This window comes from Arthrobacter sp. 2RAF22 (assembly GCF_052115325.1).
Lineage (GTDB): Bacteria > Actinomycetota > Actinomycetes > Actinomycetales > Micrococcaceae > Arthrobacter.
Genome location: NZ_JBFRGL010000002.1, coordinates 1 through 227,837, shown reverse-complemented (window position 1 = coordinate 227,837; position 227,837 = coordinate 1). Strand labels below are relative to the sequence as shown.

Here is a 227,837-nt window from a genome sequence, read left to right as displayed (position 1 = left end):
CAGATCCGGGTCAGCATCTTCCCGCCGTCGGCGCCCAGGGCGTCCAGGGCCGCTGCGGTATGGCCCGTGAAACGGTCGTCGATCTCGTTGACCAGTCCGGCCAGCCCGCCTCGGTTCATCGAACCGAAGACAAGCTTGCCCTCAAGTGCCCCCAGCAGGAGCAGGTCGTCCATGATGTCCGGGCTCGCGAGCACACCGTCGACGGCGGGATTCGCCAAAGCGATCTGCAAGCGGTCCAGTAGTTCCCGGCGGTCAGCCATGGCCACCGGGTCCGAGCCGACGGAGAGGGCGCCGCGGGCCGGGTGGTCGGCCGCGACGATGAAGTTCTGGGTCCCGTACTTCAGCCCCGGGTGGCGGCGACGTGCGGCGGCGGCGCGGGCAACGGCGTCGGGATCTTCAAGCCGGATGGCACTCAGGTGCTCGTAACGGCGGGGGTCGTCATTGAAGCTCAACGTGTTGCTCCTTCGGAAACTGGCGCGTGGGAAGCTGCTGCGTCGGTGCCGGCGGGCGTCAGGCGGCCGCGTTCGGCGAGCAACGAGGTGACCTCCTCCGGCGTCGGCATCGCGTCCGCGCACGAGAGGCGTGAGGCGACAATCGCGCCGGCGGCGTTCGCGTAGTCCAGGACCTGGGCCAAAGGCCAGCCGGACAACAATCCGTGGCAGAAGGCCCCGCCGAAGGAGTCGCCCGCGCCCAGGCCGTTGACGGTCTCCACCGGGACCGGCGCGGAAACGACGCGTTCGGTACGGGTCTTGGCCATGACGCCTTCGGGGCCGAGCTTGACGACCGCGATCTCGACGCCGGCCGCGAGGAGGCGATCAGCCTGCTCGTCCGGGGTTCCTTCACCTACGGCGACAGCGCATTCCTTGTCGTTGCCGATGGCCACCGTGACGTGCGGCAGGATCTTGGCGACCTCGGCCCGGGCCTCGTCCTCGGAAGCCCAGAACATCGGCCGGTAGTCCAGGTCCAGGATGGTGTATTGGCTCTCTTTGAGTCCGGTGCGGGGGCGCGCTTCGTGGGCCGCGAGGTGGGCCGAGCGGCTCGGTTCCTGGCAGAGACCGGTCACGGTGGACCAGAAGATGCCGGCGTCCTTGATGGCCTCCAGGTCCAGTTCCTCGGCCTTGATCTGCAGGTCCGGCGCCGTCGGGAAACGGCCGTAGAAATAGAGCGGGAAATCGTGCGGAGGCTGGATCGCGCAGAACGTGGCCGGGGTCTGAAGGCCCGGCACCGGGGTGACGAACACGTCGTCGACCTTGAACTTGCGCAGTTCGCGGTGCAGGTAAATGCCGAAGGGGTCATCACCGGTGCGCGTAATCACGCCGGATCGGCGGCCGTGGCGGGCGGCGGCGACGGCCACGTTGGACGGCGAGCCGCCCAGATACTTACCGAAGGACTGCACGTCCTCCAGTCCCACACCGATGTCGTTCGGGTAGATATCAACGCTGATGCGCCCGATGGTGAGCAGTTCGTGGGTCACGGTGATCGCGGACCTTTCTGTAGTGAACTCTTCTTGCGGGACGGTGAGAGCTCCAGTGCTTTTGCCGGCCCGCAGTGAGCGGGGCCACAACCACTACTTTGCACCAGAATTCATGTCCTGTCAAAGGTTTGTACTGACATATTTACAACGAAACGTAATGGCCTAAACTGCGCAGTGATATGGACCTAAATCCGCTCCAAACGCCCGAGTTACGGCGCGGGAACGGCAAGCTCGCCAGTGACATACTGGGCCCTGCCGAAGCCAAAGGACCAGTCATCGGCAGTGTTTTCGACGTACCCCAGGAAGACATCCTCCCCAGGGACGCCGATCTCGCCGAGCCGGGCGGCGATCGCAGCGAACAAGGACTGCTTGGCTTCGCGACTTCGACCGACCTGGGTGAAGATCTGGATCATGACCACGCCGGAACTTCGCTCGAAGCCGAGTCCGGCATCCTGCGCAACGATCTGGCCCACGGGATGCTCGGTGATGATGTGGAAGTAGTCGCGCTCGGGGATGCCGTACTCGGCAAGGATGGCATCATGAATTCGCCGACTGAGTTCGCCGAGCTGCTCCGGCGTGCGGCCTTCGTTGACGTCAATGCGGACGAGGGGCATCTGCTCTCCTTTGATAGTTTGTCCTGACATACTAACAAACTATCGAATCGCGCCACAAGCTCTAGCGACAATGACGCCCCTCCCCACCGACGCCCGCTCACCTATATGGCCTTAACCGCCAACGCTCGCTCACTAGAGGTGGGCGAGCGTTGGGCGAAAAGCCTTCAAAGGTGAGCGAGCGTCGGTGCCGACCCGCCCGGACCCCAACGGTTAAACAACGACGGCGCCCGTCACCTTCACGTGGAAGGTGACGGGCGCCGCCGTACTTCAATCGCGCGGAAACCCTGCGCGGGGCATTGCTAGAGGGCTGCGAAGACCTCGCGGAGGAGCTTGGCGGTCTCGGACGGCGTCTTGCCGACCTTCACGCCTGCAGCTTCGAGAGCTTCCTTCTTGGCCTGTGCCGTACCCGCGGAACCGGAGACGATGGCGCCTGCGTGGCCCATGGTCTTGCCCTCGGGGGCGGTGAAGCCTGCAACGTAGCCGACAACCGGCTTGGTGACGTTTGCCTTGATGAAGTCGGCTGCGCGCTCTTCGGCGTCGCCACCGATTTCGCCGATCATGACGATTGCCTTGGTCTCCGGGTCAGCCTCGAACGCGGCCAGGGCGTCGATGTGCGTGGTGCCGATGACGGGGTCGCCACCGATGCCGATCGCGGTGGAGAAACCGAGGTCGCGCAGTTCGTACATCATCTGGTAGGTCAAGGTACCGGACTTGGAGACCAAGCCGATGGGGCCCTTGCCCGTGATGTTTGCCGGGGTGATGCCAACCAGGGCTTCGCCCGGGGTGATGATGCCGGGGCAGTTCGGGCCGATGATGCGGGTGATCTGCTTGCCGTCAGCGTCCACCGTGGCCTGGGCGAGTGCCCAGAACTCGGCGGAGTCCTGAACCGGCACGCCTTCGGTGATGACAACAACCAGGCCGATTCCTGCTTCGATGGCTTCAACTACGGCGGCCTTGGTGAATGCCGGCGGAACGAAGACGATCGAGACGTCGGCGCCGGTCTCCGCAATGGCTTCCTTGACGGTGCCGAAGACGGTGATTTCCTTGTTGCCGTGCAGCACCGTGGTGCCGGCCTTGCGGGCGTTGACGCCGCCGACGATGTTGGTGCCGGCCTTGAGCATCAGGGCGGTGTGCTTGGTGCCTTCGCCGCCGGTGATGCCCTGGACGATGACCTTGGAGTCCTTGTTGAGGTAGATAGACATAGTCTTGCGTCCCTTACTTCGCTGCGTTGGCGAGCTCGGCGGCCTTGTCGGCGCCCTCGTCCATGGTGGCTGCCAGGGTAACCAGCGGGTGGTTGGCCTCGGCCAGGATGCGGCGGCCCTCTTCGACGTTGTTGCCATCGAGGCGGACAACCAGCGGCTTGTTGGCATTGGAGCCAAGCTCGGCCAGTGCACCGACGATGCCCTTTGCCACAGCGTCGCACGCGGTGATGCCACCGAAGACGTTCACGAATACGCTCTTGACCTGCTCGTCACCAAGGATGACGTCCAGGCCAGCGGCCATGACCTCAGCGGAAGCTCCACCGCCGATGTCCAGGAAGTTGGCCGGCTTGACGTTGCCGTGGTTCTCGCCTGCGTAAGCGACGACGTCGAGGGTGGACATCACAAGACCGGCGCCGTTGCCGATGATGCCGACCGAGCCGTCAAGCTTCACGTAGTTGAGGTCCTGAGCCTTGGCCTTGGCCTCGAGCGGGTCGGCTGCGTCCTTGTCCTCAAGTTCACCGTGGTGAACGTGGCGGAAGCCGGCGTTCTCGTCGAGCGAGACCTTGCCGTCAAGGGCAACGATGTCGCCAGCGCCGGTCTTGACCAAGGGGTTCACCTCAACAAGGGTTGCATCTTCCTTCTTGAAGACGTCCCAGAGCTTCAGGATGACGGAAGCAACCTTGCCACGCAGTTCTTCGGAGAAACCGGCAGCGGCGACGATTTCGTCGGCCTTGGCCTGGTCGATACCGACGGCGGGATCGATGGCGACCTTGGCGAGGGCCTCGGGGCGCTCAACAGCAAGCTGCTCGATTTCCATGCCGCCTTCAACCGAGCACATGGCCAGGTAGTTGCGGTTGGCCCGGTCCAGCAGGACGGAGAAGTAGTATTCCTCAGCAATGTCGGCGCCCTGGGCGATCATGACCTTGTTGACGGTGTGGCCCTTGATGTCCATGCCAAGGATGTTGGTGGCGTGTTCAAGCGCTTCGTCAGCGGACTTTGCGACCTTGACACCGCCGGCCTTGCCACGGCCACCGACCTTTACCTGCGCCTTGACGACGGTTACGCCGCCGATGCTCTCGGCAGCAGCCTTTGCTTCTTCAGGAGTGTGCGCCACGATGCCGGCGAGCACGGGTACACCGTGCGCTTCGAACATATCGCGCGCCTGATATTCAAACAGGTCCACGGTTTAGTGTCCTTCTACGTCGAAGTAGTTTCTGTACAGCCGGAAACCACGGTGACCGCGAAAACCGGCTGCGGATAGGTGCGCATCGAACGGCTGCCAAGCAGCCGGTCACATTGCGCAAGTTCCTCTCGAACTTTAGCCCCCCGGGGAGGCCAGCCGGTTCTACAGTACCTGTTAAGTGAGTAAGCACACACTTCTATCGACCGTAGAAAAACCCCTATATGACGCGGTTTTCCGGCTTCAAGAGCCGCTACGAATCCAGTTTGGTCAGCGGCGCGTAACGCAAGAGCAGCCGTTTCTCGCCGACGTCGAACTTCACCTTCGCCACGGTCTTGTCCCCGGCGCCTTCGACGCCGATCACGGTGCCGTTGCCGAAGCTCGTGTGGTTCACTTTGTCCCCCACGACGACGGCGACCACTTCCTTTTGCGGCTGGACACGATTGCGTACGACGGCGGCCGGCACGTCCGCGTTGAAGCCCGCCGTATCGCTGGCTGCGGCCCCGCGCGAGGTTCCGGCACCCCAGAAGGAGCCCCCGTAACGCCCGGAACCGATGGGGGCGTTCCCCCAGCCGCTCATTTGGCGGGAGGTGCCCTCGCGTTTCCACTCCACGAGACCGGTAGGGATCTCCTCGAGGAACTGGCTGGCAGGGTTGTATTGGCTCTGGCCCCACATGCTGCGAACTTCCGAGCGGGTCACGTAAAGGCGCTTCCGTGCACGGGTGAGGCCCACATAGGCCAGGCGACGCTCTTCCGCCAGTTCCTTGGGATCGGTTGCGGACCGCTGATGCGGGAAAAGTCCGTGTTCCATACCGGTCAGGAAGACAACGGGGAATTCCAAGCCCTTGGCCGTGTGGAGCGTCATGAGCGTGACGACGCCCATCCGCTTGGCCTCTGCGACGGCGGCGGCTGCGTCCTCGGAGGATCCTTCGGGAGCGTCCGGGATCTGGTCGGCGTCGGCTACGAGGGAGACTTGCTCCAGGAATTCACCCAGTGAGCCTTCGGGGTTGTCGCGCTCGTATTCCCGCACCACCGCCACGAGTTCGGCGAGGTTTTCCACGCGGGATTCGTCCTGCGGATCGGTGCTGGCGCGGAGCCCGGCAAGGTACCCGGTCTGTTCCAGTACTGCTTCCAAAGCTGCCGCAGCCCCGGAACCCGAAGCCACTTCGGCCAGGTCATCCAGGAGTTTCACAAAGCCTAGGACCGCGTTCACGGAGCGGGTGGCCATGCCGGGAGCCTGGTCCGCCTTGCGCGCCGCAGTCATGAACGACGTGCGTTCGCGCTCGGCGAGCGCCGCGACGGCGCCTTCGGCACGATCACCGATTCCCCGCTTGGGTTCGTTGAGGACGCGACGCAAATTGACGTCGTCGTCCGGGTTCACCAGGACGCGAAGGTACGCGAGGGCGTCCTTGATTTCCTTGCGCTCGTAGAAGCGGGTGCCGCCCACCACTTTGTACGGCAGTCCGACGCGGACCAGGACGTCTTCAATGGAGCGGGACTGGGCGTTGGTGCGGTAGAAAATGGCGACGTCGCCGGGACGCAGGCCTTCCTCGTCCTGGAGCCGGTCAATCTCCTTGGCGATGAACTGGGCTTCGTCGTGCTCGTTCTCGCCTACGTAGCCGATGATCTTCTCGCCGTCGCCCTCGGCCGTCCAGAGTTTCTTGTCCGGGCGGTTGGGGTTGCGCGAAATAACGGAGTTCGCCGCGCTCAGGATGTTCTGGGTGGAGCGGTAGTTCTGCTCCAACTTGATGGTGCGGGCTTCCGGGTAGTCCTTCTCGAATTCGACGATGTTGCGGATGTCCGCACCGCGGAACGCGTAGATGGATTGGTCGGAGTCGCCGACGACGGTCAGCTCGCTCGCCTGAGGACCCTCACCGACGATTTCGCGGACCAATGCGTACTGTGCGTGGTTGGTGTCCTGGTATTCGTCCACGAGGACGTGGCGGAATCGACGGCGGTAGGACTCCGCGAGCGCGGGGAAGGCCCGGAACATGTAGACGGTCTGCGCAATGAGGTCGTCGAAGTCCATGGCGTTGGCCTGGCGCAAGCGCTGGGTGTAGCCCTTGAAGACCTCGGCAACGGCTTGTTCGAAGGGTTCGTTGTAGTTGGCGCTTGAGGCGAACGCGTCGTCATCGATGAGCTCGTTCTTGAGGGCCGAGATCTTGTGCTGGATCGCTTTGGGCGCGAACTTTTTGGGATCGAGGTCCAGGTTCTTCGCTACGAGCGTGATGAGCCGCAGGGAGTCTGCGGAATCGTAGATGGAGAAGTTGGAGTTCAGCCCCACGTTGGTAGCTTCACGGCGCAGGATACGCACGCAGGAGGAGTGGAACGTCGAGATCCACATGGACTTGGCACGGGCACCCACCAGGGCTTCGATGCGTTCCCGCATTTCCGCGGCCGCCTTGTTGGTGAAGGTGATAGCCAGGATCTCGCCGTGATGGGCCCGCCTGGTGGCGATCAGGTACGCAATGCGGTTCGACAGCACGCGGGTTTTGCCCGAACCGGCCCCGGCCACGATCAGCAAAGGGCTGCCGGCATGTTTGACGGCTTCCTCCTGCTGGGGGTTCAACCCTTCGAGCAACGCCTCCGCAGACGGCAGGCCCGAGTGGCCGCCGTCTTGCCCACCGCCGGGCTTGCCGGCCCAGGACGCACCCCCACCGGGCGCACTACCACCGGGCGCACTACCACCGGGCGCAGCGCCGCTTCCGGCGCGTGAAAGCATGGCCGGAGCGGCTTTGGTGGCAGCTCGGCTTGCCGCTTTGAAGGGGCCATCAGCGTACGGGTCAAACAACATATCCATGGTGTTTACCAGTCTAGGCGGTGGCCCTGACACTGATGGACCCGCATGTCCTTCCCCGGGCTGCGTCAAAAAAGTGTTCGGTCGGAAAATACCGCGGCTCCGAAGTGCCCTCCCAATCATGCTTCTTGGGAGCTACGAGTTCGTTGGGTCGCCGGCTTCCTCTGAAAAGGTTGAATTCAGGTTGCCGCTGCGCAGTCCGGCCTTGAGGTGGACCACCGGAATTCCCTGGTAGAACGCCGCCAGCCCCGCGGCATGCTGCCCGGTCACTGCTACTGGCGCCTTGTAACGGCCGGTTGCACGCAAGGCCTGGACCAGCGGCGCCATCTTGATGGCCTCCGGACGGGTCCCGTAAACGAGCAGGACAGTGCGGTTGCCAAGGGAGGCGCATCCTCAAGCGAATTGCGGCACCGAGGTGAGCGCCGCACGCAACTCCCGGACCGCCGTCGGGCCCCCCGCGAGGAACCAGTCCAGGCCGTTGACGCGCACGACGTCGGTGTCCCCGCCGGCCGCGCGGACGATCGCCTTGCCGGGGAGCCAGTCCCACTCGGGGCAGCTGTGTTGGAACCAGCAGCCCAGTTCGCCGTCGGCCACCCGGCCGAGATCGCAAGAGCCGGAACCGAACATGCGCAATGAAGCTGCCGACACCGCTGCAGCATGCCAGGGCATGGCGGCTCGGGGATCGGCGAGCCACGTGGGGTGGATGTAGGTCGCGGCACCGAGTTCACTTAGGGCAGCACCCGACGGTCCCGGAATCCGTTCGTCGTTGAGGGTCGCGGGATGCCCTTCGCCGCCGGTCCAAAGCTTGTCGAGCTCCGGTTGATAGATGGCCCCGAGAATGACGTCGGCATCCGAGGCGGTCCCGGGTGATGCCGTGCCCTCGCGTTTCAAGGCGATCGCGGAGCACCAATAGGTGGAGCCGTGCAGGAAATTGTAGGTACCGTCCACGGGATCGATCACCCAGGTGCGGCCGCTTCTTCCAGCCACCGAGCTTCCTTCTTCACCCAGGATGCCGTCGTCGGGGCGGCAACGGCGCAGTTGCTCAAGGACGTAGGCCTCGGCCGCATGGTCCGCGGCGGTCACCACGTCCGAAACCGAGGTCTTCCGTTCGCCTTGCAGGCCGCCCATCCGCATCAGCAGGGCAAGCTGCCCGGCTTCCCGGACCAGGGCGGCAGCGAGTTCGTAGTCGTCGAGCGATGGATCAAGTTCTGTGGCGGAGTGCCTGCCAGTGGTCATGGGTCCAGCTTATGTGGCGGGATAATGAATGACATGGCCAAGACCCCAGCCCAACGCATCAAGAAGCACGGCGCCAATGCCGCTCTCCCCCAGCACCACTTGCCGTCGGTGATCAATCCCACCACCCAGCGGTCGCCCGAGAAGGCCCAGAACAACGGCCGCCTCATAGTGATTGCCGGGGTCGTGGCCAGCCTTTTCCTGTTTTGGTATGTGCACCTGCTGACCCTGAACCAGATGACCCAGTTGTCCGGCGGCATGGCCATGCCCGATTCCCTCATCGGCGGGTTCTCCACCGATTACGTCCACCAATTGCATGGCGCCATGACGGACGACGCCCGCGGACAGCTCAGCTACATCCACAAGACCGCCGGAACCCTGTTTCCGCTGATCTTCGGTTTCACCTGGCTTCTGCTCATCGGCACCAATGTGGCCGGAAAGGCACTGCGCTGGACGCTGTGGGCTGCTCCCCTGCTGTTCGCCGTGGTCCGTTTGTGGAGCAACGTGGCGGTGGACGCCGCGCTGGGATCGGCAACGCCCGACGCCGGCCAGGTGGCTTTGGCTTCCACGCTCACCGTTGTGGGCTGGGTACTGTTCCTGCTGAGCCTTGCGGCCGGCGGCGCGGCTGTGTTTGTGGGGCGGCGGCGTTCGAAGAGCGCCTAGCAGAAGCGCCGAACGCAGCCAACGCCCGCACGCGCTAACCCGGCCCAGAATCGGGCCTCCGAATCAGGCCCCCGGCTCAAGCATCTCCCGGGCTTGGAGGGCACGCTGGTGGGCGCCGGCTTTCTCGAAGCGATCGGCCGCTTCGACCAGGCTTTCTTTCGCCGCCTGCTTGTTCCCGGTACCGGCTTGGGCCCGCGCCATCAAGAGGAATACCTCGCCTGCCATCTGCGCGGGCAGTTGGTCAGCGCTGCGACTGATTTCGTTCAGCAGCTCAAGCGCCGCCCCGGCGTCTCCTGCCAGGTAGTTCCAATGCGCGCGGTTGAGGCGAAGCAGGAGAATTTCCTCTTCGCTGCCGCCGACGACATCCGTGGCAAGCTCCGCCCGTTCAATGCACCGAAGGGTGGCCGCATCGGCCACTTCAGCGGCCAGCCTCATCGCGGCCGAGGCTTTGTTGAACTTGGCCCAGACATCAAGGTTCCGCGAAGGGGAAAAGGTTTCCGCGGCAAGCTCATGGTAGTGGAGGCCTTCAGCTACCTTGTCGCAGAGGAACGCCACATTCCCGATGACCCAGTACGCCTTGCCGGCCAACTGGTCATCCATTTCATCAGAAATTCTCGCCGAGAGGGACAGGCACTCCTCCCACGCCTCCTCCAGTTTGCCGGACTCGCCAAACGCGGCGATCAGTGCCTGCCGCGCATGGACGTCGATTTCCATGTCTGCGTCATCATCGACCAGTCCAACTGCCGACGCCGCAGCCGAGGTGGCCATCTCCAACAGCCCTTCGCCCCGAAGGGAGTTCGCCATCAAGATGAGTGCCCGGGCCCGGTGCTGGGGTGAGGCCTCAGCCAACGATGCCTCGGAAAGGGATCTCGCCAGCGCAGTGCTGGCAGCGAAATCACCTGCGTCGAGAAGATTCTCTGCTTGAAGGAAAGTCATGTTCCACCATCCGGCGGAATCGCCCTCATCGAGGGCAATATCGGCGGCCGAGCGCGCACCATCGGCAGCCTTGGCGAAGTCATGGCTGGCCCGGTGACCCCTCGCTTGCAGTTCCGCAGCGGCGTACGACGGCGCAACCTTCTTTTCTCCCATGGCTCCATTATGTCCCTGAGACACTCCGCCCATGATTCGGGCGAGCGTTTAGCATGTTTCTCCACCGTCCGGACGGACACTGATGACACGGCGTGTCGTTACTCTTATAATGAGCGTGCTTCACTTCGTTCACTCCAGTCGCATCAGTCACATATCATCAGGAGCTTTCGCATGAAAAGAACTCTCGCCGCGCTCCTCGCGGCAGCAGCAATCTTGCTCGCAGGAATTACCGGCTCGGCAGCTGTGTCCGCCAGCAGCCAGAGCCCCTCACAGGATTCGTCCATAGCCACGGGCTGGTGGCCGAACTTCGCACAGAACTCGGCGGAGGCTACCGGCTGGTGGCCCAACTTCGCACAGGATTCGGCCCAGGCCACCGGCTGGTGGCCCAACGCCACCACCCAGAACTCGGCAGAGGCCACTGGCTGGTGGCCGAACTCCACCACTCAGGGTTCGCCTCAGGCGACTGGCTGGTGGCCGAACTCCGCCACCAACTCCACTCCCTCCAACTAGCAATACCTGAAAGGCACCGGACCTAAGGTCCGGTGCCTTTCCGCTGCCCGTCTTCCGTTGCCGGGAGGAGGCATGCTCAGGTGCCTCGCAACAGTTCCGCGAATTTATCCGCCGCCATGGGCCGGCCAAAGTAATACCCTTGGCCACTGGCGCAGCCCAGGCGGGCAAGCTCAGCCGCCTGCTCCGCCGTTTCGATACCCTCGGCAACAGCCTGCATCCCGCAGGCGTGAATGAGCTGGAGAACAGCCGCCACAAAGGCCCGCTCCTTGTCGTCCGTGCCCAGCCCTTGGATGAGGGAGCGGTCAATCTTGACCACGTTGACGGGAAGGCTGCGCAGGTAGCTGATGGACGAATAGCCAGTCCCGAAGTCGTCGATTTCCAGCCGGATACCGAGTCGCCGGAGGCCGGTCAGAGAGTATTTGTCGATGTCGCTTCCGTTCACGGCCATTGACTCCGTGAGCTCGATGACCAGCTTGGATGCCTCCACTCCGGTTTCGGCGAGCACTTCCCGCACATGCTCGATCAATTCCAGGCTTTGCAATTCGGTGGTGGAGATATTGACCCGCATGCTGAAGTCTTCGTCCATGCCCGGACCGTCCTGCCACTCGCGCAATTGCTGCATCGCCCGCCGGAGAACCCAATAGCCAAGATCGATGATGATGCCGGTTTCCTCGGCCAACGGGATGAATGCATCCGGCATCAACAATCCCCTATCGGGGTGGTTCCACCGCACCAGCGCTTCAGCGCCTTCAATCCGCCCCGAGGCCAACTCGACAACAGGCTGGAAATGGAGGACCAGCTGATCTGTCCGGATGGCTTCACGCAGTTCCGAGATCATGAGTCCTTGGAGCCGGCGCGCGTACAACAAAGCCGGTTCGAAAACCCTGACGCTGCTCCCCTGCTCGGCCTTTGCCGCATACATCGCCGTGTCGGCTTCCATGACGAGGTCGTCCACGGACTGCCCTGGTTCGGCGACCCGGAGCCCGATGCTCGTTCCACAGATGATCCGGACTTCGCCGATGTCGATGCTCTCACCCACGGCCCGAAGGATCCGCTTGGCAACGCCACGCGCATGCGCCGCATTGGATTTGGGCAGCATCACGGCAAATTCGTCCCCGCCGAGCCTCGCCACCATGTCAGTGTCGCGGACCGCTGCGAGCAAGCGCCTGGCGGTAACCTTCAAGACGGTATCCCCGGCGCCGTGCCCCAGAGTGTCGTTGATCCCCTTGAATGAGTTCAAGTCCAAAACGAGCAACGCGGGCGGGAGCTCACCCCGCTCGGATTCGACGAGTTCATGGTTCAGCGCCCTTTCGAGTGCCGTGCGATTCGCCAACTGGGTCAGCGGATCAGTGAGCGCCATCCTTTCGAGTTCGATCTGGGCCTCGCGCAGCATGGCAGTCCGGCTTTCGACCCGCTCCTCGAGCTCCTGGTAAATGGCTTGAAGATCGTCGGCCATGAGGTTGATCCCGGTGATGACTGCAGCCACTTCGTCCCGCGGGCCGGAGACCGGGATCCTCGTGCTGAGGTCTCCGTCCGCGATCCGGACCACCCCTTCAACGAGGGCAAGCAGCCGCGGGTCCTGGGGCTCATGATTCACGGTGGTGCTCTCTCAACCAGTCACGGGCTTCCGCCTCGGACGTGAAGAACCGTCCCGGAAGGGAGCCTGGCTTCGCGCGAAGGAGAAAGTGTGCAATCACCCGGTCCACCGGGCTCTCCCCCAAGAGGGCGCAGGCCGAAATAGCCACGGAATTCGTGTAGGTCAGGCGCGCGTCGTCGGTGACGGACAGTACTCCGGTCACCCTGAGCAGAAGCGGGAGCCGCCGTCCGTCCGCAAACATACGAACGGCCGCCGCGGCCGCCTGGGCTTCGGGTGAGCGGACCACGCTGTTCGGTGGCAGGGTGACCTCGATAATGCCGTCCTCCGCCAAGTCAACGGTGATCTGATCGGCAGGGACTATCACGTCTTCAGGCGAAGCATCCAGGGCATCATCGGGAATCCGCGCATCCCGGGCGGGGAGTGTCTGGGAGCTCATCGCCGCGCCACCTGCCGCCGTCGGGCGATCGGCCCGCGAAGGTCCCGAAGGCCATTACCCGAGGGGTGGGATGCTGCCTTTATGGGGGATGTATCGCCTGCGTGTCCCGGACGACGCAGAACAAGCTGATGAGTCATGGGTCCTATGTTCTGCCGTGTCGGTCAATCTAATCTGCGCCAAGACTGCATGGAACCCTCAGCCCGGCGCCATTCCGGTGAGTGCACTCATGATAATGCAAAGATTGCCCACCCGCTGACATGAGGCTACCCGCGAAAACTCATCGTTTCGCAAGCCGCGCCGCCGTTCGCCGTACTTCCCGGACCCGTTGCGCCACCACAAGTCCCGCGGCGGAAAATCCGATCGTGACCGGATAGGCCATCAGTCGTTCCAGGGTTCCCGGTTCGGGGACATCCATCCGTGTCAGGCCGCCGACCACCAGGGCGCCCAGCGTCAACGTCCCGCACGCCAGGATGAACCAGCTCATCGCTGTATGCGGCAGCCAGAGCAGCCCGAGGAGCAACAGTGCGAATGCTCCACCGATAAAGAACATCAGGGCGCCCGCAAGATGGAAGGGAGAACCCAGGTCTTCCGGCACAAACCCAACAACCACAGTTCCCAGCCCGGAGATACCTGCCAGGAACCGGACCGCGACGGCGGTGGGCCGCGCTTTGCGGTAGGCGGCACCCTGCAGGATCCGCACGCCGGGACGGGCCGCAATGCACAGGAGCGCCGAACTCAGCAGGATCGCCCCGAAAAGCATGCCCAGGCCCTGCACGACGAAGGAGGCATTCATGAGCAGATGCAGGGGCGAACAGACGTCGCGGTGCTCGTAGACCCCGCACTTGAGCGCGCCAAGATCACTGATGAACCCGGTCCGGCGGTCGTAGGGTCCGGGGCCCCGCCAGGCTTCGATCACCGCCGATTCGGCCACGAAATACTGCACCACGCTCAACTGGGCCCAACCGCCGATGTTCGAGCGGATGGTGCCGAGCTCCGGGAGGTGGCCGCCGTGGGCGGCCGCCGTGGGCGGCCGCCACGGTCATTTGCTCTCGCATGCGGGCCAGCCTAACGCCAGCACCCGCATGCGGTGCCGCGTGCGCCGCCGCCGGTGTTGCCGGGCAGCGCGTGTTGCCGGCGTCGGTGTTCGAGGGCCGCCCCGGTAGCTTGTATGCTTGTATGCGTGCCCGGCGAGCGGCTCCCAGGAGCTTCCAGCACGCGCACAGGCCCTCGTAGCTCAGTGGATAGAGCACGGCTCTCCTAAAGCCGGTGTCGTTGGTTCGATTCCAATCGAGGGCACTTGAAAGACCAGCTGCGCGAATCGTCTCCGACGCAAGACCTGCGGGCTTACCTGCTGGGCAGCTGGACCGTGGAACGGTCCCTGTGGGACCGGGCGGGCGGCACCCGCGGTACCTTTGCCGGCGTCGTGCGCTATTCGGAAACCCCCGACGGCGGTCTCTTCCTTCGCGAAGACGGCACCATGACCTGGCCCACCCACACCGGCCCCGCCTTCCGCGAATACCTCCTGCGGCCTTCCGACTCCCCCGAAGCCATGGATGTCTACTTCCCTGATGGGAAACCGTTCCACCGCATGAGCTTCCGCGACCACGCCAACCAGGACACCCACTGGTGCGATCCCGATGACTACAAAGTCAATTACCTCTGGGGCGGGCCGGATGCCTTCAGCTACGCCTGGGACGTGCACGGACCAGCCAAGGACTTGCTGCTCGAATCCCGGCTAAGGAGAGAGACATGACCAGCAACAGTCCAGCCAAGGACCTGATAGTAGTCAGCGCGGTCTGCGTCTACGACGACGCCGGACGGCTGTTGACCGTGCGCAAGCGCGGCACGGACAAGTTCATGCACCCCGGCGGCAAGCCCGAGCCAGGTGAAACCGCGGCGGAGACGGCATCCCGCGAGCTGGCCGAGGAAGTCGGAATCGAGATCGACCCGGCCGACCTTGAGGCCTTGGGGAGTTGGCTCGCCGTCGCCGCCAATGAGGCCGCGACTGACATCGAGGCCACCGTCTTCACCGCACCGGGCACGTGGGAAGCCCGCCCTTCGGCCGAGATCGCAGAGATCCGGTGGTTGGATCTCTCTGCTGAACTTCCGGACGATTTGGCTCCGCTCCTGACGGACCACGTCCTGCCCCTGCTCGCGAAAAAGTAGGCCTTCCCGCTCCCGGAAAAGCCATGCGTGTCGGGGCCTGAACTTCCCTGTTTTGCCATGAAAATCCGGTGAGAACTGGCTATAGTGATCGCACAGTTTGTTTTAACTTGATACAGGCTGCATTGTCAGATCCAGCTGGGGGATCGCATGCAATCTCTTGAACAGCGCCGACGCGTCCGGGGGGACGTCGGCGGAGAACGTCCGCAGTTCCGTGACACTCCTGTGGAGGTCAAGGCGTACTCGACGGCCGGAATGGCCGGCTGGGCGGCGCAACTGGGTTCTCCCGCGCCCGAAGCTCCCCGTTCCCGCAGAATGGCCAGGACCGGCGGGATAGCTGCGATAGCAGCGTTGTTGCTCTACCTGACGTGGCGGGTCGCATTCACCATGCCGCTTGGTGGCGGGGATCTTGTCATAGCGTGGACGCTGGTGACGTTTGAGGCCCTTCCCCTGATAGGGCTGGTCCTGAAATCCATCACTCTGTGGAACATCGACTGTTATGCGCCTGAGCCGGTTGCCCAAGCTCCCAATGGCATGAAGGTCGCCGTGCTGATCCCCACGTATAACGAGCCGGTCGAAGTCCTTGCGCCCACCATCGCCGCGGCCTGCGCGCTTCAACCGCGCCACGAAACGTGGGTATTGGATGATGGAAGCCGCCCGTGGGTTGCCGAGATGTGCGCATCCTTCGGTGCAAGAGTGGTCACCCGCGCCGAGCACGACCATGCCAAGGCGGGCAACATGAACCATGCATTGGATTTGATGGCTGCGGAGGAAGCAGCCGGAAAAGACCCAATAGACATCATTGCCGTGCTCGACTGCGATCACGTGCCCCTCCCAACATTCCTGACGGCCACCTTGGGTTGGTTCGCCGACGAGGAAATCGCCCTCATCCAGGGGCCGCAGGCGTTCTACAACTCAGGAGCCTTCGACGACGACGGCATCTCCGGCGAACAGGGATTGTTCTTCAACGTCCTGATGCCTTCGCGCAATGTTCCCGGTGCAGGACCTTTCTGGTGCGGGTCAACCTCGCTGCTCCGGATCAAGGCGCTTCGCGAGGTAGGTGGAGTAGCCACCGAGACCATCACCGAAGACATGCACACCACCCTCAAGCTCATCCGGCTCGGGTGGAAGACCGTGTACCACCACCAGACCCTGGCAGTTGGCCTGGCCCCGGCAACGGCCGATCAATACCTGCTGCAGCGCAGACGCTGGGGCATGGGCGCGATGCAGATCCTGACCTACGAGCGCCTTTGGGCGGCCAAGAGCTGGATGACCTGGCGGAACTTCCACGAATACATCAACGGAACCTTATGGTGGCTTGAGGGCATTGCCACCTTGATTGCCTTCATCATCCCCATGGCGGTCATGGTCTCCGGCGCGCAGACCTCCACCGCCGGGCCCGTTGAGTTCACCCTTGCCTTCGCCGCCATGTTCTGGGTGCGTTTGTGGGGCGCCAAGAGGCTCATGCGCCACCAGATCCACTGGCCGACGGCGTTCGCCCTGCGGATTTTCCGGGTTCCTGTCGGGATGGCCTGCCTTTGGTGGCTCGTTTCCCGGAAGTCCTTGGAGTTTCAAGTCACCCCGAAAGGCGCCGCGGAACTTCGACTCCGCGGAAGGGCCCCGCGGATCCTCATTGTGCTGATTGTCATCGTGGGCGCGATTATTCTCTATGCGACGGCCGGAGTCCTCGGTTGGGTGCCCTGGCGGACGAGTCCTGGCTCCACGATTGCCGCCGGAGTCTGGCTGGTGCTGGCGGGGGTTGTCTTGGTGCTGGGGACGCTCCGGATCAGGGCCGCCGAATTCGCCACATCACGCAGGAGCGCCCACCGGGTCACCGTCAAGGTACCTGTCACGGTTTCCGGGGTCCCGGGCCAACTGCTGGACATTTCCATGGGAGGCGCCGCAGTCCGGGTCGGGGCGGACGCGCTGCCGGAATCAGGCCGCGTACTCTTGGAACTCCCGGGAGACGCACGGATCCCCCTGGATATCGTCCGGGTGTGGTCTAGTTCGAAGGGAGAATACACTGCTTCGCTACGGGTTCGTGACCGCGACTGGGAGGCGTACCGCAGGCTCTCGCTCTGGCTGTTTCATACTCCCGATAACGCACTGCCCGGCTTTCCTCCCGGGGTCCCTGCCGTCGCAACCCGCGAGTCGGCATGAACGGCCACGCCTTGCGTAGGCCCGCCCTCGCCTGGACTGTTATCGTCACCGCTGCGGCAGTGGCCATCCTGGCGGCGATCCTCGGCGCAAACCAAGGGACGTCCGGGGCCCAGTCAGCCGGTGACCTCGCCATCCTGGCAGCATCGCTGCTCGCCACAGCCAGTTGTGCATGGGCGGGGCGGCGCAAGGATGAAAGCGCCCGTGCGTGGCGGGTCATGGGCCTAGCCACGCTGATCTGGACCACCGGACAAGCGATCTGGACCTTCTACGGCTTGACGCTCGATCACGACTACCCCTACCCCTCCGTGGCCGACGCCGCTTTCGTCGGCTATTCGATCCCTGCCGCCATAGCCCTCTACTTGTTCCCTCGTCCCCGGGTCTCCTCGGTTGCTTTCCTGCGTGCACTCCTGGATTCGGCAGTGATTGCGTCCGCAGTGCTGTTCATGAGCTGGGCTACCGTCCTCGGCTCCATGTACAAGGCCGAAGGGCAGGAGACCCTCGTCCACCTCACCGGCCTCGCGTATCCGGTTGCCGACATTGCGATGGTCTCCATCGTCCTCATGCTCACCATGCGGAGGGCACCAGGGGAACGCCTCAGGTGGGTCTGCCTGGGTGGCGGACTCCTCGTCCTTGCGATCACTGACAGTACGTACGTGGACCTGACGTCCGAGGGCGTCACAGGTCTCACCGGAACTCCCCTGGCGGCAGGCTGGATCACGGCGTTCCTGCTGATAGCCCTCGCCCCGCTGGTCCCCTACGCCCCGCGTCCCCGGACGGAGCGGCGCCTCTACACCTTGGCCCTGGAACTGCTCCCCTACGTCCCTGTCCTGGGTGCCGTGATGGTGGCGCCCATACGGGTCGGGCGTCCCGGGGACCCCTTCCTCCAGGCCGTGGGGCTCACTGCCCTGGCCCTGGCCATCACCCGCCAGATTCTGATCATCCTCGAGAACATCAACCTCACGCGGGATCTCGAATCCAAGGTTGCCGAGCGTACAGCGGAACTTGAAGGTCTCGGCGCGATCGTCAACTCCTCAGCGGATGCAATCGTGGGCAAGTCACTGGACGGTGTCATCACCAGCTGGAATCCCGGAGCCGAACGGATCTACGGATACAGCGCCGCCGAGGCAATCGGCAGGCATGTTTCCTTCATCATTCCGGACGAACTTCAGGAGGAGGAAGAAGAGCTCTTGGCGGGCATCCGGGCCGGCGGGGAAACCCACAGCTACGAAACAGCACGGGTCCGCATCGACGGCTGCATCGTTCCCGTTTCCCTGACGATGTCTCCGATCCGCGGCACCGGCGGCATCCGCGGAGTCGCCACGATCGCCCAGGACATCACCGAACGCAGGATCGCCCAGGCCGAGTTGGTGACCGCCCGGGAAGCCGCCGAGGAAGCCAGCCGCTTGAAGTCGGAGTTCCTCGCGACGATGAGCCATGAGATACGCACGCCGATGAACGGAGTGATCGGGCTGACCGGATTGTTGCTGGACACCCCCTTGGAGGAAACCCAGCGCCAATATGCCGAAGGCGTCAAGGGTGCGGGCGAATCCCTGCTGTCCTTGATCAATGACATCCTGGACTTCTCGAAACTCGAAGCAGGCAAGGTCGATCTGGACCCTGCTCCCTTCAATCCACGCACCTTGGTGGAGGAACTCGCGGTCCTCCTTGCCGAGGCCGCACAGGCCAAAGGCCTGGAGCTGATTGCGTACTGCCGCCCGGAGGTTCCGGCGATGCTGGTGGGCGACGCCGGCCGCATCAGGCAGATCCTGCTCAACCTGGCCTCGAACGCCGTGAAGTTCACTCCCTCAGGGGAAGTTGTCATCAGCGTGAAGCTCGTGAAGCAAGAATCCGCGAACGTTCGTGTACGCTTCGAGGTCCGCGACACCGGGATCGGGATCGATGCGGCAGACCACCACAGGCTCTTTGAGTCGTTCTCGCAGGCCGATGCCTCCACTACCCGGCGGTACGGCGGGACCGGCCTTGGACTGGCGATCTCACGGAGGCTTACAGAGGTAATGGGCGGCGAAATCGGGGTGGACAGTTCCTTGGGCAACGGGAGCACCTTCTGGGCCACCCTTCCCTTGGCAGTGAGCGAAGCTGCGGCAGCTCCGGCGTCGATCTCGCCCGACCAGCTCACGGGACTCCGGGTCCTTGTGGTGGATGACAACTCGACCAACCGATTGGTGCTCGAGGGGCAATTGGCTGGCTGGCGGATGAAACCGGAAGCTGTCAGCGACGCCCAACAGGGCCTGGACCGCTGCCGCGAAGAGGCCGCCGCCGGACGTCCCTTCGATATTGCGGTGCTCGACATGTGCATGCCGGACATGAACGGCTTGGAGCTGGCACACCAGCTGAGCACCGACGTCGCGCTCGCATCCACCCGGATCATCATGCTGACGTCCACCATGAATGTGGACAAAGCCGAACTCGTGGCCGCCGGGGTCCAGGAATGGCTGACCAAGCCGGTGCGCAGCTCCGAGTTCTACGACCGCCTCATGCGTCTTGTCGCGGCCCGCCCGCTCGCGGCTCCCGTGGTCCTTCCAGCCATCCCGGTGACCATCAGCCAGCCTTCGCGCGGCCTGATTCTCGTCGTCGAGGACAACGAGGTCAACCAGCTCGTGGCCCGCAGCATGGTTGCGAAGCTCGGGTACGAGGCCGACGTCGTAGCTGATGGCAGCGAAGCAGTCGCCGCCACTGCGGCCACCGAGTATGCCGCGGTCCTGATGGACTGCCATATGCCCGTCATGGACGGATTCGAGGCCACCAAAGCCATCCGGGCACGGCACGATGGGCGCAGGCGGCTGCCGGTCATTGCGATGACGGCAGGCGCACTCGATGAGGATCGTGAGCGCTGCCTTGCGGCCGGCATGGACGATTATCTGACCAAACCGGTGGACGTGGACAAATTGGAGCGGGTTCTCTCGCGATGGATCCCGGAAACATCGAAGGAAGGCGGCGGCACTGTCCTCGACCCCGCGAGGCTGGAAACGTTGCGTGACCTCGGTCCGGCAGACGGGCTCGGGTTGCTGCCCGCCGCCGCCCAGGCCTTCAGGCAAGACATCCAACCGAGCCTGGAGGCACTCCGCCACGCTTTGGACAACGGAAGCCGAGACACTTTCAGGCACGTTGCCCACAAGCTAAAAGGAGCCGCAGCCAACATCGGGGCCGCCCGCGCGGCACGGATGTGCGAGGAATTGGAACGCAGCTCATCAAGCGGCGGGCCCGTCGATCCCGCGCTCCTGGCCGGCCTTGAGGCCGAACTGGGACTTGTTGACAAAGCGTTGGACCACGCTCTGTCGGTGGCCTCGTGAAGGTCCTGGTGGCGGACGACGATTTCGGTTCGCGTCTCGTGGCGAAGGCGGCAGTGGAGCAGTCCGGCCACGAATGCATCGTGGCCGCGGACGGCAACTCCGCTTGGGAGCTGTACAGGCAACATCGGCCGCAAGTTGTGGTGACTGACCTGATGATGCCCGGGCTCAACGGACTGGAACTCTGCCGCGCCATTCGCAGCGCGGAAGAGGACTCCTACACCTACCTTGTCCTTGTCACCTCGAAAGATTCACGCGAGGACGTCGTCGCGGGCATGCAGGCCGGTGCTGACGACTACGTGGCCAAGCCGCTTGACCCGTTCGCCCTGCATACCCGGCTGCTCGTGGCTCAAAGGGTGACTTCGCTGCACACCGATCTTGCACGCTACCGTGCCGCGCTCGCGGAGCAAGCGCGCACCGATCCCCTGACGAAGCTCCACAACCGGCTGAAGCTCTCGGAGGACCTGGAACAGCTGCACCACAGATGCGCCCGTTACGGAACGGACTACAGCCTGGCGATCTGCGACGTGGACAACTTCAAGAGATATAACGATCTTTATGGCCACCAGGCCGGAGATCTCGCATTGCAGTCGGTTGCGGCCTCCCTTGCCGCCCAAGGGCGCGAAAGCGACGGAATCTACCGCTTCGGCGGGGAGGAATTCCTCTTCCTGTTGCCGGGCCAGACGGTATCCGGCGCAGAAGCCAGGCTCGCCCGCGCTCTGGAGGCCGTGCGGGAGCTGGGCATCGCGCACTCAGGTAACCCCTCGGGTACCCTGACCTTGAGCGCCGGTCTCTCGGCCTTTGTGCCCGGCCATCGCGTCAGCAGCGAGCGGCTCCTCAAAGAGGCCGATATGGCGCTGTACGCCGCCAAGTCCGCCGGCAGGAACCGCGTGGAAGTGGCCCCGGAAGTCCGTCAACACACCAGGAGCTGAAGCCCGGCACCGTGCCTACAGCTCCGGAACAGCTTCCTGTGCCACAGCCGTCGCCTCAGCGAACTGAGTGTTGTACAACTCTGCGTAGCGCCCGTCTGCGGCGAGGAGCTCTGCGTGCGTGCCGCGCTCAATGATCGATCCGTCCTCCACCACCAGGATCACGTCGGCGGCCCGGATGGTGGAGAGCCGGTGGGCGATCACGACGGCGGTGCGTCCCTCGAGTGCCTCGCCCAAGGCCGCCTGGACCGCGGCTTCGCTGGTGGAATCCAAGGCTGCCGTTGCTTCGTCGAGGATGACGACCCTGGGTTGGGCGATGAGGAGGCGTGCGATGGTGAGCCGCTGGCGTTCTCCTCCGGAAAGGCGGTAGCCGCGCTCCCCCACCACGGTCTCCAGGCCATCCGGCAAGGAACGGACCATCGCTTCGAGCCTGGCGCGCCGGAGCACGTCCCACATTTCCTCGTCCGTCGCTCCCGGCCGGGCCAACCGCAAGTTGGAGGCGATGCTTTCATGGAAGAGGTGGCCGTCCTGCGTGACCATGCCCAGGGTCGCCCGGAGGGAATCGAACGTTGCGTCCCGGATATCCAGGCCGGTACCTCGCCCATGCCCGCCCAATCGCACGGCGCCGGAGTCGACGTCGTACAGCCGGGACAGCAGCTGGGCCACGGTGGACTTGCCCGCGCCGGAGGACCCCACGAGCGCAACGGTCTGCCCGGGCTCCACGCGGAAGCTGATTCCGTGCAGGACCTCCTCGCCGCCGCGGGTATCAAGCGTCGCCACTTCCTCCAGCGAGGCAAGGGACACCTTGTCCGCGGACGGATAGGCGAAGCGGACGTCGTCGAACTCCACCGCAACAGGGCCCGAAGGCACCGCGACGGCGTCGGGCTTCTCCTGGATGAGCGGCTTGAGGTCCAGGATCTCGAAGACCCGCTCGAAGCTGACCAGCGCGCTCATGACCTCAACGTGGGCACTGGACAGTGCGGTAAGCGGCGCATACAGGCGGGTAAGCAGCAGCGCCAGTACGACGACGTCGCCCGCGGCCAGTTGCCCGCTCAGCGCAAGCCAACCGCCCAGTCCGTAAACGAGTGCGAGGGCCAGGGCGGAAACGAGGGTCAGTGCGGTGATGAACGTGAACTGCAACATGGCGGTGCGGACGCCGATGTCACGCACACGGCCGGCGCGCAGGGCGAACTCGGCGGACTCTTCGTCCGGGCGGCCGAACAGTTTGACGAGCGTGGCGCCGGGTGCGGAGAACCGCTCCGTCATTTGGGTTCCCATGGCCGCGTTGTGGGACGCGGCTTCACGACGGAGGTCGGCCAGCTTGGAGCCCATGCGGCGTGCGGGAATGAGGAAGATCGGCAGCAGCACCATCGCGAGGACGGTGACGAGCCAGGACGTGTTGAGCATGACAATGAGGGTCAGCGCCAAGGACACGACGTTGCTGACTACACCGGAGAGAGTGCCCGCGAACGCCGACTGGGCTCCGATGACGTCGTTGTTGAGCCGGCTGACGAGGGCTCCGGTACGGGTCCGGGTAAAGAAGGCGATGGGCATGCGCTGCACATGGTCGAACACCCGCGTCCGCAGGTCGACAATCACGCCTTCGCCGATCACGGAAGACAGCCACCGGGTCAGTAGTCCCACTCCGGCGTCGGCGACGGCCACGGCAGCGATGAGCGCGGCCAGCCCGACCACGACGTCCACGCCCGCATGGGCGATGATCGCGTTCACCACTTTGCCGGCCAGCACCGGGGTGGCCACGGCAAGGAACGCACCAGCGATGGAGGCCAGCACGAAGGCGATCAGCTTGTTGCGGTGCGGTTTCGCGAAAGCGAGCACGCGCCGGATGGTTTCCCGCGAGAACGGCTGGGAGCCGCTCTTGGCGCGGGTGATGTTGTAGAGCGAGCGCCAGGCGACGCCATCCATGCTCATGGCTTGTGATTCCCCATTCCGGAAGTGTGGTGCAGTTCGGTCACGGTGCCGTTGTCAAGGTGCCAGCGGGAATCGAGCCGGACGTTTTCGAGCAAGCGGCGGTCGTGCGTGACTAGCAGGAGCGCGCCTTCGTAGCCGTCAAGCGCATCCTCGAGCTGTTCGATCGCCGGCAGGTCGAGGTGGTTGGTGGGTTCGTCCAGGACAAGCAGGTTGACGCCGCGGGCCTGCAGCAGCGCGAGCGCCGCGCGCGTGCGTTCGCCCGGGGACAAGGAATCCACGGTCCGGGAGGTGTGGTCCGCCTTGAGGCCGAACTTGGCCAGCAGGGTACGCACATCCGCGGAGTTCCAGTCGACCAGGACAGATTCGACGGCGTCTGCCAGGGTAAGGTGCCCAGCCAGCAGTCCGCGGGCTTGGTCGATCTCGCCGATCGCCACGGATGCACCCATGGAGGCATCTCCGGCGTCGGGCTGTTGAATCCCGAGCAACAGCCGCAGGAGGGTGGACTTTCCCGCGCCGTTGGGTCCCGTGATGCCAATGCGTTCGCCGGCGTTGAGCTGGAGGTTGACGGGTCCCAGCGTGAAGTCGCCCTGGTGTGCCACGACGTCGCGCAAGGTTGCGACGACGGAGCTGGAGCGCGCAGCCTGGCCGATGCTGAACTGCAGCTGCCATTCCTTGCGCGGCTCTTCCACCTCGTCGAGCCGGGCGATGCGGGATTCCATCTGCCGGACTTTCTGGGCCTGCTTTTCCGAAGACTCAACGCTCGCGGCCCTGCGGATTTTGTCGTTGTCCGGGCTCTTCTTCATGGCGTTGCGGACGCCCTGCGAGCTCCATTCGCGCTGCGTCCGGGCCCGGGATACGAGATCCGCCTTGGTGTTGGCGAATTCCTCGTAGCGTTCGCGGGCGTGCCGCTTTGCTACCGCCCGCTCTTCGAGGAAGGAATCGTAACCGCCGTCGTAGACGGCCACGCTGTTCTGGGCCAGGTCCAGTTCCAGCACCTTGGTGATGCAGCGCGCCAGGAACTCGCGGTCATGCGAGACCAGCACCGCGCCGCCTCGAAGGCCTTGGACGAACGATTCAAGCCGGGCCAGTCCGTCGAGGTCCAGGTCATTGGTGGGTTCGTCGAGCAGCACGACGTCGAAGCGGCTCAGCAGGAGCGCAGCCAAGGCAACGCGGGCGGCTTGCCCGCCGGACAGGCCCGTCATAAGCGCATCGGGACCCGATTCGAGGCCAAGTTCCGCCAGCACCGCGGGGATCCGGTCTTCCAGGTCCGCGGCACCCGATGCCATCCAGCGGTCAAAAGCCAGGGAGTACGCGTCGTCGGCCTCCGCGGTTCCGGCTGCGAGCCCCTCGGCTCCGGCCTCCATCTCCTCAGTGGCCTGGGCGCAACCAGTGCGGCGGGCAATGTAGGCGGCGACGGTTTCGCCTGGGGTGCGTTCGTGTTCCTGGGGCAGCCAGCCGACAAAGGCGTCGCTCGGAGCGAGGCTGACCGTGCCCTCCTGGGGACGGTCGGCTCCCGCGAGGATGCGCAGCAGGGTGGATTTCCCGGCGCCGTTGGCGCCGACGACGCCCACGACGTCTCCTGGCGCGACGGTGAGGGAGAGCTTCGAGAACAAGGTGCGGTGACCGTGGCCGCCGGAGAGCTCTTTGGCGACAAGCGTTGCAGTCATTGGTCTATCCTCTCACTGCTCCGCTCCTGAGCGGAAAGGCCGGCCACGCGAAAGGGCGGCCGTGCGAATACCCTGCCGTCCGAAAGACCGGGGCATGGAAGAACCCGCTGGTCCGTACTTGGGGGGTGTGCGGACCAGCGGGTTCGAGAATCAAGCATAATTCAATGTGCCTGCATCGTAAAATCGACTTCGCAGACCTGAAACCGTCTAGCAGAAAGTGGTTCATGTCCCTCCCCTCCAAGGCGTTCCAACGCTGGCTGCACGGGATCGCCCCGAACACCAGCACGGCCGATGTCTGCCGCTTTTCGGGAGTGAAACGCACCACACTGGCCCAGCAATTGGTTCGCGGCAAGGTGGCCGAGAGTTCGCTCGTGAGCATCAGCCGGGCCTTCGACATGAATCCCTTCGATGCTTTGGCACAATTCGAGGCCTACGCGGCGCTTCGCGGAACCCCGGTTCCCCCCACTGATGCGGAACTCGTCAGCCAGGTGTCCACCATGGATCTGCTGCGTGCGGTCGTCGAGCGCTCCGATCCCGGCGAGGGCGTCCCGCCCCTGGTCCTGGCGGAGACCCCGCACGGTAGTTCAGTCAGGAACTGGGTGGACGCGATCGACGACGGCGAGCTGCGCCACCGGGTGAGCGGCTCCACCGGGATCGCACCGCAGAACTTCTCCGCGCACCTGACCGCCAACCGGCTGCCCCCGGAACTGGCCCTGGCAACGTCCCGGGCGGCCGGCGTCGGACCGGCCGGAGGCCTCGTGGCCAGCGGCCTCGTCACCGAGGCCGAGGCAGGATGGCCCCCCGGGGCGCGGCGGGACGCCCTGGACAGGATGACGGACGGCGAACTGGCCCTGCTGGCCGGAGAGCGGCTGCAGGCCCTGGGCAAGGCCCTGCGCCGCCATGAGCACGAGCTCGACCACAGCAACAGAATCTGGGAGAACCTGGGATGACCACCGTGTTGGCGTGGGCTACGCTCTCCATTTGCCTCATTTTGACGGCCATTCGCATCCCCAGCGCCGTTCGGGGCGAGAACCGCATGATGTTCGTCTTGTTCGCACTGATTTCCCTCGACATCCTTCTCAGCATCGAGGGTCCCTATGTGCTGATTGACGGGTGGCTGGGCAACTTCAACCTCGGCAACCTGCTGCTCCGGTTCCTGCTCTACGGAACGTTCCTGCTCATGGGCATCAAGGTGGCCAGGGCCTTTGGCTCAGCTGGCGGAGAACGCGCCATCCGCGGGCCGATTGGCTTGGCCGTTTTGGGAGCAACCGCGGTCCTCACGGCCTTCTTCTTCTTCTCGATGGACACCCGGGACTCCACGGTTGGCCTGAATGACCTTGACCCTGGGCCGGCCCTTGATCTGTATGCGGCCTTGGGCAGGTTCTACCCGGGCTACGTTGCCGTATGCCTCATCCCGGGCATCTGGCGATCGGTCCGAGGTTCGGGTCCCGTTCTGCTCCGGGCCGCCTCAGCGACACTGCTCCTGGGCCTTGCCTTGCTAACGGTTTCACAGGTCTTTCCGCTCATCCCGCCAACGAATACGTGGCTGCGGCCGCTCATCAATTACTCTGCCGCTTTGGCCACTGCACTTGGCCTGGGAGGCATCTGGCTGTCCAAAACCGTTGCCAGCCGGACTAGCCGCACGGTAATTTAAAAACATACCGCGTAACCTCTTTCATAAATCCATTATATCGTGCCATAATTATGAATGTGTGAAGGCGACGCAGCCTGACCTTTGAATCAATGAACGGGTTTCCAAGGTTCGTGGCGCGTGCGGGAGCACTTTTGGGGGGATGAGTGGTGGCGGGCTGTTGGGGACCGCCCCCACTCAGCCTTTTTAAGCGTCCTCCCGTGTACGCCGGACACCGCCCGAAGCACCCCAGTCCGGTCCCGTGACTAAGATGGCTTTCATGAAGAGCCTGCCCACCCGCCGCACAGCACTGTCCGCAACCCTGGCCGCCGTCGCGCTGGCACTGACCGCTTGCGGCGGTGGTTCCTCGCCGTCGTCGACGTCGGGTGGAGATACCTCGCTGTCCGCCATCAAGTCCAAGGGCGAGATCGTTATTGCCACGGAAGGCACCTACCGGCCGTTCAGCTTCCACGAGAACGGGGCCGGTCCCCTCACGGGCTTCGACGTCGAGATCGCCCAGGCCGTCGCTGCCAAGCTCGGAGTGAAGGCGACCTTCCAGGAAACCCAGTTCGATGGCATCTTCGCGGGTCTTGATTCCAAGCGCTTCGACATGATCGCCAACCAGATCTCCATCAACCCCGAACGCACGGCCAAGTACGATTTCTCGGCGCCGTACACGATCTCCAATGGCGTCGTCGTGACCAAGTCGGACAACAACTCCATCAACAGCTTCGCCGATCTCAAAGGCAAGACCACCGCGCAGTCGCTGACCAGCAACTTCTACAAGATGGCAGTTGACGCAGGCGCCAACGTGCAGTCCGTCGAAGGCTGGGCGCAAGCCGCAACCCTGGTCCGCCAAGGCCGCGTCGACGCAACCGTCAACGACAAGCTGACCTACCTCGACTACGCCAAGAGCACTCCGGACTCCGGCTTGAAGATCGCCGCGGAGACCACCGACAAGACGCAAAGCGCCATGGTCTTCCGCAAGGGATCCGCCGAACTCAAAGCCGCGGTCGACAAAGCGCTCACGGACCTTCAGGCCGATGGCACCCTCGCCAAGATCTCCCAGAAGTACTTCGGCGCAGACGTTACCAAGTAGCCGGCGGCCAATCAGATGACCTTCAACTGGGACCTCGTCTGGAGTTCCTTCGGGCCAATCGTCGGGGGCGCCGTCACAGGAACCATCCCCCTCACCCTGGCTTCGTTCGCCATTGGCCTGGCGTTGGCGCTCCTCGTTGCCCTCTTGCGCTTGAGCCCCAACAGATTGCTCTCCGGCGTCGCACGCTTCTATGTCTCCGTGATCCGTGGGACTCCCCTGTTGGTGCAGTTGTTCGTGATCTTCTACGGTCTCCCGAGCATCGGCGTGAAGCTGGAGCCGTGGCCGAGCGCCATCATCGCGTTTTCGCTCAATGTGGGCGGCTACGCGGCCGAGGTCATCCGCGCCGCGATCCTGTCGGTGCCCAAGGGCCAGTGGGAGGCCGGGCACACCATCGGAATGTCGCGTCCGCAGACGCTCGTGCGGATCATCCTCCCGCAAGCGGCCAGGGTCTCGGTACCTCCACTGTCCAACACCTTCATTTCCCTCGTGAAGGACACCTCGCTGGCTTCGCTCATCCTGGTCACCGAGCTTTTCCGCAACGCCCAGCAGATCGCCGCATTCAGCCAGGAATTCATGATCCTGTACCTCGAGTCCGCCCTGGTTTACTGGGTCATTTGCCTCGTCCTCTCCACGGGCCAGTCCGCCCTGGAGCGCAGATTGGACCGTTATGTCGCCCACTGAGCCCAGCAACGCCCCCCACGGGAACTCCGGGCTGGTGCTGTCTGCCCGGGACCTCGCCAAAGCCTTCGGCAGCAACAAGGTGCTGCGCGGAATCGACATCGACGTCAGGCGCGGCCAGGTGGTCGCGTTGATCGGGCCGTCCGGTTCGGGAAAGACCACCGTCCTGCGCTCACTTAACGGCCTCGAAGTGCCCGACGCCGGAACGGTCACCTTCGGGGACGCCGACGCGGGGACGGTCCGGGGCTCCGGCGCAGGACTGACCCTCGATTTCGCGGGCAGCGTGGGCAAGCGGGAGATCGCCGCCCTCCGGGATCGCAGTGCCATGGTGTTCCAGCACTACAACCTGTTCCCGCACATGACGGTGCTCAAGAACATCATCGAGGGACCGCTCCAGGTCCAGAAGCGTCCACGGGCGGAAGTGGTCGCGGAGGCCGAGCGGCTCCTGGCCCGGGTGGGCCTCGCGGACAAACGAGACGCCTACCCCTTCGAGCTGTCAGGCGGCCAGCAACAACGGGTGGGAATCGTGCGCGCCCTCGCCCTCAAGCCGCAGTTGCTGCTCTTTGACGAACCCACCTCGGCGTTGGACCCGGAACTGGTGGGCGAAGTGCTCGGTGTCATCAAGGAACTTGCCGACGAAGGCTGGACCATGGTGATCGTGACGCACGAGCTCGCCTTTGCCCGCCAGGTTGCCGACGAAGTCATCTTCATGGACGGCGGCGTAGTGGTGGAGCGCGGACCAGCAGCGGATGTCTTGCGCGAGCCGCGGGAGGAACGCACCAAGCAATTCGTCAAGCGCCTCCAGCACGACGTCTGACCCCCAACTGATCCCCACCGCCACCCTCGCCTCGCAAGTCCCCACCGGCTCCCAGCCTTCGCAAGCTCAGGCCGGGGCCCTCGCCGGTGTGGCCCCACGGCCAGGGAACCCTGGCGGCGTGGGCCCAGCATTTGTTGTCGTTTTGGGCCTCCAAAACGACATCTACTGCGAGCTAGTTGGGTGGGCCGGGCACGCAACCGTCTAGCGGCTGAAACGCAAGGTCACCAGCTGGAACGGGCGCAGGGTCAGTTCGGCAGCTCCCGCTCCGGGCTTCACTCCGGGAGCCTCGACGGGACGTTCCAACAGGTCCACGGATTGCACCATCCGGGATTCGAAGTTGGCTGTGATGAGGCCCGTGGAGCGTTCTCCCAGAGATTCGTAAAGCCGCACGATGACGTCTCCGGAGCCGTCCTCGGCAAGCTTGACGGCCTCGATGACCAACGCTTGGTTGAACAGCGTGAAAAGCGGCTCAACGGGGTTCGCCCCTGCCAGCAACCTCGGTTTGAGATTGGTCCGGTAGCCCTCTTCCACGGCCCCGCCGATGCTGGCGCCGGGCCGGATGCTCAGATCCAGGACGTGAACCCCAAGGTCGGCTTGGGGGTCCGGGAACTTGGGCGCCCGCAGCAGTGACACACGCACATTGGTGGTGGTTCCGCCGTCGTCACGGATGGTCCGGGTGACGTCGTGCCCGTAACTTGAGGCATTGGAGATTGCGACTCCATAACCCGGCTCCGCCACGTGGATCCAGCGGTGGGCGCAGAATTCGAACTTGGCGGCTTCCCAGGACGTGTTCGTGTGCGTAGCCCGGAAGACATGCCCGAATTGGGTCTCCGAGGCGGAACGGTCCGCACGGACATCCAGCGGGAAACCGATCTTGAGCAGTTTCTCGTGTTCCTGCCAGTCCACCGTGGTGGAAATGCCGAGGGATTCCGCGCCCGCTTCGAGGGAAATGCGCTGCGTGATGGTGGAGGAGCCCACCGTCCGCTCCACCACGACGACGACGTCCCAGCCTGCACGTTCCAGCGTCACCGATCGCGCGTCGACCACCGGGACGACGTTCCGGCGATAGAACTCGTCGATGTCCCAGGCATCCCATTCGTTCGGCGTATCCCGGTGGAGCTCAAGGTGGTTGCCGAACGTCCCGGGCGCAATGGCTTCCCGGCCCGTTGCGTAATCGGAGAGGGAGGTCAGCAATCCATTGGCGTCCAGCACCGCCCGGATGATGCCGTTGTCCAAAACATAACCGCCGGCGCGCTCTGTGACACTGACTGGACTATCCGAGTGGACCGGCTCGGCAGCGGCGAGCGCCGGAACACCGTTGCGCTCGTGCGGCGCGGCATTGAGCAGGAACGTGGTGTCTCCCTCGCCCAGAACGGCTGACGCGGCACCCGCTATGATGCCTTCCAACTCCCGGGCGATCGCGGCATAGTTCCGCTCCGCATCCTGGTGGACCCACGCGATGGAACTGCCCGGCAGGATGTCGTGGAACTGCTGCAGGAGTACAAGCCGCCACAACCGCTTGAGGTCCGCCGCGGGATAGGTGAACGAACCCGCAGTCCGTACTGCCGCCGTCGAGCACCAAAGCTCGGCCTCGCGCAGCAGGTGTTCCGAGCGGCGGTTGCCTTGTTTGGTATTGGCCTGGCTCGTGTACGTCCCCCTGTGCAGCTCAAGGTACATCTCCCCTACCCAGACCGGGAGGTTGTGGTACTCGGCCTCGGCCTGGGTGAAGAACTCCTTCGCGGTTCCCATGCGCACCTTCGGCGAGCCTTCGAGGTCCGCCGTCCGGTGGGCGGCGGCAACCATTTCGCGCGTGGGTCCGCCACCGCCGTCGCCGTAACCGAAGGGGACCAGCGAAATGGTGCCGCGGCCATGCTCCCGGTAGTTGCGCTGGGCATGGGCCAGTTCGCGGCCGTGGAGCTCGGAGTTGTAAGTGTCCACGGGCGGGAAGTGGGTGAAAAGCCGCGTGCCGTCGATGCCCTCCCAGTTGAAGGTGTGGTGCGGCATCTTGTTGACTTGGTTCCAGGAGATCTTCTGGGTCAGGAACCACCGGGAACCAGCGGACTTGACGATCTGGGGGAGGGCCCCGGAATATCCGAAGGAGTCAGGCAGCCAGGCCTCCTGGCAGTCGATCCCGAACTCCTGCAGGAAGAAGCTCTTGCCCTCGACGAATTGGCGGGCCATTGCCTCGCCACCGGGCATATTGGTGTCGGATTCCACCCACATGCCGCCAACCGGCACGAATTGCCCGGCCTTCACCTTCTCCCGGATCCGGATGAACAGCTCAGGATAGAACTCCTTCATCCATGCCAATTGCTGCGCCGAGGAGCAGGAGAAGACGAAATCGGGGTTCTCATCCATGAGGGCCACAACGTTGGAGAAGGTGCGGGCGCATTTGCGGATGGTTTCCCGGACCGGCCATAGCCAGGCCGAGTCAATATGGGCGTGGCCAGTGGCCAGAAGTTCGTGGGCCGAGGCGTAAGCGGGCCGGCTCAAGACCTCGGCGAGGGCTTCCCTGCCGGCGGCTGCGGTACCGGCAACATCGTCCGGGTCCATGATGTCCAGCATGCGCTCGAAGGCGCGGAGGATCTCATGCCGCCGCGGCAGTTCGAAGGGCAGTTCGTGCATCAGCCCGCTAAGGGTCCAGATGTCCTGGTGGAGCTCCCAGACCACCTCGTTGAGTTCGGCGATGGCTATGCGTCCGAGCCGGTAGCGGGGCTCGTCTCCGGAGGTGGACTTGTCCCCGAGCGGGGTTGCCGCGAAGGTCCAGCTTTGGCTGAGATCCGGATTGGCCGCGGCTTCCACGTAGAAGTCCACCGAGAGTCCGCCACCCAGAAGCTTCAGCGGGACATGCTGGTTGCGCGGAGAGATGGCCTTGATGATGGTGCCGTCCGGGCGCCAGGCGATGCCCTCGCACTGGAATCCGGGTGCGTCGATGCTGAACCCGAGATCGACGACGATCTCCACCGTGGTGCCATCGGCGACTCCCCACCCCTCCGGGACCTCGCCCCGAAGCCGCAGCCACTTGGTGCTCCAGGCCTTGCCCCACGCGGCACCGTGTTCCTGGGGCTCAAAGACCTGGCGGAGTGCTTCCGAGACCGGAACCGGCTCCCCCGGGGCATCCCAGCTGCTCAGTTCAAGAGGCAGCGCACGGCCATAGATGGCGGGAGCTATCCGCTCCCGGACAAAACGTTCGAGCCGCTTCTCAGTGATCCGGCGGTCGTCGTGCAATTGAGGTCCCCTTTGGCGGTGGGCTGGGTTGATTGCTTCCTTACCGTTATGAGCAGCCTAGTAGGCAGGTCACTGTCCGGAGGAACCAGATTCCATTCGATGGATAAAATCTACGTCGTTCCCGAACAATAGCCAAGTGATTGGCGGCTATCCCTGCAGGTCCCTACTCCCCACCGGCTCCCGCCTTCGCAAGCTCAGGCCGGGGCCCTCGCCGGCGTGGGCCCCCCACCGGCTCCCRCCGGAACTCCGACCCGGTCGCTGCCCGCGTAGACGTTCAAGCTGGTCCCCCGGCTGAAGCCCACCAGCGTCAGGCCGGTCTCCTGTGCTAGCTCCACTGCGAGGCTGGAGGGTGCGCTGACGGCGGCCAGGACCGGGATCCCTGCGAGCGCCGCCTTCTGGACCAGCTCGAAGGATGCCCTCCCGGAGACCTGCAGGACGGTGCCGCGCAGGGGCAGCATTCCTTCGCGCAGCGCCCAGCCCACCACTTTGTCCACCGCATTGTGCCTCCCCACGTCTTCCCGCAGGCACAGCAGCTCGGCAGCACCGTCGTCGTGGATCCGGAAGAGTCCGGCGGCGTGTACTCCCCCGGTTTTGTCGAAGACCGCCTGTGCTTCACGGAGACGGTCAGGCAGCGCGGCCAGAACCTCCACCGGGACATTCAGGGGGTCGTCCTCGGGGCTGAAGTGTGAGGATTTACGCACTGCCTCGATGGAGTCAGTGCCGCAGATCCCGCACGAGCTGGAGGTGTAGACGTTGCGCCCGGTCTCCGGCAGGACGACGTCGGGACGCAACTGGGCTTCCACCACGTTGAAGGTCTGAACGCCGTTCTCGTCCTCGCCGGCACAGAAGCGCAGGGAAATGAGCTGGGCCGGGTCCCAAATAACACCCTCGGAGACCAGGAAGCCCGCCACGAGGTCGAAGTCGTCGCCAGGGGTCCGCATGGTCACCGAGAAGGACATGTGCCCCAAACGCACCTCGAGCGGTTCCTCGACGGCCAGGAAGTCCTCGCGGTAGCGGACCGGGTGCTCCAGGGCCTGGGCGGAGCCGTCCAGGACGAATTTGTGCACCTTGCGGCGCTGGGTCACCCGTCCCATCTCAGCTACCCACCTTCCCGGCGGGTTCCGCATGCCCGGCGGCTTCCCCGTGTCTGACGAACCGCACCGTCATGGCCTTGTAGCCGGGGGTATTGGATTCACGGGCAACGAGCTCCCGGTGGACCAGGGCGTTGGCCTCGGGGAAGTACGCGGCGGCGCAACCCTTGGCCGTTGGGTAGGCAACCAGCCGGAACTTGTCCGCCCGGCGCTCCGTTCCGCGGAAAGTGGAGATGACGTCCACCATGTCCCTGTCTTCGAAGCCGAGTTCGCCGAGATCGTCCTCGTGGACCAGTATCACGCGGCGGCCTTCGGAAATGCCCCGGTATCGGTCGTCGAGCCCGTAAAACGTGGTGTTGTACTGGTCATGGCTGCGGACTGTCTGCAGGATCAGGTGGCCGGCAGGGGCTTCGAGGTACTCCAGTGGGCTCACGGTGAATCGTGCCTTGCCGATGTCCGTGGCGAACGTGCGGGTGTCGCGTGGCGGGTTCGGCAGCACGAAGCCGTTCTTGGTCCGCACCCGCGCGTTGAAGTCCTCGAAGCCGGGGATCACCCTGGAGATGTGGTCGCGAATGACGTCGTAGTCTTCGGCCATGGCCCGCCAATCCACGGGGTGGTTGTCCCCGAGGACCGCCTGCGCCATGCGTGCGACGATGACGGGTTCGCTAAGCAAATGCTCCGAAATCGGAGTCAACCGGCCCTGCGTGGAGTGGATGACGGACATGGAGTCTTCAACGGAGAGGATCTGCCGTCCGCCCGGGTGTTTGTCGTCCGTGTCCGTGCGGCCCAGGGTGGGCAGGATCAGGGAGGTCTTGCCGTGTACAACATGGGCGCGGTTGGGCTTGGTGGAGATATGGACCGTCAGCCCGGCTTTCTTGAGCCCTTCCTCCAGGGCGACGGTGTCCGAACCTGCCGCGGCGAAGTTGCCGCCCATGGAAACGAAGACGTCCACCTCGCCCTTCTCCAAGGCGTGCTGGGTTTCCACGGAGTCGTATCCGTGGACCCGCGGTGTGGTGAATCCAAACTCTTTGTCCAAGGCTGCCAGGAAGCCTTCGGACGGTTTCTCCCAGATGCCCATCGTGCGGTCGCCCTGTACGTTGGAGTGGCCGCGCACGGGGCAGGCGCCGGCACCGCGTTTGCCGAAGTTCCCCTGCAAGAGCAGCAGGTTGATGATTTCCCGCAAGGTGTCCACGGAGTGCGGCTGCTGGGTGAGGCCCAGCGCCCAGCAAATGATGGTGCCCTTTGAGGCGGCGAGCATGCCGGCCACCTTGGTGATTTCGATGCGGCTCAGGCCCGTGGCGCGTTCCGTCTCTGCCCAGTCCAGGGTAGCCCGGGCTTCGGCGTAGGCCTCGAAACCGTCGGTCTGCGCCTCGATGAAGGCGCGATCAACCACGGTTCCAGGCTTCCGCTTCTCCTCCTCCAACAGGAGATGGCCCAGCGCTTGGAACAAGGCAAGGTCGCCACCCACCTTGATCTGGAGGAATTCATCGGCGATGTCCGTGCCGCCGCCCACCACGCCGTTGAGCGACTGGGGGTCCTTGAAGTTCAGGAGCCCGGCTTCCGGCAATGGATTGACGGCTACGACCTTGCCGCCGTTGTTCTTGCAATCACGCAGGGCTGAGAGCATGCGCGGATGGTTCGTGCCGGGGTTCTGCCCCACAACGAACACCAACTGAGCTTCATGGATGTCTTCCAGGGAGACAGTGCCCTTGCCGATGCCGATGGTCGGGTTGAGGGCGCTTCCGGAAGACTCGTGGCACATGTTCGAACAATCGGGCAGGTTGTTCGTGCCCAGGCTGCGGGCGAACAGCTGGTACATGAAGGCTGTCTCGTTGGCCGTGCGCCCCGAGGTGTAAAAAACGCAGCGGTCCGGCGTGGTGGCATTCACGTGCTCGCCGATCAGGGCGAAAGCATCCGTCCAGCTGATCGGCGAATAGTGCGTCTCGCCAGGGCGGATGACGACGGGCTCGGCAATGCGGCCTTGGCTGCCGAGCCAGTATTCGGTCTTGTCCCCAAGCTCGGCCAGGGAGTGCCGGGCCCAGAACTCCGCGTCGACCACGCGTGTGGTGCTCTCCTCGGCGATTGCCTTGGCCCCGTTTTCGCAGAACTCGGCGGGACTGCGTTTGCCCGTGATGGACTCCGGCCAGGCGCAGCCGGGACAATCGAAACCGTCCCGCTGGTTGACGCGGAGCATTGACTTGACGGTCCGGCCGACACCCGCTTGGGACCAGCCCCGTTCCAATGCCACGGTGACAGCTTTGACGCCCGCCGCGGAGCGCTTGGGTGGGTGGATCTGGAGGTCATCTTCATTGATGTCCTGCTCGGGAGCATGCCTGTTCATGTCCCCATCATTGCAAGGCCTGACTCTCTAATCCACCCGCGTCCATCCCGCACCTGAAACTCTCAGCCCGTCAGGGCGCTCCAGTCCACCGGACCGGACGAAACCTTCCGTGCTGGCTTGGCAGGAGTCTTCTTGGCCTTGTCCTCCGGTGGCTTCGGCCGGGGAAGCGGCGGCCCCCACGGCAATGGAAAAGCTGGCACTGCCTCTCCAAGTTGTACGCCGTGCGGCGGCACCACCATGATTCCGTCCGCACTGGCGAGGCCGCGCATCATCCCGGGCCCCGCGTGCTGGGCCGGCGACGCCAAGCCGTACACAAACCTGAAGGGAAACAAGCGCGTGCGCCCGGGATCGGCGTCGAGCATTGCACCGCAAGGAACCTCGCCCACCTCGGGCAGTGTTCCGTGACCCAGACCCGCGAGGAGCGGCGCGCCGATCGTGAAGAGGACCATCATGGCCGCGAGCGGATTGCCTGGGAGGCCCAGCACGAAGCGACCGTCCGGCAACTCGGCCAAAACGCCGGGATGTCCCGGACGCATCGCAATTCCATCAATCAGCAAGCGGCCACCCAGCTCCGCAATGGCCCGACGGAAGTGGTCCGTCCCCGAACGGCCGGTACCCCCGGTGGTGATGACGACGTCGGCGGGTGGCGCGTCCGGCGACAGCTCACCTTCCTCAAGGGCCGAGAGCCATTCGTCATAGGAGTCGCCCACCTTGATTTGCTCGCCGCGAATGCCGCCAAGGAGCTCGACGACGGCGCCAAGCTGGGGACCGAAAGTATCCCTCACGCGCCCGGGGGCCGGGACACCCGCGGTCACCACCTCGGCGCCGGTCAGCACCATTTTCACGAGGGGCTTGCCCAGGACGTCCAGTTCATCACGTCCGGCCAGGGCGGCCAGGGCGAGATGGGCCGGGTTCAGGACGACGCCTGATTTGATCAGCAGCTCGCCCGCCGCGGCTTCTTCTCCCGCGTCGCGGATGTGTTGCCCGTTGCGCGGTTCGCCGGGCTTCGCGTTCCCGCCGAGCGCGAGCAGTGGTAAGCCGTCTTCGTCCGTGGTCAGGACCCCGCTCTCCCTCCGCAGAACGGCCTTGGCCCCGGGCGGGATCAGGCCACCCGTGGCGATCGGGCTGGCTTGGTGCGGTGCCAGCCGATGGCCGGGTTCGGCGAGGATCCATGGACCGCTGCCGTTGACTGCCCAGCCATCCATCGCGGAGGACGCGTAGTGCGGCAGGTCCTGCAAGGCGTGGACATCCGAGGCCAGGGTCCTGCCGATGGCGTCCTTCAGGGCAACGGGTGCGGCGGGAATGGGCGTGGCGCTATCGAAGGCAAGTTGCCGCGCCTCGGCCCACAAGTGGTCGGCATGCGGGACATGCCCGGGGGCTTCCGTCATCCGGCGTCGGTTCCGGGGTTCGTATAGTCCTTCGCGAGCGTGCGTGCCAGGCCCAGGGCTGCATCCATCGACGCAGATTGAGTGGCTTGTCCCGAGCCCGAGGCAAGCCCGGCCGCAAAGCCCGCAATGAAGGTTGTCAAAGGAGCCGCCGGCCGGACCACCGAATGGGCTGCAACGCCCGCCAGGGACAGGATCTCGTTGATGTCGATCTCGACGTCGTCCAACTCATACGCTTGCAGCAGGCTCCTGCACCATTCCTCGAGCGTTTCTTCCTGGCTCTTCACGATCCGCCTCCACTGTCCGGTACAGCTGTTGTCACGGCAGGTCGCCGTCCACTCCAAGCGCCGCGGCGTCATCCCAGGTATCCACGTCATCGGTGGACCCTGCGGGGACAGGCACGGCCTGCAGATCAAGCCTAGCAAGCAGGCGGAAAACCGCGGCGTTGACCAGGCCACGTTCTTCTCCGGCAGCTTGCACTTCGCGCTGCAAAGCAGATACGCGGTAGATCCCGAGCAGCGGCTGCTTCCTACCGTCGCCGGATACGGACATGGCCCCGTCCGTGTCCTGGTGGCCTGCAACTTCCCGGAGCAGGACCGGAACCGCGGCGGCGGCCAGGGGCATATCGCAGGCCAGGACGAGAACCCAGGGCGCGTGCTTCGTGGACGGCTCCTCGCCGTCTTGCGTTTCGCCTCCGTGCCCCAGGGCGAGGAGTCCGGCGGCGATCGCGGCTGCGGGTCCGGCGAAGGGCGGCTCCTCCCGCGCGGTCAATGTGCCGTCCGGCAGAGTGCCGGGATCCGGGCCGACGACGACGACGCTTCCCGCACCGCGTGCGGCCGCCACGGCGCGCTCAAGGAGTGTGGCGCCGTCGTATCTCAACTGGGCTTTGGGCACGCCGCCGAGGCGGGAGGACTTGCCACCCGCCAATATCACCGCATCAAAGTCCACCCGCCCAGATTACCCGGGAAGCGGGCTCAATTCCGGTTCAGGCCGCCGACTCGGGCAGGAGGAAGGGATCCCATGCGGGCGCAGGTTTCTCAAGCTCCTTGATTTGCCAGATAGTCCCGGTGGGCGCCGCCGGAGTGAACCTCAGTTTCCAGCCCATCTCGGCTGGGGTGTGGTCACTCTTGGCGTTGTTGCAGCGCAAGCACGCTGCCACCAGGTTTTCCCAGGAATCCGCGCCGCCCCTGGATTTGGGGTGGACGTGGTCAATGGTGTGCGCTGCTTTCCCGCAGTAGGCGCAACGGTGACCGTCACGGCGCAAGACGCCGCGGCGAGTGACCGCCGTGATGGTGTTGTACCTTGGCCGGATGTAGCGATTGAGCAGAATCACGGAAGGACGTCCGAGAATCTCTTGTGGCCCGACGACAGGCTCGTCGCCTTCGGCCACTACGCTCGCTTTTCCGGTGAGCACAAGGACCAGCGCCCGGCGGAAGGTTACTACCGCCAGCGGTTCATATCCAGCATTCAGAACGAGTGTGCGCATGCACGTACCTCTTCACGGCCGCACCCGTCAGGGGCGCGAGGGCCGGCTGCCCTCTGCATGTACGGGCTGTGGATCGACAACCTAAGAGTAAACACCAGAAGGCCAGATCAACGAATCCATGCGGCGGTTCCAGCGCAGTGTCGGTCAAAGTTCATGTGCCGGACACGTAAGCGCACGCTCGTTAAAACAGGACATCCCCACCGGCGGACCAGCGGGGATGTTCCAGTGAAGCTATGTAACCGGGGCTATTTAGCCACCAACGCGGATGAAGACGGGGCCGGAGCCGACATTGACGCTGTAAAGGGCGGTGGTGCCACCGTTCCAGCCGCCGTGGACTGCCATGCCGTTGCCGACGTAAACAGCGATGTGGGCCATGCCCATGCCACCGTTCTGGTAGTAGACCAGGTCTCCCGGCTGCGCTTCAGCAGCGCTGACCGTACGGCCAAGGGAGAGGTAGTCTGCCGGCCAGCCGTGGAAGTTGATGCCAACAGCGGCCAGGGAGTTCGAGGCCAGGGCAGTGCAGTCCTGGGCAACGCCAAGCTGAGCGTAAGCTGCGGCAGCAATCGCTGCGCCCTTGCCGCTGGCAACCTTCGTGGCGGGCGAAACAGCAGCGGTCACAGAAAGCGTCGAGGAGCCGGTAGCGGCACCCGTGGCAGCCTGCGAAGCCGGAGCGGCTTCCTGGGTGGCAACCGGAGCTGCGACAACCGGAGCAGCTTCGGTGGAAACCACCGGGCGTTCGTACTTGATGGCGACGGAGGAGTCGGCCGAAATGCTGGCTTGGGCGATGGACTGGACTTCCAGGGCGGAGGTCGAAGTGGACTCGCGGGGAACGTTGGTTTCTGCAGCGTTGGCTGCGATACCGCTAGTGAGCACCAGACCGGAAGCAGCTGCGATAACGGCTGCCTGACGGCCTACGCCACCGGCGTTGCTGCCGACAGTCTTAGCGATAACGGCAAGCGAGTTGGTCTTGGTGACCGCGGCACGGTGGCGCGCAACAGTAGAGCGTGAAGACACGTTAAGAGGCCTCTCCCTATGCCCGCGAGGTAAGCTGTCGGATTCGGATGGGAGTCATCCGGCCACACTCCTCCCTCTCGGAAGTCGTGCGACTTAACCCCAAGGCCATCGGTGAAGATGACCAAAAGTGGGTCCCCCGCCTCTGCCAGACGATGTTTTGCGAACGGAACCTCGGGCAGTGGCAGAGCTAGGCAATCCACCCGAGTGCATCAACTCTCTAAAAGTTGATGCGAGTTAGACGGTACATGAGTTTTGGCTGAATGTCACATTCAGGTCACGGAGCGTGACAAGCATGCGAGAGACTTCCATCGGATTGGCTACAGCCAGCCCAGGGGGTCAACGACGTCGCCGTTGACCATGACTTCAAAGTGGAGGTGGCAGCCCGTGGAGGCGCCCGTAGTGCCGCTCAATGCGATGACATCGCCTCGGCCAACCGTTTGGCCCACCTGGACGTTGAACGACGACAAATGGTTGTACGTGGTTTCCAGGCCGTTGCCATGGTCCACCACAATGCGGTTTCCGCCGCCATACGGATGCCAGCCGGCGAAGGTGACCTTGCCGGCCGCGGCAGCATGGACCTGGGTGCCGCACTGGGCCACGAAGTCCTGGCCGCGGTGGAACTCCCCCAAACCGCCCGTGATGGGATTCACGCGGTAGCCGAAAGGCGAGGCCGTGGTCAGGGTGTCCAGGGGCGCCCCCAGGGTGCCCTTGGAGGACGAGGTCTTGATGGTGCCGACGGACTGTGCGCTCAAGAGCTGCTTGAGCTTGCTGTCCGGATCCGCAGTGGTTGACACTGCGGCACGGCTGAAGTCGATCGTGGCGCTTGCCGCGGCAGGAATCTCGGGCTGGGTGCCCACAGCCGAGGCGGCCTGGCTTGAATCCGCCGTGGCCGTCATGGCGCCGGTGCCCGGCATAGCGACTGTCAGGATGAGGCCCGTCGTGGCGAGGGCCACTCCGGCCTTCTGTCCCGCTCCGCTCGCGGCGGCGAATTCGGCCATCTGCCGCAAAGGACCCTTGCGGCGGCGAAGTTCGCGATGGGGATCGCGCGGCCGCTCGTGCTCGACGGCGCTTGTGCCCCGCAGCTCAGCAGTAGGACCGGACGCGCGCCTGCGGCCCCTGGTGTTCTGCGTGGTCAAGGTTTTCCTCTCTGGCAAGCCTGCGAAGTTAGCTGTCGGATTCGGGCCAGAGAGATCGTGGACCCGGTCCGCGCGAAGGGCACGAAACGCAAGGTACCCGGAGGGGCCTTGCGTTGTTTGCACTTCCGCTACGGACTTCACCCCAAGGCCGTCTTTCGACAGCCGATGGTGGTTCCTCCGTTTCTGCCAGTGAATGGACTAATCCACCTGATCCGCTGGCAGAACTCGGCTTCGGATCAGGTAACGCTTTGGTATCGGCGCCAGTATTTAACTATAGGGGATTAAGCCCCACGGTAATAATTTCGTTATCTTTGCGGGCGACCCCGCCGGGCCGGCTAGGCGACCGTGACAAACACGTGCGAGGCAACCTCAGGCGGCAGCTCCAGCGCGCCCTCGATATTAGGCACGCGAACGGAGATGTACTCCCCCACGCGCTCCAGGGACACCCTGGCGCCCGGGCGGATTCCGCCCTCGTCCAGCTGGACCAGAAGTTCCGGTTCCACCTGGATCGGTTCAGCCAGCCGGCTGACGGTGACCCGGTTTTCAGGTGAATATTCGTTCATCGCGTCAAGAAGGTTGACCACGCCATCCGTAAAGGCGTGGGACGCGGCTCCACCCAGCGCTTCGAGTCCGGGAATGGGGTTGCCATAGGGCGATTCCGTGGGGTGGTCCAGCAATTCATAGAGCCGTCGTTCCACGCGCTCACTCATGACATGCTCCCAACGGCACGCTTCATCGTGCACGTAGGCCCAGTCCAGTCCAATGACATCTGCCAGGAGCCGTTCGGCGAGCCGGTGCTTGCGCATGACCTCGGTGGCGCGTTTCCGGCCCGTTTCAGTCAGCTCAAGGTGCCGGTCGTTGGACACAATCACCAGGCCGTCGCGCTCCATCCGCCCGATCGTCTGGGAAACGGTGGGGCCGGAGTGCCGCAAGCGCTCGGCGATGCGGGCGCGAAGAGCCACGATGTTCTCTTCTTCAAGCTCCAAAATGGTCCGAAGATACATCTCAGTGGTATCGATCAGATCCGTCATCCAGCTCAGCTCCTCGAGCGCAGTATCTTGCGTATTTTCGCCAGCTCCAAGCTTAGCTTATTTGGAATTACTCCGGATAATTCCGGCGCTTGTCCACCGCCCGGTCCGCCGTCCTCTCCTGAGCCGGCGGAACGATGGGTTTCCACGTGGCGGACTATGACACCTTCGGTTCTGCCCCCGCCTGCGGTGTCAGGCAGAATTGGGGAGTCGAAGGGGCAGCTTGCCACCTGCCACGACCCATCTAGGCCGCTACTTCACCATTGGAGCATCCCGTGAGCGACAACAGCATCACCATCCCCGCCGATTTGCTGCCCAAGGACGGCCGCTTCGGCGCCGGGCCCTCCAAGGTCCGCCCGGAGCAGATCGAGGCCCTCTCCGCCGCCTCGACAACGATCCTCGGCACCTCCCACCGCCAAGCACCCGTCAAGAACCTGGTGGGCTCCGTCCGCGAGGGACTTAGCCAGTTCTTCCGTGCGCCCGAGGGCTACGAGGTGATCCTCGGCGTCGGAGGCTCCACCGCGTTCTGGGACGTCGCCAGCTTCGGCCTGGTCGAGAAGAAGGCCCAGCACCTCTCTTTCGGTGAGTTCGGTTCCAAGTTCGCTTCGGCGACCAACAAGGCACCGTTCCTTGAAGCTTCCTCCATCATCACGTCCGAGCCTGGTACCCGGCCGGTTTCCCAGGCCGAAGCAGGCGTGGACGTATACGCGTGGCCACAGAACGAAACCTCGACGGGTGTCGCCGCTCCGGTCAAGCGGGTTCAAGGCAGCGACGACGGCGCCTTGGTCCTGGTGGATGCGACGTCCGCAGCCGGCGGCCTGGATGTTGATGTTGCCGAAGCCGACGTCTACTACTTCGCCCCGCAAAAGAACTTTGCGTCCGACGGAGGCCTGTGGCTCGGCCTCTTCTCCCCCGCCGCCTTGGAGCGCGCCGCCCGTATCAAGGCAAGCGGCCGCTGGATCCCCGATTTCCTCGACCTGCAGACGGCCATCGACAACTCGAAGCTCAACCAGACCTACAACACGCCGTCCCTGTCCACCTTGGTGACATTGGATGCCCAGGTCCAGTGGCTCAACAAGAACGGTGGCCTGGATTTCGCTTCCGGACGCACCGCGGACTCCGCAAGCCGTATCTACAGCTGGGCAGAGGCTTCCGAGTACGCCACCCCGTTCGTGGCAAAGGCCGAGGACCGCTCCAACGTCATTGCCACGATCGATTTCGATGACTCGATCGACGCCGCGGCCATCGCCAAGGTGCTCCGCGCCAACGGGATCGTGGACACGGAGCCCTACCGCAAGCTGGGCCGCAACCAGCTGCGCATCGCTACCTTCGTTGCCATCGAGCCGGACGACGTCTCCGCATTGCTCGCCAGCATCGACTTCGTGGTGGGCGAACTGAAGAAGTAAGGGCCTGCCGCATTCCCGCGGTCAAGGCTGGTCAGCGTCGTCCGGGTGGGGATCCCGGGCGGCGCTGTCCCTTTTAACGGCGTCCCTATTAGCTGGACCCGCGCTTTGGGACTCAATCCGGAAGAACCGCATCCCGCCGGCGCTGCGGTCGAAGCGGAGCCGCAGCTGGCGCGCGCGGATGATCCACACGATGCCGACGACGGCGGTACTGGCGCCCGCGGCAGCGGCCACTCCCACTGCCCACCGGGGTCCGGCGACGTTGGACACCCAGCCGACGAACGGTGCACCGATGGGCGTTCCACCCATGAAAATGGCCATGTAGAGTGCCATGACCCTGCCGCGCATGACGGGTTCCGTGGTGGACTGCACGTAGCCGTTGGCGCTCGTGATCATGGTCAGGGCAAACAGTCCGCAGGGAATCAATGCCAAGGCGAACATGGTGTAGTTCGGCGCCAGGGCGGCCAGTCCGCTCGCGAGGCCGAACCCGCCCGCCGCCGCGAAGATGAGCCGCATGCGTGGCCTCCCTCGCCGGGCGGAAAGCAATGCTCCTGCGACGGAGCCGATCGCCATGACCGAGTTGAGCAGCCCGAATGCCCCCGCGTCCATGCCGAACTCCGTGCCGACCATGGCCGCGATGAAGAGGACGAAGTTCAGTCCGAACGTGCCCATGATGAAGATCGCGACGAGGACAACCACAATGTCCGGGCGGTTGCGGACGTAGCGAAGCCCTTCACGGATGCGTCCCTTGCCTGCGGCGGCCCGGGGTTGGACGCGCAAGGAGGAAAGCGGAATGGCCCGGATCGCGCCAAGCATCGCGAGGAAGGTCAGGGTATTGATCATGAATACCCAGCCCGGCCCCACGGCCACCGTCAACACGCCGGCCACCGCGGGACCGATCATGCGGGCGACGTTGAAGGATGCGCTGTTCAACGCGACAGCGTTGGAAAGATAGTCGTCCTTGACCAGCTCGGACACGAACGTCTGGCGGACGGGGGCGTCAAGTGCCGAGACGACGCCAAGCAAGAGCGCGAACACGTAGACATGCCACAACTGGGCCGCACCGCTTAGGACCAGGAGTCCCAAGCCCGTGCTCAGGACCGCCATGGCCGATTGCGTCATGACGAGGAGCCTGCGCCGGCTGTAGCGGTCGGCAAGCAGTCCGGCCCACGGCGCCAGGAAAAGCTGTGGACCCAGTTGGAGGGCCAAGGTCACGCCCATCGCACCGGCATCGTGGTTGCTCAGATGGGCGAAGACCAGCCAGTCCTGGGCAGTCCGTTGCATCCACGTGCCGATATTGGAAACGAGCGCACCGATGAACCAAATGCGGTAGTTAAGGACACCGAGCGATTTGAAGGTGGACATCAGTTGCCACCTTCACGAAATTCACTCGCCGGGTCCGCCAAGGGCTAGTCAGCCTCGATGTCGTCGGGGTCGTCGCTCTCTTGTTCGTCACCCGGGGCGGCGACGTCCTCACGGGAAGGGTCGCCGTCGTCGTCCGCGTCAACGGGGACGCCGGCTTCCTCCGCCTCCTCGGCCGCGGTAGCCTCGTCCTCCGGACGGACGCGCTTTGCCCAAGGCACCCATTCAGGAGCGAGGATGGAGTCCTCGGACGGCAGCAAGCCAAGCTCGCTGACGGTGACCACTTTGGAGCGCGAGTTGCGGGTCACGACGGCGTACCACTGCCATCCGCCGTACCCGGCCAGCCGCGATTCGAACAGGTGCGTGACGACGCGTTCGCCTTCCGAGCGCGCGGCAATATGCGGCCCGATTTCTGCCGGCTTGGCAATGGTCTCCACCGCATTGCGGGCGACGTCGACGGCGGCCGCAAGGAAAGCGTCCGGCTTGCCGACGCGCCACACAGGAATGCCGGTGCGGGGTTTCGCCGTTGATGTCATGGCAGGTTTAGGCTTCCAGCTCGTCGGCAACCTTGCGCAGGGCTGCTGCGATGGCTTTGCCCTTGGCGCCTTCAGGGTACTTGCCGGCGGACAACGTGCCGGAGAGGTTGTCCAGTACAGATACGAGATCCTGGACTACCGGAGCGAGCTCGCGGGCGTTCATGCGCTTGGCCTTGGCGATGGAAGGCAACTTGTCCAGGACCCGGAGGCCCAGCGCCTGGGCGCCCCGGCGACCGTCGGCGACGCCGAACTCAACCCGGGTTCCTGCCTTGAGATCCGCAACGCCTTCGGGCAGTGCGGATTTGGGCAGAAACACTTCCTGGCCGTCCTCTGCTGCGAGGAATCCGAAGCCTTTTTCCTTGTCATACCACTTGACCTTGCCGGTGGGCACGTAATCAACCTTCTTCGTTCTTACTTGCGAGACACAGCCGGCACGCCACCGCATCCGCAGGAGACTGCGGGAATAGGGGTGACTGCCTGGACCATGTTGGTCTATTGCTTCAAGGTTATCCTGCCCGGCCACCGATTCGCGCTTTGAGACCCCCGCAGGCAGGTCCCGCCGCCTTTTGCCCGCGGCCAGGCTGCACCCTTGCCTGGAACAGGGGATGCCGCCCGGGACTGTTAGCGTTGCTTCCATGATTCCCCACGACTTCCGCCGCCCGCTCACGATCGTTGCCGCCGTCGTCGCAGTCCTGTCCCTGGCTTCCGTAGCCGCCGTCATGGGGATCGCTTTCGCCAACGGAGTGGCACCGGTGTGGGTCACGTCCACCGCTCTCTACGGGCTGCCGCTCGCCTTTATTTTGATGGCCGCGCTGGTGGTGGACGCTGTGTGGGCGCGGCGTCGGCAATGAGCAGCCGGAAAGCCCGACGGCGGACCCGGCTGGCTGTAACGTTGAATTGATGTCCCTTATTCGCGCGCTCAGCAAGGAACTGGAAGCGCGCAGCGATGATTCGCTGCGGGCCCTGTTTGCCGCGCGGCCGGACCTCATCTCCCCGGTGGTCCCGGACTTCGCTGCGCTCGCGGCGCGGGCAAGCGCCCGCGTCAGCGTGCAGCGCGCCTTGGAACGGCTCAACAAACCGGAGATGCAGGTACTGGAGACACTCCACCTATGCACCAACACGGACACGGGCCACAGCGTGTCGGCGGCGGGACTCAAGAAGTGCATCAATGGCGCCACCCTTGCCGCGCTCGAGCCGATCCTGAACAAGCTCCAGGAACTCGCCCTCATCCACCGGGCCGATCCGCCGGCCACGGTCCACAATCCGGGGCGGCAGCGGTTCTACTTGCCGGTGGGCAGCCTCAAGGACGTCATCGGCATCTATCCGGCCGGTTTGGGCCGCAGCTACACCGAGTTGGTTCGGCTGCAACCGGCCTTCGCCCAGCGCGTGGTGCATCTCGTTGCCGAACTCCACCAGAGCGGCGCCGATATCCTGGCCGCCACGACGCCCATGGATGCTGCGTTGGCGCTGCAACGCTGGACCTCGACGCCGGAGAACCTTCAGCACATCCTGTCCGAGGCACCCGTACGGACGCGTCCCCTTTTGAACAAGTTCGGCAGTTGGGCCATGGGGGCCGTTCCCCAGGCCCAGCGCAAGGCTTCCGTGCTCCATGAAGGCCGCGACGTCGGTCCCGTGGACTGGCTCCTGGCCCGCGGTCTGCTTGTCCCCTTGGACGCCGGCCACGTTGAGCTCCCGCACAGCGTGGGCCTGTCCCTGCGCGGCGGCGCAATCGTGGACCACTTCACCTTGAAGCCTCCCGTTCCTGAACTGGGCCAGACGAGTGCCGCGTTGCGCCGGAACGCCGCCATGGGTGCCATCGCAGAAGCGCTCCGGTTGGTGGGTGAACTCCTCTACGCGGTCCGCGAGCAGCCCGTGGTCACCCTGCGCAGCGGAGGGGTGGGCGTGCGCGAGCTCAAACGCCTTGCCGACAGCCTCCGCCTGGGCTTGTCCGAGACCGCCCTGATCCTCGAGCTCAGTGCCTTGTCAGGATTGCTGCGGCTCGATGTGGACAGTTCCACCTGGGTGCAGCCGCCATCGCTGGAATGGCTCACGCTCCCCCGCCAGGAACAGTGGCTCTGGCTGGTCAACGCCTGGCTCGCGAGCGAGCGCGCACCCTCCCTTGTGGGCCAAACCCTTCCCGGGCCCGCCACCACGGCACCGCGATCCGGCTCTCCGGCAACCCCCATCAATGCCCTGTCCGCAGAGGCCCAACGCCCTGACGCTCCGCTGGTCCGCAAACGGATCCTGGAGATCCTCGAAGAGCTCACCCTCGAGGTGGAAGCACCGGACGGCAAAGCTCCAGTGCTGAACGCCGAGGCCGTCATGGAACGCGCGGAATGGTCCCAGCCCCGGATGTCGCGGCGGTTCAGCTCCCTTGTCCGCGGGATCCTGCACGAAGCCGAACTCCTAGGGCTCATGGGCTCCGGCGCCCTGACCCAGCTTGGTTCGGCGATCGCCACCGAACAGCCCGAGTTGGCCCTCAGCATCCTCGGCGAACATCTGCCCGCCGCCGTCAACCACGTCCTGCTCCAAGCGGACCTGACCGCCGTCGCGCCGGGGTACCTGGCACCTGAACTGAGCGAAAAACTGCTCTTGATCGCCGACGCCGAAGGCCAGGGCCCGGCCACGATCTTCCGCTTCTCCGGAGATTCGATCCGGCGCGCGCTGGACGCCGGCCAGGACGCCGAAACCATCCTCGCGTTCCTGCGCACCCACTCTGCCACTGACGTTCCGCAGCCGCTCCGCTACTTGATCAAGGACATTGCCTCGAGGCACGGCCGGCTGCGGGTCGCGAGCAGCCCCAGTTTCATCCAAAGTGACGACGAGGCCGCCATCGCCGAGCTCGTCCGCGAGCCCGGGGCCGCAAGCCTGGGGCTTGTCCGGATCGCCCCCACGGTACTGACCTCCAGCGCGAGCCCCCGGGAGACCGTGAGGGTGCTGCGCGAGCTGGGACTCTCGCCTGCCGTGCAGGAGGCGGAGACCGCCGTCGTGCGCTATAAGAGGACGGCGTCGGTGGCCGCTGGCGCCCGTCCCGTGTATACGGCGCCCCGCACCGCACCACCGGACGACGACGTCGACGCCCAGCTCGCGGTGTTGAGGCACCATCGGGCGGTCCACGGCGAGGTGACCGGCGAGGCGGCAACGCAACTGGGCCTCGAAACCCTGCAGAGGGCCATCCGGCTGAAGCAAGCGGTCACCATGAACGTGGTTGACGGCTTGGGGAATTCCAACACCGAAACCGTTGTTCCGGTATCGGTGTCCGGAGGGCGCGTCCGGGTGTTCGACGCCGCCAGGGACACCGAAAGGGTCTTGTCCATCCATCGCATCATCGATGTGGAACCTGCGGGCGAGCCGCACAAGTGAGGAAGCAATAGTGAGCGACGGTCCGCTGATCGTACAGAGCGACAAAACCATCCTGCTGGAAGTCGACCACGAGCTCGCCACCGAGGCACGGCATGCGATCGCGGCGTTCGCCGAGCTTGAGCGCGCCCCCGAACACGTCCACAGCTACCGGCTCACCCCTTTGGGCCTGTGGAATGCGCGCGCGGCGGGACTGGACGCCGAAAAAGTCCTCGACACTCTCCTGCGCTATTCCCGTTTCCCGGTGCCGCACTCTTTGCTGATCGACATCGAAGAGACCATGTCCCGCTACGGCCGCTTGCGCCTGGAAAAGGACCCGCAACACGGATTGGTCATGCGGACCACCGACTACCCCGTACTCGAGGAAGTCAGCCGGGCCAAGAAAATCGCGCCGTTGCTGGGGCCCAGGATCGACGGCGAAACCGTCGTGGTGCATTCCTCCCAGCGGGGACAGCTCAAGCAATTGCTGCTCAAGCTCGGATGGCCGGCCGAGGACCTCGCCGGCTACGTGGACGGCACGCCGCATCTGATCGCCTTGAACGAGGACGGTTGGCACCTGCGGCCGTACCAGAAGCTTGCCACGGAGAACTTCTGGGCGGGCGGCAGCGGCGTCGTCGTGCTGCCCTGTGGCGCGGGCAAGACCTTGGTGGGGGCCGCAGCCATGGCTACGAGCTCCACCACCACGCTGATCCTGGTGACCAACACGGTCGCGGCCCGGCAATGGAAGGACGAACTCCTCAAGCGGACGTCGCTGACGGAGGAGGAGATCGGCGAGTATTCGGGCGCGGTCAAGGAAGTCCGGCCCGTCACGATCGCGACCTACCAGGTCCTGACCACCAAGCGCGGAGGCCTTTACCCGCACCTGGAACTCGTGGACGGGCACGATTGGGGACTCATCATCTACGACGAGGTCCATCTCCTCCCGGCTCCGATCTTCCGGATGACCGCGGACCTGCAGGCCCGGCGGCGCCTGGGACTCACGGCGACGCTTGTGCGTGAGGATGGCCGCGAGGGCGAGGTCTTCAGCTTGATCGGTCCCAAACGCTACGACGCACCGTGGAAGGACATCGAAGCCCAGGGCTACATTGCGCCGGCGGACTGCGTGGAGGTCCGGGTAGACCTGCCTAGGGACGAGCGCGTGGCCTACGCGATGGCTGAGGATGCAGACAAGTACCGGCTCTGCGCGACGTCCGAGACCAAGACCCACTTGGTGGAGCAGCTCGTTGCCCTGCACCAAGGCGAGCCGCTGCTGGTGATCGGCCAGTACATCGACCAGTTGGATGAGATCGGCGAGCGTTTGGATGCTCCCGTGATCAAGGGCGATACGACAGTCAAGGTGCGGCAGAAGCTCTTCGACGCCTTCCGGGCCGGTGACATCAAGACCCTCGTGGTATCCAAGGTGGCCAACTTCTCGATCGACCTACCCGAGGCATCCGTGGCGATCCAGGTGTCGGGGTCTTTCGGTTCCCGCCAGGAGGAAGCTCAACGCTTGGGGCGCCTGCTTCGGCCCAAGCAGGACGGCCGCGCGGCACGCTTCTACTCCTTGGTGGCCCGGGACACCCTCGACCAGGATTTTGCGGCCAAACGGCAGCGCTTCCTCGCCGAACAGGGCTACGCCTACCGGATCATGGACGCCAAGGACGTACCCGCCGGGTAAGGCGCGTCATTTTTTCTGGCTAGGCAACCAGCTGTTGTGCGTGTTCCTGGGGCTGCGCTCCTTGCCGCACGACGACGTCGACCACAGCCCAGGACTCCTCGTCCTTGAGCTGCGCATCCGCGAAGCGTTCGGCGGCGCGGCGGTCGCTGAAGTCCTCGTGCTCGATGCGTCCGGAGAGCGTGTCCAGGTAGCTGACATGGAATTCGACGTCTTGAATTTCAACGCGTGATTCTTGTTTGTTTTCCATGGCTCAAGTGTGAATCCGGGGTCCGACAATTTAGGACTGTGCCCGCGGCGTGTTGGCTTTTGGCCGGATTGCCGAGGCCTGCGCAGCACCATTCAGGCCCTGCGCAGCACTTCCGCGGCGGTGCTCCGGACCGCCTCGGTCACAGCGTCCAATATGCGCGACGGTGTCCGCCACCTTTGCCAGTACAGAGGCACGTCCAATGGCCGCTCAGGCGCGAGTTCCGCCAGGGATCCATCGGCTATGTCCCGGCCGCATTGCGGTTCAGGCAGCAATCCCCACCCGAGCCCCAAACGAATGGCCTCGGCAAACTCCTGGCTGGACGGAACAAAGTGGCGCGGGCCTGCAGGCTCCATCCCACGAGCCGCACCGCCCAGGAGTTCCAGGAAGCGGTGCTGGTACTCGTCCTTGCGGTCGAAGTCGACGGCGGGAGCAGCGCAGAGCGAGGCGACATCGACGCCGTCGGGAAGCCACCGTGCCCTGAAGCCCGGAGTGGTGACGGCACGGTATCGCATGCTCCCGAGCGGCTCCACCCGGCATCCCTGCACCGGCTCAGGAGTCGCGGTCACTGCGGCCATGACAGTTCCGGCGCGCAGCATGGACGTGGAATACTGCTCGTCGTCGCGGTGAAGATCGAAGACAGCGTTCAGCTCCGCGGGAACCCTTGTCAGGGCCTTGAGGAACCAGACGGACAAGGAATCCGCGTTGACCACGATCGGAACCGAGACCATCGGGGATTCGCCGGGCAGGCCCAGTTCAAGTTCGGCGTCGGCCTCCAATTGGGCGAGCTGCCGCGCCAATCTGAGCACCACATGTCCCGACTCCGTGGCCTGGACCGGATTGCTGCGCTGCAGCAATACCCTTCCGGACGCTTGTTCAAGCGCCTTGAGACGCTGGGAGACCGCCGACGGCGTGACGTTCAGTGACCGGGCGGCGGCGTCGAGCGTGCCTTCCGTGAGCACGGCGGCGAAGGTGTGCAACTGTTCGGAGGAGAATCTGGCCATAAGATGATCTTACGATGCCTAAGAATAATTAGCTGGACTAATGACGAAGGTGGAACTTAGCCTCGAAGAATGAACTCCCCCGACGTCTTCCACGCCGCCGGCTTGGGCCTCGGCACAGGCCTGGCCCTCATTGTCGCGATTGGCGCCCAAAATGCCTTCGTCCTCCGGCAGGGCATCCGCGGCGAGCATATCGGTGCGGTCGTTGCCGTGTGCGCCATCTCGGACGCCCTGCTCATCGCGGCCGGGGTACTCGGCACAGGCGCCCTGCTCGCCGCGGCGCCTGCCGCCGTCGTCGTTCTCCGCTATGTCGGTGCGGCATTCCTGGTGACATACGGCGTGATGGCGGCACGGCGCATCCTAAGGCCGCAAGCGCTCGTCTCCGCGGAGCCTGGACCGTCGGGGGCCGGCCGAAGCGGACTGGCGTCAGCACTGGCGACTGTCATGGCGCTGACATGGCTCAACCCCCACGTCTACCTGGACACCGTATTGCTCCTGGGATCCGTGGCGAACGCGCAAGGACCCGGGCTGCAGTGGTGGTTCGGCGCCGGAGCCATGCTGGGCAGTATCCTATGGTTCTGTTCCCTCGGCTTCGGCGCGAAACTGCTGCGCGGATTCTTTGCGCGACCGGCGTCCTGGCGGATCCTTGACGGCGGAATTGCTGTCACCATGGTGGGACTCGGCGTCGGGCTGGCTCTCGGCAGTTAGCCCGGGCCCACAACCACGACACCCCGATAATTCTCACAACAAGCGTCCAGTCAACTCCCAGAAACTGGGAGCATCATGAATGGTATGAAAAAGAACGGCCCCGAAGCCAAGCTCCTCGTCGTCGACGACGAACCCAACATCCGTGAGCTGCTCTCCACCTCGCTGCGCTTTGCTGGCTTTGAGGTCGTTGCGGCGTCGAACGGCCGCGAAGCGCTCGCTGCCGCCGATCTTCACGCCCCGGACCTCGCGGTCCTGGATGTCATGCTCCCCGACATGGACGGGTTCACTGTCACCCGCCGCCTTCGCGCCGCCGGTAAGCACTTCCCTGTCCTGTTCCTGACTGCCAAGGACGACACGGAGGACAAGGTCACGGGCCTGACCGTGGGCGGCGACGACTACGTCACCAAGCCTTTCAGCCTGGATGAAGTGGTGGCGCGGATCCGCGCCGTGCTTCGCCGCACGCAGCCGATGGAAGACGACGACGCCGTCATCCGCGTGGATGACCTGGAGCTCGACGACGACGCGCACGAGGTCCGCCGCGGCGGCACCATCATCGAGCTGTCGCCCACCGAGTTCAAGCTGCTCCGCTATCTCATGCTGAACCCCAACCGGGTGCTTTCCAAGGCGCAGATCCTGGACCACGTCTGGGAATACGACTTCAATGGCGACGCCTCGATCGTGGAGTCCTACATTTCCTACCTCCGGCGCAAGGTGGACATTGATCCGGATGCCACTGCCTTGATCCAGACCAAGCGCGGCGTCGGTTACGTATTGCGGACGGCCGAGAAGCGCTGACTTTGTTCAACCGTTGGAAGTCGGCCTCCCTCAGGTCGCAGCTGGTCGCCATCATCATGGGGCTGCTGCTCCTTGCCTTGGCCGCCACTGGCGCCGGGACGCTGACGCTCGTCAAGAGCTACCTCCAAGGGCAAGTGGATGACAAGCTCAGGGCTGCCGTCCAGATCGCCCAGCAGCAGCAATCCTTTGCCAACCTGTCTGAGGCGAGCCCCGCCGTGCCCACGGACTATTCCCTGACGCTCTACGTCCAGGGCCAGCCGCCCTATCCGTTCGGCGGAAGCAAGACGGATCGGCCGAGCATCGCCAACATCACCCCGGTTGAGGCCAAGAACCGCAATTACGCACCCTTCCAGGTGAACGGCACCGCTGGCGGCGATTGGCGTGTGGTGGCGGTCAACGTAGTGGACAACCGGACCGGGCAGAACGCGGTGGTGATCGTAGGCCTGCCGCTGTCCCCCGTGGACCGAGTCATGGAACACGCCACGCTCGTGGTGGTCGGCGTCGGACTCTTGACCCTGGTGCTCGCGTTCTTCATCGCGACATGGACCGTTGCACGTTCCTTCCGCCCCCTCGCCCGGGTTGAGAAGACGGCGGCCGCAATCGCTGCCGGTGATCTCTCGCGTCGCGTGGATATCGAGAATCCGGTCACCGAGGTCGGCCGCCTGGGCGCCTCCCTCAACGCCATGCTCGCGCACATTGAATCGTCCTTTGCGGCGCGTGCCGCCTCCGAGGCAAGGATGCGGCGATTCGCCGCCGACGCCTCCCACGAGCTGCGCACGCCTTTGGTCACCATCCGCGGCTTCTCCGAGCTTTACCGCCACGGCGCCCTTGCCACGCCGGAAGACGTGGGCACCGCCATGGGCAGGATCGAGAGCGAAGCCAAGCGCATGGGATCCATGGTGGAAGACCTGCTGCTGCTGGCCCGCCTGGACGAACAACGGCCTTTGCAGCTCAAGCCGGTGGATCTGCACCTACTGGCGAATGACGCCGTCGTAGACTCACTCGCAACGTCGGGCGAGCGGAAGATTTCGCTCACAGGGCTCGACGGCGGAGCGGCAGCGCCTGCCCCGGTCCAGGGTGACGAGGCCAAGCTTCGTCAGGTCCTGGGGAACCTGGTGGGTAACGCCTTGCGCTACACCCCCGAAGGAACGCCGATTGAGCTCGCCGTCGGGGTCCGGAACACGCCCGCCGGCCCGTTGTCCGTTCTCGAGGTGCGGGACCACGGCAGCGGCATTCCGGCCGAGGAACTGCCCCGGATTTTCGAGCGCTTTTACAGGGCGGACACTTCGCGCACGCGGGAAACGGGCGGCAGCGGGCTCGGTCTCGCGATTGTGGCTGCAATTGTCGGATCCCACCGCGGTACCGTCCGGGTCGAAGAGACCGACGGCGGCGGAGCCACCCTGGTTGTCAGCCTCCCCTTCCAGGACGAGCTGTCCGAGATGCCCGAAGATGCGGGCATCGCCGAGGCGGAGATCTCCGACTAGCAGTTTTCTATGCCTGGCGGCTTGATTGAGCGAGTTGTCCACATAGAGAGATTCGGCACTGTCCGGGCCATGTGACGGCTTCTAGGCTCGTGGTGTGGACCACAAGCCAGCCGCACCTGCGGATCTCTTTGATTGAAAGGCAACGCCCCATGAGCGTTATCTCCGTCGATACCGAACTGCTCCAGCTCAAGTCCGCCAACGTCAAGGCCACCGTGGATCGGATCAGCGCCGACGTCCAAGCGATGAAACGGGGCCTGGACGAGCTCCAAGCTACGTGGAAGGGATCAGCGGCCAACAACTTCCAGGCCCTCGTCTCGGAGTGGACGCTGACCCAGAACAAGGTGGAGGCTTCGCTGGCATCCATCAACCTCGCGCTGTCCTCCGCGGCGGCAAGCTACCTCCAAACCGAGCAGGGCAACACCCAGCGGTTCAGTTACTGACAGCTGGACCCGGGATCCCGGCGGTGCAGCCAATCCGCCGTCCCGCCGGGGTCCAACCGCTTTCCGGGGTCTGGTTGCTTCTGAGCCGCTACTTCTCCGGCGTCGACTGGTGGAAGCGCAACCGCCATCGGCCGTCGTCGAGCAACCAGATCGAGCTCCGCAATGCGGAGCCTGTGCGCCCATAACTTCTATAACTGAGCAGCATGGTGTTACTGGAGAGGCGTTCAGCGGAAATTATTTCTACTTCCGCGGTTTCCCCGGGATCGCCCTCCAACGCCATCATGAGTTCGTCCCGGGACCAGACGCGTCCGGAGCTGCCAATCTCGGTAAAGTCCGGGTGCAGCAGGATCCCTGTGCGCCCGAGGTCTCCCCTCACGTCGGGCCTCAGGAGCTCCCTCTCAAGGAGAATGACCGTTTCCTCGTCCGAGCGTCCGCCGGCCTGGCCAAGGACCCCTTCGTCGTCACCAGCGAACAAAGTGGGCTCGATGAACGTCTCCTGCTCCATGAACGCCCCCGCCGCGTTCGGCAAGGACGACCCGGTTGAGAGGTCCTGACCGCCGAACAACGTGAGGTCTTCATCCTGGGCATCCGAGTCGTCGTGGTCGTCGTCGAAAAGCGAGGGCGCCTCCATAGGCGCTGTACGGGCTGACGACGTGCGGGCTGACGGCGTGCCGACTGATGGTGTGCCGACTGACAGCGTGCGGGACAAGGACCGTGCGGCTTCAGCTCCCGGATAGCCCGGCCCGGCAGGCGCGGCTATTCCCTGCTGGAACGCTGTGGCGACCGCACGCGCGCGATCGTCGGCCGCCTCGTTGAGGTCGTGGCCGGCATGGCCTTTGACCCACTCGAACGAGTACTTGCGGCCGACAATAGCCTGGTCGATGTCCTTGAGGAGATCGACGTTCAAGACGGGCTTCCCGTCCGCTTTGCGCCAGCCCTTGCGCTTCCATCCCGGCATCCACTTGGTGATGCAATTGATGACGTACTGGCTGTCGCAGAGAATCTTCAGCTCTTCATCGGGAACATGTGCCGTGGACCGGAAGAAGTCCAGCACCGCCATGAGCTCGCCCTGGTTGTTGGTTCCGTGCGGCCACCCCCCGGCCCTCCAGCAAGAGTCGTTCACGTACCAGGCCCAACCGGCAGGCCCGGGATTGCCGAGGGCAGAACCATCGGCGGCAGCAATAATCGTCATGGTTTCCATCCTGCCAGACCACCCCGACACTCCTTGACCCCAGAAGTGAGCGGGCGTCCGCCCAAAACCCGACATACGTGAGCGAGCGTCCGCCCAAAACCCGACATACGTGAGCGAGCGTCGTTAAACGGCGACGACGGCCCCCACCCGAAGTGGGGACCGCCGTCGTGCGTGTGGCTGGTGGGCTACAGCGGGGGCTAGAAGCCGCCCATGCCGCCCATGTCGTCGCCGCCACCCATAGACGGAGCGTTCTTCTCCGGCTTGTCGGCAACAACGGCCTCGGTGGTCAGGAACAGACCAGCGATGGAGGCAGCGTTCTGGAGAGCCGAGCGGGTGACCTTTACGGGGTCGTTGACGCCGGCAGCCAGCAGGTCCTCGTAAACGCCGGTTGCAGCGTTCAGGCCGTGGCCCGACGGCAGGCCGCGGACCTTGTCGATGACAACGCCCGGCTCAAGGCCGGCGTTGTAAGCGATCTGCTTGAGCGGAGCGTCGATGGCAACGCGGACGATGTTGGCGCCCGTTGCTTCGTCGCCTTCGAGCTGCAGGTTGGCGAATGCCTTGGCACCGGCCTGGATGAGGGCAACGCCACCACCGGCGACGATGCCTTCTTCAACGGCAGCCTTCGCGTTGCGGACTGCGTCCTCAATGCGGTGCTTGCGCTCCTTGAGCTCTACCTCGGTTGCGGCACCGGCCTTGATGACTGCAACGCCACCGGCCAGCTTGGCCAGGCGCTCCTGCAGCTTCTCGCGGTCGTAGTCGGAATCGGAGTTCTCGATCTCGGCACGGATCTGCGCCACGCGGCCGGCGATGGCGTCGGCGTCGCCGGCACCTTCGACGATGGTGGTCTCGTCCTTGGTGACAACAACCTTGCGGGCGTTGCCGAGCAGTTCGAGGGTTGCGTTCTCGAGGCTGAGGCCGACCTCCGAGGAGATGACCTGGCCACCGGTGAGGATCGCGATGTCGGCGAGCTGTGCCTTGCGGCGGTCACCGAAGCCCGGAGCCTTGACGGCAACGGACTTGAAGGTGCCACGGATCTTGTTGACGATCAGGGTGGCCAGGGCCTCGCCCTCGATGTCTTCGGCGATGATCAGCAGCGGCTTGTTGGACTGCATGACCTTCTCCAGGACCGCAACGAGTTCCTTCACGTTGGAGATCTTGGAGTTGACGATCAGGATGTACGGGTCTTCGAGGACCGTTTCCTGGCGCTCTGCGTCGGTGACGAAGTAAGCGGAGATGTAACCCTTGTCGAAGCGCATGCCTTCGGTGAGCTCAAGCTCCAGGCCGAAGGTGTTGGATTCCTCGACCGTGATGACGCCTTCCTTGCCAACCTTGTCCAGGGCTTCAGCAATGAGGTTACCGATTTCGGTGTCGCCGGCAGAGATGGAAGCCGTGGCTGCGATCTCTTCCTTGGTCTCGATCTCCTTGGCGGAGGCGAGCAGCTCACGGATGACGGCGTCAACAGCCTTCTCGATGCCGCGCTTGAGGGACAGCGGGTCGGCGCCGGCAGCTACGTTGCGCAGGCCTTCCTTGACGAGAGCCTGGGCCAGGACGGTGGCGGTGGTGGTGCCGTCGCCAGCGACGTCGTCCGTCTTCTTGGCAACTTCCTTGACCAGCTCGGCGCCGATCTTCTCGTAAGGATCGTCCAGCTCGATCTCCTTGGCGATGGAAACACCATCGTTGGTGATCGTGGGGGCGCCCCACTTCTTTTCGAGGACGACGTTGCGTCCACGCGGGCCGAGGGTGACCTTGACGGCGTCGGCGAGGATGTTCAGACCCCGCTCGAGACCGCGGCGTGCCTCTTCATCAAATGCAATGATCTTGGCCATAACGGCGGTAGTCCTTTCGGGACAGTCGTTAAGAAGGTGCCTTCACTGCGGTGCCCGCGACGGACGATCCTTCACATTCGGCCTCTGTACGCCGCGTGCTCCGGATCTCACCCCAGCAAGGTTTTCTTTGTTCCCCCAGGCACCGCCACCATTTCCATACGGCCGGAGCCGTGAAGGATTAGCAGTCAATGCCTGAGAGTGCTAATCAATAATTAGCACTCACCCGAGGAGAGTGCAAGCAGGAAGAGCCGGAAACTACTCGCCACGCCCAGGGAATTCGCTACGGGCACAAGCCGTCACGGAGTCCGGGAGGCCGTCTCTTTGCCACTGACCCGCGCAGTGTTGTCAGCCCCGTAGGTGAAGACCATGTAATTGGACGAGGTAACGTCCCCGTTGGCGTCGAACCCGATGGTGCCGGACTCGCCGTCGTAATCCGGGAGCTTGGCCCCCTTCAGCACCTCGACGCAGTCCTTGTATGAGGCACAAGACGTACGTTCTTTCGTTGCCGCATCGCCCGACGCCGGACGCACTCCGCCGGACACAGTGGTGAGCCAGGCCGCGATCGAGCCTCCCGCATCGTCGCCCGCCGTTGAGGCGGCAAGCGCCGCGAGGGTGACGGCGTCGTACGTCTCGGCAGCGTAGGTCGTGTCCTTGAGCTTGGGGTCGATGCCCGTCAGCTCGGCTTGGAACTCCGCACTCGGGAAGACGCCCGGAAGAATTCCCCGCGCGCCGTCGAGGCCCCCTGCACCGAGCGCGGTTCCGTATTGGCGGATCGCGCCGTCGCTCAAGATCAGGCTCTTGCCGCTCAGCCCCGCATTCAGGAGCTCAGCCAGGGCGCCTTGGGCGCCATCACGGGCAACCACGACGACGGCGTCCGGCGTACCGGACTTGATGCCCGCCGCGGCGGGAGCTGCTTTGCCTGCCGCGAATTCCGCGTTGGACACGGCGTCCATTCCGAGGCCGCGGGCAGCGTCCATGACCGCTCCCGAGACGCGCGTACCGTAATCCCCGGCTTCGTGGAGGACCGAAATGCGCTTGGCGCCGGCGTCGCGGGCAAGCTTCGCCAGGACGCTGCCCTGTGCGGCATCAGCGGCAGACGTGCGGAAGTAGAAGCCGCCATTCTTGTAGCTGCTCAGCCCCGACGCCGTGTTCGCCGGCGAGATGAGCGGAATCCGGGCGGGAGAGAGCACATCGATCGCGGCGGGCGCATGGCTCGAATCGCTCGGCCCCACGACGACGTCTGCGTGGGCGGACAACAACGCCTTGGCTTGTGCCGCAGTGTCGGCAGAGAAGGCCGCCGCGCCGGCCCCTTGGCTAGCGCCACCGCCTTCACCGGCCGCCGACGCCGGTAGCAAGTCGACGGGACGGCCCTTGTATCCGCCGGCGTCGTTGATTTGTTTGACAGCCAACTTGGCGGCAGCCAGTTCGGACTCGTTGAGGAATGCGGAACCACCGGTATTGTCCAGGATCACGCCGATGCGCAGGACGCCGTCGCCGCTTGGGGTAACGGAGCTCAGTCTGGCGTTGCCGACGGGGGCGGAACATCCGGCCACTCCAAGGGCCAAGGCTGCCGAAGCTGCAAGCAGATAAACTACCCGGGACCGGCGCGCTCCGAGGGGCCAGGACAGCCCTGTTGCCGCAACACCCACTAGATAAGCCGCACGCTTTCTGCCTGCGGGCCCTTCTGGCCCTCGCCCAGTTCGAAGTCGACGCGTTGTCCTTCTTCGAGCGCACGGAAGCCATCCATCTGGATGGCGGACCAATGCACAAAGATGTCGTCACCGGACTCATCCACGGTGATGAATCCGTAGCCCTTTTCGGCATTGAACCATTTGACGGTTCCCAAAGCCATGATCCCCACACTTTCAACTAGCAGTGGCCGGCTTCCGGGATCTCCGGGCCAGCTCACAACTACTGTAACCACAGTCACGTTGCCGTAGCGCAACCTTGGGTGCGGGTGGCCGCAATGTTATTGAGGCGTAACCGAGTTGCTATTTGTAACCGGGGCCCAGAACCACAACCACGGGCTGCTGGAACTCCGCGCTGTCCACGAGGTTGGAAATGCCCAGCAATTTGCCGAGGGCTTCGGCATTGCCCTTCTGCGCCGCGCCTTTGTAGAAGACCGACGACGTCTGCTGGGGCATGCCGCCCCAATTTGCGACAGTGGACAACGGCCATCCTCCGCCTTGCACCATGCCGGCCACACGCGCAGCCAGGCCACCGGTGGTGGTGCCGTTGTAGACCGCTACTGCCGCCGTCTTGTCCAATGGCGCCGTCGTGGGGGTCGGCGTCGGCGTGCTGGACGGAGTGTCGCCCGGGCTCGGCTGGGTAGACGGCTGGCTGGATGCCTGCGCAGAGCTGTTCGCCGAAGGTGGCGCCGCGGCGCTTTGCTTGGAAGTGTCAGCGGTGACGACGGCTTGCGGCGTCGTCGACGAGGTGAAGCCAAGCTTCGGAAGGATCAGGAAGGCAACGAGTCCTACAGCAAGTGCGATGCCGCCCAGCAGCAGCACCGGCCACAGGGCCGGCCGGGAAGCAGACGCGACGAGCCTGTGGACACCTTGCCGCGATGAGCTCTGCGGGACACGGTCGAATTCATCCCGGGCAAATTTGGTCATGGTGAAGCCTTGTCCTTGCTGCTTGCTGGCTGGGGGATCAGCGGGTGCTCTATGCGTCGGAACCGAGACGGCGCGCTGTGCGGGCCCTCTGACGTGACATACGTAGTCTACGCAATCTCTTGACCAGCATAGGATCGTGCGCCAATGCTTCCTCGGTGTCTATGAGGGCATTGAGCAGCTGATAGTAGTGGGTCGCGGAGAGATCGAAGAGTTCCCGGACGGCCTGTTCCTTGGCCCCGGCGTACTTCCACCATTGCCTCTCCAGGGCGAGCATCTGCTGTTCACGCTCGCCGAGCGGCGAATCACTGCGGAGTCCGGCGGACAGGTCTTCGAGCACCAATCCAGTTGCTTCGGACGCCATGGGTTCCCGTGCGGGTTCTGCCACGACACACTCCTTCGACGCATTGACTGAAAAATGTCCCCCGCCCATGGTAACGGGCGAATAACACCGATGTCATTTGCCCCGCCGCCTTGAGGGCCGGCGCTTTCCCCCGGACCGCGAGGACAGGGACAATGGCTGGGTGGCAGGCGAAGAAGCGTTATTTGAGCTTGAATCCGAAGATCACTCCGCCGGGTTCGAGGCACTACCCGGAATGGCCTTGGAGGATCTCATGGCGCCGGACTGGGCGGGCGCGCTCTCCGGCATCGAGGACGAGTTGCGCTCGGTGCTCGCCTTCGTGGCGGCCGAGGCCGGCCGCGGAGCGCACGTGCTGCCTGCGGCGTCCAACATACTTCGTGCCTTCCGGCAGCCGCTGGCCGACGTGAAGGTGCTGATCCTGGGCCAGGACCCCTACCCGACGCCGGGACACGCCGTCGGGCTCTCTTTCGCGGTTTCCGGACAAACACGGCCCATCCCCCGCAGCCTCTCGAACATCTACCGGGAGATGGAAACCGATCTCGGGCTCCCGCCGCGGGTCCACGGCGATCTTTCGGCCTGGACGGGCCAAGGAGTACTCCTCCTGAACAGGGTGCTCAGCGTCGCGGCCGGTGCTGCCGGCTCGCACCGGGGCAAAGGCTGGGAGGCCATCACGACGGCGGCGGTCACCGCCGTCGCCCGCCGACGAAATGCTGCCGGGCAGCAGAGTCCGCTCGTCGCGATCCTGTGGGGCAAGGACGCTGAAGCCGTACAGCCGCTGCTTGAAGGCGCCCCCGTGATCTCCTCCGCCCATCCCAGCCCGCTCTCCGCGTCGCGGGGCTTCTTCGGCTCTCGCCCGTTCAGCCGCGCCAACGCCCTGCTCCGGATGCAAGGCGCGGATCCCGTCATCTGGGAGCTTCCACCGCTGCCCTAGCTTAGGCTTGCCTACATGACATCTTTGCCCGCCACGTCGTCTGCATCCCGCAATACCCGCCCCCAAGTGAACCTGACTGTGCTGCGCACGGAACAGCTGTCGCCCCACATGGTGCGGATCATTGCTGGTGGACCCGGATTTGCCGGTTATGCGAACAACGGCTTCGTGGACCGATATGTGAAGATCGTGTTCCCGCAGCCCGGCGTCGAGTATGAGTTGCCGCTGGATCTGTGGGCCATCCGCGAGACCATGCCGCGCGAACAATGGCCGTACACCCGCACCTACACCGTCCGTTGGGTGGACGAAGCTGCGCAGGAACTGGCAATCGACTTCGTGGTCCACGGCGACGAAGGCCTTGCAGGCCCATGGGCCCTGGCGGCCCAGCCCGGGGACACGCTTGTCTTCACGGGCCCCGGCGGCGCCTACAACCCGGCGCCCGACGCCGACTGGTACCTTTTCGCCGGCGACGACGCCGCGCTCCCGGCGATTGCCGCCGCGATCGAATCCCTGCCGGCCGACGCGAAGGGCCATGCTTTCCTCGAGGTCGATAGCGACGCGGACATCCTTGATGTCGCCGCTCCCGAGGGCGTGGAGATGCGCTGGCTCCTTCGCTCCGGAGTCCCGGCCGGATCAAGCTCGATCCTGCTCGATGCCTTGGGCGAAGCCGAGTGGCTGCCCGGACGCGTAGACGTGTTTGCGCACGGTGAACGCGGCTACATGAAGGGCCTGCGCGACATCTTCTTCAAGCAGCGTGGGCTCGAGCGGTCCCAGGTATCGCTTTCCGGATACTGGGCCCAGGGGCGTGTGGAGGACGATTTCCAGGCGGAGAAGAAACTCCCTATCGGGCAGATCTAGCGGTCCTTACCGCTTGGCGGCCCAGCGGACGCGGCTAGCGCCGGCGCACGCGGCGGCGCTCGTTGCTGGCCAGTCCCTTGGTCAGTGGCCGGGCAAGGTTGTCCCCCAGCACGATTCCTGCGGCCACACCCAGCACGATTGCTCCGGCGTTGAGCATGCCTCCCGAACCCACCAGTACATCTGCTTCTTGCACCGTCAATACATACATGGAACGGAATATCTTCAGGCCCGGGAGCAGGATGAGGGCGGCCGGGACGGCGACCACGAGCTGCGGGGCTCCGAGCTTGAGCGCCACCATCCGCGCGAGCAGGCCGATGACCACGGCGGAAATCGCCGGCGAGAGCCGGTCTCCGAAGCCAAGGCTGGAAGCCCCCCACAAGACGAAGTAACCCACCAAACCCACTGCCGCCGTCGGGAGCAGAAGTTTGAGCAGGGTCTGTTCGGTGATGCCGATGGCAATCACGGCTACGGCTATCAGGATGGCTTGGCCCCACAATGGATACGCCTCGGGGAATGTTTGCGTGACGTCGATCGCGACGCTGCCGATGAGGTCACCCACAACTACCGCGACGGCGATGCCCGCAACGATCGCGCCGAAGGTCAGGATCGTGGACAGGAATCGTCCGGCCGCAGTCACGGGGAATCCGTTGATGGCGTCTTGCACGGAAGAGACGAGCCGCCCGGTTGGCAACAGCAGGAGAATGCCGCCCGCCACGACGATGGACGGCGGGATGTCCGCCCCGGTCCAGTGGAGCATGAGCGCGATGAACGTGACCAGGAAGGAGCAGGCCGCTGTCACGAAGAAGTCGGGCGTGCGCCACTTGCCCAATTGCCGGGCCACGAGATTGACAAGCATGTTGGAGACGAAAGCCAGGGCGGAAGCGCCAAGTCCCCCGCCCAGGACTCCGACGAAGACAGCAGAGAAGACGCCGAACGCCATGGTGACCATCCACCGTGGGAAGGGCTTGCTGCTGCGGATAATGTCATCCAGCCGGTTCACCGCTTCCGACCTGCCTACACCGCCAGCCACGATATCCGTGACGAGTTGGTGCACCTGGGCCAGGCCTGCGTAGTTGTTGGTCCAGGAGCGAACAACCCGGAGCAGTGTGATGGGGGTCTGGTCCTTGGGCGCATAGTTGAGCGCGACCGACTGGTTGGTGATGTCCACTTCGATGTTCTTCAAGCCGAGCGCAGCCGTGACCGCGATGATGCTGGTCTCCACTTCCAGGGCACCTGCCCCGTAGCGGAACATCGTTTCGGCCATATGCAGGGCGAAGTCGATGGTCTTGCGGGCCGAAGCGTCAACACCGCCCACATGGATGATGGGGTTGGCGTAGGGACTACCCGCCAGGCGGTCGACGATGCTCATGGGGGCAGTGGGAGGGTTCTCCCCCTGCACCAGCCTGCGAAGCATGCGCTTGGCGTTGACATTCTGGCGCACCTGGGATGGCTTGAGCGGCTGCGTCTTGGGCAAGCCATCCGTGTTGGGCCTGTTGTCGGGGCGGTCAGTCACGCGGGTGTTCCTCCAAAGGGCGTGGTTCCTCCATATGCGGGGTAGTGCAACATGCGGTAGGCGGGGTGGCGCTGCGAGCCTTCTGGAACTGCTGGCCTAGTAGAACTGTTGACCCGTGCGACGGGTGTAGATCTGCCGTGCGATACGTTCGCCCGCAGCAGTCCAGAGCTTGTACTTCAGCGGGCTGATGACTTGGTCATAGCAGCCGACGAAGTCGGTGACGGTCTTGCTGAAGCTGGTCTTGAACAGGCCAAGTCCGTGGAACGGGTGCGAGGTGTCTTTGAGCCGGTCCGCGGGCGGAGTGCCGCAGAAATCGTACTCCGTGCAACCCAGTTCCTTGACCTGGTTGATGGCCGTCCACTGGACCAAATGCGAATCGCCGTACTGCGCGCGCTTCTGCAGCGATCCGCCGTCCTTGTAGGTGCCTTTCCGGCCATAGTTGATGACGAAGGCTCCGACCGATGGCACACCGTTTTCAAAGACAAAGAGGAGCCTGCCCTGGCCACGCTCGATGAAGTTGGTCCAGAACTGGCGATAGTACCCGAATTCACGGACCCGCACTTGGGACTTCGCCTCAACCGTGTTAGTCATCAGCGCATACATCGAACGGAAGTTCTCTTCCGTGGGTTCCATGGTGTGCACTTCAACGCCTTCGCGGATGGCCCGGCGAACGGCGTTGCGGCCGCGGGAATGCAGGTTGCGCAGCAACTGGTTCTCCTCGGGAGAGATGTCCAGCAGGGCTGTGGAGTCGTTCGGCTGCAGGTTGGGGGTCTTGACCACTCCGGTGGCCTCGATCGCGTCCCGGGCTTCGCCACTGAGGACAATGTCCGGCTCGATCTTAACGGCGAAAACCCCGAGCTTGTCCCGCTTCACGAATTCCCGGTTTGCCTTGATGATCCCCGGAATGTCCTCGACGCCGGCAACGTCGGGGCCTTTGATGAGGTACCAGAGCTTGCCGAGCAGTGGAAAGCTCTTCTCCAGGACCAGGTTGTAGCTGCTGTAGTCCGCGGTCTCGTAGACGAGATGCAAGGGCTTCCAGCCAAAGTGTTGCTTCACGTCCGCGAAGGCCTCGGATTGGAGGAGGTTGCCGCCGTTGGGGTTGGCCGTGACGTGTTTGTCCCAGTGTTCGATTTCCTCGGCGGTGGCAAAGCGTGCGGTAAATTCTCGCAAGGGGGCCGTGTCCAATCAGTTGCGTACGTGAGGCAGCAGGCACCGGTGTGCGGCGCAGGCGTTCAGCTCCAAGTCTATCGGCCCTCTGCTATTTCCCCCGCTCATGGATACACGATGGCACTGGGGACGGACACTAGACAGAAAATAGCTGGGCTCGCCAACCCCGACCCATCAGCGGTGACGGACGCACAAGCCGGGCTGCGGTCCTTCGGGTAGGAGCGCATCGCGGTCGCAAGGTCGCTCAGCGACCGTAGGGGCGCTTATGCGACGTGTCTAAGCGACGGCGAAGGGCCGTCGCCCGGTGAAGCCGCCACGACCCGTTAGCACTCCACGACGTTGACGGCGAGGCCGCCCATGGCGGTTTCCTTGTATTTGGAGGACATGTCCTTGCCGGTCTCGCGCATGGTCACGATGACCTCGTCCAGGGAGACGCGGTGGGTGCCGTCGCCCCAGAGCGCCATCTTCGCCGCGTTGATGGCCTTCGCCGCCGCGATCGCGTTGCGTTCGATGCACGGGATCTGCACGAGTCCGCCGATCGGGTCGCAGGTCAGTCCGAGGTTGTGTTCCATTGCGATCTCGGCAGCGTTTTCCACCTGTCCCGGGGAGCCGCCCATGACTTCGGCCAATCCGGCGGCGGCCATCGAGGAAGCGGAGCCGACCTCGCCCTGGCAGCCCACTTCGGCGCCGGAGATCGATGCCTGCTCCTTGTAGAGCACCCCGACGGCGCCCGCGGCGAGCAGGAACTTCACCACGACGTCGTCGCGGTCCTGTTGCGTGGCCTTGTCCATGCCGGGGGCGAAATGCAGGGCGTAGTACAGCACGGCAGGAATGATCCCGGCGGCGCCGTTGGTGGGCGCGGTGACCACGCGGCCGCCCGAGGCGTTTTCCTCGTTCACGGCCAACGCGATCAGGTTCACCCATTCCTGCCAGTACTTCGGATCCCGGTAGTCAGGGGCCTGGTCTTTGGTTTCCTTCAGGAGGCGCTCGTGCCAGTCCGGGGCCCGACGGCGGACCTTCAGTCCGCCGGGCAGCACGCCTTCGCGCTTGAGGGACGTTTCAACACAGGCCTCCATGACGGACCAGATGTGCAGCAGGCCTTCACGGATTTCCTCTTCGGTGCGGGAGGCGCGTTCGTTGATAAACATGATGTCCGAGATGCCAAGCCCCTTGGAGGAGCAACGGCCCATGAGTTCAGCGGCAGTACGGAAGGGCAACGGGAGTTCCTTCTTGGACTCCTCCAGTTCCTTCTGGGCCGCGTCCTCTTCACCCTCCCGGACGATGAAACCACCGCCCACGGAAAAGAACGTGGCCTCATGCAGCACCTCGCCGTCGGCGTCGGACACGGAGAACTTCATCCCGTTCGTATGCCGGGGAAGAACCGTGAGCGGGTGCAGGATCATGTCCGCTTCCCCGTACGGCAAGGACACCCCGGACTCGGGATCGACAGCGCCGCAAAGGCTCAGCAGACCGGTCTCCGCGATCGACGCGAGCCGTTCCTCCACTTCCTCGGGGAGGATCTCCTCGGGGTGGTAACCCTCCAGGCCCAGCAGCACCGCAGTCATGGTGCCGTGCCCCCGGCCCGTGGCAGCCAAGGAACCATACAGATCAACGCGCAGCGACGCCACCCGTTCCAGGGCACCGGAATCCTTCAGCTCACCCGCAAAGACCGCAGCAGCCCGCATCGGCCCCACGGTATGCGAACTCGAAGGACCAATCCCAATAGAGAAAAGATCGAAGACGCCAACAGCCATGGTCGGATTCCTTAGTTAGTTGTGGTCGGGTTGGGGCGGGTGAGCGGATTCCGCGGAGAAGGTGAGGGACGGAGCCCCTTCGGGTCCGACCTCCGGCAGCATGCGTCTAAGGGAGCATCACGTCCGCTCAGCGGGCGTCTATGCGACCGAGCATGCCGAGGAGGCCGAACCCGACGGGCCAAGGTGACCAAAAACCCGTCCGACCGGAACCCGACGGGCCAAGGCGACCAAAGACGGTCAGCCTAGGTTCGCGACGCCCGGGTAGAGCGGGTGCGCGGCGGCGAGTGCCTCCACGCGGTGACGCAGGCCGGAGAGGTCCGCGCCGGCGTCGGCGATCAGTGCCTCAGCGATGATGTCCGCAACTTCACGGAACGCCGCTTCACCGAAACCGCGTGTTGCCAATGCCGGGGTGCCGATCCGCAGACCGGAGGTCACCATCGGCGGGCGCGGGTCGAACGGAACCGCGTTGCGGTTGACGGTGATGTCGATCGCGGCGAGGCGGTCCTCGGCCTGCTGGCCGTCGAGTTCGCAGTTGCGCAGGTCCACGAGCACCAGGTGCACGTCCGTGCCGCCGGAAATCACGGAGATCCCCCTGGCGGTGACGTCGGGCTGGACGAGGCGCTCGGCCAGGATCCGGGCACCGGCCAGCACGCGTTCCTGGCGTTCCTTGAACTCTTCCGAGCCGGCGATCTTGAAGGCCACGGCCTTGCCGGCGATCACGTGCTCCAACGGGCCGCCCTGCTGGCCCGGGAAGACCGCGGAGTTGATCTTCTTGGCGATGTCGGCGTCGTTGCTCAGGATGATGCCGCCGCGCGGACCGGCGAGGGTCTTGTGCGTCGTCGACGTCGTGACGTGCGCGTGCGGGACCGGGGACGGGTGCAGGCCGGCGGCCACGAGGCCGGCGAAGTGCGCCATGTCCACCATGAGGTAGGCGCCCACGAGGTCGGCGATGCGGCGGAACTCGGCGAAGTCCAGCTGGCGGGCATAGGCGGACCAGCCGGCCACGATCAGCGCCGGCTTGTGCTCGAGTGCCAGGCGCTCCACCTCGGCCATGTCGATCCGGTGGTCCTCTTCGCGGACCTGGTACGGGATCACGTTGTACAGGCGGCCGGAGAAGTTGATCCGCATGCCGTGGGTCAAGTGACCGCCGTGGGCCAGGTTCAGGCCCATGATGGTATCGCCCGGCTTGATGAGGGCGTGCATCACCGAAGCGTTGGCCTGGGCGCCGGAGTGCGGCTGCACGTTCGCGTACTTGGCACCGAAGAGGGCCTTCACGCGGTCGATGGCCAACTGCTCGATGACGTCCACGTGCTCGCAGCCACCGTAGTAGCGCTTGCCCGGGTAGCCCTCGGCATACTTGTTGGTCAGGACCGAGCCCTGAGCCTGCATGACGGCCACGGCGGTGTGGTTCTCGGACGCGATCATTTCCAGGCCCGAACGCTGGCGGTTCAGCTCGTCGTCGATCTTTGCCGCGATCTCCGGATCCAGCACGGACAAGACAGTGTCCAGGCTCGGCGAAACTACCTGCTCGAACAGGGTGTTATCGGTACCTGCGGCCCCGGTTGCGGCGCTCACAGCTCGCCACCGTTCTTGGAAGCGTATTCCTCCGCGGAAAGCAGCGGACCGTCGGACTCGGCGGCCACCTTGAAGAGCCACCCCGCACCATACGGATCGTTGTTGATCAGTGCGGGATCGTCGACGACGGCGGAGTTCACTTCCGTGACCTCGCCCGTCACCGGGGAGTACAGGTCCGAGACGGACTTGGTGGACTCAACCTCGCCGCAGGTCTCCCCCGCAGTCACAGCGGCACCGACCTCGGGCAAGTCAACGTACACAATGTCGCCGAGGGCGTCGGTGGCCACGGCGGAAATGCCGACAGACACAAGGTTGCCGGCTTCGCGGGCAACCCACTCGTGCTCGTCGGAGTACTGGAGTTCAGGTGCAACTTTTGCCATGTTTTTTCCTTTGCGTTGGTCTAAGAAAACAGTTGTGGTCAGGTTACGCGGCGGGGGCCACCATCCTCTGCGTGCTGCTCCTTCGTCGCTTTGACGCACGCTGCCGGATGCCGCTCCCCCACCGCTAGAGGCTTGTTCAGTTTTCGGGGCCAACAGTTCCGGAAAAGAACGCTGGCCCTTTCGGGATTAGTAGGTGACCCGTGGTTCCAGTAGGCCGATTCAGTTCCAGTGGGCCAACCTGCGGGAGGTAGCCCACCTTCCAAAAACCTAGGGCGATCGAACGCGACAGGTGCAGGTTCGCAACAGAGGCACCAAGGGTGAGCCGAGGTCCATACCGTTCGCCCTTCTGTTCGATAACCACCCATCAGTTCGATAACCAAAGGTGACGAGGACGGCCCCATCGGGACCGGCATCCGGCAGCGGGCGTCTAAGGGAGCGTCACGTCCGCTCAGCGGGCGTCTTTCGCGACCGAGCCCGCAGAGGATGTCGGTCCCGACGGGCTAAACGCAACCACGGTCACCCATCCGAAACTTATTTGGTCCGCTTATAGAACGGCAAGGCGACAACCTCAAACGGCTCGGACTTGCCGCGCAAGTCCACGTCCAGGGCCGTGCCCGGTTCGGCGTGTTCGACGTCGACGTAGGCCAACGCTACGGGGTAGCCGAGGGTGGGGCTGGGCTGGCCGGAGGTGACTTCGCCGACAACTGCGCCGTCCTTGAGGACCGGGTAATGGCTGCGGCCGGCGCGGCGGCCCAAGCCCTTGAGGCCAACCAGCTTGCGGCCGCTGGTGGAACCGGCGCCCTCAGCCTTCAGGGCTTCCAGGGCAGCGCGGCCTACGAAGTCGCTTTCCTTGGCGAGCGAGACAACAGGGCCCAGGCCTGCCGAGAAGGGGTTGTCTTCGCGGGAGAGCTCGTTGCCGTACAGCGGCATCCCGGCTTCGAGGCGCAGGGAGTCGCGTGAGGCCAGGCCGGCGGGGATCAGCTCGCCGTCCTCGGCAACGTCCGCGATTGCTTGCCACAGGGCGGCAGCGGCGTCGTTGTCCACGAAGATTTCGAAGCCGTCCTCGCCCGTGTAACCGGTGCGGGCGAGCAGCAGATCCGTGGTGTTCCCGGCAAAGGTGAAGGGCACCTCAACGGCGGCGTAGTACTTGAGCCCGGTGACGAGGGAGTGCTGTTCGGCCGGGACCAAGCGGAGGAGGATTGCTTCCGCTTTGGGACCCTGGACGGCGATCAGCGAGGTTGCCGCGGAGGCGTCCTCGACGACGACGTCGAAGTTGGCTGCCCGCTGCGCCAGCGCCTCGGCGACAACCTTGGCGTTGCCGGCGTTCGGAACCACCAGGAACTTGGCGTCGCCGCGGCGGTACGTGATGAGGTCGTCGATGATGCCGCCGTCTTCCTGGCAGATCAGTGAGTACTTGGCCTTGCCAACCGACATGGCGGAGATCTTGCCCACCAAGGCGTAGTCCAGGAAAGCCGCGGCTTCCGGACCGGTGACCCAGACTTCGCCCATGTGGGAAAGGTCGAACAAGCCGGCGGCGTTACGTACTGCGTGGTGTTCGGCCAGTTCGGAGGAGTATTTCAGGGGCATCTGCCAGCCACCGAAATCGGTGAAGGAAGCGCCGAGCTTCTTGTGCTCTTCGTAGAGCGCAGTGTAGTTCTCAGTCATCGTGAGGAGTCCTTTAGTTCTCGAAGGCTTCGATCGGCGGGCAGGAGCAGACCAGGTTGCGGTCGCCTGCGGCGCCGTCGATGCGGCCGACGGGCGGGAAGTACTTGTCCTGCTTGAGGTGGTGGACCGGGAAGACGGCCTGCTCGCGGGAGTACTCACGGTTCCAGTCCGAGGAGACGACGGCGGCCGCGGTGTGCGGTGCGTGGCGCAGCGGGCTGTTCTCCACCGTGAAGTCGCCGTGGGCAACCTGGTCGATTTCCTTGCGGATGGTGATCATGGCTTCGATGAAGCGGTCGATCTCCCCAAGGTCCTCGGACTCCGTGGGCTCCACCATCAGTGTGCCCGCTACCGGGAACGCCAGGGTGGGTGCGTGGAAGCCGTAGTCGATGAGGCGCTTGGCCACATCCTCGGCGGTGACGCCGGTCTTGGCCGTCAGTTCGCGCAGGTCAAGGATGCACTCGTGGGCCACGAGTCCGCCTTCACCGGTGTAGAGGACCGGGAAGTACTCGTTCAGGCGCGAGGCGATGTAGTTCGCAGCGAGCAGCGCGGACTTCGTGGCCTCGGTGAGGCCTTCGCCGCCCATGAGCTTCACGTAGGCCCAGGAAATCGGCAACACACCCGCGGAGCCGTAACGCGAAGCGGAAATCGCAACGCCAGTCCCTGGCAAAGAAGCGCCGTCTTCGTGCGCCGCCTTGTTGGCATCGCCCGGCATGAAGGGTGCGAGGTGTGCCTTGGCCGCGACCGGGCCGACGCCGGGTCCGCCGCCGCCGTGCGGGATGCAGAAGGTCTTGTGCAGGTTCAGGTGGGACACGTCGCCGCCGAACTTGCCCGGCTGGGCCAGGCCAACCAGGGCGTTCAGGTTCGCGCCGTCAACGTACACCTGGCCGCCGGCCGCGTGCACCGAGTCGCAGATTTCGCGGACGTCGGCGTCGTACACTCCGTGCGTGGACGGGTACGTGATCATGATCGCCGAAAGGACATCCTTGTTAGCGTCGATCTTGGCCTGCAGGTCCGCGTGGTCGATCGTGCCATCGGCAGCCGTGGCCACCACGACCACTTTCATGCCGGCCAGCACCGCCGAGGCGGCGTTGGTGCCGTGTGCGGATGCCGGGATGAGGCAGACGTTGCGCTGAAGGTCCCCGCGGGAGTGGTGGTAGCCGCGGATGGCCAGCAGGCCCGCGAGCTCGCCCTGGGAACCGGCGTTGGGCTGGATGGAGACCTGGTCGTAACCGGTGATCTCCGTCAGGTCAGCTTCCAGATCTTCGATCAGTTCGCGCCAGCCCTCGGTCTGGGAATCCGGGGCGAAGGGGTGGATCGAGGCGAATTCCGGCCAGGAGATGGCTTCCATCTCGGCGGTGGCGTTCAGCTTCATGGTGCACGAACCCAGCGGGATCATGGTGCGGTCCAGCGCTAGGTCACGGTCCGACAGCTTGCGGATGTAGCGCAGCAGCTGGGTCTCGGATCGGTGCGTGTTGAACACCGGGTGCTGCAGGTAGTCCGAAGAACGCTCGACGGCGGCCTCCAGCGCGAAACCCTCACCGGACTCAAGTAGCTCAGCACCAAACACCGCGACGACACCAAAAGCATCAAGGACGCCGCCGACGATTTCCTTTGTTGTCGTCTCGTCAACCGAGACGCCAACAGTGTCGGCGTCGATGCCGCGCAGGTTGATGCCCTTGGCCTCGGCGGCTTCAACGATCTCGGCAGCCTTGCCCGGGACCCGGACGGTGACGGTGTCGAAGAAGCTGCCGTGCAGGACCTCAAGGCCCGCGGCCTTGAGGGACGCTGCCAGGGTGCGGGCGTGGTTGTGGGCGGTCTCGGCAATCGCCTTCAGGCCGTCGGGGCCGTGGTAGACGGCGTACATCGAGGACACGATGGCCAACAGTGCCTGCGCGGTGCAGATGTTGGACGTCGCCTTCTCGCGGCGGATGTGCTGCTCACGGGTCTGCAGCGCCAGGCGGTAGGCGGGAGTGCCGGCGTCGTCCTTGGAAACGCCCACCAAGCGGCCCGGCATGGAACGCTCGAGGCCCTTCTGGACGGCCATGTACGCGGCGTGCGGGCCGCCGAAGAACAGCGGCACGCCGAAGCGCTGGGTGGAGCCGACCGCGATGTCGGCACCCTGCTCGCCCGGAGGTGTGATCAAGGTGAGGGCGAGGAGGTCCGCGGCGACGGTAACCAGGGCGCCGCGTTCCTTGGCGGCGGCAATCACGGCGGAGTGGTCGAACACCCGGCCGGAAACGCCCGGCTGCTGCAGCACGATGCCGTTGATGTCGCCCTCGGGCAGGCCCCTGGACAGGTCAGCGATCTCCACCTCAAAGCCCAGCGCCTCGGCGCGGCCCTTCACGATGGCAATCGTCTGCGGGAGGCAATCGGCGTCGAGCACGGTCTTGCCGTCGTGGGCGGTCTTGTTCTTGTTGGCGCGTCGCATCATGAGGACCGCTTCGGCGACGGCGGTGGCTTCGTCCAGGAGGGAAGCGTTGGCGATGGGCAGGCCCACGAGGTCCTGGACCATGGTCTGGAAGTTCAGCAGCGCCTCGAGGCGGCCCTGGGAAATTTCCGGCTGGTACGGGGTGTACGCCGTGTACCAGGCCGGGGATTCGAGGATGTTGCGGCGGATCACCGGCGGAGTGACAGTGTCGTAATAGCCCTGGCCGATCATCTGCACGGCCGTCTTGTTCTTGGCCGCCAGCTTGCGCAGCTCGGCCAGGACCTCGACCTCGCTGAGGGCGTTCTGGAGCGTCAATGCGACATCCTGGCGGATGTCATTGGGAACCGCGGTGTCTACGAGCGAATCGACACTGTCGTAGCCAACAGACTTGAGCATGATGTCAATGTCGGCCTGGCGCCGGGCGCCGATATGCCGGTCAACGAACGTAGTGGAGGTTGAACTAACCGTCACGAAGGAACTCCATTAATAAGGCGGCGTGGGTACGCCACAGCTAATCGGGTTCCTCCCCGCTCTGTATTGGACCTGAGAGTTTCCGCGAAACCGTGCTTGTGGCACTGTTCCGCTTGCACCGTCGGTGAGCACGCGTCAGCGCACTGCTTTCCAGAGTTGCCTTGCCGCGGCGGTGCGTGGGCCTGAGAGATTCCTGGGGAGGATTTGCTCCTACGGCGCCTGCATCACATGCCTGCAGGACTCTCCCGCCGCAGATCAAAGGCGTATTCAGTTGTATGAATCGGATTGTGGTTGCCGGTGACGGCTGCCACAACTCCCAATTGTCCTATGGACTGCCCGCGTCCGCAAATATGGTCACCGAGCCGACTGACTTTCCCAGCTGACTCGCACTAGATGTCGTTTTGGAGCCTCTAAACGACAACAACTGCGAGCCAGTTGGGCCGCGCCATTAGGCACGGAGGCGTTCGACGGCGGCCAACAGCGCACCGACGTCGGCGCTCCTTGCGCTGGCCTTGACTTCCGTATCGCCGGCACCGCCTTCGAGCATTGCGTTGAAGTAAAGTCCATCGCCCATGTACCGGACAGCTTTGGCCATCTCGGGCCCCACTTCCTCCGCGAGCACATCGAGCCATTGTTGCTGGATCCCCGCGAAGCGCCTTCGGGTTTCTTCATGGGCTACTTCCGCGAGCCGCGTGGCTGCCACGAACACCCGGTCCAAGGGGGTGTCCGCCCACAGGGAAGACTTGATGAAGAACGCGGCCGCACCTTCGGGGGCCGCCTTCATTGCCGCGATGTCCAGCGCAGCCAGCCCGTCCATGCGTTCGAGCAAGGAGCTGATCATGGCTTCTTTGTTGGGGAAATGGTAGAGCAAACCGCCCTTGGAAACGCCGGCGCGCTTGGCGACGGCATCCAGGGTGGCAGCCCGCTCCCCCACCTCGATCAGCAGGGCTTCAAAGGCATCCAGGACAGCGTCCCGGGCAATAGGTTTTCGCGGCATGGTGTCAATCATCCCTTAGTTCGATGCGGCAGGTCGTTGAGTCAGATTGAAACTATACCGTCCAGACGGTACAGTTATCTTCATGTTCACGCCGTCCACTACCCAGCACCCCCGTACCTCTTCGATCCAATCCGCCCCGTGGCGCGATTGGGCTGCCTTGGCACTCCTGATGTTCCCGGTGCTGCTGGTGGCTGTGGACAATACGGCGCTGACGTTTGCCCTGCCGGAAATCGCCCGGTCGCTGGAAGTCGGGGGCGTGCAGCTGCTGTGGGTCGTGGATGCCTATCCGCTGGTGCTCGCAGCGCTTTTGGTGTCCATGGGAAACCTGGGAGACAGGATCGGCCGCCGCCGCTTGCTGTTGATCGGCAGCACAGGCTTCGCCGCGGTTTCCGCGGCCACCGCGTTCGCGCCGTCGGCTGAGTGGCTCATTGCAGGACGCGCCAGCATGGGCATCTTCGGAGCCATGCTCATGCCGTCCACGCTGTCCTTGATCCGCAACATCTTCCCGGACCCGAACCGCCGCCGGCTCGCCGTGGCCGTGTGGGCAGCGGGATTCTCCGGCGGCGCCGCGCTCGGGCCGATCTTCGGTGGTTGGCTCGTGGAGCATTTCTGGTGGGGAGCCGTGTTCCTGGTTGCAGTGCCACTTTTGCTGCCGCTACTCGCCTTCGGCCCCTTCCTCATCCCCGAGTCCAAGGACCGCAATCCGGGAAAGCCCGACGTTCCCAGCATCGTGCTCTCCATCTTCACCATGGCCCCGGTGGTTTATGGCATCAAGGAGGCCGCCGTGCACGGTTTTGGCCCCGGACCCGCGGCCTTCATGGCGTTCGGCCTGGCCATGGGAATTGTCTTCGTCCGCAGGCAGCGCTCATTGGCATCGCCTATGTTGGACGTTCGGCTTTTCCGGAACAAGGTCTTCAGCACGGCCATCACGGCCAACGTCTTGTCCTTGTTCTCCATGACCGGCTTCATCTACTTCTTCGCGCAGCACTTGCAGCTCGTGGAAGGCCAATCCCCCATGCAGGCGGGGATCGCGATGGTTCCGGCCCTGCTTGCCACCATCGTTGCGGGCCTGGTGGTGGTTCCGCTGGTCAAGCGGATCCGCCCGGGCCTGGTGGTGGCATCGGGCCTGGCACTGAGCGCAGTGGGATACCTGGTGGCCGCCCTGGGCAACCACAGCCAGGGGCCAGGGTACCTTTTGACGGCACTCCTGCTGCTGGCCATCGGGGTCGGCTCAGCGGAGACCATCTCCAATGACCTGATCCTCGGCGCGGTTCCCGCCGATAAAGCGGGTGCTGCATCGGCGATCTCCGAAACGGGTTACGAACTCGGATCATTGCTGGGCACAGCCGTGCTTGGCTCCATCCTGACCGCGTCCTACCAACACCACTTGTTGCTTCCTGGCGAATTGTCCGGCCACGCGGGCGAACGCTCGAGGGAGACGCTCGCCGGAGCCGTGGACGCGGCGGCCACGCTGCCCCAACCATTGGGCGATGCCCTCACCGCGGCGGCACGTGCCGCCTTTGAATCGGGGGTCCACATCACAGCGGCGATCGGGCTCGTCCTGATGGCGGGAGCGGCAGTCCTTGCCGCCGTCGTGCTCCGCCGCGTGCCGACCGCAAAGTAGGCGGAGGCTAGACGGCCCGGTTCAACGCAGCATCAGGCGAGCTGAAACTCCGGGTGATTCCGCCCAGGGTGGCGGTGGCGAGGGTGGAGAGGTAGTCGTGCCGGCGTCGGGCGGTAATGCGCGATTGGGGCTCGAAGGATTGCCCGGGATCGTCCGCGTAATGCGCGGACAGCCCGTCGCGCATGAGGCGGATACCCTCGGCGCGCTGTTGGGAGACCGCGGCGTGGGTGGACCCGAGTTCCTCGGCGAGTTCCTTGACGGTCCGCCCGCCGAAGTAGATCTCCTCGACGACGTAACGCATCTTCTCCGGCAGGGCCTCGACGGCGGCGCGAAGGTACTTGAGTCGCTCATCAGCAAGGACCGAATGCTCCGGGGAGATGGTCTCCGCCGCGACGGTGTCCACGACGACGTCGTCCAGCGGCGACAGGGTCCGCGCGGCATCGGCCAGGGCGGCTTCCACCACGCTTCGTTCGACACCCAGGGCCGATGCGGTCTCGGCGACCGAAGGCGTGCGGCCAAGGACCCCGGAGAGCGTCTCCTGGACCGACATGGTTTCCTTGATGCGTTTGCGCGCTGACCGGGTGGCCCAGTCGCTGGCCCGCATCTCGTCCGCGAAGGCTCCGACGATCCGGCGGCGCGCAAACGCGCCGAAGGGGACTCCGAGGTTCGGATCGAAGGAATCGGCAGACGTTATCAACGCCACGGAACCCACCGACGCGAAATCGTCGCGCGACAAATGAGAAGCTCTCGCGCAGAGCTCCGACACCAAATAGCCAACGAGCGGCAAGTGCTGCAGCACCAACTCGTTGCGTTCTTCGCGATTCAAAATTAGTCCCCCCATGAGACCTGTTTATTGAGTTGCCAAGCCTGGTTCCAGGGGCTTCATGGGCAAGCTGCTGAGACGGTGCAACGTGCCGAAGATTACATGGAACAGACATGTATTCAGTGAACATACCATCTGGAAAATAACAATGCGTGTACGCTCATGAAAAAGATAGAAAAACAGGACTCGGAACCATGTTCCGAGTCCAAACCGGGGAATGGGGAACCGTGGGGGCGGATGAGCTTTCGGCGACGCTGTGGCGTGAGCGGAGACAGCTGGAACTGCTGTTGTACCGGCTTGAAACACAGCTGCTGCACGTTCGGGCAGGCAACTGGCATTGGTTGAAGTTCGCTGCCGCTGACGTGGAAAAGGTCCTGGAAAACCTTCGTTTCGACACGCTTGCCCGGAACATCGAATCGTCGGCCGTGGCTATTGAATGGCGGCTGTCGGCCAACGCCACGCTGCCGATGATCGCTTCAGTGGCCCCGCCCGGAGTCTGGCCGGAACTGCTGCAAGAACACCACCGTGAGCTGGTCCTGGTGCTCAAGCAAGTCGAAACAACCGCGGCGGCCAACGTCGAGGCTCTCCAGATGGGGCTGCAAGGGGCCGGGAACCCGCCGCTTGGCTCCGTTCAGCCCGGCGACGCAGCCCTGGCAGCGCCGGGAGCGGTCGCGTGTGCGGACACCGTGGATGACGTGATGCTGCTTGCGGAAAGCGCCAATATCGAACGGGCCCTGGCCGTGACCAGGGATTGCTCGCTGCCGCTCCTCAGGGAGTTCCTGGGGTTGGAGTAGTACGCGCCTAGTCCTTGCCCGGTTTCCGGACAGGCGGGCGCAGCCCGGCAACGAGCTCCTCGGCTTCGGGGCCGGCCTGGGCAGCGGCGAGGTTGGCAGCGGCGATCGCCTCGACCACTTCGCGACGCTGGATGGACACCCCTCGGGGTGCCTCGATCCCGATCCGCACGCCGTCGCCGCGGCCTTCCATGACGGTGATGACAATGTCCTCACCAATCATGATCTGTTCGCCCGGCTTACGTGTCAGTACCAGCATGCTCTCAATCTACCTTTCCGAGCACGGCAACGCGGGCGGGCTTGCCGTCCACCCACCCGATGGGGAGACCCAGCCCGTTGACCGTCTCGGGACTTCCAGTCTCCGACGCGCCGAAAACAGCAAGGGCGTCAAGCGTGACTCCCTCGGCGGCAAGGGCTGCGGAGAGCGCCCGGACCCAGGCCGCCGTGTCTTCAGCCTTCCGCCCGGCGTCAACAACCAGCCACACCTGGTCTGCGGCGAGCGCCGCGATGTCCGCCGCATGCGTCACGGTTTCGCCCTGCCGGCCGAGACCGTACGCCACCAGCACGGTTTGGCCGGTGAGCACCGCTTGGGCGCGCGCCGCCGTCGCGCCCTGGCGCCCCGCCACGTGGAGGTGCCCGAAAGCTGTCAACGCTCCGGCTGTCCGGACGTCGGAACCGCCCTCGGCGATGGACACTTCCAGCGCCGGTCCCAAGGCGTCGTCGCCGAGGCCAAGCAGGATGATCAGGTTGCCGCTGCCGGTAAGCGGCACGGGTACGGCCACAGGAACGCCGTGCCCGACGGCGGCCGCCGGCAACGCGGTCAGCAACCCTTGCGGTCCGGAAACCGGCGCCTGGAACTCCTTTCCTAACTGCTCCAACATCCCGGCAAAATCCGGGGAGGCCGTTGAAACGGCTGCCTCGGGCCGGTGCAGGTCCATCTCGGCGGCGTCGGCTTGCTCCAGGAGCGCGGCGATCGCGGGCCCCTGCAACGCATGCGCCTCCCCGCCCGCAGGGCCCTCCCAACTAACTCGCAGTTGTTGTCGTTCTGGGCCGTCAGAACGACAACTATTGCTAGCTAGTGGGGATGAACCCGCTGCCGGAACTTCGATCGTGGCCTCGTAGCGATTGGCCGCGAAGAGCCCTGCGATTCCGGGGTTGGTGACCTTCTCGGCGGCGACGATCCGAGCCCCGGGCCCGTACTGCTGCTCGGCTTTTTGGCGGATGGCGTCCAGGGATGCGCCCTTAAGCTTGTATTGCTTCGGCATGGCGGACCACCCCCACGGTTTCGATCTGGATGTTTGCGGACGTCACTTCGCGGTAGGACAACACGGGAACACCGCCGTCGGGAGCTGCCACGAGCCGCCGGACGGCGGGCCGCAGCGCCGGGGCGCACACCAGGACAGCTTGCCGTCCGGCATTTGCCGCGGCCTCCACCGAAGACTGCACAGAGGCCAGGACGGCATCCAGCCGGGCTTGGCTCATCACGATCTGGGTACCCCCTTCGGCCGGACGCATGTCCTCAAGCATGGACTGCTCCAGGAGCGGATCGATCATGATCACGTTAAGCACCGTGCCGTCTAGGAACTTGGCCGCGAGCGCCGGGCCGAGGGATTGCCGGGCGGTTTCGACCAGGGCCTCGGGCTCGGTGGAAACCTTGGCACGGAGGGCAAGGGCCTCGTAAATGCGCGGAAGATCGTTGATGGGGACCTGTTCTTCGAGGAGGCCCTGCAGCACCCGCTGCACCTCCGCCAGGGACATCAGTCCCGGAATGAGCTCCTCGACGGCGGCCGGGCTCTGCTTGCGCACGCCCTCCGTCAGCACCCTGACGTCCTCGCGGGTCAGGAGCCTTGCGGCGTTGGCGGACACGATCGACGACAAATGGGTCACCAGCACGGAAACCCGGTCGATCACCGTTGCTCCGGTCATTTCCGCGCTGTGGCGCATCTCGCTGGGAATCCACTTGCCGGCCAGCCCGAAGACAGGTTCCACGGTGGAGGTACCCGGCAAGGCGTCAAGGTAATCGCCGAGGGCCAGCAACTTGCCCGACGGCGCCGTGCCGCGTCCGGCTTCCACTCCGGCAATGCGGATGGCATAGGTGGACGGCGGCAGCTCGACGTTGTCGCGCGTGCGGACGGGTGGAATCACGATCCCCAACTCCATGGCGATCTTGTGGCGCAAGGAACGGACGCGGGCCAGGAGGTCGTCCGAGGCGCCGGAGACCATGTCAACAAGGTCCGGAGCCAGCAGGATCTCGACCGGGTGGACACGCATGTCCTGCATGAGCCGCTCGTTGGGGTCTTCTTCGGAGCTTAAGGTGGCCGCTTCCTTGGCGTCCTCCGCCTCGTTGTGCTTCTTCTGCTGCGCCTCGAGGCGCCTCGAGCCGAACAGCAGGGCAGCGCCCACCAGCAGGAAGGGCACGACTGGCATGCCGGGGATGAGCGCCATGGCGACGGCGGCCAGCCCCGCGATGAGCAAGGCGTTGGGCGACTGCATAAGCTGCGAGGAGGCCGTGCGGCCCATGTCTTCCTCGGCATTGGACCGGGTGACGATCATGCCCGTGGACACGGCCATGAGGAGGGCCGGAATCTGGGTGACCAGCCCGTCGCCCATGGTCAAGAGGCCGTAGGAATTCAGCGCGTCGCCGACATTCATGCCGCGCTGCAGCACGCCGATGGCAATGCCACCGACAAAGTTGATGATGATAATGATGATGCCCGCGATCGCATCGCCCTTGACGAATTTCGAGGCACCGTCCATCGCGCCGTAGAAGTCGGCCTCGGCGGAAACCTCGGCACGGCGTTTGCGGGCCTGGGCGTCAGTGATAAGGCCGGCGTTGAGGTCCGCGTCGATGGCCATCTGCTTGCCGGGCATTGCGTCGAGGGTGAACCTGGCTCCCACCTCGGCCACGCGCTCGGCGCCCTTGGTGACCACGACGAACTGGATGACCACCAGGATCAGGAACACCACGGCGCCGATGATCATGGAGCCGCCCACGGTGACCTTGCCGAAAGCGTCGATCACTTGCCCGGCGAATCCTTGTCCCAGCACCAGCCGGGTGGACGCGACGTTGAGCCCCAGCCGGAACAGCGTGGCCACGAGCAGCAACGACGGGAAGACGGAGAAGTCCAAGGGCTTCTTGACGAACATGCTCGTGAGCAGGATCAACAAGGCGAGCAGGATGTTGCAGACGATCAGGAAGTCCAGCAGCGGCGCGGGTACCGGAACAACTAGGAGCAGTACGATGCCCACGATTCCCACCGGCACGGTGAGCCTGGCGAATCTGTTCATGGCTGTGTCCTTTCTTGCGGCAAACGGTGCATTCCGCGTGCCGCTCCCCTGGCCTTGAGTGACATGACGAACGCCAGGACTCCCGCCACGGCCCGGTACAGCTCCACGGGGATTTCCTGGCCCAGCTCGCAGGCCGAGTGCAGTGCCCTCGCCAGCGGGATGTCTTGGACCATCGGAACCGATGTCGCCTCCGCCTCTTCCCTGATGCGGGCAGCGATCACCCCCGCTCCCTTGGCCACGACGCGCGGTGCCGCTTTGCCGGCGTCGTACTTCAGCGCGACGGCGACGTGCGTCGGGTTGACGATCACGACGTCGGCGTCCGCGATCGCGCCGATCATGCGGTTCCGGCTCATGCTCAATTGGCGCGAACGCCGCTGGGACTTGATCAGGGGATCGCCGTCGCTGTTCTTGTTTTCGTCCTTGATTTCTTTCTTGGACATGCGCGTCTTCTTGCGGTTGCGGCGCATGACCACGAAGATGTCCGCGGCAGCTAGGACCAGGCCCGCCAGCACGGCGAACTGGATCAACGAACCGATGCCCCCGACTGCTGCCGAAAGGATGCCGGACACCGGCAGTCCCCCGGCAGTGAGCAGCACCGGGATGAGCCCCTGCACAACGGCGTAAAGGACAAGTCCGACGACGGCGGTCTTGAGGAGCGCTTTCAGGCCGCCCCACAGTGCCTGGGTGCCGAAGATCCGCTTGAGGCCACTGAGGAGGTTGAAGTGCTCGAACTCGGCGCGGAACTTCTTGAAGTGGATGCCGCCCTGCAACGCGGATCCGGCGAGCACCACCACCATGACCACCCCGAACAGGGGCCCCAGCACTTGGGCCAGGGAACCGAACCCGGCGTCGAGCGCCGCGACGGCTTTGCCGGGCTCGGGGTTCGCGATGACTCCGCGGACGGTGAACAGTTGGTCAGCCGCAGCGTTGGAGGCACGCTCGATGGTGGACGGAATCATGGCCGCGGCGGATCCGACGGCGAGCCAGGCGGTGAGGTCCTGCGAGCGGGAAAGCTGCCCTTTGGACCGGACTTCCCGCATCCGTTTGTCCGTGGCTTGCTCGGTTTTCTCTTGTGAATCCGACATCAGCCCACCCCCATCAGTGTGTTCGCCGCTTGCTCGGCGAGCATGGCAACGAGGCGCGGCAGTGCCAGGAACAGGAACCCTGCAAGCCCGAGGGTGATGAGGACCTTGAGCGGGAAGCCCAGGGCAAAAGCATTCAGGGCGGGCGCTACACGGGTGAGGAGCCCCAGCCCGATATCGGCGAGTACCAACACCACAAGGAGCGGCCCGGCGATTTGCACCGCGGAGAGGAACATCCCGGTGACAGCCGAAATCATCGCGTGCACCGGCTGTGCCAAATCCAGTCCTCCAGCCAGCGGCAAGGCCGTGAAACTCCCGGTCAAGCCGCCGATCACCAGCTGGTAGCCGTCCGAGGCGAAAAGCAGGGCCAGGGCGGCCATCTGCATCAACCGGGTGAATTGGGCCCCGTTGATCATCATCTGGGGATCGAAGCCCTGGGCCATCTGGAAGCCGCTGAAGAGGTCTATCAGGCTGCCGGCCGATTGGATGGCCGCGAAGACGAGCAGAACGAGGAAGCCAAGGACCAACCCGGTCACGAGCTCAAGGACCACGGCCGTGATGAAGCCGGCGGTGTCCTTGGAGGTGTAGCCGGCGGAGAGACGTTGGGAAACGGCCAGCCCCAATCCGATGCCGAGCATCCCTTTGATCCGCAGCGGAATAGTTTGGTGCGAGAAGGGCGGGGCCACCACCAGGAACGCCGTCATCCGGACGGAGGCCAACAAGAGGACCTCAAGCCAGGACTGGTTGAAGGGCAGCTCCACTTCACGCTCCGCCGATCAGCGCGGGTATCCGGGCAAAGAGCTCGTTGGTGAAGGAGACGGCCTCGGTGATCATCCAGTGCCCGCACACCACCAGGGCCACGGCCACGGCGACTGCCTTGGGCACGAAGGAGAGAGTGGCTTCCTGAAGCTGGGTGATGGATTGCAGGAGGGAAATGGCGAGGCCCACCACTAGCGCGGTCACCAAGGCGGGCGCGGCCAGCTTGGCCGCAAGAATCAGGGCCTGGAGGCAAATGTCCAGGACTGCGTTGGTATCCATCAGCCGCTCGAATAGCTCTGGATCAGGGCGGTGATCACCAATCCCCAGCCGTCCACCAGGATGAACAGCAGGATTTTGAAGGGCAACGAGATCATCACCGGCGGAAGCATCATCATGCCCATGGACATCAGCGCGGCCGAGACCACCAGGTCGATCACCAGGAACGGGATGAAAATGACGAAACCGATGATGAACGCTGCCCTGAGCTCGGAGATCATGAACGCGGGGATAAGGGTTTGTAGCGGGACCGATTGCGGGTTGGCCGGGTTATCCAGTTTGGCCGCCCGGGTCATGAGGGCAATGTCTTCTTGGCGGGTGTGGGCCACCATGAAGTGCTGGAGCGGCGCGGACCCCGCCGAAACGGCTCCGTTGAAGTCCAGTGTCCCGTTCAGGTAGGGCTGGATGCCGACGTTGTTGATCTCCGAGATCACGGGCCACATCACGAACAGGGACAGGAAGAGCGCCAGTCCGGCCAGCACCTGGTTGGGCGGGATGGACGGGAGGGACAAGGCGTTGCGGGTCATCGCGAGCACCACGAAGATCTTGGTGAACGAGGTCATCATGAGCAGCAGGGCAGGCGCGACCGAGAGTAGCGTGATCCCGATCAGAGTCACCACCGCCGTGGATGGCTTTCCATCGAGGCCATTGATATTGATGCTGACGTTGCCGTTCGACGGCTGCGCCGGCGCGGTGGGAACTGCGGGCGCGGTGGGTGGCGTCGGGCTGACCGGTGCCGCATGTCCAATTGACGCGCCCAGCCACAGGAAGAGGGCTGTCAGCAACAGGACACAGAGCACCGCGGGAAGTGTCCTGCGCACGGCCAGCAATATCCTGCCGGTGCGTGGGGCACCGGCAGGCCCAAGAGTCAGGATCAATTCCGGCGTCCCCTGATGGCCTCGGCGGCCTGCCGCCAGGTGGAACCGGCAAGGATGGAGCCGTGCATGGGCTGTGTTTTGTCCGGTTCGCTGCGGCGGTGGATCCCGCTGCGGCGCGTGAGTGCGCTGCCTTGAAATGCAGCGGCTTGGGGCCCCTTGTCCGCACGTGCCGCGCTACCGGCGTCGCGGAAGATGTCGGCAAAGCTCTCGGGTGCGGGAGCGGTCTCCAGAACCTCCACGGGGACGTCGCTGCTATGCAGGACGTTGATGGCGTGCTCGGTGACACCCAAAAGGAAGCGTTTGTCGCCGGCGTCGACCACCACTACGGAGGCCTTCTGTCCGACACTCTGCCGGCTGACCACCGTCAGCGTGGTGTTGGCCCGGCGTCGGCCCTTGGCCTTTCCTTTGAGAAGGCGGCGCTGCAGGACCCAAATGAGCCCCAGCACCGCGCCCAAGGCCACGAGCACGCGCAGCCCGAGGATGAGCGAATCCATCTAGTAGATTCCCTCGGCGACGTCCAGGATGCGGGTAATGCGCACGGCATAGTCCTGGTCCACGACGACCACTTCACCGTGGGCAATCAGCCGTCCGTTGAGGAGGACGTCCGCGGGTGCGCCGGCCGAGCGGTCCAGTTCGATCACTTTGCCCGGTTCCAGGGCGAGGGCGTCGCGCACGGACATGCGGGTGCGGCCGATTTCCACGGTGAGGGCCATTTCGACGTTGCTGATCAGTCCAAGGCGTGACGAAACGGCACCCACCTGGGCGTTCCGTGCGGCGGCCGCGTCCTGGACGGTCCCGTGTTCGCGGACCCGCACGGCGAACCAGCCGAATGCCTGCCCGCCGTCGGACACGGGAGATTGACGCAATTCAAAAACAGCGGTTTCGGAGTCGGACAGCAGTCCGGCGGCGTCTTCTTCACGCAACTCCCCCAGCACGCCGGCGTCGAACGCGTCAGCCGCGTGTTCAATCGCGGGGCGCAGTACGTCAACGACGGACACGACTCCGCCCGAGACGACGCCGTTCAACCCGCCGGCAGCGGCAAGGAAGGAACGGTCGGTGAGGATGAGTGCGAAGTCCGCAGTCACGGCGCCCACGAACGTGGCGGTGATCGCAAGGGGTGCATATGGCGCAGCGGCCTGGGGCGGGACAATGCCGGAGACGCGCAGCGTGGCAGGGGTCGGCAGCTGCATCGCCAAACGCTCGGCCGCGGACTCGTGCAGGGTCAGGGTGATGCTCATCGCTGGTTCTCCTCGATTGTGACGATGACGGCGGCTGCACGGGAGCCGTTACGGGCCGGTGCCGCGGTGGCCAGGCGGGTGCCGTTGATGGCGACGTCGAACGGCCGGTTCTCCAGGTGCGGCAGCGGAATGACATCCCCGACGGCGAGGCCCAGGATCTGCGCCGGCGTCACCGGAGTGGGGCTCAACTGGATGGCGACGTCCACCGGCACCTGGGTGACCTGGGCGCGGACAAGCGCCTCGGCGTCGCGGCTGTGGACAGTGGGATTCACGTCGCCAAGACCGGAAAGGAGGATGTCGGCGGGAATCGCGAGGCTGGCTGCGGCAAGGCTTTCGCCCACCTTCACGGTGAAGGAGGCCACGATCATGAGCTCTGCCGGAGCCGCGGCCTGGGCGAACTGGGAGTTGTACTGGATAACGTCCATGCGCACAGGGGTGGTCAGCAGGGCGCCAAGGGAATAGCTCAGGTCCTCGAGTCCGTCTTCCACCATGCGGCTGATGAGGGACTGCTCGATCTGGGTGAACTTACGATCCGGGACCGCCGTCTCGCTGGCCCCGCCCAGCATGCGGGTGACCCAGGACAATGCCGCCGTGGCAGGAAACTGCATGACCAGCCGCGATTCGCTGCCCTCAATGCGGCACAGCACCATCGCCGTGACCGAAGGGAGGGATGCGGCGTATTCGTCGTAGCTCTGCATGATGAGCTGTTCAAGGGTCGCGGTGGACTTCACGCGGACCTTGGCCGTCAGCTGTGTTCCCCATTGGCGGGCGAACGTCTCGAAGGCGACTTCCAGGACGCGGCTGTGCTGTCGCGGCAAGGTGGTGGGCCTGCGGAAGTCATAGACGTCCACGGTGCGCTGCCGTCCCGCCGATTGATCTTCCTGTTCACTCACGGTTGCCACTATCGGCAAGGAAAGTGCAGGGGTAAGGGACTATTTATCAGAGCCTTTCCGCGTGATGGCATGTCGGATAGGCAAGGTGTGTTGCCCTGGACCCTGGCAGCGCCAATCGTCGGCGCACGCTCCAGGAGGACATCACACATCATGCCAGGCGACCCCAGCACCCGCACCTCCCACGCCCGGCGTCCCGCGGCCACAGCAGAGTCCGAAGCTTGGCGGGATTACCCGTTGGCGGAGATCGACGAACTCATCGCGGAGCTAAAAATAAAAGTGGCGCGCTTTACGTTCTTCCGGTCGATTCAATTCGGCGATGAGAATTCGGAACCCGGAAACGGGGCTGCCTTCGAATCGATGATGGATGCTCTCGAGGACATTTCGGCGGCAGCACTGGGCATCGAATTAGCGTCCCACCAGGAATTTCTCCGGATTCGCCCGGTTACCAGACCCTAGCTCGGCGGACGGTCTTTGCCGCCTATAGAGTCAGGGTCCGGTTGATGACACGCGCTGCCGTGTCATGCAGATTCTGGTTGTTGGCGCGTGCAAATGAGCGCAAGCGCCCGAACGCCTCTTCCATGTTGACTCCGGCAGTGTTGGCAATGACCCCCTTGGCCTGTTCGATGAGGACCCGGCTGTTCAGGGCGCGCTGAAGCTGTTCGTTGACAACCGCCGATTCGCGGATGGTGCGTTCCTGCAGGATGCCGATCGTCGCAACGTCCGCCAGCGCTTGGCCGATGGCAACGTCCTCGGGCGTCAGGGCGCCGGACCGTTCGCCGAATAGACCCATGGCTCCGATGGTTCTTCCTTGAACGCGCATCGGTACCGCGTGGACGGAACGGAATCCCTGCGAAAGGGCGGCCGCCCGGAATTCGTCCCATTGGCCGGTCAAGGACGCTATGTCCTCCACGACCACCGGCGTTCCTGTCCGGTAGCACTCAACACAAGGACCGGAGCCCGCCTGCAGCTGGAGTATTTCAACCAGCTGGCTTCGCTCGCTGGTGGAGGCCAGGACTTGCAGCTCGCCGTGAGGATCTGCAAGCAGCAACCCGGCGGCGGCGGCATCGAGCAGATCCACGGATGCCTCGACGAGCGCATGGAGCAAGTCCAGCACGTCGTAGTCAGCGACCAACGTGTTCGTGATCTTTACGAAGGCCGCGCTGACGCGCTCGGCGCGGCTTGTCGTCACCATGTCGCCATATTACTGCAGACCGCCGCTGCCGTGCGCGTCATTCCCCGGGGCAAAACTCAGGCGTCCCTGCAGCACTGCCTCGGCTGTTTCGCGCAATGTCAGCGCATGCGCGAACGCGTGTGCACGCATCAACAAAAGTGCATCGGCAGCGGAACTCCCTGATTGTGCCAGGACCATTCCCGTGGCCTGGTGGATCTCCCGCCGGGACATCAACGCCGCTTCCACGGCGGGGTTTGTGTCGGGCGAGTTCACCGACAGAACCCCTCGCAACAAATGCCATGCCGTTTGGCCGGCAAGGACCGATGCTGTCGCATAATCGGCGTAACTCAGGCTCCCCGGTTTCGTATTGTGGAGCTCCACAACCCCGAGCTCCAAAGCGCCCAGGGTCACCGGGAATACAAACAGCGCCGCAGCTTCGGTCTCCAGGACTGCTTTGCTGAAAACCGGCCACGAGTACGGATGCGAATTTCGCACATCGGGGACAAGAACCGGGAGCTTGGTGCGCAAGGCTTCCCACCTTGGACCTTCCCCCAAATCAAACTGCAGCTCATCAAGCTTGGCCGCCAGTTTGTCGCTAGCGCACACGAGGGTCTCCGACGCGGCCCCGCCGAACATGGACACGGCTGCACCGCTTACTGGTAGCTGGGTCAGAAACGGCGTGCAGAGCTCAGCGCCAGCATCCATGGTGAGCCTCAGATCCCCGAATCTTCCTTTGCGGCAGAACCCGGTTGAACGCGGAACCGGAACAGCTGCTCTTCACCGCTAAGAATAGACCAAGCTACGCGGCCGGAGCCTGCGAAATCCTCACCATGTTGCCCGAAGGATCGCGGAAGGCGCAGTCACGGGGACCCCACGGCTGGTCGATCGGCTCCTGCATGACCTCCGCGCCGGACGCCCTGACCTTCTCGAAGAGCGTGTCGACGTCGTCGGAGCGGAAGACGATCGGCCCCAGGACACCCTTGGTGAGCAGCTCCTGGAGGGAGTCGCCGTCGGCCTTGGACCGGCCCGCATGCGGTTCGGATAGCACGATTTCAACACCCGGCTGGTCCTTGCTGCCGAGAGTCACCCACCGGAATCCGCCTTGCGCGACGTCGTTGAGCACCTCAAGGCCGAGGGCGTCCCGGTAGAAGGTGAGCGCTTCGTCGGGATCGTTGACAGTGATATGTGAGTACTGCAATGAAATAGTCATGGCAACGACGTTAGTCCGGGGCGTTGACGAGCGCTTCTTGAATCCTGCTCGCTTCTTTCCGGAGGGTCACGGCGTTCCGAAGCCGGCGTCGCCGAGCACCTTCTTGCCTTCGCTTCCCGTCACCAAGGCGATGAACGCGGCAGCCAGGTCCTTGTTCTTGCTGGTGCCAACGGTGCCGATCGGGTAGGTGTTGACGGCCTTGTCCGACTCCGGGAAAGTGATGCCCTTGACCTTGTCCCCTGCGCCCTTGACGTCGGTGACGTAGACGAGTCCGGCGTCGGCCTCCCCTGAGGCGACCTTGCCCAGGACGTCAGTCACGGAAGACTCTTCACTGACGGGCTTCAGGGTTGTGCCGGTGGCCTTTTCGATGGTTTGGGCCGCGGAGCCGCAGGGTACCTGGCTGGCGCAGAGCACCACCTTGACGCCCGGCTTGGCGAGGTCCTCGAAGGAACTGATCGACGCCGGGTTGGACGGCGGGACGGCAATGGTCAGGACGTTGGTGGCGAAGTTCTTGGCCGTTCCGTCGAGCAGCTTGGCGTCGGAAAGCTTGCCCATGTTCTTCGTGTCAGCCGAGGCAAAGACGTCCGCCGGAGCGCCTTGGGTGATCTGGGTGACGAGGTCAGAAGACCCGGCGAAGCTCAGGGCCACTTTTGTACCCGGGTTCGCAGCTTCGAATTCGCTGGCCAGCTTGGTGAACGTTGCCTTCAGCGAGGCAGCCGCGTAGACCGTCACCGTGCCGGAGAGCTTTGGTGTTTCGCTTGCGCTGGCGGATCCGCCGTTTGCGGTGCCTGCGGGAGTGCTTGAACCGCAGCCTGTCATGCCGGCCGCGAGGGCGCCGGCGACGAGCACCGCGGCGAAAGGTTTGGGGATGATCCTCATATGGTGCTCTTTCCTTGGGGAGTTTCGATGATGACCGTGGTGGCCTTGACCACGGCTGTGGCGACCGAGCCGAGTTCGAGCCCGAGCTCGCGGACCGCTTCGCTGCTCATGAGGGAGACGACACGGAAGGGACCGCACTGCAGTTCCACTTGTGCCATGACCTTGTCGGCCGTGATGCCGGTGACCAGGCCGACGAAACGGTTGCGCGCCGAGCGGCCCACCCGGGTGGGATCCTCGGGCAGCTGGGCCTGGTCCCGCGCGACGTGGGCAAGTTCCAGCCCATCCACGGCCAGCCGGCCTGAATCATCCTTGACCGGAGTCAGGATGCCGTTCTCGGTCCAACGCCGGACGGTGTCGTCGCTGACGCCGAGGAACCGGGCCGCTTCAGATACTCGAATATTTGGCACGGCTTCAGAATAATCCTCAAATGCGGTGGTGACGCTATGAAACTTCCGCAAATCAAATGTGACCCGTATTTCCGGCGGCGCTCTGCCCGGGTTAGTGGACGTCCCGGACGCAGCAGAGGTCCCGCCCCATCGGGGCGGAACCTCTGCTGAAGTCGTGGCCGGCTACGGCCTGAGTCAGTCTGCGCCGACCGCCAGCGCTTCCAGACGCTTGCTGGCTTCGTTTCGGCTGGGCCGCGTACGTATCTTCGCGACGCACGCGGGCATGGCAGCCACGGCCAGGTGCTCGCGGGCGCGGTATGTGCTCGGCGGCACGCCGACGAGTTCAGTGAACCGCGAGCTGAAGGAGCCAAGTGACGTACAACCGACCTCCATGCACGCGTCGGTGACGCTCATTCCGCCGCGCAGGAGCGCCATCGCGCGCTCGATCCGGCGGGTCATGAGGTAGTTGTAAGGGGTCTCGCCATAGGCGGCGCGGAACTGCCGCGAAAAGTGCGCCGGTGACATGAACGCATGGCTGGCCATGGTGGGTACGTCGAGAGGCTTGGCGTACTCGCGGTCGATCAGGTCACGGGCCTTGCGCAAGTACGTGAGCCGGGCGATGTCTTCCGGGGTCATGCCACGAGCGTACCTCGGCACGCCCGTCACTTCCATGGTGCCCGACGCCGTCCCGTCACCGCCGCGACAAGCGCACCGGCCGCTATTGGCCGCCGGCCCTCGCCTTGAGCGCCTCGGGGATCAGGGCGCGGACCACTTCGGGCCGGTCCGAGAGGACGACGACGTCGACCCTGCGGTTGAGTTCCATCAGCGCCTCGGTGGAATCATCGTTGACCTGCCTGGCGGATCCGAAGGCAACGGCGCCGATGTGCCCTGGAGAAATTCCTCCATGGTCGACGAGGTACCGGAGGACGTTGACGGAGCGGGCGGAAGAAAGCTCCCACGTAGAGGGGTATGAGGTGACCCCGTTGGCCGCGTGGCCTTCCACCATGATTTCAAGGGCCGCCTTCGCCATGGTCGGGGCGATCATTCCAAGGACCTGGCTCGCGCGGGGCGTCAGTTCCGGTCGGTCGGGTTCGAAGAAGGTCTGCGATCCTACGAGTTTCACGGTGAGTCCGCGTTCGTTGATCTGGAACTGCACATTGGCTCCCAGCCCCGCGGCGTCGAGCTTGGACTTCATGTCGTCGCGCAAAGCGGTGAGCCGGGCCGCTTCCTTGAGTGCGAGGTCCAAGTTGGAGAATCCCTGTGCGTCGGCGCTGGTGTATTCCGGCGGAACGACCGTCCCGCTGGCGGTGTCCACCTTCTGGCTGGCCACCGTGCCGAACCCCGTGGCGAGAGAATTGCGGAGTTTGTCGAATTTGGCCTGGTCCACGGTGGACATTGCGAAGAGCACGATGAACATGCACATGAGCACCGTGACCATGTCCATATAGGAAGCCATCCAGCGTTCGTCGACGTGTTCTTCCGCCGGAGGTGAACCGCGGCGGCGCCGCGACCTCATGCGGCCTTGGACGAAGCGAATTTGCCGGGGCGGGCTTCGTCGTCGTCGCCCTTCTTTGCGGATTTCGCCTTGCCGAGGCGGTCCGGGGGAACCATGGCGCGGAGCCGTTCGGCGAGCAGGAGGGGCTGGGTCCCGTTCTGTACCGCCAGCATGCCCTCCATCAGGAGGGTCATGCGTTCGATTTCGAGCTCGGACAGTCGCTTGAGCCGCGAACTGAACGGCAGCCAAATGAAGTTCGCGGACAACAAACCCCAGAGCGTGGCCACGAAAGCGGAGGCGATCATTGGTCCCAGATGATCGGGTGAGGAGAGGTTTTCAAGGACGTGGGTCAGCGATACCACGGTGCCGATAATGCCGATGGTCGGCGCGTAGCCGCCCAGGCTCGCGAAGAACTTGGCGGAGACGTGGTCGCTGCGCATCTTGGAATCGATCTCGTCCTCCATGAGGATGCGCAATTCTTCGGCATCGGTGCCGTCGGCGATGTTCTGGAGGGCCCGGGCCACGAACGGATCCTTCTCGTCCGCGGCCGCCTCTTCGAGGGAGAGAAGCCCCTCGCTCCGCGCCTTCTCGGCAAGGCTGATCAGCTGGTCGATACTGTCCTGCGGCTTGTCGGTCTTTCCTTTGAACGCTTTGGGGAGGTCCTTGAACGCCCGCACGGTATCGCGGAACGTGTTCCCGGCAAGACCTACGGCCAGGGTGGCACCGAAAACCAGGACCATGGGCGCGGGAAGCAGGAGGGCCATGAGATTGGCGTCTTCGAGGGTCACCATGGCGACCACCGAGCCGAAGGCCAGGAACAGGCCGATTATTGTTGAAGGATCCATGGCTTACCTTCCGTCCGGGTCCGGTGTGCGCACGAGGCTCAAGGGATAACCCGTGACGGTGGGGAGGTCCTGTGCCCGCCGAAGAATATAGGCGCGGTAGTTCGCAATTAGTTCCACGACCTCCGCAAGGCTTTCGCGCACAACATAGGTAGCGCCGTCGAGGGTCACCAGATGGGTGTCCGGGCTTTCGTAGATCCGTTCAATGATGTCCGGATTCACGGCAAAGCTGGTGCCGTTCAGGCGGGTGACAACGATCATGGGCCGTTTCTGCTTTAGGTAGGGAGGCGCTTGTAGGAGTGCGGTTCAGTTCCTACTGTCGGCCGGAGGCTCGCTCCCGTTAGGCAGTGTCAGCGCAGCGTCGCTGGGCGCACGCGTACCGGTGCGAGGATTCCGATGATCATGACGGCGGTGATGGAACCTGCCGCCATGATCGCCGCGAGCACCACGATCTGGAAGCGACCTGCCTCAAAGGGAGAAACCCCGCCAAAAATCGCCCCGACGAACGCGCCGGGCAGGGTGACAAGTCCCGTCGTCTTGGTTTGATCGGTTGACGGGATCAGGGCCGAATAGACGCTCCGCCGGGCAAGATCAAGGGTTGCCTGCCTCGGGGTGGCGCCGAGCGCGAGCCAACCCTCAACTTCCTCCCAGTGCTCGTAAACGGATTCCTTGAAGCGCCGGCCGGCCAGGACTGCGATGGTCATGCCGTTGCCAATGACGATCCCGCCGATCGCGAGCGCATAGCGGGGAGTGAACGCGATGGCTCCCGTCGCGAAAATGACGGCGAGCGTCATTCCGATGCCAGCGGCCATGGAGCCGCTGACCAAGCCCAAATGATGAAGGCTCCAGCCAATGCGTCGCGTGGCACTCATCGCGGCCACGGCAAACATCACCAGCAGGGCTACTGCCACCCATAGCGGGCTGGTGATCACACCACCCAGAACAAAACTGATCGCGGCCAGTTGCACGGCTCCGCGAAGGATGGCCAGTGCGGGAGCGAAAGGGTGAGGGGTGCGGAACGCCAAGAGCAGTGCCAACGTGGCCGCCATCAGGACGCCGACGCCGAGGAAGGTCGGCAGGAATTCGGCGAGACCGGGCATGGAGCCAGCTTATCGACTGCCGCAAGGCACTCGCTCAACCGACGACACACCACCTCCATGCATTAGGTCATGTAAATCTTGCGCAATACATGTGATTCCCGTCACAATAGGGCATTCTGGATGGAAGTTTAGGTATGGCTAACCTAAAGTTTCAAGCTGTGAGCCCGCACCCACTTCCCCCGGGCTCCCTTGGATTTGCTCGCAGAAAGAAGCCCTCATGAAGATCCGCGCACATGCGCTGGCCGGCATCGCACTCGCCGCCACTGCAGCCCTGAGCCTGGCCGCTTGCGGCAACGGCACCGCCTCCTCCGCAGCCCCCGAGTCCGCTGCTACTTCCACTAAAGTGGGTGGCGAAATCACCGTCTACAACGCCCAGCACGACACCCTGACCAAGGAATGGGTGGACGCGTTCACCAAGCAGACCGGCGTCAAGGTCACCATCCGCCAGGGTTCCGACACCGAGCTCTCCAACCAGATCATCCAGGAAGGCGCGGCATCCCCGGCCGACGTCTTCCTCACGGAGAACTCCCCAGCCATGGCCCAGGTTGAGAACGCCGGCCTCTTCGCGGACATCGACAAGGCCACTGTGGACCAGGTCCCGGCCGCGTACCGCCCGTCCACCAACAAGTGGACCGGCATCGCCGCCCGCTCCACCGTCCTGGTGTACGACAAGACCAAGATCAGCGACGACAAGCTGCCCAAGTCCATGCTGGACCTGGCCAAGCCGGAGTGGAAGGGCAAGTGGGCTGCTTCGCCGTCCGGCGCTGACTTCCAGGCAATCGTTGCCGCCCTGCTCGAACAAAAGGGCGAAGCAGCCACCACTGAGTGGCTCAAGGGCATGAAGGACAACTTCAAGGCATACAAGGGCAACAGCACCGCCATGAAAGCCGTCAACGCCGGCGAAATCGACGCCGCCTTGATCTACCACTACTACTACTATGGCGACCAGGCGAAGACCGGCGAGAACTCCAAGAACGTCACCCCGTACTTCTTCAAGAACCAGGACCCCGGCGCCTTCCTGTCCGTCTCCGGCGGCGGCGTGCTGAAATCCTCCAAGAACTCCGCAGCTGCCCAGGCCTTCATCAAGTTCGTCACCGGCAAGCAGGGCCAGGAAGTCCTCAAGAACGGGACCTCCTACGAATACGCGATCGCTTCCAACGTCGACTCGAACGCTAAACTCGTTCCCATCAAGGATCTGCAAGCTCCCACGGTGGATCCGGCCAAATTGAACTCCGCAAAGGTCACCGACCTGATGACCAAGGCAGGACTGCTGTAATTCTGTGACCACTGATCTATCGGCTCGCCTCTCCCCGGAAGTTCCCGAGGCTTCGGCGAGCGCGACGACGGCGGGCAGGGGCAAGCGCCCCCGCCCGCCTTTCGGCGTTTCTGCAATATCCCTCCTGGCCGTGCTGATCGCACTGTTTTCGCTCATCCCGCTGGGGTACGTCGCTTACATGACGGCCGCGACCGGGTGGGACACCGCCGTCGCACTCATCTTCCGGCCGCGCGTTGGCGAGCTGCTCCTGAACACCGTCATGCTGGTGGTCTTCACGGTGCCGATCTCCCTGGTATTGGGAGTCGGTGGCGCGTGGCTCGTGGAGCGGACCAGGCTGCGAGGCCACCGCTGGTGGGCCGTGGCCCTGGCGGCTCCGCTGGCCATCCCGGCGTTCGTCAACAGCTATGCGTGGGTGACCGCCGTGCCCTCGCTGGAGGGCATCTGGTCCGGCGTACTCATCGCCACACTGTCGTATTTCCCGCTTGTCTACATTCCCGCGGCTGCGACCCTGGGGCGTCTCGACCCTGCGATTGAGCAGTCCGCGGCCTCCCTTGGCTTGGGACCGTGGGCCATCTTCTTCCGGGTTGTCCTGCCTCAACTCCGGATCGCGATGACCGGTGGCGCACTCCTGGTGTCGCTGCACCTGCTGGCCGAATACGGCGCGTTCGCGATGATCCGCTTCGACACGTTCACCACCGCGATCATGACCCAGTTCCAATCCACGTTCAACGGCACTGCCGGGAACATGTTGGCAAGCGTCCTGGTGTTCTTCTGCCTCATCCTGCTCCTGGCCGAAGTCAGGAGCCGCGGTAACGCACGCTATGCCCGTATCGGTTCCGGCGCGCAGGCCAAGCCGACCAGGCTTCCCTTGCACCACTACCAGCTTCCCTCCCAGCTCGCCCTGCTTGCGCTCACCGTTTTGGCCTTCGGATTGCCGATCTTTTTTGTCCTGCGCTGGGTAGTGGCCGGTGGCGCCCGCGTCTGGTCGGCCGACGAATTCCTTCCGGCTCTCCTCCAGACCCTCGCTTATGGCACGGTAGGCGCAGCGGCGACTATCGTCGTCGGCTTCCCCATGGCCTATCTGGCCGTGCGGCACCCCAGCTGGTTCAGCAAGATGCTTGAGCTCTCGAATTACGTCACCAGTTCCCTGCCCGGCATCGTGGTGGGCCTTGCCTTCGTCACCGTGAGCATCCGAATGGTCCCGGGCGTGTACCAGACCTCCGGGGTCCTGATTGCAGCCTATGTGCTGCTGTTCCTGCCGCGGGCCCTGGTAAACATCCGCTCCGGGCTGTCCCAGGCTCCCAAGGAGCTCGACGAAGCCGCACAATCGCTCGGCAAGGCCCCCCTGGTGTCCTTCCTGAAAGTGACGCTGCGCCTCACAGCTCCGGCCGCCGCCGGCGGGGCCGCGCTGGTGTTCCTCGCCATCGTCAACGAGCTGACCGCCACGCTGCTGCTGTCCCCCAATGGCACGCACACCCTGGCCACCGAGTTTTGGAGCAAGAGCAGCGAGATCGACTATTCAGGCGCGGCGCCGTATGCCCTGCTCATGATCCTCTTGTCTGCCCCCATGACGTACTTGCTTTTCCAACAGTCCAAGAAAGTAGCCGGACAGTGACCGAACAATCCCCCTCAAGGCTTCCGTCACCCCGCGTGGCGGCTTCGGTGGCCCCCACCACCAACACGCATCTGGACATCGCCGAGGTCACCAAGAACTTCGGCTCCCAGGCTGTGCTGAAGGGCGTGAACCTCTCCGTGGCCAAGGGCGGGACCACCGCTATCGTCGGGCCATCCGGATCCGGCAAGACCACCCTGCTGCGCTTGATCGCCGGCTTTGAACACCCGGACACCGGCTCCATCAGCCTCAACGGAAACAAGGTGGCCGGGGACGGGATCTGGGTACCGGCCCACAAGCGGCATGTTGGCTATGTGGCCCAGGACGGCGCGCTCTTCCCGCACCTTACGGTGGGGCAGAACATCGCGTTCGGACTGGACAAATCAGCGCTCGACGGCGGCCGCCGCGCCGTGAAGGCCCGTGTCCAGGAACTGCTCGACATGGTTTCCCTCGATGCGGACATGGCAAAGAGGCGCCCCCACCAGCTTTCGGGAGGCCAGCAGCAACGGGTGGCGCTTGCCCGCGCACTGGCCCGCGAACCGCAGCTCATGCTGCTCGACGAGCCGTTCTCAGCGCTCGACGCCGGCCTCCGCGTGGCCACACGGCGCGCCGTGGCGAAGGTGCTGAACGAAGCCGGAGTCACCACCATCCTGGTGACGCACGATCAAGCCGAGGCCCTGTCCTTCGCGGATCAGGTGGCGATCATGCGCGGCGGGAAACTGGCGCAGATCGGCAACCCGTTCGTTGTGTACACCCGTCCCGCGGACCGGGCAACGGCCGAATTCCTCGGCGACGCAGTCATCCTGGACGCGTGGATGGAAGGCTCCCTGGCCACGTGTTCGCTGGGCGGCATACCCGTACGCCGTCCCCCGGCACAGGGCCTCGTGCAGTTGATGCTCCGCCCCGAACAAATCCGGATTGCTCCCGACGGTCCCATCCGCGGAGTCGTGGTCGACACTGACTACTTCGGCCCCGAGACAACCGTGCGGATCAAGCTCGCCCCGCGCGTTGCCGCCGCCGGCGCATCCTTGGCCTACCCGGGAGGTGGCGAAATCATCACCATCCGGCACTGGAACGCTTCCATCACCAAGCCCGGCACGGAACTCTGCCTCCGCGTGGTGGGCGAAGGCGTGGCGTTCCCTGTGGAGGATTAGGGGCGACGGCCGGCGCAGTGCCGGACCGTTGCGCTCCGCATTGCGGGCGTGCTAGCGTTGCGGCGGTCGTGATCAATCAGCAGGAGGTGAGTCCCATGAATGCAGTATCCGCAATGGGTGCTCCCCTGCAGTCCACGATCGCGCGACTGAACTAGTCGCCACCGGGAGCGCCAAACAGGCAATTCGCGAAAGGCGACTCCCATGAACACAACACCTTCTTTTCCTTTGCACTCCCGCGATCGGGCGCTGGTCCTAGGTGGCGGCGGATCGACAGGCAATGCCTGGCTGATCGGCGTCATCGCCGGCCTCTTCGATGCCGGGCTGGATGTGACCGACGCCGATCTGACCATCGGCACCTCGGCCGGATCAACGGCCGCGGCCCAGATTGCCGGCGCGACACCAACTCAACTGTTCGCCAACATCCTTGACGCCGTCCCCCCGCAACGGCCCGCTCCGGTCGGGTCCGGGCCTGGACGCGCGCCGGCCAGGCCAGTGGTGAACCACCTCGAGCGGATCAACAAGATCATCGCCGATGCCCAGGATGTGGCTGACATGCGCCGGCGACTCGGCGCAGCAGCGCTCGACATGGATGCGGCGTCGGATGGCGCCTGGTCAACGCAATGGCGCACCACTGTCGCCACCCGGCTACCCAGCCAGCACTGGCCTGAACGGACAGTGCTCATCACGGCGGTCGATGCCCGTGACGGTGAACCGGTCGCGTTCGACCGCCATAGCGGCGTCGACTTGGTGGATGCAATCGCCGCCAGCTGTTCCAGCGGCTTGCCTTACAGGATCGGAGACAAGCGGTACCTCGACGGCGGCTATCGATCCAACGCCGAGAATGCCGATCTGGCAGCCGGATACGGACGGGTCCTGGTGCTCTCACCCTTCGGTGGCAGATCATTGCAACCGCAGGAGTGGGGCACGCATCTCGCGACGCAGGTCGACGAACTCCGCGCAGGCGGCAGCAGAGTCGAGACGATCTTCCCGGACAGCAACTCGGAGCACATGTTCGGCGCCAATGCCATGGATCTGTCGCTGCGTCCGCCCGCGGCCCAGGCGGGTTACGAGCAAGGCAGAGCCCTTGCCGGGCAGCTCACGGAATTTTGGGGCTGAGCGCCCGGGGTTCCTGAGCCTGCAGGCGTGACGACACCGGTTCACGCATAGGAGGCGACCGAGGCGGTCAAGGGCCGCCTCGGTCACCTTCGCGGCTCAGCCCCGGCTACCTCATCGATCATAAGAGTCGCATTAATGTCAAGAGTTTTTGCTCCTATTGAGTGACGTATACCTGAAATTGAGTGGTCGAAAGTCATAAATTGAGTAGCGACGGACGGTGGATTGAGTATTGAGACATGCGAGAGGAATGCAATCCGTGATTCCCATTTTGGAATTTGAAAATAATTCCCTCGACCTGTTTCATAAAACTCTTGCCCTCATTTGCCTCATATGCATAATTTGATCGTGAAGCGCCTGTCTCTCTCTGAAAGGTGATCCATGTCAAACAGATCTAAGCTAGGTTCAATCGGAAGTCTTCTACTTGTCGCGCTTGTCGCCAGTGGGGTCGTGGTGTCGAGCGCGGGGGTTGCACAGGCATCGCCAGTTTCTTTAGGTGAAGGGGTTCATTCGCCAAGCAAAGTCAGTACTGTTACGGTCCCCGGAACGAACATCGTTGTTTCTGGCGCCGGCGCTTGGTCCGCAAGCATCACTCTTCCGGGCACGGCTTCATCCGAAGCTCTCGCAAAACCGGGCAAGATCCCGGACGGCCTTTTCGCCGGGCAAGGTGAGCCGGTTCTGAGCACCAAACTCAACAGTGCCGTGATTAGTAGTTATGCCACAGGCAAGGGAACTCAGACACTGATCAACATTGCTTCAAACACTGCGGATCGAGAATATCGGTTTCCCTTGTCGCTCCCCGCAGGATCAAAAGCAGCCATAGACACTGATGGTTCCGTTGTTGTTCGCACCGCTGAGGGTGCGATTGCTGGGGGTTACAGGGCTCCATGGGCTTACGATGCGCTCGGCAGGGCTGTTCCGACGCGGTTCTCCCTCGACGGAGAGGCTCTCGTGCAGTCGATCGATTTTGATCAGAACACAGCCTTTCCGGTAACCGCTGATCCGAGCGACTTTTGGGGCTGGGCCAAGTGTATAGCGACCGTTACGGCAGAGGTTGCTGCTAACGCTCTGGTCGCCGGTAAAGTCGCTAAACTAGTTGCAAGGTTTGGAAGTATTCAGAGGACCTTCGAAATTCTCTTCCGCGCCTGGAACGCGGCATCCGGGTTGGAGAAGAAGTGGCAAGCTGTCGTTGCCGCCGGCGGTGGTCTTGCTGGAGAGGTTCTAGGCATCGCCTCGATCAAGGAAGCGTGTTTTGACTCCTAAAGGTGCTCGCGACATTCCTATTTCCCTGCTTCTATTTGCATTGGTAGCGGTTCTGCTATTCATAACGGCCGCCGGATATATGCAGCTCTGGTGGTCAATACTTGCTGGTATCGCGCTTGTTGGAACCGGCATCGGAGCTTTCGCTGATTTCCAGCGTCGCAAGAACTAGCTTTTCAAGGTTGGGGTAGAGTGCCCGGGGTTGCTCACCCGGGACAGGCATAGCCTTATGGCATGACCGCAAGCTACAGGTACGACGTGGAGATCCTGTATCTCCTTGTGTCATCCGGCCACGCCTACTTCGGCCGCGCACGCGATGGTGCCGCCGAGGTGCCCACAACGGACGCCGAGCAGGTCGACGTCGTAAGCGGCAAGGGCATCGTCGGTGACCGGTTCTTCGGCAAGGCCGCGCACATGGATGCCGCAGTCACCCTGATAGCCATCGAGTCGCTCGAAGCGATGGCTGCTGAGCTGGGGGTCGCCCCTTTTGACCCGCTCCTCACGCGCCGCAATGTGGTCCTCAGGGGAGCCCACCTGGCTCCCCTGCTGGGCGAAGAATTTGCCTTGGAATCGCGGGGCGGCGTTGTCCGGTTCCGCGGCGGACGTCCGGCCCACCCCTGCGCGTGGATGGACCAAGTCCTGGCTCCGGGCGCGCACGCCGCCATGCGCGGGCGTGGGGGCGTGCGCTGCCAACCGCTTTCGGATGGCACCCTGCATCGTGGCACAGCTGTGCTAATTAGTCCCGTGCCGCTTGTTCCTGACAAGGCCGGCGAGGCCACGTTCCACGGGGCTTCGCGGCTTCCGTAGGTCCATTCTTAGGACTGCCGTGGTTCCGTTTCGGATGTGATGATCGCGGCGTTGGCCTGGTCGGCCAAAGAGCCCTGCCGACGACTCGCCAGGAGGAACGGCACCGCGATCAGCTCGATAACGCCGCTGATCGCGAGCGAGGCGGAGTAGCCGTAAACATCGGCGGCCCGGCCGAGCAGCGGCTGCACCACCACTCCACCGCTTGATCCCATCAGCGAGTCGAAGCTCAGCACTGTTGCCCGCTGCTTCGACGGGATCATGTCGTTCACGTAGGCCTGCCGTACCGGTGTGGCCGCCGAGTCGACCATGGCCCAGAACGTCAACAGCGCCAAGGCCACCCAGAAGACATTCGTGAACCCGAGCACCACCAGAATCGATGCGCTCACCACTCCACTCAGAATCAACACCGTAGTGCGTTTGCGAACGAGGCGCCGGATACGCGGTGCAAGCCATCCGCCCACCACCTGCGCCCCCGCCACGATTGCCGCTGCCAGCCCGGCCACCGAGTACGCGCGCGGGTCACCGAAGAGCTGAAGCAGGTACGGCTGCAGGGCATAGAACACATAGATCCCGACGCCGGCACTGAACGGCGCTGCCAACATCACGTACCGCACGGGTGGATTTTTCAAACCGTTCTCGATCGAGGCGTCGAGGACAGCACGGGTCGCCTTGAGTGGAGGGGCAGAGCGCTCGGGGGTGAAGCCGACGTCGTGCATCAGCAAGAAGGCCACCACGAACATGGCGAGGAGCACGCCCACGCGAATCAGGAACGGGACTCCCAGGTTGGTGGCCTGCGCGATCACCCCGCCAGCCACTGAGCCCGCAAGCATGGCGGCACCCGACACCATCTGTCCCCGCCCGAGCACCGTCTCCAAGCCACCCTCATATCCAGTGAAGCGCAACGCGTCGACGAGCCAGGCCTCCACTGCACCCGAGAAGAAGGTGAAGCCCAAGCCGAGCAACACCGACACCACGGCCCACCACAAGAACGGGGCCGAAAGCTGCCAGAGCAGAAAGTAAAGGTAGGTGGATCCGGCCAGTGTCACCGTGCCAAGAAGGAACGAAACGCGGCGTCCCCAACCATCGGCCACCACTCCAGTGGGCACTTCGAAGACGACCATCCCGGCAGTGAAGAAGGCGTTTGCCGCAAAGGCCTCAAGATTGCTGAGTCCGGCATCCAGTAGGAAGAGGGTATTGATCCCCCAAATGAACGAGGCCGCAAGGGTATTGCCGAGGGTCAAGGTGAGGTAGACACTTTGGATCTTTCGGGCGGCGGGGTTCATTGGAACGACGGCCCCGCCTTGGCGAGGGGGAACCACGAGGCCATTCTCGTCCGCTTCGGATGCGCACGCCAGAGGCGGACGGGACGGGTTTGAGGGGAGCCCACCGCAAAGCACACCTCACGCCGGCGAAGCCGATCACAACGTCGCCCATCGGGTGATTATCGACGGCTGCGAGGTTGAGCCGGTGGCGGCGGAGGGAGACCCGGGAACCGGAATCCTTCCCGAGCAAATATGGAAAATTTCTGCTGATTTCCGGGATTTTTCGGTGGGCAGGTGTTCTTCGACCTAAGAATGTCAGTGGTCCCTGGGATGCTTTGGTTATGGCCGGAATTCGGGAAACCCAGCTGATGGGGACGGGCGCGCCAGTCGGCGGCGCAGGTCCGGATGCTGCTGTCTCGTGGGCCGAAATAAGAGACCTGCTCGGTGCGGTGGCCTCGCTCCGGCCAGGCGCCGACGGCGCTGAACTGATTGACCAGCTGCGGGCACTGGAGGATTTCAAGTCCGCGGCCGCGGCTGCGCAGGCCCGGATTGCCGTCTCCTTCGATGCGGCCCAGCGCAGCGCCGAGACGAACCTGGGCGTCCCCGCCGACGAGCGCGGCCGCGGCGTCGCAGCCCAGATTGCCTTGGCCCGGCGGGAATCCCCCGCCAAAGGACCCCGATTGCTGGGTTTGGCGAAGGCCCTCGTGACCGAGATGCCGCATACCCTGGCCGCGCTGGATTCGGGACAGCTGAACGAATGGCGCGCCACCCTGCTGGTGAAGGAAACAGCCTGCCTGTCCGCCGAAGACCGCTGCGCCGTGGACGAGGAGCTCGCCGCCGACACGGGAGTCTTCGACGGCGCCGGAGACAAGACCATCATCTCCGCCGCACGGGCCGCCGCCTACCGGCGGGACCCCCGCTCCGTCACCCAACGCGCCAGCCGTGCCGCGGCGGAGCGGCACGTGAGCCTTCGCCCGGCACCGGACACCATGACCTACCTGACCGCCCTGCTTCCCGTCGCCCAGGGCGTGGCCGTGCACGCGGCCTTGACCCGTCATGCAGACTCGCTGCGCTCCGGCGGGGACGCGCGGTCCCGCGGGCAGATCATGGCCGACGCCCTGGTCGAACGCACCACCGGCACCCCCGGCGGGATCAGTGGGGTTGAGGTCCAGCTCGTCATGACCGACCGCACCCTCTTCCATCGCGACAGCGAACCGGCGCGTCTCCCGGGCTACGGGATTGTCCCCGCTGCGTGGGCACGGGCAATGCTGGTTGGGAACGAGGGCCAGGCGGAACCCGGCCAGGCCGGTCCCGGCGGCCAGTCCGCGGACCGGGCCTTCAAGGTCTGGCTCCGGCGCCTCTACACAGCCCCCGGAACCGGGGACCTCGTCGCCGCCGATTCGAGAGCCCGGCTCTTCCCGCCAGGCATGAGGCGCTTCATCCAGGCCCGCGACGACACTTGCCGGACACCCTACTGCGACGCACCGATCCGCCACTTCGACCACATCATCCCCTGGCACGACGGTGGACACACCACTCTGGCCAACGGCGCGGGGCTATGCGAAGCCTGCAACCACACCAAAGAACTCCCCGGCTGGACAGCACAAACCGGAGCAGCAACAACCCAGCACGGGACACGGCATGTCCTGGACATCCGCACCCCCACCGGACACCACTACCGGTCAACAGCCCCGCCCCCGCCAGGAACCGGGCTATCCATGACCACGGCGGCGCCAGATTCCAGAAGCCACCGACGCAAGCTCCGACACCATGCAAAGGCGCTTAAATACGCCCAACCCGCCAAACTGCGGGCCGCCTAAGTAAGCTATGCCGAGCCGGACGACGTGTCTTTCGGGCCGGTGTCTTTCGGGCCGGTGTCTTTCGGAACCGCGTCTTTCGGCGCCGCATCTTTGGGGCCCGCATCTTTCGCAGCGAGCGGCAGGGTGATCCTCATGACCGTTCCCCGCGGCCCGCTGCGCTCAACCTCCACAGTGCCGCGGGCCCCGGTGATGATTTCACGGACCAGCGCCAAGCCGATTCCGAAGCTGCGCTGGCCTGGTGCGCCCTCCGGACTGTGTGTCCTCACGAAGCGGTCAAAGATCCGGGTCTGGTCCACGCCTTTGATCCCAGCCCCGGAATCCGAAACCGTGACCACTGCGCGGTTGCCGAGCACCGCCGTCGTGATCCCCACCTGGCCGCCAGCTGGGGTGTGTGCCAGCGCGTTGTCGGCCAGCGCGAGGAGGGCACGTCGGAAGCCATTGCTGTCAATGAGCGCGAAGGGGCGGTCCTTTTCCGTCAGGGTGACGCGGACGTTCTTCTCTCCCGCGAGCTGTTGCAAGCTCTCGACAACGGCACCCGCCACCTTGGCGAGATCGCTCGGCTCTGCGGCTGCGTCCGGAGGCGAGCCGGTGGCTGCGACAAGCAATTCGTTGACGATGCCGGTGAGGGTAGCTGTGTCATTTCGGATGCGGGCGAGCGCTTCCCCCGTTTTTGAGTCCGCGGCGGCATCGCGCTGGGCGAGCTGGACCCGTGCATCGAGGATGGCGAGGGGCGTGCGCAATTCGTGGCTGGCGTCCTGAACGAAACGTCGCTGCAGGGCAAGCGCTTCGCCAAGGGGCCTGATGGCGCTCCGCGCGCTGAGCCAGCCGATGGCACCGGCGAGGAGGATCCCCGCAATGCCGGCAACGATCATGGCCTTCAGGAGGTCCTTTGTGTCCAGATATGCGTAGACGGAGTCGGTTTCGCCTGGTCCCGGCAGCGTTGGATGCTGCGCCTGGTTGAAGAGGTAGATCGCGGCGGCCGCAAGCAGGCAAAGAACCAAAACCGCGCATGCCGCGCTGATCCGCACTGCGATCTTCAGGGAGGCTCTGCGGAGAGTCTCCTGGTCCGGGTTCTCAGTCATGGGTGTCGTTCTCAGTCATGGGGGTCGCCGATCTGGTATCCGAGGCCGTGGACTGTCCGGATCACCGTTTTGGAAATCTTGCGGCGCAAATGGTGGACGTAGGTGTCAATCACGCCCGGCTGGTCCGTGGGGTGGAACAAGGCGTTGATGAGGTCTTCACGGGTAAACACACGCTCGGGTTCGCCGGCCAGGATTTCGAGGAGCCCGGCCTCCTTCGCCGTCAGGGTGACGACGGAACCGTACACGGAGCGCACGGAGCGGGCACCGGCGTCGAACTCCCAATCCCCGATTCCCAGGGTCTGGGGCGGCAGCGCGTACGTTCGGGTGAGGGCTCGCAAGCGGGCGGCCAATTCCATGGCGTCGAACGGCTTGCTCATGTAATCGTTCGCCCCGGCGTCGAGGCCCCGGATCTTCTCGTCGGTGGCACCGAGCGCCGTCAGGATCAGGATCGGGGTGGCAATCCCCTTGGCACGAAGGGCCTTGATGAGTGCGATGCCGTCCATGACCGGCAGCCCCCGGTCAATGACCATCGCATCCCAACTCTGTGTCAGGGCGAGGTGGAGCCCGTCGCGCCCATTGACAGCCAAGCGGACAGAGAAGTCCGGCTCCAGGAGTTCGCTGATGAGCGGCCCCAGGGCGGAGTCGTCTTCGACCAAGAGGAGGGCCGGCCGCTCAGCTGTTGTCATGCTGCCTATTCTTCCCCGGCGTGCCCGTTCGCGGCGCCTACCTTGACGTTGCGCCGCTTTTTGAGCAACTCGACTCCCCACGGCAGGACGGAAACCAAAACCATGATTACGGCAATGGCGTCAATGTTGTTTGCGATGAACTCGTAGTGTCCCAGCCACGAGCCCAGGAGTGTCACGGAGGTCGCCCAAATGACGGCCCCGGCGATGTTCCACAGGGTAAAGGATTTGTAGTTGTAGCGCGCGATGCCTGCGCTGAGCGGCGCAAACGTCCGCACAATGGGGACAAAGCGGGCCAAGACGATTGCGGGGCCGCCGCGGCGCTTGAAGAATTCTTCGGCCGCATCCAAGTGGGCGGTTTTCAAGACCCGGGCGTCGTCCTTGAACCATCGCCGTCCGAACTTGCGCCCAAGCATGTAGCCGATCTGGTCTCCTGCGATGGCGGCGGCTGATACGACGGCGATCAACACAGGCAGTTCAAGCTGCAGTTGCTGGTGAAGCAGGCCCGTGGTGAACAGCAAGGAGTCACCGGGCAGGAAAGGGAAAAGGAGACCGGATTCGATGAAGACGATCAGCGCCACTACCCCCAGCGCCGCAGGGCCCAAGCCCTGGAGGAGGGTGGTGGGATCAAGGAATGCGGGCATGGCGGAAAGTACGTGCATGGGGTCCTCCTCAGGATCCGTGTGCTTGGGTTGGGGCTGCTCCCGAGGCGGCTGCCTCCGAGGCGCCTGCTTCTGATGCAACGCCAAACGGTAGCCGCGCGAAAACCCGCGGGGCGTACCGGTTCCAGAACCCGGCCAAGACGATCACTGCGGCGCTGGTGGCCAGGAATGACGCCACAACGTCGCTGGGGTAATGGACTCCGATGTAGATACGCGACCACGCCACCACCACGGCCATGACAGCACCGGCCCACGCAGTGATGACGCCCCACCGGCTTCCCCGGACCAGGAAGTACAGAGCGAAGGCGAGCGCTACGGCGAAGGCGGTGTGGCCGCTGGGAAAACTGTTGGAACCCGTTTCCGGAGCCAGGGGGTCGAAAAGAAGCGCGGGGTTGGGCCGGTGGCGGGCAACGATAAGTTTGAATACCTCGCTGGCAACCCAGCCCGAACATGCGAAGAGCACAAACATGACAGCCCGCACGAAGGACTTGCGGACCATGCAAAGGTACAAGCCGATCACGAGGACAATGCAGACTCCCGCTACGGGGGCGAAGAGGACGTTCAAAGCCATGGCCGCGGTGGTCAGTGCGCCCACGTGATGGCGGCTGAGTTCCTGGTCAATACCGAATTCCCCAGTGGTCAGGCCTGCTACCGCCTGCACGCTGAAGCCAATGGCAAGGACGGCCGCGGCGAGGACAATGCCCCACAGGAGCCAGAACCTCGTCTGGGGAAGCAACGGCACACTGTGACGGACGACGGCGGAAGCGCGGCCTTCCGTGGAAGTGTTCTGCTTGGGGTGTGATCGCATGGTGTCTCCGGTTCGGGGTGACGGCCGTTGTGCGGCCTGTTTCCACTCTCCCGTGGGGCACTTAAGAAGCTCTTAAGAACTCCTGGACACGGCCCTTTCCCCTTGACCCGCACGTGGATGGGCCCCAGAGTTTAGGAACCTACTGTCCGCCACATCGAAGGGTCTGGGATGTCCGAATTTGCGATCTCGAAAGACGGTACCCGCATCGGGTATGACCAATACGGCGAAGGACCTGCCGTCATCCTGGTTGGCGGCGCGATGCAATTCAGGGGCTTCGACTCCAACACCATGGAAATGGCCAAGCTCCTGGCCGCCAAGGGGTTCACGGTGCTGAATTACGACCGGCGCGGCCGAGGGGAAAGCGCTGAGGCTCCGTCATTCAGCCTGAAGGACAACATCGACGATCTCGCCACGCTCATCGACATCGTGGGCGGCCAGGCCGCGCTCTTCGGGAGCTCTTCCGGTGGCTCGATTTCCCTGGCAGCGGCGGCAGCAGGCTTGCCCGTCACGAAGCTCGCGCTCTGGGAGACTCCGCTGAGCGAAGAACTCGGCGCCGGCGGGGCTGAATTCTTCGCCGGGCTCCAGGAACGGGTCGCCTCCGGCGACAAGGCTGGCACCATCGAATACTACATGAAGGACATGCCGCCGGAGTGGCTGGCCGGAGCCAAGAACAGTCCAGGATGGCCCATCATGATCGAATTGGGCCCCAGCCTTTTGGCCGACGCCGAATCCCTCGCGTGGTCCCAGTCCGCGCCTCGGGCAGAGCTCTGGTCCGGCATCACCCAGCCCACCCTCGCGATAGTCGGCGAGCAGACCGTCCCGATCATGCCGAAAGCGGCTGACTCCATCGTGGCCAACATCCCGAGCGCCCGCAAAGCTACCATTCCAGGCGCCAACCACGGCTGGGAACCTAGCGTCATGGCCGACGCCTTGGCCGAGTTCCTCGCCGAGTAATACGGCACTCGCTTTCACCATGAACCTGGCCGGGATCGCCGTCGAGCTCTACACACTGGTTCCCTCGGCCTTCACGGCGGCCCGCACTGCGCGGGCCAAGGAAGCCAAGTCGGATGGGGATGCCGAACTGGCGAAACAAATCGCCCAGTTGCCCAAGCCTTCGACGGCGGCGTGGGCCGTCAACATGCTTGTCCGGCACGGCACCAAGGAATTCGCCGGCGTCCTGGAGCTTGGGAACTCGCTCGGGCGAGCCCAGGAGCAGCAGGATCACGACCGTCTCCGCACGCTCGGCCAACAGCGCCCGCGCGTCCTGGGCGCCGCCGTCGAGCAGGCCCGGGCAGTGGCGGAAGGCCTCGGTGTCAAGGTCAGTGGCGCCGCCGCGATGGAGATCGAGGCCACGCTGAGGGCCGCCATGACGGATCCCGGCGCCGCCGCGGCGCTCCGCAGCGGGCAGCTTGTGCGTTCGCTCGCCACGAACGGATTGGAACCCGTGGATCTCTCGGGCGCGGTGGCGATTGCGGGCGCGCTTCCCGCGGTGGACGCCACCCAGGAAGAGCCCGACGACGGCGGGCGGCAACGGGGGCGGGCAGACTCACAGCGGGCTCGCGCCGACTCGGAGCGCGAACGCGAGAAGGCACAAACCGTACTCGCGGAAGCAGAGCGCAGTGCCGACAAGGCCGATCTGGAACTCGCGCAGGCCGAGCGCGAGAAGTCCGAGGCCGTGCGCCGGAGCGAGCAACTCGCCGTCGACGTCAAAGCCGCCAAGGACAAGCTGGCTGCATTGCAACAGGAGCTTGCCGCGACGGAGTGGGCGATCACCCTGGCTGAGCGGGACCGCAAGCTGGCAGCCCGGCTAGCCGAGCGGGAGCGCCGGGCCGCGGAAACGGCACGGGCCCGGTTGGAGGGACTTTCCTAGCGGGCGCAACGTCCGGTATACCGGACATTCCGAGGCGTATTCTAGGACAATGTACAGTCAATCGGTGCGGCCCAAGGCGCCGGCCGCGGCCCAGGTGCTGGCGGTTCTCAGATACGTTGCCGGACAGGCCGGCCCGGTCAGCGCGTCCATCATTGCGCGCGATGTTGGACTGCCTCGGTCCACCACGTATCAGCTCATTGCCTCCCTGATCGATGACGGCTTCCTGGTCCATCTTCCCGAGGAGCGCAAGTATGCCTTGGGAGTGACCGCCCATGAGTTGGGGACCGGGTATTCGCGGCAAGCTCCGATCCAGCGGATCGCCCGGTTCCCCCTGTCCCGGCTCGTCGCCCGGACCCGCCGGACTGCCCATCTTGCCGTGATGCACGGGCGCGACGTCGTTTACGTGATCGAGGAGCGGGCGCCGCGGCAAAGCCCCCTTGTCACCGACACCGGAGTCCGGCTTCCTGCCCACCTGACGGCCAGCGGCAGGGCGATGATGGCCCAGATGGACCCCGCCCAGGTGGCTGCGCTTTTCCCTGGGCCAGAGGCTTTCGCGGAGCGCCACAGCAAAGGCCCGCAATCCTTGCCCGCATTGCAGGACCTCTTGGCGCGGGCACGATCGCTCGGATACGCATGGGAGCAGGACGAGGTCACGGAGGGGTTTTCTTCTGTGGCGGTCGCCGTCCTCGACCGGCAACGCTATCCCGTGGCCAGCGTGACGTTGACGGTGTCGAACCGGGCGTTTCCCGGCGGAGGCACCCGTCACCGGGCCAAGGACGCCGAGACCCCGGAGGAAAGGGCGGTCCGCATCGAGGACGTCGCCCGCGAGTGGATTCCGGAAGTGACCAGGTGCGCGCGCGAAATTTCCCGCAGGCTGGGCACCCAAGCCTGACCCCGACGTCGTTCCCTCTGGTCGACTGGGACGCTCGCTAAAATATAGGACCAAATGCCAGGACGCTCGCTCACCAAAAGTGAGCGAGCGTCCGCCGAAAACATCCCAAAAGTGAGCGAGCGTCGGAGGGGGCACAGCCCAAAGGCTAGACTGCCGCGGTGTTCGACGCTGAGCCGGCTAGCGGCGCTATTGCCCCCGAGTCCGATTCCGCGGGGTCGGGTTCCGTCGGGTAGACCATCTCGGCCGGTGCGTTGGAGTTCCTCTTCGCCAGCGGGTAGAACACGATTGCCGTGACCACGAGGCCTACAAGCCAGGAGATGTCCGCCCCGCCGAGAAGCTCGGTCATCGGGCCGGTGTAGAGGGTCTGCGCCAAGAACGGGATCTGGACGACGATGCCGATCGCGTAGCTGAGCAGCGCTGTCTTGTTCCAACGGCCGTAGCGACCGTTCAGGTCGTAGAGGGCCGGAATGTCCACCTTCTCCTTGGAAACCAGGTAGTAATCCACCAGGTTTATGGAGCTCCAGGGGATGAACACCATCAGCAGGAGAAGGACGAAGTTCTTGAAGTTGGCGATGAAATCGGGGGAAGCAAGCACTGCGATGAGCACCGAGAGTCCGATAAAGCCGATCACGTAGGCGAACCGGGTCCATGACGCCACCGCGGACTTGCGGGTGAACGCCGTGACCGAGGTAAGCATGGTCATGTAGCCGCCATACGCGTTCAGCGTGTTGACGGTCAGTTTTCCGGTCACGATGACCAGGTAGATGACTACCGCGATCAGTCCGCCTCCACTCAGGTTCCCGAGGAAAGCGACTTGGCCGTCCAGGAACCGTGCACCCTTGGGCAATGCGAGGGCGGCGAAGAGAGCGCCCAGCGTCATGGACCACTGGGAACCAATCACCGTGCCGAAATAGGCCGACATGAAGGTCTTGCGTGCTGGGGTTTTGGAAGGCAGGTACCGCGAGTAGTCGGCGACGTACGGGCCGTAGGTCAGCTGCCATCCGGCGCCCAGCGAAATGGCGAGCAGGAAGGTGGGGAACTCGAAACTGCCGGCTCCCAAGAGTGCGCCGACGTCCTGGCTGGCCAACAACCTGATGCCCAGGTAGGTGAAGCCGAGGATACCGACGACGGTGGCAATGCGGCCCAACATGTGGATGTACTTGTAGCCCAGGGTCGCCACGACGATGGTCAGCGCCCCGAAGACGATCATGCCCACGGCCGGGGTGCCCGTGTGGAGGATGAGGCTGACTGCCTGTCCGGAGAGGACCGTACCGGTGGCGGCGAAGCCGAGGTACATCACGACCACCAGGACCAAGGGAATCACTGCCCCGAAGATCCCGAACTGTGCCCTGCTGGAAATCATCTGCGGCAGGCCGAGCTTCGGCCCCTGCGCCGCGTGGAGCGCCATCACAGCACCGCCCAAGAGGTTTCCGATCAGGAGGCCGATGATCGCCCACAGCGCATCCGCGCCGAACAGGACTGCCAAGGCGCCGTCGACAATAGCCGTGATCTGCATGTTCGCCCCGAACCAGAGCGTGAACTGCTGGCCAGGCGAACCATGGCGTTCATTTTCCGGGACAAAGTCGATGGAACGACGCTCAACGCGCGGCCCACCCGTTCCCGCTTTTCCTGTGGCCTGCATGCCTAATCCTCACTTTGACAACCGAAGTCCGATGTCCCCAACTGAGAATCAATCAGAGCATGCAAAGTGACAGTGATCACGGAAAGGGGTCGATCTTTAGTCCGATATCCCGGACGATAAGCCACGAGCTGTTGTTCACCCGGATTCATGGCCGTCGCCGCCGGCGAGGCCCATGAACATCGTCTTGTGCAACACGTCCACGTGCCGCCGCGATACCTCCACCGCGCCGCGGTCGTCGCCGGCGCGCAAGGCGTTGACGAGCGCAATGTGGTCCCGGTTGGACTCATGGAGAAACTCGATCGGGTACGGGATGAAGTATGCGTAGAGCTCCGCCAGCGCCTCGTTGTAGACGTCGACCGCAGCTCCCAGGCCCGAGCACGCCGCGACCAGCCTGTGAAACCTCTCGTCGGCCTGGTGATACTCGGACCAATTGCTTGATCCGGCCATCTCATGGGTCAACCGCTCCAGCTCATCCAGCTGCGCTGCCGTGGCGTTGACGGCGGCGAAGTGGGTAACCGCGCATTCGAAGAGCAACCGACGGTCCACCAGCCGGTTCACTGCATGGGATTCGGCTGGCGACGCAGCGAGCTCTTCAAGGACGTTTTGCGGCGGCTCGTCGGCGACGAAGGTTCCGCCGCCGCGCCCCCGCCGGCGGACAACGACCCCCTGGTCGGCCAGGCTCGCTAGGGCCCTGCGGGCGGTGATCGGGCTGACCGAAAGGCCCAGCGCGACGTCTTGCTGGTCGGGCAGCCTCTCCCCGGGCTGAAGCAGTCCCAAGGATATGGCCATGCCGATCCGCAACCGCACGGCGTCGATTGCGCTCCGGCGGTCGATTCCGAGCAAAGGGGCAGCATCGATGGGTGAGTCGCCGGTGGTGTCCTCGAGCTGACGGGTCATATCCGCTACTTTACGGGGCAAAATCCACCTTCCTTTTATTTGATCATTATGATCTAATATGAGGCGAGTCACAACGACAACGTGGAGAAACCAGTGCAACGCATCCTTCCCCTCATCGCCGCCCAGGCGGCACCCCGACTGATCGGCGAACCGATCGAGGCCTTCGCCGCCGAAGTCGCCGCCGCCGTCGCGATCCAACCGCACAGCAAGCTCGTGGTCTTCCCGGAGCTGCACCTTTTCGGGGATTCCAACCCGGACCTGCAGCGTACGGAAGTGCTGCAGGACTCGGCCGAGCCGCTGGACGGTCCGCGCGTCAAGGAACTGCGGCAGCTCGCAGCTGACCTGGGGATCTGGTTGGTTCCGGGCAGCGTCTGCGAGCGCGGCCCCGAGGGGCAATTGTTCAATACCCAGCTGGTCCTTTCCCCCGAAGGCGAGCTCGCCGGCTACTACCGCAAGGTCTTCCCTTGGCGCCCCTTTGAGCCCTACGACCCCGGCGACCGGTTCACCACCGTCGACCTGGAAGGGATCGGCAGGGTGGGCTTGAACATTTGCTACGACGCCTGGTTCCCCGAGGTGACCCGCCAGTTGGCGTGGATGGGCGCCGAAGTGATCCTCAACGTCGTGAAGACCACGACGCCGGACCGCAAGCAAGAACTCGTCCTCGCCAAGGCAAACGCGATTGTGAACCAGGTCTTCATGGTCAGCGTCAACTGCGCGGGACCCACCGGCAAAGGCCTCAGCCTGATCGTCGACCCCGAGGGGAACACCATAGCCGAGGCCGACGACGACGCGCCCACCCTTCTCTCCGTGGAACTGGACCTCTCCGCCGTCGAGCATGTCCGCACGCACGGGACCGAAAACCTCAACCGCCCCTGGTCCCAATTCCGCCCCGGCGAGCCGCCCATCGAGCTGCCTGTCTACCAAGGCCGCATCGACCCGACCACCTGGACCCCACGGTCCTCCAACTCCTAAGGAACCACCGGTGACAACGCAACCGAGCCTCACGCGCGCCCTGAAACTGCCCTCGCTGGTCCTGTTCGGGCTGGCCTACCTGACCCCGCTCATCGTGCTGGCGATTTTCGGCGTGATCGCCGAAACCACCGGCGGAGCATCCCCGTCGGCCTATCTGGTGGCCATGGTCGCCATGCTCTTCACCGCGCAGAGCTACGGACGCATGGCCGTTGCCTATCCGGTGGCCGGCTCCGCGTACACCTATATCCGGCGCTCCATCGATTCCCGGATCGGCTTCCTGGCCGGTTGGGCTGTCCTGCTGGACTACCTGTTCCTGCCGATGGTCATCTGGCTCATCGGCGGCTCGTACCTCACCGCGCAGTTCCCGGACATTCCCATCGGGGTCTGGATTGTCGCGTTCATCGCGATCACAACGCTGCTCAACGTGGTTGGCGTCAAGGTGGCTGACAAGGCCAACTACCTGCTGATGGCATTCCAGCTTCTAGTGATAGTCCTTTTCGTGGCCTTGTCCGTTGGAACCTTGGTCTCGACCTCCGGCGCGAGTGCCCTGGTCAGCACCGCTCCATTCTTCAACGACACGTCGAGCTTCGACAAGATCACCGCTGGCGCTGCCATCGCGGCGTACTCGTTCCTGGGTTTCGACGCCGTGTCCACCCTCACCGAGGAGACCATCGAGCCGAAAAGGACCGTACCGAAGGCGATCATGCTTGTGGCACTCATCGGCGGCGCGATCTTCGTCGTCGTCTCCTACACCACACAGTTGATCCACCCCGGCGGGGTGTTCGACGATTCGGCGTCGGCGGCGTCGGACATTGCCCTGAAGATCGGCGGACAGTTCTTCGGCGCAGTCTTCCTGGCCGGACTCGTGGTGTCCCAGTTTGCCTCCGGACTCGCGGCGCAAGCCAGCGCCTCACGATTGCTCTACGCCATGGGCCGGGATTCCGTCCTGCCGAAGAAAGTCTTCGGGGCGTTGAACAAGTCCTTCCACACGCCGGTATTGAACCTGGTCATCACCGGCGCGGTGGGACTCATCGCCATGTTCCTGGATGTCGCCACCTCGACGTCGTTCATCAACTTCGGTGCCTTCACCGCCTTCACCCTCGTCAATGTCTCGGTCATTGCCTACTACCTGCGCCAACGACGCTCGGGGAACCGGCTCAGCGTAATGTTCTACGTGGTCATGCCGGCTGTCGGAGCCATCATCGACGGTTTCCTGCTCTCCCAGCTCGATTCGAATGCCATCACGCTCGGACTGATCTGGCTCTGCGTCGGCGTCGTTGTACTCGGCATCATCACCAAGGGGTTCCGGAAGGCGCCGCCGGAAATGGTGATGGAGGAAAAAGAAGCAGCCCTGGTATGACGACGGAACACAGTAAACGGGGAGAAACGAGGACTGCGTGCGCATCACCCTAGCCCAGCTGGATTCCGGCACGGACGTCGGCCGCAATCTCGACCTCATCGCGGATTACTGTGCCCGGGCCGCCTACGAGGGCTCTGAGCTCATCGTGTTCCCGGAGTACTCGACGTACGAGAAAAGCCGGGTGGACCGGAGCTTCGTGGACATGGCCGAACCCCTTGACGGCCCTGTGGCTTCCACGCTCTGCGCGATGGCCGCACGCTACGGGATCGCCGTCGTCGCGGGTCTCCTGGAAGCGCCTGGTGACGGAGACGGAACCAAAGAACCGGACCGGGCATTCAACACCTTGGTGGCGATCGGTCCGGACGGTTCCCTCCTCGCCAGCTACAGGAAGATCCATCTGTTCGACTGCCAAGGATTCCGCGAATCGGAATACATCAGACCGGCGCCGGAACCATTGCCCGTCACCTTTTCCTGCGGCGGCATGACGTTCGGGTTGATGACCTGCTACGACCTGCGCTTCCCCGAGTTGGCGCGCATCCTGGCCGATGCCGGGGCCGAGGCGCTCCTCGTCTGTTCTTCGTGGGTTCCCGGTACCGCAAAGACCGAGCAATGGGCCACATTGGCCAAGGCCCGGGCAATAGAGAACGGCGTGTACGTGGCGGCGGTCTCCCAGACTCCACCGGTATCCATCGGCTACAGCATGCTTGTGGATCCCCTCGGGACTGTCCTGCACAGCCTCGACACGGAGCCGGCCACCGCCACGCTGGACCTCTCCCCGGATGCCGTTTTGGCAGCCAGGGACCAGTTCCCCACATGGCGGCACCACCGGCTCCCCTAGGAATCTCGCGGCCTCTTCTAGGCCGCCCCACTCTGTGCTAAACCAAAGTCAAGATGCACCGATGCTCCGAAGGAGATGCACCATGAGCGCAACGACGGACAAAGGATCGGGCCGAGGGCTGGAGATCCGGTCGATCGACTATGTTCCACTGAACGAGCGCCACGGCAAGGTCTCGCACATCGGACCGCTGTGGTTCGTCAGCAATGCCCAGATCGCCACCCTGGCAGTGGGGTTGATCAGCATCACCACCGGCGGCAACTTGATCTGGTCGCTGCTCGCGATCGCCATCGGGGTGCTCGTCGGCACGCTTTTCATGGCCGCGCACTCCTCGCAGGGCCCCCAGCTCGGCCTGCCACAGATGATCCAGTCCCGGCCGCAGTTCGGCTACATCGGCGCCCTTCTGGTTTGGCTCTTCGCCTACCTCCAGTACGCCGGCTTCAACATCTTCAACACCATCCTGGCCGGCCAAGCGATCTCGGAGTCAGTCAACTTCGGGTCGCAAAACCTTTGGTTCTGGGTGGTCACCATTGTCGCCGTCGTCATCGCCTTGTTCGGCTACGACCTCATCCACGCCTTTGAGCGCTACCTGACGTACCTGACCATCATCATGCTGGCGTTGCTCACCATTGCAGCCGTGAAGCTGGCCATTCCCGCTGGCGCATACAACCTGGCTGACTTCCACATGGTGCCGTTCCTGGGCCAGCTGGGGGTCGCGGCCGGCTACCAGATTTCCTGGGCCATCTACGTCTCTGACTACTCCCGCTACCTTCCGCCGGCCAGCGGACGGGGCACTTTCAGATGGACGTTCTGGGGCAGCGCGCTCGGCGGTATTTGGGTGATGTTCCTGGGCGCGTACATCGGTGCGGCCGCCGGGGAGAACTTCGAAACCATCGGCTCGATCAAGTCCACGGCCGACCAGCTCTTCGGCGGATTCGGTGGCATCGCCCTGTTCGTCGCCGCCCTGGGCTTGCTGTCCGTGACGGCCCTGAACATGTACGGCGGTTCGCTGACCTTGATATCGTCCATCGACAGCGTGCGGCAGATCCGGCCAACGCTAAGGCTCCGGATCATCACGATTTCCGTCACCGCCCTCATTTCCGTGGTCCTGGCTAACCTGGCCTCGGCCGACTTCCTCGCCAACTTCAACGACTTCCTGCTGTTGGTCCTGTACTTCTTCATTCCGTGGACGGCTGTCAACCTCACCGACTACTTCATCGTCCGCAAAGGCCACTACGCCATCGCGGAGATCTTCAAGCCCGATGGGATCTACGGACGCTGGGGCTGGCCCGGCATCATCTCCTACCTTGTCGGCTTTGTGGTGATGATTCCCTTCTTCTCGGCAGGCAAGCTCTTCGTCGGGTTCATCGCCCACGCCCTGGACGGCGCCGACATCTCGCTGTTTATCGGGCTCCCGGTCTCCGCAGGGCTGTATTGGCTAATGACCCGACGCATCGACGTCGAAGCAGAGACCCGCATGGCCAAGGAAGAGGCCGACGCCCTGGAGGCGGCCGCGCACGAACACCTGCTTCCGTAACTCCGCCGGACTAATGGGGTAGGGGTCGGGCAATGGTCCAACCCCGGCGCCTCAGTTGATCCTGCGATTGCCGAGCCAGCTGACCATGGCGGGGTCGCGGTGGTCGAAGAAGAGGCTGGCCCCGGTGTCCAAGGCGGCGATCCGGCTCATCTGCTCGTCGGTAAGGGTGAAATCGAAGACGTCGAGGTTCTGGGCCATGCGTTCGGGCCGGACGGACTTGGGGATGACGACGACGTCGCGCTGGATGAGCCAACGGAGAACCACCTGTGCGACGGACTTGCCGTGCGCATCGGCGATGGTGCTGAGAAGCGGGTTGGTGAACAGGTTGTTCTTGCCTTCGGCGAAGGGTCCCCAGGACTCGATCTGGACACTGCGTTCGCGCATCATTGCCTGGTCGGCCGCGCGCTGGTGGAAGGGGTGGGTTTCGATCTGGTTGACTGCCGGGACGATCTCGTTGTGGTCGATGAGGTCCACCAGCCGGTCGAGGTGGAAATTCGAGACCCCGATCGCGCGGGCGAGGCCGTCCTGGTGGAGTTCCTGCATGGCGCGCCACTCGCTGTAGTAGTCCCCCAACGGCTGGTGGATCAGGTACAGGTCGACGTAGTCGAGTCCGAGGCGGCGGAGTGAGTTGTCGAAGGCGCGCTTGGTGTCGTCCTGGACGCTGCCTGCCGGGGCGTGCTGGATCCAGAGCTTCGTGGTGATGAAGAGTTCGTCGCGGGCGAGGCCGCTGTTCTTGATGGCCAGGCCAACGGCCTCTTCGTTCAGGTAGGAAGCGGCGGTGTCCAGGTGACGGTAACCGGCGTCGAGCGCGGCTTCCACTGCGGCCTGGGTTTCCTCGTCCGGGATCTGGAAGACGCCGAAGCCGAGGATCGGCATTTCGACGCCGTTGTTAAGGGTGACGGTGTTCATGGGTTTCCTTCGCTTGGATGGGGGTTATCGGCTGATTTGGGCGTGGGCGGCTTGGTAGTCCTGTTCACTGACGGGCTCAAGCCAGGTGGCGCTCTCCCCGTTGTCATGCTCCACCAGGGCCAGGTGGCACATCATGTTGTCCTGGGTGGCGCCGTGCCAGTGTTCCTCGCCGGGGGGCGTGTGGACCGTGTCCCCTGCGCGCATGAGGATCACACTGCCGTCCCGGGTGGCAACGAACCCGGTGCCATCGGTGCAGTGCAGGGTCTGGCCAAGAGGGTGGGAATGCCAGTTCGTACGGGCACCGGGGGTGAAGCGGACCATCGCCGCCACGAGACGTGAGGGCGCCTCGCCGTTGTGGAGCGGATTGAGGTAGACGTCTCCCGTGAATCTCTCCGTAGGGGCTTTGACGGTCGGGGTGGGGGGAACGAGTTTCATGGCGTCTGCCTTTCGCTAGTGCCGTGATTGTTGTGCGTGCCGAAGCGGCAGGGACACCGCTACGAGGACCAGAAGGAGAAGGGCCGTGATACTCAGGTTGATGCGCAATCCTGCCATGAAGTTCTGACCGGCGAGTGCGGCCGAAGATCGCGACGCCGAGGGAGCCTCCGAGCTGCCGGGCGGTATTGACCGCGCCGCTGGCGGTCCCCGCCAACTCCGCCGGCACGTGGTCCAGGATGAGGGCAATGATCGGCGGAACCGTGAAGGAACCTCCGACGCCGACGGGCACCATCAGGAACGCGACGAGCAGGGTCGGCGCATTGCCTGGCAGGAGGCAGAGGCTCGCCAGCCCCGCGGCCATCAGCAATTGGCCAGAGACGATCGCGACTATGCGCCCGAATCGCTCCGCGAACCTGGCCACGAGGGGATTCAGGAGGGCAACAAGCCCGGTCATGGGCAGGAACAAAAGCCCGGTCTCCAGGGCGCTGGCTCCGCGTTCCTGTTGGAAGTAGAGGCTCTGGAGGAAGACGACGCCGTAGAACGCCGCCATGGTGACCCCGGCGACAATCAGGGCCGTGGAGACTGCGCGTGAACGGAACAAGTCGAGCGGGATCATTGGGTGGCTTCCCCGTGCTTGTGCTGCCACGAATACGGCTGCGGATGCGACACATATGGCGAACGTCAACAAGATGTGGGGGCTTCCGTAGCCGAGTTCGGCTCCTTCGATGATGCCGTACGCCAGGCTCGCGAGCGTGAGGACCGCCGCAACCTGCCCCGTCCAGTCAAAGGGCATCGAGCGTCGTGGCGAAGGAGCCACTCGGGAGAGGACCAGCAGGGCTGCCACTCCCACCGGAAGGTTGACGAAGAAGATCAGTCTCCAGTCCAGTTGCGTGAGGATGCCTCCGAGCACGGGCCCGGCAGCAGCGGCGACCGAGCCGCCCAGGCCCCAGTACACGATTGCCCTTCCGCGACGCGCAGGATCGTGGAACGCCTCCCGGATGAGGGCGAGGGACGTAGGGGTAATCATTGCCGCACCGATGCCCTGCAGGACGCGTCCGGCGATGAGTGCAGGAAGGCTCGGGCTGAACCCGCATGCCATCGAGGCAACGGTGAAGAGAATCATGCCGATGCCGTAGGCGCGACGCGCCCCAACGCGGTCTGAGAAGGTCCCTGCGAAAAGCTGCAATGCCGAGAACATCAAGGTATAGCCGGTGACTATCCACTGCAGGCCGGAAAGGCCACCGCCGAAATCATTCCGGATCTCCGGCAGCGCGACGTTGACAATCTGGGCGTCCAAGGCGACCACGAAAAATCCGAGCATGGCAACCGCGAGAGATGCGCGCGGACGCGCCACGGCTTCCGGAAAGGATTTGACGGTAGTCACGGACATGGTGGCCTTCCAAGCAGGGAAACGGGGACTGATTCAAGAAAACCAGTCCCCGGGTCCGCGTGGGAGTGCCTGTTATAACGTGTACTGCCAGTGCCTGTTTCAGTTGCCTTGAGCTTCTCGGATGGTGATCGCGATTTTCCCCCGCACTTTGCCGGCGTCGAAATAGCGCATGGCGTCCGGAACCTGCTCCAGCGGATAGCTGCGGTCGACGGTCGGGGTGAGGGTTCCGGCGTCGATGAGCCCGGCAAGGTATTCGAGGTCCGCAACGTCCTGCGTCCCCATGACCATGGTGAGCCGCTGACCGATGAACGGGGACAGCGCGAGGGCCCTGAATTGCCTGTCGATACTGCCCGTCCAGGAGCCGCCTTCTTCGCCGCCGGTGATAACAGCCGTGCCGGTAGGCGTGAGCGCCTTGCGGAGGCGTGCCAGGGTGGGGTTCCCGGCAATATCCAGGATCAGATCGTAGTGTTTGGTGCCGTCGGCGAAGTCCTGCGTGGTGTAGTCGAGGACGTGATCGGCACCGAGCGAGCGCACCAGGCCCATTTTGGCGGCACTGCACACGCCCGTGACCTCAGCCCCGGCAGCTTTTGCGAGCTGAACAGCGTAGCTGCCCACTCCTCCCGAGGCACCAAGGATCAGAACCTTCTGTCCCGGCGCTATCCGGCCCGCGGCGCGAAGGGCCTGCAGCGCAGTGCAGGCGGAAACCGGGACCACCGAGGCTTGTTTGAAACTGATGTTCGCCGGTTTGAGCGCCAGTTGGCTTTCGCGGGCCGTCGCATATTCAGCGAAGGAACCCTTCCCGACCCCGAAGACCTCGTCCCCGACGGCGAATCGGGTCACTGCTGCTCCGACCGCCGTGACCGTGCCGGCCAAGTCCATCCCGGGCACAGGATTTTTGGGGGCGCGGACGCCGAACGCCAGGCGCAGCGCGTAAGGCAGGCCCCGGGTTACATGCCAGGTCCCCCGGTCCAGTCCTGCAGCGTGGACCCGGACCAGCACCTCGTTCTCCGCAATCGTCGGTGTGGGGATCTGCGCCAGGTGCAGGACGTCGGCGGAGCCATAAGCCTCCTGCACGATGGCCCGCATCGTAACCTCCGGCTTTTGCGAGCCGCCTGAAATCGGAGTCTCCGCAGCATGCTGACCAGCGGTCATGGCCGTTCCTTTCCAGTCATTTGGGGTGTTCAGCTACTTTTTCGTACGCTGTACCAAAAAGATTATCGTACAATGTACTAAACCGCTAGACCCCCTGCACTAAATCGCTGGAGTACTGCACCAACTAGAGTCCAAGGAGTCCCGATGCCGGACACTGCACAGCCCCTCCCCCAGCGACGCCCTCCGTTGAGCCGCGAAAGGGTGCTCGGTTGCGCTGTGGATCTCGCTGACGAGTCAGGAATCGCCGCGCTGACCATCCGCTCGCTCGCCCAGAGCCTGGGAACCAAGCCCATGTCGCTCTACTACTACGTGGCCAACAAGGATGAAATTTTGGATGGCATCGTGGACATGGTCTTCCACGAAATCGCATTACCCTCCCCCGCGGGCGACTGGCGGGAGGAAATGCACCGGCGGGCACACGAAGTGCGCAGCGCGCTCAAACGCCATCCTTGGGCGGTCGGGCTGCTGGAAAGCCGCTCCGCCCCGGGCGAAGCGAACCTGCGTCACCACGAAGCGACCTTGGCGACCTTGAGGGCAGCAGGCTTTTCCGTCCAGATGACGGCCCATGCCTATGCCTTGCTCGATAGTTACATCTACGGATTCGCACTCCAGGAAGCCGCCCTTCCTTTTGACGGCAGGGACACCGCCGCCGAGATCACAGCGCCGATCGTTGAACGCTTTTCGACCGGGCAATACCCCCACATGATGGAGATCGCCACCGAACACGTCCTCAAACCCGGCTACGACTTCGGGGACGAGTTCGACTTCGGGCTGAACCTCATCCTTGACGGCCTCAGCCGGTCGATGAGGTGAGCCAGGAATGTCCAGCGAATCCGAAACCACACCCGTTCCGGGCCCCGGCCTCGGCCCATGTTCTTGGGACACGCAGTGTTGCGTGGTCGGCGGTGGACCGGCTGGCATGATGCTCGGCTACCTGCTGGCCCGCGCCGGAGTCGAGGTGACAGTGCTGGAGAAGCACGCCGATTTCTTCCGTGACTTCCGGGGCGACACCATCCATCCTGCGACTACCGACATACTGGCCGAACTGGGATTGCTGGAAGAGTTTCTGAGCCTGCCGCACACGGAGATACCGGAACTGCGTCTCGGCATCTCCGGACAGACCTTCGGGCTGGTGGACTTCCGGCACCTCCCCTCCCGATGCAAGTTCATGGCGTTCATGCCGCAGTGGGACTTCCTGACCTTCTTGGCCACCCAGGCCATGCAATACCCCACCTTCCGACTGGAAATGAGTACCGAGGCCACCGGCCTACTCCGCCACGGTGAGCAAGTGATCGGCGTACGGGCGCGCACTCCCCAGAGCGAAGTAGAGATCAGGGCGGATCTCACGGTGGCGTGCGACGGGCGGTTCTCCCTTGGCCGGGAACACGCGGACTTGCCGCTAAGGGAGTTCGCAATGCCGATCGACGTGCTGTGGTTCCGCGTGCCGCGCAGCGAGGATGCGCCGCCGACCCTGGGCTATGTCGGCGGCGGGCAGATCGTGCTGGCCATCGACCGCGGCGACTACTGGCAGTGCGGCACGATCATCGGGAAAGGAACACTCCCGCAGGTTCAGGCCGCGGGGCTGGCCGCCTTCCGCGACCGGGTGGCACGTGCCGCGCCGTTCCTGGCCGCCGGCCTGGCGGCGCTGACCGACTGGGACCAGATCAAGCTGCTGTCCGTGCGCTCCAATCGGTTGAGACGCTGGTGCGAGCCAGGCCTGTTATGCATCGGCGACGCCGCCCACGCTATGTCGCCGGCCGGAGCCGCCGGGGTGAACTACGCCATCGCCGACGCCGTCGCCACGGCCAATCACCTCGCAGTACCACTGCGCACGGGCACCATCGCCTTCGCCGACCTCCAGCGCGTGCAACGACGACGCGAACCAGCGGTACGGATCGCACAGGCATTGCAGCGACAGCAGACACGCCAACTCGCTTGCCTTGCCCAAAACAACCCACCCGTCCAACTCATACGGCTCATCAGCCACACGCCACTGGTCAAACGCCTCTTGGGCCGCATTGTGGGCCTCGGTTTCCGTCGCGAACACATCCACAGCCCCCACCTCACCAACCACTAGCAATCGAACCGCAAATCTCCCCGGTGGCTCATGAGACCGCAGGGGTGGATGTGACATGGGTGACAATAGTGACGTTTGGTGCGAAGCTTGTCACGCCGAGTTGACTATCCTGTCAAGTCGGATCTTATTGTTCCTCAGGGAGGTTTCGTGAAGAAGATCCTTAGCGTTTCCGGGACGTTGTTGCTGTTGCTGAGTGCGTTCTCAGCCACAGCACCGGCCGCAGTTGCCCAACCATCTCCGTCCGCCAACTGGCATGCGGAGAAGGTCTGCGCCGATGTCCCAGCCGGCAATGCGTCGTGTTTTGCGCTCAAGTACGTCGATGATTCGACGACTCCGGGCAAGTCGTCGCCGGGAGGACAAACCAAACCCGCTTCGAGCACGCCGCCCGCCACCGGCAAGACCCCCGCGGACATCCAGAGTGCCTACAACATCACAGGCCTCGCGTCTGGCGGCAGAACCGTCGCAATCGTGGATGCCTACGGCTATCCGAACCTGGAACGCGATCTCGGCGTTTACCGCTCACAGTTCGGCCTCCCGGCATGCACGGTCAGCAACGGCTGCCTCACCATCAAGGACCAAAACGGCGGCAACAAGCTTCCCAGGTTCAATTCCGGATGGGCCGACGAAACGGCCCTCGACGTCGACGCCGTCTCTGCAGCGTGTCCGGACTGCAAGATCCTGGTAGTGCAGGCGACAACAGCGAGCCTCAGCGACCTTGGGACAGCCGTGGCAACGGCCGCAAAACAGCCCGGCGTCGCGGCGATCTCCAACAGCTACGGCGGCGGGGATTCAGCAGACTCCAGCTACGGCACGTACTACAACCACCCGGGCATCGCGGTGACAGCGTCAACCGGCGACAACGGGTATACCGGCTCGTCCTACCCCGCTTCCTCGAGTTACGTCACCGCCGTGGGAGGCACATCGTTGGTCAAGAACTCCAGTGCACGCGGGTGGGGCGAATCTGCCTGGTCCGGCTCGGGATCCGGATGCTCAAGTGTCAATGCCGCGTTGCCAGCGGCTGCCACGTTCGGAACTGGGTGCAGCAAGCGCGCCTCGGCGGACGTCTCCGCCGTCGCGGATCCGCAGACCGGCCTGGCAGTGTACGCGCCGAGCAGCAGCACCACCTCGTCATGGGCCCAGTATGGAGGGACCAGCCTCTCCTCGCCCCTGATCGCGGCCATGTACGCGCTTTCCGGGAACACAGGCAGCTCCTCGGCACTGGCCAACTCTCTTCCGTACACGAACTCCGGGAAATTCAATGACGTCGCCTCGGGTTCAACGGGCACGTGCTCCACGAGCCAATGGTGCCTCTCCGGGACCGGATGGGACGGACCCACGGGCGTCGGCACTCCGAACGGGGTCGCCGGACTCTAAAAAGCAGTAACTGCCTGAAGGGTGGCCGGCGTCCAAGGATGCCGGCCATCCTTCTGTCTGTGAACGGGCAGTGTCACTAGTGCTTCAGGTTCGTCAGCTCCTGCAGGACCTCGTCCGACGTCGTGATGATGCGGGCGTTCGCCTGGAAGCCGCGCTGGGCAACGATCAGGTTGGTGAATTCCTGGGAGAGGTCAACGTTGGACATCTCAAGGGCCCCGGCAGTCAGGGTGCCGAGTCCGGCGTCGCCCGGGGCGCCCAACTGGGCTGCGCCGGAGTTGGCGGTAGCCACATACGTGGAGCTACCGGATTTCTCGAGGCCGCCGGGGTTGGTGAAACGGGCAAGGGCCACGCGGGCCATAACCTGCTTGCTGCCATTGCTGAACGAGCCGATGAGTGAGCCGTCGCCGCCGAGGGTGAATGACTCCAGCTTGCCTGCCTCGGATCCGTTCTGGCTGCCGACCGTGAGTGTGCTCATGGCGGCGAATCCGGTAACAGTGGACATGTCCACCGAGATGCCGCCGACGGTCATGGCACCGCCCGAGGTCAGCGCACCGTTCGCGAACGTGAGCGTCGAGTTCCCCGTGGCGCCGTTGGCGTCGGCCCCGGCCACATCCCAGCCTCCCGCAGAGCGGCTGAACGTCAGAGTCAGGCTGCGGGAGGCGCCGTCGGCGTCGTACACCTTGACCTGGCGCTCCACGCTGGTCCCCACGGCCGCATCGGACGGCAGGTTGCCGTCCAGCGAGGCCTTGGTGGTGGCGACGGCGGCCGACGTCGTATTGGGTGAGAGGGCGATCGGGCCAACGGGACCTCCCAAGTTCACGGCGCCGTTGGCGGCAGACCAGCCCTGCAGGATCCCGCCGTCGGGGCTCACCAGACGGCCGGCCGCGTCCATGTCGAAGGCGCCCGCGCGGGTGTAGAGCTGCTGTCCGGCCTTGCTGGTGATGAAGAACCCGTCGCCGGAGATCATCATGTCAGTGGCGCGCCCGGTGTTCTGCGATGAACCCTGGCTGAAGTTGGTGCTGACTCCCGCCACGCGTACCCCGAGGCCGATCTGGGCGGGGTTGGTGCCACCGGTCTCGGCTTGCGGGGCGCCGGCGCCCTGGGTCATCTGGGAGAGCGTGTCCTGGAACTGCGTGGAGGAGGCCTTGAAGCCGGCCGTGTTCACGTTGGCGATGTTGTTTCCCGTGACGTCCAGCATGGCCTGATGGGCACGGAGGCCGGAGATTCCGGAGTACAGCGAACGAAGCATGGTGTTGCCTTTCTTCGGGTGGTTCGAGGGTGTGGAGCGTCAGGCGGTTGGCGTGGCGGCGGCGGTCATCCCGCTGATGGAATCGAGCGGAACGTTCACTCCCCCGACCGCTACCGTGGGGGTTCCGGCCGCGAAGGAAACCGAACTCGCGACGCCCGAGCCCTTTGTCCCGTCGGCGAGCGCATAGCTGACGTTGTGCCCGATGATCTGTGCCGCGGCACTGCGCATCTGGAGCGAAAAACTCTCTTTGGCGTCCGCCGTGAGTTCCGTCATCTTCTCCATCATGGACAGCTGGACGGTCTGGTTCATCATCTGGTTGGTGTCCATGGGAGCGCTCGGGTCCTGGTTCTTCAGCTGAGTCACCAGGAGGGACATGAACATGCTCGAGTCCATGGTCTGCGCGGGTTTGGCTGCGGTGGTTCCGGGCTGGACTCCGTTGCTTGCCGCGATGGCTTGGATGGTCACTATTGGCTCTCCTTCATCAGACGAGAATGTCCAGGCTGCTGGTAATGCTTCGGGGAAGTACGACGGCGGTCCGCGCCTGGCGGAGCGACTCGCCGTCGCTGCCCCGTGGGAAGGCGGGACTTTCGGCCGGGCGCCGGTCACGGGGGTCCGAGCCGCCCGCCCCGGCATCGGCCGGAGCGTTGTGTTCGGACAGGTCGAGGCTCGCGCCGAAGCCCGATTCGCCGAGTCCACGCCGCAGTTCCGGCAGGATGCTGCGTATGGCCTCACGGCCGGCTTCTCCGGGGGCGAACAATTCGATCCGGACCCCTGCGCCTTCGATATGCGCCCGGACAGTCAACGGACCGAGGTCTTCCGGGGAGAGCTTCAAGGTCATCACGTGGGAGCCGGGCGCCGCCGATGCAAGCGAGAACAGCGGTGCGGACACTTGGGACAGCAGCTTCGCCGGGTCTGCCTGGAGAGTGGGCGTTGCCATGCCGGGAGCGGCTGTCGTAGGAGCCTCCTGAAGTGGCGGCGCCGGCCGCCCCACCAACGGAATTCCTGCCTGAATCCCGGAGGGAAGCCCGGGTGCCGCGGCGGCCGGCCTGTCCTGCCCGAGGACCGGTGGCGAGTCCCGCTGCGTCCCGGCTTTCCCAACGGGAAGTACGACGGCGGTGCCCGGCTCGCCTGCTTGGGCTGCGGTCGCGGTGACCCCGGTCTCAAGGCCGGCGGTCAGCGGGTTGATGGGCAGCGAGTTACCGCGGAGCGGGCCGGCGGGTAGCGCGACGGTTGGCTGCGGGCTACTGGGCAGGGCGCCGGGCATCTGGCTGGCAGGCGCAGCGGCCGGCAACGGGCTGGCCGGCAACGGGCTGGCCGGGATCGGACCAGGCTGGGTTGGGCTCTGACCAAGGCTCCCGATCGGCAGCGCAGCCGGCACAGCTGCGCCCACCTCCGTTCCAGCCGGCGTCGCCTGAGTGGGGCCCGCGGTCATCCCGACTGGCAGTCTTGCTGCCGCCGACGTGCGTGCAACCGCTGTGGCCGGTACCGCGCTGTCAACGGCACTGTCTTTGGCCGACACAGTAACGCCAGTGCCGCTCGCCTGCGGAGCAGCGTTCCCGGCCGCGAGTCCACCGGCAACAGCAGCCGCGGCGGCCGCATCAACAGCACCCGCCACGCCCACAACAGCACCCGGCACGCCAGCCGCCTCAACCACACCCACAGCATCAACCCTGTCCCTGGCGACCTCCGACGGTTCCGGTTTGGCGGCTCGGGCGACCGGCCCGGAACCGTCGCCGGCAGGCTCTTCCTGGGCGCCGCCGTCGGGGGTCTGTTGTGCGGTCCCGAGCGAGGTCTTCGCGTCGGACGCCAGCACGCCGTTCATCACGGCATCAAACCCGGCAGCCCCGCCGGACTGCTGCACGGGCGAAGAGCCGGGAACAGCCGGACGCGGAACTGCCGCAACAGAGAGTGGCAACGGCATCACGAGCCTCCCGCGGGGACAATCCGGCGGATCGCAGTCAGATTGGACTGCTGTTCCCACGCATCGCGGATCTGGATGGTCTGGCCGGGGACGGGCGCGTCGATCGCTTTGCCGTTGCCGAGGTAGATGGAAATGTGTTCGCCGCCGAAACTCACCAACAGGTCGCCGGGCTTGGCTTGGGCCAAGGATGCCACGGGAGTGCCTTGCCGCATCTGGTCGCTGACGACGCGCGGCAGATCAACGCCGAGGTCCTTGAAGACGCGCTGCACGAAGCCTGAGCAATCCATGCCCACCGCCGGGTTCGTGCCGCCCCAGACGTAGGGCACACCCACGTATTTCTTGGCGTCGGCCACCACGGCGTCGCCCGTGACAGCGCCGGTGGCCGTGCCTGTACCGGCATTCGAAAGCGCGCCCGCGATGCCGGAGAGGGCGGCACTGCCGCCGAGCCCCAAGGAAGAAGCTAGCTGGCTCACGTCCGGCGTCGCCGATTCCCCGACGGCGGAGCTCAGCGCTTGCGCGAAGGACGCCGAGTCGGTGGAAGTGGCCGCGCCCGCGGCAGTGGAAGCGGTGGTGCTCGCGGCAGTTGCCTGAGGGCGGATGCCTTGGCTGAGTTGCTGCAACATCGACTCGATGCTCTGGATGCGCCCGATGGCCTCGGTCACGCTCACGAGGTGGCCTTCCGGTGCCACGCGGAGGACGCGATCTCGTCCAGCACGCCTTGCTCAGCGCGCAGCGCCGAAGCCTCAAATGCGGCGCCGTGCCGGGTTTCGAGCTTCTCGAGTCCTACTGCGCGGCGCTTGGCTTCGGTATATTCCGCGCGGGCCGCGGCGGCTTCAGCCTCGGCACTGGCGGACAAGGCGTCAAGCTCGGCCAACATGCTTTGCGCGGACGCCCGGGCGGCCGCGATGGCCAAAAGAGATGCGGAGCTTCCGGCGCCTCCGGCGGACTCTGCCAGTTCCTCCCGGGCGGTGGCTCGGCGGGATCGCAGGGACGCGGACCGGGAGTTGGCACGGGCCAGTCCACTGGCGGCGGCATCCTGCTGCGTCTGGCGCAAGCGCAACAACCCGGCCAGGGAGAATTGACGGTTCACGCGGCTCCTTCGAGGCTTGCTGAGAGGCGGAAGAGTTCCGGCCAGGACTCGCTGTACGGGGTGGATTCGTCCATGCTTTGCTGCAGGAACCCGTTGATGGCAGCTTCGTGGTCCAGGGCCGCGTCAACCAAGGAATTGCTTCCACGGTGGTAGGCGCCGACGTCGATCAGGTCCTGGGCGCTGCGCCGCGCGGCGAGGACCCTGCGAAGGGATGCCGCGAGCGCCGTGCGATCGGCCGAGTTGACCTTGGAGGCCACGCGGGACACCGAGCCAAGGACGTCCACCGAGGGAAAGTGCCCCGTGACGGCGAGCTTCCGGTCCAGGACCACGTGTCCGTCGAGGATCGAGCGGGCGGCGTCGGCGATCGGTTCGTTGTGGTCGTCGCCGTCCACCAGCACTGTGTAGATACCGGTCACGGATCCGGTCTCGGCGGTGCCGGCGCGTTCCAGGAGCCGGGCCAGAACGGAGAAGGTCGACGGCGGGTAGCCGCGGGTAGCGGGCGGCTCACCGGCGGAGAGGCCGATTTCGCGCTGGGCCATGGCCACGCGGGTCAGTGAATCCATCATGAGGACGACGTCCTTGCCGGCTTCGCGGAAGGATTCGGCAATCCGGGTGGCAGTGACGGCGGCGCGCAGGCGCATCAGGGCAGGCTCGTCGGACGTGGCAACGACCACCACGGAACGGGCCAGGCCTTCGGGGCCGAGGTCGTCTTCCAGGAACTCGCGAACTTCACGTCCGCGCTCCCCCACCAAGGCAATGACGGACACTTCGGCATCCGTTCCGCGGGCGATCATGGACAACAGCGAGGACTTGCCGACCCCCGAGCCCGCGAACAGCCCCATGCGCTGGCCTCGGCCAAGAGTGGCCATGGTGTCCAGGACGCGGACGCCGGTCTGGAGCGGAGTGTCCACCCGGGCACGGTGCATGGCCGACGGGGCTTCGTTGTCCAAAGGGACCATAGGACTCGCGGGCATCGGGCCTTTGCCATCGATCGGACGCCCGAGCCCATCGAGTACCCGTCCGAAGAGGCCACGGCCGGTGGGGACCAGGATCGGAGCGCCCTTGGAACGGGCCGGGTCTCCCGCGGCCACTCCGGTCAACCGTCCCAGCGGCATGCAGCGGACAGCGCCACTGACCGAGGCGACCACTTCGGCGTCGAGCCCGGGCGCCTCGCCCACGGTCACCAGGTCCCCCACCGCGCAGTCCAGTCCGGAGACCTCCAGGCCAAGGCCGAGGACGGACGTCACGGTACCCACGCGCTGCGGCGCCGCGGCGGCGAGGGCTGCGCGGAAACGGCCCGCGTGCGGCCGGTAGTTGATGCCGCTCATGCGTCTTTCCCCAGCAGGGCTGCCTTGGCCCTGTGCACTGCGGTGCTGAGCCGGGCGTCGAGCCAACCCTGCGGATATTCCGCAATCGCATCGCCCGGGTCCAGGGCGGGATCGGCCTTGAGTTCGACGCCGGCCACGTTCCCGACGTCGACGGCGGACAGCGCGGCCAGGTCCGCCGGGTGGAGGCGGACCGTGGTCACCGCTTGCACGTCTGAAACCGTTGCCAGAGCCCGGGCCAACGCGGCGCGGGCGGTATTATCGCCGTCGTTGAGTTCGTAACCCAGAATGGCTTCCGCGAGCTCGATCGCGCTGGCCGCCAACACGTCCTGCGCTTCCTCCAGCACGGCACCGCGGTGCTGCCGGGACGCTGCGGCCGCCGCCTCGAGCGCTCGGACAGCTTGCTCCACAGCCAGCTGCCCGGCGTCGAGCATTGCGCGGTGTTCGGCCTCGAATTGTTCGCGAAGGCGGCGCTGTTCCGCGGCCGCAGCCTGGATCCCGGCCGTGTAGCCCGCCGCGTGTCCCTGGGTGTATCCCCGGTCCACTTTGCGCGACCTCGCGGCTGGTTGGATGTCCGGGAAGACCACCCTCTGGAATTCAGCCTCAGTAGACATAGTCGTCTTCCTCGCCGCGTCGGACCACGATGGCGCCTTCGGCTTCCAGCTCACGGATGGAACGGACAATCTCTGCCCGGGCTTCTTCAACCTGGGAGGCGCGCACCGGCCCGGCGGAAGCCATTTCGGCTTCCAGGATTTCGAGGTTGCGGCCGGACACGTTGGTGCGCACGGCGTCGAGAACCACGGCAGGGGCACCCTTCATGGCGACAGCGAGCACTTCGGCATTGACGCCACGAAGGATCTGCTGGATGTCGCGCCGTTCCAATTTCACGATGTCCACGAAGGTCAGCATCCGGGCGCGCACTTCCGTGGCCAGTTCCGGATCGAGGGTTTCCAGGCCTTCCAGCACGGAACGTTCGGTGTTGACGTCGGAACGGTTGATGATGTCGACGAGTGGCTGGATGCCGCCGACAATCTCGCTCGACTTCCTTTGCGACATGACGGCTCCGGCACGAACCTTGAGCGTTTCGGCCACGATGCCCACGGCCTCCGGCGAAGCCAATCCCATCGTGGCTATGCAGCGGGCCACCTCACTGCGTTGCACGTCGCCCAAGCCGGCCATGACCGCGGAAGCCTTGCCCGGCCGCAAATGCGCCAGGATCAAGGCGATGGTCTGCGGCATCTCGCCGTCGATGAGGGCCAACAGCTGGCCGGAATCCATCATTTCCAGGAATTCGAAGGACTTCCCGGCCATCGTGGAGGCGAGACGGTCCATGAAACCGGCCGCTTTGTCCGCACCGAAGGACGCTTCCAGGAGCCCGACGGCGAATTCCTGGCCGCCGCGGGCCGTCCGGCGTCCGCTGACCGCAAGGTCGTGGAATTCCGTCATGACGTGGTCTGCCACGGATGAGGAAACGCGGCGCAAGCGTACGATCTCGGCGGCGATGTCCTCGGCCTCGGATTCGGAGAACTGGGTCATGACGGACGCTGCGCTGGTAGGGCTCATCTGCATGAGCACCACCGCCACCTTCTGGGCGCCGGTCAAGCCTCCTACGTCCAACTCCCCCACCCTCATACGGACTGCCTTTCATCCATAAGCCCGCGCAGGTAATCGGCGGTCCGGGCGGGGTTCTCGGCAACCATGGCTTCAATCTGTGCCCGCCGCCGTTCGCCGTCGAGAGCCTCAGCGCCTGGCATCGGCAACGCCGGGACCGGATGAACCGGCGGCAGTTCGATCGCCGAGGTGGCGGGCGGTCCTTCGAGCGCCGGGGTGGAGACCGCTTCAGGCAGCATCTCGTAGTCAAGGCGTTCGCCAAGGTCAACCGGTTCGCGGTGCTGCCGGCGCCGCAGGAGGATCAGCACGAGCACGATCAGCGCTACGACTGCCAGCAGGATGCTGCCCGCGAGAATGAGCGTGTTCATCAAATCCGACTGTTGCTTGGCGTCGGCTTGCGATTTGGCCGCGCCCAGTGCCTGGGCCGCCGCGTCTGCGGCCGAGGTACTGAAGGGCAGCACTTCGACTGTCACCACGTCGCCGCGGGCGGGATCGACGCCGGCCGCGGAAGTAACGAGGGCCTTGACCGAGTTGACGTTGAGACCGGCCGCCGCCGACTGGTTGATGGCCACCGAGATGGTCTGGCGTTTCACGGCGCCTTGCGGAATGGTGCGGTCTTCGGTGACTTTGTTGACGGCGTTGTTCTTGGTGGTGTCGCTGGAATCGAACGTTCCGTTGCCGTTGGTGCCGCCCGGCACGGCAATGTTGTCCGGGCCAAGGACACCGGAGGCGCCGCCGCCGGTTCCCGTGTACTTCTCGGTCTTGGTGGTCTCGCTGAGCGGAGCGGCATCCTTGGCGGTGGAGAACGTCTCGCTGCGCTGCTGCGCGGACTCGGCGGTCACGTCGGCCGCGACGGCGACGGTGGCGTTGCCCGGTCCCACAACCCTATCGAGTACAGCCTTCACCGAATCGGAGGTGCGCTGTTGGTAGTCGGCGGCTTGCTTGGAGGAGGAGCCCGTGGCTCCGCCTCCCACCGTGGAGAGGACGTTGCCCTGGGAATCCACCACGGTCACGTTCGTCGGCTTCAGGTTTTCGATCGCGGCGGACGTCAAGTGCACGATCGCCTGGACCTTATCGGCGGACAGGGTGATGCCCGGCTGTGTTTCCACGAACACTGATGCCGTCGCGTCCGGAGCCTTGTCAACGAACACCGTTTTGGCCGGAAGGGCCAACTGCACGGCGGCTGTCTTCACGCCGTCCATGGCCTGGATGGTGGTGGCGAGTTCACCCTCGAGCGCGCGTTTGTAGGTAACCGATTGCTGGAATTCGGACGAGGTTACGCCGAGCTTGTCGAGCAGCGAATAGCCGGTGGCCGCGGCCGCCGGAAGACCGGCCGCGGCGGCTTTCAGCCGTTCGTCGTTGACCTTGTCGTCGGGGACGAGGATGGTGGAACCGCCGTTGCTGAGCTCGTACGGGACATTGTCCTTGCGCAGCTGCTCCACGATCCCGTTGGCATCCGTGTCCTTCAAACCGGAGAACAACGGCGAGTAGGACGGCTTGCCCAACCATGCTGACAGGGCCACTCCGCCGAGCACCAGGACGGCGATGCCGATGATGGCGATGGTGCGCTGCCCTGCCGTGAACCCCTTGAATCCATCGCCCATCTTGCGGAAGAAGGCGGCAATCTGTGGAGGCATCAGGCCTGCATCCTCATGATCTCGTTGAACGCGTCAACGCCCTTGTTCCGCACTGTGGAGACAAGCTCCATGGTGATCTGGGCGCGGGTGGCAGCGATTGTCGCCTTGTGGATATCGTCAAGGTTGCCCGTTACCGCGGACACGGCCACCTGGTTCGACGTCGACTGCAGTGACTGGAGGTTGTCCACGGCACCAGTCAGCGCCGTCGCAAAGCCGTTGCCGTCCGAAGTTCCCGCGACTCCGGTTACGTTGCCGGCGCCGCCCAGGTAGCCGGTGCCGGTGACGCCCTGCACGGAAAGTCCCCCGCCGCCTTGAATTGCGCCGATCGGGTCCAAAGCCATCAGGATTTTCCTATCTCAAGCGCTGCCTGGTACGTCTCACGGGCCCGGTCGACCACTTGGGCGTTGGCCTGGTAGCCGCGTTGCGCCACAATCAGGGCACCCATCTGTTCGGCGAGGTCGATGTCCGGGTAACGGACATAGCCTTGGGCATCGGCAAGCGGATGGTCCGGTTGATACACGAGCCTGCCGGTCGCACTGCCTTGCGGAGTGCTCTTGACGTACACGCCGGTTCCATCGCTGCCCTCGGCGGCTTCGACGTAGCGGGCTTGGAACGCCTTGCCGCTGGTGCGGGTGGCGGTATTAATGTTGGCCAGGTTGTCCGAGACTGCATCGAGCCATTTGCGGTGGACAGTCAGGGCGGAGCCGGCAATCCCGATCGCGTCGAAAGTCATCAGCTGGTCCTCAGGGCCGTGCGTAGGGCGGTGAATTGTTCGCCGATGGCACGGGAGGCGAACTGGTAGCGCAGGACGGTGTCTACGTTCGAGAGGGTTTCGGTGTCCAGGTTGACGTTGTTGCCGTTGAGCTGGGTGGGTTCCTGGGACGTAGTGACGGAAGCCGTGGCCTGCCCGTCTCCGGCGCTCACCGAGGCCGCAAGCGCGTCTTCGAACTGGACCCTTTTGGCGTGGTAGTTCGGTGTGTTGACGTTGGCGATGTTGTTGGCGATGGTGCGCTGGCGCAATGAGAGCCCGTCCAGGGCGCTACCAAGGGCAACGGAAGTCACTGACTCGAACACGACGGCCTACCTTCGCGAATAGTATGAAGAGGCCGATCCGTGGCCGTGCATCGAGCAATCCCTGCTCAACTTCCACCATCGGCAAGCATGTGGCATCCGTTAGCCGATGAGCGATTGTTTTCAATACTTTCTCTTCAGCCCCGCACATCCAGGAACAGCGGGCGCGCGGAACTTTGGCTGTCCGGGACCGTGCTGAGCGCGTCCAAGTGGGCGAGGGCGTCGTTGCGGACCTTGCCGAGCATCGCCATCGACTCCAACTGCGCGTCCAGTATCCGGCGTGCTGTGTCCGCCAGCTCCTCAGGCAGCGGCCCGGCCTCGTCCGCGGCGGGCGGATTCCATGCCTCGGGCTCGCCGCCGGAGACGGCCAAGGCGATGTCCGCTTCAAGCCGGTCCAGGATTCCGGACCATGCCTGCACAGGATCAGCCGACACCGAGTGTGCCGTTCGTCCGTGCCGGCCCGGATACCGTCGCCTGGACAGGCAGCTGCGAAGCGGCGTCGTGCCAGCCTTGCCGGAGCGGTTCCAGGAGCACAATGCATTCTTTGGTCCGGTTGACGTCGCGGTAGATGTTTGCGCCGATCATCGCTTCCATCGCGTACTGGTAGATGCTCAGCAGCCCGGGTGCCCCGTCCCACACATCGGTCTTCAGGGTGGAGGACAGCTCGGTGACGATCGACTGGGCATGCAACAGGTTCTCGCTTGCGACACCCCAGTTGGCATTCTCCTGGGCGAACTGGGCGCGGTTCAGGTCCAGGAGCAGCCGGTCATAAAGCATCGTGAGGAGCCTGGCCGGCGGAGCCGACAGGACGGCGTCGTCGTTGTACCGGGAAAGCTGGCTGGCGCGGAGGGCTGTGGAGGTCATGCGTTACGCTCCTTACTTCGTCGAGCTCGAGAGGCCGGCAATCTGGCCGGTGAGCCATGATTGCTGGGCGTTGAGTTGGCCAAGGGCAACTTCCATGGCGTTGTACGTCGTTTGCAGGGTCTGCCGCCTGGAGGCCAAACGCTGGTCCCAGTCAGAGATCTGGCTCCCGAGGTCGGTCACTTCGGATTGTTGCCCCTTGATCAGGGCGGTTACCGAACCACTGAACGGATCGGTAGCGCTGGTTGCTGCGTCGGACACGCGGGATGCAATGGTCTGGAGCGCTGCCTGCGTCCCGGCGGGATCCGAAGCCAAGGACGATTGGAGCTTGGCCGCGTCAAACGTGAAGTTTCCATCCCTGGTGACGTTGATTCCGTATTCGGAGGGAGACTTCCCGTTCACGGGCATGGACACGGCGGAGAAGACTTGGTCGTTGACCGAGCGGACGCCGCTGTTGCCGCTGAAGATGCCGCCACTGGCTGCGGAGGCGCCGTTGGCGTCGGTCGTCTGGGTCACGGCGCTGTAAATGGAGACGAAGCCGAGGACGTCATTGACGGCGTTCACCAGATCCCCGGCCTTTTTGGTGATCCCCGCGGAGTCACTGGCAATGTTCACGGTCACCGGTCCGGCAGTGACGGCGGAGGCCGCCACTGACACACCGGGAAGCAAATCAGTGAAGGTGTTGGTTCCGGACGTGATTGTCTGCGCTGCCGGAGTCCCCGCATACAGCGTCGCTTTGGCATCCTGGGCGGCCTTGACGACGGCGGCGGAGGGGTCAGCCATCAGGTCGGTCGCGGTGCCCGCGCTCACTTGCGCTGCCGTGCCCTGGTAGGCGCTGTACGCTCCAACCGCACCTGAAGTGGCCGCCGTCAGTTGAAGGCGATAGGTTCCGTTGCCTGCCGGGACCTTTACGGCCCGGGCCGGGCCGGACGCCGCGTTGATCGCCGTCACGACGTCGTCAAGGGAGGTAGATGCAGGCGTGATTTCAGTCTGTTTTCCCGTGGAGTCGACGAGCGTCAGGTGTGCCGGTGCACCCGAGCCGTCGGTGGGCCAGTTGCTCATGGCCGCGGTGACGTCCACTTGGCTCTGGGCCAGCTGGGTGACGGTGACGTCGATTGAGCCCGCGGTCGCGGAGGTGGTCGCCGTCGCAGTGATCGACGGGGAAGTCGTGGTGGCGCTAAACAGGTTCAAGGCGTTCACGGCCGAGTCGCCGCTTGCGAGGTCTTTCAGTGACGACAGCTTCGAGTTCAGCGATTGAAGCGTCGAAATCATTGTCTGGTCCGACGCAAGCTTCGTCTTCAGAAGTGTCTGCGGTTGTGCTTCCACCGCCATGAGCGAATCAATGATGGAGGTGGTGTTCAAGCCGCTGGCGAGGCCGTCGATCGAGCTTGCCACGTTTGGTCCTTCCGGATGTGTTGGTTACGTCGGCGGGGTCCGGACGCGAATGGCGGCCAGGGGTGTGTTCCCGTCCTGGCCGCCATTCGCTGATTACCGGTCAGCTACCGGAAGGTCTTAGCGCAGGAGCGAGAGAACGCCCTGGCCGGACTGGTTGGCCTGGGCCAGCATTGCGGTGCCGGCCTGGGACATGATGTTGGCCTTGGTGTACTTGACCATTTCCGAAGCCATGTCCGTGTCCGTGATGCGGGACTCGGCTGCCTGCAGGTTTTCGCCGGAGACCTGGAGGGTCTTCGTGGCGTGCTCCAGACGGTTCTGGGTTGCACCCAGGTCGGCGCGCTGGGCGGAAACGGCCGCGATGGCCGTGTCAACGGCAGCGATGGTCAGCTGGGCGTTGGCGCTCGTGTCCACCTTGAAGCCTGCAGCACCCGCGGCGCCGGAGAGGCCGGTAGCGCCGGTTCCGACGGCGGTTGCGACGTCGCCGAGGTTGACGGCGATCTTGTCGTTGGCGCTGCCGCCGGTGCCGACCTGGATGTTCAGGGACGCGCCGCTGTTTCCAGCCGCACCCTTAAGCAGATCGATGCCGTTGAACTGAGTGGACTGCGTGAGGCGGTCCAGTTCCTTGCCGAGCGAGTCGCCTTCACCCTTGATCGCCGCACGGGAAGCGGTGTTGTTGGTGTCGTTCGAGCCCTGGACAGCGAGGTCACGCATGCGCTGGAGGATCGAGTGGACTTCGGTCAGTGCACCTTCAGTGGTCTGGATGACCGAGATGCCGTCCTGGGCGTTGCGGGCGGCGACTGCCGAGCCGCTGACCTGGGACTTGAGGCCTTCCGAAATTGCCAGGCCTGCTGCGTCGTCAGCTGCACGGTTGATGCGCAGGCCGCTGGAAAGCTTCTCCATCGACTTGGACACGTCGTTCTGCGTGCGGTTGAGGTTGCCGTAAGCGTTGTTCGCCATCAGGTTTGTGTTGATTGCCATGCCCATGATGTATTCCTCCATGATTGGGTCTGCTGGTACTTCCAGGCCGTCCGTGGCCTGTCACTTCTGGTTATCGGAACGGCGGTCCCCTTTGGTTAGCAAAACGCCGCAGGAAAATTTGCCACAGGCCTCAAGATCCGCCGCGCGTCGCTTGACTGGACAAAGCGAATAAATCATGCATAAACAACGCCTAACGCATGGGCCGCGGCAGCCGATAGTTGTTTTCAGCGCGGCGAAGGCACAGGGGAAGTGTTTTCCCGCGGCAACGCACCCGAAAAACCAACCCGGAACTGGAGTTGACCCGACATGGCCATCCATGAACTGTCGGCCCTGCTGTGGCGAGAACGTGAGCTACTGGATCTGCTGACATTCAAGCTGGAGGAAGAGCAACTGCTCCTCACGGCGGGCAAATCCCGTTGGTTGCCGCATGGCACCCGGGAAGTGGAGCAGGTCCTGGGGCACCTGTCCAAGGCCGGGCTTGCAAGGGCGGTGGAAGTGGCGGCCGTGGCAGAGCAATGGGGGTTGCCTGCCGAGTCTTCACTGGGCGAGCTGGTCACAGCGGCCCCGGAAGAGGCCTGGGCTGATGTCCTGTCCGCGCACCTGAACGCGATGCAGCAGCAAACCGCGGCCATCAAGGAGCTGCGTGATTCGAACGAGCAGTTCCTTCGCGCCGCCGTCCGCTCCACCCAGGAAACCATGGCGGACCTGAAACCGGCGGCCGGGACGTACGACTCCCACGGGCGGACCGGTTCCCAAAGCGGGACAGCAGACTCAACCCCGTCCCGCCTTTTCGACCAGCAATTCTGACCGAAACTCATCAAACGTAGACGGACATGCAAAGGCCGGATCACCTCAAGGCCCGGATCACCCAAAGGACACAGCAGTGAGCACATTCGGCGGACTCAATACGGCCTACCTGGGCCTCACCGCGGCGCAGCAGGGCATCAACGTTGCCGGACAGAACATCGCCAACGCCGGCACTGACGGGTACACCAGGCAGCGGATCGAGCTATCCGCCGTCGGCGCACCCGCGCGCACGGGCCTCTTCACGGCGGGTGCCCAGGCCGGTCAGGGCGTGTCGGTGGACGGAATCGCCCGCCTGGGCAACAGCTTCCTCGATGCCGGGGTTCGCTCCAGCGCGGCCCAGGCCGGTTACGCCGGCTATCGGTCCACCCAACTCCAGCAACTCGAAGGCTCGCTGAACGAGCCCGGTCCCGCCGGAATATCGACGGCGTTGCAGACCTTCTGGTCCTCGTGGCAGGGCGTCTCCAACCACCCAGGCGAAGCAGCCCCGGCCGGCGTGCTGCTGCAAGCCGGCACCACCGTTGCCAATGCGGTGTCGGCGGGATACAAGGCCTTGGATTCCCAGTGGACCCGGATACGAGGAGAAGCCCAAAGTACCGTCGCAACCCTGAACGATGCCGCAGCCCAGGTGGCCGGCTTCAACGCGACGATCCGTTCCGTCACAGCCTCGGGCGGCTCAGCCAACGAGATCATCGATGCCCGAAACAAGGTGGTTGAAACCATTGCTTCCTTGGCTGGCGGAACTGCCCGGGACAACGCCGACGGCACGGTGGATGTCTTCGTGGGCGGCAACGCCATCGTCTCGGGCACGTCGCACCGCGAGCTCATGCTGGGCGGCCAGGCGAGCATGGGCGCACCGGGCTCGACATTGGCGCTGGGAGGACCCGTCCAGCTGGAATGGGCCAATCGCCCCGGTGTGGCGGTTTCACTCGACGGCGGAAAACTCGCCGGCGCCGTCTCCCTCCTTGCCCCCGCCACGGCGGGAGGCGCGGGAGGGGCCATCTCCGAGGCCGCCGCATCCTACAACGCCTTCGCCACCAAACTCATGAACGACGTCAACGCCGTGCACCGCACCGGGCAGTCCACCACCGGCGCCTCAAATCTCGATTTCTTCGCAACCACCCCTGGCGCCCCGGCGGCCCTGTCCCTCAGCGTTGTCCCGACGAGCGCCGCGGGAATCGCCACCGGCAGCCCCGGCTCCGGCGCCCTCGATGGCAAAATCGCCGACGCCGTTGCCCAAATCGGCACCGGGCAAGGATCCCCTGATGCCTTGTGGTCCGGAATCGTCACAGGGATCGGCACGACGTCCCAATCGGCACAGCAGCATCAGCAGCTCGCCGATGCGGCGAGCACAGCCGCCGTCGGGCAGCGTTCCTCCGGTGCGTCCGTCAGCCTCGACGAGGAGAACATCAGCCTCCTGAGCAACCAGCACGCCTACCAGGCGGCTGCCCGGGCCATGACGGCCGTGGATGAAGCCCTCGACGTCCTGATCAACCACACCGGATTGGTGGGAAGGTAAGCCATGCTGAACCGTGTAACGAACCAAACGATGTCCGCGGCCGCGCAACTGAACCTGCAGGCCGGGCAGGCCAAGCTCGCCGCGCTGCAGGACAAGGCCAGCAACCTCAAGAACATCACCAGGCCCTCCGACGATCCCGCGGCCACGGCGAACCTGCTCGCCACGAAAAGCCAGCTCAGTGCCGCCGGACAATATTCGAACAACATCGACGACGGCAATGGCTGGCTGACCACCGCCGATTCCGCCCTCGGGCAGGCCACCAACATCCTCAACCGGGTCCGTGACCTCACGGTCCAGGCTGCCAACGGTTCCCTGAACAGCAACGCCAAGGAGGCGATCGCCGTCGAAATCGAAGGCCTCAACAAGGACCTCCTGGCCCAGGCGAACACGCAGTACCTGGGCCGCAATGTCTTCGCCGGGAGTTCCGATTCCGCCGGCGCGTTCAGCAACGCCGCGCCACCGGTCTTCAACGGAACGCCAGGCAGCACAGTGGAACGACGGATTGACGCGACACAGACGGTGCGGGTAGACGCCGACGGCGGTGCGATCTTCGGTGACGGCGCCGGCTCCGTCTTCGCTTTGGTGAGCAACGTCGTCGCCGATATCCGCTCCGGCGCGGATGTCAGCGGGCGTTTGACGGCGATCGGCGACAAGATCAAGTCGGTTGTCAACGGACGCGCGGACGTCGGTGCCAGGCAGACCAAGCTCATGCGCGCCCAGGACTCCGTCGACGGACTAAAGGCCTCGCTGGACGCACAGCGCTCCGGAATTGAAGACGCAGACATCGGAAAGGTCGTCATGGACTTGAAGCTGCAGGAAACCAACTACCAGGTTGCCCTCGCGGTCACCGCCAAGACGCTCCAGCCCACGCTCATGGATTTCCTGAAATGAGCACCGCACAGGCTTTCCGGGCGTTGAGCTTCACCGCGCCCATGCCCGGGCTTGAAGCTTCCGGCGGCTTCGCCTTGCGGGGAATCGACGGCGCCCCCGGGCTCTACGCGATGGAGTCGGCGAGCCCGCGGATCCGGATGTTCCTGGCCGAGGCCGTGGTGTACGTTCCGGGCTACGAGCCCGCCATCCCCCGCTCGACACTGGACGACCTCGGCCTGGACCGGGCTGAGCTGGCAACCACGTTGGTGGTGGTCAACCCGAGCCCGGAGAAGACCACGGTAAATCTCGCGGCCCCGATCGTGCTGAACCCGGAAACCGGACGCTGCACGCAGCTTCTCCTCGATAGCAAGGAATACCCCCTCCGGGCCGAGCTGAGCTCCTAAGCAGCACGCCTCCCCTGACGCTCGCTCAGATGATCTGAGCGGGCGTCACCGCTTTTGGCCCCATATGTGAGCGAGCGTCCCTTCTTGAGCCGCGGGGATCCCAGGATCGCGGGATCGCGGCTCGCTAAACCCGCTTGGCCTCCCCCGACGCTCGCTCACTTTTGGGCCGTTTCCGGCAGACGCTCGCTCATTTTTGGGCCGTTTCCGGCCGACGCTCGCTCAGAAGTTCCACTCCGAACCAAAATTGTTTGGTCAAACCACTTGCGCCAGGGCTTCTCCCCGTCCATACTAAATGAACGTCATTCATTTAGTGACTCCCGTCTCACCGGAGAACAGCCATCATGATGTGCACCACCTACCCGGGCGCCCCAACCTCCCCCGCCCGCCATCAGCTTCGATGACCCCGCAGACGGCTTTCACTGCAACACCCAGCAACAACCTTCGGCCCATCTAGAAAGAGCCAAGCACATGACTCAAATAACCCGCCCAAGCGCCAGGAAAACCGTGGAGGCCCACGATCCCGCCGGCACCGAGCACGGCATCAGCGGCAAAGGACTCAAGACGGGGCAGCTGGGGCTCCTCGCCGTCGTCGTCCTTGGTATTTCTTCCGTGGCGCCCGCGTACAGCCTGACCAGCTCACTGGGCCCGGCGGTCAACGCGGTAGGCCTGCAACTCCCCGCGATTTTCATCGTCGCCTTCATCCCGATGATCCTCGTGGCGTTCGCCTACCGGGAGCTCAACGCAGACTCGCCGGACAGCGGCACCACCTTCACATGGGCAACCAAGGCTTTCGGCCCCTTCATCGGATGGATGGGCGGCTGGGGGCTGCTTGCCGCGAACATCATCGTCCTTTCCAACCTGGCAGGCGTCGCGGTGGACTTCTTCTACCTCTTTCTCGCCCAGGTTTTCGGCAACCCCGATCTTGCCGACCTCACTTCCAACAAAGCCTTGAACATCGCCACATGCCTGGCCTTCGTGGCACTGGCTGTCTGGGTCAGCTACCGGGGACTTCACGCTACCAAACTCGTGCAGTACGCCATGGTGGGATTCCAGGTAGTGGTCTTGGGCGTGTTCATCGTCATGGCCCTCACCCATGCCTCCTCCGGCGACACCCCAACGGCTATCGCCTTCAGTTGGGACTGGTTCGACCCCACGAAGATCAGCAGCTTTGAGCAGTTCGCTGCCGGCATGTCCCTCGCGGTCTTCGTCTACTGGGGCTGGGACGTCTGCCTGACGGTCAACGAAGAGACCAAGGGCGGCAAGGGTACTGCCGGCAAGGCGGGCACCACGACGGCGATCGCAGTGCTGGGTCTCTACGTCGCCGTAATCGTCGCAACCATGATGGTGGCTGGCGTTGGTGGGGACGGCATCGGGCTCAACAACCCGGACAACCAGTCCAATATCTTCGCCGCGTTGGCGTCCCCTGTGATGGGTCCTTTGGCCATCCTCATGTCTTTGGCCGTACTCGCAGGCACAGCGTCGTCCCTGCAGTCCACTATGGCCTCTCCCGCCCGAAGCCTTCTCGCCATGGGTCACTACGGCGCCCTTCCGCAGAAGTTCTCCTCCGTGAGCAAGCGCTTCGGTTCCCCCGGATTCGCAACCATCATGGCCGGGGCTATCTCCGGCGGGTTCTACGCCATCATGAAGGTTGTCAGCGAGAACGTCCTCAACGACACCATCCTGGCTCTGGGCTTGATGATCTGCTTCTACTACGGAATGACCGCCTTTGCCTGCGCTTGGTACTTCCGGCATAGCGTATTCAGCAGCGTCCGCAACTTCTTCATGCGGCTGCTTTTCCCGGTGATCGGCGGCGTGGTTCTGACCCTCGTCTTCATCCAGACGGCGGTGGACAGCTGGTCCCCCGACTTCGGCAGCGGTTCCGAGATTTTCGGCGTCGGCCTCGTGTTCATCATCGGCGTGGGCATCCTGGCCCTCGGAGCGGTGGTCATGGTGATCATGGCCCGCGTCCGTCCCGGCTTCTTCCGCGGCGAAACCCTTCGCAAGGACACACCGGCCCTCGTGGTTCCCGAATAACCGGGCAACTCTCAGCGTGGCAGAAGCCCTGTTCCGGCATCACCCGGAGCAGGGCTTCTGTTGTAGTTGCTTCACCACATGTGCGCGACGTCGATCACCAGCCGCGATCCCGTTCCCGGACCGGCCAGCGTGAAGACCCTGAAGGGGAGCCGGGCGCGGACACCCAGGCCAAGGCTCGTGTATCCCTCGAAGCTGCCCGCGAAGGCCACTTGCCGGAAAGTCTTGTAGTCCGAGACGTTCGTGAGCTCGTTCTTGTCGGCCGGGTTGTACGTGGCATTGCCGCTGGAACTATAGGCGGGGGCGTTGACCGTGACTTGCAGGAACGCATTGCCCCTCAGCTCGACGGGAAGTCCCGAGCCATCGTGGAGTACTTGTGGAACGTAGCGGATTGAATAGCCGGCAACGGCGCCATTCAGGTCGATCACCAGGCGGTCAAAGCACGGTTGCTGCCCCGTCCGGACATTCACCACTTGCGCTTGGGTCAGCGCGGGGTTTGACTTCGCCAACGATCCCCACGCGATCCCGCAATACGGGGCTGCCGACGCTTCCCCTGGAACCACTAGACCAAGCCCGGCGGCCACTACCAAAGCTGCCAACCACGCGTAAAACCTTCTCACTTGGGCCCACTCCCCTTGAATTCTTGAGCGATCCGATACCTCAAGCGTAGGAGCGTCCGGCCCCTTGAGAGAGCTTCGTATCCGCTTCGGCGCCCAACTGTTAACAGGCTTCGCGAAGGGTCACGAGGACGTGATTCAACGGTCTGCTTTCCGCGGTTTTCCGGGGTTTCGGCGCCGTCTCGCGCCTCTGTTCGTTATCACGGATAACGACGTCGGAGCGGTGGCCCATCGCATGCAAAAGCCCCGCCCGACTGGTTTGGGGTTGCTGGATTCCAGTCGTGCGAGGCTGATTTGCGTGCGGGGTTTAGCCTTCGCAGTCGCGGCAGTACTTGAGGCCGTTCTTTTCCAGCGCGATCTGCGAGCGGTGACGGACCAGGAAGCACGATGAACACGTAAATTCATCGGACTGCTCCGGGACAACGATGACGGTTAGTTCTTCGCCGGACAGATCGGCGCCCGGAAGATCGATGCCCTCGGCTGTGTCGTTCTCGTCGATGTCGATGACAGCAGTCTGGGCACCGGAGCCGCGCGATGCCTGAAGGGCCTCGAGCGATTCGGCGGGAGACTCTTCTTCGGTCTTGCGTGGGGCGTCGTAATCGGTAGCCATTGGTGTGGTTCACTTTCGTTGCTGCATAGTGCCATTTCAGGCACCTCAGTGAAGCAGTTTAGGGCATAGTACACGCCGTCAACGAATAGTGTGTTCAACAAGACATTTGGCCACGTAAGAACCCCGGAATCCCGGGGGTTTTCGCTACTCTACGACGCGGATTTTCCGCGCTTGGGCGTCGGCAATGGCCACACCGCTGAGCGCCGGGAGCCAACCGTAGCGGGTGGTTTCAGTGGCTCCGGAGGCCCCCAGCTCGGCAGCGTCGTAGAAGTAGGCAGCTTCGATCCAGGCGCTCACCTTGGACATGATGGATACGATCATGCGGCCACGCTATCGAGGCCCGGTTCAAGACCCGTTTCCGCTCTGTCACAGCCGTGTTAAATGATCCTGTAGCTCAGTATCCGCGTGCCGCCGTCGTCGTCGCCGTCGTCGGGCGCCGCGTGAATCAGCAGCCCGGATTCATCCGCAGTGACGGTGACAGGGTTGCGGGTGATGACGTGACCGGCGCCGCTGAACACGCCGATGGGCACGTCCCACGTGATTCTTTGCCGCAGCGGTTCCACCAGGGCCAGCCCTCCGAGTTCAAGGACACCACCATCAACCTGCGGCAACAGGGAAATCCCGCTGCACAGCAGAAGTCCCGGACCGAGGAGCTGGGCATCCTGGTAGTCGACGAAGTGGCCAGGGTTCTCCCACTGATCCACCAGCCGGCCTTCCGTGTCCCAGATGTAGAGCTGACGGGAACCCCAGCTTCCGCCGAACACCAGGTCCATTCCGGGATCGCGCACGATCCAACCGATGTGGTCCTCCACCCGGAACCGCTCGCGGACCTCGAAGGTGCCCGGATCGATCGTATAGATGGTGCTTCTGCTCGCGGCCCGGTACTCGGCGACGGAAACCCAGACGTGGTCGCCGTCGAAATCGATACCCCCGGGGTGATACGCCGCGTCCTCGCCGACAGGAATATCGCGAAGCAGCCCACCGTCCGGCCCGAGGACGAACACGTGCCCGCTCCCCCGCCCCGGAGTCCGTAGTGCCGGATCCGCCGCGGGGCGCGGCGCATCGAGGATCTCAACGGAGGACAAGAACGTGAGTCCCTTGGCGAAGGCCATGCCCTGCGGGTGGTGGGTCGGAAAGTCGAGGCTGATCTCCCCGACCAGCTTGAAGCGGCTCCGCCGGTCGAGTGCGGAAAGAGCGGCGAGAAGCTCAGTCCCCCGCATCGGCATGGGCCTGCCTCCACAGCTCGTAAAGCTCGGCGGCGTATTCCGGACGGGCCGCAAGGACCCCGCCGGTTTCCGGGAACGTGTCCATCTCGCCTTCGGAATTGAGGACGACGCCACCGGCCTCCTGAACAATGAGCGTCGCCGCCAAGTGGTCGATCGGGCTGAAGCACCCGATGATCGCCCCGGCACCACGCCCGGCAGCTACGCCCACCACCGTCATGGTCGCCGAACCCATGATCCGCATGATGCTGTGCCGCTCGCCCAGCTCGGCGAGCAGTTCCAGCATCCCGGGCCACGGCAGGTGCCCCGCGAGTTCGGTCGCCACCACGGTTCCGGCCAGGGCCGCCGTCGAACTCCCCGCGGAGGCCAGCGATAGCGGCTTTCCGTTGAGCCACGCACCGTGACCGGCCCACCCCTCGAAAATCTCGCCGCGCCAGGGATCTGCGACGACGGCGACCGCGGGCTTGCGGTCCACGGCCAAGGCAAGTGAGAACGCCGTCCACGGAATCTGGTTTACGTAATTGGTGGTCCCGTCGACGGGGTCAAGGTACCAACACGGCGCGCCGGGCAGGGCGACTCCGCCCATTTCCTCGCCAACCACTGTGTGGCCCGGAAGGCGGGCTGCAATCACTTCGCGGACGTGGCGCTCGACGGCGACATCGACTTCCGTGACCAGGTCGGCAGGGTGCGCCTTGGTTGAGACCAGGCCGCGATCGGCGTCGCGCATGTATCCGACGGCCCATTCGGCCAGCTCCATCGCGACTTTCCGGGACTCAAGGACTTCGTCTCCGGCCAGTCCTCCGGGAGCCTGGGCCGAAGTCCATGCCTGTGGGTCTTCGGCGATGGCGCTTTGCAACAGGTCCAGTTGGTTGCTCGTGATCGAGTCCACGCCGAGTCCCAATGCCCAGCGCATGGTTTCCAGGTTGTCCACGGTCCAGCACGCAACCTTCGCTCCCGCGGCGTGGATCTGTTCCACCATGCCCTTGCTGAGGACCACGTGCTCGGAATTGACGAACTCGGGACCCAGTTCGGCCAGCAACTCCTCCGGCGGGGCAGTCCTCTTGCTCCAAGGCAGCCAGATCCGGGCATCCTTATCGAGGGCGCGGATGATCCGCATCCCGTCCAGGTTCCCGCACCAGGCCACTTCGATGCCGCTTTCGCGTACGACGGCGGCAGTCGCCTTCGCGGGGCCGGGCTCGTCCATGTCGATGAGCACGGTTGACCGGCTGTCGCGAAAGAGCTCAAGGGCTTCGGATAGCAGGGGAATACGTTCCTCACCGGCGCCCAGTTGCCCGATGCGGTCATAGTCGACGTCTGCAACGTCCGCGTCGAGGCTCCAGATCCTGAGCAGCGAGGCATCGTGGAGCAGGATCACCTGCCCGTCCTTCGTTACCCGGACGTCCACTTCCACGAGGTCCGCACCCGCGTCGATGGCTGACGCGATGGCGGGCAAGGTGTTCTCAAGATATTTGCTGGAGTCGCCCCGATGGGCCGCGGCCCGGGTCCTTTTGGTGTCGATCGCGTTGCTCACAGTGCGGCACCTGCCTCTCCTACCAGGCGTCCGTCCCGGAAGGTCATGGCCTTGCGGATCCCCGCATATGTCTGTTGGCCGGGCTGCATGAGCTCTCCGCTGACAAAGCTGCGGAGCCGGGCGTCGGCCCTGCGCACGTACACTTCCTGGAAGTGTCCGCGCGGGACCACCCTCTCGACGATCGCCGGCACAGCACCTGCGAAGGGGGCGTCTGCCAGGATGACGTCCTCGGGCCGGATCCCGAGAATGTCCGGGCCCGCAGTGATGAGTCCGCCGTCGAGCGAGCCTTCCAAGCGATTCATGCTTCCGATGAAGGTGGCGACAAACTCGGTTTCCGGGCGGGCGTAGAGCGCTTCCGGGGTGCTGTATTGCTCGATCCGGCCTGCATTCATGACGGCGATGCGGTCCGACATGGACATCGCCTCTTCCTGGTCGTGCGTGACGATGACCGTGGTGATGCCCAGTTCCTGCTGGATCTTGCGGATGTCTTCGCGCACTTTGACACGTAGTTTCGCGTCCAGGTTGCTCAAGGGTTCGTCAAGGAGCAGGAGCTTGGGCTCCTGGACGAGTGCCCTGGCCAATGCCACGCGTTGCTGCTCGCCGCCGGAGATGCGTGCCGGTTTGGAATCCGTGTGGTGCAAAAGGCTGACCAACTCCAGGACGGCTTCCACCCTGCCCTTGATCTCAGCCTTGGACATTTTGCGGAGCTTCAGCGGGAAGCCGACGTTCTTGGCCACGGTCATGTGGGGCCACAGCGCGTAGTTCTGGAACACCATGGCGCTGGGGCGGTTCTCCGCGCCGAGGTGAGAGACCTCCTGGCCTTCCACCTCAATGGAGCCGGAGTCCGGCTCCAGGAAACCGGCGATCATGCGCAGCGTCGTTGTCTTGCCGCAGCCGGAGGGCCCTAGCAAGGACACCAGCTCGCCCTCCTTTACCGACAGATCGAGGTTGTCGATGATGGTGCGGCCGCCGAGGATCTTGTGGAGGCCGCGGATGGTCAGGCCACCGCCCGACGCCGGAGTGCCCGGCCTTGTTGTGCTGGCAGGTGGTTCAGTCAATGGTTCATGGATTGTCATGGGTTCTCTGTCTGACATTGAGCGCGATGCGCTATTTGATCTGGAAGCCTTCGGCGAGCTGGCCGCCGAGGATGTGCTTGTGCGCCGCGAGCATGAGGGCCACGGAGGGGATCGCCAGCAGGATCGAGAAGACGGCAGCCACCTGGGTGGGGTAGTTCAGCACCAGGCTGTACATCTGCGTTGGCATGGTCATGAAGGCCGGTGCACCCACCAAGTACGTTCCTTGTGCTTCGTCGAAGGACGCCAGGAAGGACATCACGGCCGCGACGATAATCCCGGGCAGTGCCATGGGGAGAGTCACGGAAGTGAACACGCGCAATGTGGAGGCTCCGGCGTCGCGCGCTGCTTCCTCAAGGTTCCGCGGCACGGCAGCGAACGCTGCCGCCGGAATCCACGTCATGAACACCACGGTGCCCAGCACGTGCACCACGAGGATTCCCAGCACCGTGTTCATCAGGTTCAAGGCGTAGAAGAGCGCAGCGAGGGTGACGAACAAGCCCATCTTGGGGAAGGCGTTGGTCGCGAACAGGCTGATCAGGAAGAAACGGCGTCCGGGAAAATCAAAGCGGGCGAAGGCGTAGGCGGCGGGCAAGCAGATGATCGCAGACACAAGGACCGTCAGCGGGGCGAAGAACAAGGAGTTCTGCACCGCGATTCCGAGCGCGCCGTCGTTGACCACCACCTGCCACCAGCGCAATGTCCAGTCATCGGGAAGGAGGTTGGGGAAGGTCCAGTTGCCGGCGAAAGCACGAACGCCGAGCCAGAGCAGCGGGCCAAGGATGAAAACGATCATGAGGACCACGAACAGGCCCACCAGCGCACTGCGGACAATCGAGTCCAGCGTGAGCGGCCGGCGGGTGCGGGACCCAACCGGGGATCCGGTAGGGAGAGCCATCAGACTTTCCCCTGTTCCTTGGCGGAACGGAAGTTCGCCCACACGTAGAGCGCGGCGATTCCGGAGGCAATCAGGAAGACAGTGAAAGCCATGACCGCGGACTGCTGTGGCTGGTTGAAGGCAGAGAAGTAGTTGGACATGTCCACTCCGAGCATGTTCGGTGAATTGGGCCCGGTGAAGTACGGGACCGTGAACGATCCAACAATTCCAATGGCCGTAAACGTCGTCGCGATGATGATGGGAACTGCCGCCATCGGAACGATTACCGAAACGATCGTGCGCAAGGACCCGGCACCGGCGTCGCGGGCTGCTTCGATCATGGCGTTCGGCACGGACTGCAGTCCGGAGGAGACCATAAGCACGGCGAAAGGCAGCGACGTCCAGACCGAGCCGATGATGACCGTGACCATGGTGAAGGCCCACACGGGGAAGTCAAGCCCGAAGAGGGCAAAGACGCTCCGGAGGAAACCGGTGCCGGAGTAGAAGGTCAGGATCGCCCACGAGGCGATGACCACCGGGATGAAGAGCGGCACGATCGCCAGTCCGGAAAGGAGGCGGGCCATTCGACCGCCTTTCAGCTTGAGGTAGAGCCCAATGCCCAAGGCCAGGAAGATGACCGTTGCCGTGCTGACCAGCGTCACGATGACGGTGACCAGGAGGTCCCCGAGGAAACGCTTGTTGGTGAACATCTCCTGGTACGCGGCCAGCGTTCCCCACCAGGCGTCCGCCTCGTGCACGTTCTGGCCAATGGTGGCGATGGTGTGGTTCAACCCGCCGGTCAAGCCAATGCTGAAGCCGAACGCGAGAACGATCGGGAAGCCGACGAAGATCGCGATCAACAGGATYGGCGGCAGTGCCATGAAGAACCCGACGGCGCGCTGGCCCAGGCGTTTGGGGCGCGTGGTACGAGCCGGCGGAACTGTTTGTTGCAGTTCCGCCGGCTTGTGAAGCGTGGTTGTCACTGGCCGGGAACCTTCTGGTCCCAGAGGTTGTTCAGGTCTTTGCCCATCTGGTCGAAGTAGCCCTTGCGCAGGTTGTTGGTGTCTGCGTCCTTGAACTTGTCCTTCACATCAGCCGGAAGTTTGTCCAGGCTGATGGCCGGGAATCCGGACATTTCCTTGATGATCATGGTCTGTGCCTCCGGCGAGAGGACGAAGTTGGCAAGCTTCAGCGCCGCTTCCTGGCGGGGCGAGGACTTGGGAATGCCGAGGTAGGCGGCACCGCCGGTGAAGGACGGGTTGCTGATCTGGGTGGCCTTCACGGTGGACGGGATCTGGCCGTTGGTCAAGCCGGTGATGAACTGGTCAGACCACACCGGAGCCATGGAGATCTGTCCCTTGGCGAGCAGGTCAAGGGTCTGCTGGTTGCCGTTGGGGTAGACGCCGCCCTGGAAAACGGACGAGTTGAGGTCCTTCAACGTCGCGAAGCCCTGGTCCCAGTACTTCTCGAGGTCCTTCTCGTAGCCCACCGTCATCTTGGCGCGGGCGTCGGCCGGAACGAACTTGTCCAGAACGGTGGCAACGAATGCACCGCCGGACCCACCGGACTTGGGCGAGTTGTAGGTGAACTTGCCCGGGTTTGCCTTGATCCAGGCGAGCAAATCGTCGAGGGTCTTCGGCGGAGTGGCAACCGTCTTGGTGTCATATGCGAGGAGCACCGCGGAGCCGCGGTACGGGATGCCACCGGTGCCGCCGGCCTTGATGACGTCCTGCGGGACATCGTTCAGGGCCGGAATCGTCTGGGAACTCACGGAGGTCAGCAGATTGGCTGCGGAAGCCTTGGAAACGAAGCCGCCATCGACGAGGTCGAAGTCAGGTTCCTTGTTCTGCTCCGTGGCGCTGGTCAGTTTCGCCAGGGTCTGGGAATCGTGCTCGCCGTGCAGATCGAGGGTGACCTTCACGTTGTAGCCGGGGTTGGCCTTTTGGAAGGCGGGAACAAGGCTCTTTTCCCACAGGTTCTGGACGTTCGTGTCCCCGCTGATGAAAACGGTGATCGTCTTGTCCGGGGATGCGCTGGCGCCATTGTTCTGGGCCGTTGCGGTGCTGCTTTGAGCGCAGCCGGTCACAGCGGTGGCTGCAACAACGGCGACGGCGGCCGCTGCTAGAAAGCGGTTGGTCATGGTGTTCCTTCATCTTGAACCGAAAAGTCCCCCAAGGGCAGGAACTACCATCCAAGGGCAAGGTGAAGGAGTGGGTCATGGCCCATGAATCCGGGGTTAACCCGAGGAAGAATTAACGCAAATATGTCAGGACATACGAACAACAGCACGATACGTTTTGCAGTGGATCGCCCTACTTGCAGGCTCGCTTCCAACCGATCGTCAGGAACGTGACCAGGACCGCTATCGCCGCGGCCAGGGCCAGGCTGACCGGGCCGGTTCCCCAGTCGAGTCCCCCTCGGTCGGGAGAAACAGCGGTCCAGTCGGAGAGGGACGCCCCCAATGGCCGGGTCAGGATGTACGCGAACCAGAAGGCCGGGATCGCCGCCAGCAGGCGACGCCAGTGGGCCAGTGCCGGGACAGCGATGACAACCGCGAACATGATGCCCGAGGCGAGGTAACCGAGGCCCAGCGAGTAGGCGGCCAGGTCCCCGGTAGCCGTGCCGAGGGCGAAGGTTGTCAGCACAGCGGCCCAGTAGAAAGCCTCCCGACGCCGGGTGGTGATGCTATGGATGGAAAGGGTCTTCTCGTTCCGGTGCCAGAGCAGGAAGACAACAGCGAGAGCCACGGTGAAGAAGAGGGTCGACGCCAGATAGGGGACGCCAAGTCCGACGTGGACGGCGTCCGCAGCCATGGTCCCAAACACACTGACCATCGCAACGGCGGTCCAGTACACCCAAGGGATGTAGCGGCGGACGCGGAACTGGAGGAGCAGCGAAATTACCAACGCCGCAAATCCGAGGCCCAGAGCGATCTCGGGCTCAAAGCTGTGCACCAGGAAATCGGACGTGGTTTCGCCCATCCCGGTGGTGAGGATCTTCACTACCCAGAACAAGACGGTCACCTCGGGTACTTTCGAGGCGGAAGCTCGGGCGACGGCTTTCTGCAGTCGATCGCCAGCAGCTACGGTGTCCTTGGCCCGCGGGCTAGCGGTGAGTTCTTCGGGCATCATGGCCCCCATTGTTCAGGGCTTTCCCGAGCGTTTCCCGAATGTGACGCGTGGGGCCCTCGCCCTGACACGGTGACGAAGCCCCCAAGCCACCCCGCGCCATTCGCGGGATAATGGAACCATGGCCGATCAGGATCAGGATCCTTGGGATGAGTTCGACAGGCTCAAGCCCGCGGGACACGATCGCGCCCAGGGCTATCCGGGAGGAGAACCCTTGGGTTTTGGCTTCCAGACGGGCGTGCGGAGCGCAAGGGTGGCCTTTGGTTTCGCCGTCTACACGCTGGTCCTCGGAACCGTTCTGGTCCTCGTCGGAATCATCGACTTCATCGGCACCGGCGAGTTGCTGTGGCTCGGACTGATGGTGCTCATCGAGGCCGCCTTCATCTACGGATTCATCCAACTGGCGCACCAAGCGCGCAACCGACGCTCAACTTAGGCGCGCCCGTTGTCGAAGAATTACAGTCCCTCCGCGATCCGCTTGATCGCGGCCAGGCGGCGGTCCCACTCTGCGCCGATGCGCTCGAGGCTGCGTGCCGTCTCGCTCAGCTGTGAGCCGAGCACCCTGTAGCGCAGTTCGCGGCCCACGCGCAGCGATTCAACGAGTCCGGCTTCCTGCAGTACGGCGAGGTGCTTGGCGATCGCTTGCCGGGTGACCGGGAGCCGCCCGGCGAGGGCCGACGCCGATGCGTCGCCCTCGCCGAGGGCAGCCAGGATGCTCCACCTCGTCTCGTCGCCGAGCGCGGCGAACACGGGAACCAGGGTGCTCGCGGTCACGACCCACCCTCGACATAAGCGGCCAGTTCGTCGAGTTCCGAGTCCCAGCCCTGGCGGTGGCTCTCCATGTTGAACGCCGGATCGCTCGTCGTGTCGAAACCGGTCTCGACGACGGTGAGCTGCGTTCCGCCGTCGAGCGCTTCAAGCGTGAAGCGGAAAACGGTCGAACGGTCAGGATCGACCTCGGTGGGCTGGGTGCCGCGCGCGTCGTCGTTGCTCCAGCGGTAGGCAATCATTCGGGGTGGGTCGAGCTCCTCGATCCGCACCGGGAAGGCGCCGTATCCTTCGAAAGAGAAGACACCGCCGGCGCCGACGGCGACGTCGTCGAGGACGGCGGTCTGTCCGAACCACCGCGCGATGTGCTCGGCTTCGGTGATCGCGGCCCAAACCTTCTCGATTGGTGCTGCGATGGTGATGGTGCGCCTCACGGTGAACTCGCCGGCATCGACGACGGAGGCCTGGTTTGCAGTCATAGTCATGATTCTGTTCCTTTCAGTCAGTTACTGCAACTACAGGGTTGCATTAACCTAAAGAAAGAGCAACCCCTAGGTTGCAGATCGAGGCTTGCCGCCGTCGCCAAGGGCGGATCTCTTGCGGCGTCCCGAGGCCACGATGAAGACTGCGACGGCGATTGCCACTATCGCGGCGGCGCCGCCGATTGCAGTGATGATGCTCCAGGGGCTGACAGTCCCGTCGTCGGATTGCGTTCTGGCTGTGGTGGCCGCAGACGCGGGCTTCGAGGCTGCAGAGGTTGTTGCGCCCGCGGCAACCGCGGCGTAACGGGATACCGAGCCGTCGCCGGTACCCTTGCCCGGGCTCGTCACGATGAGCGTCCCGTCCGGAGCCACCGCCAGATGGCCGGAGTTCTTATCAGTGGGAATGGAGGATCCCACAGCTGCTGCGCCCGGCGGGACGACGGACAGCACGCGGTCCTGGACAGCGGTCACGTACAGGGTTCCGTCCTGCCCGACGGCTGCCTCTTGGGGGCCTCCCGGGACGAAGATACGGTACGCGACCGTGTCAGTGTCCGGCTTGATGACAGCTACCCGATCGGAACTGATGTTGGTGACGTAAATTGTTCCGTCGGGCCCGGCGGCGATCCCGTGGGGGTTCTCGGTGTTGCCGGGTGTCGAACTAACCTGAATGGTCCGTGAGACGGCGCTGGCTCCGTAAGGAATGACCGAGACCGTCCCTGCGATTTGGTTCGCGACGAACGCGGTGCCGTCCTTCGTGACTGCGACCTCCACCGGCCCTGCTCCGACGGGTACTGTCCGGCCCACGGTCGATCCGTTCGGTGCAATGACCGACACGGTGTGCTCCGAGTGGTTCGGAACATAGATCGTCCCATCAGGTCCAGCGGCGATCAGATGGCTTCCGGGAGAAACCGGAATTCTCCGGGCCACGCCGCTCGCGCCAGCAGGAATAACGCCCACGTCGTACTGATTGCTGGCGCTGTCCCGTTCCGCGACGTACAGGGTGCCGTCCGGGGCCAATGCCAGGCCGGAGGTATATCCTCCCGTGGTGATAGTCCGGGAAGGCTTAGCGTCTCCGGGCGGTATCACACTGATGCCGCCGGCCGCTCCATAGTTGCCGACATACGCAGTGCCGTCGGAACCAACCACCACGCCAACGGGCACCCCGCTCACGTCCAGAACTTCCGAAGGTGCCGCCATCGCAGGCACAGCGCCCAGATAGGCGAACGCCGTCGCGGCCACGACGGCCAGGCTCCGAGATTTCACTTTTCGTCCCCCAAAATCCCCACAACGGCGCTGGACGCCGGCTCAGCGGAGCGTGCTCCGCGTCTGCAGCATATCCCGCCGCCAGCCCTCACCCCTTGCGCGGCAGATACGTGTTCACCGGGCGGCCCGTCGAACCGTAGGCCAAATGCAGGTCAACTAGTCCTTTGCGTTCGAGTTCGCTGAGATAGCGCTGGGCCGTCGGGCGGCTGATGCCGACGCTGCCGGCAATCTCCGAGGCACCCAAAGGCTCCGTGGAGTGAACCACCATGTCGAGGACTTTTTGCATGGTGGGCGGCAGGCGCCGGGGTGCTTTCGCAGGGGGAGCCGTCCGGCGCAGGCTGAAGAGCTGGTCCACGGTCGCCTGGTCGGCCACGGTCCGGGACTCCGCTTCCTGCCGCCAGCGCCGATAGGCCTCGAGTTGGGTTTGCAGCTGCTCGAAGCCGAAAGGTTTGACGAGGTAGTACACCGCTCCCCCGCGCATGGCGGCCCGCACGGTCTCAAGGTCCCGGGCGGCGGTGATCATGACGGCGTCGAGCTTTTCGCCGGCTCCCTGAAGGGACCGCAGTAAACTGATGCCGTCTTCATCGGGGAGGTAGACATCCAGCAGAAGAAGGTCCGGTTTGAGCCGCTGCACGGCTTCCCTGGCCTCCGCCGCAGTGTGTGCCTCGCCGACGCATTCGTATCCCTCGATTTTGGCCACGCGGCTGGCGTGGATGCGCGCTACGCGGAAGTCGTCGTCGACCACCAAGGTGCGGATCATTCGATCGATTTTCCTGTCATGACCGGGGTTTCGGATTCCAAACGCGGTTCCGGTAACCAGATTTCAAAGCGTCCCCCGGGCCCGGGGAAAACATCCATGGTTCCTCCCGCACGGTGAACGATCCGGCTCACCAGCGCAAGGCCTATCCCGCGGCGCATTCCCGGCCGCGGTTCTTTGGTGGTGAAACCGTCCGCGGTGATCGTGCCCACCAATTCTGCAGGAACACCGGGCCCATTGTCGGTCACGCAAATGAAAATGCCCGAGGAGTCGTCCAGTTGGATGGTCACCTCACGGGGTGTGGGTTGCTCCGCGAGGATCTCGACGGCGTTGTCCAGGAGGTTCCCGACGATCGTCAGCAGTGCTTGCGTTTCAAGGAACGGTTGGCGCAGCTGGGAGTCGTCGGTCACCGAGATTTCCACATCCTGCTCGGCAGCCACGGTGATTTTCGCGAGCAGCAGCGCCGCGAGCTCCGGCGGCTCGATCCGCGAGCGCAGTCCTTCGCCAAGTGAGCGCGAGGTGTCCGAAATCCGCGATACGAAATTCCGCGCCTGGTCCACATCTCCAAGCTCCAGGAGTCCGTCCACCACGTGGAGACGGTTGGCGTACTCATGCTCCTGTGCGCGCAAGGCTTCCATCAGGCCTTCGACGGAGCGAAGATCACGGACGAGGCCCTCAACCTCGGTACGGTCACGCAATGTGACCACCGAGCCTATGCTCCTTCCAGCCAAGGCAACGGACATCCGGTTCACCACCAGCAAGGCGTCCTCGGTGATCACGATCTGGTCCGTTCCGCTGATCTCACCCGTCAGGAGGGAACGAAGCCGTCCCGGCGGCAGAAGATCCTCGATCTTCTCTCCCAGCACGTTTTCTTCGAGATGCAGCAGGGAGCGTGCCTCGGAGTTGATGACGGTGACCCGGCCGTCGTCGTCGAAGCCGATCATCGCCTCGCGGATGCCGTGCAGCAAGGCTTCGCGCTCTTGCAGGAGGGACGCAATCTCCACCGGTTCGAGATCGAAGGTGACCCGCTTGATTCGGCGCGCCAGAAGGGCCGAACCCATGGCACTGATCACGAGCACCACGGCTGAATAGCCGGCGATCAGCAGCACCTGCTTGGTGAGTTCGCTGCTTTCCGTGGTCTCCAGGATTCCCACCGAGACCTGCCCGACGACGGTCCCGTCCGCCGCGCGCACCGGCGCCTTGGCGTTGACTGAGTCGCCAAGGCTGCCTTTGTCTATTCCCACGTGGGTCTGCCCGTCAAGGACCGCGACGGGTTCTTCCAGGGTCTGCCCGATGAGGTTTGGATTCGGGTGGGAGTACCGGACACCTTTCCGATCGGTGACCACGACGTAGTCCGGCTGTGCCTGGGACTGGACCTTGCTCGCGATCGCCTGAATCGAGTGCGTGGGATCTCCGTTCCCCAGCGACGTCACGATTTCCGGCATTTGCGCCACCGTCGTGGCGATTCCCAGCGCCCGGAGCCTGTACTGGTCTTCGAGGGTCTGGTTGCTGATCTGGGTGTAAAGAAGCGCGCCCAGAGTGACTGTCACAAAGAGGATGCAGAGCAACCACACCAGAATCTGGGAGGCAAGGGGCCGGGCCTTCCAGCGCGCGCCGAAAAATCGCAAGCCACGCGACTCTGGATGCACTGCCAACCTCTTCCTACTCTCCTAGTAGCTTATGTGACAAAGTTCACGGCTACTACGGCTCAGCGGCGTACCGGCACCTTGGCATGCCACGAGGTGTGTTTCTCATAGACGTGGGCGATGCCCAAGAGATCCGCCTCCGCGAATTCCCGTCCCAGGAAATGCATCCCCACCGGCTGTCCTCCGGCAAATCCGCACGGGATGCTGAGTCCGGGCATTCCGGTGAGGTTGGCCGGCGAGAGCATCATGAGCGCACTGGAGAGGGAATCCTTCCCCGTTGAGCCGGTCAGCGAATGGGACATGTCCGCTTCGATCGGCGCGATGGACGGCAGCGTCGGGGACACCAAAGCCTGGACTCCTGCGTTGTCCATGGCAGTCCGCAGGGAGGCGCGAAGATACGAGCGCACTTGATGCGCCAACTGGACGTCTTCTCGCGGCACCAAGGCGCCGGTTTCGATCATCACGCGGGTTCCGCGGAGATACTTGTCAGCGCTTCCGGCCAATAGTTCGCGATGGTGTTCAACCGATTCGGACAGCGCAATCGCCAAGCTCGCCGGCAGGGCCATCTTCAGTTCCGGGAGGGACACCTCAACAAGCTCCACCCCGAGTCCTTGCAAAACCATCAGAGCCTGCTCAAGGACCGCAGCCACTTCCGGCGTGACCTCCCACTCGGCCCAAGCGCCACGATCCACCGCCACCCGGGTCGGGGCCGGCATCGCCTCGGGGAGCACCATCTCCTGAAGGCGTGCCGCCGTCGCGGGCTCCAGCATGCCTTGGAGCAGCACCGCACAATCCGACACGCTTCGAGTGATCGGACCGATGTGGTCGAGGGTATGGCTGACGTTGAGAACGCCCGAACCGTCCACCAGTCCGGCCGTGGCTTTGAGGCCCACCAGCCCGTTGACCGACGCCGGATTCCGCACCGATCCACCGGTATCCGTGCCCAGGGCGCCCGGTGCGCTCCCGACGGCCACGGCCACTCCCGAACCGATGCTGGACCCGCCGGCGTAGCGCTCCGCACCCCAGGGATTTTTCGACGGCGGGGTCCCTTGTCCGAAGGCGAACTCATGGGTCACCGTCTTGCCCAGGATCACTGCCCCGTTCCGCCGCAAGTGCCTCACCACACCGGCGTCGTCGGAAGCAACGCGGCCCCTGAGCGCCAGGGACCCGCCTTCAGCCGGCATCCCGCGCACGCCGATGACGTCCTTCACACCAAGCGGAATCCCGTGGAGCGGTCCGAGAAACTCTCCGCGCGCCACGCTATCGTCGGCGGCGCGGGCCGCGTTTCGGGCGCCTAGCCGGTCGACGTGGACCCACGCATGCACTGAATCTTCAGTGGCTTCGAGCCGCCCGATGACGGATTCCACGAGCTCGGCCGCCGAAAGTTCGCCGCGGCGCAGGAGCCCGGACGCCTCCGTGATTCCCAGTTCCCATGCTTCAGTCATTCGCGCCTCCTCCAGGGGCTTCCTGCAAACGTCGGGGGTCGAAATCGGCCCTCAACGCGGCCATGCCGCGCTGAAAGTCATTGAATGAGCGTTCGACGGCGGCCGCGTCCTCCCGCTGGATGGCCTCGCCAACCAGCTCGATGAGTCGCGCGGACTGCTCTGGAGTCAAGGGCCCGTTCACCGGTGCGCCGCCGGAGTCAGCCGACCGTCCCGCACCACGCAGACGCCGCCGACGAAGACGAACCGTACGTCGCGGAAGTCTTCGGCGCTGGCGACGACGACGTCGGCATCCCGTCCCGTTTCAATCCGCCCGCCGTTCGGCGCAATCCCCGGAATCAACCCGGTCACAGCGGATGTTGCCATGGCCACTGCTCCGGCCAAGGTTCTGTAGCCATGCTCGGCCACATCCTGCACGGCCGAGATCAATTCATCGTGGTGGCCCTCGTGGCCGTAGTCCGTGGCGAGGACATCTACCAGCCCGGGCTCCTGCAGCAGAACATCCCAGTGCTCCCGCGTGGTCACGGTCTGTTTGCGGTGCAGGAGGTCGAAAACCGAGACTTCGGCCGGCCAACCATGGTCCCTGCCGAGCTTGGCCAGCGCAAGCGCCTCCGCGGGGGTGTGCGAGGGGTGGTTGGCGTGCGAGGCAATGACACTCGCCTTCGACCCGCCTGCCGTGGCCCGTGGTGCCCCGTCCATGAGTTCGCGCATGACCCGGGCTGTCGCGGCTGCACTGTGCACAATCGCCGGGACGCCGAACCGAGCCGCGGCCTGGACGCCCTCCCGGATGCCGTTGAGTGCTGGCTCGATGGAAGGCAACACGGAATCCGCGATGATATTCCGCAATTCGACGAGGCCGATGTGTCCTTCCAAGCCGGCATCGGCGGCCGCGGCGCGCAGTTCGGCCATGTCGCAAGCCTCGGGATCGATGAAGCGGCCAAGGACGGCTTCCTTCATCCGCCGGGCCTGCGCCGAGTGCACGCGCACGCCGCTCGCCTTTTCGATGGCGCGGGGGATATAGCTCAGGTCCTGCCCTCCCCCGCCGAGGGTTTGTCCGCCGCCGAGCTCGCCGATCGCGATCGCACCGTCGTCGAGCATCTTCTCCACCGTGCTCTGGCCGGCCTGGGCGGGCAGTCCCCTGCCGTCAGCCAGTCGTGCGGCCCGCTCAGCCTCGGGCAAATACGTCGTTGCTCCGCGGACATGGACCGCATGGCGGCTGTCGGCTTCCCGGACATGGTCCATGGTGCAGAAACCGCAAAGGTTCAGCACTGTGGTGGTTCCCGCAAGAAGGTGGCGGTCAAGATTCGCCAGCCACTCGTCGTCGGGCAGCGCAGGGGCGCCGCTGGGCATGAGTGGCCCGGGAGTCACGCCGTGGACGTGGCTATTGATGAGACCAGGCATCACGACGCATCCGCCCGCATCGATCATCTCGCCGTCGAACGCTTGATCGCGATCCCAACGCTCGAGAACGTCGGCGACGCGACCGCGGCGCAGGATCACTGCTCCCGTTTCGAGCACCGTAGTGCCTGTGCCTGGCACTACGGTGCCACCGTGGATGAGCGTAGACATTCGACTCCCTATCGATTACGTTCATGATATCGAAGTATCTTCACTATAACCACAGAGAAAAAGCGCAGAGGAGATTCCACAGTGCCAGTCCCCTCCACCTCCCGGGATTTCGTGGGCTACGGCGAGCATCCACCGGAGTTCCGCTGGCCTGGGGATGCACGCGTTGCCGTGTCCCTGGTGATCAATGTCGAAGATGGAGCGGAGCGCAGCATCGCCCGCGGGGGCCCAGCGGACGATCTTGGAGCCCACTGGATCAAGCACCCCGCCCACCCCACGGTCCGGAACCTCACGCTGGAATCCGCTTTCGAATACGGATCACGGGCAGGCATCTGGCGCGTGTTGCGCATTCTGAGGCGCCACGACGCGAGGGCAACGGCTTTCTGCTGCGCCACGGCGCTTGAGCAAAACCCGCAGATCGCTGCTGCGCTCGTCAGGGACGGCCACGAAATTGCCGACCACGGTTACAACTGGGATACCCACGCCGGGCTCGCTCCCGAGGAGGAGCGCGCGCTCATTACCGCTTCCCGCGACTCCATCGCCCGGAGCACCGGCGTTCCGCCGACCAGCTGGTACTCCCGCGACGGACTCAACCCTGGCACGCGGGACATTCTCGCCGCCGCTGGATTCATGTACGAGTCCAATAGCTTCAACGATGACTTGCCGCACTCCGGAACCGGGATGGACAAGGCGGGGAAGGACGGAACAGGGTTGCCCGTGCTGCCCTACGCCGGTGACACCAACGACTCGGGCCTCTTCAGGCAGTTCCCCACGGCCACCGCGTTCGCGCGCCACTTGTGCGGCACGCTCGACATGATGCTCACTGACAGCCGGCACGGCCCGTCCGTCATGAACGTGGGCTTGCACCCGCGCCTCATTGGCCGGCCTGCCTACGCCGCCGCCCTGGATGCGTTCTTGTCCCACGCGGGCAAAAACCAAGCGTGGATTGCGACGCGATCGCAGATCATCCAGGCCTGGCTGCTGAAGACGAGCCCTAGGCCCTAGCGAGCAGCGCGCCCCAACCAGGGATCGGGCGCGCAGTTCCGGCCAGCCGGAGGAGATGCCACAGCGTGGCTGTTGCGCTGTCGACCACGGGCACGCCGAATTCGGATTCGAAGCCGGCCGCAAGATAGGCGGAGCGAAGGTTCGTCCCGATACAGACCACCGCGTCCACGTCGGAACCAAAGGCCGGCTTCATGAGCGCGCCGATTTCGGTGCTGGACATCCGCGAGATCTCCGGATTGGACATCGACGTCGCGGGCACCGAGGAACGGACTACTTCCAGGCCGCTGGCTGCGTACTCACGTTCAATGAGTGCCACGATGCCCGCGGGGCCGGGAAAAACGACGGCGACCCGGCCGGCGTCGAGCGCTTCCAGGGCGGCCACGAGCGCGAGGGACGCCGTGGTGGCTGGCGCGCCGGTGGCCTGCGTCAATGATTCGGCGAGTGCCCGGTCGCCTTCGAGGCCGGTCCAGGATCCCGACGTTCCATGGAACGCGATGGCATCCAGCTCAGCATCGCTGAGCAGTGACGGCGCGTCGCCGAGAACCGTCGCATCGATGCGGTCATCGAGGTCCGCCGGGAGCCGGAAGCGGCTGTAGTGGACGCCGACGTCGGGCGATCCGGCCAGGATGTCGGCTGTCAGGGACTCCGCGTTCGAGTTCGACGACGGCACGAGCATTCCCAAACGGGACGACGGGCCGGGCGGGCGGCTGATCAATGCGATTTGCCCAGCGACGGCGGCGTCGAGATCGCCACCATGACGGCCGCGGTGTCCGTGAGGTTGCTCCACCAATGCGGCAGCGTGGCATCATAGGTCAGGCTGTCGCCCTCGCCCAAGGTGAACTCCTGCCCGCCAACACTCGCCACGAGGGTGCCGGTCTGGACCACGACGCACTCCTCGCCCTCGTGCGAATGCGGAACCTCCGCGCCGTCGAAATGCGCGGGGATGGTCATGTTGATGACGCCAAGCTTCCGGTCCGCATCCGGCACGATCAGTTCCATGACGATTCCCTGCGAAGGAATCTCGATGCGGCGGCGATCGGCCCGGCGCACCAGCATGTGGTTCTGCGTCTCGCTGGGGTCGGTAAACATGCTCGCCAACGGCACACCGAGGGAATTGGCGAGGCGAAGGAGCGTGGCGAATGACGGATTACCGATGCCGCGCTCGATCTGGCTGATCAGTCCGGCGCTGACGCCGGCCCGGTCCGCCAATTCCTCGACTGTGAATCGCCCGGCACGCTGTTCCTTGAGCATGGCCCCCAAGTGGGTGATCCACAGGTTGCGGTGCAGAGTGTCATCGTCGTCGACTTTAACAACTTCCGTGCTTCCCAATACGGCTCCTCAGTGTTCCAGCACTCATCAGTATATCGAAGACTCGTCAACTAAACGAAGAATCCTGGCTGGATCCTCCGGCGTCGAGCCCTTCTTCATCGTCACAGCATGCCAGCATCGGCATCGCTGCAGAAGAACCACGCGGTTATTTTCACAGGGAGTCACACCTCGTCACCCGGGTCTCCGGAGCGACGGCATCAGCCAGCTGCGCGATCATCGAGGCGAGCTCACGCTCCCAGTACACCGCGGCGCGATCGGCGCCCCGGGCGTGGACATCGCCGGCACTGGCAATGTCCGCGGCAGGAAGGCCCACGCTTTGGCCGGCGGCGCCGAGGACGTCGACGACGCGCTGGACGGACTCCTCAAGAGCGACCGCCCCGGGCCTCCCCTGTTTCATCAGTTCGCCGGCCAGGTCCGTGGGGCCAACCCAGCCGCCGTCGAAACACTCCAACGCGACGAAGTCTGCGACCGCGTCGACGGCTTCCACCGTCTCAAAAAGGACCGTCAGCCGGGGCTCCAGCGAATAGTCCGCACCAAACGCCGAGGCGAACGAAGCCTGTTTCGGCCGGAACCCATAAGGGCTGAACCTCGTCGCCCGATAGGCCCTTTCAAGTTCCTTCGGATGCCGCACCCTGGGGAGCACAATCTCGTCCACGCCCGTGTTCGCGAACGCCACCAAGGTCATGTCGTCGAGGTCGGGGACACGGACGGCCACCCGGGTGTTGGCGCCCGACAGTCGCTGGACCGCATCCGCGCATTGCTGCAAGGTCAATGTTGTCTGCTCTGCGTCGAGGACCACGAAATCCAGGTTTCGGTAGGCAACCACGGACAACAGCGTGGGCGTCGGCTCGGCCGTGATGAGTCCGACCTGCCGGACCAGCGACGCCGCCATCACTCGTCCGCCACGAACTGCCAGTCGGCGGGCTTGCTGACGCCGACAACAAGGTTGACGTCTTCGTCGCCGTCGTTGGTTATGCCATGGGTGGTGCCGCGGGGAATGTAGATGCCATCGCCAGGCTTGGCCCGGTACTCGGTGTCGCCCAGATGGACGAGGGGCTCGCCCGAGATGACCACGTAGAACTCGGAGGCATCGGGGTGGTGATGGCACAGGTGATGTTGCCCGGGGAGGATCCTGCCCCAACTGACGCAGAGGTCGTCGGAGCCGCTCAGGTCACGCGAGATGAGCGTAGAGACGAGCCCCTGGTCCCTTTGTCCGCGCAATCCCGTCTTCTCCAACGCCGTGAAGCCTTGCTCATCCACGTTGTGGACCAAGCGCGAAATGTCAGTGGCCATTGGAGTCCGTCCTCCCGGCATCGACGTCGTCACGCGCGGCCTTCGTACGCTGGTTCGAGCTGACCGGCGGCAGGCGGGTTGGCGATCCACCACCGGGCAATTTCCTCCCTAGTGGCGAACCAAACGTCGTTCCGGGCACGGGCATACTCCAGGAAGCGCCTGACGCCCAAGGCCACGCTGGGCCGCCCCCCGATGCGCAAGTGCACTCCCACGGACATCATCCTGGGCACGGTTTCCCCTTCGATCAGAAGGCAGTCGAGGCTGTCCTTCAGTACATTGAAGAAGTCATCCGCTGTCCCGAGGCTTCCGGGACCCCAAAACCTCGCGTCGTTCGTGTCGCCTGAGTAAGGGACCACAAGGTGGCGGGCTTCCCCGGCGGAGACAAAATACGGCAGGTCATCCGCGTAGGAATTGGAGTCATAGAGAAAGCCCTCGTCCTTGAGGATCGCACGGGTATTTTCCGTGATTCCTTCGCGGACGTACCAACCCACGGGCCGGACACCCGAGACTCCCTCGATCGCCGCGACGCAGGCCCGGATTTCGGCCAGTTCCTCGGCCGGAGTCATTCCGACGGTTCCCCGCCATTTGTAGCCGTGCGCGCAAATCTCGTGTCCATCGCGCACGATCGCCTGGGCGGCCTCCGGGTTTCGCTCCAGGGCTACACCGCACGCCATGAATGTCGCGGGCACGTTGTAGTCCCGGAGCAAAGCCAGAAAGCGCCAGATGCCTACCCTGCTGCCGTACTCGAAGAAGGATTCCTTCATCAGGCTCCGCCGGCCCGGGTCCGAAGACCATCCACCGAAAATCGTGACGTCTTCATCGCTTTCATCACCGGCTTCTATGGAGCTCTCCGCGCCTTCCTCGTAGTTGATGACCATGGAGATGGCCACCTTGGCACCATTCGGCCACGTCACGACCGGGGGGTTTTCCCCGTATCCAATGAGGTCTCGCATTGACTCACTCCTTGCCGTTCGTCGCTATCAATCGAAGCGTCGAATTCTAGAATTCATTATATTGAACTGAACTTCACTATGCAATCAGCGGCCTTCCGCATAGACCCTCCTGTGCGCGGCCAATGACGTCCTGAGCATTCCGTCGACGTCGTCGATCACGTTGCCGTGGGCCGGGCCGATCAGTTTCGTGGGAAGCGTGTCCAGTACCGCTTCGATCGCCTCGAAGGCATCACTGACATCCACGAACTTCGTCCAGTAGAGAGCCCTCCCGGTGCCATACGCCGCTTGGTCCACGGTGGGAGGTTCCGGCATCTCGCCAGACAACAGGCGGCATTGGCCGGGAAGGTGGACCGGTTCGTCGTCGTCCTCTGCTTCCCCGTCTCCACGCGCTGCGGGGACATCGTGGATAAAGGAGAAGCCGTCCGAAACGAACATCATCCGGGCGCCGTCGTCGTGGCCCCAGAGAGTGTTCTCCAGGTCCCGGATGAAGGCCGGAAGGAAGCGGAACTCCCGATTGCCAAGATCGATCCGGCTTCCGGCCGCCTGTGTCCGGAACCTGGAGCTGTATTCGGGGAAATGCAGGTGGTAGTCACGGACATCCCCCACTACGAGCGCCCCGGGATACTTGTCCAGCAGGGCAGGCAGGTTGCCGGCGTGCGGGATCTCGGGATGGGTCGGGAACACATAATCCAGGGGACGTTCACCGAGAACCAATTCAAGCTGGGCGAGAAGGAGGGCGCGGTGAGCCGGATCCCCCGTGTCCACCAAGAGCGTCGCTTTGGAGCCCACCACCAGGTAGGAGGAGACGTGATAGTGGACTTCCTGCCCCTGGGCGTTGGCCGACAGGCAGCCACCCAGCCAATAGGTTCCGTCGGCAAGCCATCGGAGTTCGACTGCGTCGTGCTTCACTGGACTCTCACTCTCTGGATCCCGACTTCCTCGATTGCCCGCGCCAGCTGCTGTGCCTGCTCAAGGCACAGGTCCCTGCCCACAAAGGGTGTCCCGTAGCCGGGCCCGACGGCGCGGACATCGCGGTCCCGGAAGATGTCGGCAACGTTCCTGGCGATCGGCCCGGTATCTGCCCCTGTGAACCAGCGGAATTTCCGGAGCCCCTCGCGGGTCTCCGGCTTGGCACTCCCGCCGTGCGTGAACGCATCCGAGGTCAGCAGCGCGCCCGATTCCGGATCGAACACCCAGAGGGTCGGCAGGAGCCGGAGGAGCGGCGACACGAGTTCGACGACGACGCCGTCCTGCACTTCTACGCGGATCGACGTCCCCGGATCCACGGCAATCCGCTTGGATTCGGCCTTCGAACGGGGCACGGTGATTCCGCCCGTGTACCAGACCGCGCCAACCGCAAAGTGTTCCTCGATGGCCGGGATGTTGAGGCAGCATTCCATTTCTGTCCTGGTGAGGACAATGGATAGTGGCTCTCCGGGTGACAGCAGCCGGTCGAGCTGTTCGATGATGCCTTCCTGGTGAAGGCGAATCCCGGTGTCCACCAGCACTGAACCGGACGGCCCCTTGATCAAGTAGCAGTTCACCGCTTGCGCACGCTGTACGCCAGGCGGGCACCAGCTCACGCGCTCATCCAGTTCGATGTCCCCGCCGAGCCGGCAGATCCGGCCGCTCAGCAAACCGCCCATTTTCACTCCTTCCCTTGGATCCGGATGGTTCAGGAGGCGCTGGCTGTCTCCCAGACAGCAATAGCTTCGTCGAGGGTGCAGACGTCGTGCCGGGCCCGCATGACGGTCAACGCGGCGTCGTGCACCACCGTGTCGTAGGCTCCCACCGCATCCTCGAGCAGCACGGCATAGAAGTCGTTGTGCACGGCGTCGCGCAGGGTCGCTTCGACGCAGCCACCGGTGGAAACGCCCACGAGCGCTACCGACTCAATCCCCTGGCTGCGCAACAGCAAGGCGAGTTCGGTGGCGATGAATGCGCTGGGGCGTCGCTTGGTGATCACGACTTCCCCGTCTTCGGGCGTGCAGGGTTCGCAGAATTCGGTCGCGGGGTCGCCTTTGGCACTGAGCTTGCCGAGGTCAATGGGGCGGCCGTTCGCTGCGGTATAGAGGGCACGCAGCCAGGCCGCCGGCGAGCTTGCGCCGTCGGGAAGGTTCTCGACGCGTATGTGGAAGACCGGCACCCCATTTGCACGGGCCGCGGTGATGGCCCGCCCGCATTTTTCGACAACGGACGGCATCATGCTCATGTCATGTCCGGAATCCCCTATTGCGCCACCGTGCGAAACAGCTCCCACCTGCATGTCGATGACAACCAGTGCAGTAGTGGCGGGATCGAGCAGTTCCTCGAGGGTGTCGCGGACGGGTTTGCCGCAGATTTCAATCATGGTTTCTTCCTTCAAGCGGATCCGGGGTCACAGCGGATCTGGGGTCGGGTGAGTCCTGGCCGGCGGTCGCCCCGCCGGCCAGAACCATGTGCTTCTTGGGATTTGCTACTTGCCCAGACCGGCGAAATAGACCTGGTCGTTGGTGAGCGGTACCGCACCCGTCAAGGTCTCTTGCTTGACGATCAGGTTCCGGACCTCCACCAGGGAGAGGATCGGGGCGCCCTGGTCCACCAGTCCGGCCATCTTCTTGAGCAGGGCCGTCCGCTGGTCCGTGTTCGTGCTCGGGGTGGCGGCCAGCTGGGTCCGGGCGGCATCGAATTCAGGATTGGACCATCCGGTGCTGTTGCTCGGAGCTCCCGTGGAGTAGAACGCGTAGGTGTAGAACGCGGGGTCTGCGATGACGATCGGCTCGGAGTACAGGACGGCCTGGAAGCGTCCGTCGATGAGCGCCGAGGAGAAGTCGGTCGGGCTCGCAACGTTCAACAGCTGCACCGTGATGCCCACCTTCGCCAGCATGGATTGGATGAGGACGGCTGAACTCTTCGCGACGGGACCCGGGCGGCTCACGCTGTAGCTGAGTGTCAGGGGGAATCCGTTCGCGTACTGGGTCTGTGCCAGCAGCTTCTTGGCCCCGTCGGGGTCATATTTGTAGGTGGGCGAATCCTTCACCGCGGGAAAGATCGAGCCCGCCGGGTCCGCGAGGCCGGCGTAGGCACCCTTGGCCAGGGCGGCCCGGTCGATCGCCATGGAGACTGCCTGGCGAACCTTCTCGTCTGCCAGCGGACCGGTCTTCGTGTTGAACATCATGGTGTCGCGTGTCTGGCTGGTGCACTTGAGGACACTTACCCCACTGACACCGGTCATGGAGCTGTATTGGTCATATTCGAAGCCGTTGGCAATCTGGGCCTCGCCGGTCTTCACCAATTGGGTCCGGGTCGCGGTGTCGGGAACGGCCTTGACCACAACCCGCTTTACCGAGCCTCGATCGCCTCCCCAGTTCGGGTCCGCGGTCACCGTCAGGGACGTCCCGGGAGTAAACTCCTCGAGCTTCCACCCGCTGTAATCGGCCAGGTTCTTCGAGAGCCACTTGTTGGCCGTGGGGTCATCCGGCGTGACGTGAAGTTTCGCTTCCTTGCTGTCGTGGATGTAGAAGAGATTGTTCTGCAGTGACTCGAGCGTGTATGACGTCATGCCGAGGGTGTTGAGTTCAACAGTGCGGTCATCGATCACGGTGACGAGGTTGTCCACATTGAATCCGCTGCTCTTGAGCGTCCCCTTCATGACGGGCTGCCGCACCATCCCGATCGCGAGGCTCCATTTCACGTCCTCGGCCGAGAGGGTGTTTCCAAACTGGCTCGTCAGCTTCCGCAGCTTGACGATGACCCCCTTGCCGTCCGGGGCGGCAACCGCGCTTTCGGCGAGCCGGCCGGTCACCGCGGTAGACGGCGTCGAGCATGATTGGTCATCAGTTGCGCCGGTCTTGTACTCCAGCAACTGGGAGCCGAGTCCGCTGAGCACAACGTGTGATGCACTGCCGCCCCACGGGGCAGGGGTGAGGCTGTCCGGGAGGGCGCCGACCGCAATGACGACCGACTCCGGCTTGGCCACCGCCGCGGTGGGAGTGGCTCCCCCGCATCCGGTGAGCGACACAGCTGCCGCTGCTGCGACCCAGCCGAGCAATAAACGCGAATTCTTCATAAGCCTGGTTCCAATTTCTGTACAGAGGGAAAGGACGTGTTACGAGTAGTGCGCTGCTGATGTGGGCAGTGGATTAGTAACGGTAGGCGTGCTTGTGGCCGGCCCGGATGATGGGCGCCACCTCCGGAATATTGGTGATCACGTTGCCGTGGGTGGGCGCTACGATCTTGACCCCAAGGTCATCCATCAGCTTGCCGACCCGGTCGTAAACCTGGTCGGCGTCGTTGGCGAATCTGGCCCAGTACAACGCGCTGCCGGTAAAGAAGGCTGCGTTCTCGACCGCGATGGGTGCCGAGAGTTCATCTGTTGTCAGGCCACATTCGCCGGGGAGGTGCACCGGATCCTCATCATCGAGTTCCGGGCGGTGCATGTAGCAAAAACCGTCGGCCGTGAAAAGCACGCCCGACTTCGGTACGAAGCCCCATTGGGTATTTGGCAGGTCCCTGATCAAGGCCTCGACGATCACGAATTCATACCCGCCGCCGAGATCCACTTTGTCCCCGGGAACCCGGGCATGCAGGTTGGGCACGATCTGCGGGTAGAAGAGGTGGTAGTCCCGGATGTCGCCGACAACCTTGATATCGGGGTACTTCTCCACGAGGCGCGGAAGGTTTCCCGTGTGCGGAAGCTCCGGATGCGTCGGGAAGACGTAGCTCAGCGGTTTGTCCCCGAGCAATCCGTCAAGGGTTTCCGAAATGATGTTCCAGCTGGAGGGGTTGCCCGTATCAATGAGGATGGACGACTCGGTCCCTTGTGCCAGGTACGTGGAGGTGTGCCCGTGGATAACGCGGTCCTGGAGGTGGAACGGCAGGCACGAACTCATCCAGGTGACGCCGTCGGCTACCTCGCGCGGAAGGTCGCGGCTCATGGTTTCTACTAGTTCTTCCATCGGGATTCTCCTATGCCTTTTCCGGTGTCAGCGCGGCGAGCATGAAATCAAGGTGCCGGCGGACGAGCTCGCGCCCGCGGATCACGCAACCGCGGGAAGGGGCGATGGTCTCTGGGGCCAGGGTCTCGAACTTGTCCGAGAGCCGTTCCCGGAGCGGCTCGCACGTGGCCCGCGGGATCCACTCGTATTTCGCGTAGAGGTGCTCGGCGACCTGCTTGGCCGTGGTGGTGTCCTGGGCGATCGAGTCGATGATGCGGGAACCGTCCGGGCTCGTCATGGTGCCGTGGGTGAAGGTGTCGGAGGTGAAGCTGGTTCCGGTATTCGCGTCCCAGCCCCAGAAGGTCGGGAGGAGCCGCAGGAGCGGCGACTCGATGGTCAAGTGACGGCCCGGCGCCACCTCGATCTCTGGGGTGCGGGCCATGGAATCTCCGCCCTCTCCCTTCTGGTCGATCTGCTGCCGGCGTCCTCGGAGCGCAAGCCGGCTGAGGTCATCGAAGGCATCGAAGGGGTTGATGGCGCCGCCGGTGAAGAGGCGTTCGATGTCGAACTTCCCGGCAATGGGTTCCAGGTTCGAAACGCAGTCCATCTCGCTCCGCGTGAAGAACATGGAGAGCCGGCCGTCGTCGTCGAGCAGTTCAACCAGGTCATCGAGGATTTCCTGGCTGTGGACTGCGAGCCCGGTGTCGACCAACAGTCGGCCGGACCCTTCGCTGAGGAGATAGCAATTCGACGGCTGGAAGCCGGTTGCCCCGGCCGGTACCCAGCTCACGCGGCCATCGAGCGGAATGGTTCCACCGAGGGCAATAACTTTATCTTCATGAACTTTAGTGAACATGTCTTCAATCTATTGAAGTCGGGAGACGTCTGTCAAGACTTCTCGGGGGCGGCTGAGGGCTTCTTAGGAGATGGTTGCCGGCGTTGCGCGCAGGCGCTTCTGACGGCGTCCTGCCACGGCTTTGCTGCGCGTACGGGGGTCCAGAAGGGTGATCAAGGCGTCGAGAACGACGTAGCCGAGCAAGCTTGTGGTTCCCATGATGAGGACAAAACCTTGAATGACGGGCACATCGCCTTTGAGTACGCCGTCGAGCGACCAACCACCCACTCCTGGCCAGGAAAAGACACTTTCCACAATGGCCGCTCCGCTGAGGGACGCGGCAAAGAGAAGTACCAAGTAGGTCATGAGTGACCCGCGGATGTCACTGAGGGCATATCGGAAGACCTGGGTGGGACGCAGTCCGCAGGCCCTCGCGAACTCGATTTGTGGTGATTGGAGCACCTGCAAGAGTCCCGAGCGCACCGTCTTTCCAAACGGGGCAGCAAAGAACAAACCCATCGTCACGATAGGAAGGACAGCGCGGCCGAGGATTGACGAAAACGTACCCCATTGGCCGGCGACTATGGCGTCGAGGGGAATGGATCCCGTGACGCGCGGCGGAGTGATCTGCGCACTGGAGAGCATGCCGATCGGTGCGGGCGCGATGCGCAGTTGTTGATAGAAGACAAACAGCAACACGAGGGCCAGCACGAATTCCGGCATGGCCATGAGGATGGATATCCAGAACGTGAAGGCTTTATCGGCAAAACGCCGGTAGCGATAAGCCGCGAACGTTCCACTCGCCATGCCGATGATGAGGGCCAAGGCGAGCCCCGGCACCATATAGATCAAGGTATTCGGGAGCCGGGTCAGGATTTCGCTGGACACCGAACTGCCCGTGAAGAGGGAATGGCCAAGGTCCCCGCCCAGGGTCCTGGACATGTACCCGAGGTAGCGTTCCCAGAAAGGCAGGTCCAGGCCAAGTTCCGCGTGGATACGGGCGACGTCTGCCGGGGTTGCGTATTCACCCAGAAGGGCCACCGCGGGGTCGCCGGGAAGAAGGGACACGAGGCCAAAACTGAGGGTGATGAGGCCACACAGCAATAAGGCAGCAACAAGGAGCCTCGAAATGATGTAGCGGATCATGAAATCTGCCCCCGGGAATTCGTAGAGCCAACGACGGCGGAATAGGGAACTACCGGCAACGCGGCGGAAATCAGCGATTGGGTATAAGGGTGCTGCGGAGCCATCAAGACATCTCGGGTGGGACCAGTTTCGACGATTTTTCCGCGGTGCATGACAGCCACCGTGGAACAGAAGTGCCGGACCGTTTCGATGTCGTGGGAAATGAAGACGTACGTGAGGCCGCGCGAAGCCCTGAGGCGCGCGAGGGTGCGCAGGATAGAGGCGCGGATAGTCAGGTCCAACGAGGACGTTGGCTCATCCAGGACCACCAGGCTGGGATTCGTGACCAGGGCGCGTGCGATGCCCACGCGCTGCTGCTGTCCCCCGCTGAGGTTCGCCGGGCGCCGGTCCATGAAATCGGCCGAGAGGCCCACCTCTTCCAATGTCGCCAGGACCCGCAGCCGCCGCTCGGCACGGTCGCCCATCCGGGCGACGATGAGCGGCTCCTCGACGATCTGCCGGATCGTCAGGCGCGGGTTCAATGACGCGAAGGGTTCCTGGAAGACGATCTGCCAATGGCGCCGCTTCCGGCGGAGTTCGCCACGGCCAAGGGCCAACACGTCCTGCCCCTCGATAACGACGGATCCGGAATCCGGCTCGGCGAGCCTCAGGATCAAGCGGCCCAGGGTCGACTTGCCAGAACCGCTTTCGCCGATGACGCCGAGCGTCTCGCCGGCTTCCACGGACAGGGTGATTCCATCCACGGCGCGTGCTTCCCCATGGGGAGTACGGAAGATCTTCGTGACATCCACGAGTTCAAGGAGCGGCATTCTCAAGACCTCCGGGCTTCGGACAATTGGACCGTGGAGGGGTTAGGCGCTTCCGGCTCCGCGGTATCCGGAGCTTCGGCGTCCCCTGGAACGAATTGCGTCTCATCTTCGGGACGCACCACCGAGTTGAGCAGGGAGATCGTGTAAGGATGCCGCGGACGGACAAAAACGTCCTCAACGAGTCCTTGTTCCACGATATTTCCGCGATACATGACAAGGACGCGGTTGCAGTAGGAGGCCACCACCCCGAGGTCATGGGTCACGATCAGCATCGAACGGCCGCTCTCGACCGTCAGCCGGCGAAGGGTGTCCAGGACCTGGCGCTGGACGGTGAGGTCCAGCGCCGTCGTCGGCTCATCGGCGATCACCAGCTGCGGGTTGAGGTAAAGCGCCATGGCGATGACGACGCGCTGGGCCATGCCGCCGCTGAGTTCGTGCGCGTAACCGCGCATCACGCGTCCCGGATCGCGGACTCCCGTCGACTCCAAGAGCTGTAGTGCACGGCTGCGCTCGGAGGCATCAACCTTCACTCCGTGCGCCTTGGCGATATTGGCGAACTGCTTTTCGATGCGGGTCACCGGATTCAAGGCGCTGAACGGATTCTGGGCGATGAATCCGATCTCCTTGCCCCTGATTTGGCGCATTTCCCGCTCGGGCAGGTCCAGGAGGCTGCGTCCGGCGAAGTTGACGTTGCCGGCAGACACCTTGCCCGGCGGCATCAACAGCTTCGTGATGGAGCGGACCACGGTCGATTTGCCCGAGCCGGATTCACCGACGATCCCGACAATCTCGTTGTCCTGCACCTCAAAGGAGACGCCATGCAGCGCCCGGACCACACCCCGGGGAGTGTGGAACTCGGTTTCGAGTTCCCGGACTTGGAGGGTCTTGTTCATCGGGTGTGCTCCACTCGTTCCATCTTGTCCTCAATGGCACCGGCGATGATGTTGAGAGAACCGATGACCAGGAGGAGGGCGAGCGCCGGAAAAGCCACGGCCCACCACTGGCCGCGGATGAGCATGCTCACGCCGTCGTCGATCATCGCGCCCCAGCTTGGCTGGGGCGGTTTGACCCCGACGCCGAGGAAGTTCAAGGCGGCAATCGTGCTCAGGGCGCCGGCCGTGGTCAGCGTGGCCTGCACGAGGATCACGCCGTAGGCGTTCCTGAAGATGTGGTTGAAGGCCACGCGGATGGGCGAGCATCCGATGGCCACTGCTGCCTCAACGTACCGTGACGAGCGGAGCGAAATCGCCGCCGCACGGGATAAACGGACAAAGCGCGGAGCCGCAACCAGGGCGATGGCGAGGATGACATCGGTGGCTCCGCCGCCCATGAGCTGGATGGACACCACGGCTATCACGATGATGGGGAGGGCGGCGAAGGCGTCGACTACGCGCATGATCGCCTCGCCCGCCATGCCGGTAGTAGCGAAGAGGCCCAAGGGAACGCCGATGACAAGGGCAATGGCCGTCGCCGCGAGGGATATGGGAAGGTCGAGCCTCGCCGATTCAATCGTCCGGGAGAACACGTCCATGCCGTTGCCGTCCGTGCCGAACCAATGAACGGAGTTGGGGGCCAGGGCCATGGATTCCACGTCCGGCTGGAGGGGGTTTTGGGGAAGGTGGAGAAAAATCGCCGCGAGCGGGAGTCCCACAATGAAGGCGGCGGCGACGACGGCGAGGACCGCCCCTGATCGCTTGTACGCCCAGGCCCTGCCTTGCTTGGCCCAGCCCGACGCACGTCCGCCCAGGGACCTCACTGGAGTCCGGGACTCGGCTGTCGTAGTTTCACTCAATTGGCACTCGATCCGGTTGACGGGTGTAGGTGAAAGCCTTCTTTTGACTGGCGCATGAGGGGCTCCAGCCACTCGACATCCTGCCGAGAATTTGCATATCGAAGTTTCATCACTTTATTGAAGTCTATGATTGTGTGTCAATGGTCACTGTTGACAGGACCATCAAGCGTCTTCATTATGGTGACAACACCAACAGTAAGATGAAGACGGATGTCAACCTTGGTGTGAAGCCGAGCCCTGATCTGTTTTCCGAACACGATTTGGAGACAACAATGACCAATCTGAGTAAATCGGCAACTGTGACCGACACCAAAGAGCCCGCATTCGAGCCCAGCGTTCGCTACCTGCTCCGTGACGGTGAACTGGTGGAGTACGCGGATGCCAAGCTCCATGTCCTGAGCACCACGTTGAAGTACGGCGTCGGCGTCTTCGAAGGGTTCCGCGCCTACTGGAGCGATGAGGACCAGCAGCTCTACGCCTTCCGGGTGGCCGATCACATGCGCCGCTTGATTGACTCGATGCGGGTGGTGGAAATCGACGGACCGCGCGACATCGGCGTCTTGAGTGAACAATTGCTCGGCCTGGTGCGGGCGAACGAGCTACGCGGGAACCTCCACATGCGCGCACAAGTATTCGTCGACTCGAGCGACGGCAAGCCGGAGGACACCGGCCCTGTCTCCGTATTTATGGCGGCCATCCCCATGGGCAACTATTTCGGTGCCAGCGGACTGGACGTGCAGATCAGCAGTTGGGCCCGCTTGTCCGACCGCTCCATGCCGCCCCGCGTCAAATCGATCGCCAACTACCAAAACGGGCGCCTTGCCATGCTGGAGGCCCGGCGCAACGGTTACGACGCAGCCCTTCTGCTGACCGAGGACGGCCATGTTGCCGAAGGTGCCGGCTACAACGTGTTCATGGTCCGCCAGGGCCGGTTGTGCACTCCCCCGGCAACGGACAGCATCCTGGAGGGGATCACCCGGGACAGCGTCCTGCATCTGGCACGCAACGTCCTCGGCGTCGAGGTCGACATCCGCCCGATCGACCGCACGGAACTCTACTCGGCCGACGAAATCTTCGTGTGCGGCAGCGCCGCCGAAATCAACCACGTTTCTTCCGTGGACCGCACGCCCATCGGCGACGGTACTGCGGGTGAACTCACCCGCCAGCTGCAGCACGCGTACCGGCAGGCCGTCGTCGGAAGGGTCGCCGCCGATCAACAGTGGGCACAGCCCGTCTACCCCACCGCATAGCTTCACCCCGCCGACTCAAACGAAAGGGGCAGCATGCTGAACATGCTCCACGCAAGCCATGAATCGGCGTCGGGATCCTTTGACCGCGACGCCACCCCCGTGATCGAAGTAAGCCAGGGCGAGCAGTTCTCCCTCGGCGCCCGGAGCCTACTGACAGGCGGCCTGTTCGAAAGTACCGGGGAGTACGAGAAGTTGTCGATCCCCGTGACCGGGCCGGTGGCAGTGCGCGGCGCCAATCCCGGGGACACGCTCCGTATTGACGTCCACGAGATCCGGATAGCGGACCGGGGCGCCATGGTGACACTTCCCGGGCGCGGCGGTTTCACCGGCGGACTGGGGCGGTCCGGCCGGGTGGTAGAGATTGCGGACGGGAGCGTCCGGTTCGACGACGACATCCGGATTCCCATCCGGCCCATGATCGGGAAAATCGGTGTGGCACCGGCCGATGGGAATCCCAACTCCAGCACCGTCGGAATGCACGGCGGCAATATGGACTGCAAGGACGTCACCGCCGGTTCCGCCGTGATCCTGCCCGTGCAGAGCGCGAACGCCTTGCTCTACGCCGGCGACCTTCATGCGGTACAGGGCGACGGCGAGTGCTCCCTTACCGCCGTCGAGGTCGAGGGCAGCGTTGTCCTCTCCTGCCACGTCTTGCCCGGGGTCACCGTCAAACGGCCGGTGGTCTTGTCCGGGGGTTCCGTCATCACGATCGGCGACGGCGAGACGCTCGACGACGCCGCGCGGCTGGCGCTCGACGACATGCTCGAACTCCTGCAGGCGGACCGGAAGTGGACCCGCGAGAAGACAGCGATGCTGATGAGCGCGGCCGCAGACGTTTCCGTGTCCCAGCTCGTCAACGCCCGTGCCTCGGTCAAAGTCTCCCTTGCCGCCCGCTACTTCACCTCCGCACCGTTTTCCCTTGAACCTCACCAACACTGAACCGTCACCAACACTGAAAGGCGCGACCCCCTGATGCTTGATCTCGTTCTCACCAACGGCTTGGTCGTTACCCCGTCTGGCGCCAAAACCCTGGACATCGGCATCGCGGGAGGCAAGATTGTGTCCCTCCGCGAGACCGGCCTCGGACACACGGAGGAAGCGACACGTACGGTCGATCTCCGCGGCCAATTGGTTGTCCCCGGCGGCGTAGACCCGCATGTCCACACCAATTCCGTCCTTCCGACGGCGGCCGAAAGCGGAATCAAGTGTTTTGGCCCCGACCGGGTGAGCGAGGGCGCCATCTATGGCGGCACCACCACGCTGGTGGACTTCGCGCATTGGCAACCCGGCGATGAGCTCTCGGAGTCCTTTGCCCGCAAATCGGCCGAGTGGGCCGGGTCAAGCTACACCGACTACGCCTTGCACGGCACGTTCAAGGAACCGGAGATTCCATTCGAGGTACTCGAGCAGATTCCCGACGCCGTCGCGGCCGGCCATGGCAGCTACAAGGTCTGGATGACCAACACCACCCCGACGCGCCCCAAGCAGAAGACAGACCTCGGCAACATGTGGGGGCTCATGCAACAAACAGCCCAGGCCGGGGCAATGCTCGCGGTGCACGCCGAGGACGACGACATTGTCATGTACGCCTACAAGCAATTGCAGCGCGAAGGCAGGATCGGGCTGGAGAACATGCACCACGCCCACAACAACCTCTCGGAAAAGTTGTCCTTCCAGCGGGTCATCACCCTCGCGGAGCACGTTGGTGCGCCCATCTACCTCATGCACGTCAGCGCCCGCGAAGGCGTGGACGCCATCCGCGAGGCACGCGGGCGCGGCCAAGCGGTGTACGGCGAGATCCTCCCGCACTACGCGTACTTCACGGCGGAAGACTACAAACAGAAGAACGGCGCGATTTATCACACCTACCCGTCCTTGAAGTCGGAAACGGACCGCGACTCCATGTGGGAATCGTTGCTCGAAGGCTCACTCAGCACCCTAGCAACCGACGGCGTGTGCACCGACCTTGAGGTGAAGACCCGCGGCAAGACCATTCTTGACGCCACGGGCGGTCATGCCGGCGTCGAAATGCGCATGGCCGTCGCGTACACCGAAGGGGTGGCCAAACGCGGTCTTGACCTGACCCGCTTTGTTGACATCACCTCGGCCAACGCGGCGAAGATCCTCGGCCTGTACCCGCAGAAGGGCGTGATCGCGGTGGGCAGCGACGCCGATCTGGCGGTCCTGGACACCACAGTGAAGAAAGCCATCCATGCCGAGGACCTGCACGAAGCCGACTACACCCCGTGGGACGGCTACGAGGTGGCGGCGTGGCCGAGCATGACGGTCCTGCGCGGGCAGGTCATGGTTGAAAACCGGGAATTGAAGGCAGAAGCCGGTGGCTCGCTGCTCAAGCAGCATGTCTCGAGCGACGTCCGGAACCGGCCGGCCTGCTGACAAGCAGCCCCCGACGGCGGCGGCTCACTTGGGCCCCCGACGGCGGCGGACCGCCGCCGTCGGGAGCTCCGCGCTGAGAGAGGTACTGACAGGGACTCCCTGACAGTACCGACGCGTCCCTAGTGTTGACGGCAAGGCTGGATCTTGTTTCACGACACAGGAGGACGAACGATGGAAAAGCGCACACTGGGCACCCACGGCTTGGAGGTCTCCGCCGTCGGACTGGGCTGCATGAGCATGACAGGTGGATACAGCGACAAGCCGGACCGGCAGGAAATGATCTCGCTGATCCGTGCCGCCGTGGACCGGGGCGTGACATTCTTCGACACTGCCGAAATCTATGGCCCGTACGCCAACGAGGAGCTCGTGGGCGAAGCGCTCGCTCCGTACAAGGGCCAAGTGGTGATCGCCACCAAGTTCGGGTGGGACATCGATCCCGCAGAACGCAAGCCGAGCGGGCGCGTGAGCAGCCGCCCGGAGGTGATCAAGGAGGTCGTGGACGGCTCTTTGCGCCGGCTGGGCGTCGACGCAATCGACCTCTACTACCAGCACCGGGTGGATCCCGACGTTCCTATCGAAGACGTGGCAGGTGCGGTCAAGGAACTAATCGAGGCCGGCAAGGTGAAGCACTTCGGCATGTCCGAAGCGTCCGCCGGAACCATCCGCCGGGCGCATGCCGTCCAGCCCCTGAGCGCCGTCCAAAGCGAATACTCCCTCTGGTGGCGCCGCCCCGAGGAAGAAGTGCTGGCCGCGTGCGAGGAACTGGGCATCGGCTTTGTGCCCTACAGCCCGCTCGGCAAGGGCTTCCTGACGGGAACCATTACCGCGGACACCAGTTTCGACGCCGGCAACGACATCCGCAGCACCATCCCCCGGTTCGCGCCGGATGCGCTCCAGCACAATGCCGCCGTCGTCGAGTTGCTCGCGAACATCGCACAACGCAAGGGTGCCACGCCCGGTCAGATCGCCTTGGCCTGGCTCCTGGCACAGAAGCCCTGGATCGTCCCGATCCCCGGAACGCGCAAGCTGCACCGCTTGGAGGAAAACATCGGTGCCGCCGCCGTCGAATTGTCAGCCGCGGAACTGGGCGAAATCGAGGACGCCGCCTCCAGGATCCAGGTGCAGGGCGGGCGCTACAACGACGCCGCGGAACGGATGACCAACCTCTAGGCGTACGCATGGTGCCACGCTTCCGGATGCTGTGAGCCGGACAAAAATGTCACAGTCCAGGCACAGCATAGGTATACAGGGGCCAAAGCGTGGGGTTCGAGGATGGGATACAGCTTCGAACCCCTCGGAGTTGAACCTCTAAGGAGCAACATCGTGAACAAAGTCCGGAAAATCGCCGTAGGCGCCGCCTTGATTGGCGCCGTCGCAGGCGGCGGAGCCCTCACCGCCATGGCCCTGCCCGCTAACGCCGCAACTACTGACACCTCGACCGCCAGCCCATCCGCCCCCGCCACGAACGGCGGCAACCATGGGAACGAAACCGACCTCACCGGTGACACCGCAACAAAGGTGAAGGCCGCTGTACTTGCCGCCAACTCCGGCGCCACGGTGGAGAACATGACTACCGAAGACGACGGCAGCGCCGCCTACGAAGCCCACATCACCAAGTCGGACGGCACCCACGCCACCGTCAAGCTCGATGCGAGCTTCAAGGTCACCGCAACCGAAACCGGCGGCCCGGGCGGCGGGAAGGGCGGCCACGGCAACCACGGAAGCGAAACCGACCTCACGGGTGACACCGCAGCCAAAGTGAAGGCCGCCGTACTGGCCGCCAACTCCGGCGCCACGGTGGAGAACATGACCACCGAAGACGACGGCAGCGCCGCCTACGAAGCCCACATCACCAAGTCGGACGGTACCCACGCCACTGTCAAGCTCGATGCGAGCTTCAAGGTCACCGCAACCGAAACCGGCGGCCCCGGTCACTAACCCCCCAAGGCAACCAAGCGCTGTGGGCGGATACGGCACCCAGCGGTATCCGCCCACGGCGCTTAAACGGTGTACTGACAGGACCTCCCACACTTCCCGTGCCGGAAGTAGCCTGAATCCATGGACGCAACTTCTACATCGATTGGGAGCAAGGCGCGAACGACATTGTGGCCACCCTGCGCAGTTACGCCGGACGGCAGCCACACAACAAGGGCCTAAGTGATCTGGTCGGCGAGCTCGCTACCCGGAGCGAGGAATTCCGCACACGCTGGGCCGCCCACAACGTCCGCTTCCACCGGACCGGCATCAAGCGCATGCATCACCCTGTGGTCGGGGATCTCGAACTCAGCTACGAGGCAATGGAACTGCCGGCCAACCCCGGGTGGACGATGTTCGCCTATACGGCGGAACCAGGGTCGGCGAGCGACGAACGCCTGAAACTGCTCGCGAGTTGGGCGGCCACCACCGCAAGCGAACTGGCGGCGCCGGCGTCGATCTCGGACTGAGCCCGGTGTGGGTAGGACCGCCAATCCTAGGAAAAGCAGGGAGCGGCCTAGCTGCTGACATCGTCTTCCGGAGCGCTTAGCGTCTTTAACAGGACCTTGAACGACGGCGGTTCCGCCTTGAGTATTCGGGTTTTTTCCAGCCGCTAACTGATTACAGTCCAGGGCTCCACGTTTTAGATGAGAAGAAGATGACTATGGATTTTTCGTTGATGATGGCCTGCGCGGTCATTGGCCTCGTGAACAATGACAGCCGCAGTGCCTTGCCGGGGGCACCGGTTGTTCCGGCACGCCCGGCAAGGCGCTCGCGGCTGGCTCGGCTCCGGGGTTGGCTCGCAACCGCACTCCACCGGGTGGCGTGGGGAATCGAGCCTAAAGTGCCAGCGTTCGTGGAGCCTTGCCGGTGAGGTGTACGGAAGGATCCGAGCTGTAGAAGACGACGAATTGCATTGTTTGCCTTAGCTGTCGAGTTCGGCGCTGTCGGATTCAGTGCTGTCGAGTTCGGCCAGGGTCTGGCCGAGCCGCGGAAGCACATGGTTTCGCCAGCCACCGCTCATGATGCGGTGCGATGCCACGTGCGTCGGCTCGTCGGGATTGAACCCGTCATGGACGAGCGACAGACGGCTGCCCGTGTCTTCCGCGGCGATCGACCACGTCACGGTGCTGTTGAGGCTGTTTCCGGAGTTCGCGTCCCGCCACGAAATACGCAGTAGCTTCTCCGTTTCCACGTCAAGGACTTCGCTGGCCACCAAACCGCTGAAGCCAACTGCCGGAACGGGAATCCCGCGCATCTGGAACTGATGCCCGACGATCGCTTGGAAGTCGTTTTCCATCAACCAGCGGGCGATCAGCCTGGGTTCCGTCAGAGCCCGCCAAACCTTGGCGGGCGAATGCGGCAGGAATTCTTCGACCTCGATGGTCGTCAGTTGTTCGCTCATCTGTTGTCCTCAATCTCGTTAGCGACCATCCTAAGTTCCGAGTGGGCAATCGGCAGAGCGATCGGGTATCCCCGGCGTGCGTCGCAGACCAAGTTCGAACAAAATCCAGCTCTTGTTTAACGACAGTCAGCGATATATCGTTAAGTATCGCAGAACAAACTGCGAGCCTGAGGGCAACCCACAAAACACTGAAAGGACGATGCCGTTATGAAAGGCATTCACGACAATAAACACACAGATTGCGGTCCGGATATGGAACGTTTCGGACGCGGCCGCAGCCGTCGCGGTCCCCACGGACACGGCGGATTCGGGCCGGGCCGCGGATTTGGGCCGGGCCGCGGTTTCGGACCAGGATTTGGTCCCGGCTTTGGTCCCGGGGGCCCGCGTCGGGCCAACAAGGGCGACGTTCGTTTCGCGATCCTCTCCCTGCTGGCTGAAGCGCCATCAAATGGATACGGGCTCATTAAGACAATCGCCGAGAAGACGTCGGGATCGTGGCGCCCAAGCCCGGGTTCCGTCTATCCGACCCTGCAGCAGCTCGTTGACGAGGAACTCATTGCGCCCGTCGGCGAAGGCCGGCGCACCGAGTTCACACTCACCGATGCCGGGAAGGCATATGTAGCGGAGCATGCTGAGGAGCTGGAAAATGCGTGGAACATCGATCCGGAGGGATCAGGACCCGCGTTCCACCAGAGCGTGGCAAAGCTCATGGGAGTCATCCATCAATTCCGCTTCGCCGCAACGGACGAACAGCGTACGGCGGCTATGGAAAAGATCGACGAAGCCCGGCGAGCGCTGTACCACATCCTCGCTGACTAGTACCGCCCCTTCCGAAGCCGCGACGTGGAAGTAATCCCGCTCGCGGCTTCGGAATGTACACTCCCCCGGTTCGGTTTCCGGGTCTATGCTGGGTTTCCCGGTTGCGCGGGTTCGCCCAGGCGCCCGAACTGCTACTGAGAGCGATGGGTCCATGAGCGGTTGCGAAGCAGTCCTTGCAGGCCTTGAAGGAGAACTCGCCTGGATCCGGGACACATATATGGACCTGCACAGACACCCCGAGCTGAGCCTCGAGGAGCATGGGACCTCCAGGGTCGTCGAGGGGAAACTCGCGGGGTTCGGCTATGCCGTAACACGCATCGGGGGCACCGGCGTCGTCGGCATCCTCGCCAATGGGGACGGCCCAACGGTGCTTGCCCGCGCGGACATGGACGCGTTACCGGTCACCGAGGCGACGGGGCTGTCTTATGCGTCGGCCGTGGACGGTGTCATGCACGCATGCGGGCACGACTTGCACGTGGCTGCGCTGCTCGGCGCGGCCAAACTCATGGCCGACGGCCGGACAGCCTGGTCCGGGACGTATATCGCGCTATTCCAGCCCGGCGAGGAGATCGGGGCCGGGTCCCAAGCAATGCTCGACGACGGACTCGTCGCCAAAGTGCCGCGGCCGGACGTCGCCTTCGCGCAACATGTGATGCCGATCCCGGCAGGGATGGTAGCGACCACGCCAGGCCCCGTCCTCTCCGCCGCGGACTCGCTCAAGATCACCGTGTATGGGAAGGGCGCGCACGGCTCAATGCCGCACATGTCGGTCGACCCCGTGGTGCTTGCCTCCTCGATCGTGCTCAGGCTGCAGTCCATCGTCTCGCGGGAGACGAAACCGGGCGACTTCGCGGTTGTCACAGTGGGGGCGCTCAACGCCGGGACGACGTCCAACATCATCCCCGACCGCGCCACACTCCTGCTCAACGTCCGCACTTACGATACCCAGGTCCGTGCGTCGGTCCTCGCGGCCATTGAGCGGATAGTCCTTGGCGAGTGTTCCGCCGCGGGATCACCGCAAGACCCGGATTTCGAGTACTACGATCAGTTTCCCCTCACCCGCAACGACGCGGCTGTGACAGAGACGGTCCGGGCCGCATTCGCCGCCCACTTCGGGGAAGACTCAGTGCGTACCGCATATAGGCAGACCGCGTCAGAGGACTTCAGCCGCGTTCCGGACGCCTTCGGGGTCCCATACACGTTCTGGCTCCTAGGCGGCGCGGACCCCGAAACCTACCGGGCCGCCGTCGAACGCGGGACAGTGGCCCGGGACATACCGGCAAACCACTCTCCACTCTTCGCGCCCGTGATCGATCCGGCCCTGTCCATGGGCGTCCAAACCCACGTGGTCGCAGCGCTGTCCTACCTGGCTTAGGAGTACCACTGCCACTCGGGCGGTGCCCAGCCTGAGGGAACCTGATGGTTGTCCTTTGTACCGCATCGTGCACAGCTGTAGCTTGCCGACGGCGGCCGCAATCCGCTGCCATCGGCCGCATAGACCGCCGGAACATATTCATGGAATGTCAGGGGAAACCCCGGGCCGCACCGCCCGCAAGCCGGCACCCTTGGCAGCGCTGCGGGAATACAGGGACGATGGGTGGCAATTCGATGTCCAGCACGAGCAAGCGTCATGTTTCTCCCTCACGTCTTCATCGGTCGGGAATCGGCGTCGGCCAGATCCCCGAATTCAAAGTTCATTCCCGAGCGCCCACATCGTGTTGATGAACCCAGTCGGGCAGCCGGCGGGTAGTGGGTCAAACCCTATGCCAGGATTCACAGAAGGGCCATGGGCAAGCCGGAAGAGATGGTTCGCAATCAGTTATGCCGGGCCGCTTCGGCCCAGCTTGCCTAGAACCGGGTAGTGCCGCGCAGCCGGCGGGGACGGCCGTCCGGGTCCACGACGAAACGGCTGAGCGGATCCGCCCAGAGGCGCTGGAGGAAGGACACCGGTTCCGCGGTGTGGCGCCGCACGTTTCCGGTCGGACGGGGCGAGCGGCGCCCGGATTCATGCCAGTGGTCGAGGGCGCCGGCGCTGGCTTTCCACAGCCTGAGCCCCGCCGCCGGGTCGTGGAGTTGGGGATCGTCCTCCTCCAAACCCAGGTGTTCGGCCCAGAGTTGGAGCCGGAGCCCGCGGGCCAGCGGCCGGGAAGCGTGGCCGGCGCCAATGTCGTGGCCGTCAGCGCCGGGCGACTCTCCGTTGCCGGCGGTGGCGTCGAATACGGCGCAGGTGAGCTCGCTATCGGTGGTCCAGGACCGGCGGTTGAAATTGTCCGAGCCGCAGGTGAACCACATGTCGTCGATGATGCAGATCTTGGCATGGACGTAGATCGGAGTTCCCGAGCTGTTCTCCAGGTCGAACACTCCGACCCTGTCGGGTGCCGTCTGGTGCAACATCCTCAGGGCGCGAAGTTGACCGATCCGGCTTGCCGGTCCTACCAGAGGGCCGTCGGAGTCGGGGTAGCGGGGAACGACGGCGATCACGTTCAAGTCGGGGTTCCGCTCGAGGGCCCCGGCGATTCCGGCTGCAACTTCTGTCGACCACAAGTACTGGTCCTCGATGTAGATCAGCGAGCGGGCTCGGGCGAAGGCTTTTGCGTAACCGAGGGCAATGCTGCGTTCGCCTTCGGGTGCAAACGGGAACGGGGGACGTTTCACGCCGTAGGTGCGCAGTAGCTGCACTGCATGAGGACCGGCCGGTGGTGGCGGCGGGGCGGCAGCCGGGAGCGGTTCGGGGTGCCGGGGCATGCGGGCCAGGCGTTGCTGCAGTATCCGGTACGGGGTACCGCGGTCCAAGGGATGGGGGTCGTTCCACCGTTCAGCGAACACTGCGAGCACATCCGCAACCACGGGGCCACGCAGCTCGAGTGCGGCATCGTGCCACGGAGGCCGTTTCCCGTATCTGGGATCCATGGTTACCGCTTGCGGGTCTCCCCCATGGTCGGCGCCGTCCCGTCGGCTGTGGGAAAGGTCGAGCCCGCCAATGAACGCGACATCCCGCGAAGGATCGTCACGACGGCGGATGACGAACAACTTCTGGTGGTGGGAGCCGAACATTCGGACGCGCTGATCCAAAAGCACTTCTCCGCCGGCGTCGTTGATCTTGCGGGTAAGAAGCTCGTTGGATCGGCCGCTCATCGGAGCCGATACCCGCTCTCCATGGGATCTCCAGACAAGGCCCCGCACTTCCACCCCCGAGCGTGCCAACCCCGCTAGCAGATCCCCGATCGTCGGTCCGTCCGCCAGTAGCCGCTCGTCGGCGTCGCCACGCCAGTCGGTGAACCACACCCRGTCTCCCGCCTGAAGCGCGGTCAACTCCTCATGCAGTCGGGCAAAATAGCTCGCTCCATGAATCAAGGGCCGCACGAGGTTGCCCTCCGACCATGCCGGAGCCCCGGCACCGCCCGCGTGCACGTCCGTGGCCAGATTCCCCCGCTCAGCACGGCTCAGGAACCAGCTATCAGCGTCATTGTCCACTCCGTGCTCCTTCCCGGCGCCCGAGGCCAATCCTCTGGATCCGGACTTCAAACAGCCTAGAAGGTAACCTTACTGATCAAATCCATGCACGATGTGAGGCGGAAGACAATGGGCGTTCACCCCGAAGGCACATCGGACGAAGATTCAGCCGGAGGCAAAAGCGAGCTCAGCGACGACCGGTTTGTCGGCGACGCTGACCTGGCCCGGTGGAAGACCCCCGCCGGAAGGTGGCTCGCCTCCCGCGCACAACGCCTCAGCGCCCGTCTCGGCGCGTACGGTGCGCTGATCCTGGTCCTCGCTGCGGGAGCCGTCGTGGCATCACTGCTGGCCTTCGCGACCGGCGAGGTGTACGAGGCAGTGACGGAAGCAGATGGCGTGGCCGCCCTGGACCACCCGGTCCTGGAGGCGGCGATGACCTTGCGCAGCCCAGCACTCGACGCCGCCGCCACTGCCTACACCGATCTAGGCGGAGGAATCGGGATGCCGATCCTGGCCGCGATCGCCACCTCCGTCCTGGTCCTCCGGCGCCGCTCCTGGACCCCTGCGATCCTCATTGTCACTGCGGCTGCCGGCTCCCTGCTCATGACAATCGCCGGCAAGCAGCTCATCGGCCGTGCCCGGCCGCCGCTCATCGACGCCGTGCCGCCCTACGAGTATTCCCCCTCGTTTCCCAGTGGGCATTCGCTGAACTCGTTCGTCATCGCTGGAATCATCGCCTACCTGGTCATCCTGCGTTGCCGCTCCCGCCGGGCCCGAGCCTGGACCGTGACCGCCGCGGCCCTCTTCGCCCTGACCATCGGCCTCAGCCGGGTGTTCCTGGGCCACCACTGGCTCACGGATGTCCTGGCGGCCTGGACCCTCGGTGCCGCCTGGCTGGTCCTGGTCATCACTGCCCACCGCCTTTATCTCACCGCCCGAAAGACGGAAAAGCTCAGCCACTCCCCGGGCGGGACTCCAGGCGGATGAACGCCGGTTCCGGCGCAGCGGCCGCATGTTGCCCCAAAATTTGCCTTTCCGGCACTTAACTTTTGCCTGGCGCTGGAAGAGTCGGTCGGGGGTTTTCGTCAGCTAAGCCAAGCACTGGGAGCAGCTCATGTCAGGTCTCAACCGTCGGCGTTTTCTTCAACTATCCGGGGCCAGCGCAGCCACCGCAGCAATCGCTGAGATGCTCGGCGAGAGCATCGCTCGCGCCGCGACCATCCCGGCCAACCGTGCCACCGGCTCGATCAAGGATGTCGAGCACGTCATCGTCTTCATGCAGGAGAACCGTGCCTTCGACCACTACTTCGGCACGCTCAAGGGCGTGCGTGGGTTCGGAGACCCGCATCCGGCCATCCTCCCGAGCGGAAAGGACGCGTTCGCGCAGAACAACGGGACGCGGGACATCCTCCCGTACCACCCAGCCGCACCGAATCTCGGCATGCAGTTCATGGAAGACCTCGACCACTCGTGGAAGCTCACCCACGAGGCCTTCAACGTAGGCAAGTACGACAAGTGGCTCCCCGCCAAGTCCGAGGCCACCATGGCGTTCTACGAGCGCGGCGACGTCCCGTTCCACTTCGCCCTCGCGGACGCGTTCACCATCTGCGACCAGTACCACTGCTCGCTGCTTGGCCCCACGGACCCCAACCGCTACTACATGTTCACGGGCTGGGACGGCAACGACTACAAAGCCGGCGGCCCCGACCTGTGGAACGCCGAGGTCGGCTACTCGTGGAGCTCATAACCCGAGGAGCTCGAGAAGGTCGGCGTGAGCTGGAAGGTGTACCAGGACGTCGGCGACGGCCTCACGGCTGCGGGCTACTGGGGCTGGACGGGCGACCCTTACATCGGCAACTACGGCGACAACTCGCTCCTCTACCTCACGCAGTACCAGCACTCGAAGCCCGGCAGCCCGCTCCACGAGAAGGCGCTGACCGGCACGAACGCGAAGGCCGGCGACGACCTGTTCCGGATCTTCCGCGAGGACGTCGCGGGCGGGAAGCTCCCGCAGGTCTCATACGTCGTGGCCCCCGAGGCGTACACCGAGCACTCGAACTGGCCGCCGAACTTCGGAGCCTGGTATACGGCGAACATCCTCAACATCCTTACCTCCAACCCGGATGTCTGGAGCAAGACGGCCGTGTTCTTCATGTACGACGAGAACGACGGCTTCTTCGACCACGTCGTGCCGCCGCACCCCAACACCTCGCAGATCCCGGGCGCATCCACGGTTTCGACCGCGGGCGAGTGGTACGACGGCCGGATGACGTTCTCAGGCATCGCCGACGTCCCGGGCCATTACGGTCTCGGCGTGCGCGTGCCGATGCTGGTCGTCTCGCCGTGGAGCATGGGCGGATGGGTGTGCTCGGAGACGTTCGACCATACGTCGATCGTGCGCTTCCTCGAGTCGCGCTTCGGGGTGAAGTCCCCCAACATCTCGCCGTGGCGCCGCGCAGTGTGTGGTGACCTCACGAGCGCGTTCGACTTCACGGCGAACGGGGGTGCGGCCCCGGCCCTGCCCGACACCTCGGCATTCAAGCCCGCGGACCACAACCGGCACCCGAGCTACGTGCCGACGCCTCCCGCAGTGAACTCGATGCCGGCCCAGGAGAAGGGCACGCGCCCGTCGCGCCCGCTCGGATACGCGCTCGACGTCGAGGTCTCGATGTCGAGCGGCAAGCTCTCCGCCCGCTGGTCGAACGCCGGGGCGATCGGCGCACACGTGCAGGTCCGCTCGAATCTCCTTCCGGCGGGCCCGTACTCGTACACGATCGGCTCGGGTGCGGCCCTCGACGCCGCGTGGGCGCTTGGCGCCGAGTACGACGTGCAAATGCATGGCCCGGCAGGTTGGTACCGCCGTTTTGCAGGCACGACGGCGGCCGCGGACATCCGTGCGACCGTCACCCGCGACGGCGTGTCCGGCCACGCGCAGTTCCGGATCGAGAACACCGGCACGGCCGCGGCCGCCCTCACGCTCACCGACGCGTATGGCGCCGGGTCGCAGGCCCTCGGCCTCAACCCAGGCCAGGCCAAAACCGTGGTGATCCCGACGCAGGGCGGCTGGTACGACCTCAACATCACCGCCGCGGCGGATCCGAAGCTCGTTCGAGTCCTCGCGGGACGCCTCGACGACGGCCGGGCGCTCACCTCCGATCCGCAACTGGGCAGATAACGGGCGGTCACCCGAAAGCAGCAACGTGCCCACCTTCGTCTGGATCGGTCCCAACCAGTTCTAGATCGGTCAACATTAGACCAGATCACGGTGTCGGCCCCTCGCAGATTATGCGATAGTTTGCCGTAAGAACGGGGGCACCATTCGCGGCGGGGGGAACGGAATGACCTACATCTGTGGACACACCTCAGCTCGGGCTCCAGGCGATGTTCCTGCCGAGATGCCCGCATGAAGGCCGGCACTCTCCGGGAGTCGATGATGGAAGCGGCCGCTGACCGCTGGCTCAGCGCTTCCGACTTAGTCGCCGCCGCACGGAGCACTGGTGTTCTTTCGGATCATCGACGGGCCAGGGAACTCACCCTCGAAGCGATCAAAGAGCTGGTTGCCGAAGAATTATTGGTCGCGGGAGCATTCGGAACCGGCCGGTATATGCCTTGGACGCTGACAGGCACGGATGCGGCGCGCAAGGTCGAGGGCGAGTGGAACACGAGCGCCATGTCCCGCACATGGTTCACGGCAAAGGCCAACCTGACCTCGTCCGAGCTCGGCGATCTTCCACAGAGAACCCCTCGCCACTCTGCACGCGAAACCGCCGAGGATCCGCTGGCGGTCACGGGCAGCGAGGCGACGGGACCCTGGGTCCAGGTCACCAGGGAAACCCGTATAGCGGCGACCATCCCGCCAGACTCCGCGCCTCCGGCGTGGAAAGGAAGCTGGCTTCGCAGGAGGCTTTGGCTCAAACGAGCCGCCGCCGTGTTCGTCATCGCATCTGTCTCAGGCTGGCTCGGATGGGCCGTCATCGCGGGGATCAAACACACACTCGCCAGCTACACCAAGATCGACGGGACAGTCACGGCACAAACCGATACCTCGGCACGCCGCGTTTCCTCGTGTCAGCTGGACGTGGACTACTCAGTCGGCGGCCGCCAACTGCATAGCGTCGCCAAAGTCAACGCGAACTGCCATACTCTGCCGGGCCCGGGGTTCCCGACAACTATCGACGTCGACACAACCGATCCCCAAGACATATGGATCGACGGCGCCAACGATGCGAACCATCCCGATCCGTCGGCCTTGGCGATATTTCTGCTAATACTGCCGCCCGCAATCGCCCTCGTACTCAGGAACGAGCTCGGAGACTATGGCAGAATCCGGAAACTGCTCGCCTCTGGAGCCCAGTGGCGGCAGGTCGAGGTCACCGTCACACGGAAAACCGCCGGTCGAGAGGGCGTCATTATCCGGCTCGAAGGAAAGGACCCCGCAGGAAACCGGCGCTCGTTCTATATCTTGTCCCGATTTGTGAGCCTGATCGGCCACGCCAGCAAAGGCGACAAAGCAAGCCTCAAGCTCATCGCGGACGGCGAAGGGCGGGCGCTCATCCGGAGACCCGATACCGGCCGAATACGCGTTGCGCGCATCAGCAGATCGAGTTGGCCACTAGGTTAGGGCGACCGGCTATTGGTCGGGCGCACCGCGAAATTGGTAACGCGCAGGTCAAAGCCAAACTAAGCGCCCCCTGTCGGATTCGAACCGACGACCCCCGATTTAGGCCCAGTCCCTTTGCTTACCCGTGATCTGGTGGTTTTCGCCAGGATTCTCGGGGTTTTGGAGGCAACGATGGGCGATGATTTGTCATTGGTTGCCGCTCATTAGGGTGAGTTAAAGGTGAGTCGGTCGCAATTGGGGGCCGCCTGGCTCTGTCTGGCATTCCGTCCGATACCCGGGGCAGGACGAGGACGATAATGCACTCCTGGCGTCATGCCGCGTTTGCAACGGCCGGCCTCTGGTGTTGCTGGTTACCCACAGCCAGGGCGGGGATACGCCGCAATGTCGTCGAACAGAACTTCAACGCCTTCACGCAATGGCGCGGCCCTGGACGAGGCGTTCCGCGGCAGGAAAACTGGCGGCCTCGATGCTTGACCGCCTCGCGATACAGGTGGCAGCCAGCCGGGTTGAACGACAATTACCACCGATGACGAAGCCTCGATCCGGCTGTTAGCCGGATTCGCCACACGGCGTTGAACGCCGGCCACTCGTTGACCTCGGGACTCTTTCGGGCGGATGTGGTGGCGCGGATTAGTGGGTCTTGGTGACTTTGGCGAGACCGACTGGACTGTCTGGGTCGAGTCCGCGGCGTAGTGCCAGTTCCAGGGCCAGTCTCTGCAGCGGGAGAATGTCGACGAGCGGCGACAGTTCGGTCGACACCGTGGCGCTCGGCACCTGGACCTGGGCGGCCGCGATTGTCCGGCCGCCCAGCTCAGCGACGAGCCCGCCGAGCCGGGTGGCCGCTTCGGCGAAGGAGATGACGGAGTCGCGGCCTGCGTCGCCGCGCGTCAACGCGATGATGCCCGCGCCAGGCACGACTTGCCCGAGCGGGCCATGGGTCGCATCGGCGGCGCTCCAGCCCGAGGCTGCGATCGCGTTCGTCTCCATGAGCTTGAGGGCACCCTCCTTCGCGGTGGCCATCCCGTAGCCTCGGCCGACGATGAGGATGCGTTCGCGGCCCTCGAAGGCATCGACCAGCTCGTCGAGTGGCTGACCGAGGACTGCGATCGCCTCCTCCGCTGTCGCACGGACGCGAGTTCCGATGTCGTCCCAATCGAGGCCGGCGACGCGGAACACCACGAGTGCGATGGCCAAGAGCTCCGCGGTGTATGTCTTGGTCGCGGCAACTGAGAGTTCCGGCCCGGCCGCGAGCGGAATATGAACGCGCCCGAGTGCGGCGAGGGCGCTCCGGGAATCGTTGGTGATCGCGACGATGGGCACGCCCGCTTCGGCAATGGATTCGGCGGTCGCGAGCAGGTCCGGGGACTGGCCCGATTGGGAAACGGCGACGGCGACAGTCGAGGGGTAGCGGAGGCTCGTGTCGAACGCGGTCACCGTTGCCGGGGTCGCCAGCATGGCCGGGATGTGAAGAAGGTTGTGGACGAGGTATTGGCCGTACATCGCGGCATGGTCGCTTGACCCTCGTGCCACGAAGACGAGCAATTCTGGTTGGGTTTCACGGATCAGGTCGGCGGCGGCGTCGATGGCGACCCGCTGGTCATCAAGCAGGTCGATCCAGCGGCTGGGCTGCTCGGCGATCTCCGCCCGCATTAGTGCCCCGGGCCCGTCGATGATCGCCGCGCTCACGAAGCGAGCCCCGTGATCATCGAGATCAGCTCATTGTGGGACGTGTCGGCGACGCGCCGGGTTCCCACCTGTGTCCCGCGTCGGAGGACGGTAACCCGGTCGGCGATGCGGAAGACCTGCTCCATGTTGTGGCTGACGACGAGTACGGCGGCGCCGCGCTCCTTGAGTTTGAGGATGGTCTCCTCGACCTTCGCGGTCTCGGCCACCCCCAAGGCCGCCGTCGGTTCATCCATGAGCACAAGGCTGCTGGCCCAATGGGTAGCGCGAGCGATGGCTATGCCCTGTCGTTGGCCGCCCGAAAGGTCGCTGAGCGTCGATTTCGCAGAGGGGATGCGCACATCCAGCTCGTCGACGAGCGCCTGCGTGCGCGTTGCCATCCCCTTGCGATCGAGCGTGCCGAACGGCGGCTTGCGCAGTTCGCGGCCGAGGAACAGGTTCATGTACACCGGCTGGAGGTCGACGAGTGCGAGATCCTGGTAGACGACCTCGACCCCCTTCGTGCGTGCATCGGAGGCGTCGCGAAAGATGGTTCGTTCCCCGTTCAACCAGATCTCCCCGTCGGTGGGCTGGTAGAGGCCGGAGATGATCTTGACGAGCGTCGATTTGCCGGCGCCGTTGTCGCCGACAAGCGCGACGATCTCGCCTGGCTCGATCTCGAGGTCGAACCGCTTGATGGCGACGATGCCGCCGAAGTGCTTGCTGATGCCGTCGAGCCGTAGCGGCTTGACCGTTCCGTCGTCGGGTTTCGGCGTGGATGTGGGGTCTGCGGTGATCATGCTGTCCTCCTGGGTGCAGCGAGTGTGTCGGAGATGGTGAGGGGTGCTGAGCCGTCGGAAGACCAGATACCGGCGACCGTCGGCGTTCCGGTGGAGAGGCCCGCAATGCCGGCGGTGAGGGCGCGGGTGACGAACACTTGGGGGCGGAACCCGAACAGCACGGTGTCGCCTGGTTGTGCGCGGTGGTCGCCGAGGGGAACGGTGGCGTAATAGTCGATCGCGTCGGCTGCCGGCATGTCCACCCGTAGCTCGGGCGCGGTGACCGCGTTGGTATCCGGCGCCACAAGGAGTGCTGTTGTCGTCGAGCCACCGAGCACCGGATCGACGTAGAGGCCACCGCCGAAGACGTAGGCGTCGCCGTTCCAGAGGTGGGAGACCTCGGAGACATAGGCGATGGCGGGTTCCTCCACGAGGTCCTGCACCGCGTGGATCGGAGTGGTGCCCGTCAGGCCGTGTCCCGGTTCCACTTGGGTGGCTCCGGCCTCGGCGAGCGTTGCCAGGATGGAAACGGAGGTCGTTCCTGGCGCGTTCACCTGCACATCCCGGCGGCCCGCTCGTTCCAGTTCCCGCAAGGCCGTGGTGAGCGTGGCGAGGTTCGGAGTGGAGCGTGCGCCACCCGTTGTGGCGTCGAAGAGCGTTGCGGGGAAGGTGGTGATGCCAGCGAACCGAACGCCATCAATGGCATCGATCCGGTCGGCAGCGCCCACGACGTCGCTGGCGTCGAACCCGCCCTCGTGTCCGCGATAGAACCGATCGCCCGGGGCCTGGATACGCAACAGTACGTCTTGGACCCGGCCGTGCGCCATAGCGGCAGCGCCGGCTTCAGCTGCCTTCGTTTCCGAGAAAACCGTCCAGTAGAGCGGTTCGAGCGCGGCGGCCTCGGCGGCGCGATGCTTGGGAATCTGGACGAGGTGGCCCAGATGACCGATTCGGAGGCCGCCGGTCGCAGCGGCGATCGCGCACTCGAGGTCCACCCCGACCGCCTTGTCGATGCCGCCGGCGGCGATCGCCCGGGAGGCGTCCGGGTTGCGCCCGATCTGTTTCGTCATGGCGAAGGGCTTCAGGGCGAGTCTGCTGGCTTCGGCCGAGATGGCGGCCGCGTTTCGCGTCACCGCGTCGAGGTCGATCACATAGGTGTTGGCCGGGATCTGACCGTTCTGGTGGAACCGGGCGGCCGCTTGCAGGAGCGCCGGGTTGCGGCGGCGAAGGAGGTCTACGAACATCGGGAGGCCTAACTGTTCTTCTTGGCGCGGAGAGAGAGGGAGACGGCGGCGAGGATGATGATGCCGCGCACGATTAGCTGCTGTGCCACGTTGAGGCCGCCCAGGAGCAGACCGTAGTTGATCATGCTCATGAACAGGCTGCCGACAAGGGCTCCGATGATGGAGCCCTTGCCTCCGGTGAGGGAGGTGCCCCCGACGATGACCGCGGCGAGCACGCTCATCAGGTCGGAGCTGCCGAGCGTGTACGTCGCGCCGGCAAGACGACCCGCGTAGAGGAGGCCGGCCAGGGCCGCCGCCATGCCGCTCACGATGAAGACGACCATTTTCACGCGGTTCACTCGGATGCCGCTCACCGCCGCTGCCGACGATTTGTTGCCCACTGCGAGTACGTGCGCGCCGAACGAGCGCTGACGGAGCACGTGCCAGCCGATGGCGACGATCACGACTGTCCACCAGATCAGAATGGGGATTCCGAGAAGCGTGCCGCCGCCGAACAGCCAACCGAAGGCGCTGTTCGTGACCGGAACCGATTGCAGGTTGGTCGCCTGCTGGGCGAGTCCGGCCACCAGGCCCATCGTGGCCAGAGTGACCAGGAAGGATGGCAGACGCACCAGAGTGATGAAGATCCCGTTGACCGCGCCGACCCCAGCGCCGATGGCGAGTCCGGCCAACGCGGCCAACCACCATTGGTGGGTCGCCTGCAGCGTCACGGCCGACCCGAGGGACGCTAGTGCGACGGTGGAACCGATGGAGAGGTCGATTTCACCGACACTCAAGACGAACACCGCGCCGACCGCCATCACGGTGATGGGGGCGGCCTGGGTGATGATGTTGACCAGGGTTGTGGTGTTGAGGAAGTTGCCGGCCTGGGTGATGGCGAAGTAGGCGAAGACGACTACGAAGCCGATGTAGACGACATACTGCCTCCAATCGATGTGCCGGAGGACGTCGCTGGCCGTCCCTGTCTTGACGTGGGTCGTGATGGTCATGATGCTTCTCTTTCCTGTGGCTGGAGGGCCTTGTCGATGGCCAGGCGCACGGCGCCTGCGATGGGGGCGCGGGGGCCGAGCCGGCTGATGGCGACCTTGAGGTCGCCTCGGCCGAGGCGCGTCATCCACGCGCGGATGGGCGCGAGGAGTTCGATGCGGGTGCCGATTCCCCCGCCGAGGACGAAAAGTCCCGGGTTCACGACGGCGTCGACCGCGACGAGGGCATAGGCGATCCACTTCGCCTCCTCGTCGAGCGAGGCGGCCGCACGGGGGTCCCCGCGCCTGGCCCGGTCGAAGACCTCGACGGCATCGGGAGCGGCTTCGGGGGCGGCTGCGTCGGAGGAGGCCGTGTACCGGCGGCCGATGGCGTCGCCCGCAACTACCTCTTCGAGCGGACCGCGACGGTGGCTGGCGGGGTTCAGCGGGTCGGCACCAAACGGCAGGTACCCGATCTCCCCGGCGCCGCCGCTCACTCCGGCCCACAGCCGGCGGTCGAGGATGAGACCGACGCCGATGCCGGTGCCGACCGATACGAACGCGAAGCTGTCGTACGCGGAGCCGACGCCGTCGTGCAGTTCGCCGAGAGCGGCGACGTTGACATCGTTCTCCAGCACCACCGGATGCCCCAGCGCCTCCTCCAGGTCGGCTGCCAGGCTGAACCCGTCGAGCTCGCCGAGATTCGGCGCGCGCTCGAATCGGCCCGAGTCGCCGTCGGGAACGCCCGCTCCTCCGACCGCGGTGGCGACGACAGCCGATACATCGGCCTGGGATACGTCAGTCGATATGGTCAGCGCGCCCGGAGCCGCAGCCTTCGAGGCTGGAACCTACTACGAGCACGGGGGCTTGAGCCCCCAGGAGTGCGTCATACCGGTCATCGACGTTTCTACCCGCGAGGGTGCAACGGGGCCAGCACAGATTGAACGAATCCGTTGGACGGGGCAACGCTGTCGCATTGACTTTGAGCCGGCGGAGGCCGATGTCCAAGCAGAGGTTCGGCTTTCACCCGGGGACCCAAGCAGCACTGTCGGCGGCCCGAAGCCGCCATCGGAGCCAGGAGAGATCAAGGTGCTCGTCGACGAGGACCAGGCTGCGGGCGGCACTGTAGCGTACGTTGTGCTGATCGGGGCCGACGGTGCCGTAATTGCACAGCGCCAGACAACAGTGGGAGGCACCGAATGACCGAAGCGATCGTCCTCGACCAAATCGATGAACTGGCGGCTTCGGTCTTTGAGGGCTATGTGGTCCGCAAGGACCTTGCTCAACAGTTCAAGGGTGCCTACCCAGTACCGACCTACGTCGGTGAGTTCCTCATCGGCCGCTACTGCGCTACTACCGATCCCGAGGAAATCGAGGAGGGGCTGCAGATCGTGCGCCGGCTGCTCGCCGACCGCACGGTAAGGGCCGGGGAGGAGGAGCTGTTCAAATCGCGCGCTCGGGAACGCATGACGATTAAGCTCATCGACCTGGTCAAGGCCCGGCTGGACGCCAAGGCGAATGCATACCTCGCAGAGCTGCCGAGTCTCGGCATCAAGGACGTACGCATCGACGACGCCGTAGTCCGTGACAACGAGCGCATGCTAACTGGTGGCTTCTACGCCGAAGTGGACCTCTACTACGATGCTGTCATCGCCGATGAGAACAACGGCAAGCCCTTCGCCATCGGGTCGCTTCGGCCGATCCAACTCTCGACCCGTGATTCACTGGCTCGGTTGGCTGAAGGCCGCTCACGCTTCACGACTGAGCAGTGGAAGCACCTCCTGCTCCGGTCCGTGGGGTTTGAGCCGGAGAAACTCACGGACCGCGAGCAGGACGTTCTCCTGCTACGGATGGTCCCGTTCGTCCAACGCAACTTCAACATGGTTGAGCTGGGACCGCGCGGCACCGGCAAGTCGCACCTCTACCAACAGGTTTCGCCGTACGCCCACCTCATCAGCGGCGGCAAGGCGACCGTCGCCCGAATGTTCGTCAACAACGCGACGGGCCAGCGCGGGCTGGTCGCCCAGTACGACGTCGTCTGCTTTGACGAGGTCTCAGGCGTCTCCTTCGACCAGAAGGACGGCGTCAACATCATGAAGGGCTACATGGAGTCGGGTGAGTTCTCCCGGGGCCGAGAGTCGATCAGGGCTGATGGGTCAATCGTTCTGGTCGGAAACTTCGACGTGGATGTCGCTCACCAGCAAAGGATCGGTCATCTGCTCTCGCCGCTTCCGCCTGAGATGCGGGATGACACGGCGTTCATGGACCGAATCCACGCCTATCTGCCTGGCTGGGACGTCCCGAAGCTCAACCCTTCATATTTCACCCACCACTTCGGTCTAGTGAGCGACTTCCTCTCCGAGTGCTGGTCACGCCTCCGCGACCAATCTCGGCTGACATCGGTCCAAGGACGGGTTAACTATTCCGACGCTCTCTCCGGACGGGATCTGTCAGCGGTCAACAAGACGGTCGACGGCTTACTGAAGCTGGTCTATCCGGATGCCGAGGCGCCGATCCCTGACGAAGACCTTGAGTGGGCGGTCCGTATCGCGCTCGAATGTCGGCGTCGAGTCAAGGAACAGCAACGACGCATCGGTACGGCCGAGTTCCGCAATACCCAGTTCGGCTTTCGGATCGGCGAAGGAGTGGAACAATTCGTCTCAACCCCGGAGCTCGCAAGCCCCGACTCGATCGGATTGGATCCGCTCCCGCCGGGTCAGGTGTGGGCCATCGCCGAGGGCGGCGGAGAAGTCGGCGCTGGCCTTTACCGCATCGAAGCGACTGACACTCCGGGGGCTGGGGCACCTGGACTTCTCAACCAGGCAGCACCAGCTCCTCTCCGAGAAAGTTTCAAGGTCGCGGAGCAGAACCTTCTTGCCCAGGCACGCACTCTCGTCGGCGACCGCAATCCCCGCGAACACAACCTCACAGCGCAAGTCCGGGCACTAGACGCGGCGAAGTCCGGGGCTGGACTTGGCTTGCCGATCCTTCTTGCGCTGGCGTCCTCCATGCTTCAGCGATCCGTTCGAGGCGGCCTGATCGCGGTCGGTAATCTCTCGCTCGGCGGTGGTGTCGAGACCGTGCTCAACGCGGCCGCGCTTGCCGAGCATGCAATGGAAAAGGGTGCGTCGACGCTCCTGCTTCCCGTATCTGCTCGCCGGCAACTGCTTGATGTCAGCGACGAGGTGGCCACCAAGGTCTCGTTCCTGTTCTATAGCGACGCTCAGGACGCACTCGTGAAAGCACTAGACGAGTAAAGCAAAGCGTGACAGTGCTGCGCTTTCCCGGCACGACGACCCACCCTAATCAGGTCCTCGTGTCCGTGAGGCTGGCAAGCTGAGCTATCGTGACGGCTCGCTTTCACGATCTCCGGCCCCCTGCTGGTTGAGACTCCACGACCTTCGCCTACCCCGGGCCGCCTCGAGCAAATCCTGCGGGGCGATTTCCGAGCTCGGACTCGGCTGGGGACTTACGGTCTGCCAATGGCGATTTGTTGTCGATCGGTTGCCTGCTGTCCTGACGGAGCAAAATGAAAGAGTCACATCACAGGGGTTGCATTGTTAGAAAATCGTCTGGCGAAGTGTCCTCAAGCCCTTGCAGGACAAACTCGCGGCCAGGTCCGAGGATTTCTTCGATGCCCTCGATGAGTTTGCCCAGATGCCACAGGGAGACAGTACGGCCCGTCCCCACTTCCATTACAAAGACCATGGTCTGGCTGATCTGGTCCCGATAGTGCCAGACGTTGTTCCATGCAAGCCGGCCAGCGATGGCCTTGATTGCGGTACCCTCCTGCTCAGTCACCATCTTGCCTCCTCCCCCAAGCCGTGATTCTCATGCTCCACCCAAAGATATTGGCCTTACCCGAATGCCAGCGACGCCTGGCCTAGCTTCTACGAACTTGCCCGTGGTGAGGCGATCCTCGCCGCCGATGGTTCGCCTCATACCCCAGCAGGCCATCCAAAGACCTGCAAGCAGCTCATTTACGCGCGCGTTCGAGGGCGCGGTAGACCGTTCCCCTGGAAACCGAGAATAGCTCGGCGATCTCGCTGACGGTGTGTTCGCCCGCTGCGTGGAGTGACACCAGGTGTCCTTCTTGCTTCGGATTCAGCTTCGTCTGCCGCCCGCGGAGTTTTCCGTGGGCTTTAGCCACCTGCATTCCCTGGCGTGTCCGGGAGCGAATCAGGTCAGATTCGAACTCGGCCATCATTGCCAGAGTGTTGTAGAGGAGACGCGAGGTCGGGTCCTTCGGATCGTGGAGCGATGTGCCCAGCTGAAGGCTGACTCCCATTGCCGTTAGCTCCTCTACTATGTCGCGGGCGTCGGGCAATGACCGTGCGAGCCTGTCCAGCTTTGCGACGACAAGTACGTCCCCGCCTCTAACGGCGGCTAGCGCCTCACGAAGGCCTGGACGGTCCCTGTTGGTTCCTGTAAGCCCGTGGTCAACGTAGATGCGCGTCGCACCAAGCTCCTCAAGTAGTTGCCGCTGGGCGGCGAGGTCTTGCTGGGCCGTGCTGCACCTGGCATATCCGATCTTCATCTTCTTCTCCATCGTGTTCGTTTAGCCCCCGTTCACCGGACAGTTCATCGGACGGGTCTTACGGACGCAGTTATCGGGGTGATCTGCGGCGGGACTTGGTGTACCGGTAGCCGATCCCCTTACGGACGCCCGTCGCGGCCTGTTCGGCGTCCGCTTCCCACCCGTGGTTTCCTGCTCCGAGGAAGGCTGCTATACCTGCGCGGCGAGGTTCTTCAACAGCTGCCCTCGCCACTTGGGGTCCGTGAGAAGGAATGCGTGTGCCACGAAGATAGCGTCGACCGTTTTCGATTGCGCCAGGGAGATATGCTCCAGCTCCTCGATAAAGTCGACGAGCAGGCCTTTGGCAGCATCCTCGTCCTCATCCGGGTAAACGGCGGCGCAGAACTGGGAAGTCCAGAGGGTGGCCGCCGCCAGAGATTCGGTGCGGGCCGCGACATCACTGAAGAGGTAGCCGTCATCGCGCCAAGCCAACAGAATGTTTTGGTGATCAGCAACCCAGCCGGCCGGGTAGACCAGATTTGTAAGCCGGAGGGCTAGAGCCCCGAGATAAAGAACATCTTCAAGCATGTCGGGGATGACGCCGCCATATGGAGAACTGTCAATCCCTTCGGCCGCCCGGGCGATTGCTCCCGGATGATATTCGTACTGCTCGTACATGGTTCTCCTCGATCTCGGCTGATCCTCTGCAACTCATGTGTGCGGACCGTTGAAGAAGTCCCGTCGCGAGGCGAGGGAACGGAGACAGGCCTGCACCTCTTCTTCAGGCGCCTTCGGCGCCTGAAGAAGAGGTGCAGGGTTCAGAGTCCACTACAACAGGGCCGAGACCACGTCGTGTTGCTTGGTGAAACGTAGGGTTCCGACGCGTCTCCACCGGCAGCGGACACCGACAACGCGCCTGAGGACGAGCGGGCCGCCACATGGCTCATTACTCCGGCCGACTCGGGAAAGCCGGCTCCTCAGATCCGCGGGCGGAGATCCTTGGAGCTGCAAACTAAGGCTCGCGTTCCGGCTGCTGTCTTTCACGCAGGGCACCGACGAGGCCTAGGCAGCGAACGAATCATCTGAGGACCGTCTGGCTGCACATCAACGCCGGCGTAGACGCTGCAGCTCGTCTACGCCGGCTACCCAGGTCTCCCTCGGTGCGTAGATAAAAATGCGGACGACATTCCCAGTCATTCCGGGGTGATTTCGAGGCTGAGGGGTCGGGTCTACCTGTCTACTCGAATTTGAGAGTCATTCAAATATTTTCTAGTCCTGCCCCTGACAAGCAGGCGGGGATGCTCGGGGTAGATCTCGTAGACGGCCGAACGCCTCGGCCACAAGGCACCCACGCATCCCCGCGCCCCGGACGCGTCCGGCCTTTCCCGGGAAGAGCTGTCATTCTTCGTGCCTAGTCTCGCGTCTGCCGGGACCGACCCGGACCATGACCGGGGTCTCCACCCCAAACATGACATCGGCGATTTTTTGCGCGGGGCACCCCTTCTATAGGCGACAACAACTCTGGCATCGACAGAAAGAGGTATCCTCGTGGACCTCGCCGCCTGGCACCAACAGTACGAAACGCTCTATGGAGCCCACATCGCCGCCGGCTACTACCAGGACGCTCTTCTGGGCATCAGCGTCCCGGGCAACTGGGCCGGGTTCAAGATCCCGCTCCTCGACACCGTTGCCATCGATAAGAAACTGATACAGCTGGATCGGGCCGGCAAGGACATTTATTTCCGGGTCGTCCCGCTGAAGGCCGGGGTTTACGGTCAGGGCGAACGGGCGGGCGCCGACCGCAACGATCTGATGCCCGCCGCGTGGGGTGACGGAGACACCCGGGACGGCGAACACAAACCGTTCCGTGGCGAATTCAAAGGCTTTCCGCACCCCACCACCGACCAAGTGCTGGACATGTACGAGGCCGTACTGCCTGTCTCGATGGCCAACGGTTCAGGAGGAGGCGTGCACGCGTACTGGCTCCATGCCATGCCGCTCGAGAACGCGGCCGGGAACAACGCGTCGATGAACATCCTCAGGCGGATCGATTACGCCATGAAGCAGGCGGCAAAGGAACGGGGCTTCGGTTTGGACACCGGCATCACCTCCGATCCTGCCCGCATCCTTCGGGTTGCCGGCTCCATGAACTACAAGCGCAGAAACGACCCGCGACACGTCACCGTGCTCACCAACAACACGGGCATCCTCTACACATTCGAGCAGTTGGACTCGATTCTGCCGCACATACCCAGGATCGAACCAAAACGCTCCATCGCCACCGCACCGAAACGCACAGACCGGAAACAGATCAATTCCTGGTCAGCGCAGGTTCCCGTCTCCTTCCTCATGGAGGAGGTCTGGGGCATGACCACCGCAGACGGCGACGCTGACACCACCGAATACCGCCGGTGGGTCTACCCGCGCGAAGACGGCACCGCATCCGAAAGCGACAAGCATGCCAAAACGTTCCTCTCCGAACGCGGCGTCGAGTACGTGGTCGCCTACGGCGGCCGCATCCAGGACGAATGGGGCATCAACGACTTCCGCACCGCGCTGACCTCCTGGGACCTGCTGCTGACCTGTCTCGGCGGAAACATGCCGCTAGCCCGCTTCATGGCCAAAGAATTCCCCGAGCCCTCCCAGGACCTCGTCGACAACCTCATATCCGCCAACGAAGCGCGCCACGGTATCACCGCCGGCTGACCGAACACTGTCTAAAAAAACTCGCAACAAATATTTCACCGTTTTTGCGCGGCGCGCCCCTTCTGTTTGTAGCAGGAAAAAATAACTGACCGCCCCGGCCCCAGGGCCACGTCTGAAAGGCAACACGTCATCGACGCCCCACCCCCTACACCGCTGGAATACACACCCCGCCACGTCGGGCCCGGCCTCCTTCAACTCGGGCCGCTCCTGGCACCCGCCCCTCCCACAGCCCTGCCGGCCCTCGCCACAACCAGTGGCCCCGCCCAACCTTGCGCGGCATCGTTCTATGGCAAGGTCCCCGACCCATCCCGCATTCTGTTCGCGGCCATGATGAACCTCACCGACATGGGTCTCGGCGCCCGGCTGGCCATCCATTACAAGGACTGTATTGCGTTCTGTACGAGCGCCAAGGGCGGCTTCTGGGTCATCTGGACCGGCACTCACTGGACTCAGGACGTGGACGGTGTCCTAGTTGAGTCCTTCGCCCGCACTGTCATTGCCTCCGTCAGTACCGACGAGGCAGAACATGCAAAGAACACCGACCCCGATGTGCTCAGCGCCCGGTCAGCCCTGGACCACGCCACCGCCTTGGGACAAGCACCAAAGGTGCTGCTGGCCCTCCAAGCAGCCCTCGAGGCCGCTGAGCAGAGGGCCGTCTACAACCGCAAACAGTTCGGCGAGCGTTGCGAAAACGGCATGGTACACATCATGGCAGCCATCAAGGCGGCCCAGGCTCACCTGACGGTCCCCGCCGAAAAGTTCGACACCAACCCCTACCTGATGAACTTCAAAAACGGCACTCTCGACCTGCGAACCAAATCCCTCACCCCGCACGACCCAAAGCAGTACATCACCAAAGTCTGCGCCGTCGACTACGTACCCGCTGCGGAGAACACGGACATGGACCAGATCCTGGCCACCTTGGCCAAATCCGATCCAGGGCTTCCTCTGTTCCTGAAAAGGTACCTCGGCAGCGCAACGACCGGTCTGTCCACCTCCAAGGTATTCCTGTATCTGAAGGGCGCAGCAGACGCCGGCAAGAGCACCCTGTTCCAGGCTTTCGCCCACGCACTCGGTGACGTGAACGGCGACGGCTACGGCCGGATCGTCTCCCCCTCCCTGTTCGCCCTCTCAAGCGACAGCGGCGAAAGCGCGCAACCGAAGCTGCACGACCTCATGGGCATCCTGTTCATCTTTCTGGACGAAGCAGAACGAGGGTTCATGAACCGCGAAACGATGAACAAGATGAGCGCCGGCGGCCAGATGCAAACCCGGCAACTGCACGGAAAACCCGTCACTTGGAAGGCAAAATCCAAAATCGTGTTCGCCGGAAACGACTGGATGGGCATCCCCGACAACGACCCCGGCATTGCCCGGCGCCTCATCGCCTGCGAGCTCACCCACAAGCTCACCGCGGAAGAACTGGACGTAAACCTCCAGGACCGCATCGTGACCCCCGAGGCTATGGAAGCCATCATGGCCTGGGCCGTCGACGGTGCCCACGATTGGATCCGTGAAGGCGCGGATCGCGCGGCCCTGCATCCTACCCCCGCCATGGAAGCGACCTCCGCGCGCTATCTCACCACGGCGGACCCCCTTGAAGCCTGGTGGGACGCCTACATCATCGAAGTCGAGGAAGGAAGCGAGGAAGCCACCCAATACGTCCCACTGACCACCGCCCAGTTCCACGCGCGCTACGCCAAGTATTGCCGGGAGCACGGGACCAAAGTCAAAGTCGACGAACGACACTTTGCCGCAAGGCTCACCGCCCGAGGATTTCCTGCCAAGCCGACCGCCGGAAAGTTCCGTCTCGGTGGCGCCATCTTGAATGCCGGGAAGTTCCGCCAAGGCATCCGACACATTGGCGCCACCACGGCCATCGGCATCGACCTCACCAACTTTTAGACCAGCGTCCGACCTCCCCTCACACTTCAGGCCCATCTGCACCCCCGCGTTGCAGATGGGCCTGGAGGACCTGACTCTCAAATGACCGCCGTCATCGACCGAGGCGCATAGGGGAAGCCAGAAACAGAATTTTTGATCCAACCACGAACCCCGGAGTCACTATGATCACCGCCCCACCCAAGGAACAAAACATGAGCAGGACAGCACCGCCGGCCGGGACAGTACTTGTCCTCGTTTGGCACGACGACACGGAACACCGTCTCGGAATCCTCCCTGACGACCACGTCGACTTCATCGAGGACGTCCTGCTTGACGCCGGCATCCCCGTTGACCGCGAGAGCGGGGATGACTACCTCTGGACCCAGAACAACATGTCAACACCCGTCCAAATCGCACTGCGCCTGGCCGGGCAGGAGGTCGTTTACCTCGACAAGACGGTCTACCGGTACTCGGTCGACATCAAGTCCAAGGCCTCGGGCAAAACCTGCCAGCGCCTGACCGTTCACGCGCACACCGAAAAAGAAGCCCGCAAGATGGCAATGCTCGCATTCGAGCATCGCCACGGCGTTCACGATCCCACAAACTTCAAGCTTTCCGACTACGCCCCTGGGAGAGTCACGAAGGACTGCGACCCCGGACCTTTCAGCACCGCTATCTGAGACCCACAGCCCGGTGATTCGATCCCGGGGATAAAACGCCTCACCCAGGACAGGAAAGACAATGACCAAACAATCACTTAACCCGTTTCACGCTGTATTCAACGCGATGACACCCGAGGAGCAGAAAGAACATATCCGCGGCCACGCAGACATCGTGGAAGCATTCGTGGACCGCTTCAACCAAGAGCACGGCACTCGAGCCCACGTGATCGAGGAGGGTGTCTGGGGTAGCGCACAATTTTACGTCGCCCGAATCGGCGTCGACCGCAAAGGCTTCGCTATCGACCGCAAACACACCGTGATAGCGCAGACCGCGCACCTTGAGTACTACCTGGGACTCCTCCAAGCTGCACACGAGCTGCGCCAGATCTTTAGGTTGCATGGGGTTACAGACAGCTGAGTTGGGGGTTCCCCTGGGGCGGCGAAGCGGTTCCGCGCTCTAAAGCTAAAGGACTCGTAGCCCTGCTCGTAGCCCTGCAGCGATGGAGTCCTCCAGGCAATGATCGACGCTTGGAGCTAGACATCGATCGAGAACCATTCCCAAACCATGACCCCTGCAGTCAGCGGTCTGCACCGAACACGTGTGTCACAGATTAGCAATCGTACGAGCCCGTTAGACAGTTTCTGCTAGATGAGCGTTCGTGGAAGCAGCATTCTTTACGTCGTCGGTGAAGAGCTGCAACAGAGAAAGCACGTCCTGATGAAGGGTGAGGAAGTCATCAGCTTTGAGCTCCAAGAACTTTCCATGTGCGATCGTATTTCTTCGGTTAACAAGCTCCTCGTCAATCATGTTCGCTCGAGTGGAGTACTCCGAACGCCGTGGTAAGCCCAGGCGCTCTACTACACCACTCAAGACCTTTGACGAGAGGTTGCTTTGGGTTTGCACAAGGTCCTCGGAAAGACGGGCCTTACCCGCGAAACCCTCGATCAGGAACGAAGCGAACTCGTTGTGAATCGCTGGCGTCGATGCTTCTTCTATCGAGGAGATCTTCACCTTCAGTGCATTGCCGAGGAACGCAGCGCTGAGCTGAGCGTAAGTCGGGCTCTGGCTGTTGACATAGCGAATATACAACTGAGCGACGCTCTTGACCCAACCCTCCCAGTGCGCGTACAGGATGAGCACGCCCGATCGCAGGTTGGCAGTCTGACTCGACCCCGAGGACTGCTGCACGAGCTTTCGCGCCGTAGTGAGTTCGTGCTTACGCCAGGCTGTCTCTTCGGAGATAGCGTCTTCCAACGCCTCGAGGGTCCGGATCTTTGCCATCAGGAACTGAGGATCTCGCGCCCTTTGGGCACCATCAACCGCAGGCGTGCCTCCGTCGACTTCCCTGTGGCGAACTTCTTAGTCATCTCCGGTTCATTCCAGAAGTCGATAGCGGCTTCGCGTAAGTTTGGCCGAGGTGTCCTGCCCTCCTTGAGGAGATAGCCGAGACCGACCGCGAGCGCCTCAAAGGAAGTGTTCAGGAACCCTCCCGTAAACCTCCCCTTCTGAGCATCCCAACGCCGGAGGACATCCTCGTCGGCGGCATGGAGCTTATCGAACGTCTCCTCAAATACACCACCCAGGCGGTCTTTGGAGTCGCTCGAGAAATTCAGTGCCAAGGCACCTGAGAACTCCTCCAGTTCGTCTTGGAAATTGCGAATTTCAGCTATCTCTTTGTTTGATTTCGTGTGCAGGAACAGGAACCGGAGTGCGAGCTCTTCGTCGTATTTCTTTGCCTTGTCAGCGTCAGGCAGCCGCAGGAGAGAGACGAACGACTCTCGGCCTGCGAGTTCACTTAGCCATGCGACAAAGTCAGGGTTTACTCCCACTAGCTGCGCGTTTCGTATCTCCTGATTAGAGAGCCTGGATCCGAACGAATTCAGACGCTGGAAGAGATCGAACTTGGTCTTGGGGTCTGAGCCTCGCTGGACGATCTTAAGGTCGATCTTCGCACGCTTTATGTCCAGTCTTTGAGCTGGAGTGAGAGACGATTGCGTCTCTGAGTCCCACACCGCGCCCTCCAGTGACGGGAGATACTTCGTCGCGGTCAATTCGAGGGGAGGAAACTCTTCAGTGTCGAGCAGACCTTGGAGTTGCAGAAGGGTGCTAACTCGCTGCAAACCGTCGACGAGCTCCCACTTGCCACCCTCATCCTGAACGACAAAAATCGACGGCAACGGAATCCCTATGAGTATGCTCTCGATCAGTCGCGACTTCTGAGAATCATCCCAACGGAACAGCCGCTGAAACGGTGGACGGATCACAAGCTCACCGTCACGGTAAAGATTGGTTAGCTCCCCAATACTCATCGGATAACCGTCCGTATGGATGGTCCGGCGCGCCGCCTCGAGTTCCGAATCTAGAGTTGTCATTTGTGCGAAAATCACCAATCTTTTCCCAAGTGTCACCTCGGGGCGTGGCAGGGGCAGTGTCGCCTCGATGTTACCCCACTGCTCGCTTTCTAGGTCCGCCGCTCGCATAGGTTCTACACACTCGCCAGTAGCCCCATGAAAGCCAACGCCGGAGCGGTAATTCGGCCAACGGGAAAGATCGCGGACGTCCGCCTCAACGATTCGAGGGACAGCTCTTCGCCGAACTCCGCACGTGCAATGTACGAGAGGTTAGGCGAAAGGTCGGCCAAGGTGGCTTGATAGCCCATGCCACACAGCCAGCGGCTGTAGCGACCAGGCCCCCGCCAATATCCAGTACGTGCCCCGATTTTGGCAGGTCCATGGATGGCGGGTCGGGGTTAGGACAGCAGCCAACTCGAGAGCCGCCGGGAGGCCGACTCTCCGAGGAGCCGCCTTGGTGGTCGCGACATCCTTGTGGCCGGCCTCGTTGGCCTGGTCCTGGGCGGGATACAGGTCTCCCGGACGATTTACGATCAGACCATGACCAACGCCTCAACAACTTTTGCTTCGTGAGGGCCAAGGCATCCGGGACAAGCATGGGTCGTGACTTCCAGAATCTTGAACAAATGAATATCTCCCATCTGGGCCTGGATTCGTCCAACTTCCACAGAAATTCCCTGCAAACAGTGGAGCTAAGGAGATTCGAACTCCTGACCTCTTCGATGTGATCCGTCCTCAACTCGGCGCGGACGGATCACATCGAACGGGTCGGCATGCCTCTCCTGTAGTCTGCGTGGATTCAGCCGATGTCCGCAGGCAGCCGGCTCGGATTCGGCTTTGGCGCGAGCCGCTCCAGGACCGTTGTGTAATCCGCCACGTCCCTTAGCCTCTCGATGTAGGCGGCGTGGGTCATGGAGACGTCGGCGTGACCAAGCATGGCGGCAGCGGCTCCGTCGGTCAGCTCCCTAGCGAGAAGGGACGCAACCGTTCGCCGAAAGGCGTGCGGAGTGATGACTGCCGTGTTCTCCATGTTGGAGGCGGTCAGTGCGGAACGCAGCTGCCTCCGTACGCTTGACGCTTGAACGTAGGTGCCGGTCCTGGACCAGAAGAGGGCCCCGGCCTTGTTGATCTCCGGAGATTCGAGACTTCTGCGGATGAGTACGTCGACGACAAACCGAGGGACTGGGATGACCCGCTCGCTGCTGCGGTTCTTAATGAAGCTCTGGCGGTACTTGGGGCCGTGCCGAGGCTCCACCAACGTGCCCGTGAGTGCGATCTTTCCGACGTCGCCTGAAAGGTCGATGTCTTCAAAGCGGACTGCCAGGACTTCGCCAATGCGTGCTCCCGTGCCGATCAGAACGTCAACGACATCCGCCAGTACATTGCTCGGGCGCGGACCGAAATGGCCGGGTTCCGTGCGCCAAGTCCGGACGGCTTCGCGGACATCGTGCAGGGTAGCCGCGCTCAAGGCAACTGGCTTCTTCCGTGGCCTGTTCACTCGATCGACCTCACGCACCGGGTTTCCACCCACGTACAGATCGTGCCGAATGGCGTAGGACATGATCTGCTGGAGCACCGTTTTTGCCAGCCGGGCATTCGTATGCCCTTTTCCTTCCACTACCAGGGACCTCAGGAAGCTGTCACAGGTGGAGGTGCTGATTTCATTGATCTTCAGCGCGCCGAGAGCGGGCTCGATGAGTCGGTAGATGAGTCCTTCGTACTGGTCCCATGTCTGGCGCCGGATTCCGCCCGTGCTGCCAGCCGCTACCATGTTCCCCTGGGTGTCAACGACGACCTTGGGAACCTCGATACTGGCGAGCCACTTCTCCGCGACGACGTTCAGCGAGGGGTTCCAGGCTACTCGGCCGGCGTGCTGCTGACGCTCTTTCATGGACGCCAGCAGGGCTGTCTCTGCTTTGCCCTTGGTCGACCCGAACTTGCTGTAGGTCCGTGTGACACCGTCCCAGCCGCGGAACCTGCAGCTGGCCCGCCATTTTCCGGACGCCGCGTCTTTCTTGGCGCTGACCGTTCCCCAGGCGCCAACCGGCAGGCTTGAGCGCCCCATCAGGCTGCAGCCTTCGAAGTCATGCTGATCCAGGTCTCGACCGCGACCCGGTCGTAACGAACGACGCTATGGAGTTTCAGTGCCGTCGGCCCGAGACCGGCAGAGCGCCAGTTCCGGAGGGTTTTGGGAGCCACCTGCAGCCAGACAGCCACTTCCTCCGTGGTCATGAGTTGTACTGCGTTGCCTTGGTCCGTTGCCGGTCCCAAGGTCTTTTTGCTCGTCTGCATGGTTTCCCCTATGCAGTCCGATCGCCGACGGGCCATCGTCCGTCTTGCTAAAAGCGTGTCGTAAACGTGTAGCGCCCGTTTTTCGCGCATAAAAACCCCTCCATTCGGGGCAAAATCGCCGGAATGGAGGGGTTATCGGAGCCCCCTGTCGGATTCGAACCGACGACCCCCGCTTTACAAGAGCGGTGCTCTGGCCAACTGAGCTAAGGAGGCGCGCCCCGGCAGGCCGGAGCTGATTGCCCCGGCAAGCCGGAGCTGGTTGCCCGGCGGACCGGGACTGGTACCCCGGCGAACCGGAGCTGGTGCGCGCGAGCGCTAGATAAGGTTAGCCCACGACCTCCCGCCCACGGAAATTCCAGCGGACGGGAGGCCTAGGCCAAGGGAACTACTTCTTTGCTGCGATAGCCGCATTCAGGACGGTCATGAAGTCCGACTTGTTGTCCCACTGCTGGCCGTCGATGAAGACCGTGGGCGTGCCGGATATCCCGATGTTCTTGGCCTCCTGCGTGACCACCTTGACGAACGGACGGTACGTCTTGTTGTCGATGCAGGAGTCGATGTTGGCCGATCCCGCTTGGGTGGCCAACTTCTTGAGGTCGTTGTCGGAAATGCCTGCGCTGCCCTCGGCGGGCTGCTGTGCGTACAGCAGATCCACGAGTGCCGAGTACTTGTCCGGCGACGTGTTCGCCACGCACGCTGCGGCGTTGGCGGCGCGGGAGGAGTAGTTCGTGCTGGAGCTGGCGTCCAGGAAGCCGAACGGACGGTACTCCAGGGTGATCTTGCCGTCGTCCCGCAACTGGGTCAGCTGCTGGCTGTACGTGCTCTCGAAGTTCTTGCAGATGGGGCAGATGAAGTCGATGTACGCCACAACCTTGACGGGCTTGCCGGCTTCAGCCTCGGCGCCGGGAGCGGTCACCGTGGCGGGCGGGGTGGCCGGGGCTGATGGCAGGGACGCCAGGCTGACGGTACCGGCGGCCACCTTCGCCACATCGGTGCCCTTCAGCAGCGTCACGCCGCCGTGCGCGTTGGCGTTGGCCGGCGTCGGTCCCTGATCGGCGATCGGGGCGTTGTTCACAATGTTCTGGGTGAACACGAGGGCAATGACCGCGAGGATCGCCACAACGGCAACCACAATGCCCCATCCGATGAGCAACTTATTGCGCTTGTCCTTCTTCAGCTGAGCTTCGCGGATCTCGCGGGCCTTTTCGCGGGCCTGGGCGGTGCGCTCTGCCTTGGACAGGCGTGGTTCGTTTGCGGGGCTCATCAGTTCCTCGTGATTTATCGACGGCGTTGGTTTTTAGCTAGGGCAACGGTGCCAGTTTACGGGAGAAGACCGGCAGCTTTGCTGGGGTCCTCGACTCCAGTCTGAGGAACGAGCAAGTGTCCTCGATGATTCCCGCCGGTAGGGTGGGAGATGAGTCACAGGCAACCCCAGGGGGCAGCAATGCAACAAACGGCAAGCGAAAAAACCGACAGCGCACCCGAAGGCAATCAGGCTCCAAGGGCCCGGAAACACGATTTCATGGTGGTCTCCAACCGCCTTCCGGTAGACCGTTACACCAGCGATGACGCGGAAAACGGCGAGGAAGGCTGGCGCCGCTCTCCGGGCGGCCTGGTGACTGCCCTCGCGCCGATGATGACCAAGACCGACGGCGCGTGGGTGGGCTGGCACGGCGCGCCGGACGAAGCGTTGGAACCGTTCAGTCACGGCGGCATGGACCTGATTCCCGTGGAACTCAGCACGCGCGATGTTGAGCTCTATTACGAAGGGTTCTCCAACGCCACTCTCTGGCCGCTTTACCACGACGTCATTGCCCCGCCCGAGTTCCACCGAACCTGGTGGGACAGCTACCGCCGGGTCAACCAGCGCTTCGCCGACGCCGTCGTCCAGCACGCAGACCACGGAGCCACCGTGTGGGTGCAGGATTACCAACTCCAGCTCGTGCCGAGCATGCTCCGCCGGGCGCGCCCGGACCTGCGCATCGGCTTCTTCAACCACATCCCGTTCCCGCCGCCGGAGATCTTCGCCCAGTTGCCGTGGCGCCAGGCCATCATCGAAGGCCTGCTCGGCGCCGACCTGGTGGGTTTCCAGCGCCCCAGCGACGCGGCAAACTTCATGCGCTCGGCACGCCGCTTTATTGGTGCAAGCGTCAAGCAGCAGCAAGTCCACGTCAAGGGAGCGGATGGGCAGATCACCCATATTGCCCGCGCACAGGCCTTCCCGATCTCCATCGCCGTGGATCAAATCAGCGAGCTCGCGGAGCGCCCGGACATCATCGAACGTTCCCGGCAGATCCGCCAGGACCTCGGTAACCCCAAAACCATCCTCCTGGGCGTGGACCGCCTCGACTACACCAAGGGCATCCCCCACCGCCTGAAGGCCTTTGAGGAACTCCTCAAAGAGGGACGGCTCACGGTGGAGGACGCCACACTGATCCAGGTTGCGAGCCCCAGCCGCGAGCGCGTGCGGCAGTACCGGCTCCTGCGGGAAGAGATTGAAGGCACCGTAGGCCACATCAACGGCAGCTTCGACACCATGCAGAACACCGCCGTCCGCTACCTCCACCACAGCTACCCGGTCGAGGAAATGGTGGCGCTGTACCTCGCGGCCGACGTCATGCTGGTGACGGCATTGCGTGACGGCATGAACCTCGTGGCCAAGGAATATGTCACAGCCCGGACCAACAACACGGGTGCCTTGGTCCTCAGTGAATTCACCGGCGCGGCCGATCAACTCAAGCAAGCCCTCCTCATGAATCCGCACGACATCGACGGACTGAAGAACACCATCATGAGGGCCGTGAACCTGCCCCCGAATGAATCACGCCGCCGGATGAAGTCCATGCGCAAGCAAATCCTCGACCACGACGTCGATCATTGGTCGGCGGAATTCCTCTCGGCCCTGGCAGAAACCGTGGTGCGCGATGACTCCTGAGACAGCAGCCACTCCCCCGCTGAGCCTGACGCCCGAACTGCTCGACGCCGTCCGCAGGATCGCGCGAACCGACCGCCTTTTGGTGGCGATGGACTTTGACGGCACCATCTCCCCGATCGTGGACCACGCCGACGCCGCGCGGCCGCTCCAGCGCTCAGCCACTGCTTTCGCTGAACTCGCCAAACTCCCGAGGACGACGACGGCGCTCATCTCCGGGCGGGCACTGGCCAGCCTGCGGGCGGTCGCCTCCCCTCCCGAGGCAACGCTGCTGATCGGCAGCCATGGCGCGGAGGCCTGGATGGGCCCCGGTTCGGCGGAACTCCAACTGGACGACGCCCAACGGGAGCTCCTTGCCGAAGTCCGCGAGGTCTTGGCCGGAATCTCGCAGGAAGCTCCGGGGACAGTCCTCGAAGACAAGCCTGCCGGCGTCGTACTCCATACGCGCCGAGCCGACGATGACGTAGCGGAGGACGCCGTCGCCGCTGCGCGCGCAGTCCTTGAAGGTCGCCCGGGAGTCTTCCTCAAGAACGGCAAACGTGTCCTCGAGACCTCGGTGGTGCATTCCTCCAAGGGCGAGGCGGTCGAGTTCCTGCGCCATGCAACCTCTGCTACCGGGATCCTTTTCGCGGGCGACGATGTGACGGACGAGGACGCGATCGCCAGACTCGGCGCCGGGGATGTCGGGGTGAAAGTCGGGCTGGATTTCACCCAGGCCGAGTTCCGCGTCGAGGCCCCTGTCCACGTCGCCGAGCTCCTGGAGGCGGTCCTTCGCGAACGTCGCCGCGAGGTCTCGGGAGACTCATCTCACATGTGACGTTCGTAACATTTAGGCGAATAACCCGGGCTGCTGCCATACTCTTGGTTGTGATGTGGCGCACAACTACCGTGCGGCGTCACTCAGTCTCCCTTGCCCGGGCCCAGCCCAGGGCGGGGAGTCCAACTGAATAAACATGAACCATTCACAACGGATCGTCCGGCACGTACCTGCCGGTGAAGGGATTGATAACTGTGGCAACAGTTACTTTTGATAACGCTACGCGTCTGTACCCGGGCACAGATAAGCCCGCCGTCGATAAGCTCAACATCGACATCGCCGATGGCGAATTCCTGGTCCTCGTTGGACCCTCCGGTTGCGGTAAGTCCACCTCCCTGCGCATGCTCGCAGGCCTCGAGGATGTGAACTCCGGCCGCATTCTGATCGGCGACCGCGACGTCACGGACGTCCCGCCGAAAGACCGCGACATCGCAATGGTCTTCCAGAACTACGCTCTGTACCCGCACATGACCGTTGCGGACAACATGGGCTTCGCACTCAAGATCGCCGGCGTTTCCAAGGAAGAGCGTGCCGAGCGTGTCCGCGAAGCAGCCAAGCTTCTTGACCTTGAGCAGTACCTGGACCGCAAGCCGAAGGCCCTCTCCGGTGGCCAGCGTCAGCGTGTTGCCATGGGCCGCGCAATCGTCCGTAACCCGCAGGTCTTCCTCATGGATGAGCCGCTTTCCAACTTGGACGCCAAGCTCCGCGTGCAGACCCGCACGCAGATCGCATCCCTGACCCGCCGACTCGGCGTCACCACCGTCTACGTGACCCACGACCAGGTCGAGGCCATGACCATGGGTGACCGCGTTGCCGTCCTCAAGGACGGACTGCTGCAGCAGGTGGACACCCCGCGCAACCTGTACGACCGCCCGAAGAACGTCTTCGTTGCCGGATTCATCGGTTCCCCCGCAATGAACCTGCTGGAACTGCCGGTCGTCGACGGCGGCGTGCAGTTCGGTGGCACGGTTTACCCGGTACCGCACGATGTCCTCGAAGAGGCACACGGCAAGACCGTCACGCTCGGTTCCCGTCCGGAAGACCTCGAGACCGTTGGCGCCGGCGAGGGCCTCGAAGTTGAGGTCGACGTCGTCGAAGAGCTCGGCGCCGACGCCTACGTCTACGGCCACACCACGCTTGACGGCAAGAGCCACGACATCGTGGCCCGCGTCGACGGCCGCCGTCCCCCGATGAAGGGCGAGTCCATCTTCGTCCGCCCGCAGTCGGGCCACGTGCACTTGTTCGACACCAAGTCGGGCCTGCGCCTGGGCGACTGACACCCACACCGCATTACCGACGGCGGCCCTTCCGAGTGGACGGGCCGCCGTCGTCGTTAACAACAGCCTCCATACGGAAGAATTGACCCATGACCGAGCAAAGCGGTGCCAAGTGGCATGACGAACCCACCGACTACGCGCAGATCGGCAAACTCCCGCGCACCGAGGCTGCGAGCGCCAATGACGCGGCACCGCCGGCAAGTGTCATCGGATCCCTCAACATCACCGCAGCGGCGGCGGATCCCGAGCTCCTGGACCTCCCCTGGCACATCGCACTCGAAGACTGGCCCGCGGCGAACCTGGCCGCCCTGCCCCGCGGCATCTCCCGGCACATCGTGCGTTTTGCGCACCTGGCCGGCTCCGTCATCGCCATCAAGGAAACGTCTGAGCACGTTGCCCGGCACGAATACCACATGCTCCGCAAGCTGGCACGGATGGATGTGCCTTGCGTCGAGCCGGTCGCGGTCATCACCGGCCGCACCACCGTTGACGGCAAGCCACTGAACCCGGTGCTGGTCACCCGGCACCTCAAGTTCTCCATGCCGTACCGTGCGCTCTTCTCACAGATGCTGCGCCGGGACACCCTGACACGGCTTATCGACGCCCAAGCGCTGCTGCTGGTGCGCCTGCACCTGATCGGCTTTTATTGGGGCGACGTTTCCCTCTCCAACACCTTGTTCCGACGCGACGCCGGGGCGTTCGCCGCGTACTTGGTGGACGCCGAGACCGGCGAGCTGTACCCGGATCTGTCGGTGGGCCAGCGCGAGTACGATCTGGAGATTGCCCGCGTCAACATCGCCGGGGAACTCATGGACTTGCTCGAAGGCGGGCTGATCGAGGAGAAGGTGGACCCGGTAGCGACGTCGGAGCTCATCATGGACTCGTACCGGCGGCTATGGGCCGAACTCACCGAAAAGGAATCGTTCGAGCTCGGCGAACGCTGGCGCGTGGGCGCGCGCATCCGCCGCCTCAACGAACTCGGCTTCGACGTCGAGGAATACGCCATCAAGACCACCGCGGACGGATCCACCATCCAGCTTCAGCCCAAGGTGGTCGACGCCGGCCACCACCAACGGCGGCTGCTCCGCCTCACCGGCCTGGACGCCCAGGAGAACCAGGCCCGGCGGTTGCTCAATGACATGGATTCATTCCGGGCAGACAACAACCCGGACATGGACGAAGAAATCAGTGCCCACACCTGGGTCAGCCAGATCTTCGAGCCGATCGTCCGTTCCATCCCGCGCGACCTCGCAGGCAAGCTTGAGCCGGCAGAAGTGGTCCACGAAGTCCTCGAACACCGCTGGTACATGAGCCAGAAGCAGGACAGCCACATCCCCTTGGCGGAAGCCGTGCAGTCTTATCTGGACACCATCCTGCGCCACCGGCGTGACGAGGCTGCCATCATGCTCAATCCGGACACGGCGATGCTCAAGATCCTGGAAGCCGAAACCGAGGAATCCCGGTACGACGAGGACGAATACCCGGATTCCGACGACTAACGCAGGGGTTTAGGGCTCCAGCGTCTCCGCGAGTCCCTTGAGCACGGGTTCACGCCCGAGCTCGATATGGGAGTACGCCAGGGTGTAGGCGAGCTCGGCCTTGCCGCCGAGGATGGCGTTGCACAGTTCCATGTGCTCATCGCGCTGGAGTTCGTTGCTGCGGTTGTGGGCGAGCCCGAAGATCCAGCGCATGCGCCCGAACAACGGCTTGACCGACTCGATGAGCAGCCGGTTGCCGGACAGCCGCACGATTTCGGCGTGGAACGCCGCACTGAGGCGCACGACGTCGTCGGTCCGGTCGTCGTCGATCGCTTGCCTCGTGTCGTCGAGGAGTTCCTGCAAACGGCCTCCCGGTTCGCCCGCGGCGACCCGGATGGCCGCCATGCGGGCGGCGAACGTTTCCAGGCACAACCGCACGTCGAAGAGTTCATTGACGTCGGTGAGCGTCAATTGCCGCACCACGGCGCCCCGGCGGGGGAAGGTTTCCACGAAGCCATCCTGCTCGAGGCGTTGGATGGCCTCCCGCACGGGGATTCGTGAAACGTTGTAGAGCTCGGAGAGCTCCCGTTCACGCAGCCGCGCGCCCTGTTCGTATCTCCCCGCCACGATTCCCTCAAGGACCAGCTGGTAGACCTGTTCGGCCCGGGCTTCGTCGTCGCGGCCAGTCAGCGTTTCGGGCATCGGCGTCGGCCACCCTTCCCTTCCCCGTCGTCTTACGTTCCACCCGAGCATACACGGGAGGAAACAGAGCTGTTTGGTATTCCAGATAGTGCAATATTTGTGATTTACATCCCATCGAACCTGCTCTAGTCTATTTTTGGTATACAAAAAGTCCGGAGCCTACTCCTTGGATCATGAATCGAGCACCCCCGTTGACCCAGCTACAGTCCACCGCCGAAGCTACGGCTGAGAGTCCATCCCCCAGCACGTCCCCAAGCAGACCCACTGCCGAGGCGCGGTCGCTCCTGGCGACGGCCTGGCTGCGGATCCGCCGGAGCAAGATTGCCCTGTTGAGCCTCTGCGTGGTGGCGGCCATCATGTTGTTCGCCATCCTCGGCCCGCTGCTCAGTGCCATGTCCGGCAACGATCCCTTCACGTCCAACACCAGCCCCGATGTCCTTGACGACATCCAGACTCCCGGTTTGCCGCTCTCCGGATACATGTACCCTTCGGCCGGCCACTGGCTGGGCGTGGAACCCGGACTGGGCCGTGACCTGTTTTCCCGCCTCGCCTATGGGGGCCAGGTTTCCCTCACCATTGCCCTGCTGTCCACTGCGGTCTCGGTGGTCCTGGGAACCGTGATCGGTGCAGCCGCGGGCTACTTCGGCGGCAAAACGGACGCCATCATCAGCCGGATCATGGATCTCTTCCTCGCTTTTCCGCACCTCCTGCTGGTCCTTTCACTGACCCCCATCCTGCAGTCACGGCTGCGGGACACCGCGCTGGGCCAGGGCAGCTTCCTGCCCATGGCTTCGCTCGTCATCATCCTGGGCTTCTTCGGCTGGGCATACCTCGCCCGTATTGTCCGCGGCCAAGTACTGAGCCTCCGCGAGCGCGAGTTCGTCGAGGCCGCGCGGTCCTTCGGCGCCTCGCACCTGAGCGTGTTGTTCCGGCAGATCATTCCCAACGTCATGGGAGTCGTACTGGTCTACGCCACCATGCTCATCCCCACGAACATCTCTGCAGAAGCGGCGCTGTCCTTCCTCGGCGTCGGCGTCAAGGACCCCACGCCGTCGTGGGGCCAGATGCTCAACGCCGCCCAATCCGGCAACTGGTACCTCAGCGACCCCTGGTTCCTGGCAGTCCCCGGCGCCATGCTCATCGTCACGGTCCTGGCGTTCAACCTGCTCGGCGACGCCGTGCGGGATGCCCTGGACCCCAAGGCATCCCGCCACTAATCCCCCTTCAAATCCGTTCCACCCACCCAAATGAGGAGCACAATGAATACCCCCACCAGAGCGCTGGCCCTTGCCGTGCTGATCGCCACCGCCGCCACAGGCTGCGCGGCGGGACAGAACCAGCCCGGAACTGCCGCCTCCGGCGCTTCCAGCACCGAGCAGGCTCCCGAAGTGGTCAAGTCCGGTTTCACCACCAAGGGCGGCAACATCAACGTCCTGATGTCCTCGGACTTCCAAACCCTGGACCCGGGCAACAGCAACTACGTCCAGACGGCCAACGTCGGCCAGCTGTACTACAGGAACCTCACCATGGCGAAGGAGACGGCCGGACAGCCGCCCACCATCGTTCCGGACCTCGCCACGGACACGGGCCAGGTGTCCAAAGACGGACTCACCTGGACATTCACCCTCCAGAAAGGCGTCAAGTTCGAAGACGGCCGCCCCATCACCTCCACCGACGTCAAGTACGGCATCGAACGCACCTTCGCCCAGGACGTCTACACCCAGGCCCCGCAGGAGCTCAACGCGGCGCTCGACGCCGGCGGCTACAAGGGGCCGTACAAGGATCCTTCCGCGGACCTCAAGGCCGTGGAAACTCCGGACGAGCGCACCATCGTCTTCCACTTGAAGAAGCCATTCGCCGAATTCCCGGCGCTGGCCTCCCGTTCCAACACTTCGCCTGTCCCGAAGGACAAGGACACCAAGCTGGACTACACCAACCACCCGGTGTCTACAGGCCCGTACATGGTTGATTCGTACAGTCGCGGAAAGTCGCTCAAACTGGTCCGCAACCCGAACTGGGATCCGTCCACCGACCCCAACCGCACGGCACTTCCGGACACCTTCAGCTTCTCGCTCTCCACTTCGCAGGCCACCATCAGCCAGCAGCTCCTGGCCAACTCCGATCCCAATGCCCTCACGTTGGACTCCAACGGTGCACTGCAGACCTCGGATTCCGCCAAGCTCGCTGATGCCCAAGTCAAGGACCGCGTTGCATCGGGACTGCTCGGCTGCAACGACGTCCTCAGCCTCAACACCGAGAAGATCTCCGATCCCGATGTCCGCAAGGCAATCGCCCTGGCCCTGGACCGTCAGTCCATCCTGGTCCAGTACGGCGGACGCCGCTTCGGCGAACTCACCCAGACCCCGCTCAACGCCAAGATGCGCGGCTACGTAGCCCAGGACCTGGAGATCGACCCCACCGGCAAGCCCAAGCTGGAGGAAGCCAAGAAGCTCCTCGAAGGCAAGAACTACCCCAAGACCCTCACCTACGGGTACGCCAACAACCGCGACGCCTACAAGAACACCGGCACCGTGATCCAGCAAAACCTCAAGGCCCTGGGCATCGACGTCCAACTGGTGCCGATCCCGGCCCCGAACTACTACTCCGTCCTGGCCAGTGACCAGCTGCCGGACATTGCGCGCTCGGGCTGGTGCGGCGGCGCCGACCCTGCGTCGGTGCGTACGTCCGCCGATCCCATCCTCGGACCGAACAACGACGGCACCAGCTACGGCTTCTCCAACACGTCGCGCTACTTCGATCCGCAGATTTCGAAGGCCATGTTCGAGCTCCGGAACACTTCCGGGACCTCGGAGGAACTCGGCAAGAAATGGTCTGAGGAGTTCGGCAAGGCCCTGAAGACCTACCCGATCATCCCGCTCGTCCGCAGCCACACCAACAGCGTGGTTGGCTCCAATATCCGTAACGCCCAAGTGGGCTACTTCTTCGGCGGCATCGACCTCTCGATCGTCGGCGTCGAGCACTAACCAGGCCAAATACACAACCGGGCCTGTTTACACCAATCAGGCCAGCCCAGAAGGGAGGCGGGCCGTCCGGCGACTACCGGACGGCCCGCAACCAGCACAATGATCAGATTCATCTTTCGCCGGACAGGCTCCCTGATCCTGCTTCTCGTCGCCGTCAGCTTCATCACCTTCACGCTGTTCCAGCTGGGTCCTGCCGATCCTGCGTCCGCCGCTTGCGGCCAGGAGTGCACTCCCGAACGCATCGCGGAAGCCCGCGTGGCCCTTGGCATGGACCACCCTTTCCTGGTCCAGTACATCGACTACATGCGCGGTCTGGTCTCGCCGCGGATGATCGGTGCTCCCGGAGCGGAATCGATCTGCCAGTGGCCATGCCTCGGCAAATCGTTCCAAACCAACGAAAACGTCTCGGACATCATCGCCCGCTCCTTGCCCTACACGCTCTCCATGGCGGTCGGCGCGCTGGTGCTCTGGACCGTTTCCGGCGTCGGGCTCGGTTTGCTCGCCGCCCTTCGCAAGGGATCCGCCACGGACAAGTTCATCGTCGGCGCAGCGTCCGTTGGAGTCTCGCTGCCCATCCCCGTCACCGGCCTGTTCCTGTTGCTGGTTTTCGTCAACCAGCTGCATCTCCTGCCCTTCACGACGAACGAGATCAACAGCCCCTTCGGTCCGCATGGTCCGGGGGCCTGGGTGCTCAACTACTTCCTGCCGTGGGTCGCCCTCGCGGTGCTTTTCAGCGCGGCGTATATCCGGGTCACCCGGACCAACATGATCGAAACCTTCAGCGAGGACTTCATCCGCACGGCCCGTGCCAAGGGCCTGGCGCCCCGAACAGTGACGTTCAAACACGGTGTCCGGGCCGGGATCACTCCGGTGGTGACCATGCTTGGCATGGACATCGGGCTTCTCCTCGGCGGCGCGGTCCTCACCGAGCAGATCTTCTCCGTCCCGGGACTCGGTATCACGGCCGTCCGGGCTGCCATTTCCGGCGACCTCCCCGTCACCATGGCCATCACCATGCTGGCTGCCTTCTTCGTCATCGTCGCGAATGTCGTCGTCGACCTCGCCTACGCTGCCATCGATCCCCGAGTGAGGCTCCAATGACCCAGCTCCAGCCCAGTCCGGCCGGACAACCGGCCACGCGAACCGCGCATCAGGCCGCGCGAACCGGCCATCAGGCCGCGGAAGCCGCCGCGTTCCTCGACGTCCGGAACCTTTCGGTGAAGTTCCCCACCGACGACGGCCTTGTCTCGGCAGTCAACGGGATGGATTTCTCCTTGGAGCGCGGGCAGACCCTCGGCATCGTCGGGGAGTCAGGGTCCGGCAAGTCGGTCACCAGCCAGGCGCTCATGGGGCTCCTCAAGGGGACCTCAGCCCGGGTCACCGGCCAGGCGTTGTTCCAAGGCAAGGACCTTGTCACACTGCCCGAGTCCGGCATGCGGCAGCTTCGCGGCCGGAACATCGGCATGATCTTCCAGGATCCTCTCTCGGCCCTGCATCCCTTCTACACCGTGGGCCATCAGATCGCCGAGGCCTACCTCGTCCACAACAAGGCAAGCAAGAAGCAGGCCCGCGCGGCCGCCGTCGACATGCTCGGAAGGGTAGGCATTCCGAGCCCCGAGCAGCGCTACGACGAATACCCGCACCATTTCTCGGGAGGTATGCGCCAGCGCGCCATGATTGCCATGGCACTGATCTGCGAACCGGAACTGCTCATCGCGGACGAACCCACCACCGCGCTGGACGTCACCGTGCAGGCACAGATCCTGGACCTCATGTCCGAGCTCCAGCAGGAAACCAACTCGGCCCTGATCCTGATCACCCACGATCTTGGCGTGGTGGCCGAAGTGTGCGATTCCGTGCTGGTCATGTACGGCGGGCAATGCGTCGAATCGGGACCGGTGGACGAGATCTTCTACGACACGCGGCACCCCTACACCCTGGGCCTGCTCAAATCGATGCCCACGCTGAGCAGTAGCTCGGGCAGGCTCAACCCCATTCCGGGCCAGCCGCCGTCGCTCCTTGACCTCCCGAAAGGCTGCCTTTTCAGCGCCAGGTGTGAGTACGCGGCCCTTGCCGGCGACGGCGTATGCGCGAGCCAGCGCCCGGAGCTCGTGGTCGAAGACGGCCACGGAAAGCGCTGCCACTTGAGCGGCCCCCAGATCGTCACTATTCGGAATACGCGTTAGGACCCGCCATGGACACGCAGGCAATTCTCCAGGTGGAGAGCCTCCAGAAGCATTTCCCCATCAAAGGCGGTCTGTTCTCCCCCAAGGGATCCAAGACCGTCAAAGCCGTCAACGGCGTCTCCTTCAGCCTCGCGCGCGGCCAGACGTTGGGACTCGTGGGTGAGTCCGGCTGCGGCAAGTCCACCACCGGGCGCATGATCGCGCGGCTCATGGATCCCACCGGCGGGAGGATCCTGATCGACGGCGTGGACATCAGCCAGTTGGCCGGCCGCGATCTGTACAACTTCCGCCGCAAGGTCCAAATGATCTTCCAGGACCCCTTCGCCTCGCTCAATCCACGGCAAACCGTGGGGACGGCCATCGCCGCACCGATGCTGGCACAAAAGATCAACCCGGCCGGCGGCCTCAAGAACCGGGTGAAGGAACTCCTCGAGCAGGTGGGCCTCAAACCGGAGCACTACAACCGTTTCCCGCACGAGTTCTCCGGCGGCCAGCGCCAACGGGTGGGCATCGCGCGCGCCATCTCGCTGAACCCCTCGGTGATCGTCTGCGACGAACCCGTATCCGCCCTCGATGTCTCGGTGCAGGCGCAGGTGGTCAACTTGCTCCAGGAGATCCAGCGGGACACCGGAGTGGCATACATCTTCATCGCGCACGATCTTTCCGTGGTCCGCCATATCTCGCATGAGGTGGCGGTGATGTACCTCGGCAAAATCGTGGAGCAAGGAAGCCGGGAGGACTTGTTCCGGGAGCCCCGGCATCCCTATACGCGAGCTCTCCTGTCCGCCGTGCCCCTGCCGGATCCCAGGGCAGCCCGCCAGCAGCAAAAGATCCGGCTCCGGGGAGATCTCCCGTCGCCGGCAAACCCACCCAGCGGCTGCGTCTTCCGCACCCGGTGTCCGTTGTTCGGCACCTTGGGAGCGGAACAGCAGCAACGGTGCATCAGCGAAATCCCCCGACCCGCCAGCGCGACTGCCCCGGCCTGCCACCACGCAGGTCTGGAATCCGCAGCCCTCGCTGGTGTGCAATAGATCCAACATCAAAGGAGCAATACATTGAACACCCTGATTCGTGCCGTCCGTCCTTGGGGACAAGCATTGAGCGACGTCCTCGTCACGGACGGCAAGATCACCGGCGTCGAACCCCATGACCCTGCACGCGCTGCGGCGACTGGCGACACCACCGTCGTCGAGGGCCGCGGCCGTCTTCTCGTGCCGTCGTTCTCGGACGTCCATGTGCACCTGGACTCGACCCGCATCGGACTGCCGTTCCGCGAACACACCGGCGGCCCCGGCGTCTGGACCATGATGATGAACGACCGGCAGAACTGGCGCAACGCCGAGGTTCCGCTGCAGGAACGGGTCAACAACACCCTCGGCCGGATGATCGCCCGCGGCACCACGCGTGTGCGCTCCTATGCCCAGATCGACGTCGACTGCCGGCTTGAGCGTTTCGACGCCGTGATGGCCGCCAAGGAGCAGTTCAAAGGGCAGGCCGACGTCGACATCATCGCGTTCCCGCAGGCCGGCCTCCTCCTTGAGGACGGCACCGTACCCCTCATGGACCAGGCACTCAAGTCCGGCGCGAATGTCATGGGCGGCATCGACCCGTGCAGCCTGGACCGCGACCCGGCCCGGCATCTGGACATCGTCTTCGGACTGGCCGAAAAGTACCAGGTCCCCATTGATATCCACCTCCACGAGCCCGGCGAACTCGGCGTCTTCAGCACGGACCTCGTGATCGAGCGCACCCGCGCCCTGGGGATGCAGGGCAAGGTCACCATGTCCCACGCGTACCAGCTGGGCAGCGTCTCCGAGGCCACCACGCGCCGCCTCATCGACGAATTCGCCGAGCTGGACATCTCCATGGCGTCGGTGGCGCCGGGCTCCGCCGGTGTGGCCGCCCAGCTGCCCATCCCGCTGCTCGCCGAAGCCGGCGTACGCATGGGCCTGGGCGAGGACGGCCAGCGCGACTACTGGTCCCCCTATGGCAACACGGACATGCTCGACCGCACCTGGCAGCTCGCTTTCACCCACGGCTTCCGCAAGGACGAACTCATCGAGCACTGCCTTGCTATCGCCACGGTCGGTGGCGCAAGCGTCCTCGACCCGTCCGCCACTCGCCTGAAGGGCACGGCACACCGCCCGGGCGTCGAGGTCGGCGATCCTGCCGAACTCCTGCTGCTCGACGGAGAAACGGTCGCCTCCGCGGTCATGGACCGCGGAACCGACCGCACGGTGATCCACCGCGGCAAGGTCGTGGCGGATCAGCTCGAGCTGGTCTAAGCCCGCACAAATCCAAGCCGCACAAAAATGTGGCCGGTCCCTCGTGCGAGGGACCGGCGACTTTTTTGGTTTTAGCGCCCGACGGCGGCGGGCTCGCCACGATGTTCCGTCTCGACGGCTTCCACCGACACCGCCGGCCCGCGCACCGCGAGGAAACCGGCCACCGCGAGAAGCACCGCTTCCGCGGCCAGGGCCCAGAAGGGAACGTCCCAGCCGCCGGACCACTCATGGAGGAATCCCGCCCCCAACGGCCCCAGGGACGCCAACGCGAAGCCCAAGCCCTGGCTCATGGCGGACAGGCTGCCGGCGCTCTGTGGTCCGGTTGAGCGGATGACAACCAACGCCATTCCCAGCCCGAAGCCGGCACTCTGGACGATCCCCAACACGCCGACCATGAGGAACTGCAAAGCCACGGGCGCGGTCAAGACCCCTATCAAAGCCGCGGCGACGAGCAATCCCAGGCCTGGAGCCATGACCTTCAGAACCGCGCGACGCCCCGCGAGGACGGGAGCCAGCAGGCTCGCGGGCAGCCCTGCGACACTGAACCATGCCAAGAGACCTGCTGCGTCGGCCACGGTCTGCCCCTTCGACACCAGGAACACCGCGAGCCACGAGGTGATCGCGAAATACAGCATGGCTTGCAGCCCGAAGAACGCGGTCACGGCCCAGGCCGTCCGCTGCTTCCGCAACGGAATGGTGCCGGTTTCCCCCGTTGCGCCACCCGCCGTCGTCGTCTTCTGCAAACCAGCGCCCGACGCCGGTCCGCCGGTTTCGGTCTCGCCGGTCCCGTCGGGGCGCCCGGCCGGTTGACCGGTGCGGTGGATCAACGCGGCCCCTAGCAAGGCGGGGACGGCCCAGACGGCCAGCGCCCAGGCGAGGCTTCCCCCGAGCGCTTGCTGCAGCGGCTGGACGAGCCCCGCGCCGAGCGCCGCGCCCAGCCCGAAGCCCATGGTGCACAGCCCCGTCCACCAGCCGGTACCGCGGTTTGCCTTGACGATCTGCGGCACGAGCACGCTGGCGGTCATGATGGATGCCCCTGCCAGGAACGTTCCGGGCAGCAACAGTCCGGGCACGAATACGCGGAGGATCAGCGCCGCGGCAAGCACCAGGAGCGCCGCTGCCACAGCCCTTCCGCTGCCCAGGCGACGGGCCAGCCACGGACCGCAAGGGGCCGAGACGCCGAAGGCAAGTACAGGCAAGGCGCCAAGCAGCGGCAGCAGATGCGCGTCGAGTCCAAAGCCTGCCTGCAGCTGACCCATGGTGCCGGCGATCGTCGTAATGGCCGGACGGAGGTTGATGGAGACAAGTGCCAGTGCAACGAGTATCCAGGCAGTCCGTCGAGCGGCGTACGCGGAAGTACCGCGGCGCGGCGGCTGTGCTTGTTCCATTGGTTGCCTCCCTGGAATCTTAATTTGGTATACCAAATAAGATTAGGGGCATTGCATGGCAAAGTAAACTGCCGCTAAAGGGGCAGCTGAGTGTGACGCTGGACCCTGACGATTAGATTTGGAATACCAGAGCTTTAGATAGCCTTGCCGGGATTGAAGATTCCGGCCGGGTCGAAAAGTTCTTTGATGCGATGCTGCAACTCCCGGATGAGCTCAGGCTGCTCAAGTCCGAGCCAACGCAGCTTGTACTGCCCCACCCCGTGCTCGCCGGTGATGGTCCCGCCCATCGCCAGCGCGGCGTCAATCGAGTCGTCCAGGGCCTGGTTGAGGCGGGACATGGCATCGGCGTCCACTTCCCTGTCCACGCGGTCCACCCAGAAGGTGGGGTGCAGGTTGCCATCGCCGGCATGGGCCACCACCTTGAGCTGGACCTCGTGGGTAACGGCCATGGCCTCGAGCGCGGCCACGTAGTCGACAAGCCGCGACCTCGGAACAGCGACGTCCTCGCCAACCCGGAATTCGTTGTCCACTTCGTCGCCTCGACTCGAGCGCCTCATCTCGATGAGGCGCTCCGCTTCGGCATTGGACTCCGCCGTCACCGCGGCGCCGCCGGCGGCGAGCACTTCCCGTACCAAAGCTGCTTCCGCTGCCGCTCCAAAGCCGTCAGTCTGGATCAACAGCAGCGCCTGTCCGCGTTCTCCGAGGTCCGAGCCGTACAGGTCGTMGAGCTGGGCCAGCGTTCCGGCGTCGAGCATTTCCATGATGGCCGGCTGGACGCGGGCCCTTCCGACCGCCAGGACACCCGCTGCGGCACCGCGGAAGTCCGAATAGAAGGCGGCAACTGTCTGTACCTCGCGCGGCAGGTAGCGCAGGCGCACCGTCACACCCACCACGATCCCCAGGGTGCCCTCGGAGCCCACAAACAGCGCTGTGAGATCGTACCCGGCCACACCCTTGAAGGTCTGGTGACCTGTGTGGATAAGCGAGCCATCGGCCAGGACGACGTCGAGCGCCAGCACCGAGTCCCTCGTCACGCCGTACTTGGCGCAACGCAAGCCGCCTGCGTTCGTGGCCACATTGCCGCCGATCGTGGACATTTTGTAGCTCGCCGGGTCCGGCGCGTACATCAGGCCGTGTTCGGACGCGGCGGCATTCAGGTCAGCGTTCACCACGCCAGGTTCGACGACGGCGGTCTCATCGTCCGCGTTGAGCTGCAGGATGCGGTTCATGCGTTCCAAGCTGAGGACGATGCACCCCTGGCTGGCGTGGGCGCCGCCGGAAACCCCGGTGCCGGCGCCGCGGGCCACGATCGGAACTCCGTGCCGGGCGCAACTGCGCACCACATACTGCACGTCTTCGACGGATTCGGCGAACACCACAGCCAAGGGCAGCTGCAAGTCGAGGACGGGTCCCAGGTCTGCGGCATAGGTGGTGCGTGTCTGTTCGTCGACGGCGACTTGCCCCGGAGCGAGGGCGGCCCCTAGATCATCGATGAACGCGCCCGGGCTTTCGCTTTGCTGGGTCGGCCCTGCGGGTGGAAGCCGGCGGGCCATGACGATCTCCAACCTGGCTTTGTCCTGCGGATACGGCCGGCTGGCACCGGTGTATTCAAATCCGTGCCGCTCGTAGAACGCCTTCGCTCGGGCGTTGTCCTCGTGGACGCCCAGTTCGATCACGCCTGCTCCGAGCTCGGCGCCTGCTATGGCGCAAGCCTCATCAAGCAACTGGTCGGCCAGGCCCAGGCCACGGTGTTCGGGTGCGACGTAGACGCTGATCAGCATGGCTTGTAGAGCCCGGGAAGGATCCTGCGGCTGCTTGATGACCACGCGCATAAGTCCGCTGATCGGGCTACCGTCCGTGCCGTCGTCCGCTATCAGGGTGATACTCGAGTCGCCCGACATCGTGGCTGCTCGCTCTTGCCATTGACTGTCAGTCTGGCGCCGGGCGGCCGCGAGGCTCTCCACGTAGGCCATCGGGGTGTCCGACAGCATCTCCAACCGGACGTCGCGAAGCAATTCCCAGTCAGTCGCTTGGAGGCGACGGATTCTATTCACTTGCGCCGCCCATGAACCGGACATAGCGCTCAAGAACTACAGGCCAGTCAGCCGCGTAGTCTGCACGGGTCTGCGCGGGGTGTTCGGCGCCTTCCCAGCCGTCGTGGACCAGACGAACCTCCGTTCCTCCGTCAACGGCGCGGAAGGCCAAACGAAGTTCGGTGGACCACATCGCGGTACTGCCTGGATACCAGCTCGCATGGAAGGACAACGGCGGCTGCCAGTCGTCGATGGTCCCCCATATCGAGGTTCGGCCGTCGTCGGCCGTCTCCAGGATCAAATTCTCCTCGAACTCAACGTGCGAGCCCGCCCCGTAGACGCTGTGGTCCTCCATCGGCCACCAGAGATGCGGGTGGTCGGTGAAGCCCATGAAAGCATGCGCCACAGGCGAAGGCACGACGACGGTGCACACCACGGGGTCCAGCTCACCGGATTGCTCCGGCTGGGGTTCGGAGTCCGGCGCGAGGTGACTAAAGAGGCTCTCCATGTGCACCAACTTTACCGCCCAGCGGCCCCCCCGATTCCGGATCCAGCGCGCTCGCCCCTGACGCCGGCTCACATATRSCGGCTCCCGGCAGGACGCCCGCTCACATATACCGGCTCCCGGCAGGACGCCCGCTCACATATACCGGCTCCCGGCAGGACGCCCGCTCACATATACCGGCTCCCGGCAGGACGCCCGCTCACATATACCGGCTCCCGGCTC

At 64.2% G+C, this 227,837-nt stretch carries 217 protein-coding genes, 2 tRNA genes, 4 pseudogenes and 4 riboswitches (1 of these 227 running past the window's edge); of the genes and pseudogenes, 78 read left to right on the top strand and 145 right to left on the bottom strand.

The window, feature by feature from the left end:
• From AB4068_RS04510 to AB4068_RS04475, 8 genes and pseudogenes are all read right to left on the bottom strand, one after another.
• Nucleotides 1-452: the start of a Cgl0159 family (beta/alpha)8-fold protein gene (locus AB4068_RS04510; RefSeq protein ID WP_307052785.1), read on the bottom strand. It extends 478 nt beyond the left edge of the window; only the first 452 of its 930 coding nucleotides appear in the window; the start codon lies at nt 450-452; its stop codon lies beyond the left edge, outside the window.
• Nucleotides 449-1,474: a 5-dehydro-2-deoxygluconokinase gene (gene iolC, locus AB4068_RS04505; RefSeq protein WP_441432770.1), complete on the bottom strand. Its 1,026-nt coding sequence runs from the start codon at nt 1,472-1,474 to the stop codon at nt 449-451. Before iolC ends, AB4068_RS04510 begins: the two co-directional genes overlap by 4 nt.
• A gap of 209 nt (nt 1,475-1,683) precedes the next feature.
• A complete protein-coding gene (locus AB4068_RS04500) occupies nt 1,684-2,088 on the bottom strand; it encodes a tautomerase family protein (RefSeq protein ID WP_441432784.1) in 405 nt (134 codons plus the stop codon).
• 299 nt (nt 2,089-2,387) lie between these two features.
• Nucleotides 2,388-3,290: a succinate--CoA ligase subunit alpha gene (gene sucD / locus AB4068_RS04495; protein ID WP_284989645.1), complete on the bottom strand. Its 903-nt coding sequence runs from the start codon at nt 3,288-3,290 to the stop codon at nt 2,388-2,390.
• A gap of 13 nt (nt 3,291-3,303) precedes the next feature.
• Nucleotides 3,304-4,473, bottom strand: a complete 1,170-nt coding sequence (gene sucC, locus AB4068_RS04490) for an ADP-forming succinate--CoA ligase subunit beta (RefSeq protein WP_284989644.1) — start codon at nt 4,471-4,473, stop codon at nt 3,304-3,306.
• Nucleotides 4,474-4,723: 250 nt separating this feature from the next.
• Nucleotides 4,724-7,270, bottom strand: a complete 2,547-nt coding sequence (gene pcrA, locus AB4068_RS04485) for a DNA helicase PcrA (protein WP_441432769.1) — start codon at nt 7,268-7,270, stop codon at nt 4,724-4,726.
• Nucleotides 7,271-7,423: 153 nt separating this feature from the next.
• Nucleotides 7,424-7,594, bottom strand: a pseudogene (locus AB4068_RS04480) (UDP-N-acetylglucosamine 2-epimerase); the annotation flags it as partial.
• 66 nt (nt 7,595-7,660) lie between these two features.
• Nucleotides 7,661-8,503 carry an inositol monophosphatase family protein gene (locus tag AB4068_RS04475; protein WP_284989642.1) on the bottom strand — a complete coding sequence of 281 codons (843 nt, stop codon included), beginning with the start codon at nt 8,501-8,503 and terminating at the stop codon, nt 7,661-7,663.
• Nucleotides 8,504-8,536: 33 nt separating this feature from the next.
• Here AB4068_RS04475 and AB4068_RS04470 point away from each other — a divergent pair, with 33 nt between their 5' ends.
• Nucleotides 8,537-9,163 (top strand): hypothetical protein, encoded by a 627-nt coding sequence (locus AB4068_RS04470; RefSeq protein WP_284989641.1) that lies wholly within the window; start codon nt 8,537-8,539, stop codon nt 9,161-9,163.
• A 63-nt stretch (nt 9,164-9,226) separates the two neighbouring features.
• Here AB4068_RS04470 and AB4068_RS04465 read toward each other — a convergent pair whose 3' ends face one another.
• Nucleotides 9,227-10,252 carry a hypothetical protein gene (locus tag AB4068_RS04465; RefSeq protein ID WP_332601700.1) on the bottom strand — a complete coding sequence of 342 codons (1,026 nt, stop codon included), beginning with the start codon at nt 10,250-10,252 and terminating at the stop codon, nt 9,227-9,229.
• 171 nt (nt 10,253-10,423) lie between these two features.
• Between AB4068_RS04465 and AB4068_RS04460 the strand changes: the two genes are divergently transcribed.
• The gene (locus tag AB4068_RS04460; protein ID WP_306962957.1) at nt 10,424-10,762 is read left to right on the top strand and encodes a hypothetical protein; all 339 of its coding nucleotides are present in this window, start codon (nt 10,424-10,426) and stop codon (nt 10,760-10,762) included.
• 76 nt (nt 10,763-10,838) lie between these two features.
• Here AB4068_RS04460 and AB4068_RS04455 read toward each other — a convergent pair whose 3' ends face one another.
• From AB4068_RS04455 to AB4068_RS04445, 3 genes are all read right to left on the bottom strand, one after another.
• Nucleotides 10,839-12,359 carry a putative bifunctional diguanylate cyclase/phosphodiesterase gene (locus AB4068_RS04455; protein ID WP_284989638.1) on the bottom strand — a complete coding sequence of 507 codons (1,521 nt, stop codon included), beginning with the start codon at nt 12,357-12,359 and terminating at the stop codon, nt 10,839-10,841.
• Nucleotides 12,349-12,795: a DUF7793 family protein gene (locus AB4068_RS04450; protein WP_441432768.1), complete on the bottom strand. Its 447-nt coding sequence runs from the start codon at nt 12,793-12,795 to the stop codon at nt 12,349-12,351. The genes AB4068_RS04455 and AB4068_RS04450 overlap by 11 nt, the downstream gene beginning before the upstream one ends.
• Nucleotides 12,796-13,072: 277 nt before the next feature.
• On the bottom strand, nt 13,073-13,777 hold the full coding sequence (locus AB4068_RS04445; RefSeq protein WP_441432783.1) for a DUF998 domain-containing protein: 705 nt from the start codon (nt 13,775-13,777) through the stop codon (nt 13,073-13,075).
• Nucleotides 13,778-14,018: 241 nt separating this feature from the next.
• On the opposite strand from AB4068_RS04445, the gene AB4068_RS04440 reads away from it, so the two are divergent.
• The 6 genes from AB4068_RS04440 (at nt 14,019) to AB4068_RS04415 (ending at nt 21,358) form a co-directional block, all read left to right on the top strand.
• Nucleotides 14,019-14,091, top strand: a tRNA-Arg gene (locus tag AB4068_RS04440).
• A gap of 1 nt (nt 14,092) precedes the next feature.
• Nucleotides 14,093-14,548 (top strand): DUF6314 family protein, encoded by a 456-nt coding sequence (locus AB4068_RS04435; RefSeq protein ID WP_253257207.1) that lies wholly within the window; start codon nt 14,093-14,095, stop codon nt 14,546-14,548.
• Nucleotides 14,545-14,961, top strand: coding sequence for an NUDIX hydrolase (locus AB4068_RS04430; protein ID WP_059388181.1), 417 nt, complete (start codon nt 14,545-14,547; stop codon nt 14,959-14,961). The genes AB4068_RS04435 and AB4068_RS04430 overlap by 4 nt, the downstream gene beginning before the upstream one ends.
• A gap of 147 nt (nt 14,962-15,108) precedes the next feature.
• Nucleotides 15,109-17,118, top strand: coding sequence for a glycosyltransferase family 2 protein (locus AB4068_RS04425; protein ID WP_284989635.1), 2,010 nt, complete (start codon nt 15,109-15,111; stop codon nt 17,116-17,118).
• On the top strand, nt 17,115-20,429 hold the full coding sequence (locus AB4068_RS04420) for a response regulator (protein WP_441432767.1): 3,315 nt from the start codon (nt 17,115-17,117) through the stop codon (nt 20,427-20,429). Before AB4068_RS04425 ends, AB4068_RS04420 begins: the two co-directional genes overlap by 4 nt.
• Nucleotides 20,426-21,358: a GGDEF domain-containing response regulator gene (locus AB4068_RS04415; RefSeq protein ID WP_284989634.1), complete on the top strand. Its 933-nt coding sequence runs from the start codon at nt 20,426-20,428 to the stop codon at nt 21,356-21,358. Before AB4068_RS04420 ends, AB4068_RS04415 begins: the two co-directional genes overlap by 4 nt.
• 15 nt (nt 21,359-21,373) lie before the next feature.
• Here AB4068_RS04415 and AB4068_RS04410 read toward each other — a convergent pair whose 3' ends face one another.
• Together AB4068_RS04410 and AB4068_RS04405 are read right to left on the bottom strand one after the other, a co-directional pair.
• A complete protein-coding gene (locus AB4068_RS04410; protein WP_284989633.1) occupies nt 21,374-23,287 on the bottom strand; it encodes an ABC transporter ATP-binding protein in 1,914 nt (637 codons plus the stop codon).
• Nucleotides 23,284-24,954, bottom strand: coding sequence for an ABC-F family ATP-binding cassette domain-containing protein (locus AB4068_RS04405; RefSeq protein WP_441432766.1), 1,671 nt, complete (start codon nt 24,952-24,954; stop codon nt 23,284-23,286). The genes AB4068_RS04410 and AB4068_RS04405 overlap by 4 nt, the downstream gene beginning before the upstream one ends.
• A 224-nt stretch (nt 24,955-25,178) precedes the next feature.
• Between AB4068_RS04405 and AB4068_RS04400 the strand changes: the two genes are divergently transcribed.
• The 5 genes from AB4068_RS04400 to AB4068_RS04380 all read left to right on the top strand — a co-directional run bounded on the left by AB4068_RS04400 (nt 25,179) and on the right by AB4068_RS04380 (nt 29,178).
• Nucleotides 25,179-25,904 (top strand): hypothetical protein, encoded by a 726-nt coding sequence (locus AB4068_RS04400; protein ID WP_307052777.1) that lies wholly within the window; start codon nt 25,179-25,181, stop codon nt 25,902-25,904.
• Nucleotides 25,901-26,608: a hypothetical protein gene (locus AB4068_RS04395; protein ID WP_306962973.1), complete on the top strand. Its 708-nt coding sequence runs from the start codon at nt 25,901-25,903 to the stop codon at nt 26,606-26,608. The genes AB4068_RS04400 and AB4068_RS04395 overlap by 4 nt, the downstream gene beginning before the upstream one ends.
• Nucleotides 26,609-26,864: 256 nt before the next feature.
• Nucleotides 26,865-27,683 carry an amino acid ABC transporter substrate-binding protein gene (locus tag AB4068_RS04390; RefSeq protein ID WP_059388190.1) on the top strand — a complete coding sequence of 273 codons (819 nt, stop codon included), beginning with the start codon at nt 26,865-26,867 and terminating at the stop codon, nt 27,681-27,683.
• A gap of 15 nt (nt 27,684-27,698) precedes the next feature.
• On the top strand, nt 27,699-28,364 hold the full coding sequence (locus tag AB4068_RS04385; RefSeq protein WP_059388188.1) for an amino acid ABC transporter permease: 666 nt from the start codon (nt 27,699-27,701) through the stop codon (nt 28,362-28,364).
• Complete coding sequence (locus AB4068_RS04380) at nt 28,351-29,178, top strand: amino acid ABC transporter ATP-binding protein (protein ID WP_284989628.1); 828 nt, start codon at nt 28,351-28,353, stop codon at nt 29,176-29,178. Before AB4068_RS04385 ends, AB4068_RS04380 begins: the two co-directional genes overlap by 14 nt.
• A 201-nt stretch (nt 29,179-29,379) precedes the next feature.
• On the opposite strand, the gene AB4068_RS04375 is transcribed toward AB4068_RS04380, so the two are convergent.
• The 10 genes from AB4068_RS04375 to AB4068_RS04330 form a co-directional block, all read right to left on the bottom strand.
• Nucleotides 29,380-32,406, bottom strand: coding sequence for an alpha-mannosidase (locus tag AB4068_RS04375; RefSeq protein ID WP_441432765.1), 3,027 nt, complete (start codon nt 32,404-32,406; stop codon nt 29,380-29,382).
• Between the two features lie 194 nt (nt 32,407-32,600).
• Complete coding sequence (gene fdhD, locus AB4068_RS04370; RefSeq protein ID WP_441432764.1) at nt 32,601-33,500, bottom strand: formate dehydrogenase accessory sulfurtransferase FdhD; 900 nt, start codon at nt 33,498-33,500, stop codon at nt 32,601-32,603.
• 1 nt (nt 33,501) lies between these two features.
• Nucleotides 33,502-35,838, bottom strand: coding sequence for an FdhF/YdeP family oxidoreductase (locus tag AB4068_RS04365; protein WP_284989625.1), 2,337 nt, complete (start codon nt 35,836-35,838; stop codon nt 33,502-33,504).
• 62 nt (nt 35,839-35,900) lie between these two features.
• Nucleotides 35,901-37,226, bottom strand: a complete 1,326-nt coding sequence (locus AB4068_RS04360) for a molybdopterin molybdotransferase MoeA (protein WP_441432763.1) — start codon at nt 37,224-37,226, stop codon at nt 35,901-35,903.
• Nucleotides 37,223-37,510: a DUF6457 domain-containing protein gene (locus tag AB4068_RS04355; protein ID WP_307052769.1), complete on the bottom strand. Its 288-nt coding sequence runs from the start codon at nt 37,508-37,510 to the stop codon at nt 37,223-37,225. The genes AB4068_RS04360 and AB4068_RS04355 overlap by 4 nt, the downstream gene beginning before the upstream one ends.
• Nucleotides 37,511-37,541: 31 nt before the next feature.
• A complete protein-coding gene (gene mobA / locus AB4068_RS04350) occupies nt 37,542-38,171 on the bottom strand; it encodes a molybdenum cofactor guanylyltransferase (RefSeq protein ID WP_441432762.1) in 630 nt (209 codons plus the stop codon).
• Nucleotides 38,172-38,208: 37 nt separating this feature from the next.
• Nucleotides 38,209-38,709, bottom strand: coding sequence for an HNH endonuclease (locus AB4068_RS04345; protein WP_028266173.1), 501 nt, complete (start codon nt 38,707-38,709; stop codon nt 38,209-38,211).
• Between the two features lie 249 nt (nt 38,710-38,958).
• On the bottom strand, nt 38,959-39,723 hold the full coding sequence (locus AB4068_RS04340; RefSeq protein ID WP_059388194.1) for an NlpC/P60 family protein: 765 nt from the start codon (nt 39,721-39,723) through the stop codon (nt 38,959-38,961).
• A gap of 5 nt (nt 39,724-39,728) precedes the next feature.
• A riboswitch (cyclic di-AMP (ydaO/yuaA leader) is annotated at nt 39,729-39,895 on the bottom strand.
• A gap of 145 nt (nt 39,896-40,040) precedes the next feature.
• On the bottom strand, nt 40,041-40,859 hold the full coding sequence (locus AB4068_RS04335; RefSeq protein ID WP_441432761.1) for a M23 family metallopeptidase: 819 nt from the start codon (nt 40,857-40,859) through the stop codon (nt 40,041-40,043).
• 2 nt (nt 40,860-40,861) lie between these two features.
• Nucleotides 40,862-41,069: riboswitch (cyclic di-AMP (ydaO/yuaA leader) on the bottom strand.
• Between the two features lie 125 nt (nt 41,070-41,194).
• On the bottom strand, nt 41,195-41,890 hold the full coding sequence (locus AB4068_RS04330; protein ID WP_059388195.1) for a metal-dependent transcriptional regulator: 696 nt from the start codon (nt 41,888-41,890) through the stop codon (nt 41,195-41,197).
• 272 nt (nt 41,891-42,162) lie between these two features.
• Between AB4068_RS04330 and serC the strand changes: the two genes are divergently transcribed.
• Nucleotides 42,163-43,293: a phosphoserine transaminase gene (gene serC, locus AB4068_RS04325; RefSeq protein WP_284989620.1), complete on the top strand. Its 1,131-nt coding sequence runs from the start codon at nt 42,163-42,165 to the stop codon at nt 43,291-43,293.
• Between the two features lie 21 nt (nt 43,294-43,314).
• Here serC and AB4068_RS04320 read toward each other — a convergent pair whose 3' ends face one another.
• Genes AB4068_RS04320 through AB4068_RS04310 form a run of 3 tightly spaced genes read right to left on the bottom strand, consistent with a single transcriptional unit; the run spans nt 43,315 to nt 45,579 of the window.
• Complete coding sequence (locus AB4068_RS04320) at nt 43,315-44,655, bottom strand: MFS transporter (protein WP_441432760.1); 1,341 nt, start codon at nt 44,653-44,655, stop codon at nt 43,315-43,317.
• Nucleotides 44,656-44,699: 44 nt separating this feature from the next.
• Nucleotides 44,700-45,188 carry a DUF3027 domain-containing protein gene (locus tag AB4068_RS04315; RefSeq protein ID WP_441432759.1) on the bottom strand — a complete coding sequence of 163 codons (489 nt, stop codon included), beginning with the start codon at nt 45,186-45,188 and terminating at the stop codon, nt 44,700-44,702.
• A gap of 7 nt (nt 45,189-45,195) precedes the next feature.
• Nucleotides 45,196-45,579 (bottom strand): cold-shock protein, encoded by a 384-nt coding sequence (locus AB4068_RS04310; RefSeq protein WP_059388199.1) that lies wholly within the window; start codon nt 45,577-45,579, stop codon nt 45,196-45,198.
• 244 nt (nt 45,580-45,823) lie between these two features.
• Between AB4068_RS04310 and AB4068_RS04305 the strand changes: the two genes are divergently transcribed.
• The 3 genes from AB4068_RS04305 to AB4068_RS04295 are packed head-to-tail and all read left to right on the top strand — an operon-like array spanning nt 45,824 to nt 50,205.
• Nucleotides 45,824-46,039, top strand: a complete 216-nt coding sequence (locus AB4068_RS04305; RefSeq protein WP_059388200.1) for a hypothetical protein — start codon at nt 45,824-45,826, stop codon at nt 46,037-46,039.
• Nucleotides 46,040-46,088: 49 nt separating this feature from the next.
• A complete protein-coding gene (locus AB4068_RS04300; protein ID WP_284989618.1) occupies nt 46,089-48,551 on the top strand; it encodes a helicase-associated domain-containing protein in 2,463 nt (820 codons plus the stop codon).
• A gap of 10 nt (nt 48,552-48,561) precedes the next feature.
• Complete coding sequence (locus AB4068_RS04295) at nt 48,562-50,205, top strand: DNA repair helicase XPB (RefSeq protein WP_059388201.1); 1,644 nt, start codon at nt 48,562-48,564, stop codon at nt 50,203-50,205.
• A 19-nt stretch (nt 50,206-50,224) separates the two neighbouring features.
• Here the strand turns inward: AB4068_RS04295 and AB4068_RS04290 are convergent, their stop codons facing one another.
• A complete protein-coding gene (locus AB4068_RS04290) occupies nt 50,225-50,452 on the bottom strand; it encodes a hypothetical protein (protein ID WP_059388202.1) in 228 nt (75 codons plus the stop codon).
• A 92-nt stretch (nt 50,453-50,544) separates the two neighbouring features.
• Entirely contained in the window at nt 50,545-51,453 is a 909-nt protein-coding gene (locus AB4068_RS04285) for a LysR family transcriptional regulator ArgP (RefSeq protein WP_441432758.1), read from the bottom strand.
• A gap of 69 nt (nt 51,454-51,522) precedes the next feature.
• Here AB4068_RS04285 and AB4068_RS04280 point away from each other — a divergent pair, with 69 nt between their 5' ends.
• The 4 genes from AB4068_RS04280 (at nt 51,523) to AB4068_RS04265 (ending at nt 54,877) form a co-directional block, all read left to right on the top strand.
• Nucleotides 51,523-52,158 (top strand): LysE/ArgO family amino acid transporter, encoded by a 636-nt coding sequence (locus AB4068_RS04280; protein ID WP_441432757.1) that lies wholly within the window; start codon nt 51,523-51,525, stop codon nt 52,156-52,158.
• A gap of 84 nt (nt 52,159-52,242) precedes the next feature.
• Nucleotides 52,243-52,953 carry a response regulator transcription factor gene (locus tag AB4068_RS04275; protein ID WP_059388206.1) on the top strand — a complete coding sequence of 237 codons (711 nt, stop codon included), beginning with the start codon at nt 52,243-52,245 and terminating at the stop codon, nt 52,951-52,953.
• 2 nt (nt 52,954-52,955) lie between these two features.
• Nucleotides 52,956-54,437, top strand: coding sequence for a sensor histidine kinase (locus AB4068_RS04270; RefSeq protein WP_332601721.1), 1,482 nt, complete (start codon nt 52,956-52,958; stop codon nt 54,435-54,437).
• Nucleotides 54,438-54,586: 149 nt separating this feature from the next.
• Entirely contained in the window at nt 54,587-54,877 is a 291-nt protein-coding gene (locus tag AB4068_RS04265; protein WP_059388207.1) for a WXG100 family type VII secretion target, read from the top strand.
• Nucleotides 54,878-54,965: 88 nt separating this feature from the next.
• Here the strand turns inward: AB4068_RS04265 and AB4068_RS04260 are convergent, their stop codons facing one another.
• From AB4068_RS04260 to AB4068_RS04235, 6 genes are all read right to left on the bottom strand, one after another.
• Nucleotides 54,966-56,069, bottom strand: a complete 1,104-nt coding sequence (locus tag AB4068_RS04260) for an RNase H family protein (RefSeq protein ID WP_441432756.1) — start codon at nt 56,067-56,069, stop codon at nt 54,966-54,968.
• A gap of 197 nt (nt 56,070-56,266) precedes the next feature.
• Nucleotides 56,267-57,895, bottom strand: a complete 1,629-nt coding sequence (gene groL / locus AB4068_RS04255) for a chaperonin GroEL (protein ID WP_059388204.1) — start codon at nt 57,893-57,895, stop codon at nt 56,267-56,269.
• Nucleotides 57,896-58,191: 296 nt separating this feature from the next.
• On the bottom strand, nt 58,192-59,448 hold the full coding sequence (locus AB4068_RS04250) for an ABC transporter substrate-binding protein (RefSeq protein WP_441432755.1): 1,257 nt from the start codon (nt 59,446-59,448) through the stop codon (nt 58,192-58,194).
• Between the two features lie 95 nt (nt 59,449-59,543).
• Nucleotides 59,544-59,747, bottom strand: coding sequence for a cold-shock protein (locus tag AB4068_RS04245; protein ID WP_059388209.1), 204 nt, complete (start codon nt 59,745-59,747; stop codon nt 59,544-59,546).
• 139 nt (nt 59,748-59,886) lie between these two features.
• Nucleotides 59,887-60,510, bottom strand: a complete 624-nt coding sequence (locus tag AB4068_RS04240) for a LytR C-terminal domain-containing protein (RefSeq protein ID WP_059388210.1) — start codon at nt 60,508-60,510, stop codon at nt 59,887-59,889.
• A gap of 49 nt (nt 60,511-60,559) precedes the next feature.
• Nucleotides 60,560-60,895 carry a DUF3263 domain-containing protein gene (locus tag AB4068_RS04235; RefSeq protein ID WP_059388211.1) on the bottom strand — a complete coding sequence of 112 codons (336 nt, stop codon included), beginning with the start codon at nt 60,893-60,895 and terminating at the stop codon, nt 60,560-60,562.
• Between the two features lie 136 nt (nt 60,896-61,031).
• On the opposite strand from AB4068_RS04235, the gene AB4068_RS04230 reads away from it, so the two are divergent.
• Together AB4068_RS04230 and AB4068_RS04225 are read left to right on the top strand one after the other, a co-directional pair.
• Entirely contained in the window at nt 61,032-61,799 is a 768-nt protein-coding gene (locus tag AB4068_RS04230; protein ID WP_284989612.1) for a uracil-DNA glycosylase, read from the top strand.
• A 15-nt stretch (nt 61,800-61,814) separates the two neighbouring features.
• The gene (locus AB4068_RS04225) at nt 61,815-62,654 is read left to right on the top strand and encodes a siderophore-interacting protein (protein ID WP_441432754.1); all 840 of its coding nucleotides are present in this window, start codon (nt 61,815-61,817) and stop codon (nt 62,652-62,654) included.
• A gap of 34 nt (nt 62,655-62,688) precedes the next feature.
• Here the strand turns inward: AB4068_RS04225 and AB4068_RS04220 are convergent, their stop codons facing one another.
• The 8 genes from AB4068_RS04220 to AB4068_RS04185 form a co-directional block, all read right to left on the bottom strand.
• On the bottom strand, nt 62,689-64,167 hold the full coding sequence (locus AB4068_RS04220) for a threonine/serine ThrE exporter family protein (RefSeq protein ID WP_441432753.1): 1,479 nt from the start codon (nt 64,165-64,167) through the stop codon (nt 62,689-62,691).
• 96 nt (nt 64,168-64,263) lie between these two features.
• Nucleotides 64,264-65,337, bottom strand: coding sequence for a lipid II:glycine glycyltransferase FemX (locus AB4068_RS04215; protein WP_284989609.1), 1,074 nt, complete (start codon nt 65,335-65,337; stop codon nt 64,264-64,266).
• A 320-nt stretch (nt 65,338-65,657) separates the two neighbouring features.
• Nucleotides 65,658-67,088: an L-serine ammonia-lyase gene (locus AB4068_RS04210; protein ID WP_441432752.1), complete on the bottom strand. Its 1,431-nt coding sequence runs from the start codon at nt 67,086-67,088 to the stop codon at nt 65,658-65,660.
• A 237-nt stretch (nt 67,089-67,325) separates the two neighbouring features.
• Nucleotides 67,326-68,663 (bottom strand): serine hydroxymethyltransferase, encoded by a 1,338-nt coding sequence (gene glyA, locus AB4068_RS04205; RefSeq protein WP_441432751.1) that lies wholly within the window; start codon nt 68,661-68,663, stop codon nt 67,326-67,328.
• Nucleotides 68,660-69,043 carry a glycine cleavage system protein GcvH gene (gene gcvH, locus AB4068_RS04200; RefSeq protein ID WP_059388212.1) on the bottom strand — a complete coding sequence of 128 codons (384 nt, stop codon included), beginning with the start codon at nt 69,041-69,043 and terminating at the stop codon, nt 68,660-68,662. The genes glyA and gcvH overlap by 4 nt, the downstream gene beginning before the upstream one ends.
• A 531-nt stretch (nt 69,044-69,574) precedes the next feature.
• Nucleotides 69,575-70,708, bottom strand: coding sequence for a glycine cleavage system aminomethyltransferase GcvT (gene gcvT, locus AB4068_RS04195; RefSeq protein ID WP_332601727.1), 1,134 nt, complete (start codon nt 70,706-70,708; stop codon nt 69,575-69,577).
• Between the two features lie 13 nt (nt 70,709-70,721).
• On the bottom strand, nt 70,722-73,607 hold the full coding sequence (gene gcvP, locus AB4068_RS04190; protein WP_332601728.1) for an aminomethyl-transferring glycine dehydrogenase: 2,886 nt from the start codon (nt 73,605-73,607) through the stop codon (nt 70,722-70,724).
• Between the two features lie 51 nt (nt 73,608-73,658).
• Nucleotides 73,659-73,766: riboswitch (glycine riboswitch) on the bottom strand.
• Nucleotide 73,767: 1 nt separating this feature from the next.
• Nucleotides 73,768-73,865, bottom strand: a riboswitch (glycine riboswitch).
• 190 nt (nt 73,866-74,055) lie between these two features.
• Entirely contained in the window at nt 74,056-74,604 is a 549-nt protein-coding gene (locus tag AB4068_RS04185; RefSeq protein ID WP_441432750.1) for a TetR/AcrR family transcriptional regulator, read from the bottom strand.
• Nucleotides 74,605-74,686: 82 nt separating this feature from the next.
• On the opposite strand from AB4068_RS04185, the gene AB4068_RS04180 reads away from it, so the two are divergent.
• Nucleotides 74,687-76,228, top strand: coding sequence for an MFS transporter (locus tag AB4068_RS04180; RefSeq protein ID WP_441432749.1), 1,542 nt, complete (start codon nt 74,687-74,689; stop codon nt 76,226-76,228).
• Between the two features lie 7 nt (nt 76,229-76,235).
• On the opposite strand, the gene AB4068_RS04175 is transcribed toward AB4068_RS04180, so the two are convergent.
• On the bottom strand, nt 76,236-77,069 hold the full coding sequence (locus AB4068_RS04175) for a sigma-70 family RNA polymerase sigma factor (RefSeq protein WP_284989602.1): 834 nt from the start codon (nt 77,067-77,069) through the stop codon (nt 76,236-76,238).
• Between the two features lie 176 nt (nt 77,070-77,245).
• Between AB4068_RS04175 and AB4068_RS04170 the strand changes: the two genes are divergently transcribed.
• Nucleotides 77,246-77,845: a hypothetical protein gene (locus AB4068_RS04170; protein ID WP_441432748.1), complete on the top strand. Its 600-nt coding sequence runs from the start codon at nt 77,246-77,248 to the stop codon at nt 77,843-77,845.
• A gap of 7 nt (nt 77,846-77,852) precedes the next feature.
• Here AB4068_RS04170 and AB4068_RS04165 read toward each other — a convergent pair whose 3' ends face one another.
• From AB4068_RS04165 to AB4068_RS04120, 10 genes are read right to left on the bottom strand one after another with little or no spacing between them, the layout of a single operon-like run.
• Nucleotides 77,853-78,101 carry a carbon storage regulator gene (locus AB4068_RS04165; protein ID WP_284989600.1) on the bottom strand — a complete coding sequence of 83 codons (249 nt, stop codon included), beginning with the start codon at nt 78,099-78,101 and terminating at the stop codon, nt 77,853-77,855.
• Nucleotides 78,102-78,105: 4 nt separating this feature from the next.
• Entirely contained in the window at nt 78,106-79,107 is a 1,002-nt protein-coding gene (locus AB4068_RS04160) for a hypothetical protein (protein ID WP_441432747.1), read from the bottom strand.
• Complete coding sequence (locus AB4068_RS04155; protein WP_307052751.1) at nt 79,085-81,130, bottom strand: flagellar biosynthesis protein FlhA; 2,046 nt, start codon at nt 81,128-81,130, stop codon at nt 79,085-79,087. Before AB4068_RS04155 ends, AB4068_RS04160 begins: the two co-directional genes overlap by 23 nt.
• Complete coding sequence (locus AB4068_RS04150) at nt 81,127-82,215, bottom strand: EscU/YscU/HrcU family type III secretion system export apparatus switch protein (RefSeq protein WP_306963032.1); 1,089 nt, start codon at nt 82,213-82,215, stop codon at nt 81,127-81,129. The genes AB4068_RS04155 and AB4068_RS04150 overlap by 4 nt, the downstream gene beginning before the upstream one ends.
• On the bottom strand, nt 82,215-82,973 hold the full coding sequence (locus AB4068_RS04145; protein ID WP_307052750.1) for a flagellar biosynthetic protein FliR: 759 nt from the start codon (nt 82,971-82,973) through the stop codon (nt 82,215-82,217). The genes AB4068_RS04150 and AB4068_RS04145 overlap by 1 nt, the downstream gene beginning before the upstream one ends.
• A 1-nt stretch (nt 82,974) precedes the next feature.
• Nucleotides 82,975-83,250, bottom strand: a complete 276-nt coding sequence (gene fliQ, locus AB4068_RS04140) for a flagellar biosynthesis protein FliQ (RefSeq protein WP_059388219.1) — start codon at nt 83,248-83,250, stop codon at nt 82,975-82,977.
• A complete protein-coding gene (gene fliP, locus AB4068_RS04135) occupies nt 83,250-84,068 on the bottom strand; it encodes a flagellar type III secretion system pore protein FliP (RefSeq protein WP_441432746.1) in 819 nt (272 codons plus the stop codon). Before fliP ends, fliQ begins: the two co-directional genes overlap by 1 nt.
• Nucleotides 84,069-84,121: 53 nt before the next feature.
• A complete protein-coding gene (fliO, locus tag AB4068_RS04130; RefSeq protein WP_441432745.1) occupies nt 84,122-84,619 on the bottom strand; it encodes a flagellar biosynthetic protein FliO in 498 nt (165 codons plus the stop codon).
• Nucleotides 84,620-85,363, bottom strand: a complete 744-nt coding sequence (fliN, locus tag AB4068_RS04125; protein ID WP_332601736.1) for a flagellar motor switch protein FliN — start codon at nt 85,361-85,363, stop codon at nt 84,620-84,622.
• Nucleotides 85,360-86,256: a flagellar motor switch protein FliM gene (locus AB4068_RS04120; protein ID WP_284989592.1), complete on the bottom strand. Its 897-nt coding sequence runs from the start codon at nt 86,254-86,256 to the stop codon at nt 85,360-85,362. The genes fliN and AB4068_RS04120 overlap by 4 nt, the downstream gene beginning before the upstream one ends.
• Nucleotides 86,257-86,406: 150 nt before the next feature.
• On the opposite strand from AB4068_RS04120, the gene AB4068_RS04115 reads away from it, so the two are divergent.
• Nucleotides 86,407-86,712: a hypothetical protein gene (locus AB4068_RS04115; RefSeq protein ID WP_284989591.1), complete on the top strand. Its 306-nt coding sequence runs from the start codon at nt 86,407-86,409 to the stop codon at nt 86,710-86,712.
• A gap of 22 nt (nt 86,713-86,734) precedes the next feature.
• Here the strand turns inward: AB4068_RS04115 and AB4068_RS04110 are convergent, their stop codons facing one another.
• From AB4068_RS04110 to AB4068_RS04065, 10 genes are all read right to left on the bottom strand, one after another.
• Nucleotides 86,735-87,448: a GAF and ANTAR domain-containing protein gene (locus AB4068_RS04110; RefSeq protein ID WP_441432744.1), complete on the bottom strand. Its 714-nt coding sequence runs from the start codon at nt 87,446-87,448 to the stop codon at nt 86,735-86,737.
• A gap of 9 nt (nt 87,449-87,457) precedes the next feature.
• The gene (locus tag AB4068_RS04105; RefSeq protein ID WP_059388225.1) at nt 87,458-88,132 is read right to left on the bottom strand and encodes a GAF and ANTAR domain-containing protein; all 675 of its coding nucleotides are present in this window, start codon (nt 88,130-88,132) and stop codon (nt 87,458-87,460) included.
• Nucleotides 88,133-88,226: 94 nt separating this feature from the next.
• Entirely contained in the window at nt 88,227-88,637 is a 411-nt protein-coding gene (locus AB4068_RS04100; protein ID WP_059388226.1) for a VOC family protein, read from the bottom strand.
• Between the two features lie 66 nt (nt 88,638-88,703).
• The gene (modA, locus tag AB4068_RS04095; protein ID WP_307052745.1) at nt 88,704-89,516 is read right to left on the bottom strand and encodes a molybdate ABC transporter substrate-binding protein; all 813 of its coding nucleotides are present in this window, start codon (nt 89,514-89,516) and stop codon (nt 88,704-88,706) included.
• Nucleotides 89,513-89,923 (bottom strand): TOBE domain-containing protein, encoded by a 411-nt coding sequence (locus AB4068_RS04090; RefSeq protein ID WP_059388228.1) that lies wholly within the window; start codon nt 89,921-89,923, stop codon nt 89,513-89,515. Before AB4068_RS04090 ends, modA begins: the two co-directional genes overlap by 4 nt.
• Before the next feature lie 174 nt (nt 89,924-90,097).
• Nucleotides 90,098-90,538, bottom strand: a complete 441-nt coding sequence (locus AB4068_RS04085; RefSeq protein ID WP_284989589.1) for a helix-turn-helix transcriptional regulator — start codon at nt 90,536-90,538, stop codon at nt 90,098-90,100.
• Nucleotides 90,539-90,620: 82 nt separating this feature from the next.
• Complete coding sequence (locus tag AB4068_RS04080) at nt 90,621-91,418, bottom strand: OmpA/MotB family protein (protein ID WP_059388229.1); 798 nt, start codon at nt 91,416-91,418, stop codon at nt 90,621-90,623.
• Nucleotides 91,415-92,242, bottom strand: a complete 828-nt coding sequence (locus tag AB4068_RS04075; RefSeq protein WP_307052744.1) for a motility protein A — start codon at nt 92,240-92,242, stop codon at nt 91,415-91,417. Before AB4068_RS04075 ends, AB4068_RS04080 begins: the two co-directional genes overlap by 4 nt.
• 3 nt (nt 92,243-92,245) lie before the next feature.
• On the bottom strand, nt 92,246-92,500 hold the full coding sequence (locus AB4068_RS04070) for a flagellar FlbD family protein (protein ID WP_441432743.1): 255 nt from the start codon (nt 92,498-92,500) through the stop codon (nt 92,246-92,248).
• Between the two features lie 89 nt (nt 92,501-92,589).
• Nucleotides 92,590-93,339 (bottom strand): ABC transporter permease, encoded by a 750-nt coding sequence (locus AB4068_RS04065; protein WP_441432742.1) that lies wholly within the window; start codon nt 93,337-93,339, stop codon nt 92,590-92,592.
• 217 nt (nt 93,340-93,556) lie between these two features.
• Here AB4068_RS04065 and AB4068_RS04060 point away from each other — a divergent pair, with 217 nt between their 5' ends.
• The 6 genes from AB4068_RS04060 to AB4068_RS04035 all read left to right on the top strand — a co-directional run bounded on the left by AB4068_RS04060 (nt 93,557) and on the right by AB4068_RS04035 (nt 100,561).
• Nucleotides 93,557-94,615, top strand: coding sequence for an iron ABC transporter substrate-binding protein (locus AB4068_RS04060; protein WP_059388232.1), 1,059 nt, complete (start codon nt 93,557-93,559; stop codon nt 94,613-94,615).
• Nucleotides 94,616-94,619: 4 nt separating this feature from the next.
• Complete coding sequence (locus AB4068_RS04055) at nt 94,620-96,230, top strand: ABC transporter permease (RefSeq protein WP_306963052.1); 1,611 nt, start codon at nt 94,620-94,622, stop codon at nt 96,228-96,230.
• Nucleotides 96,227-97,381 (top strand): ABC transporter ATP-binding protein, encoded by a 1,155-nt coding sequence (locus AB4068_RS04050; protein WP_284989585.1) that lies wholly within the window; start codon nt 96,227-96,229, stop codon nt 97,379-97,381. Before AB4068_RS04055 ends, AB4068_RS04050 begins: the two co-directional genes overlap by 4 nt.
• 201 nt (nt 97,382-97,582) lie before the next feature.
• Nucleotides 97,583-98,497, top strand: coding sequence for a patatin-like phospholipase family protein (locus tag AB4068_RS04045; RefSeq protein WP_441432741.1), 915 nt, complete (start codon nt 97,583-97,585; stop codon nt 98,495-98,497).
• A 378-nt stretch (nt 98,498-98,875) separates the two neighbouring features.
• On the top strand, nt 98,876-99,757 hold the full coding sequence (locus AB4068_RS04040; protein WP_441432740.1) for a hypothetical protein: 882 nt from the start codon (nt 98,876-98,878) through the stop codon (nt 99,755-99,757).
• A gap of 231 nt (nt 99,758-99,988) precedes the next feature.
• Nucleotides 99,989-100,561, top strand: coding sequence for an MOSC domain-containing protein (locus AB4068_RS04035; RefSeq protein WP_441432739.1), 573 nt, complete (start codon nt 99,989-99,991; stop codon nt 100,559-100,561).
• Nucleotides 100,562-100,569: 8 nt separating this feature from the next.
• Here AB4068_RS04035 and AB4068_RS04030 read toward each other — a convergent pair whose 3' ends face one another.
• A complete protein-coding gene (locus tag AB4068_RS04030) occupies nt 100,570-101,844 on the bottom strand; it encodes an MFS transporter (RefSeq protein ID WP_441432782.1) in 1,275 nt (424 codons plus the stop codon).
• Nucleotides 101,845-102,164: 320 nt separating this feature from the next.
• On the opposite strand from AB4068_RS04030, the gene AB4068_RS04025 reads away from it, so the two are divergent.
• Entirely contained in the window at nt 102,165-103,643 is a 1,479-nt protein-coding gene (locus tag AB4068_RS04025; RefSeq protein ID WP_284989581.1) for an HNH endonuclease, read from the top strand.
• 5 nt (nt 103,644-103,648) lie between these two features.
• Here the strand turns inward: AB4068_RS04025 and AB4068_RS04020 are convergent, their stop codons facing one another.
• Genes AB4068_RS04020 through AB4068_RS04005 form a run of 4 tightly spaced genes read right to left on the bottom strand, consistent with a single transcriptional unit; the run spans nt 103,649 to nt 106,878 of the window.
• Entirely contained in the window at nt 103,649-104,725 is a 1,077-nt protein-coding gene (locus AB4068_RS04020) for a sensor histidine kinase (RefSeq protein WP_441432738.1), read from the bottom strand.
• An 11-nt stretch (nt 104,726-104,736) separates the two neighbouring features.
• Nucleotides 104,737-105,411 carry a response regulator transcription factor gene (locus tag AB4068_RS04015; RefSeq protein ID WP_059388236.1) on the bottom strand — a complete coding sequence of 225 codons (675 nt, stop codon included), beginning with the start codon at nt 105,409-105,411 and terminating at the stop codon, nt 104,737-104,739.
• Between the two features lie 5 nt (nt 105,412-105,416).
• Nucleotides 105,417-106,070, bottom strand: a complete 654-nt coding sequence (locus tag AB4068_RS04010; protein WP_284989579.1) for a DedA family protein — start codon at nt 106,068-106,070, stop codon at nt 105,417-105,419.
• Nucleotides 106,071-106,080: 10 nt separating this feature from the next.
• Nucleotides 106,081-106,878 (bottom strand): phosphatase PAP2 family protein, encoded by a 798-nt coding sequence (locus AB4068_RS04005; RefSeq protein WP_441432737.1) that lies wholly within the window; start codon nt 106,876-106,878, stop codon nt 106,081-106,083.
• 168 nt (nt 106,879-107,046) lie between these two features.
• Here AB4068_RS04005 and AB4068_RS04000 point away from each other — a divergent pair, with 168 nt between their 5' ends.
• The 3 genes from AB4068_RS04000 to AB4068_RS03990 are packed head-to-tail and all read left to right on the top strand — an operon-like array spanning nt 107,047 to nt 109,640.
• Nucleotides 107,047-107,832, top strand: a complete 786-nt coding sequence (locus AB4068_RS04000) for an alpha/beta fold hydrolase (RefSeq protein ID WP_059388238.1) — start codon at nt 107,047-107,049, stop codon at nt 107,830-107,832.
• A 19-nt stretch (nt 107,833-107,851) separates the two neighbouring features.
• Nucleotides 107,852-108,748, top strand: a complete 897-nt coding sequence (locus tag AB4068_RS03995; protein ID WP_441432736.1) for a hypothetical protein — start codon at nt 107,852-107,854, stop codon at nt 108,746-108,748.
• 49 nt (nt 108,749-108,797) lie between these two features.
• On the top strand, nt 108,798-109,640 hold the full coding sequence (locus tag AB4068_RS03990) for an IclR family transcriptional regulator (protein ID WP_084784417.1): 843 nt from the start codon (nt 108,798-108,800) through the stop codon (nt 109,638-109,640).
• 145 nt (nt 109,641-109,785) lie between these two features.
• Here the strand turns inward: AB4068_RS03990 and AB4068_RS03985 are convergent, their stop codons facing one another.
• Nucleotides 109,786-111,282 carry a purine-cytosine permease family protein gene (locus tag AB4068_RS03985; protein ID WP_441432735.1) on the bottom strand — a complete coding sequence of 499 codons (1,497 nt, stop codon included), beginning with the start codon at nt 111,280-111,282 and terminating at the stop codon, nt 109,786-109,788.
• Nucleotides 111,283-111,417: 135 nt separating this feature from the next.
• Nucleotides 111,418-112,179 carry a FadR/GntR family transcriptional regulator gene (locus tag AB4068_RS03980; protein WP_441432734.1) on the bottom strand — a complete coding sequence of 254 codons (762 nt, stop codon included), beginning with the start codon at nt 112,177-112,179 and terminating at the stop codon, nt 111,418-111,420.
• 93 nt (nt 112,180-112,272) lie between these two features.
• On the opposite strand from AB4068_RS03980, the gene AB4068_RS03975 reads away from it, so the two are divergent.
• The 4 genes from AB4068_RS03975 to AB4068_RS03960 all read left to right on the top strand — a co-directional run bounded on the left by AB4068_RS03975 (nt 112,273) and on the right by AB4068_RS03960 (nt 116,883).
• Nucleotides 112,273-113,151: a carbon-nitrogen hydrolase family protein gene (locus AB4068_RS03975; protein ID WP_441432733.1), complete on the top strand. Its 879-nt coding sequence runs from the start codon at nt 112,273-112,275 to the stop codon at nt 113,149-113,151.
• Nucleotides 113,152-113,161: 10 nt separating this feature from the next.
• A complete protein-coding gene (locus AB4068_RS03970) occupies nt 113,162-114,511 on the top strand; it encodes an APC family permease (RefSeq protein ID WP_441432732.1) in 1,350 nt (449 codons plus the stop codon).
• A 37-nt stretch (nt 114,512-114,548) separates the two neighbouring features.
• Nucleotides 114,549-115,349 (top strand): carbon-nitrogen hydrolase family protein, encoded by an 801-nt coding sequence (locus AB4068_RS03965; RefSeq protein WP_441432731.1) that lies wholly within the window; start codon nt 114,549-114,551, stop codon nt 115,347-115,349.
• A gap of 82 nt (nt 115,350-115,431) precedes the next feature.
• Entirely contained in the window at nt 115,432-116,883 is a 1,452-nt protein-coding gene (locus tag AB4068_RS03960; RefSeq protein WP_441432730.1) for a purine-cytosine permease family protein, read from the top strand.
• Between the two features lie 51 nt (nt 116,884-116,934).
• Here the strand turns inward: AB4068_RS03960 and AB4068_RS03955 are convergent, their stop codons facing one another.
• From AB4068_RS03955 to AB4068_RS03940, 4 genes and pseudogenes are all read right to left on the bottom strand, one after another.
• Nucleotides 116,935-117,792: an aldo/keto reductase gene (locus AB4068_RS03955; RefSeq protein ID WP_441432729.1), complete on the bottom strand. Its 858-nt coding sequence runs from the start codon at nt 117,790-117,792 to the stop codon at nt 116,935-116,937.
• 24 nt (nt 117,793-117,816) lie between these two features.
• Complete coding sequence (locus AB4068_RS03950; protein ID WP_306963764.1) at nt 117,817-118,227, bottom strand: (R)-mandelonitrile lyase; 411 nt, start codon at nt 118,225-118,227, stop codon at nt 117,817-117,819.
• 199 nt (nt 118,228-118,426) lie between these two features.
• Nucleotides 118,427-119,548, bottom strand: a pseudogene (locus tag AB4068_RS03945) (MFS transporter); the annotation flags it as partial.
• Nucleotides 119,549-119,716: 168 nt separating this feature from the next.
• Nucleotides 119,717-120,769: an NAD(P)-dependent alcohol dehydrogenase gene (locus AB4068_RS03940; protein WP_441432728.1), complete on the bottom strand. Its 1,053-nt coding sequence runs from the start codon at nt 120,767-120,769 to the stop codon at nt 119,717-119,719.
• Nucleotides 120,770-120,913: 144 nt separating this feature from the next.
• Between AB4068_RS03940 and AB4068_RS03935 the strand changes: the two genes are divergently transcribed.
• The 3 genes from AB4068_RS03935 to AB4068_RS03925 all read left to right on the top strand — a co-directional run bounded on the left by AB4068_RS03935 (nt 120,914) and on the right by AB4068_RS03925 (nt 124,220).
• The gene (locus AB4068_RS03935; protein WP_441432727.1) at nt 120,914-121,582 is read left to right on the top strand and encodes a TetR/AcrR family transcriptional regulator; all 669 of its coding nucleotides are present in this window, start codon (nt 120,914-120,916) and stop codon (nt 121,580-121,582) included.
• 7 nt (nt 121,583-121,589) lie between these two features.
• The gene (locus AB4068_RS03930) at nt 121,590-122,846 is read left to right on the top strand and encodes an FAD-dependent oxidoreductase (protein ID WP_441432726.1); all 1,257 of its coding nucleotides are present in this window, start codon (nt 121,590-121,592) and stop codon (nt 122,844-122,846) included.
• Nucleotides 122,847-122,993: 147 nt separating this feature from the next.
• Entirely contained in the window at nt 122,994-124,220 is a 1,227-nt protein-coding gene (locus AB4068_RS03925; RefSeq protein WP_284989563.1) for a S53 family peptidase, read from the top strand.
• Nucleotides 124,221-124,296: 76 nt separating this feature from the next.
• On the opposite strand, the gene AB4068_RS03920 is transcribed toward AB4068_RS03925, so the two are convergent.
• From AB4068_RS03920 to AB4068_RS03845, 16 genes are all read right to left on the bottom strand, one after another.
• Nucleotides 124,297-125,469: a flagellar hook protein FlgE gene (locus tag AB4068_RS03920; protein WP_441432725.1), complete on the bottom strand. Its 1,173-nt coding sequence runs from the start codon at nt 125,467-125,469 to the stop codon at nt 124,297-124,299.
• Between the two features lie 39 nt (nt 125,470-125,508).
• Complete coding sequence (locus AB4068_RS03915; RefSeq protein ID WP_284989484.1) at nt 125,509-125,934, bottom strand: flagellar hook assembly protein FlgD; 426 nt, start codon at nt 125,932-125,934, stop codon at nt 125,509-125,511.
• A gap of 16 nt (nt 125,935-125,950) precedes the next feature.
• Complete coding sequence (locus AB4068_RS03910) at nt 125,951-127,390, bottom strand: flagellar hook-length control protein FliK (protein WP_441432724.1); 1,440 nt, start codon at nt 127,388-127,390, stop codon at nt 125,951-125,953.
• Entirely contained in the window at nt 127,390-128,058 is a 669-nt protein-coding gene (locus AB4068_RS03905; RefSeq protein WP_441432723.1) for a C40 family peptidase, read from the bottom strand. Before AB4068_RS03905 ends, AB4068_RS03910 begins: the two co-directional genes overlap by 1 nt.
• Nucleotides 128,055-128,480: a flagellar FliJ family protein gene (locus tag AB4068_RS03900; RefSeq protein WP_284989482.1), complete on the bottom strand. Its 426-nt coding sequence runs from the start codon at nt 128,478-128,480 to the stop codon at nt 128,055-128,057. The genes AB4068_RS03905 and AB4068_RS03900 overlap by 4 nt, the downstream gene beginning before the upstream one ends.
• Nucleotides 128,477-129,808, bottom strand: coding sequence for a FliI/YscN family ATPase (locus tag AB4068_RS03895; RefSeq protein WP_441432722.1), 1,332 nt, complete (start codon nt 129,806-129,808; stop codon nt 128,477-128,479). Before AB4068_RS03895 ends, AB4068_RS03900 begins: the two co-directional genes overlap by 4 nt.
• Complete coding sequence (locus AB4068_RS03890) at nt 129,805-130,419, bottom strand: FliH/SctL family protein (protein ID WP_441432721.1); 615 nt, start codon at nt 130,417-130,419, stop codon at nt 129,805-129,807. The genes AB4068_RS03895 and AB4068_RS03890 overlap by 4 nt, the downstream gene beginning before the upstream one ends.
• A complete protein-coding gene (fliG, locus tag AB4068_RS03885) occupies nt 130,409-131,437 on the bottom strand; it encodes a flagellar motor switch protein FliG (protein WP_284989479.1) in 1,029 nt (342 codons plus the stop codon). Before fliG ends, AB4068_RS03890 begins: the two co-directional genes overlap by 11 nt.
• A complete protein-coding gene (gene fliF / locus AB4068_RS03880; protein ID WP_284989478.1) occupies nt 131,434-133,053 on the bottom strand; it encodes a flagellar basal-body MS-ring/collar protein FliF in 1,620 nt (539 codons plus the stop codon). The genes fliG and fliF overlap by 4 nt, the downstream gene beginning before the upstream one ends.
• Nucleotides 133,053-133,394: a flagellar hook-basal body complex protein FliE gene (fliE, locus tag AB4068_RS03875; protein ID WP_441432720.1), complete on the bottom strand. Its 342-nt coding sequence runs from the start codon at nt 133,392-133,394 to the stop codon at nt 133,053-133,055. The genes fliF and fliE overlap by 1 nt, the downstream gene beginning before the upstream one ends.
• Nucleotides 133,394-133,786 (bottom strand): flagellar basal body rod protein FlgC, encoded by a 393-nt coding sequence (locus AB4068_RS03870; RefSeq protein WP_441432719.1) that lies wholly within the window; start codon nt 133,784-133,786, stop codon nt 133,394-133,396. Before AB4068_RS03870 ends, fliE begins: the two co-directional genes overlap by 1 nt.
• Nucleotides 133,786-134,127 carry a flagellar basal body rod protein FlgB gene (locus AB4068_RS03865; protein ID WP_059388253.1) on the bottom strand — a complete coding sequence of 114 codons (342 nt, stop codon included), beginning with the start codon at nt 134,125-134,127 and terminating at the stop codon, nt 133,786-133,788. Before AB4068_RS03865 ends, AB4068_RS03870 begins: the two co-directional genes overlap by 1 nt.
• Nucleotides 134,128-134,261: 134 nt before the next feature.
• Complete coding sequence (locus AB4068_RS03860) at nt 134,262-134,558, bottom strand: hypothetical protein (protein WP_441432718.1); 297 nt, start codon at nt 134,556-134,558, stop codon at nt 134,262-134,264.
• Nucleotides 134,548-134,988, bottom strand: coding sequence for a flagellar export chaperone FliS (locus AB4068_RS03855; protein ID WP_441432717.1), 441 nt, complete (start codon nt 134,986-134,988; stop codon nt 134,548-134,550). The genes AB4068_RS03860 and AB4068_RS03855 overlap by 11 nt, the downstream gene beginning before the upstream one ends.
• A 12-nt stretch (nt 134,989-135,000) precedes the next feature.
• A complete protein-coding gene (gene fliD / locus AB4068_RS03850) occupies nt 135,001-136,380 on the bottom strand; it encodes a flagellar filament capping protein FliD (RefSeq protein WP_441432716.1) in 1,380 nt (459 codons plus the stop codon).
• Between the two features lie 117 nt (nt 136,381-136,497).
• A complete protein-coding gene (locus tag AB4068_RS03845) occupies nt 136,498-137,364 on the bottom strand; it encodes a flagellin N-terminal helical domain-containing protein (protein ID WP_284989473.1) in 867 nt (288 codons plus the stop codon).
• Between the two features lie 300 nt (nt 137,365-137,664).
• Between AB4068_RS03845 and AB4068_RS03840 the strand changes: the two genes are divergently transcribed.
• The 5 genes from AB4068_RS03840 (at nt 137,665) to AB4068_RS03820 (ending at nt 142,989) form a co-directional block, all read left to right on the top strand.
• Nucleotides 137,665-138,165, top strand: coding sequence for a flagellar protein FlgN (locus AB4068_RS03840; RefSeq protein ID WP_284989472.1), 501 nt, complete (start codon nt 137,665-137,667; stop codon nt 138,163-138,165).
• Nucleotides 138,166-138,241: 76 nt separating this feature from the next.
• A complete protein-coding gene (gene flgK / locus AB4068_RS03835) occupies nt 138,242-139,681 on the top strand; it encodes a flagellar hook-associated protein FlgK (RefSeq protein WP_441432715.1) in 1,440 nt (479 codons plus the stop codon).
• A 3-nt stretch (nt 139,682-139,684) separates the two neighbouring features.
• Nucleotides 139,685-140,572 (top strand): flagellar hook-associated protein FlgL, encoded by an 888-nt coding sequence (gene flgL, locus AB4068_RS03830; RefSeq protein ID WP_441432714.1) that lies wholly within the window; start codon nt 139,685-139,687, stop codon nt 140,570-140,572.
• Nucleotides 140,569-140,955 carry a flagellar assembly protein FliW gene (locus AB4068_RS03825; RefSeq protein WP_441432713.1) on the top strand — a complete coding sequence of 129 codons (387 nt, stop codon included), beginning with the start codon at nt 140,569-140,571 and terminating at the stop codon, nt 140,953-140,955. The genes flgL and AB4068_RS03825 overlap by 4 nt, the downstream gene beginning before the upstream one ends.
• A 468-nt stretch (nt 140,956-141,423) precedes the next feature.
• Nucleotides 141,424-142,989, top strand: a complete 1,566-nt coding sequence (locus tag AB4068_RS03820; RefSeq protein ID WP_284989468.1) for an APC family permease — start codon at nt 141,424-141,426, stop codon at nt 142,987-142,989.
• A 71-nt stretch (nt 142,990-143,060) separates the two neighbouring features.
• Here the strand turns inward: AB4068_RS03820 and AB4068_RS03815 are convergent, their stop codons facing one another.
• The 10 genes from AB4068_RS03815 to AB4068_RS03770 form a co-directional block, all read right to left on the bottom strand.
• Complete coding sequence (locus AB4068_RS03815) at nt 143,061-143,606, bottom strand: AMIN-like domain-containing (lipo)protein (protein WP_284989467.1); 546 nt, start codon at nt 143,604-143,606, stop codon at nt 143,061-143,063.
• 304 nt (nt 143,607-143,910) lie between these two features.
• The gene (locus AB4068_RS03810) at nt 143,911-144,213 is read right to left on the bottom strand and encodes a DUF4193 domain-containing protein (protein WP_059388261.1); all 303 of its coding nucleotides are present in this window, start codon (nt 144,211-144,213) and stop codon (nt 143,911-143,913) included.
• Nucleotides 144,214-144,357: 144 nt separating this feature from the next.
• A complete protein-coding gene (locus tag AB4068_RS03805) occupies nt 144,358-144,534 on the bottom strand; it encodes a hypothetical protein (protein WP_172465532.1) in 177 nt (58 codons plus the stop codon).
• 56 nt (nt 144,535-144,590) lie between these two features.
• Entirely contained in the window at nt 144,591-145,439 is an 849-nt protein-coding gene (locus tag AB4068_RS03800; RefSeq protein ID WP_441432712.1) for a DUF6454 family protein, read from the bottom strand.
• Nucleotides 145,420-146,967: an inositol monophosphatase family protein gene (locus AB4068_RS03795; protein ID WP_441432711.1), complete on the bottom strand. Its 1,548-nt coding sequence runs from the start codon at nt 146,965-146,967 to the stop codon at nt 145,420-145,422. The genes AB4068_RS03800 and AB4068_RS03795 overlap by 20 nt, the downstream gene beginning before the upstream one ends.
• On the bottom strand, nt 146,964-148,025 hold the full coding sequence (locus AB4068_RS03790; RefSeq protein WP_441432710.1) for an ABC transporter ATP-binding protein: 1,062 nt from the start codon (nt 148,023-148,025) through the stop codon (nt 146,964-146,966). The genes AB4068_RS03795 and AB4068_RS03790 overlap by 4 nt, the downstream gene beginning before the upstream one ends.
• Before the next feature lie 49 nt (nt 148,026-148,074).
• Nucleotides 148,075-148,938, bottom strand: coding sequence for an ABC transporter permease (locus AB4068_RS03785; RefSeq protein ID WP_306963812.1), 864 nt, complete (start codon nt 148,936-148,938; stop codon nt 148,075-148,077).
• Nucleotides 148,938-149,900, bottom strand: a complete 963-nt coding sequence (locus AB4068_RS03780; protein ID WP_284989461.1) for an ABC transporter permease — start codon at nt 149,898-149,900, stop codon at nt 148,938-148,940. Before AB4068_RS03780 ends, AB4068_RS03785 begins: the two co-directional genes overlap by 1 nt.
• On the bottom strand, nt 149,897-151,057 hold the full coding sequence (locus AB4068_RS03775; RefSeq protein ID WP_284989460.1) for an extracellular solute-binding protein: 1,161 nt from the start codon (nt 151,055-151,057) through the stop codon (nt 149,897-149,899). Before AB4068_RS03775 ends, AB4068_RS03780 begins: the two co-directional genes overlap by 4 nt.
• Nucleotides 151,058-151,229: 172 nt before the next feature.
• Nucleotides 151,230-152,048, bottom strand: coding sequence for a COG4705 family protein (locus tag AB4068_RS03770; protein WP_441432709.1), 819 nt, complete (start codon nt 152,046-152,048; stop codon nt 151,230-151,232).
• A 118-nt stretch (nt 152,049-152,166) separates the two neighbouring features.
• Between AB4068_RS03770 and AB4068_RS03765 the strand changes: the two genes are divergently transcribed.
• Nucleotides 152,167-152,481, top strand: coding sequence for a hypothetical protein (locus AB4068_RS03765; protein WP_441432708.1), 315 nt, complete (start codon nt 152,167-152,169; stop codon nt 152,479-152,481).
• A 20-nt stretch (nt 152,482-152,501) separates the two neighbouring features.
• Here AB4068_RS03765 and AB4068_RS03760 read toward each other — a convergent pair whose 3' ends face one another.
• The 8 genes from AB4068_RS03760 to AB4068_RS03725 all read right to left on the bottom strand — a co-directional run bounded on the left by AB4068_RS03760 (nt 152,502) and on the right by AB4068_RS03725 (nt 159,972).
• Nucleotides 152,502-152,819 carry an ArsR/SmtB family transcription factor gene (locus AB4068_RS03760; protein WP_284989456.1) on the bottom strand — a complete coding sequence of 106 codons (318 nt, stop codon included), beginning with the start codon at nt 152,817-152,819 and terminating at the stop codon, nt 152,502-152,504.
• Nucleotides 152,816-153,298 (bottom strand): SRPBCC family protein, encoded by a 483-nt coding sequence (locus AB4068_RS03755; RefSeq protein WP_059388271.1) that lies wholly within the window; start codon nt 153,296-153,298, stop codon nt 152,816-152,818. The genes AB4068_RS03760 and AB4068_RS03755 overlap by 4 nt, the downstream gene beginning before the upstream one ends.
• Before the next feature lie 66 nt (nt 153,299-153,364).
• Nucleotides 153,365-154,558, bottom strand: coding sequence for a virginiamycin B lyase family protein (locus AB4068_RS03750; RefSeq protein WP_441432707.1), 1,194 nt, complete (start codon nt 154,556-154,558; stop codon nt 153,365-153,367).
• Between the two features lie 88 nt (nt 154,559-154,646).
• Nucleotides 154,647-155,318 carry a response regulator gene (locus AB4068_RS03745; RefSeq protein ID WP_059388273.1) on the bottom strand — a complete coding sequence of 224 codons (672 nt, stop codon included), beginning with the start codon at nt 155,316-155,318 and terminating at the stop codon, nt 154,647-154,649.
• A complete protein-coding gene (locus AB4068_RS03740; protein ID WP_306972630.1) occupies nt 155,315-156,964 on the bottom strand; it encodes an ATP-binding protein in 1,650 nt (549 codons plus the stop codon). Before AB4068_RS03740 ends, AB4068_RS03745 begins: the two co-directional genes overlap by 4 nt.
• Nucleotides 156,965-157,023: 59 nt before the next feature.
• The gene (locus tag AB4068_RS03735) at nt 157,024-158,406 is read right to left on the bottom strand and encodes an amidase (protein WP_441432706.1); all 1,383 of its coding nucleotides are present in this window, start codon (nt 158,404-158,406) and stop codon (nt 157,024-157,026) included.
• Complete coding sequence (locus tag AB4068_RS03730; protein ID WP_306963828.1) at nt 158,399-158,575, bottom strand: hypothetical protein; 177 nt, start codon at nt 158,573-158,575, stop codon at nt 158,399-158,401. Before AB4068_RS03730 ends, AB4068_RS03735 begins: the two co-directional genes overlap by 8 nt.
• Nucleotides 158,576-158,583: 8 nt before the next feature.
• Nucleotides 158,584-159,972, bottom strand: a complete 1,389-nt coding sequence (locus tag AB4068_RS03725) for an amidohydrolase family protein (RefSeq protein WP_284989447.1) — start codon at nt 159,970-159,972, stop codon at nt 158,584-158,586.
• A gap of 81 nt (nt 159,973-160,053) precedes the next feature.
• Here AB4068_RS03725 and AB4068_RS03720 point away from each other — a divergent pair, with 81 nt between their 5' ends.
• Complete coding sequence (locus AB4068_RS03720; RefSeq protein WP_284989446.1) at nt 160,054-160,974, top strand: polysaccharide deacetylase family protein; 921 nt, start codon at nt 160,054-160,056, stop codon at nt 160,972-160,974.
• Here the strand turns inward: AB4068_RS03720 and AB4068_RS03715 are convergent.
• The 15 genes from AB4068_RS03715 to AB4068_RS03645 all read right to left on the bottom strand — a co-directional run bounded on the left by AB4068_RS03715 (nt 160,964) and on the right by AB4068_RS03645 (nt 174,047).
• Nucleotides 160,964-161,761 carry a maleate cis-trans isomerase family protein gene (locus AB4068_RS03715; RefSeq protein WP_441432781.1) on the bottom strand — a complete coding sequence of 266 codons (798 nt, stop codon included), beginning with the start codon at nt 161,759-161,761 and terminating at the stop codon, nt 160,964-160,966. The genes AB4068_RS03720 and AB4068_RS03715 overlap by 11 nt on opposite strands.
• Nucleotides 161,686-162,303 carry a helix-turn-helix domain-containing protein gene (locus AB4068_RS03710; RefSeq protein ID WP_059388278.1) on the bottom strand — a complete coding sequence of 206 codons (618 nt, stop codon included), beginning with the start codon at nt 162,301-162,303 and terminating at the stop codon, nt 161,686-161,688. Before AB4068_RS03710 ends, AB4068_RS03715 begins: the two co-directional genes overlap by 76 nt.
• Before the next feature lie 151 nt (nt 162,304-162,454).
• Nucleotides 162,455-163,195 (bottom strand): aldolase/citrate lyase family protein, encoded by a 741-nt coding sequence (locus AB4068_RS03705; RefSeq protein WP_441432705.1) that lies wholly within the window; start codon nt 163,193-163,195, stop codon nt 162,455-162,457.
• Nucleotides 163,195-163,596, bottom strand: coding sequence for a cupin domain-containing protein (locus AB4068_RS03700; protein WP_441432704.1), 402 nt, complete (start codon nt 163,594-163,596; stop codon nt 163,195-163,197). The genes AB4068_RS03705 and AB4068_RS03700 overlap by 1 nt, the downstream gene beginning before the upstream one ends.
• 29 nt (nt 163,597-163,625) lie before the next feature.
• Complete coding sequence (locus tag AB4068_RS03695; protein ID WP_441432703.1) at nt 163,626-164,549, bottom strand: polysaccharide deacetylase family protein; 924 nt, start codon at nt 164,547-164,549, stop codon at nt 163,626-163,628.
• 84 nt (nt 164,550-164,633) lie between these two features.
• Nucleotides 164,634-165,458 carry an MBL fold metallo-hydrolase gene (locus AB4068_RS03690; RefSeq protein ID WP_441432702.1) on the bottom strand — a complete coding sequence of 275 codons (825 nt, stop codon included), beginning with the start codon at nt 165,456-165,458 and terminating at the stop codon, nt 164,634-164,636.
• Nucleotides 165,455-166,195: a hypothetical protein gene (locus AB4068_RS03685; RefSeq protein ID WP_441432701.1), complete on the bottom strand. Its 741-nt coding sequence runs from the start codon at nt 166,193-166,195 to the stop codon at nt 165,455-165,457. The genes AB4068_RS03690 and AB4068_RS03685 overlap by 4 nt, the downstream gene beginning before the upstream one ends.
• Nucleotides 166,196-166,224: 29 nt before the next feature.
• A complete protein-coding gene (locus AB4068_RS03680; protein WP_059388284.1) occupies nt 166,225-166,899 on the bottom strand; it encodes a cysteine hydrolase family protein in 675 nt (224 codons plus the stop codon).
• 105 nt (nt 166,900-167,004) lie between these two features.
• Complete coding sequence (locus tag AB4068_RS03675) at nt 167,005-168,597, bottom strand: ABC transporter substrate-binding protein (protein WP_441432700.1); 1,593 nt, start codon at nt 168,595-168,597, stop codon at nt 167,005-167,007.
• 73 nt (nt 168,598-168,670) lie between these two features.
• Nucleotides 168,671-169,486 (bottom strand): MBL fold metallo-hydrolase, encoded by an 816-nt coding sequence (locus AB4068_RS03670; protein ID WP_441432699.1) that lies wholly within the window; start codon nt 169,484-169,486, stop codon nt 168,671-168,673.
• A gap of 10 nt (nt 169,487-169,496) precedes the next feature.
• Complete coding sequence (locus tag AB4068_RS03665) at nt 169,497-170,321, bottom strand: hypothetical protein (protein WP_441432698.1); 825 nt, start codon at nt 170,319-170,321, stop codon at nt 169,497-169,499.
• 63 nt (nt 170,322-170,384) lie between these two features.
• Nucleotides 170,385-171,446, bottom strand: a complete 1,062-nt coding sequence (locus AB4068_RS03660; RefSeq protein ID WP_441432697.1) for an ABC transporter permease — start codon at nt 171,444-171,446, stop codon at nt 170,385-170,387.
• Nucleotides 171,443-172,255, bottom strand: coding sequence for an ATP-binding cassette domain-containing protein (locus AB4068_RS03655; RefSeq protein WP_284989435.1), 813 nt, complete (start codon nt 172,253-172,255; stop codon nt 171,443-171,445). Before AB4068_RS03655 ends, AB4068_RS03660 begins: the two co-directional genes overlap by 4 nt.
• 2 nt (nt 172,256-172,257) lie before the next feature.
• Nucleotides 172,258-173,148 carry an ABC transporter ATP-binding protein gene (locus AB4068_RS03650; RefSeq protein WP_441432696.1) on the bottom strand — a complete coding sequence of 297 codons (891 nt, stop codon included), beginning with the start codon at nt 173,146-173,148 and terminating at the stop codon, nt 172,258-172,260.
• Nucleotides 173,145-174,047 carry an ABC transporter permease gene (locus AB4068_RS03645; protein WP_441432695.1) on the bottom strand — a complete coding sequence of 301 codons (903 nt, stop codon included), beginning with the start codon at nt 174,045-174,047 and terminating at the stop codon, nt 173,145-173,147. The genes AB4068_RS03650 and AB4068_RS03645 overlap by 4 nt, the downstream gene beginning before the upstream one ends.
• A gap of 272 nt (nt 174,048-174,319) precedes the next feature.
• On the opposite strand from AB4068_RS03645, the gene AB4068_RS03640 reads away from it, so the two are divergent.
• From AB4068_RS03640 to AB4068_RS03615, 6 genes are all read left to right on the top strand, one after another.
• Nucleotides 174,320-175,297, top strand: coding sequence for a branched-chain amino acid transaminase (locus AB4068_RS03640; RefSeq protein ID WP_307052695.1), 978 nt, complete (start codon nt 174,320-174,322; stop codon nt 175,295-175,297).
• A gap of 33 nt (nt 175,298-175,330) precedes the next feature.
• Nucleotides 175,331-176,236, top strand: a complete 906-nt coding sequence (locus tag AB4068_RS03635; protein ID WP_306963851.1) for an acetamidase/formamidase family protein — start codon at nt 175,331-175,333, stop codon at nt 176,234-176,236.
• Nucleotides 176,237-176,269: 33 nt separating this feature from the next.
• The gene (locus AB4068_RS03630; protein WP_306963853.1) at nt 176,270-177,694 is read left to right on the top strand and encodes a dihydroorotase; all 1,425 of its coding nucleotides are present in this window, start codon (nt 176,270-176,272) and stop codon (nt 177,692-177,694) included.
• 171 nt (nt 177,695-177,865) lie between these two features.
• Nucleotides 177,866-178,864, top strand: coding sequence for an aldo/keto reductase (locus tag AB4068_RS03625; protein ID WP_284989428.1), 999 nt, complete (start codon nt 177,866-177,868; stop codon nt 178,862-178,864).
• Nucleotides 178,865-179,017: 153 nt separating this feature from the next.
• Nucleotides 179,018-179,632, top strand: coding sequence for a PepSY domain-containing protein (locus AB4068_RS03620; RefSeq protein WP_306963856.1), 615 nt, complete (start codon nt 179,018-179,020; stop codon nt 179,630-179,632).
• Nucleotides 179,633-179,748: 116 nt separating this feature from the next.
• Entirely contained in the window at nt 179,749-180,138 is a 390-nt protein-coding gene (locus AB4068_RS03615) for an MmyB family transcriptional regulator (RefSeq protein WP_307052820.1), read from the top strand.
• 455 nt (nt 180,139-180,593) lie between these two features.
• On the opposite strand, the gene AB4068_RS03610 is transcribed toward AB4068_RS03615, so the two are convergent.
• Complete coding sequence (locus AB4068_RS03610; RefSeq protein WP_306963860.1) at nt 180,594-181,073, bottom strand: SRPBCC family protein; 480 nt, start codon at nt 181,071-181,073, stop codon at nt 180,594-180,596.
• A gap of 207 nt (nt 181,074-181,280) precedes the next feature.
• Between AB4068_RS03610 and AB4068_RS03605 the strand changes: the two genes are divergently transcribed.
• Nucleotides 181,281-181,892, top strand: a complete 612-nt coding sequence (locus AB4068_RS03605; protein WP_441432694.1) for a PadR family transcriptional regulator — start codon at nt 181,281-181,283, stop codon at nt 181,890-181,892.
• Nucleotides 181,893-182,043: 151 nt separating this feature from the next.
• Complete coding sequence (locus tag AB4068_RS03600) at nt 182,044-183,267, top strand: amidohydrolase (RefSeq protein ID WP_441432693.1); 1,224 nt, start codon at nt 182,044-182,046, stop codon at nt 183,265-183,267.
• A gap of 473 nt (nt 183,268-183,740) precedes the next feature.
• On the opposite strand, the gene AB4068_RS03595 is transcribed toward AB4068_RS03600, so the two are convergent.
• Entirely contained in the window at nt 183,741-185,366 is a 1,626-nt protein-coding gene (locus AB4068_RS03595) for a phospholipase D family protein (RefSeq protein ID WP_441432692.1), read from the bottom strand.
• A 108-nt stretch (nt 185,367-185,474) separates the two neighbouring features.
• Between AB4068_RS03595 and AB4068_RS03590 the strand changes: the two genes are divergently transcribed.
• From AB4068_RS03590 to AB4068_RS03575, 4 genes and pseudogenes are all read left to right on the top strand, one after another.
• Nucleotides 185,475-186,332 carry a phosphatase PAP2 family protein gene (locus AB4068_RS03590; RefSeq protein WP_441432691.1) on the top strand — a complete coding sequence of 286 codons (858 nt, stop codon included), beginning with the start codon at nt 185,475-185,477 and terminating at the stop codon, nt 186,330-186,332.
• Between the two features lie 127 nt (nt 186,333-186,459).
• Nucleotides 186,460-187,761, top strand: a pseudogene (locus tag AB4068_RS03585) (alkaline phosphatase family protein); the annotation flags it as partial.
• Nucleotides 187,762-187,944: 183 nt separating this feature from the next.
• Nucleotides 187,945-188,520: a phospholipase domain-containing protein gene (locus AB4068_RS03580; RefSeq protein WP_441432780.1), complete on the top strand. Its 576-nt coding sequence runs from the start codon at nt 187,945-187,947 to the stop codon at nt 188,518-188,520.
• A 228-nt stretch (nt 188,521-188,748) separates the two neighbouring features.
• Nucleotides 188,749-189,966 carry a hypothetical protein gene (locus AB4068_RS03575; protein ID WP_441432690.1) on the top strand — a complete coding sequence of 406 codons (1,218 nt, stop codon included), beginning with the start codon at nt 188,749-188,751 and terminating at the stop codon, nt 189,964-189,966.
• A 630-nt stretch (nt 189,967-190,596) separates the two neighbouring features.
• Here the strand turns inward: AB4068_RS03575 and AB4068_RS03570 are convergent.
• Genes AB4068_RS03570 through AB4068_RS03550 form a run of 5 tightly spaced genes read right to left on the bottom strand, consistent with a single transcriptional unit; the run spans nt 190,597 to nt 195,425 of the window.
• Nucleotides 190,597-191,652 (bottom strand): SIS domain-containing protein, encoded by a 1,056-nt coding sequence (locus AB4068_RS03570; protein WP_441432689.1) that lies wholly within the window; start codon nt 191,650-191,652, stop codon nt 190,597-190,599.
• Nucleotides 191,649-192,428, bottom strand: a complete 780-nt coding sequence (locus tag AB4068_RS03565; protein ID WP_441432688.1) for an ATP-binding cassette domain-containing protein — start codon at nt 192,426-192,428, stop codon at nt 191,649-191,651. The genes AB4068_RS03570 and AB4068_RS03565 overlap by 4 nt, the downstream gene beginning before the upstream one ends.
• Nucleotides 192,425-193,651, bottom strand: a complete 1,227-nt coding sequence (locus AB4068_RS03560) for an alanine racemase (RefSeq protein WP_441432687.1) — start codon at nt 193,649-193,651, stop codon at nt 192,425-192,427. Before AB4068_RS03560 ends, AB4068_RS03565 begins: the two co-directional genes overlap by 4 nt.
• Nucleotides 193,652-193,659: 8 nt before the next feature.
• Nucleotides 193,660-194,640: an ABC transporter permease gene (locus AB4068_RS03555; RefSeq protein WP_284984937.1), complete on the bottom strand. Its 981-nt coding sequence runs from the start codon at nt 194,638-194,640 to the stop codon at nt 193,660-193,662.
• Nucleotides 194,637-195,425: an ROK family protein gene (locus AB4068_RS03550; RefSeq protein WP_441432779.1), complete on the bottom strand. Its 789-nt coding sequence runs from the start codon at nt 195,423-195,425 to the stop codon at nt 194,637-194,639. Before AB4068_RS03550 ends, AB4068_RS03555 begins: the two co-directional genes overlap by 4 nt.
• Here AB4068_RS03550 and AB4068_RS03545 point away from each other — a divergent pair.
• Nucleotides 195,424-195,819, top strand: coding sequence for a hypothetical protein (locus AB4068_RS03545; RefSeq protein ID WP_441432686.1), 396 nt, complete (start codon nt 195,424-195,426; stop codon nt 195,817-195,819). The genes AB4068_RS03550 and AB4068_RS03545 overlap by 2 nt on opposite strands.
• On the top strand, nt 195,816-197,873 hold the full coding sequence (gene brxL, locus AB4068_RS03540; protein WP_441432685.1) for a protease Lon-related BREX system protein BrxL: 2,058 nt from the start codon (nt 195,816-195,818) through the stop codon (nt 197,871-197,873). Before AB4068_RS03545 ends, brxL begins: the two co-directional genes overlap by 4 nt.
• Nucleotides 197,874-198,159: 286 nt before the next feature.
• Here brxL and AB4068_RS03535 read toward each other — a convergent pair whose 3' ends face one another.
• The 3 genes from AB4068_RS03535 to AB4068_RS03525 all read right to left on the bottom strand — a co-directional run bounded on the left by AB4068_RS03535 (nt 198,160) and on the right by AB4068_RS03525 (nt 199,810).
• The gene (locus AB4068_RS03535; protein ID WP_441432684.1) at nt 198,160-198,420 is read right to left on the bottom strand and encodes a hypothetical protein; all 261 of its coding nucleotides are present in this window, start codon (nt 198,418-198,420) and stop codon (nt 198,160-198,162) included.
• Nucleotides 198,421-198,592: 172 nt separating this feature from the next.
• The gene (locus AB4068_RS03530; RefSeq protein WP_441432683.1) at nt 198,593-199,165 is read right to left on the bottom strand and encodes a recombinase family protein; all 573 of its coding nucleotides are present in this window, start codon (nt 199,163-199,165) and stop codon (nt 198,593-198,595) included.
• A gap of 177 nt (nt 199,166-199,342) precedes the next feature.
• Nucleotides 199,343-199,810 carry a hypothetical protein gene (locus AB4068_RS03525; protein WP_160667765.1) on the bottom strand — a complete coding sequence of 156 codons (468 nt, stop codon included), beginning with the start codon at nt 199,808-199,810 and terminating at the stop codon, nt 199,343-199,345.
• 870 nt (nt 199,811-200,680) lie between these two features.
• On the opposite strand from AB4068_RS03525, the gene AB4068_RS03520 reads away from it, so the two are divergent.
• From AB4068_RS03520 to AB4068_RS03505, 4 genes are all read left to right on the top strand, one after another.
• Nucleotides 200,681-201,838, top strand: a complete 1,158-nt coding sequence (locus tag AB4068_RS03520) for a hypothetical protein (protein WP_441432682.1) — start codon at nt 200,681-200,683, stop codon at nt 201,836-201,838.
• A gap of 327 nt (nt 201,839-202,165) precedes the next feature.
• Entirely contained in the window at nt 202,166-203,743 is a 1,578-nt protein-coding gene (locus AB4068_RS03515) for a phage/plasmid primase, P4 family (protein ID WP_441432681.1), read from the top strand.
• A 191-nt stretch (nt 203,744-203,934) separates the two neighbouring features.
• The gene (locus tag AB4068_RS03510; protein WP_160667773.1) at nt 203,935-204,402 is read left to right on the top strand and encodes a hypothetical protein; all 468 of its coding nucleotides are present in this window, start codon (nt 203,935-203,937) and stop codon (nt 204,400-204,402) included.
• A 61-nt stretch (nt 204,403-204,463) separates the two neighbouring features.
• Complete coding sequence (locus AB4068_RS03505) at nt 204,464-204,802, top strand: hypothetical protein (RefSeq protein WP_160667775.1); 339 nt, start codon at nt 204,464-204,466, stop codon at nt 204,800-204,802.
• 213 nt (nt 204,803-205,015) lie between these two features.
• Here AB4068_RS03505 and AB4068_RS03500 read toward each other — a convergent pair whose 3' ends face one another.
• The 6 genes from AB4068_RS03500 to AB4068_RS03475 form a co-directional block, all read right to left on the bottom strand.
• Nucleotides 205,016-205,666 (bottom strand): MAE_28990/MAE_18760 family HEPN-like nuclease, encoded by a 651-nt coding sequence (locus AB4068_RS03500; RefSeq protein WP_160667777.1) that lies wholly within the window; start codon nt 205,664-205,666, stop codon nt 205,016-205,018.
• Entirely contained in the window at nt 205,666-206,757 is a 1,092-nt protein-coding gene (locus AB4068_RS03495) for a DUF262 domain-containing protein (RefSeq protein ID WP_441432680.1), read from the bottom strand. The genes AB4068_RS03500 and AB4068_RS03495 overlap by 1 nt, the downstream gene beginning before the upstream one ends.
• 778 nt (nt 206,758-207,535) lie before the next feature.
• The gene (locus AB4068_RS03490; protein ID WP_441432679.1) at nt 207,536-208,801 is read right to left on the bottom strand and encodes a tyrosine-type recombinase/integrase; all 1,266 of its coding nucleotides are present in this window, start codon (nt 208,799-208,801) and stop codon (nt 207,536-207,538) included.
• Nucleotides 208,801-209,028, bottom strand: a complete 228-nt coding sequence (locus tag AB4068_RS03485) for a helix-turn-helix domain-containing protein (RefSeq protein ID WP_441432678.1) — start codon at nt 209,026-209,028, stop codon at nt 208,801-208,803. Before AB4068_RS03485 ends, AB4068_RS03490 begins: the two co-directional genes overlap by 1 nt.
• Before the next feature lie 139 nt (nt 209,029-209,167).
• Nucleotides 209,168-209,241, bottom strand: a tRNA-Thr gene (locus tag AB4068_RS03480).
• A gap of 172 nt (nt 209,242-209,413) precedes the next feature.
• Nucleotides 209,414-210,292 carry a DsbA family protein gene (locus AB4068_RS03475; RefSeq protein WP_284988873.1) on the bottom strand — a complete coding sequence of 293 codons (879 nt, stop codon included), beginning with the start codon at nt 210,290-210,292 and terminating at the stop codon, nt 209,414-209,416.
• Between the two features lie 180 nt (nt 210,293-210,472).
• Between AB4068_RS03475 and AB4068_RS03470 the strand changes: the two genes are divergently transcribed.
• The 4 genes from AB4068_RS03470 to AB4068_RS03455 all read left to right on the top strand — a co-directional run bounded on the left by AB4068_RS03470 (nt 210,473) and on the right by AB4068_RS03455 (nt 215,553).
• On the top strand, nt 210,473-211,963 hold the full coding sequence (locus tag AB4068_RS03470; protein WP_306963940.1) for an alpha,alpha-trehalose-phosphate synthase (UDP-forming): 1,491 nt from the start codon (nt 210,473-210,475) through the stop codon (nt 211,961-211,963).
• Nucleotides 211,953-212,777 (top strand): trehalose-phosphatase, encoded by an 825-nt coding sequence (gene otsB / locus AB4068_RS03465; RefSeq protein WP_441432677.1) that lies wholly within the window; start codon nt 211,953-211,955, stop codon nt 212,775-212,777. The genes AB4068_RS03470 and otsB overlap by 11 nt, the downstream gene beginning before the upstream one ends.
• Nucleotides 212,778-212,971: 194 nt before the next feature.
• Entirely contained in the window at nt 212,972-214,054 is a 1,083-nt protein-coding gene (locus AB4068_RS03460) for an ABC transporter ATP-binding protein (protein WP_059388327.1), read from the top strand.
• A gap of 89 nt (nt 214,055-214,143) precedes the next feature.
• Nucleotides 214,144-215,553, top strand: coding sequence for a DUF4032 domain-containing protein (locus AB4068_RS03455; protein WP_307055248.1), 1,410 nt, complete (start codon nt 214,144-214,146; stop codon nt 215,551-215,553).
• Between the two features lie 9 nt (nt 215,554-215,562).
• Here the strand turns inward: AB4068_RS03455 and AB4068_RS03450 are convergent, their stop codons facing one another.
• Nucleotides 215,563-216,234 (bottom strand): GntR family transcriptional regulator, encoded by a 672-nt coding sequence (locus AB4068_RS03450; RefSeq protein WP_284988877.1) that lies wholly within the window; start codon nt 216,232-216,234, stop codon nt 215,563-215,565.
• A 173-nt stretch (nt 216,235-216,407) separates the two neighbouring features.
• On the opposite strand from AB4068_RS03450, the gene AB4068_RS03445 reads away from it, so the two are divergent.
• From AB4068_RS03445 to AB4068_RS03420, 6 genes are all read left to right on the top strand, one after another.
• Complete coding sequence (locus AB4068_RS03445) at nt 216,408-217,451, top strand: ABC transporter permease (protein ID WP_441432676.1); 1,044 nt, start codon at nt 216,408-216,410, stop codon at nt 217,449-217,451.
• Between the two features lie 42 nt (nt 217,452-217,493).
• Complete coding sequence (locus AB4068_RS03440) at nt 217,494-219,218, top strand: ABC transporter substrate-binding protein (RefSeq protein WP_441432675.1); 1,725 nt, start codon at nt 217,494-217,496, stop codon at nt 219,216-219,218.
• A gap of 99 nt (nt 219,219-219,317) precedes the next feature.
• Complete coding sequence (locus AB4068_RS03435) at nt 219,318-220,319, top strand: ABC transporter permease (RefSeq protein WP_441432674.1); 1,002 nt, start codon at nt 219,318-219,320, stop codon at nt 220,317-220,319.
• Nucleotides 220,316-221,404 carry an ABC transporter ATP-binding protein gene (locus tag AB4068_RS03430; RefSeq protein ID WP_441432673.1) on the top strand — a complete coding sequence of 363 codons (1,089 nt, stop codon included), beginning with the start codon at nt 220,316-220,318 and terminating at the stop codon, nt 221,402-221,404. The genes AB4068_RS03435 and AB4068_RS03430 overlap by 4 nt, the downstream gene beginning before the upstream one ends.
• A gap of 8 nt (nt 221,405-221,412) precedes the next feature.
• Nucleotides 221,413-222,435 carry an ABC transporter ATP-binding protein gene (locus AB4068_RS03425; RefSeq protein ID WP_441432672.1) on the top strand — a complete coding sequence of 341 codons (1,023 nt, stop codon included), beginning with the start codon at nt 221,413-221,415 and terminating at the stop codon, nt 222,433-222,435.
• 24 nt (nt 222,436-222,459) lie between these two features.
• Entirely contained in the window at nt 222,460-223,689 is a 1,230-nt protein-coding gene (locus AB4068_RS03420; RefSeq protein ID WP_441432671.1) for an amidohydrolase family protein, read from the top strand.
• Nucleotides 223,690-223,760: 71 nt separating this feature from the next.
• On the opposite strand, the gene AB4068_RS03415 is transcribed toward AB4068_RS03420, so the two are convergent.
• The 4 genes and pseudogenes from AB4068_RS03415 to AB4068_RS03400 all read right to left on the bottom strand — a co-directional run bounded on the left by AB4068_RS03415 (nt 223,761) and on the right by AB4068_RS03400 (nt 227,618).
• Nucleotides 223,761-225,077, bottom strand: coding sequence for an MFS transporter (locus AB4068_RS03415; protein WP_441432670.1), 1,317 nt, complete (start codon nt 225,075-225,077; stop codon nt 223,761-223,763).
• A 134-nt stretch (nt 225,078-225,211) separates the two neighbouring features.
• Complete coding sequence (locus tag AB4068_RS03410) at nt 225,212-226,630, bottom strand: FAD-binding oxidoreductase (RefSeq protein WP_441432778.1); 1,419 nt, start codon at nt 226,628-226,630, stop codon at nt 225,212-225,214.
• Nucleotides 226,631-226,684: 54 nt separating this feature from the next.
• Nucleotides 226,685-227,050: pseudogene (locus AB4068_RS03405) on the bottom strand (GNAT family N-acetyltransferase); the annotation flags it as partial.
• A gap of 73 nt (nt 227,051-227,123) precedes the next feature.
• A complete protein-coding gene (locus tag AB4068_RS03400; protein ID WP_441432669.1) occupies nt 227,124-227,618 on the bottom strand; it encodes a hypothetical protein in 495 nt (164 codons plus the stop codon).
• Nucleotides 227,619-227,837 lie beyond the last annotated feature (219 nt).

Bases quoted from the DNA above. Each gene is read 5' to 3' on its own strand.
- AB4068_RS04500 (WP_441432784.1), bottom strand. From the start codon at position 2,088: ATGCCCCTCGTCCGCATTGACGTCAACGAAGGCCGCACGCCGGAGCAG.
- sucD (WP_284989645.1), bottom strand. From the start codon at position 3,290: ATGTCTATCTACCTCAACAAGGACTCCAAGGTCATCGTCCAGGGCATC.
- pcrA (WP_441432769.1), bottom strand. From the start codon at position 7,270: ATGGATATGTTGTTTGACCCGTACGCTGATGGCCCCTTCAAAGCGGCA.
- AB4068_RS04475 (WP_284989642.1), bottom strand. From the start codon at position 8,503: ATGACCACTGGCAGGCACTCCGCCACAGAACTTGATCCATCGCTCGAC.
- AB4068_RS04470 (WP_284989641.1), top strand. From the start codon at position 8,537: ATGGCCAAGACCCCAGCCCAACGCATCAAGAAGCACGGCGCCAATGCC.
- AB4068_RS04465 (WP_332601700.1), bottom strand. From the start codon at position 10,252: ATGGGAGAAAAGAAGGTTGCGCCGTCGTACGCCGCTGCGGAACTGCAA.
- AB4068_RS04460 (WP_306962957.1), top strand. From the start codon at position 10,424: ATGAAAAGAACTCTCGCCGCGCTCCTCGCGGCAGCAGCAATCTTGCTC.
- AB4068_RS04450 (WP_441432768.1), bottom strand. From the start codon at position 12,795: ATGAGCTCCCAGACACTCCCCGCCCGGGATGCGCGGATTCCCGATGAT.
- AB4068_RS04430 (WP_059388181.1), top strand. From the start codon at position 14,545: ATGACCAGCAACAGTCCAGCCAAGGACCTGATAGTAGTCAGCGCGGTC.
- AB4068_RS04425 (WP_284989635.1), top strand. From the start codon at position 15,109: ATGCAATCTCTTGAACAGCGCCGACGCGTCCGGGGGGACGTCGGCGGA.
- AB4068_RS04420 (WP_441432767.1), top strand. From the start codon at position 17,115: ATGAACGGCCACGCCTTGCGTAGGCCCGCCCTCGCCTGGACTGTTATC.
- AB4068_RS04410 (WP_284989633.1), bottom strand. From the start codon at position 23,287: ATGAGCATGGATGGCGTCGCCTGGCGCTCGCTCTACAACATCACCCGC.
- AB4068_RS04405 (WP_441432766.1), bottom strand. From the start codon at position 24,954: ATGACTGCAACGCTTGTCGCCAAAGAGCTCTCCGGCGGCCACGGTCAC.
- AB4068_RS04400 (WP_307052777.1), top strand. From the start codon at position 25,179: ATGTCCCTCCCCTCCAAGGCGTTCCAACGCTGGCTGCACGGGATCGCC.
- AB4068_RS04395 (WP_306962973.1), top strand. From the start codon at position 25,901: ATGACCACCGTGTTGGCGTGGGCTACGCTCTCCATTTGCCTCATTTTG.
- AB4068_RS04390 (WP_059388190.1), top strand. From the start codon at position 26,865: ATGAAGAGCCTGCCCACCCGCCGCACAGCACTGTCCGCAACCCTGGCC.
- AB4068_RS04385 (WP_059388188.1), top strand. From the start codon at position 27,699: ATGACCTTCAACTGGGACCTCGTCTGGAGTTCCTTCGGGCCAATCGTC.
- AB4068_RS04380 (WP_284989628.1), top strand. From the start codon at position 28,351: ATGTCGCCCACTGAGCCCAGCAACGCCCCCCACGGGAACTCCGGGCTG.
- AB4068_RS04365 (WP_284989625.1), bottom strand. From the start codon at position 35,838: ATGAACAGGCATGCTCCCGAGCAGGACATCAATGAAGATGACCTCCAG.
- AB4068_RS04360 (WP_441432763.1), bottom strand. From the start codon at position 37,226: ATGACGGAAGCCCCCGGGCATGTCCCGCATGCCGACCACTTGTGGGCC.
- AB4068_RS04345 (WP_028266173.1), bottom strand. From the start codon at position 38,709: ATGCGCACACTCGTTCTGAATGCTGGATATGAACCGCTGGCGGTAGTA.
- AB4068_RS04330 (WP_059388195.1), bottom strand. From the start codon at position 41,890: ATGACGGATCTGATCGATACCACTGAGATGTATCTTCGGACCATTTTG.
- AB4068_RS04320 (WP_441432760.1), bottom strand. From the start codon at position 44,655: ATGTCCACCTTCAAATCGCTCGGTGTCCTTAACTACCGCATTTGGTTC.
- AB4068_RS04315 (WP_441432759.1), bottom strand. From the start codon at position 45,188: ATGACATCAACGGCGAAACCCCGCACCGGCATTCCTGTGTGGCGCGTC.
- AB4068_RS04305 (WP_059388200.1), top strand. From the start codon at position 45,824: ATGATTCCCCACGACTTCCGCCGCCCGCTCACGATCGTTGCCGCCGTC.
- AB4068_RS04300 (WP_284989618.1), top strand. From the start codon at position 46,089: ATGTCCCTTATTCGCGCGCTCAGCAAGGAACTGGAAGCGCGCAGCGAT.
- AB4068_RS04290 (WP_059388202.1), bottom strand. From the start codon at position 50,452: ATGGAAAACAAACAAGAATCACGCGTTGAAATTCAAGACGTCGAATTC.
- AB4068_RS04285 (WP_441432758.1), bottom strand. From the start codon at position 51,453: ATGGCCAGATTCTCCTCCGAACAGTTGCACACCTTCGCCGCCGTGCTC.
- AB4068_RS04280 (WP_441432757.1), top strand. From the start codon at position 51,523: ATGAACTCCCCCGACGTCTTCCACGCCGCCGGCTTGGGCCTCGGCACA.
- AB4068_RS04275 (WP_059388206.1), top strand. From the start codon at position 52,243: ATGAAAAAGAACGGCCCCGAAGCCAAGCTCCTCGTCGTCGACGACGAA.
- AB4068_RS04265 (WP_059388207.1), top strand. From the start codon at position 54,587: ATGAGCGTTATCTCCGTCGATACCGAACTGCTCCAGCTCAAGTCCGCC.
- AB4068_RS04260 (WP_441432756.1), bottom strand. From the start codon at position 56,069: ATGACGATTATTGCTGCCGCCGATGGTTCTGCCCTCGGCAATCCCGGG.
- groL (WP_059388204.1), bottom strand. From the start codon at position 57,895: ATGGCCAAGATCATTGCATTTGATGAAGAGGCACGCCGCGGTCTCGAG.
- AB4068_RS04245 (WP_059388209.1), bottom strand. From the start codon at position 59,747: ATGGCTTTGGGAACCGTCAAATGGTTCAATGCCGAAAAGGGCTACGGA.
- AB4068_RS04240 (WP_059388210.1), bottom strand. From the start codon at position 60,510: ATGACCAAATTTGCCCGGGATGAATTCGACCGTGTCCCGCAGAGCTCA.
- AB4068_RS04225 (WP_441432754.1), top strand. From the start codon at position 61,815: ATGACATCTTTGCCCGCCACGTCGTCTGCATCCCGCAATACCCGCCCC.
- AB4068_RS04210 (WP_441432752.1), bottom strand. From the start codon at position 67,088: ATGGCTGTTGGCGTCTTCGATCTTTTCTCTATTGGGATTGGTCCTTCG.
- gcvH (WP_059388212.1), bottom strand. From the start codon at position 69,043: ATGGCAAAAGTTGCACCTGAACTCCAGTACTCCGACGAGCACGAGTGG.
- gcvT (WP_332601727.1), bottom strand. From the start codon at position 70,708: ATGACTGAGAACTACACTGCGCTCTACGAAGAGCACAAGAAGCTCGGC.
- AB4068_RS04185 (WP_441432750.1), bottom strand. From the start codon at position 74,604: ATGCCGCGAAAACCTATTGCCCGGGACGCTGTCCTGGATGCCTTTGAA.
- AB4068_RS04180 (WP_441432749.1), top strand. From the start codon at position 74,687: ATGTTCACGCCGTCCACTACCCAGCACCCCCGTACCTCTTCGATCCAA.
- AB4068_RS04175 (WP_284989602.1), bottom strand. From the start codon at position 77,069: ATGGGGGGACTAATTTTGAATCGCGAAGAACGCAACGAGTTGGTGCTG.
- AB4068_RS04170 (WP_441432748.1), top strand. From the start codon at position 77,246: ATGTTCCGAGTCCAAACCGGGGAATGGGGAACCGTGGGGGCGGATGAG.
- AB4068_RS04165 (WP_284989600.1), bottom strand. From the start codon at position 78,101: ATGCTGGTACTGACACGTAAGCCGGGCGAACAGATCATGATTGGTGAG.
- AB4068_RS04160 (WP_441432747.1), bottom strand. From the start codon at position 79,107: ATGCCGAAGCAATACAAGCTTAAGGGCGCATCCCTGGACGCCATCCGC.
- AB4068_RS04155 (WP_307052751.1), bottom strand. From the start codon at position 81,130: ATGAACAGATTCGCCAGGCTCACCGTGCCGGTGGGAATCGTGGGCATC.
- AB4068_RS04150 (WP_306963032.1), bottom strand. From the start codon at position 82,215: ATGTCGGATTCACAAGAGAAAACCGAGCAAGCCACGGACAAACGGATG.
- fliQ (WP_059388219.1), bottom strand. From the start codon at position 83,250: ATGGATACCAACGCAGTCCTGGACATTTGCCTCCAGGCCCTGATTCTT.
- fliO (WP_441432745.1), bottom strand. From the start codon at position 84,619: ATGGATTCGCTCATCCTCGGGCTGCGCGTGCTCGTGGCCTTGGGCGCG.
- fliN (WP_332601736.1), bottom strand. From the start codon at position 85,363: ATGAGCATCACCCTGACCCTGCACGAGTCCGCGGCCGAGCGTTTGGCG.
- AB4068_RS04115 (WP_284989591.1), top strand. From the start codon at position 86,407: ATGCCAGGCGACCCCAGCACCCGCACCTCCCACGCCCGGCGTCCCGCG.
- AB4068_RS04110 (WP_441432744.1), bottom strand. From the start codon at position 87,448: ATGGTGACGACAAGCCGCGCCGAGCGCGTCAGCGCGGCCTTCGTAAAG.
- AB4068_RS04105 (WP_059388225.1), bottom strand. From the start codon at position 88,132: ATGGATGCTGGCGCTGAGCTCTGCACGCCGTTTCTGACCCAGCTACCA.
- AB4068_RS04100 (WP_059388226.1), bottom strand. From the start codon at position 88,637: ATGACTATTTCATTGCAGTACTCACATATCACTGTCAACGATCCCGAC.
- modA (WP_307052745.1), bottom strand. From the start codon at position 89,516: ATGAGGATCATCCCCAAACCTTTCGCCGCGGTGCTCGTCGCCGGCGCC.
- AB4068_RS04085 (WP_284989589.1), bottom strand. From the start codon at position 90,538: ATGACCCCGGAAGACATCGCCCGGCTCACGTACTTGCGCAAGGCCCGT.
- AB4068_RS04080 (WP_059388229.1), bottom strand. From the start codon at position 91,418: ATGAGGTCGCGGCGCCGCCGCGGTTCACCTCCGGCGGAAGAACACGTC.
- AB4068_RS04075 (WP_307052744.1), bottom strand. From the start codon at position 92,242: ATGGATCCTTCAACAATAATCGGCCTGTTCCTGGCCTTCGGCTCGGTG.
- AB4068_RS04070 (WP_441432743.1), bottom strand. From the start codon at position 92,500: ATGATCGTTGTCACCCGCCTGAACGGCACCAGCTTTGCCGTGAATCCG.
- AB4068_RS04065 (WP_441432742.1), bottom strand. From the start codon at position 93,339: ATGCCCGGTCTCGCCGAATTCCTGCCGACCTTCCTCGGCGTCGGCGTC.
- AB4068_RS04060 (WP_059388232.1), top strand. From the start codon at position 93,557: ATGAAGATCCGCGCACATGCGCTGGCCGGCATCGCACTCGCCGCCACT.
- AB4068_RS04045 (WP_441432741.1), top strand. From the start codon at position 97,583: ATGAACACAACACCTTCTTTTCCTTTGCACTCCCGCGATCGGGCGCTG.
- AB4068_RS04040 (WP_441432740.1), top strand. From the start codon at position 98,876: ATGTCAAACAGATCTAAGCTAGGTTCAATCGGAAGTCTTCTACTTGTC.
- AB4068_RS04035 (WP_441432739.1), top strand. From the start codon at position 99,989: ATGACCGCAAGCTACAGGTACGACGTGGAGATCCTGTATCTCCTTGTG.
- AB4068_RS04030 (WP_441432782.1), bottom strand. From the start codon at position 101,844: ATGAACCCCGCCGCCCGAAAGATCCAAAGTGTCTACCTCACCTTGACC.
- AB4068_RS04025 (WP_284989581.1), top strand. From the start codon at position 102,165: ATGGCCGGAATTCGGGAAACCCAGCTGATGGGGACGGGCGCGCCAGTC.
- AB4068_RS04020 (WP_441432738.1), bottom strand. From the start codon at position 104,725: ATGACTGAGAACCCGGACCAGGAGACTCTCCGCAGAGCCTCCCTGAAG.
- AB4068_RS04015 (WP_059388236.1), bottom strand. From the start codon at position 105,411: ATGACAACAGCTGAGCGGCCGGCCCTCCTCTTGGTCGAAGACGACTCC.
- AB4068_RS04010 (WP_284989579.1), bottom strand. From the start codon at position 106,070: ATGCACGTACTTTCCGCCATGCCCGCATTCCTTGATCCCACCACCCTC.
- AB4068_RS04005 (WP_441432737.1), bottom strand. From the start codon at position 106,878: ATGCGATCACACCCCAAGCAGAACACTTCCACGGAAGGCCGCGCTTCC.
- AB4068_RS04000 (WP_059388238.1), top strand. From the start codon at position 107,047: ATGTCCGAATTTGCGATCTCGAAAGACGGTACCCGCATCGGGTATGAC.
- AB4068_RS03995 (WP_441432736.1), top strand. From the start codon at position 107,852: ATGAACCTGGCCGGGATCGCCGTCGAGCTCTACACACTGGTTCCCTCG.
- AB4068_RS03990 (WP_084784417.1), top strand. From the start codon at position 108,798: ATGTACAGTCAATCGGTGCGGCCCAAGGCGCCGGCCGCGGCCCAGGTG.
- AB4068_RS03985 (WP_441432735.1), bottom strand. From the start codon at position 111,282: ATGCAGGCCACAGGAAAAGCGGGAACGGGTGGGCCGCGCGTTGAGCGT.
- AB4068_RS03980 (WP_441432734.1), bottom strand. From the start codon at position 112,179: ATGACCCGTCAGCTCGAGGACACCACCGGCGACTCACCCATCGATGCT.
- AB4068_RS03960 (WP_441432730.1), top strand. From the start codon at position 115,432: ATGAGCGCAACGACGGACAAAGGATCGGGCCGAGGGCTGGAGATCCGG.
- AB4068_RS03955 (WP_441432729.1), bottom strand. From the start codon at position 117,792: ATGAACACCGTCACCCTTAACAACGGCGTCGAAATGCCGATCCTCGGC.
- AB4068_RS03950 (WP_306963764.1), bottom strand. From the start codon at position 118,227: ATGAAACTCGTTCCCCCCACCCCGACCGTCAAAGCCCCTACGGAGAGA.
- AB4068_RS03940 (WP_441432728.1), bottom strand. From the start codon at position 120,769: ATGACCGCTGGTCAGCATGCTGCGGAGACTCCGATTTCAGGCGGCTCG.
- AB4068_RS03935 (WP_441432727.1), top strand. From the start codon at position 120,914: ATGCCGGACACTGCACAGCCCCTCCCCCAGCGACGCCCTCCGTTGAGC.
- AB4068_RS03930 (WP_441432726.1), top strand. From the start codon at position 121,590: ATGTCCAGCGAATCCGAAACCACACCCGTTCCGGGCCCCGGCCTCGGC.
- AB4068_RS03920 (WP_441432725.1), bottom strand. From the start codon at position 125,469: ATGCTTCGTTCGCTGTACTCCGGAATCTCCGGCCTCCGTGCCCATCAG.
- AB4068_RS03910 (WP_441432724.1), bottom strand. From the start codon at position 127,390: ATGCCGTTGCCACTCTCTGTTGCGGCAGTTCCGCGTCCGGCTGTTCCC.
- AB4068_RS03895 (WP_441432722.1), bottom strand. From the start codon at position 129,808: ATGAGCGGCATCAACTACCGGCCGCACGCGGGCCGTTTCCGCGCAGCC.
- AB4068_RS03890 (WP_441432721.1), bottom strand. From the start codon at position 130,419: ATGTCTACTGAGGCTGAATTCCAGAGGGTGGTCTTCCCGGACATCCAA.
- fliG (WP_284989479.1), bottom strand. From the start codon at position 131,437: ATGAGGGTGGGGGAGTTGGACGTAGGAGGCTTGACCGGCGCCCAGAAG.
- fliF (WP_284989478.1), bottom strand. From the start codon at position 133,053: ATGCCTCCACAGATTGCCGCCTTCTTCCGCAAGATGGGCGATGGATTC.
- fliE (WP_441432720.1), bottom strand. From the start codon at position 133,394: ATGGCTTTGGACCCGATCGGCGCAATTCAAGGCGGCGGGGGACTTTCC.
- AB4068_RS03870 (WP_441432719.1), bottom strand. From the start codon at position 133,786: ATGACTTTCGACGCGATCGGGATTGCCGGCTCCGCCCTGACTGTCCAC.
- AB4068_RS03855 (WP_441432717.1), bottom strand. From the start codon at position 134,988: ATGACCTCCACAGCCCTCCGCGCCAGCCAGCTTTCCCGGTACAACGAC.
- AB4068_RS03845 (WP_284989473.1), bottom strand. From the start codon at position 137,364: ATGGGCATGGCAATCAACACAAACCTGATGGCGAACAACGCTTACGGC.
- AB4068_RS03840 (WP_284989472.1), top strand. From the start codon at position 137,665: ATGGCCATCCATGAACTGTCGGCCCTGCTGTGGCGAGAACGTGAGCTA.
- flgL (WP_441432714.1), top strand. From the start codon at position 139,685: ATGCTGAACCGTGTAACGAACCAAACGATGTCCGCGGCCGCGCAACTG.
- AB4068_RS03825 (WP_441432713.1), top strand. From the start codon at position 140,569: ATGAGCACCGCACAGGCTTTCCGGGCGTTGAGCTTCACCGCGCCCATG.
- AB4068_RS03820 (WP_284989468.1), top strand. From the start codon at position 141,424: ATGACTCAAATAACCCGCCCAAGCGCCAGGAAAACCGTGGAGGCCCAC.
- AB4068_RS03810 (WP_059388261.1), bottom strand. From the start codon at position 144,213: ATGGCTACCGATTACGACGCCCCACGCAAGACCGAAGAAGAGTCTCCC.
- AB4068_RS03805 (WP_172465532.1), bottom strand. From the start codon at position 144,534: ATGATCGTATCCATCATGTCCAAGGTGAGCGCCTGGATCGAAGCTGCC.
- AB4068_RS03800 (WP_441432712.1), bottom strand. From the start codon at position 145,439: ATGCCGATGCGGGGGACTGAGCTTCTCGCCGCTCTTTCCGCACTCGAC.
- AB4068_RS03785 (WP_306963812.1), bottom strand. From the start codon at position 148,938: ATGGCTCTCCCTACCGGATCCCCGGTTGGGTCCCGCACCCGCCGGCCG.
- AB4068_RS03775 (WP_284989460.1), bottom strand. From the start codon at position 151,057: ATGACCAACCGCTTTCTAGCAGCGGCCGCCGTCGCCGTTGTTGCAGCC.
- AB4068_RS03770 (WP_441432709.1), bottom strand. From the start codon at position 152,048: ATGATGCCCGAAGAACTCACCGCTAGCCCGCGGGCCAAGGACACCGTA.
- AB4068_RS03765 (WP_441432708.1), top strand. From the start codon at position 152,167: ATGGCCGATCAGGATCAGGATCCTTGGGATGAGTTCGACAGGCTCAAG.
- AB4068_RS03755 (WP_059388271.1), bottom strand. From the start codon at position 153,298: ATGACTATGACTGCAAACCAGGCCTCCGTCGTCGATGCCGGCGAGTTC.
- AB4068_RS03745 (WP_059388273.1), bottom strand. From the start codon at position 155,318: ATGATCCGCACCTTGGTGGTCGACGACGACTTCCGCGTAGCGCGCATC.
- AB4068_RS03735 (WP_441432706.1), bottom strand. From the start codon at position 158,406: ATGACTGAAGCATGGGAACTGGGAATCACGGAGGCGTCCGGGCTCCTG.
- AB4068_RS03725 (WP_284989447.1), bottom strand. From the start codon at position 159,972: ATGTCTACGCTCATCCACGGTGGCACCGTAGTGCCAGGCACAGGCACT.
- AB4068_RS03705 (WP_441432705.1), bottom strand. From the start codon at position 163,195: ATGGCGGCGTCGCTGGTCCGGCAGGTCGGACTCATCACGGCCGAGCCG.
- AB4068_RS03700 (WP_441432704.1), bottom strand. From the start codon at position 163,596: ATGGCCACTGACATTTCGCGCTTGGTCCACAACGTGGATGAGCAAGGC.
- AB4068_RS03695 (WP_441432703.1), bottom strand. From the start codon at position 164,549: ATGCGAGACCTCATTGGATACGGGGAAAACCCCCCGGTCGTGACGTGG.
- AB4068_RS03685 (WP_441432701.1), bottom strand. From the start codon at position 166,195: ATGGGCGGTTTGCTGAGCGGCCGGATCTGCCGGCTCGGCGGGGACATC.
- AB4068_RS03680 (WP_059388284.1), bottom strand. From the start codon at position 166,899: ATGATTGAAATCTGCGGCAAACCCGTCCGCGACACCCTCGAGGAACTG.
- AB4068_RS03675 (WP_441432700.1), bottom strand. From the start codon at position 168,597: ATGAAGAATTCGCGTTTATTGCTCGGCTGGGTCGCAGCAGCGGCAGCT.
- AB4068_RS03670 (WP_441432699.1), bottom strand. From the start codon at position 169,486: ATGGAAGAACTAGTAGAAACCATGAGCCGCGACCTTCCGCGCGAGGTA.
- AB4068_RS03665 (WP_441432698.1), bottom strand. From the start codon at position 170,321: ATGTTCACTAAAGTTCATGAAGATAAAGTTATTGCCCTCGGTGGAACC.
- AB4068_RS03660 (WP_441432697.1), bottom strand. From the start codon at position 171,446: ATGATCCGCTACATCATTTCGAGGCTCCTTGTTGCTGCCTTATTGCTG.
- AB4068_RS03655 (WP_284989435.1), bottom strand. From the start codon at position 172,255: ATGCCGCTCCTTGAACTCGTGGATGTCACGAAGATCTTCCGTACTCCC.
- AB4068_RS03650 (WP_441432696.1), bottom strand. From the start codon at position 173,148: ATGAACAAGACCCTCCAAGTCCGGGAACTCGAAACCGAGTTCCACACT.
- AB4068_RS03640 (WP_307052695.1), top strand. From the start codon at position 174,320: ATGACCAATCTGAGTAAATCGGCAACTGTGACCGACACCAAAGAGCCC.
- AB4068_RS03635 (WP_306963851.1), top strand. From the start codon at position 175,331: ATGCTGAACATGCTCCACGCAAGCCATGAATCGGCGTCGGGATCCTTT.
- AB4068_RS03630 (WP_306963853.1), top strand. From the start codon at position 176,270: ATGCTTGATCTCGTTCTCACCAACGGCTTGGTCGTTACCCCGTCTGGC.
- AB4068_RS03625 (WP_284989428.1), top strand. From the start codon at position 177,866: ATGGAAAAGCGCACACTGGGCACCCACGGCTTGGAGGTCTCCGCCGTC.
- AB4068_RS03610 (WP_306963860.1), bottom strand. From the start codon at position 181,073: ATGAGCGAACAACTGACGACCATCGAGGTCGAAGAATTCCTGCCGCAT.
- AB4068_RS03605 (WP_441432694.1), top strand. From the start codon at position 181,281: ATGAAAGGCATTCACGACAATAAACACACAGATTGCGGTCCGGATATG.
- AB4068_RS03600 (WP_441432693.1), top strand. From the start codon at position 182,044: ATGAGCGGTTGCGAAGCAGTCCTTGCAGGCCTTGAAGGAGAACTCGCC.
- AB4068_RS03590 (WP_441432691.1), top strand. From the start codon at position 185,475: ATGGGCGTTCACCCCGAAGGCACATCGGACGAAGATTCAGCCGGAGGC.
- AB4068_RS03580 (WP_441432780.1), top strand. From the start codon at position 187,945: ATGCCGGCCCAGGAGAAGGGCACGCGCCCGTCGCGCCCGCTCGGATAC.
- AB4068_RS03575 (WP_441432690.1), top strand. From the start codon at position 188,749: ATGAAGGCCGGCACTCTCCGGGAGTCGATGATGGAAGCGGCCGCTGAC.
- AB4068_RS03565 (WP_441432688.1), bottom strand. From the start codon at position 192,428: ATGATCACCGCAGACCCCACATCCACGCCGAAACCCGACGACGGAACG.
- AB4068_RS03560 (WP_441432687.1), bottom strand. From the start codon at position 193,651: ATGTTCGTAGACCTCCTTCGCCGCCGCAACCCGGCGCTCCTGCAAGCG.
- AB4068_RS03555 (WP_284984937.1), bottom strand. From the start codon at position 194,640: ATGACCATCACGACCCACGTCAAGACAGGGACGGCCAGCGACGTCCTC.
- AB4068_RS03545 (WP_441432686.1), top strand. From the start codon at position 195,424: ATGGTCAGCGCGCCCGGAGCCGCAGCCTTCGAGGCTGGAACCTACTAC.
- brxL (WP_441432685.1), top strand. From the start codon at position 195,816: ATGACCGAAGCGATCGTCCTCGACCAAATCGATGAACTGGCGGCTTCG.
- AB4068_RS03535 (WP_441432684.1), bottom strand. From the start codon at position 198,420: ATGGTGACTGAGCAGGAGGGTACCGCAATCAAGGCCATCGCTGGCCGG.
- AB4068_RS03530 (WP_441432683.1), bottom strand. From the start codon at position 199,165: ATGGAGAAGAAGATGAAGATCGGATATGCCAGGTGCAGCACGGCCCAG.
- AB4068_RS03525 (WP_160667765.1), bottom strand. From the start codon at position 199,810: ATGTACGAGCAGTACGAATATCATCCGGGAGCAATCGCCCGGGCGGCC.
- AB4068_RS03515 (WP_441432681.1), top strand. From the start codon at position 202,166: ATGATGAACCTCACCGACATGGGTCTCGGCGCCCGGCTGGCCATCCAT.
- AB4068_RS03510 (WP_160667773.1), top strand. From the start codon at position 203,935: ATGAGCAGGACAGCACCGCCGGCCGGGACAGTACTTGTCCTCGTTTGG.
- AB4068_RS03505 (WP_160667775.1), top strand. From the start codon at position 204,464: ATGACCAAACAATCACTTAACCCGTTTCACGCTGTATTCAACGCGATG.
- AB4068_RS03500 (WP_160667777.1), bottom strand. From the start codon at position 205,666: ATGGCAAAGATCCGGACCCTCGAGGCGTTGGAAGACGCTATCTCCGAA.
- AB4068_RS03495 (WP_441432680.1), bottom strand. From the start codon at position 206,757: ATGACAACTCTAGATTCGGAACTCGAGGCGGCGCGCCGGACCATCCAT.
- AB4068_RS03490 (WP_441432679.1), bottom strand. From the start codon at position 208,801: ATGGGGCGCTCAAGCCTGCCGGTTGGCGCCTGGGGAACGGTCAGCGCC.
- AB4068_RS03485 (WP_441432678.1), bottom strand. From the start codon at position 209,028: ATGCAGACGAGCAAAAAGACCTTGGGACCGGCAACGGACCAAGGCAAC.
- AB4068_RS03475 (WP_284988873.1), bottom strand. From the start codon at position 210,292: ATGAGCCCCGCAAACGAACCACGCCTGTCCAAGGCAGAGCGCACCGCC.
- AB4068_RS03470 (WP_306963940.1), top strand. From the start codon at position 210,473: ATGCAACAAACGGCAAGCGAAAAAACCGACAGCGCACCCGAAGGCAAT.
- otsB (WP_441432677.1), top strand. From the start codon at position 211,953: ATGACTCCTGAGACAGCAGCCACTCCCCCGCTGAGCCTGACGCCCGAA.
- AB4068_RS03455 (WP_307055248.1), top strand. From the start codon at position 214,144: ATGACCGAGCAAAGCGGTGCCAAGTGGCATGACGAACCCACCGACTAC.
- AB4068_RS03450 (WP_284988877.1), bottom strand. From the start codon at position 216,234: ATGCCCGAAACGCTGACTGGCCGCGACGACGAAGCCCGGGCCGAACAG.
- AB4068_RS03445 (WP_441432676.1), top strand. From the start codon at position 216,408: ATGAATCGAGCACCCCCGTTGACCCAGCTACAGTCCACCGCCGAAGCT.
- AB4068_RS03440 (WP_441432675.1), top strand. From the start codon at position 217,494: ATGAATACCCCCACCAGAGCGCTGGCCCTTGCCGTGCTGATCGCCACC.
- AB4068_RS03435 (WP_441432674.1), top strand. From the start codon at position 219,318: ATGATCAGATTCATCTTTCGCCGGACAGGCTCCCTGATCCTGCTTCTC.
- AB4068_RS03430 (WP_441432673.1), top strand. From the start codon at position 220,316: ATGACCCAGCTCCAGCCCAGTCCGGCCGGACAACCGGCCACGCGAACC.
- AB4068_RS03425 (WP_441432672.1), top strand. From the start codon at position 221,413: ATGGACACGCAGGCAATTCTCCAGGTGGAGAGCCTCCAGAAGCATTTC.
- AB4068_RS03415 (WP_441432670.1), bottom strand. From the start codon at position 225,077: ATGGAACAAGCACAGCCGCCGCGCCGCGGTACTTCCGCGTACGCCGCT.
- AB4068_RS03400 (WP_441432669.1), bottom strand. From the start codon at position 227,618: ATGGAGAGCCTCTTTAGTCACCTCGCGCCGGACTCCGAACCCCAGCCG.